This is a genomic window from Luteimonas sp. AC640a (genome assembly GCF_979256585.1).
This window is the reverse complement of the sequence record NZ_CEEDOV010000021.1, coordinates 57,257-238,237: the sequence shown is the minus strand read 5'-3', so window position 1 is coordinate 238,237 and position 180,981 is coordinate 57,257. Positions and strand designations below refer to the sequence as shown.

Annotated in this window: 155 protein-coding genes and 4 tRNA genes (1 of these 159 running past the window's edge); 90 read left to right on the top strand and 69 right to left on the bottom strand. The window is 66.6% G+C overall.

From position 1 onward, the window contains the following. The coding region (locus tag ACZ9YD_RS15885; RefSeq protein WP_465076241.1) for a hypothetical protein at positions 1-317 on the top strand (317 nt) is incomplete at its 5' end. A 62-nt stretch (positions 318-379) separates the two neighbouring features. Further along, on the top strand, positions 380-880 hold the full coding sequence (locus ACZ9YD_RS15880; protein ID WP_465076240.1) for a transcriptional repressor: 501 nt from the start codon (positions 380-382) through the stop codon (positions 878-880). A gap of 314 nt (positions 881-1,194) precedes the next feature. Here ACZ9YD_RS15880 and ACZ9YD_RS15875 read toward each other — a convergent pair whose 3' ends face one another. Further along, positions 1,195-3,390 (bottom strand): TonB-dependent receptor, encoded by a 2,196-nt coding sequence (locus tag ACZ9YD_RS15875; protein WP_465076239.1) that lies wholly within the window; start codon positions 3,388-3,390, stop codon positions 1,195-1,197. Between the two features lie 74 nt (positions 3,391-3,464). Here ACZ9YD_RS15875 and ACZ9YD_RS15870 point away from each other — a divergent pair, with 74 nt between their 5' ends. Next, positions 3,465-3,860: a MerC domain-containing protein gene (locus ACZ9YD_RS15870; RefSeq protein WP_232134517.1), complete on the top strand. Its 396-nt coding sequence runs from the start codon at positions 3,465-3,467 to the stop codon at positions 3,858-3,860. Between the two features lie 107 nt (positions 3,861-3,967). Continuing rightward, a complete protein-coding gene (locus ACZ9YD_RS15865; protein WP_232134518.1) occupies positions 3,968-4,150 on the top strand; it encodes a 30S ribosomal protein THX in 183 nt (60 codons plus the stop codon). Positions 4,151-4,223: 73 nt separating this feature from the next. Here the strand turns inward: ACZ9YD_RS15865 and hutI are convergent, their stop codons facing one another. Continuing rightward, positions 4,224-5,456: an imidazolonepropionase gene (hutI, locus tag ACZ9YD_RS15860; protein ID WP_465076250.1), complete on the bottom strand. Its 1,233-nt coding sequence runs from the start codon at positions 5,454-5,456 to the stop codon at positions 4,224-4,226. Then, the gene (locus tag ACZ9YD_RS15855) at positions 5,434-5,652 is read right to left on the bottom strand and encodes a hypothetical protein (RefSeq protein ID WP_465076238.1); all 219 of its coding nucleotides are present in this window, start codon (positions 5,650-5,652) and stop codon (positions 5,434-5,436) included. Before ACZ9YD_RS15855 ends, hutI begins: the two co-directional genes overlap by 23 nt. 61 nt (positions 5,653-5,713) lie before the next feature. Here ACZ9YD_RS15855 and ACZ9YD_RS15850 point away from each other — a divergent pair, with 61 nt between their 5' ends. Then, a complete protein-coding gene (locus ACZ9YD_RS15850; RefSeq protein ID WP_465076237.1) occupies positions 5,714-6,958 on the top strand; it encodes a formimidoylglutamate deiminase in 1,245 nt (414 codons plus the stop codon). A 114-nt stretch (positions 6,959-7,072) separates the two neighbouring features. On the opposite strand, the gene ACZ9YD_RS15845 is transcribed toward ACZ9YD_RS15850, so the two are convergent. The 3 genes from ACZ9YD_RS15845 to ACZ9YD_RS15835 all read right to left on the bottom strand — a co-directional run bounded on the left by ACZ9YD_RS15845 (position 7,073) and on the right by ACZ9YD_RS15835 (position 10,731). Next, on the bottom strand, positions 7,073-7,588 hold the full coding sequence (locus ACZ9YD_RS15845) for a methylated-DNA--[protein]-cysteine S-methyltransferase (RefSeq protein WP_465076236.1): 516 nt from the start codon (positions 7,586-7,588) through the stop codon (positions 7,073-7,075). Then, entirely contained in the window at positions 7,585-9,126 is a 1,542-nt protein-coding gene (locus ACZ9YD_RS15840) for a DNA-3-methyladenine glycosylase 2 family protein (RefSeq protein ID WP_465076235.1), read from the bottom strand. Before ACZ9YD_RS15840 ends, ACZ9YD_RS15845 begins: the two co-directional genes overlap by 4 nt. A gap of 321 nt (positions 9,127-9,447) precedes the next feature. After that, positions 9,448-10,731 (bottom strand): alkaline phosphatase family protein, encoded by a 1,284-nt coding sequence (locus ACZ9YD_RS15835; RefSeq protein ID WP_465076234.1) that lies wholly within the window; start codon positions 10,729-10,731, stop codon positions 9,448-9,450. Between the two features lie 155 nt (positions 10,732-10,886). Here ACZ9YD_RS15835 and ACZ9YD_RS15830 point away from each other — a divergent pair, with 155 nt between their 5' ends. After that, the gene (locus ACZ9YD_RS15830) at positions 10,887-11,204 is read left to right on the top strand and encodes a hypothetical protein (RefSeq protein WP_465076233.1); all 318 of its coding nucleotides are present in this window, start codon (positions 10,887-10,889) and stop codon (positions 11,202-11,204) included. A 71-nt stretch (positions 11,205-11,275) separates the two neighbouring features. Here ACZ9YD_RS15830 and ACZ9YD_RS15825 read toward each other — a convergent pair whose 3' ends face one another. After that, positions 11,276-12,040: a ThuA domain-containing protein gene (locus tag ACZ9YD_RS15825; protein WP_465076232.1), complete on the bottom strand. Its 765-nt coding sequence runs from the start codon at positions 12,038-12,040 to the stop codon at positions 11,276-11,278. 108 nt (positions 12,041-12,148) lie between these two features. Between ACZ9YD_RS15825 and hutU the strand changes: the two genes are divergently transcribed. The 4 genes from hutU (at position 12,149) to ACZ9YD_RS15805 (ending at position 19,030) form a co-directional block, all read left to right on the top strand. After that, on the top strand, positions 12,149-13,828 hold the full coding sequence (gene hutU / locus ACZ9YD_RS15820) for a urocanate hydratase (RefSeq protein ID WP_465076231.1): 1,680 nt from the start codon (positions 12,149-12,151) through the stop codon (positions 13,826-13,828). Beyond that, positions 13,825-14,508 (top strand): DsbA family oxidoreductase, encoded by a 684-nt coding sequence (locus ACZ9YD_RS15815; RefSeq protein WP_465076230.1) that lies wholly within the window; start codon positions 13,825-13,827, stop codon positions 14,506-14,508. The genes hutU and ACZ9YD_RS15815 overlap by 4 nt, the downstream gene beginning before the upstream one ends. Positions 14,509-14,762: 254 nt before the next feature. Continuing rightward, entirely contained in the window at positions 14,763-18,374 is a 3,612-nt protein-coding gene (locus ACZ9YD_RS15810) for a class I SAM-dependent DNA methyltransferase (RefSeq protein ID WP_465076229.1), read from the top strand. Next, positions 18,371-19,030: a uracil-DNA glycosylase family protein gene (locus ACZ9YD_RS15805; protein WP_465076228.1), complete on the top strand. Its 660-nt coding sequence runs from the start codon at positions 18,371-18,373 to the stop codon at positions 19,028-19,030. Before ACZ9YD_RS15810 ends, ACZ9YD_RS15805 begins: the two co-directional genes overlap by 4 nt. Positions 19,031-19,269: 239 nt before the next feature. Here ACZ9YD_RS15805 and copM read toward each other — a convergent pair whose 3' ends face one another. Then, positions 19,270-19,728, bottom strand: coding sequence for a CopM family metallochaperone (copM, locus tag ACZ9YD_RS15800; protein WP_465076227.1), 459 nt, complete (start codon positions 19,726-19,728; stop codon positions 19,270-19,272). A 429-nt stretch (positions 19,729-20,157) separates the two neighbouring features. Here copM and ACZ9YD_RS15795 point away from each other — a divergent pair, with 429 nt between their 5' ends. From ACZ9YD_RS15795 to msrB, 5 genes are all read left to right on the top strand, one after another. After that, positions 20,158-20,763: a Pr6Pr family membrane protein gene (locus tag ACZ9YD_RS15795; RefSeq protein WP_465076226.1), complete on the top strand. Its 606-nt coding sequence runs from the start codon at positions 20,158-20,160 to the stop codon at positions 20,761-20,763. A 160-nt stretch (positions 20,764-20,923) separates the two neighbouring features. Further along, entirely contained in the window at positions 20,924-22,642 is a 1,719-nt protein-coding gene (locus ACZ9YD_RS15790; RefSeq protein ID WP_465076225.1) for a leucine-rich repeat domain-containing protein, read from the top strand. Between the two features lie 140 nt (positions 22,643-22,782). After that, on the top strand, positions 22,783-25,581 hold the full coding sequence (locus ACZ9YD_RS15785; protein ID WP_465076224.1) for a PAS domain-containing hybrid sensor histidine kinase/response regulator: 2,799 nt from the start codon (positions 22,783-22,785) through the stop codon (positions 25,579-25,581). 48 nt (positions 25,582-25,629) lie between these two features. Next, a complete protein-coding gene (locus ACZ9YD_RS15780) occupies positions 25,630-25,848 on the top strand; it encodes a polyprenyl synthetase (protein WP_465076223.1) in 219 nt (72 codons plus the stop codon). A gap of 153 nt (positions 25,849-26,001) precedes the next feature. Next, positions 26,002-26,466, top strand: coding sequence for a peptide-methionine (R)-S-oxide reductase MsrB (gene msrB, locus ACZ9YD_RS15775; protein ID WP_465076222.1), 465 nt, complete (start codon positions 26,002-26,004; stop codon positions 26,464-26,466). A 74-nt stretch (positions 26,467-26,540) separates the two neighbouring features. On the opposite strand, the gene ACZ9YD_RS15770 is transcribed toward msrB, so the two are convergent. The 3 genes from ACZ9YD_RS15770 to ACZ9YD_RS15760 all read right to left on the bottom strand — a co-directional run bounded on the left by ACZ9YD_RS15770 (position 26,541) and on the right by ACZ9YD_RS15760 (position 29,278). Beyond that, on the bottom strand, positions 26,541-27,704 hold the full coding sequence (locus tag ACZ9YD_RS15770; RefSeq protein ID WP_465076221.1) for a zinc-dependent alcohol dehydrogenase: 1,164 nt from the start codon (positions 27,702-27,704) through the stop codon (positions 26,541-26,543). 409 nt (positions 27,705-28,113) lie between these two features. Continuing rightward, positions 28,114-28,770: a hypothetical protein gene (locus ACZ9YD_RS15765; protein WP_465076220.1), complete on the bottom strand. Its 657-nt coding sequence runs from the start codon at positions 28,768-28,770 to the stop codon at positions 28,114-28,116. 10 nt (positions 28,771-28,780) lie between these two features. Next, the gene (locus ACZ9YD_RS15760; protein ID WP_465076219.1) at positions 28,781-29,278 is read right to left on the bottom strand and encodes an RNA polymerase sigma factor; all 498 of its coding nucleotides are present in this window, start codon (positions 29,276-29,278) and stop codon (positions 28,781-28,783) included. Positions 29,279-29,506: 228 nt separating this feature from the next. Here ACZ9YD_RS15760 and ACZ9YD_RS15755 point away from each other — a divergent pair, with 228 nt between their 5' ends. After that, positions 29,507-30,880, top strand: a complete 1,374-nt coding sequence (locus tag ACZ9YD_RS15755) for an MFS transporter (RefSeq protein ID WP_465076218.1) — start codon at positions 29,507-29,509, stop codon at positions 30,878-30,880. Positions 30,881-30,959: 79 nt separating this feature from the next. Here the strand turns inward: ACZ9YD_RS15755 and ACZ9YD_RS15750 are convergent, their stop codons facing one another. Beyond that, on the bottom strand, positions 30,960-31,757 hold the full coding sequence (locus ACZ9YD_RS15750; RefSeq protein ID WP_465076217.1) for a dioxygenase family protein: 798 nt from the start codon (positions 31,755-31,757) through the stop codon (positions 30,960-30,962). Between the two features lie 219 nt (positions 31,758-31,976). On the opposite strand from ACZ9YD_RS15750, the gene ACZ9YD_RS15745 reads away from it, so the two are divergent. The 4 genes from ACZ9YD_RS15745 to ACZ9YD_RS15730 all read left to right on the top strand — a co-directional run bounded on the left by ACZ9YD_RS15745 (position 31,977) and on the right by ACZ9YD_RS15730 (position 35,577). Beyond that, entirely contained in the window at positions 31,977-32,615 is a 639-nt protein-coding gene (locus tag ACZ9YD_RS15745) for a sigma-70 family RNA polymerase sigma factor (protein WP_465076216.1), read from the top strand. A 2-nt stretch (positions 32,616-32,617) separates the two neighbouring features. After that, positions 32,618-33,274 carry a ChrR family anti-sigma-E factor gene (locus ACZ9YD_RS15740; RefSeq protein ID WP_465076215.1) on the top strand — a complete coding sequence of 219 codons (657 nt, stop codon included), beginning with the start codon at positions 32,618-32,620 and terminating at the stop codon, positions 33,272-33,274. A gap of 65 nt (positions 33,275-33,339) precedes the next feature. Continuing rightward, positions 33,340-34,377: an SMP-30/gluconolactonase/LRE family protein gene (locus ACZ9YD_RS15735; protein ID WP_465076214.1), complete on the top strand. Its 1,038-nt coding sequence runs from the start codon at positions 33,340-33,342 to the stop codon at positions 34,375-34,377. A gap of 39 nt (positions 34,378-34,416) precedes the next feature. Beyond that, a complete protein-coding gene (locus tag ACZ9YD_RS15730) occupies positions 34,417-35,577 on the top strand; it encodes an AAA family ATPase (RefSeq protein WP_465076213.1) in 1,161 nt (386 codons plus the stop codon). 243 nt (positions 35,578-35,820) lie between these two features. Here the strand turns inward: ACZ9YD_RS15730 and ACZ9YD_RS15725 are convergent, their stop codons facing one another. The 3 genes from ACZ9YD_RS15725 to ACZ9YD_RS15715 all read right to left on the bottom strand — a co-directional run bounded on the left by ACZ9YD_RS15725 (position 35,821) and on the right by ACZ9YD_RS15715 (position 38,757). Next, positions 35,821-37,602 carry a M56 family metallopeptidase gene (locus ACZ9YD_RS15725; protein WP_465076212.1) on the bottom strand — a complete coding sequence of 594 codons (1,782 nt, stop codon included), beginning with the start codon at positions 37,600-37,602 and terminating at the stop codon, positions 35,821-35,823. Between the two features lies 1 nt (position 37,603). Beyond that, positions 37,604-37,993, bottom strand: coding sequence for a BlaI/MecI/CopY family transcriptional regulator (locus ACZ9YD_RS15720; RefSeq protein ID WP_465076211.1), 390 nt, complete (start codon positions 37,991-37,993; stop codon positions 37,604-37,606). Positions 37,994-38,133: 140 nt separating this feature from the next. Further along, positions 38,134-38,757 carry a dihydrofolate reductase family protein gene (locus ACZ9YD_RS15715; protein ID WP_465076210.1) on the bottom strand — a complete coding sequence of 208 codons (624 nt, stop codon included), beginning with the start codon at positions 38,755-38,757 and terminating at the stop codon, positions 38,134-38,136. Between the two features lie 205 nt (positions 38,758-38,962). On the opposite strand from ACZ9YD_RS15715, the gene ACZ9YD_RS15710 reads away from it, so the two are divergent. Together ACZ9YD_RS15710 and ACZ9YD_RS15705 are read left to right on the top strand one after the other, a co-directional pair. Further along, the gene (locus ACZ9YD_RS15710) at positions 38,963-39,334 is read left to right on the top strand and encodes a hypothetical protein (RefSeq protein WP_465076209.1); all 372 of its coding nucleotides are present in this window, start codon (positions 38,963-38,965) and stop codon (positions 39,332-39,334) included. A 107-nt stretch (positions 39,335-39,441) separates the two neighbouring features. After that, positions 39,442-39,834, top strand: coding sequence for a hypothetical protein (locus ACZ9YD_RS15705; protein WP_465076208.1), 393 nt, complete (start codon positions 39,442-39,444; stop codon positions 39,832-39,834). Between the two features lie 51 nt (positions 39,835-39,885). Here the strand turns inward: ACZ9YD_RS15705 and ACZ9YD_RS15700 are convergent, their stop codons facing one another. Then, the gene (locus ACZ9YD_RS15700) at positions 39,886-40,998 is read right to left on the bottom strand and encodes an alkene reductase (protein WP_465076207.1); all 1,113 of its coding nucleotides are present in this window, start codon (positions 40,996-40,998) and stop codon (positions 39,886-39,888) included. A 238-nt stretch (positions 40,999-41,236) separates the two neighbouring features. Here ACZ9YD_RS15700 and ACZ9YD_RS15695 point away from each other — a divergent pair, with 238 nt between their 5' ends. Both ACZ9YD_RS15695 and ACZ9YD_RS15690 read left to right on the top strand, forming a co-directional pair. Further along, on the top strand, positions 41,237-41,740 hold the full coding sequence (locus ACZ9YD_RS15695) for an MgtC/SapB family protein (RefSeq protein WP_465076206.1): 504 nt from the start codon (positions 41,237-41,239) through the stop codon (positions 41,738-41,740). 119 nt (positions 41,741-41,859) lie between these two features. Continuing rightward, on the top strand, positions 41,860-42,681 hold the full coding sequence (locus tag ACZ9YD_RS15690; RefSeq protein ID WP_465076205.1) for a hypothetical protein: 822 nt from the start codon (positions 41,860-41,862) through the stop codon (positions 42,679-42,681). Positions 42,682-43,077: 396 nt separating this feature from the next. Here ACZ9YD_RS15690 and ACZ9YD_RS15685 read toward each other — a convergent pair whose 3' ends face one another. Next, a complete protein-coding gene (locus tag ACZ9YD_RS15685; RefSeq protein WP_465076204.1) occupies positions 43,078-43,455 on the bottom strand; it encodes a DUF1428 domain-containing protein in 378 nt (125 codons plus the stop codon). Positions 43,456-43,593: 138 nt separating this feature from the next. Beyond that, positions 43,594-43,986 carry a MerR family transcriptional regulator gene (locus tag ACZ9YD_RS15680; protein ID WP_465076249.1) on the bottom strand — a complete coding sequence of 131 codons (393 nt, stop codon included), beginning with the start codon at positions 43,984-43,986 and terminating at the stop codon, positions 43,594-43,596. An 88-nt stretch (positions 43,987-44,074) separates the two neighbouring features. Here ACZ9YD_RS15680 and ACZ9YD_RS15675 point away from each other — a divergent pair, with 88 nt between their 5' ends. Continuing rightward, the gene (locus ACZ9YD_RS15675) at positions 44,075-44,854 is read left to right on the top strand and encodes a MauE/DoxX family redox-associated membrane protein (RefSeq protein WP_465076203.1); all 780 of its coding nucleotides are present in this window, start codon (positions 44,075-44,077) and stop codon (positions 44,852-44,854) included. A 21-nt stretch (positions 44,855-44,875) separates the two neighbouring features. Here the strand turns inward: ACZ9YD_RS15675 and ACZ9YD_RS15670 are convergent, their stop codons facing one another. Beyond that, positions 44,876-47,770: a VIT domain-containing protein gene (locus ACZ9YD_RS15670; RefSeq protein ID WP_465076202.1), complete on the bottom strand. Its 2,895-nt coding sequence runs from the start codon at positions 47,768-47,770 to the stop codon at positions 44,876-44,878. Between the two features lie 140 nt (positions 47,771-47,910). On the opposite strand from ACZ9YD_RS15670, the gene ACZ9YD_RS15665 reads away from it, so the two are divergent. Continuing rightward, positions 47,911-48,138, top strand: a complete 228-nt coding sequence (locus tag ACZ9YD_RS15665) for a hypothetical protein (protein WP_465076201.1) — start codon at positions 47,911-47,913, stop codon at positions 48,136-48,138. Between the two features lie 52 nt (positions 48,139-48,190). Here ACZ9YD_RS15665 and ACZ9YD_RS15660 read toward each other — a convergent pair whose 3' ends face one another. Next, positions 48,191-48,454: a hypothetical protein gene (locus ACZ9YD_RS15660; protein ID WP_465076200.1), complete on the bottom strand. Its 264-nt coding sequence runs from the start codon at positions 48,452-48,454 to the stop codon at positions 48,191-48,193. Positions 48,455-48,607: 153 nt separating this feature from the next. Here ACZ9YD_RS15660 and ACZ9YD_RS15655 point away from each other — a divergent pair, with 153 nt between their 5' ends. Beyond that, positions 48,608-50,176, top strand: a complete 1,569-nt coding sequence (locus ACZ9YD_RS15655) for an EAL domain-containing protein (protein WP_465076199.1) — start codon at positions 48,608-48,610, stop codon at positions 50,174-50,176. Positions 50,177-50,185: 9 nt separating this feature from the next. Here ACZ9YD_RS15655 and ACZ9YD_RS15650 read toward each other — a convergent pair whose 3' ends face one another. The 3 genes from ACZ9YD_RS15650 to ACZ9YD_RS15640 form a co-directional block, all read right to left on the bottom strand. Further along, positions 50,186-50,422 carry a hypothetical protein gene (locus tag ACZ9YD_RS15650; RefSeq protein WP_465076198.1) on the bottom strand — a complete coding sequence of 79 codons (237 nt, stop codon included), beginning with the start codon at positions 50,420-50,422 and terminating at the stop codon, positions 50,186-50,188. 205 nt (positions 50,423-50,627) lie between these two features. Next, the gene (locus ACZ9YD_RS15645; protein ID WP_465076197.1) at positions 50,628-51,020 is read right to left on the bottom strand and encodes an MAPEG family protein; all 393 of its coding nucleotides are present in this window, start codon (positions 51,018-51,020) and stop codon (positions 50,628-50,630) included. Between the two features lie 22 nt (positions 51,021-51,042). Next, positions 51,043-51,582: a type 1 glutamine amidotransferase domain-containing protein gene (locus ACZ9YD_RS15640; RefSeq protein ID WP_465076196.1), complete on the bottom strand. Its 540-nt coding sequence runs from the start codon at positions 51,580-51,582 to the stop codon at positions 51,043-51,045. A gap of 157 nt (positions 51,583-51,739) precedes the next feature. Here ACZ9YD_RS15640 and ACZ9YD_RS15635 point away from each other — a divergent pair, with 157 nt between their 5' ends. The 6 genes from ACZ9YD_RS15635 to ACZ9YD_RS15610 all read left to right on the top strand — a co-directional run bounded on the left by ACZ9YD_RS15635 (position 51,740) and on the right by ACZ9YD_RS15610 (position 59,942). Next, positions 51,740-54,169, top strand: coding sequence for a DEAD/DEAH box helicase (locus ACZ9YD_RS15635; protein ID WP_465076195.1), 2,430 nt, complete (start codon positions 51,740-51,742; stop codon positions 54,167-54,169). After that, positions 54,166-55,101 carry a ribonuclease H-like domain-containing protein gene (locus ACZ9YD_RS15630; RefSeq protein ID WP_465076194.1) on the top strand — a complete coding sequence of 312 codons (936 nt, stop codon included), beginning with the start codon at positions 54,166-54,168 and terminating at the stop codon, positions 55,099-55,101. The genes ACZ9YD_RS15635 and ACZ9YD_RS15630 overlap by 4 nt, the downstream gene beginning before the upstream one ends. Positions 55,102-55,337: 236 nt before the next feature. After that, positions 55,338-56,696: an APC family permease gene (locus tag ACZ9YD_RS15625; protein WP_465076193.1), complete on the top strand. Its 1,359-nt coding sequence runs from the start codon at positions 55,338-55,340 to the stop codon at positions 56,694-56,696. Continuing rightward, positions 56,693-57,364: an SAM-dependent methyltransferase gene (locus tag ACZ9YD_RS15620; RefSeq protein ID WP_465076192.1), complete on the top strand. Its 672-nt coding sequence runs from the start codon at positions 56,693-56,695 to the stop codon at positions 57,362-57,364. The genes ACZ9YD_RS15625 and ACZ9YD_RS15620 overlap by 4 nt, the downstream gene beginning before the upstream one ends. A 158-nt stretch (positions 57,365-57,522) precedes the next feature. Further along, a complete protein-coding gene (locus ACZ9YD_RS15615; protein WP_465076191.1) occupies positions 57,523-58,521 on the top strand; it encodes an alpha/beta fold hydrolase in 999 nt (332 codons plus the stop codon). Positions 58,522-58,670: 149 nt separating this feature from the next. Next, entirely contained in the window at positions 58,671-59,942 is a 1,272-nt protein-coding gene (locus ACZ9YD_RS15610) for a COG3904 family protein (protein WP_465076190.1), read from the top strand. A gap of 395 nt (positions 59,943-60,337) precedes the next feature. Here ACZ9YD_RS15610 and ACZ9YD_RS15605 read toward each other — a convergent pair whose 3' ends face one another. Together ACZ9YD_RS15605 and ACZ9YD_RS15600 are read right to left on the bottom strand one after the other, a co-directional pair. After that, complete coding sequence (locus ACZ9YD_RS15605; RefSeq protein WP_465076189.1) at positions 60,338-62,170, bottom strand: ABC transporter ATP-binding protein; 1,833 nt, start codon at positions 62,168-62,170, stop codon at positions 60,338-60,340. Between the two features lie 100 nt (positions 62,171-62,270). Further along, positions 62,271-63,302, bottom strand: a complete 1,032-nt coding sequence (locus ACZ9YD_RS15600; RefSeq protein WP_465076188.1) for a quinone oxidoreductase family protein — start codon at positions 63,300-63,302, stop codon at positions 62,271-62,273. Between the two features lie 68 nt (positions 63,303-63,370). Between ACZ9YD_RS15600 and soxR the strand changes: the two genes are divergently transcribed. Then, positions 63,371-63,826 carry a redox-sensitive transcriptional activator SoxR gene (gene soxR / locus ACZ9YD_RS15595; protein ID WP_332076491.1) on the top strand — a complete coding sequence of 152 codons (456 nt, stop codon included), beginning with the start codon at positions 63,371-63,373 and terminating at the stop codon, positions 63,824-63,826. On the opposite strand, the gene ACZ9YD_RS15590 is transcribed toward soxR, so the two are convergent. After that, positions 63,811-65,511: a DUF2207 domain-containing protein gene (locus ACZ9YD_RS15590; RefSeq protein ID WP_465076187.1), complete on the bottom strand. Its 1,701-nt coding sequence runs from the start codon at positions 65,509-65,511 to the stop codon at positions 63,811-63,813. The genes soxR and ACZ9YD_RS15590 overlap by 16 nt on opposite strands. Next, positions 65,511-66,068, bottom strand: coding sequence for a LemA family protein (locus ACZ9YD_RS15585; RefSeq protein ID WP_465076186.1), 558 nt, complete (start codon positions 66,066-66,068; stop codon positions 65,511-65,513). Before ACZ9YD_RS15585 ends, ACZ9YD_RS15590 begins: the two co-directional genes overlap by 1 nt. A gap of 187 nt (positions 66,069-66,255) precedes the next feature. On the opposite strand from ACZ9YD_RS15585, the gene ACZ9YD_RS15580 reads away from it, so the two are divergent. Then, positions 66,256-66,762: a DUF4019 domain-containing protein gene (locus tag ACZ9YD_RS15580; protein WP_465076185.1), complete on the top strand. Its 507-nt coding sequence runs from the start codon at positions 66,256-66,258 to the stop codon at positions 66,760-66,762. Between the two features lie 61 nt (positions 66,763-66,823). Here ACZ9YD_RS15580 and ACZ9YD_RS15575 read toward each other — a convergent pair whose 3' ends face one another. Beyond that, entirely contained in the window at positions 66,824-67,048 is a 225-nt protein-coding gene (locus ACZ9YD_RS15575; protein WP_465076184.1) for an RNA-binding S4 domain-containing protein, read from the bottom strand. A 225-nt stretch (positions 67,049-67,273) separates the two neighbouring features. Here ACZ9YD_RS15575 and ACZ9YD_RS15570 point away from each other — a divergent pair, with 225 nt between their 5' ends. Further along, positions 67,274-67,417, top strand: a complete 144-nt coding sequence (locus tag ACZ9YD_RS15570; RefSeq protein WP_465076183.1) for a hypothetical protein — start codon at positions 67,274-67,276, stop codon at positions 67,415-67,417. 12 nt (positions 67,418-67,429) lie between these two features. Further along, positions 67,430-67,576 (top strand): diguanylate cyclase domain-containing protein, encoded by a 147-nt coding sequence (locus ACZ9YD_RS15565; RefSeq protein WP_465076182.1) that lies wholly within the window; start codon positions 67,430-67,432, stop codon positions 67,574-67,576. 22 nt (positions 67,577-67,598) lie between these two features. On the opposite strand, the gene ACZ9YD_RS15560 is transcribed toward ACZ9YD_RS15565, so the two are convergent. The 3 genes from ACZ9YD_RS15560 to ACZ9YD_RS15550 all read right to left on the bottom strand — a co-directional run bounded on the left by ACZ9YD_RS15560 (position 67,599) and on the right by ACZ9YD_RS15550 (position 70,899). After that, positions 67,599-68,540, bottom strand: coding sequence for an EamA family transporter (locus ACZ9YD_RS15560; RefSeq protein ID WP_465076181.1), 942 nt, complete (start codon positions 68,538-68,540; stop codon positions 67,599-67,601). A gap of 63 nt (positions 68,541-68,603) precedes the next feature. Further along, on the bottom strand, positions 68,604-69,914 hold the full coding sequence (locus ACZ9YD_RS15555; RefSeq protein ID WP_465076180.1) for an NTP/NDP exchange transporter: 1,311 nt from the start codon (positions 69,912-69,914) through the stop codon (positions 68,604-68,606). A 13-nt stretch (positions 69,915-69,927) separates the two neighbouring features. Beyond that, on the bottom strand, positions 69,928-70,899 hold the full coding sequence (locus ACZ9YD_RS15550; RefSeq protein ID WP_465076179.1) for an aldo/keto reductase: 972 nt from the start codon (positions 70,897-70,899) through the stop codon (positions 69,928-69,930). 306 nt (positions 70,900-71,205) lie between these two features. Between ACZ9YD_RS15550 and ACZ9YD_RS15545 the strand changes: the two genes are divergently transcribed. Beyond that, complete coding sequence (locus tag ACZ9YD_RS15545; protein WP_465076178.1) at positions 71,206-72,468, top strand: HD-GYP domain-containing protein; 1,263 nt, start codon at positions 71,206-71,208, stop codon at positions 72,466-72,468. Positions 72,469-72,487: 19 nt separating this feature from the next. Continuing rightward, positions 72,488-73,720, top strand: coding sequence for a putative bifunctional diguanylate cyclase/phosphodiesterase (locus ACZ9YD_RS15540; RefSeq protein WP_465076177.1), 1,233 nt, complete (start codon positions 72,488-72,490; stop codon positions 73,718-73,720). A gap of 85 nt (positions 73,721-73,805) precedes the next feature. Here ACZ9YD_RS15540 and ACZ9YD_RS15535 read toward each other — a convergent pair whose 3' ends face one another. Then, complete coding sequence (locus ACZ9YD_RS15535) at positions 73,806-74,393, bottom strand: superoxide dismutase (protein WP_465076176.1); 588 nt, start codon at positions 74,391-74,393, stop codon at positions 73,806-73,808. A gap of 108 nt (positions 74,394-74,501) precedes the next feature. Here ACZ9YD_RS15535 and grxD point away from each other — a divergent pair, with 108 nt between their 5' ends. The 11 genes from grxD to ACZ9YD_RS15480 all read left to right on the top strand — a co-directional run bounded on the left by grxD (position 74,502) and on the right by ACZ9YD_RS15480 (position 89,932). Then, entirely contained in the window at positions 74,502-74,822 is a 321-nt protein-coding gene (grxD, locus tag ACZ9YD_RS15530; RefSeq protein ID WP_465076175.1) for a Grx4 family monothiol glutaredoxin, read from the top strand. 32 nt (positions 74,823-74,854) lie between these two features. After that, the gene (locus tag ACZ9YD_RS15525) at positions 74,855-75,574 is read left to right on the top strand and encodes an SDR family NAD(P)-dependent oxidoreductase (RefSeq protein ID WP_465076174.1); all 720 of its coding nucleotides are present in this window, start codon (positions 74,855-74,857) and stop codon (positions 75,572-75,574) included. Further along, positions 75,571-76,173, top strand: coding sequence for a YhgN family NAAT transporter (locus ACZ9YD_RS15520; protein ID WP_232114615.1), 603 nt, complete (start codon positions 75,571-75,573; stop codon positions 76,171-76,173). Before ACZ9YD_RS15525 ends, ACZ9YD_RS15520 begins: the two co-directional genes overlap by 4 nt. Before the next feature lie 256 nt (positions 76,174-76,429). Then, complete coding sequence (locus ACZ9YD_RS15515; RefSeq protein WP_465076173.1) at positions 76,430-79,642, top strand: TonB-dependent receptor; 3,213 nt, start codon at positions 76,430-76,432, stop codon at positions 79,640-79,642. A 107-nt stretch (positions 79,643-79,749) separates the two neighbouring features. Next, positions 79,750-81,138 carry a nucleotide 5'-monophosphate nucleosidase PpnN gene (ppnN, locus tag ACZ9YD_RS15510; RefSeq protein WP_465076172.1) on the top strand — a complete coding sequence of 463 codons (1,389 nt, stop codon included), beginning with the start codon at positions 79,750-79,752 and terminating at the stop codon, positions 81,136-81,138. A gap of 187 nt (positions 81,139-81,325) precedes the next feature. Next, positions 81,326-81,859: a GspH/FimT family pseudopilin gene (locus ACZ9YD_RS15505; protein ID WP_465076171.1), complete on the top strand. Its 534-nt coding sequence runs from the start codon at positions 81,326-81,328 to the stop codon at positions 81,857-81,859. After that, complete coding sequence (gene pilV / locus ACZ9YD_RS15500; RefSeq protein ID WP_465076170.1) at positions 81,850-82,359, top strand: type IV pilus modification protein PilV; 510 nt, start codon at positions 81,850-81,852, stop codon at positions 82,357-82,359. The genes ACZ9YD_RS15505 and pilV overlap by 10 nt, the downstream gene beginning before the upstream one ends. Then, on the top strand, positions 82,356-83,618 hold the full coding sequence (locus ACZ9YD_RS15495; RefSeq protein WP_465076169.1) for a PilW family protein: 1,263 nt from the start codon (positions 82,356-82,358) through the stop codon (positions 83,616-83,618). The genes pilV and ACZ9YD_RS15495 overlap by 4 nt, the downstream gene beginning before the upstream one ends. A gap of 46 nt (positions 83,619-83,664) precedes the next feature. Beyond that, on the top strand, positions 83,665-84,087 hold the full coding sequence (locus tag ACZ9YD_RS15490) for a pilus assembly PilX family protein (RefSeq protein WP_465076168.1): 423 nt from the start codon (positions 83,665-83,667) through the stop codon (positions 84,085-84,087). A 17-nt stretch (positions 84,088-84,104) separates the two neighbouring features. Then, a complete protein-coding gene (locus tag ACZ9YD_RS15485) occupies positions 84,105-89,489 on the top strand; it encodes a pilus assembly protein (protein ID WP_465076167.1) in 5,385 nt (1,794 codons plus the stop codon). Then, the gene (locus ACZ9YD_RS15480; protein ID WP_465076166.1) at positions 89,486-89,932 is read left to right on the top strand and encodes a type IV pilin protein; all 447 of its coding nucleotides are present in this window, start codon (positions 89,486-89,488) and stop codon (positions 89,930-89,932) included. Before ACZ9YD_RS15485 ends, ACZ9YD_RS15480 begins: the two co-directional genes overlap by 4 nt. A 50-nt stretch (positions 89,933-89,982) precedes the next feature. On the opposite strand, the gene ACZ9YD_RS15475 is transcribed toward ACZ9YD_RS15480, so the two are convergent. Then, positions 89,983-90,059: transfer RNA gene (locus ACZ9YD_RS15475), tRNA-Asn, on the bottom strand. A 144-nt stretch (positions 90,060-90,203) separates the two neighbouring features. Further along, positions 90,204-90,728 carry a GspH/FimT family pseudopilin gene (locus ACZ9YD_RS15470; RefSeq protein ID WP_465076165.1) on the bottom strand — a complete coding sequence of 175 codons (525 nt, stop codon included), beginning with the start codon at positions 90,726-90,728 and terminating at the stop codon, positions 90,204-90,206. Between the two features lie 321 nt (positions 90,729-91,049). On the opposite strand from ACZ9YD_RS15470, the gene uvrB reads away from it, so the two are divergent. From uvrB to ACZ9YD_RS15450, 4 genes are all read left to right on the top strand, one after another. Beyond that, entirely contained in the window at positions 91,050-93,083 is a 2,034-nt protein-coding gene (gene uvrB / locus ACZ9YD_RS15465) for an excinuclease ABC subunit UvrB (RefSeq protein WP_465076164.1), read from the top strand. A 59-nt stretch (positions 93,084-93,142) separates the two neighbouring features. Continuing rightward, positions 93,143-93,217 (top strand) — tRNA-Val (locus ACZ9YD_RS15460). A 327-nt stretch (positions 93,218-93,544) separates the two neighbouring features. After that, positions 93,545-102,292, top strand: coding sequence for a glycoside hydrolase family 94 protein (locus ACZ9YD_RS15455; protein WP_465076163.1), 8,748 nt, complete (start codon positions 93,545-93,547; stop codon positions 102,290-102,292). Then, positions 102,292-102,516: a hypothetical protein gene (locus tag ACZ9YD_RS15450; RefSeq protein ID WP_465076162.1), complete on the top strand. Its 225-nt coding sequence runs from the start codon at positions 102,292-102,294 to the stop codon at positions 102,514-102,516. Before ACZ9YD_RS15455 ends, ACZ9YD_RS15450 begins: the two co-directional genes overlap by 1 nt. A 57-nt stretch (positions 102,517-102,573) precedes the next feature. Here ACZ9YD_RS15450 and ACZ9YD_RS15445 read toward each other — a convergent pair whose 3' ends face one another. Further along, on the bottom strand, positions 102,574-105,321 hold the full coding sequence (locus ACZ9YD_RS15445) for a TonB-dependent receptor (RefSeq protein ID WP_465076161.1): 2,748 nt from the start codon (positions 105,319-105,321) through the stop codon (positions 102,574-102,576). Between the two features lie 307 nt (positions 105,322-105,628). On the opposite strand from ACZ9YD_RS15445, the gene ACZ9YD_RS15440 reads away from it, so the two are divergent. Continuing rightward, a complete protein-coding gene (locus ACZ9YD_RS15440; protein WP_465076160.1) occupies positions 105,629-106,561 on the top strand; it encodes an oxygenase MpaB family protein in 933 nt (310 codons plus the stop codon). A gap of 6 nt (positions 106,562-106,567) precedes the next feature. Here the strand turns inward: ACZ9YD_RS15440 and ACZ9YD_RS15435 are convergent, their stop codons facing one another. Continuing rightward, positions 106,568-108,184 carry an alpha-glucosidase family protein gene (locus ACZ9YD_RS15435; RefSeq protein ID WP_465076159.1) on the bottom strand — a complete coding sequence of 539 codons (1,617 nt, stop codon included), beginning with the start codon at positions 108,182-108,184 and terminating at the stop codon, positions 106,568-106,570. A gap of 198 nt (positions 108,185-108,382) precedes the next feature. On the opposite strand from ACZ9YD_RS15435, the gene ACZ9YD_RS15430 reads away from it, so the two are divergent. Then, entirely contained in the window at positions 108,383-109,870 is a 1,488-nt protein-coding gene (locus tag ACZ9YD_RS15430) for an MFS transporter (RefSeq protein WP_465076158.1), read from the top strand. A 23-nt stretch (positions 109,871-109,893) separates the two neighbouring features. Beyond that, on the top strand, positions 109,894-111,630 hold the full coding sequence (locus tag ACZ9YD_RS15425; protein ID WP_465076157.1) for an alpha-amylase family glycosyl hydrolase: 1,737 nt from the start codon (positions 109,894-109,896) through the stop codon (positions 111,628-111,630). Between the two features lie 24 nt (positions 111,631-111,654). On the opposite strand, the gene ACZ9YD_RS15420 is transcribed toward ACZ9YD_RS15425, so the two are convergent. Then, the gene (locus ACZ9YD_RS15420; RefSeq protein WP_465076156.1) at positions 111,655-112,686 is read right to left on the bottom strand and encodes a LacI family DNA-binding transcriptional regulator; all 1,032 of its coding nucleotides are present in this window, start codon (positions 112,684-112,686) and stop codon (positions 111,655-111,657) included. A 416-nt stretch (positions 112,687-113,102) separates the two neighbouring features. Here ACZ9YD_RS15420 and thrS point away from each other — a divergent pair, with 416 nt between their 5' ends. The 10 genes from thrS (at position 113,103) to ACZ9YD_RS15370 (ending at position 121,535) form a co-directional block, all read left to right on the top strand. Then, complete coding sequence (gene thrS, locus ACZ9YD_RS15415; RefSeq protein ID WP_465076155.1) at positions 113,103-115,010, top strand: threonine--tRNA ligase; 1,908 nt, start codon at positions 113,103-113,105, stop codon at positions 115,008-115,010. A gap of 65 nt (positions 115,011-115,075) precedes the next feature. Further along, the gene (infC, locus tag ACZ9YD_RS15410; RefSeq protein WP_232134607.1) at positions 115,076-115,624 is read left to right on the top strand and encodes a translation initiation factor IF-3; all 549 of its coding nucleotides are present in this window, start codon (positions 115,076-115,078) and stop codon (positions 115,622-115,624) included. A 375-nt stretch (positions 115,625-115,999) separates the two neighbouring features. Beyond that, complete coding sequence (rpmI, locus tag ACZ9YD_RS15405; protein ID WP_159678262.1) at positions 116,000-116,197, top strand: 50S ribosomal protein L35; 198 nt, start codon at positions 116,000-116,002, stop codon at positions 116,195-116,197. Positions 116,198-116,210: 13 nt separating this feature from the next. Continuing rightward, on the top strand, positions 116,211-116,570 hold the full coding sequence (rplT, locus tag ACZ9YD_RS15400; protein ID WP_159678264.1) for a 50S ribosomal protein L20: 360 nt from the start codon (positions 116,211-116,213) through the stop codon (positions 116,568-116,570). A 147-nt stretch (positions 116,571-116,717) separates the two neighbouring features. Next, positions 116,718-117,713 carry a phenylalanine--tRNA ligase subunit alpha gene (gene pheS / locus ACZ9YD_RS15395; protein ID WP_465076154.1) on the top strand — a complete coding sequence of 332 codons (996 nt, stop codon included), beginning with the start codon at positions 116,718-116,720 and terminating at the stop codon, positions 117,711-117,713. 88 nt (positions 117,714-117,801) lie between these two features. Further along, on the top strand, positions 117,802-120,177 hold the full coding sequence (pheT, locus tag ACZ9YD_RS15390; RefSeq protein ID WP_465076153.1) for a phenylalanine--tRNA ligase subunit beta: 2,376 nt from the start codon (positions 117,802-117,804) through the stop codon (positions 120,175-120,177). A gap of 22 nt (positions 120,178-120,199) precedes the next feature. Beyond that, positions 120,200-120,511 (top strand): integration host factor subunit alpha, encoded by a 312-nt coding sequence (locus ACZ9YD_RS15385; protein WP_465076152.1) that lies wholly within the window; start codon positions 120,200-120,202, stop codon positions 120,509-120,511. Then, positions 120,504-120,860 carry a MerR family transcriptional regulator gene (locus tag ACZ9YD_RS15380; RefSeq protein WP_047136502.1) on the top strand — a complete coding sequence of 119 codons (357 nt, stop codon included), beginning with the start codon at positions 120,504-120,506 and terminating at the stop codon, positions 120,858-120,860. Before ACZ9YD_RS15385 ends, ACZ9YD_RS15380 begins: the two co-directional genes overlap by 8 nt. 58 nt (positions 120,861-120,918) lie before the next feature. After that, positions 120,919-120,995, top strand: a tRNA-Pro gene (locus ACZ9YD_RS15375). A gap of 156 nt (positions 120,996-121,151) precedes the next feature. Continuing rightward, positions 121,152-121,535, top strand: a complete 384-nt coding sequence (locus ACZ9YD_RS15370; RefSeq protein WP_465076151.1) for a DUF6869 domain-containing protein — start codon at positions 121,152-121,154, stop codon at positions 121,533-121,535. A gap of 238 nt (positions 121,536-121,773) precedes the next feature. Here the strand turns inward: ACZ9YD_RS15370 and ACZ9YD_RS15365 are convergent, their stop codons facing one another. After that, positions 121,774-121,974 carry a hypothetical protein gene (locus tag ACZ9YD_RS15365; protein ID WP_465076150.1) on the bottom strand — a complete coding sequence of 67 codons (201 nt, stop codon included), beginning with the start codon at positions 121,972-121,974 and terminating at the stop codon, positions 121,774-121,776. A gap of 995 nt (positions 121,975-122,969) precedes the next feature. Continuing rightward, the gene (locus ACZ9YD_RS15360) at positions 122,970-123,137 is read right to left on the bottom strand and encodes a hypothetical protein (RefSeq protein WP_465076149.1); all 168 of its coding nucleotides are present in this window, start codon (positions 123,135-123,137) and stop codon (positions 122,970-122,972) included. Between the two features lie 95 nt (positions 123,138-123,232). On the opposite strand from ACZ9YD_RS15360, the gene ACZ9YD_RS15355 reads away from it, so the two are divergent. Continuing rightward, positions 123,233-124,435 (top strand): TraB/GumN family protein, encoded by a 1,203-nt coding sequence (locus ACZ9YD_RS15355; protein ID WP_465076148.1) that lies wholly within the window; start codon positions 123,233-123,235, stop codon positions 124,433-124,435. Positions 124,436-124,486: 51 nt separating this feature from the next. On the opposite strand, the gene dxs is transcribed toward ACZ9YD_RS15355, so the two are convergent. From dxs to ACZ9YD_RS15330, 5 genes are all read right to left on the bottom strand, one after another. Further along, a complete protein-coding gene (gene dxs / locus ACZ9YD_RS15350) occupies positions 124,487-126,400 on the bottom strand; it encodes a 1-deoxy-D-xylulose-5-phosphate synthase (protein WP_465076147.1) in 1,914 nt (637 codons plus the stop codon). Positions 126,401-126,471: 71 nt separating this feature from the next. Beyond that, positions 126,472-127,629: a hypothetical protein gene (locus ACZ9YD_RS15345; protein WP_465076146.1), complete on the bottom strand. Its 1,158-nt coding sequence runs from the start codon at positions 127,627-127,629 to the stop codon at positions 126,472-126,474. Positions 127,630-127,728: 99 nt separating this feature from the next. After that, positions 127,729-128,388 (bottom strand): HNH endonuclease, encoded by a 660-nt coding sequence (locus ACZ9YD_RS15340; RefSeq protein ID WP_465076145.1) that lies wholly within the window; start codon positions 128,386-128,388, stop codon positions 127,729-127,731. An 89-nt stretch (positions 128,389-128,477) separates the two neighbouring features. After that, positions 128,478-130,268 carry an acyl-CoA dehydrogenase C-terminal domain-containing protein gene (locus ACZ9YD_RS15335; RefSeq protein WP_465076144.1) on the bottom strand — a complete coding sequence of 597 codons (1,791 nt, stop codon included), beginning with the start codon at positions 130,266-130,268 and terminating at the stop codon, positions 128,478-128,480. Between the two features lie 53 nt (positions 130,269-130,321). Further along, complete coding sequence (locus tag ACZ9YD_RS15330; protein ID WP_465076143.1) at positions 130,322-130,795, bottom strand: LEA type 2 family protein; 474 nt, start codon at positions 130,793-130,795, stop codon at positions 130,322-130,324. 153 nt (positions 130,796-130,948) lie between these two features. Here ACZ9YD_RS15330 and ACZ9YD_RS15325 point away from each other — a divergent pair. Further along, positions 130,949-131,024, top strand: a tRNA-Phe gene (locus tag ACZ9YD_RS15325). Positions 131,025-131,148: 124 nt separating this feature from the next. Then, complete coding sequence (locus ACZ9YD_RS15320; protein ID WP_465076142.1) at positions 131,149-132,414, top strand: cation:proton antiporter; 1,266 nt, start codon at positions 131,149-131,151, stop codon at positions 132,412-132,414. A 3-nt stretch (positions 132,415-132,417) separates the two neighbouring features. Here the strand turns inward: ACZ9YD_RS15320 and ACZ9YD_RS15315 are convergent, their stop codons facing one another. Then, positions 132,418-133,416: a sulfate ABC transporter substrate-binding protein gene (locus tag ACZ9YD_RS15315; RefSeq protein ID WP_465076141.1), complete on the bottom strand. Its 999-nt coding sequence runs from the start codon at positions 133,414-133,416 to the stop codon at positions 132,418-132,420. Positions 133,417-133,573: 157 nt separating this feature from the next. Here ACZ9YD_RS15315 and cysD point away from each other — a divergent pair, with 157 nt between their 5' ends. Next, positions 133,574-134,479: a sulfate adenylyltransferase subunit CysD gene (gene cysD / locus ACZ9YD_RS15310; RefSeq protein ID WP_465076248.1), complete on the top strand. Its 906-nt coding sequence runs from the start codon at positions 133,574-133,576 to the stop codon at positions 134,477-134,479. After that, positions 134,479-136,311, top strand: coding sequence for an adenylyl-sulfate kinase (gene cysC / locus ACZ9YD_RS15305; RefSeq protein WP_465076140.1), 1,833 nt, complete (start codon positions 134,479-134,481; stop codon positions 136,309-136,311). Before cysD ends, cysC begins: the two co-directional genes overlap by 1 nt. 50 nt (positions 136,312-136,361) lie before the next feature. Here cysC and ACZ9YD_RS15300 read toward each other — a convergent pair whose 3' ends face one another. Next, positions 136,362-137,882: a M20 family metallopeptidase gene (locus ACZ9YD_RS15300; RefSeq protein ID WP_465076139.1), complete on the bottom strand. Its 1,521-nt coding sequence runs from the start codon at positions 137,880-137,882 to the stop codon at positions 136,362-136,364. 207 nt (positions 137,883-138,089) lie between these two features. On the opposite strand from ACZ9YD_RS15300, the gene ACZ9YD_RS15295 reads away from it, so the two are divergent. Further along, a complete protein-coding gene (locus ACZ9YD_RS15295; protein WP_465076138.1) occupies positions 138,090-138,449 on the top strand; it encodes a ComEA family DNA-binding protein in 360 nt (119 codons plus the stop codon). An 800-nt stretch (positions 138,450-139,249) separates the two neighbouring features. Then, positions 139,250-139,894 carry a HutD/Ves family protein gene (locus ACZ9YD_RS15290; protein ID WP_465076137.1) on the top strand — a complete coding sequence of 215 codons (645 nt, stop codon included), beginning with the start codon at positions 139,250-139,252 and terminating at the stop codon, positions 139,892-139,894. 693 nt (positions 139,895-140,587) lie between these two features. On the opposite strand, the gene ACZ9YD_RS15285 is transcribed toward ACZ9YD_RS15290, so the two are convergent. From ACZ9YD_RS15285 to ACZ9YD_RS15250, 8 genes are all read right to left on the bottom strand, one after another. Next, positions 140,588-142,990 carry a TonB-dependent receptor domain-containing protein gene (locus tag ACZ9YD_RS15285; RefSeq protein WP_465076136.1) on the bottom strand — a complete coding sequence of 801 codons (2,403 nt, stop codon included), beginning with the start codon at positions 142,988-142,990 and terminating at the stop codon, positions 140,588-140,590. Positions 142,991-143,689: 699 nt separating this feature from the next. Beyond that, positions 143,690-144,025, bottom strand: a complete 336-nt coding sequence (locus tag ACZ9YD_RS15280; RefSeq protein WP_465076135.1) for a non-heme iron oxygenase ferredoxin subunit — start codon at positions 144,023-144,025, stop codon at positions 143,690-143,692. Beyond that, a complete protein-coding gene (locus ACZ9YD_RS15275; protein ID WP_465076134.1) occupies positions 144,022-144,561 on the bottom strand; it encodes a GNAT family N-acetyltransferase in 540 nt (179 codons plus the stop codon). The genes ACZ9YD_RS15280 and ACZ9YD_RS15275 overlap by 4 nt, the downstream gene beginning before the upstream one ends. 86 nt (positions 144,562-144,647) lie before the next feature. Next, entirely contained in the window at positions 144,648-145,931 is a 1,284-nt protein-coding gene (locus tag ACZ9YD_RS15270; RefSeq protein ID WP_465076133.1) for a cysteine desulfurase, read from the bottom strand. After that, the gene (sufD, locus tag ACZ9YD_RS15265) at positions 145,928-147,166 is read right to left on the bottom strand and encodes a Fe-S cluster assembly protein SufD (RefSeq protein WP_465076132.1); all 1,239 of its coding nucleotides are present in this window, start codon (positions 147,164-147,166) and stop codon (positions 145,928-145,930) included. Before sufD ends, ACZ9YD_RS15270 begins: the two co-directional genes overlap by 4 nt. Beyond that, entirely contained in the window at positions 147,166-147,930 is a 765-nt protein-coding gene (gene sufC, locus ACZ9YD_RS15260; RefSeq protein ID WP_465076131.1) for a Fe-S cluster assembly ATPase SufC, read from the bottom strand. The genes sufD and sufC overlap by 1 nt, the downstream gene beginning before the upstream one ends. Before the next feature lie 93 nt (positions 147,931-148,023). Next, positions 148,024-149,481: a Fe-S cluster assembly protein SufB gene (gene sufB, locus ACZ9YD_RS15255; protein WP_465076130.1), complete on the bottom strand. Its 1,458-nt coding sequence runs from the start codon at positions 149,479-149,481 to the stop codon at positions 148,024-148,026. A 16-nt stretch (positions 149,482-149,497) separates the two neighbouring features. Beyond that, positions 149,498-149,965, bottom strand: a complete 468-nt coding sequence (locus ACZ9YD_RS15250; protein ID WP_465076129.1) for an SUF system Fe-S cluster assembly regulator — start codon at positions 149,963-149,965, stop codon at positions 149,498-149,500. A gap of 181 nt (positions 149,966-150,146) precedes the next feature. Here ACZ9YD_RS15250 and ACZ9YD_RS15245 point away from each other — a divergent pair, with 181 nt between their 5' ends. After that, on the top strand, positions 150,147-150,641 hold the full coding sequence (locus tag ACZ9YD_RS15245) for an SET domain-containing protein (RefSeq protein ID WP_232134707.1): 495 nt from the start codon (positions 150,147-150,149) through the stop codon (positions 150,639-150,641). A gap of 185 nt (positions 150,642-150,826) precedes the next feature. Here ACZ9YD_RS15245 and ACZ9YD_RS15240 read toward each other — a convergent pair whose 3' ends face one another. From ACZ9YD_RS15240 to ACZ9YD_RS15205, 8 genes are all read right to left on the bottom strand, one after another. Beyond that, positions 150,827-151,558 carry a hypothetical protein gene (locus ACZ9YD_RS15240; RefSeq protein WP_465076128.1) on the bottom strand — a complete coding sequence of 244 codons (732 nt, stop codon included), beginning with the start codon at positions 151,556-151,558 and terminating at the stop codon, positions 150,827-150,829. Further along, positions 151,527-152,087 carry a DUF1439 domain-containing protein gene (locus tag ACZ9YD_RS15235; protein WP_465076127.1) on the bottom strand — a complete coding sequence of 187 codons (561 nt, stop codon included), beginning with the start codon at positions 152,085-152,087 and terminating at the stop codon, positions 151,527-151,529. Before ACZ9YD_RS15235 ends, ACZ9YD_RS15240 begins: the two co-directional genes overlap by 32 nt. A gap of 66 nt (positions 152,088-152,153) precedes the next feature. Beyond that, positions 152,154-152,588, bottom strand: a complete 435-nt coding sequence (locus ACZ9YD_RS15230) for a hypothetical protein (protein ID WP_465076126.1) — start codon at positions 152,586-152,588, stop codon at positions 152,154-152,156. A 37-nt stretch (positions 152,589-152,625) separates the two neighbouring features. Further along, entirely contained in the window at positions 152,626-153,171 is a 546-nt protein-coding gene (locus ACZ9YD_RS15225) for a hypothetical protein (RefSeq protein WP_465076125.1), read from the bottom strand. A gap of 42 nt (positions 153,172-153,213) precedes the next feature. Next, positions 153,214-153,855, bottom strand: coding sequence for a M23 family metallopeptidase (locus tag ACZ9YD_RS15220; protein WP_465076124.1), 642 nt, complete (start codon positions 153,853-153,855; stop codon positions 153,214-153,216). Between the two features lie 103 nt (positions 153,856-153,958). Further along, positions 153,959-154,600, bottom strand: a complete 642-nt coding sequence (locus tag ACZ9YD_RS15215) for a tellurite resistance TerB family protein (RefSeq protein ID WP_465076123.1) — start codon at positions 154,598-154,600, stop codon at positions 153,959-153,961. Positions 154,601-154,865: 265 nt separating this feature from the next. Then, positions 154,866-155,270 carry an HU family DNA-binding protein gene (locus tag ACZ9YD_RS15210; RefSeq protein ID WP_465076247.1) on the bottom strand — a complete coding sequence of 135 codons (405 nt, stop codon included), beginning with the start codon at positions 155,268-155,270 and terminating at the stop codon, positions 154,866-154,868. Positions 155,271-155,403: 133 nt separating this feature from the next. After that, positions 155,404-155,814, bottom strand: coding sequence for a DUF2784 domain-containing protein (locus ACZ9YD_RS15205; protein ID WP_465076122.1), 411 nt, complete (start codon positions 155,812-155,814; stop codon positions 155,404-155,406). 115 nt (positions 155,815-155,929) lie between these two features. Between ACZ9YD_RS15205 and ACZ9YD_RS15200 the strand changes: the two genes are divergently transcribed. Further along, entirely contained in the window at positions 155,930-156,364 is a 435-nt protein-coding gene (locus ACZ9YD_RS15200; protein WP_465076121.1) for an OsmC family protein, read from the top strand. Between the two features lie 95 nt (positions 156,365-156,459). Here ACZ9YD_RS15200 and ACZ9YD_RS15195 read toward each other — a convergent pair whose 3' ends face one another. Beyond that, positions 156,460-157,338: a PhzF family phenazine biosynthesis protein gene (locus tag ACZ9YD_RS15195; protein ID WP_465076120.1), complete on the bottom strand. Its 879-nt coding sequence runs from the start codon at positions 157,336-157,338 to the stop codon at positions 156,460-156,462. Positions 157,339-157,521: 183 nt separating this feature from the next. Next, positions 157,522-158,391 carry a PhzF family phenazine biosynthesis protein gene (locus ACZ9YD_RS15190; protein ID WP_465076119.1) on the bottom strand — a complete coding sequence of 290 codons (870 nt, stop codon included), beginning with the start codon at positions 158,389-158,391 and terminating at the stop codon, positions 157,522-157,524. A gap of 111 nt (positions 158,392-158,502) precedes the next feature. Here ACZ9YD_RS15190 and ACZ9YD_RS15185 point away from each other — a divergent pair, with 111 nt between their 5' ends. From ACZ9YD_RS15185 to ACZ9YD_RS15170, 4 genes are all read left to right on the top strand, one after another. Then, entirely contained in the window at positions 158,503-161,094 is a 2,592-nt protein-coding gene (locus tag ACZ9YD_RS15185; RefSeq protein ID WP_465076118.1) for a bifunctional aspartate kinase/diaminopimelate decarboxylase, read from the top strand. Beyond that, positions 161,091-162,467, top strand: coding sequence for a UDP-N-acetyl-alpha-D-muramoyl-L-alanyl-L-glutamate epimerase (gene murL, locus ACZ9YD_RS15180; protein WP_465076117.1), 1,377 nt, complete (start codon positions 161,091-161,093; stop codon positions 162,465-162,467). The genes ACZ9YD_RS15185 and murL overlap by 4 nt, the downstream gene beginning before the upstream one ends. Continuing rightward, a complete protein-coding gene (murD, locus tag ACZ9YD_RS15175; RefSeq protein ID WP_465076116.1) occupies positions 162,448-163,860 on the top strand; it encodes a UDP-N-acetylmuramoyl-L-alanine--D-glutamate ligase in 1,413 nt (470 codons plus the stop codon). The genes murL and murD overlap by 20 nt, the downstream gene beginning before the upstream one ends. Positions 163,861-163,981: 121 nt before the next feature. Further along, complete coding sequence (locus ACZ9YD_RS15170; RefSeq protein ID WP_465076115.1) at positions 163,982-164,212, top strand: DUF5808 domain-containing protein; 231 nt, start codon at positions 163,982-163,984, stop codon at positions 164,210-164,212. 15 nt (positions 164,213-164,227) lie between these two features. Here the strand turns inward: ACZ9YD_RS15170 and ACZ9YD_RS15165 are convergent, their stop codons facing one another. Together ACZ9YD_RS15165 and ACZ9YD_RS15160 are read right to left on the bottom strand one after the other, a co-directional pair. After that, positions 164,228-164,473, bottom strand: coding sequence for a helix-hairpin-helix domain-containing protein (locus tag ACZ9YD_RS15165; RefSeq protein WP_465076114.1), 246 nt, complete (start codon positions 164,471-164,473; stop codon positions 164,228-164,230). After that, positions 164,473-165,471, bottom strand: a complete 999-nt coding sequence (locus ACZ9YD_RS15160) for a polyprenyl synthetase family protein (RefSeq protein ID WP_465076113.1) — start codon at positions 165,469-165,471, stop codon at positions 164,473-164,475. The genes ACZ9YD_RS15165 and ACZ9YD_RS15160 overlap by 1 nt, the downstream gene beginning before the upstream one ends. A gap of 172 nt (positions 165,472-165,643) precedes the next feature. On the opposite strand from ACZ9YD_RS15160, the gene ACZ9YD_RS15155 reads away from it, so the two are divergent. Then, the gene (locus ACZ9YD_RS15155; protein WP_465076112.1) at positions 165,644-166,168 is read left to right on the top strand and encodes a single-stranded DNA-binding protein; all 525 of its coding nucleotides are present in this window, start codon (positions 165,644-165,646) and stop codon (positions 166,166-166,168) included. 99 nt (positions 166,169-166,267) lie between these two features. On the opposite strand, the gene ACZ9YD_RS15150 is transcribed toward ACZ9YD_RS15155, so the two are convergent. Continuing rightward, positions 166,268-167,995: a peptide MFS transporter gene (locus tag ACZ9YD_RS15150; RefSeq protein ID WP_465076111.1), complete on the bottom strand. Its 1,728-nt coding sequence runs from the start codon at positions 167,993-167,995 to the stop codon at positions 166,268-166,270. A gap of 170 nt (positions 167,996-168,165) precedes the next feature. Between ACZ9YD_RS15150 and ACZ9YD_RS15145 the strand changes: the two genes are divergently transcribed. The 7 genes from ACZ9YD_RS15145 to ACZ9YD_RS15115 all read left to right on the top strand — a co-directional run bounded on the left by ACZ9YD_RS15145 (position 168,166) and on the right by ACZ9YD_RS15115 (position 176,338). Then, complete coding sequence (locus tag ACZ9YD_RS15145; RefSeq protein WP_465076110.1) at positions 168,166-170,133, top strand: S9 family peptidase; 1,968 nt, start codon at positions 168,166-168,168, stop codon at positions 170,131-170,133. A gap of 73 nt (positions 170,134-170,206) precedes the next feature. Beyond that, on the top strand, positions 170,207-172,312 hold the full coding sequence (locus ACZ9YD_RS15140; protein ID WP_465076109.1) for a S9 family peptidase: 2,106 nt from the start codon (positions 170,207-170,209) through the stop codon (positions 172,310-172,312). An 80-nt stretch (positions 172,313-172,392) separates the two neighbouring features. Further along, a complete protein-coding gene (locus ACZ9YD_RS15135) occupies positions 172,393-173,649 on the top strand; it encodes a DUF819 family protein (RefSeq protein ID WP_465076108.1) in 1,257 nt (418 codons plus the stop codon). A gap of 219 nt (positions 173,650-173,868) precedes the next feature. Next, positions 173,869-174,306: a roadblock/LC7 domain-containing protein gene (locus ACZ9YD_RS15130; protein WP_465076107.1), complete on the top strand. Its 438-nt coding sequence runs from the start codon at positions 173,869-173,871 to the stop codon at positions 174,304-174,306. Between the two features lie 99 nt (positions 174,307-174,405). Continuing rightward, complete coding sequence (locus ACZ9YD_RS15125; protein ID WP_465076106.1) at positions 174,406-174,768, top strand: roadblock/LC7 domain-containing protein; 363 nt, start codon at positions 174,406-174,408, stop codon at positions 174,766-174,768. A gap of 66 nt (positions 174,769-174,834) precedes the next feature. Further along, complete coding sequence (locus ACZ9YD_RS15120) at positions 174,835-175,797, top strand: hypothetical protein (RefSeq protein WP_465076105.1); 963 nt, start codon at positions 174,835-174,837, stop codon at positions 175,795-175,797. After that, a complete protein-coding gene (locus ACZ9YD_RS15115) occupies positions 175,790-176,338 on the top strand; it encodes a GTP-binding protein (RefSeq protein WP_465076104.1) in 549 nt (182 codons plus the stop codon). The genes ACZ9YD_RS15120 and ACZ9YD_RS15115 overlap by 8 nt, the downstream gene beginning before the upstream one ends. Positions 176,339-176,492: 154 nt before the next feature. Here ACZ9YD_RS15115 and ACZ9YD_RS15110 read toward each other — a convergent pair whose 3' ends face one another. Beyond that, positions 176,493-176,717, bottom strand: coding sequence for a YbdD/YjiX family protein (locus ACZ9YD_RS15110; protein ID WP_465076103.1), 225 nt, complete (start codon positions 176,715-176,717; stop codon positions 176,493-176,495). A gap of 28 nt (positions 176,718-176,745) precedes the next feature. Continuing rightward, on the bottom strand, positions 176,746-178,836 hold the full coding sequence (locus ACZ9YD_RS15105; RefSeq protein WP_465076102.1) for a carbon starvation CstA family protein: 2,091 nt from the start codon (positions 178,834-178,836) through the stop codon (positions 176,746-176,748). Positions 178,837-179,122: 286 nt separating this feature from the next. On the opposite strand from ACZ9YD_RS15105, the gene ACZ9YD_RS15100 reads away from it, so the two are divergent. Together ACZ9YD_RS15100 and ACZ9YD_RS15095 are read left to right on the top strand one after the other, a co-directional pair. Then, positions 179,123-180,799: a carbon starvation CstA family protein gene (locus ACZ9YD_RS15100; RefSeq protein ID WP_465076101.1), complete on the top strand. Its 1,677-nt coding sequence runs from the start codon at positions 179,123-179,125 to the stop codon at positions 180,797-180,799. Then, positions 180,796-180,981, top strand: partial view of a cory-CC-star protein gene (locus ACZ9YD_RS15095; RefSeq protein ID WP_465076100.1) — the 5' portion only. The gene runs 96 nt beyond the window's last position; only the first 186 of its 282 coding nucleotides appear in the window; the start codon lies at positions 180,796-180,798; its stop codon lies beyond the right edge, outside the window. The genes ACZ9YD_RS15100 and ACZ9YD_RS15095 overlap by 4 nt, the downstream gene beginning before the upstream one ends.

Genomic DNA, 180,981 nt, shown 5'->3' with positions numbered 1-180,981 from the left:
ATCAAACGCTTCCACTCACCTTGCGGCGAGCGGGTTCATTTCTTTTGCTGGCCCAAAAGAAACGGAACCAAAGAAAAGGGCCAGCCCCGACGAAGCAAATCCGGCTATTCGTTCGTTCCGGGATTTTCCGACTCGCCATCCTGGCTCGGTCGAAAAACAGCGGGCATCCATGCCCGCTGCCCTACGGGTCTGCACAGATCCGCTTCGCCGTCCTGAAAAAGCGAGCTCGACAGCGAGCGGGCTCAGCCACGCTTTGCGACGTCGGGATCGAAACGATCCGCCGAAATATTCCGCGAGATATCGATGATGGGGCGTGAAACCCCCTCAGAAGAACTCAAGCACGCTTGAGTCGGTGCCCCCTCGCACCCATCATGGACGGATGGCCAAGCACGACCACACCTGCACGGATCCGCATCACCACGTCGATGACGCCGCGAGTTTCATCCGGGCGGTGGAGCACGCCTCCAGCGAGCGCGGCCTGCGGCTGACACCGATCCGCGCGTATGTGCTCGGGTTGATCGCCAAGGCCGGCAAGCCGCTCAAGGCCTACGATCTGCTCGACCAGGTGCGCGAGGGCGACGGTCCGGGCGCGGCGGCGCCGCCGACGGTGTACCGCGCGCTGGATTTCCTGCTGGCCAATGGCTTCATCCACAAGCTGCAGTCGGTCAACGCCTTCGTGGCCTGCCACCACCCGAGCACGGCGCAGCATTCGGTGCCGTTTCTGATCTGCGACCGCTGCCACAGCGCTGTGGAGCTGGAGGATGAGGCGGTCGTCGCCTCGCTCGATGAACGTGCCCGCGCGCTGGGGTTTGTGCCGCAGGCGCAGACGCTGGAAGTGCACGGCCTCTGCGCGCAGTGCGCGGACGCCCCGGCGGACTGAGCCACCACCGCGCGTCCTGAGTCGCCCGTGCCCGGTGCGGCCGGTCTTCGGCCCGGCGATCGCAGTCGGTCGCCAGAGCTGCAGCTGGAGCCTCTGATTCAGCCGCCTTGAGGGCGATGCGACTCACCCAGCGGAGAGCGCGGCCCGCCTGATCAGTGTCTGGCGTCTGCCGTCATGGAGTCCAGCTGCCTTTGGCTGAGCCAGGGCGTATGCCCAAAAAAAGCCCCGCACCGGAGACCGGGGCGGGGCGGTGACGCACGCGTCACTGGAGAGAACGGAAACCGGTCAACGCATGTCGGTCAGGTCATGCCGGATCAGAAGTAGACGCGGATGCCACCGGCGATGGTGCGACCCGGCAGCGGCGCGAAGTCGCGCAGCAGCGAGGTGTGCGGGCGAGCTTCTTCGTCGGTCAGGTTGCGACCGTCGAGGAACAGTTCCCACTGGGTGCCGTCTGCTTCGCCGACGCGCCAGGCGACGCCCGCATTGACCAGGGTGTAGCCGGGGCTCGGATCCTCCAGCGCGGCTACGCGATCCTGCTTCTGGTAGCGCACCGCGCCGACGTTCGCGCGCCAGCCGCCGAGGGTCCAGTTGATGTCGGCGCCGATACGCGACGGTGCAATGCGCGGCAGGTCGCCGCCCAGCGCGATGTCGGCTTCGTAGTTGTGCGCGTGGTCGCCGTGCGGCACTGCGAACTGCACCGTGCGGGTGCCGCTGCCGTCGAGCTCGGCGCGCACTACATCGCCGAATACGCGCAGGTCGAAATCACCGGCGTCGGATTCGAGCAGATGGAACTTCGCTTCGGCCTCGGCGCCGCGGAAGGTCGCATCGCCCTGCGTCCACAGCCGCACGGGGAAACCGTCTTCTGCAACGCCGGTATCAGTGAGGTAGGTGAAGCGCTTGAACTGCGTCTGGTAGACGGCGGCCTTGAACTCGACGCGGTCCGTATGCGCATGCAGGCCGATCTCCAGGCGCTGCCCACGCTCGGTGTCGAGATCCGCATCGCCGATTTCGATCGAACGCGTGGCGATGTGCGGGCCGGCGGCGAACAGTTCCTCGTTGGTCGGCGCGCGCTCGGAGACGTCGGCGCCGAAGCGCAGGTCGAACACGTCCGACAGATGCCAGATCGCTGCGCCCGACAGACTGCTGGCGCTGAACTTGCGCGATTCGTTCGCGATCGGATCGATCTCGACGCGCTCGTGGCGGCCGCCGAACTCGAGCTTCACCGGCCCGAACTCCTTCTCTTGCACGACGAACAGGCCGAGGGTGTCGGTGACGCTCGGCGGCACGAAGGCCTCTTCGCCGACCGCGCCGAAATCGACGTGGCCGATCTGCAGGCCGAACGCGCCGTCCCACCCGTTGAAGGTCTTCTGCACCGCTTCGATGCGCGCCTCGGTGCCCTTGTTGGTGAAGCGGGTCGCGGGCGTATCGCCTTCGAGTTCGACGTGCTCGTAATCGTTGTACGCCGCGCGCACGTTCAAGGCGCTGAGGAACGGCAGCGGGTCGTAGAGGCCGCCCTTCAGATCGACGCGGTTCTGCACCATGTCGATGCGCACCGAGCCGTGTTCGTCGTGGCCTTCTTCTTCGTGGTCATGGTCGTGATCGTGGTCATGGCCGCCTTCTTCGGCGTGCACGTGCGCGCCGTTGGGCAGGCCGTAGTTGGTGCGGTAGGTGCTGACCGCGACACCGAGGTGACCGCGCTCGCCGAAATACGTGGCGCCGACGGCGCCGGCGCGCGTGCGGATCGAGCTGTTGGGCAGCGTGCCGAAGGCGTTTTCTTCTTCGGCGTGTTCGTGGTCGTGATCATGGTCGTGATCGTGATCTTCGGGCACCTGGGCGAAGCCGGGAATGTCGAAGTCGCCGGTGTTGCGAATCAGGCCGTCGACATGCAGCACCAGGTTGTCACCACTCACGCCATCAAGGCGAAACATGCCACTGCGCTCGTCGTTGCCGCTGGCGGCGCGCAGTTCGGCGCGGCCGCTGATCGGACGGTCCGGCACTTCGCGTGCGATGCGGCCGTCGACCACGTTGACCGCGCCGCCGATCGCGCCGCTGCCATACAACAGGTTGGCCGGGCCCTTGAGCACTTCGATCTGGTCGGCGAGGAAAGGCTCGATGCTGACCGCGTGGTCGGCGCTCACCGTGGAGGCGTCCATGCTGCCGATCCCGCCCGAGAGCACCTGCACGCGCGGACCTTCCTGTCCGCGGATGATCGGCCGGCCGACGCCGGTACCGAACGAGCCGCTCTGCACGCCGGGCAACGAAGACACGGTGTCACCGAGGCTGCTGGACTTGCGATCTTCCAGCGCGTCGCCATACAGCACCTCTACCGGGTGCGCGAGATCCTCGACGTCGCCGCCAAGCGGGGTGGCGGTGACCTGCACGCGGTCAAGGGTGGTCGGGTGCGCATGCGTCTGGCTGGTGGACTGGGCGAACGCGGCGGCCGGCAGCAGCAGGGCCACGGCGATGGCGAGGCGGGTCGGGACGGGGGCGGAACGGCGGCTTCTGGTCATTGCGGATGCAGTACACTGGTGGGCGAAGAGGGAATGTTATAATGTTACGCAAATCCTCGCACCCCCCAAAAGACATGCCTGCACACAATTCCACCCTGCAGCGCGCAGACCGCGTCGGCTTCGCCGCGTCGTTCCTGTGTGCGGTCCATTGCGCGCTGCTGCCGGTCGCGCTGGCACTCCTGCCGGCGTTTGGTCTCAACGTGGGCGGCTGGGTCGATATCGACCAGGCCTTCGTCGTGTTCGCCACGCTGCTGGGGGCGACCACGCTGACGCTGGGCTGGCGCCGCCATCGCGCGTTCCATGCCTGGATGCTGCTGATTCCGGGTCTGGCGCTGGTCTGGGCGGGCTCGTTCACGCACCTCCACGACCACACCATCACCCACGCCGTGGTGATGACCATCGGTGGCCTGCTGCTGGCCGGTGCGCATCTGCTGAACCTGCGCCTGACCCACGCCCGCGCGGGGCGCTGAGCGGCTTCACAGATCGGGCCGCGTGCTAGAATCCGCGGTCCTGTGCGCCCTGGCGGCGCACGTACGCGCCAAACGAATTCAACACGCAGCACTCCAGGAGCACAGTAATGGGCAAGGGCGACCGCAAGACCCTCAAGGGCAAGCGCTACAACTCGAGCTACGGCAACAGCCGCTCGAAGGGCCTCATCAAGGCCACCGGCACCGCGACCGCACCGGTCGTAAAGAAGGCCGCCGGCAGCAAGACCGTCGCCAAGGCACCGGCGAAGAAGGCCGTCGCGAAGAAGGCCTGAGTTTCAGGCCCCGCCGCGCGTCGAAAGCCCCGCATCCGCGGGGCTTTCGCGTTTCAGGGGAGGGCGATTGGCCTCAGACCAGGCGCTTGCCACCGGCGAACGACATCGCCAGCAACGGGCCGCCGAGCCAGTAGACGAGTTCGGCCGGCTGCGCGACCTGCCAGCAGGCGAAATCCGCGCGCTGACCCACGGCCAGCGTGCCGCGATCGGACAGGCCGAGCGCGCGCGCTGCATGTACGGTCGCGCCGCGCAGAGCCTCTTCCGGAGTCAGCCGGAAATGCGTGCACGACAGCTGCATCGCCTGACGCAGCGACAACAGCGGCGATGTGCCCGGATTGCAGTCGGTCGCGACCGCCATCGCCACGCCGGCCGCGCGGAACGCATCGAGCGGCGGCAGCGTGGTTTCGCGCAGCACGTGGAATGCGCCCGGCAGCAGCACCGCGACCGTGCCCGCCGCGGCCATCGCAGCAACGCCAGCGGGAGAGGTGTGTTCGACATGGTCGGCCGACAGGCCACCGAACTCGGCCACCAGCGCGGCACCTGCGCCATCGCTGAGCTGGTCGGCGTGCAGCTTCACCGGCAGGCCGAGCGTGCGTGCCACGTCGAACACGCGGCGCGTCTGATCGACGCTGAAGGCGATGCGTTCGGCGAATGCGTCGACGGCATCGACCAGACCTTCCTCGTGCAGACGCGGCAACCAGCCGCAGACCGCGTCGATGTAGGCATCACCGCGGCCGGCAAATTCCGGCGGCAGGGCGTGCGCGCCGAGGAAGGTCGTACGCACGGTGATGCCGAGCACCTCGCCGATGCGCCGCGCGACGCGCAGCATCTTGCGTTCGTTGTCGAAGTCGAGGCCGTAGCCGGACTTGATTTCCAGCGTCGTCGCGCCATCGGCGACCAGTGCACGTACGCGCGGCAGCGATGCCGCGAGCAGCGCGTCCTCGTCGGCGTCGCGCACCGCGCGCACCGTCGAGACGATACCGCCACCGGCGCGGGCGATTTCTTCGTAACTCGCGCCCTGCAGGCGCTGTTCGAACTCGGCAGCGCGGTTGCCGGCGAACACCGCGTGCGTGTGGCAGTCGATGAGCCCGGGCGTGACCAGTCCATCGGTTTCGACGACGAGATCGGCGTTGGCCTCCGCGTCCGCGGGCAGCCCGCTGCGCGGACCGGCGTAGACGATCACACCATCGCGCCAGCCGAGCGCGCCGTCCTTGATCAGGCCGTAGCCGGTGTCGTCGGCCAATGTTGCGAACGTCGCGCCGAGCAGCAGTCCGTCCCAGGATTCAGTCGCCACCGCCGCCTCCATCGCCGCCGCCATCCGAGCTGAAATCACCGCCGTCATGGCGTCCGTGTTTCGACCCGCCCTCGACCAAGGCGCCATCGCCGCCGGACGGCGTGTCGGACTGTCGTTTGCGGGACGCGGACACGCCGGCGAACACCGCCACGAGACCGCCGGCCACGGCGACCAGTGCGCACACCAGCGCGATCGAAGTTGGACTCATCGGATGTTCCCGGGCGGAAGACCGGCTAGCCTACCGCACACGTTTTCGAGGAGCCGGTCCGATGCACGATGTTCCCGCGATCCACGCCGAGCGCACGCCCGCAGGCTGGCGTCTGCCCGGTATCGCGAACCTGCATTCGCATGCGTTCCAGCGGGCGATGGCCGGCCTTGCCGAAGTGCAGACCGATCCTGCCGATTCGTTCTGGACCTGGCGCGAGACCATGTACCGCATGGCCGGGCGCTTCGATCCTGACAGCCTGCGCGCCGTCGCCACGCAGCTCTATGTCGAAATGCTGGAAGCCGGTTACACGACCGTCTGCGAATTCCATTACGTCCATCACGCGCCCGACGGCGCGCCGTACGCGCCTCCAAGCGCGATGGCCGATGCACTGATCGATGCCGCGCGTGCGACCGGCATCCGGCTGACGCTGCTGCCGGTGCTGTACATGACCGGCGGGTTCGACGGGCGGCCACTCGGCGAACGCCAGCGACGCTTCGGGCATGACGTCGATGGGTATCTGCGGCTGTTCGCCGATCTGCACGCGCGCCAGGACGACACGCTGCGCGTCGGCTGCGCGCTGCACAGCCTGCGCGCCGTGCCGGCGGATGCGATGCATGCGGTGCTGGCCGCGCTGCCGGCCGATGCACGCATGCACATCCACATCGCCGAACAGGTGCCCGAGGTCGACGAATGCATCGCGCTGCGCGGTGCGCGCCCGGTCGCGTGGCTGCTGGACAACGCGCCGGTCGACGCGCGCTGGACACTGGTGCACGCGACCCATCTCGACGATGCGGAAGTCTCCGGCATCGCCCTCAGCGGCGCGACCGTTGCGCTGTGTCCGACGACCGAAGCCAATCTCGGCGACGGTCTGTTTGCGCTGCGCGATTACCTCGACGCCGGCGGTGCCTGGGGCATCGGTTCGGATTCGCACATCTCGGTGTCGCCGGTCGAGGAGCTGCGCTGGCTCGAGTACGGACAGCGCCTGGTGACGCAGCGCCGCAACATCGCGGTTGCAGCAGCCACGCCCAGCGTCGGCGCGACACTGTTCGCGGGCGTGCAGGCGAGCGCCGCGGCGTCGACCGGTTTCGACGCACACGACGATGCAGTCGTACTCGACGCGGATGCGCCGCTGCTGGCCGGCGCGACGGAGCGTGACGTGCTCGACCGCTGGCTGTTCGCAGGCAACCGCCCGCTGGTGCGCGACGTGCACGTGGCCGGGCGGCAGGTCGTTGCGGATGGACGGCATGCATTGCACGCGGACGCGGCGCGCGGATACGCGAACGTGATGCGAGCCCTGCTGTCCTGACGGTTTCGTAGGTTCCACGCGTTGAGATGCCGGCTCATCGGCATGATCGGACGAGGTATCGCCCGCACGTTCACCAGTGCTGGACACGATGTGGATGCCGCATGCTCCGCGTACCTACAGCAGGCGGTCAGTGCGCGGCCAGGCGCCTTCGAGCGTCAGCAGGAATTTCTTGGTCGGCAGGCCGCCGCCGAAGCCGGTGAGTGCGCCGCTGGCACCGATGACGCGATGGCAGGGCACGACGATCGACAGCGGATTGCGGCCGTTCGCGGCGCCGACCGCGCGGCTCGCTTTCGGCTTGTCCACCATGCGGGCGAGCTCGACGTAGCTGGCGGTGGCGCCGTAGGGAATGCGCGTCAGCGCGGTCCAGACCTGTTGCTGGAACGGCGTACCGCGCGCGGCGAATGGCAGATCGAAAGCCCGGCGCGTGCCGGCGAAATACTCGACGAGCTGCTGCGCGGTCGCATCGAGCACCGGATGCGCGCCATCGCGCCAATCATCACCGCGGGGCACCGGATGCCGGTGCTCGGCGAACTCCACCGCGTGCAGGCCAGCGTCGGATGCGGCGAGAAACAGCGGGCCGACCGGGCTGTCGATGGTGCGGGTCAACACTTGGGCTGTGGTCGGGCTCATGTCGATGGACTCCGGGTGGAACGGGCGCGCGGTTGCGTCGGTGTCGCGGCGCGCGCGGGGGTAGACGCGGATGCTTCGCGCCACAGATGGAAGACCGCATAGCCGCGCCACGGGCGCCAGGCCTCTGCGTGTGTACGCAGCGCTTTGGCAGTCATCCGCACCCCGTCTGTCGGCAAGGTCTTCTGCAGGACCAGGTCCTCCGCGGGAAACGCATCGGGATGGCCGAGCGCCCGCAGCGCGATGTACTGCGCGGTCCACGGGCCGATGCCGGGCAGGGCGACCCAGCGTTCGACGACGTCGTCGAGCGTGCGGGCGCGATCGAAATCCACGCGTCCGTCGAGCAGCGCGGCGGAGATGCCGCGGATCGTCGCGATACGACTGCCGATCAGGCCGAGGCCGTCGAAGTCGGCATCGACGAGTGCGTCCGGCGTCGGAAACAGATGCGCGAAGCCCTGCGCGGCGAACGCTTCCGGCAACGGCGCGCCGAAGCGCTGCGACAGCCGGGCAGTCAGGGTGCGCGCGGCGGCCACGCTGACCTGCTGGCCGATGACCGCGCGCACCGCGATCTCGAACCCGTCCCATCCGCTTGGCAGGCGCAGGCCGGGCCGCGCACGCAGCAACGGCGCCAATCGCACGTCGTGGCCGAGATGCGCGGCGATCGTGTCCGGGTCCGCGTCGAGATCGAACATGCGGCGCACGCGCTGCACGGTGTCCTGCAGGCGCGTTGTCGGGCAACCGTGCAACTGCAGTCGCAACGCTGCCGGTGCCGGGTCGGTGCGCGTGGCCGGCCAGGCGTCGACGCGCAGCCAGCCGGGCGTTTCCGCATCACCGATGACGCGCGTGTAGGCGACATCGTCGACGACCTCGATGCCGGGCAGCGCACGTCCGCGCAGGAAGTCGAGCATCGCCGGCAGGTCATAGGGCGGGCGGTAGCCCAGGCGCAGGGTCAAGGCATCGCCGGTCGATGCCCGCGGCGCCTTGCGCAGGTCACGCGGCGGCATGCGGTACGCATCCTGGAACACCGCATTGAAACGCCGCACGCTGTTGAAGCCCGCGGCGAGTGCGACTTCGGTGATCGGTAGCGCGGTGTCGGTCAGCAACTGTTTGGCGAACAGCAGGCGCCGTGTGCCGTGGACACCGACCGGCGCGGCACCGAGTCGTTCGACGAACAAGCGCCGCAACTGACGCTCGCCGATGTGCAGCCGCTCGGCGAGCGAGGTTAGCTGCGCGTCGTTCAGCGCGCCCTGGTCGATCAAGACCAATGCACGCGCCACGAGATCGTCGCCGCGATGCCAGTGACCATCCGAAGGCGACAGTTCCGGTCGGCATCGCAGACAGGGGCGAAACCCTGCGGCTTCCGCTGCTGCGGCGTTGGGGTAGTAGGCGACGTTCGTGGCCTTCGGCGCCGGCGCCGGGCACACGGGACGGCAGTAGATGCCGGTGGTGCGCACGGCGGTGAAGAACAGCCCGTCGAAGCGCACATCCCGGCTCAGACGCGCCTGTTCGCAGATGTCGGTGGCGGGCAGGGGCGGGGACATGCGATGCAGGCTAGCACCGGGGGCGGGTGGCGACTGGCCGGATTCGGACATGGATGCTGTGGGGTGTGCCGCGAGCGTCTGCCCTCACCCCAACCCCTCTCCCAAGGGGAGAGGGGCTCTAGGGGATCGTGATCGGACGGTTTGCTGCGGAACGCCCGAGACACATGACGCAGCGAACAAGCAAAGCCCCTCTCCCCCTGGGAGAGGGGTTGGGGTGAGGGCAACCGGTCGCATAGAACCCGAACCAGGAACTCCCAATCCCAACTCTCCGAAACGCAGCGGCACTCTTTGCGAATCCAACGCCGCGCAATCAACCCAGCGTCACCGCACCCCATCCCGCAACGCCGGCACCAGCGTCTCCGCACTCCCGTCATTCTTCGCCGGCGTTACGCCGATCAGCCGCGCGAGCATCGGATACAGGTCCACGTTGTCGAACCCGTCCAGCGTCAAGCCGCTGCGGAAGGCCGGTCCATGCGCGATGAATACCGCGCGCATTTCCGGCAGCGCAGGGTCGTAGCCGTGCGAGCCGCGGGCGTGCGCGGGGCGCCGGGCCAGCGCTTCGCGCGGCACGGCGTCCCAGCCCTTGTGCATCTGGCAGACGATCGGCGGCACGCGCGGGTGGGTGCCGAACTTCCAGCGCGGCGGCATCTCGCCCTTGCGCCAGCAGTCGTACTGCGCATGCGCACCGAGCAGCTTGCGCGCCACCTGCGTCTCGAAACCGGGATTGGGCAGGATGCCGATGACCTGGCCGGTCGAGGTCACGCGCGCTTCTTCCATCGTGACCATGTCCTCCACCGCGATCGCCTGGCCCGGCGGCACTTCGGCCATGCCGTGGTCGGAGACGATCACTAGGTTCACACGCTCCTGCAGGCCGCGCGTGCGCAGGCCGTCGACCAGTCGGCCCAGCGCTGCGTCGACCGCCTGCAGCGCCGCGTGCAGCTGCGGCGAGTCCGGCCCGTAATGGTGGCCGGCAGAGTCGGTCTGTTCGAAATACAGCGTCGCGAAGGCGGGGCGCGTGGCGGCGGGCTCGGACAGCCAGTCCAGCACCATGTCCACGCGCGTATCGAGTGGACGCGTGTCATCGAACGGATACCAGCGCGTCGGTCGCACACCGTGCACCGGTGCCTCGCTGCCCGGCCACGACAGCGTCGCGGTGCGCAAGCCGGCGTTCTCGGCCGTCACCCACAGCGGTTCGCCGTCGCCGTACCAGGCGCCATTGCCGACGGCCTCGCGGTCCGAGAGGCGGAAGTCGCCGAGCGTCGAATCCACCATCGAGTTGTGGATCAGGCCGTGGTGGTCGGGCCGCAGGCCGGTGACCAGCGTGTAGTGGTTCGGAAACGTCAGCGAGGGATACGAGGGGCGCATCCAGGCCTGCACGCCGCCGCGCGCAAGCGCATCGAGATGCGGGGTTTCGCCGCGCCCGAGATAGTCGGGGCGCAGGCCGTCGAGCGACACCAGCAGCACGCTCGGGCGCGCATCCGCAGCGGTCTGCGGGGCAGGCGAGGTGACGGATTCGGAGGGCGGCGCGACCGTTGTACAGGCGGTCAGCAGCAACAGCGGGAGCAGCGCAGACGCGCGCAGACAGGTCGATCGAGGCATCCGCATAGGATACCGGCGCCACATGACGGCCCGCAGTCAGCCGCATGAAGCGGCGCACAACGCGCGCGACACGATGGCTGAACATGGATTGCCGCCCGACCACGCGGTGGTGCATCGCGCGTATCGTATGGTCACTGATGAACTGCACCGGGAGGTGCGACATGAAGCATGCATGGTGGACGGCGGCGATCTTCGCCGGCCTTGCGTTCGGTGCGGTCTCCCAGGTCGCTCACGCGCAGCAACAGGAAGAGGAAGAAGAATCCGCACGCGATCGTGGTCAACGCGCCAGCCCGGCGGATCGCTTCTGCATCCGCGAGACGGGTTCGCGCATCACCGCGGCCCGCAACGCGCGTTCCAAGCGTGCCGACCAGGAATGCACCACGGGCGGCGGTCGCGTCTACACGCGTGAGGACATCGATCGCACGGGTTCGGCCGACGTCAAGGACGCGCTGCGCAGGCTAGATCCTTCGATCAACTGAGTGGCGCGCACGTCAGACGCAGAACGCCCGGCTTCGGCCGGGCGTTTTCGTATCTGCGGTGCCTGCCTGACTCAGCAGGCGTCGCTGCGCCCGGTTGTCCACAGCAGGCCGCGCAGCAGTTGCGCGCGGAACACCGGATCGGCATACAGCGCCGCATCGTGGCCCAGGCCGGTGTACCAGGCGCGACCGCCGGCATTGCGGTGGCACCAGGCGATCGGATGGTCGTCGCCCATGCCGCCATCGGGGTGCGACGCCGGATCGATCGACGCGGTCACGCGTACGTGCGGCCGCGGGTTGCGCCGGTAGTCGTAGATCTCGTCGGTGACGCGCCACTCTTCCAGCCCATCCGGCCCGGCGCCGTCTTCGAACACCACGCGCACCGACTGCAGCCCTTCGGGATGCCGTGCGAACCACGCGCCGACCAGTTCGCCGTACCACGGCCAGGTGTAGCCGCTGTCGGCCGCGGCATGCACGCCCATGAAGCCGCCGCCGGCGGCCATGTAGCGTTCGAACGCGGCCTGCTGCGGACGCGCCAGGACCTCGCGCGTGGTGTGCGCGAACACGACGGCGGCATAACGCGACAGCGTGGCGTCGTCGAACATCGCAGGGTCTTCGGTGGCGTCCACCTCGAGGCCGGTGCCGCGGCCCAGTGCCTGCAGCGCGTCCACGGTCGCCGGAATCGAATCGTGGCGGAAGCCGGCGGTCCGCGTGAACACCAGCACGCGCACGGGCGTCGCGCTGCTGGTGGACGTGGGCTTTGTATCCGGGGCAGCGGAGGCGCAGGCGGCGAGGCCGGCCAGCATCGCGGCGGCCAAAGGAGCGCGTGGGGATGTCATGGCGCGAGCATAGGCGCTGCGTGTGCCGGCACTCACGCCGCAGCGCGGCAGGGCGCGCGCGGGCGCGGTGCGATAATCGCCACATCGTCATTGCAGGAATGCGCCGCCATGTCCGACACCGCTTCGCGCCACGACCCCTCGCGCGTCATCCGCGCGCCGCGCGGCACCGCACTCAGCTGCCGCTCCTGGCTCACCGAAGCGCCGCTGCGCATGCTGATGAACAACCTCGACCCCGAGGTGGCCGAGCGCCCGGAAGATCTCGTCGTCTACGGCGGCATCGGCCGCGCCGCGCGCGACTGGGCCTGCTACGACGCCATCGTCGAATCGCTGAAGACCCTTGGCGACGATGAAACGTTGCTGGTGCAGTCCGGCAAGCCGGTCGGCGTGTTCCGCACGCATGCCGATGCGCCGCGCGTGCTGATCGCCAACTCCAACCTCGTGCCGCACTGGGCCACGTGGGAGCACTTCCACGAACTCGATCGCAAGGGCCTGATGATGTACGGCCAGATGACCGCCGGTTCGTGGATCTACATCGGTAGCCAGGGCATCGTGCAGGGCACGTACGAGACCTTCGTCGAGATGGGCCGCCAGCACTACGGCGGCGATCTCACCGGCAAGTGGATTCTTACCGCAGGTCTCGGCGGCATGGGCGGCGCGCAGCCCCTCGCCGCGAGCCTCGCCGGCGCGTGCAGCCTGACCATCGAATGCCAGCAGAGCCGCATCGATTTCCGCATCAAGACGCGCTACGTCGACGAGCAGGCCACCGATCTCGACGACGCGCTCGCGCGCATCGAGACGTACACGCAGGCCGGCGAAGCGAAATCCATCGCGCTGCTGGGCAACGCGGCGGAGGTGCTGCCGGAACTGGTGAGGCGCGGCGTGCGCCCGGATTGCGTGACCGACCAGACCAGCGCGCACGATCCCGTGCACGGCTATCTGCCGATCGGCTGGCGCGTCGAGCAGTGGATCGCCGAGCAGTCCGCCAATCCGGAAAAGGTGCGCGACGCCGCCAAGCAGTCGATGCGCGTGCATGTCGAAGCGATGCTCGCCTTCCATGCCGCCGGCATTCCCACCGTCGACTACGGCAACAACATCCGGCAGATGGCGAAGGACGAAGGCTGCGCCAACGCCTTTGATTTCCCCGGGTTCGTGCCGGCCTACGTGCGCCCGTTGTTCTGCCGCGGCATCGGCCCGTTCCGCTGGGTCGCACTGAGCGGCGATCCCGAGGACATCGCCAGGACCGACGCCAAGGTCAAGGAACTGATTCCCGACGACCCGCACCTGCATCGCTGGCTCGACATGGCCGCCGAGCGCATCGCATATCAGGGCCTGCCGGCGCGCATCTGCTGGGTGGGCCTCGGCCTGCGCGACAAGCTGGGCCTCGCCTTCAACGAGATGGTGCGCAACGGCGAACTGAAAGCACCGATCGTCATCGGCCGCGACCATCTCGATTCCGGCTCCGTCGCCTCGCCGAATCGCGAGACCGAAGCGATGCAGGACGGGAGTGACGCTGTCAGCGACTGGCCGCTGCTCAACGCGATGCTCAACGTCGCCGGCGGCGCCACCTGGGTGAGCCTGCATCACGGCGGCGGCGTCGGCATGGGCTACTCGCAGCATTCGGGCGTGGTCATCGTCTGCGACGGCACCGCGGAAGCCGACAAGCGTATCGCCCGCGTGTTGTGGAACGACCCCGGCACCGGCGTCATGCGCCACGCGGATGCGGGCTACGACATCGCAAAAGACTGCGCAAAAGAGCAGGGCCTGAAGCTGCCGATGGTGCAGGCATGAACGCTGGCACCGACCGCGTGCCGCTGCGCATCGATTTCGTTTCCGACATCGTCTGCCCCTGGTGCGCCATCGGCCTGGCCGCACTCGAGCAGGCGCTGGCGCAACTGCCGACCAACGTCGACGTCGAGTTTCACGTCCAGCCCTTCGAACTCAACCCGCAGATGGCGCCGGAAGGCGAGGACATCGCCGAGCACCTGACCCGCAAGTACGGCATGTCGCCCGAGCAACTGACCGCCGCCCGCGCCAACATCCAGGGCCGCGGCGCCGAGGTCGGATTCGCCTTCGGCGACCGCCTGCGCACCTGGAACACCTTCGATGCGCATCGCCTGCTGCACTGGGCCGGCATCGCAGGCCGGCAACGCGATCTCAAGCGCGCGCTGCTGCAGGCGTATCACGGCGACGGAGAGAACGTCAGCGACCACGCGACGCTGGCGCGCATCGCGGGCAGCGTGGGGCTGGATGCCGAGCGCGCCGCCGCGATCCTCGCGTCGGACGAATACGCCGACGCCGTGCGCGCCGAAGAACAGTTCTTCATCCGCAGCGGCATCAACAGCGTGCCGGCAGTCATCATCGACCAGCAGCACCTGATTTCGGGTGGGCAGCCGGTGGAGGTGTTTGCGCGGGCGTTGGGCGAGATTGTGGCGGGCAAGGCTGAAGAGTCGGGCGACAAGGCCGGCTAGGGCGACGGCGGCACAGCCCGCCGTGGCTCGTCATCCCCGCGAAAGCGGGGACCCAGCGCCTGTGCTTTAAACGGCTTGAAGTTTCCGGGGTTCCCGTCTTCAAGGGAGTGACGACCTGATCCGCGCTGCGTCAGCGCCTTGCGTGCATCCGCGACGGGTTGCGATAGTCGGCGGCCCGGTGACAACGCGCGACGGGGCGTATGGCAAGCCGGCAAGAACGCGCTGCCGTTACACAATCCAGGATCAGGGGCAACATGTCAGACACGGATGGTTCCATCGGCGGCACTGCAGCAGCGGATCACGTCGCCGATGCGTTCATTGCCAGATGGCAGGGCGTCAAGGCGTCCGAGCTGTCCACCTCGCAATCGTTCCTGATCGACCTGTGCGGCCTGCTGGGCGTTGATGCGCCGCACCCCACGGCCGAACAGGACTACATGTTCGAGCGGCCCATCACCTTCAGCCACGGCGACGGCAGCAGCAGCGCCGGCCGTATCGATCTGTACCGTCGCGGTGCCTTCGTGCTGGAGTCGAAGAAGCTCAAGGCCGGCAGCCATACCAAGGGCTTCGACGATGCGCTGATGCGCGCCCGCAGCCAGGCGGAGGCCTATGCCCGCGCGCTGCCGGCGGACGAGGGACGCCCGCCGTTCGTCATCGTGGTGGATGTGGGCAACCGCATCGAGCTGTACGCCGAGTTCAGCCGCTCTGGCGCCACCTATACGCCGTTTCCGGATCCGCGTAGCCACCGGCTGTCCCTGACCGACCTGCGCCTGCCGTATATCCGCGAACGGCTGCGCAAGGTCTGGCTCGATCCGATGTCGCTCGACCCCAGTCGCGAATCCGCGCGGGTCACGCGCGAGATTGCGGACCGTCTCGCCAGACTGGCGCGCAGTCTAGAACAGGCCGGTCATGCGCCGGATCTGGTCGCGCAGTTCCTGATGCGCTGCCTGTTCACCATGTTTGCCGAGGACGTGCGATTGCTGCCCGACCAGAGCTTCCGGAAGCTGCTGATCCAGCATGCCGAACGGCCTGACACCGCCATGCGCATGCTCGCCCAGCTGTGGCGCGACATGGACAGCGGCGGCTTTTCGGCCGTGCTGGCCAACGAGGTGCTGCAGTTCAACGGCAAGCTGTTCAAGCAGCCCGACACCCTGCCGCTGGACAGCGCCCAGATCGGCCTGCTGATCGAAGCCGCGCGGGCCGACTGGCGCCATGTGGAACCCGCGATCTTCGGTACCCTGCTCGAACGTGCGCTCAGTCCCGGCGAGCGTCACAAGCTCGGCGCACACTACACCCCGCGCGCCTATGTCGAGCGACTGGTGCTGCCCACCGTCATCGAGCCGCTGCGCCGGGAGTGGAGCGAAGCCCAGGCCGCCGCCGGCACCCTGGCGGCAGAGGACAAGTCCGACGCCGCGGTGACCGAACTGCGCCGCTTCCACCACCGCCTGTGCAACGTGCGCGTGCTCGATCCCGCCTGTGGCTCCGGCAACTTCCTCTACGTCACGCTCGAACACCTCAAGCGCCTCGAAGGCGAGGTGCTCAATGCGCTGGATGAACTCGGCGACCGCCAGACCGGCCTCGCGCTCGCCGGCGAGCGCGCCGATGCCGTCGCCGGGGAAACCGTCGACCCGCACAACCTGCTCGGCATCGAGATCAACCCGCGCGCTGCCGCCATTGCCGAAGTGGTGCTGTGGATCGGCTACCTGCAATGGCACTTCCGCACCCGTGGCAACGTGCACCCGCCGCAACCGGTGATCCGCGACTTCCGCAACATCGAGAACCGCGACGCCGTACTGGCATATGACCGCGTGGAGCGCGTGCTCGACGAGCGCGGCGTGCCGGTGACGCGCTGGGATGGCGAGACCATGAAGGTCTCTCCGGTGACCGGAGAGAAGGTGCCGGACGAGACCGCGCGGAAGGTGGTGGAGCGGTATGCGAATCCACGCAAGGCAGCATGGCCGGAGGCGGATTTCGTGGTGGGGAATCCGCCGTTTATCGGCAACAAGCGGATGCGCACCGCACTGGGGGATGGTTATGTCGAGGCGTTGCGCGGTGCCTGGGATGAAATGCCCGAGTCCGCGGACTTCGTCATGTATTGGTGGCACCACGCCGCGCAGTTAACCCGGCACGGCGCGCTGGAGCGATTCGGATTTATTACTACGAACTCGATTCGGCAGTCGTTTAATCGACGGGTGATGGAGCCTCATCTTGGCGACAAGAAGAAGCCACTGTCGCTGGTGTTTGCCATTCCTGACCATCCCTGGGTGGATACCGTAGACGGTGCTGCGGTGCGGATTGCGATGACGGTCGGGCGGGCTGGTCATTCCCTTGGCCGGCTTCTGCAATTTTTCGACGAAGCAGAGGGATTCGCTACCAAATCCATGATCGGAAGGGCCGAAAAAATAGGGAAAATTCACGTAGACCTGACGGCTGGCGCGGACGTCGCTGGTGCATCACGCCTGCGAGCTAATCGTGGGATCTCGGGGCAAGGCATAAAGCTTGTCGGCGACGGCTTCTACATCCATGGATGCGAGGAATTTGAGGCCGTAAACCCGGTAACTGGCTTGCCGGTTGTGCGAGGAATCGTCGGTCCGCAAGATCTCCTCAATGGGACCGATGGAAAAAGAGTGATCGACTTTTTCGGTCTGAACGAGTTGCAGGCGAAGGAAGTATTTGTTGATGGCTATCAGAAGCTGCTAGTTGAGGTGAAGCCTGTTCGAGACCAGAACTCGAGAGCTTCAATCCGTGAGCAGTGGTGGAAGTTCGCATGGGATCGCCCTGTTATCAGAAATGGACTGAAAGGACTCAAGCGATATATCGCAACGCTTGAGACCACGAAGCACCGGGCTTTCTCCTTCATCCCGTTTGACCGGCTTTGGGACGGATCGCTGTTTGGAATTGCGCTAGATGACGGCTTTCATTTGGGAGTCCTTTCCAGCAACTTGCATTTGGTTTGGGCGACTTCCGCGGGTTCTGAACTTGGGCCTACATCTCGCTACAACAACACGCTTTGCTTCGAACCTTTTCCCTTTCCAAATTGTGGGGTGCTCAGCGGCTCCGGCCAGCGTTTAGATTTTGCTGACCGCGGCAGGAGCGATGCCCCGGGTGGCGCTGCAAATGGCAGAAAAGATTGCAGCCATTTCGATCGAATCGGGAGTTTGGGCGAACAGCTCGACGCCCACCGCAAGCGCCAGCAGGCCGCGCATCCGGGGCTGACGCTGACCGGCATGTACAACGTGCTGGAGCAGCTGCGCAGCGGCGAGACGCTGACTGCGAAAGAACGCACCATCCACGAGCAGGGACTGGTGTCGGTACTGCGCCAGGTGCACGACGAACTCGACGCGGCCGTGCTCGCGGCCTACGGCTGGGCAGACCTGCTGCCGCTGCTGCGCATCGCCCACGGTAACGATGCCGTGCCGGAAGGTGGCAGCCGCGAGGACGCCAAGCGCGGGTTCGATGAAGCCATCCTCGAACGCCTCGTCGCCCTCAACGCCGAACGCGCTGCCGAAGAAGCCCGTGGCCACATCCGCTGGCTGCGCCCGGAATTCCAGAACCCCGCCGCCCACGCGCAACAGCCCACCCCCGAACAGGGCCGCATCGCCCCCATCGAAGACGCTGACGACGACGCCGGGCCCGATGCCACTGCCACCATTGCCGCCACCAAACCGCAGCCCTGGCCGAAGGACACCGTTGAGCAGGTGCGCGCCGTCGCGGATGTCATCGCCTCCAGCCCTCTCCCGCTTACCGCCGACGACATCGCCGCCCGCTTCACCGCCCGCGGCCCGTGGAAAAAGCGCTTGCCCAAGCTGCTTGAAATGCTGGTGGCACTGGGGCGCGCGCAGGAGCAAGACGGGGCCTTCAGCGCATGAGCCTGCAGCGTGATGTGTCGCTCGAGGACGGGTGGACCGACGCCGTTTACTTCTTTCCCTCTGTCGGACCGCGCTATCCGGAAGGACTCGTCGATGGAGAACGGGTGTTGTTGCTCGGGGAGGCGCATTACCCACGCAAGCCCAAAGACATCGAGACCGGCCGTCAGTTCACTCGGGATCAGTTTGACTGGCTCCGCGACTGTGAGCTGCAGCCGGGCAACGACTTCTGGGGAAAGCTGCAGCGACTCGTCGCATGTAACCCGAACCCGACGCGACAGCAGGCAAACGCTGCGTGGCAGCGGGTCGCTTACTCCAATCTGGTGCAGAGATTCGTAGGCGATGGTCCGCGACAGCGACCGACCCGCGAGCAATGGGCAACCGGAGGACCAGCGCTCCGTGAGCTTCTGCAAAGACTCTGCCCGGATGTTGTATTGGTACTCGGCGCCGGTACCTGGAATCACATCGAAGACGGGAGCTGGTCCGTGGAGGATGCGATCGTTCCAGCGTCCGGCCCGGAGCGTCCGATCTGGTTGATGCAGCATGCCGAAGGGGAAGCCAAGTGCACTTGGGTCTACCACCCTTCGAGTGGGCGCGAGAAAGGGTCGACACGCATCGAGGTGTTCGAGGCACTTCTGGAACGCGCCAAAGGCGCTTGAGGGTAGGGAAAGACGTCCATGGGCTCCCGCCTGCGCGGGAGTGACGGCGGATATAGCGGAACTAAAGGGACGACTAAAGGGGACGAAGGTAATTAATCCGTACCTACGCCTCAGTTCCAAGCTCGGATGCTGTCGCGAACGGGCTTTGTAGCGGTGTCAGGGTCGCTTTGCGCTGGAAGACGCGCGTTGCGAGTAGGACGGCCGCTGTCGTCCGCAATCGCAGCGCCACGCGCGCGCCGTCAGTGATGCTCGTGGGCGCCGGAATCCGCGGCCGGTGCGTCGGCGGCCACGCCGCGGTCCTGCAGCCAGCGCTGCATCTGCGCGATCTCGGTTTCCTGGGCGGCGATGACCTGCTGCGCGAGGGCGCGCACCTCCGGGTCGGTGCCGTGTTCGAGCACGACGTGGGCCATGTCGATGGCGCCCTGATGGTGCGGAATCATGCCGCGCATGAAATCGACATCGGCGTCGCCGGTGAAGCCGGCGCCCATGCCGGCGTGCATGGTGTCGTTGACGCGCTGGTAGGCGAGCGTGGACGGGCTCGCGGTGTCGGCATCTGCGGCCGTGTCTGCGTGCGCGGCATCGTGCGTGACGGTGGCAGGCGGCGTTGTGTCGACCCCGGCCGTGGAGGCGGGGTCGGACGCCTCGGGCGCGCAGGCGGCGAGCAGGGCGGTCATCACGATCAGCGGCATCAGGCGCATGCAGGCAGTCCTCTGGGGTGCGTGGAGCGCGACACCATGCCCGGTGGACTTCGCGCTTGTCCAATGACGGCGGCGACATCCGGGGCGGCGTGCATGGCGCGACCGCGCACGCGGGCATGGTCTGCATGCGGCAGGGCCGGTGCAGACAGGCACGTCACGCGCATGGGCGTCGCGGTGCGCGAAACACCGGACACTCGGCTTGCGGTTGTCGCATGTGCCATCGGTCTGGCCGCGGTGTGCGACGTGCGAGGCGCGCAGTACAGTGGCCGTCGCGGCAGAGACCGCGTCGCGATGGTCGATGTGGGCGCACGTGTGCGGGGCTGAGGTACACGGACCTCCGGTTTCATTTCGGGAAGACAGATGGCACACGGCAGAGGACACGCGGGAACCGTTGCACTGGCGGCGCTGGCGATCGTCGCGTGGTCGGGTGTGCTGCTGCAGTTGGGCCTGTCGATCAATCTGGCGCAATCAAACGGCAGGACGGCCGCCGATGGCGTGGTGGCGTTCTTCGGCTACTTCACGGTGCTGAGCAATCTGTTCGTCGCGCTGGTGGCGACGGCGCCGCTGGTCACAGGCGACAGTCGGCGCGGGCGCGGGTTCGGATACGCGCTGGTGTCCGGATGCGCGACCACGGCGATCCTGGCGGTGGGTATCGGCTATCACCTGCTGTTGCGGCATGTCTGGTCGCCGCAGGGCCTGCAATGGGTGGCGGATGTGGTGCTGCATTACGTGGTGCCGGTGGCGACGATCGTCTGCTGGATCGCATGGCCGCCAATGACGCGGTTCGATGTGCGACTCCCGTTCCTCTGGTGTCTATATCCTATCGGCTACGGCCTCTACACCATGGCCCGCGGCACGGTGCTGGGCACCTATCCGTATCCCTTCATCGATGTGGCAGCGCTCGGCTATCGGCAGGTGCTGCTCAATATGCTGGGTCTGCTGGCGTGCTTTGTGGTCGCCGGGTTCGCGGTCCTGGCAATCGCCGTTCTGCGCACTCGTGTCGCGGCGAGGTTTGCGAGAAGCACCGAAAGGTGATGCTGTGTCGTGTCGACGCGCGGACCACATCGTGGATCGATAGCGCCGATGGCGGCGATGGAGCCCTGATGTGGGCCCGTTCGCGTCGTACCATGGCGCATCACGGAAGTGAAACTGCACGTCGACAATGCCGTGCAAACCATTCGGACAGGGGCGTGCGATGACACCGCGTGTAAGTCTGGCCGCAGCTGCGGTGTTGCTGATGTCGAGCCTGCCGTCGTCGGCGGCGGTGGCTGCGCCATTCGCGCGCGGCACGGAGATGGTGGTCTGCAACGGGAAGAGTGCCTTCACCAATCTGCGCGACGGGCCGGGTGCCAGTCGGCATGACGTGGTCGCGCAGATGCCGAACGGAGTGCGTCTACGGGCCGAGAACGTCGAGTCCACGCCGGAGGGCCATGTCTACTACCGCGTGCTGCTGCACGATGCGCAGGGCGAGATTTCGCGCAGCGGCTTCGTCCATGAAGAGGCGGTAAGTGCACGCTGCGACCTGCCGGCTGCGGGTGACACGCCGATCACACGATTGGCGGCCGCGCTGGCTGCGGACAATTCGGGGCTCGCCGCGTCGGACATCCGCAACATCAATGCGGCGTTCGATGGGACGTCCATCGATCTCAAGTCGATCAGGCATCTGCACGACCTGTCCGCACTGGCCGAGTGGCAGATGCTGCGATTCATCGATGTCAGCAGAACGGATGTCACCGACGTCGCGCCGCTGGCCGGATTGCGTTCGTTGACGACGCTGAGCCTGTACGAGACGGCGGTGCACGACATCACGCCGCTCGCGGGCCTGCAGGCGCTGGAGACGTTGAACCTGGTCGGGACGCGGATCGACGATGTCGACGCGCTCTCGGGATTGCAGAACCTGCAGACGCTGTACCTTGCCTCGAGCCGCGTGCGTGATATCGGCGGTCTCGCGTCATTGCCGGATCTGCGCATCCTGTCGCTGTCGGCGACCGAGATTGCGGACACCTCGCCGCTCGCCTCGGTGTCCTCGCTGCGCTATCTCAGCTACACGCGCGGTGGCGTGCGCGACACGTCGTTTCTGCGCAACAAGCCGATGCTCAAGACGCTGGATCTGGACGGCAACGCGATCGAGGATCTGTCTGTGGTCGCACAGCTGCCCGCGCTGGAGAAGGCGGCGCTCAGTACCAACCCGTTCACCGATCTCGGCCCATTGGCCGCGATGACGACGCTCCGTAGCCTGTCGCTGGCGAACAGCAAGGTCACCGACCTCACCGCGTTGTCCAGGATGACGGCGCTGACAGAGCTGACATTGACCGGTAGCGATGTCGTGGATCTTGCGCCGCTGGCCGCCCTGTCGCGGCTCGAATCGTTGTCGATGTACGCGACCGGGGTGTCCCGGATCGACGTCGTGGCCGGGATGCCGGCACTGCGCTCGCTGGATATCAACGGCACACAGGTCGCGGATCTCGCGCCGCTGACGCGCCTGCGCAATCTGGAACGGCTGTCGATCGGCGAGACACCTGCGGTGGATCTGTCACCGATCACCGGTCATCTCGCACTGCGTGTCCTCAGCCTGCGCAGGTCACCCGCGACCGACTTTTCGATGCTGGCCGGGTTGACCGCACTCGAAAATCTGGATCTCGCGGGCACGTCGTTCACGTCGATGACGCTGCTGGCGCCGCTGCAGTCGCTGCAGGATCTGGATCTGTCGGAGACGCCGGTCGACGATGTCGCCGTGCTTGCACGTTTGCCCAGGCTGCGCTCGCTGAAGATGGAGAAGACGCGCGTGCGCGACATCGCGCCACTGCGGTCCATGACCAGTCTGCGCACGCTGCGGTTGGCCGGCTCGCCGGAGGCGAACGCGGAGGCGTTGTCCGGTCTTGTGGACGCCGGACTGGAGCTGCGGACCAGGTAACGCGTCGGCATGCTCGACGGACCGGGCGGTCCTGCGCTGCCGATCGACGCACGTGATGACCCGGCCCGGGCGGGGAGTCGCCGAACCGGCCGGCAGCTGGGAGAATGCCGGCATACCGCCACGTCCCGCCCGAGTCCACCTTGAATCTTTCCGATCGCAACGAGTCCCACGGCGCGCTGGACAGCGAGCGCGTCGAGTTGGCGCTTGCCGCCGGGGCGATCGTCGGGACGTGGTTCTGGGACATCGCGCGCGACAACGTCACGATCGACGATGCGCTCGCCGAAGCGTTCGGTCTCGATCCGAACGTCGCGCGCGGCGATTTGCGTCTGGCGCAGATCGTCGACTACGTGCATCCCGACGATCGACCGGGTCTGTGGGCCGCGATCGAAGAGGCCGTGCGTCGAGGGGGCCGATACGCGCATGCGTACCGGACATTGGGGCGCGACCAGCAGTACCGGTGGATCGAGGCGATCGGCCGCGTCGATCTCGACGCGAACGGGCAGGCGGTCGGCTTTCCCGGTGTACTGATCGATATCGAAGAGCGCCGGCGGATCGAGGCGGAGCGTGACCAGGCCCAGACGTTGCTGCGCTCGTTCATCGAGGCGGCGCCGGGCGTGGTCTACGCGAAGGATCGTCAGGGACGCTTCCTGATCGGCAACCGGGGCACGACCGAGCTGGTCGGTCGGCCGCTCGAGGCGTATGTCGGCCACACCGATGCCGAACTGCTCGGCGACGCCGCACAGGCGGCCGCGGTGATGGCGACCGACGAACGCATCATGTCCAGCGGGCGGGTCGAACAGATCGAGGAGATCGTGAGCTTTCCCGATGGCCGCAGTGCATGGTGGCTCTCGACCAAGGCCCCGCTGCGCGACGCCGACGGCACGGTCGTCGGCCTGGTGGGCACCTCGCTCGACATCACCGAGCGCAAGGCTGTCGAAGCGCGGCACGACGAGATCGCAGAGCGCTACCGGCTCGCAGCGCGGGCGACCAACGACGCGATCTGGGACTGGCGGATGGCCGATGGCCACGTCATCTGGAACGAGGCGCTGGCCGCGCTGTTCGGTCACCCCGAAACCGAGACCGATGCGCAGTGGTGGATCAATCACATCCACCCCGACGATCGCGCGCGGATCGATAGGCAGATCCACGCGGTCATCGAAGGCGAGGGCTCGGTGTGGACGGGCGAGTACCGGTTCCAGCGCGTCGACGGCAGTTACGCCGCCGTGCTCGATCGCGGCACCGTACTGCGCAATGCCGATGGTGAACCGGTACGCATGATCGGCGCGATGCTGGACCTGTCGGCGAGCAAGGCGGCCGAGGCCGCACTGGCGCAGAGCGAGGAACGGTTGCGTCTGGCCACCGAGGCCGGCGACATGGGCTTCTGGGATGTCGATCTGGTGCACGACATGCTGATCTGGCCGCCGCGCACCAAGGCCATGTTCGGCATTTCGGCCGGCGCCGACGTGTCGCTGCGCGATTTCTACGACGGCCTGCATCCGGAGGATCGCGAGGCCACGGGCGCCGCCTTCGATGCGGCCGCCGATCCCGACCAGCGTGCGCTCTACGACGTCGAATACCGCACCGTCGGCAAGGAAGACGGCATCGTGCGCTGGGTGGCAGCCAAGGGGCGCGGCCTGTTCGAAGGCGACCGGTGCGTGCGTGTGCTCGGCGTGGCGATCGACGTGACCGCGCGCAAGCGTGCCGATGCGCGGCTGCAGGAATTGAACGAGCGTCTGGAGAGTCGCGTGCTGGAGGAAGTCGCCGAGCGCACGCGGGTCGAGGACGCGTTGCGGCAGAGCCAGAAGATGGAAGCGGTCGGCCAGTTGACGGGCGGCATCGCACACGATTTCAACAACATGCTGGCGGCTGTGGTCGGGCCGCTGGATCTGCTCGCGTCGCGGTTCAAGGACCATCCCGATCCGCGCGCCAAGCGCTACATCGACATGGCGATCGACGGCGCCGCCCGCGCCGCGCGACTCACGCAGCGACTGCTCGCGTTCTCGCGACAGCAGCCGTTGCAGCCGGTGGCGGTGGATGCGAACCGCCTGGTCGGCGGCATGTCGGATCTGCTCGCGCATTCGCTGGGCAGCAGCGTGCGCGTGCAGACTGCGCTCGCGCCGGATGTGTGGGGGACGTACGTCGATGCGAACCAGCTGGAAAACGTGATTCTCAATCTGGCGGTCAACGCGCGCGATGCGATGCCCGGTGGCGGCAGGCTGACGATCACGACCGCCAACTGCGAACTCGATGCCGATGCCGCCGCGGCGCATCCGGGCATCCCGGCCGGGCAGTTCGTGGCGATCACCGTGTCCGATGAAGGCAGCGGCATGCCGGCGGATGTGATGGCCAAGGCATTCGATCCGTTCTATACGACCAAGACGGTCGGCAAGGGCACGGGCCTCGGGCTGTCGCAGGTGTATGGCTTCGTCAGGCAGTCGGCCGGCCACGTCAGAATGACGTCTGAGGTCGGGCAGGGCACGGTGGTGACGCTGTATCTGCCGCGGCACCTGGCGGCGGTCGACGTCGCGTCGCCGGCTGTTGCGGTCGCGTCGGTGCCGGTGCATGGACGGCAACAGCGCGTGCTGGTGGTGGATGACGAGCCGGCGGTGCGTCAGTTCTCCAGCGACGCGCTGACCGAACTGGGCTTCCAGGTGCTCGCCGCCGATGGTGCGGCAAGCGCGCTGCAGCTGCTCGACACGCATCCGGACATCGTGCTGCTGTTCACCGATGTCGTCATGCCCGAGGTCAACGGACGGCAGCTGGCGGATGAGGCGCGTCGGCGCCGACCGGATCTGAAAGTGCTGTTCACCACCGGCAACAGCCGCAACACGCTGGTGCAGGACGGCGTGCTCGAAGCGGGTGTGCACCTGGTCGGCAAGCCGTTCACGCTCGACGAGCTGGCGGCGCGGATCGACGCGGTCTTTACCGAAGCCGGTTGATCGTCGGACAGCGCACAATGCAACGCCTCGAAAGATTCCGGAAGCGCCATGGAAGTTGAAGTACTCATTACCGCCGCGTTGCGCGAGGCGGGTTACGGACCGGATGCCATCGGCTCGGCCCTGCCGCGCATCCTGCGCATCCTGCAGGCCGAGGACGTGCGCATCGAGATGGGTCGGGCCCTCTCGCGCAAGGAACGCGAGTACGTGCGCCTGCAGCTGGAACTGGGACTCAACGTGTCGGAAGTGGTTGCCGGTCTGAAGCCCTGATCGACACGCCCCGCACGTCTGCGCCGGTAGGGGTTGGGACGTCGCGCGTGGCGCCGGTGCCGCGGGCATGCGGCGCCGGCTGACGTGGCCGGGTTGTGTGGTGGCCTGTGCGTCGCCATCTTGTGGGGACTGCGCCACAGCCCGGAAATCCCAATGAGCCGTTTCGATCTCACCCCACCTTCCGCCGAGCAGCGCGCCGCGCTGGAGGCCGACCTGTCCGCCGACGAGCGCCGCGTGCTTCTGCAGCACGGTACCGAAGCGCCGTTCTGCGGCGTGTTCCTCGACAACAAGCGCGAAGGCACCTACTGCTGCAGGCTGTGCGCGCTGCCGTTGTTCCGCTCCAGCGCGAAGTTCGAGTCGGGCACGGGCTGGCCGAGTTTCTTCGCGCCCTACGATCCGGCGCACATCACCCTGCTCCGCGACACGAGTCATGGCATGGTCCGGGTCGAGGAAGTCTGCGCGCGCTGCGGCAGCCATCTGGGTCACGTGTTTCCCGATGGCCCGCCGCCGACGCATGAGCGGCATTGCCTGAACTCCGTGGCGCTGACCTTCGTCGATGACGGCGAAACGCTGGCCGACCCGCTGCAGCGTGGCGGTGCCGAGGCCGGCGCCGCCTGAGGCGACGCTTCAATCCGGATAGACAAACGGCGCCCTCGGGGCGCCGTTTGCGTTGAATCACATCGAACCGCCGATCAGGGTGTCAGCACGACCTTGCGGCAGGCGTCTTCCTTGCCGTCGAAGATCTCGTAGCCCTTGGCCGCATCGGCCAGCGCCATGCGGTGCGAGATGATGACGTCGGGCTGCAGGCGACCTTCGCCGATGTGTTCCAGCAGCTCGGGCATGTACTTCTGCACGTTGGTCTGGCCCATCTCGAAGCGCAGGCCCTTGTCGAAGGCATCGCCAAACATGAAGGCGTGGATGAAGCCGGCGTACACACCCGGCACGCTGACGGTGCCCGCACGACGCGTTGCGGCGATGCACTGGCGCAATGCCGCGCCACTGCTGCCTTCGAGCTTGAGCTGGGTGGCGATGGTATCGGCCTTGCTGCCCTTGGCTTCGAAACCCACCGCATCGATCGTCGCGTCCACGCCGCGTCCGTTGGTCTGCGAGATGATCTCTTCCGCCGGATCGTCGGTCTCCTCGAAATTGATCGGAATCACGCCGTAGGTGGCGACTGCGAAGTCGAGGCGGTACTGGTAGCGGTCGATCATGAAAATGCGCTCGGCGCCGAGCATCTTCGCGCACGCAGCGGCCATCAGGCCGACCGGGCCGGCGCCAAAGATCGCGACCGTCGAGCCCTTGGTGACGCGCGCATTGAGCGCCGCCTGGTAGCCGGTGGGCAGGATGTCGGACAGGAACAGCACCTGCTCATCGGGCAACGCATCGGGTACGACGATCGGTCCGACATTGCCCTTGGGGACACGGACGTATTCGGCCTGACCACCGGGCACGCCGCCATAGAGATGGCTGAAGCCGAACAACGCGGCCGGCGGACGAATGCCCTTGGCATTGATTGCGGCGCCGGTGCCCGTGTTGGTGGTTTCGCACGCGGAAAACTCTGCCAGGCGACAGTGGAAGCAGTCGCCGCAGGCGATGACGAACGGAATCACCACGCGATCGCCCTTGCGCACGTTGGTGACATCGCGGCCGACGTCTTCGACGATGCCCATGAACTCGTGGCCGAGGATGTCGCCCGTGTGGAGCTCGGGAATCTTGCCGCGGAACAGATGCAGGTCCGATCCGCAGATCGCGGTTGCGGTGACGCGCAGCAGGATGTCGTCGGCGTCCTGCAGGACGGGATCGGGCACGGTGTCGACGCGCACATCTTTGGTGCCGTGGTAGGTGAGCGCTTTCATGACGTGATCCGGTGCGGTGGGGCGTACATGAGGCGCAGGCCCGATGGCAGGAACGCGTGACGCGCGGATCGTCGTGGCGTGATGTGGGTGCAGCGGCGGACCGGTGGAGGCGGATCGGATCGCGATGCACGGCGGATGGCGGTGGTGGCGATGTGGCGGGGCATCTGCGGAGCGGGCGTGAAAGCGAGTGCGATGAATACGCGCCTGGTTGTTTGGGAGCCAGGCGGGTGCGCGGCTTGCGACTCGCGATGCCGCTCGCTGAGAGTGCCGCGTCCGGTGTGTAGGCGGCTACTGACTGCAGCTCTCACCCGACACGCTCCGCGCGTCGACCCGGGATCGAGTCCGGGGCAGGCGCTCTCCCGGAGGGAGAGGTGTTCGCAGTCTCCGTCTGGTTCCAGACATCCCGCACTCAACCCGCCTCGAACGCTGCGATTTCGTCGAGCAGGCGCTGGCTGCGGCGGATGCCGTCTGCGCCGCCGGCGCAATTGATCGGGCCGTCTGTTCGGGCGAGCAGGCGTGCGCGATTGCGCCACGCGTAAATCCAGGTTGCCGCGAGGCCGACACCGCCGATGACCAGACTCCAGGCGATCCAGGCCGGTGTGGCGCCTGACGTCGGTGCATCGCCGAGGCCGGCGAATGCGACCACGACCGGCAGCCACATGACCCACCACGGTGCGCCGCAGACGCTCGCGTTGAAGGCATGGACGCGCAGCAGTGCTGCCAGCTGCCGCTGGATCGTGAGCACGGGCGCGGCGTAGTCGATGCGTATCGCGAGGACCAGCATCGCGGCTGCGCCCAGCACCGTGAGCACGCCGAAGGCATGGACCGCGATGCCGGCGATGAGCAGCCCCGCGACATCCGTGTTGCGCGTCCAGCAGGCGACGCCGAGCACGATCAGGCCCAGGCCCAGTTCGAGCTGCAGCCAGTGGCCGACCTTGAGTGGAAGCAGTTGGCGTTTGGCCCGCGACATCCGGGTTTCCCGCAGCAGGGCGAGGTGCACCGCGTCGCTGCGGGCCATGCGCGCCTCCAGAGACCGCCAGGCGCTTTTCAGGTCATCGGGTTCCATGGTGGGTCCTCTAGAGTTCGGTGCGGATGCGCTGGCGCAGCCGGCTGATCTTGGTGGCGACATTGGTCTCGGACAGACCGAGGATTTCGGCGATGTCGCGGTGGCTGCAGTCGTCGAGGTAGAGCAGCAGCAGGGCGCGATCGAGCGGTGCCTGGGCGTGGATGAAGCGGTGCAGGGCGCGGATCTGCTGTTCGGCCTGCGGGTCGCGCGGCGCGGGGTCGGCGAGGTCGTGCAGCGTTTCGTCGAAAGGCACTGCATGACGATGGCGCACCGTCGCGCTGCGCACCGCGCTGATCGCCACGTTCAGCGCGATCCGGTACATCCAGGTGCTGAAGGCCTTGGCCGGGTCGTACTTCGGCCACGCGCGCCACAGCTGCACGGCGATGTCCTGGGCCAGATCGGCACGGTCGTCTGGATCCCGGCAGTAACTGGCCGCCACGGTCGCGACGATGCCGTGGTGGTCCTGCAACAACCGGGTGAACGCGGCGCGGTCGTGCGCGAGGGGCATCGTGGTGTCCATGGAAGTCCGTGTCGAACCTGTCATGAGGTGGTTCGCACGGGGGCGGCGGCTATCACACGTCCAGGCCGCCGAGTCGGCAGATTCTCCGTCGGCGGAGGGCCGAAAGCGCCGGCACCGGCAGGGCGTCCATCTAATACCTCTTCGCTATTGACGCCGAACCCACCCGCTCCGGTGCCTATACTCGCCATCCCTTGCCCCCACGCAGGCCCCCCAACGATGACTGCTTCGAGTTCCGCCGCTTCACCTGCCGCGCTCAACGCGGCCCGGCCGGCCAGCCTGCGCCGGTCCGTGTCGAACACCCTGAAGGGTTCGGCCGGCAACCTGGTCGAGTGGTTCGACGTCTATGTCTACTCGGTGTTCGCGGTGTACTTCGAGTCGCAGTTCTTCTCGCCCGACGACAAGAACTCCACCCTGTATGTGTGGGCGATCTTCGCCGCGACCTTCCTGATGCGCCCGATCGGTGCTTGGTACTTCGGCCGCTTCGCCGACCGCTACGGCCGGCGCCTGGCGCTGACGGTCTCGGTGTCGGTGATGGCGGGCTGTTCGTTCCTGATCGCGATCAGCCCGACCGCCGAGCAGATCGGCATCTGGGCGGCGGTGCTGTTGCTGATCGCGCGCCTGATCCAGGGCTTCGCGACCGGCGGCGAGTACGGCGCCAGTGCGACCTACATGTCCGAGGCCGCGATTCCGGGCCGTCGCGGCTTCCTGTCCTCGTTCCATTACGTGACCCTGGTCGGCGGCCATGTGCTGGCGCAGGCGACGCTGCTGGCGATGCTGTTGCTGCTCGACACCTCTCAGATCTCCGAGTGGGGCTGGCGCGTGGCATTCGGCATCGGTGGCGTCGCGGCGATCGTGGTGTTCTGGCTGCGGCGCACGATGGACGAATCGCTGGAATCGGATTCGATCCAGGCTGCCAAGACCGGCGGCGCGGAGGCCTCTGGTTCGATCCGCGAGCTGTTCGTGAACCAGTGGCGTCCGCTGCTGCTGTGCTTCCTGATCACCGCGGGCGGCACGGTCGCGTTCTACACCTACTCGGTCAACGGTCCGAAGATGATCCAGACCGCGTTCGCCGGCGACGACGTCATGGTGGGCACGCTGATCAATCTCGGTCTGCTGACCTTCCTGATGGTGCTGCAGCCGATCGGCGGCTGGCTGTCGGACAGCGTGGGCCGCAAGAGCCTGCTGGTGTTCTTCGGCATCGGCGGCGTGCTCTACACCTGGTATCTGGTGACGGCGCTGCCGCAGCAGACCAGCGCGCTGTCGGCCTTCATCATCCTGGGCATCGGTTTCATCATCCTGACCGGCTACACGTCGATCAACGCGGTGGTGAAGGCGGAACTGTTCCCGACGCACATCCGTGCGCTGGGTGTGGGCCTCGGCTACGCGCTGGCCAACTCGGCCTTCGGCGGCACCGCGCCGCTGCTGTACCAGGCCGCGCTGAAGTCGGACCAGGTGATCACGTTCGCCGTCTACGCCACCGTCATCATCGCGGTCTCGCTGGTGGTCTATGTGTTCTTCCTGAAGAACAAGGACCAGAACTGGCTCGACGACGAAGCGCATATGCGCGACCGGATCGCCAAGCGTCGCTGATCCTTGCGTGACCTCCGAAGCCACCCGCCCCGAGCACCGGAGCGGGTGGCTTTTTTTTGGCCTGCGCCCGGGCGCCGCGTCAGCCCGGCTGCGGCGCGCCGTCGAACCGGTAGATGTCCATCGCCAGAAAGCCCATGTCGATGCCGGCATCGATGCGCTGCGCGCGCATCGGCGTGCCACCGGCGCCCATCGCGACGTACAGCGGCAGCAGGTGTTCGTCGGTCGGATGCGCGCGTTGCGCGAACGGCGCCTGTCGACGGTAGTCGAGCAAGGCGTCCACGTCCTCGTCGGCCAGCCGCTGCGCCACCCAGTCGATGAAGGGCTGCACGTACGGCGCCTGACGCGCTTCATCAAAGCTGCGCATGTCGTGGAGGTTGTGGGTGATGCTGCCCGAGCCGATCACCAGCACGCCTTCGTCGCGCAGCGGCGCCAGGGCGCGGCCGATCTGGAACTGGTGCGGCAGGCCGAGCTCCGGCTGGATCGACACCGGCACCACGGGGATATCCGCATCGGGATACAGCAGGCGCAGCGGCACCCAGACGCCGTGGTCGAGACCGCGTTGCGGATCGAGCTGTGCCGGCAGTCCGGCCGTCTGCAGCAGGTCGGCGACGCGCGCGCTGAGCGCAGTGTCGCCGGGCGCGGGGTACTGGATGTCGAACAGGGCCTGCGGAAAGCCGCCGAAATCGTGGAGGGTCTCCGGCACCGCCGCGCCGCCAACCCGCGGCGCACGCGCCAGCCAGTGCGCGGACGCGATGACGATCGCACGTGGCCTAGGCAGCGTGCGCGCCAGTTCGGCGAGGCGTTCGCCGACCTGACCGGGCGCGAGCGCGGTCATCGGCGAGCCATGCGAGATGTAGAGGGCGGGCAGGCGGGTCATCGGTGGGCTCCAGAAGCGGCCGGCGCCCATGGGCGCGGCCACGATGCGGACAGGCTATGCCTGTGGATGGCGGCGATAAACGGCCACGCCAGCGAAGAACTGTTGCAGAGCGGGGCACAATCACACTGCGGCGCCGCGATGTGCCCGTCATGGGAATCCAATCGCGCTTCTACGGCGTATGAGTTCATGTCTCCGCCTGCACGTCCCACACACGGCGCCATGCCCAAGCTGCCTGCCATCGCCGTCTCGAAGGTCACGCCCCTGCATGGGGCAGTCCGCATGTCCAAGCTGCTCGCCGATCCGGCTCCCGACGCGGTGTTCTGGTCCGACCAGATGACCCGCGTCGCTGCGAATGCCGACGTCGACTGCTTCATGCGCATCTACGACCACTTCGCGCCGCGTCTGAACCGTTATCTGTTGGGCCAGGGCATCGCTTCGGCGCAGGCCGAGGATCTGGTGCAGGAGGCGATGCTGCGGCTGTGGCGCCGCGCGCGTTCGTTCGATGCCAAACGCGCGAGTCTCGGTACCTGGCTGTTCCGCATCGCGCGCAACCTGCATATCGATTCGTTGCGTCGCGGCGCGTCGGCGACCGCGTGGCCCGACGATGTCGACCTGCTGCAGGACGACGACGGCGAGATCGGCGCGAGTGGGCCCGAGGCGTTCACAGATCACGTCGGACTGGGGCGCGCGATCGATGCGTTGCCGGCCGGGCAGGCGCGGCTGATCCGCATGTCGTATCTCGAATCCAAGAGCCATTCTGAAATCTCCAGCGAACTCGGCATGCCGCTGGGTTCGGTGAAATCGACCTTGCGCCGCGCCTTCGCCAAATTGCGTCGCGGCCTCGGGGGCGAGGCGTGAACGTGCCGGTCCGTCATCTGGATCACGCCACCCTGGTCGGCTATTCGGCCGGTGCGTTGCCAGTCGCGTTCGCGGCCGTCGTCGCCAGCCATCTGGAACTGTGTGCGACTTGTCGCGGGCAGCTGGATGCGGCCGATGCGATCGGCGCGCGGCTCATCGAACAGCAGGAGGGCGCGCCATTGTCGGTATCGGCCCGCGATGCGTTCCGTGCGCGGCTCGAACGCGATGCGGTTGCGCCGCCGGTCCTGGTCGCTGAGCCGGCAGCTGTCGATCCGGACCTGTTGCCGACGCCGCTGCGGCCCTGGTTCGGCGATCGCTATTCGACGCTGCGCTGGCGCGCGGTCGGGCCGGGCATCCATCTGCTGCGCGCGCAGGACGAGGCGCTCGGCGCGCAGCTGTTGATGCTGCGTACGGCGTCGGGCAAGCGCATGCCGATGCACAGCCACGGCAACAACGAACTGACCCTGATCCTGCGCGGCGCCTATGACGACGTGCTGGGCCATTTCGGTCCCGGCGATGTCGCCGATCTCGATCACGAGACCGAGCACCAGCCGGTCACCAGCCACGGCGTGCCGTGCATCTGCGTGGCTGCGTCCGATGCGCCGATGCAGTTCAGTGGCTGGATCGCGCGGGCAATGCAATCCGTGTTGCGGCTCTGACGGCTGCGCACGATTCGCGTGTGTCATGGCAGGCTAGGCGGCCCGATTCCAAGCGAGGCACGCCCATGCAGCCCTTCCGTCCGTTTTCCGGTTTGCTGTGCGCCGCGTTGCTCGGCGGTTGCGCGGGCGGCGCCGCGGTATCGAACAGCGAGCGTCCCGCGATCGGCGGACTGACCGCGTATGCGCCCAGCTTCGACGCGGTCGTCGCGTCCGACGCGAAGATCGAGCGTCTGGCGGAAGGCTTCACCTGGGCCGAGGGCCCGGCGTGGTTCGAAGACGGCGGCTACCTGCTCTTCACCGATGTGCCGGAGAACCGCATCCATCGCTGGTCGGACGCGGAGGGCCTGTCGGTGTTCCTCGAGCCGTCCGGCTACGACGGTCCGCCGACCGATGTGCTGCGCGAGGCCGGTGCGAACGGCCTGTATGCAGAGCCGTCGGGCACGGTGTTGCTGGCTGATTCCGGCAGCCGCACGCTCGCGCGTCTCGACCCGCGGACCAGACAGAAGACCGTGCTCGCGCGCGCATTCAACGGCCGCCGGTTCAACAGTCCAAACGATGTCGTGCGCCGCAGCGACGGCGCGATCTTCTTCACCGATCCGCCGTACGGGCTCACGGATCTCGATGCGTCTCCGGTCAAGGAATTGCCGTTCAACGGCGTCTACCGGCTCGATACCGACGGCACCGTGCACCTGCTCGACGACGGTCTGACGCGTCCCAACGGCATCGCGTTGTCGCCGGACGAGCGCACGCTGTATGTCGCCAATTCCGATCCCGAACGCGCGATCTGGATGGCGTACGCGCTCGATGCCGGAGGCGCAGTGACCTCGCGACGTGTGTTCGCAGATGCCGGCGATCTGGTCGGTGACGATGCGCCGGGCCTGCCTGACGGCATGGCCGTCGCCGGCGACGGCACCCTGTTCGCGACCGGGCCGGGCGGTGTGCTGGTGTTCGCTGCGGATGGCGCGCGCCTGGGGCGGATTGCGACTGGCGGCCCGGTCGCCAACGTCGCGTTCGGTGATGACGGGCGCACGCTGTACATGACGTCGAACGGCCTGCTCGCGCGCGTGCGTCTGCAGATCGCAGGGGCTGCGACCGCGCGCTGATAAAACGCGCGTCCCGTCCCGTCCTGCGCTGCCGCGGCCATGCTCACCACGCTCGCCATCGCCCACTACCGGTCGCTGCACACGCTGGTCGTGCCGATGGCGCGCCTCAACCTGGTGACCGGCGCCAACGGCAGTGGCAAGTCCAGTCTCTATCGCGCCCTGCGGCTGCTGGCCGAGACCGCGCAGGGCGGCGTGGTGCCGGCGCTGGCGCGCGAGGGCGGGCTGGGCTCGACGCTGTGGGCTGGTCCCGAAACCCTGAGCGCAGCGATGCGCCGCGGCGACGTCGCGGTCGAGGGCGGGCCGCGGCAGAAACCGGTCTCGCTGAAGCTGGGTTTCGCTGGCGAGGACTTCGGCTATGCGATCGATCTCGGCCTGCCGACGCCGTCGCAGTCATTGTTCGCGCTGGATCCCGAGATCAAGCGCGAGGTGATCTGGAGCGGCCCGTTCCTGCGCCAGGGCAACACCCTGGTGGATCGCCGCGGCGGGCTTGTGCGCGTGCGCGACGGTCGCGCCTGGCGCGTCGCGGGCGAGCATCTGAGTCCGTTCGAGAGCCTGTTCGCGCAGATCGCCGATCCGCGCAACGCGCCGGAAGTGCTGCAGCTGCGTGAGACGATCCGGGGCTGGCGCTTCTACGATCACTTCCGCGCCGATCTCGATGCACCGGCGCGGCTGCCGCAGCTCGGCACGCGCACGCCGGTGCTGAGTCACGACGGGCACGATCTCGCGGCCGCGTGGGCGACGATCCGCGAGATCGGCGATCCGCAGGCGCTGGACGCGGCGGTCGCGGATGCGTTCCCGGGGGCGCGGGTCGAGGTGTCCGTCGAAGGCGGGCGCTTCGGTCTGCTGTTCCGCCAGCACGGCCTGCTGCGGCCGCTGTCGGCTGCCGAACTGTCGGACGGCACGCTGCGCTACCTGCTGTGGATCGCCGCGCTGCATACACCGCGTCCGCCGCCGCTGATGGTGCTCAACGAACCCGAAACCAGCTTGCATCCCGATCTGCTGCCGGCGCTGGCGCGTTTGATTGCAGGCGCATCTCGGCGCACCCAGGTCTGGGTGGTCTCGCACGCGACGCGCCTGATCGCCGCGCTGGAACAGACGCCTGACTGCAACACGATCCCGCTGGAGAAACGCGACAGCCAGACGACGATCGTGGGCCAGGGCCTGCTGGATGCGCCGGCCTGGTACTGGCCGGAGCGCTGAGCTGCCAGCTACTCGGCCGATCAATGCCCGTGCGGGCGGCACGACCAACCGAGCGTCGCCTGCGCGCACAGCGAACGGCGTAACAGGCCTGCAGATTCCGCACGACGCCGTGTGACCCGCTAGCGCGGGCGAGTGTCCTGCGGCCACATGATCAGCACCGGCTGTGGTGTCAGGCCGGCGGTGGTGCGTGGTCTGTCGGATCGCCCGGCAGCGACCGGCTACGGGGCGAGGAACGCTCTGGGCTTAAAGCCGCTCGGTCACGCCGTTGCGGATCGCCGCATCCATCAGCGCGCGGGCTTCGCGTTCGGCGCGCGCGGTGGCGGTCTGCTGGCGCGTCGCGAGTGCAGTCTGTTCGCGCGCCAACGCCAGCTGTTGCGTGGCGAGGCGCTGCATCTCTTCCTGCATGCCGGCCTCCTGGCGCTGCAGCTCGGCGGTCACGCGCGCGTCCACCTGCGCCCGGACGTTGACGTTCGCGAGGGCGTGTTGCGCGGCCTGCAGGGCGATCTCCGCCTGGCGTGCACCCAACGTGCCCTGCTGTCCGCCGAGCGTACCTTGCCGTGCACCGAGTTCGCCCTGCGCGGCGCCAAGCGCAGTCACTTCGGCGTACGCGTTGCGGATCGCTTCGATCGTGGCGCGATCGCGGACCACGTAGCGCGCATCGCCGCGGCGCATCCACAGCACCGGTGCATCGTCACGACGTGTGGCCTGGGCCTCGCGCAGATCGGACGTCGCGCTGACGGCGATGCTGTGGTCGTCGTCCAGCAACACGAACGCGTTTTCGCCCGGCTCCATGCCGAGGGTGAACGTGCTGCGCAATCCGTCGGACAGGGGTTCGGGCGGTGCAGGCGGGGCGGGCGGGGAAATCGGTGCGGGTGGCGCTGCAGGTGCCGGCGGCGTCGGCATGTCGGCCGGGTCGACCGGAACGCCGTTGTGGGTGGCGGTCGTCGTCGACGTCGACGTGCGCGATGGCGCCGGCGCCGGACGTGCGGCGGCGGGTGCCTGCGCAGTGACGGCCGGTGTCGCAGCGGTCAGACGATAGGGCATGACACCGACGACGCCGATCGCGACGGTCATCAGCACCGCGACGACGCGCGGGAAGGACGAGGTGGTCTGCAGCATGGTGAGTCTCCGCTTGAGCAGGGTGAAGTCGGGCGAGGCACTGGCCAGCCCGGCACAGGGACGTGGCGCGACGCCGAGGCGCAGCAACAGCTGGCCGTACTCGCGTGCGCAGTGGCGGTTGCCTTCGAGCACGGCGGCATCGCAGGCGGCTTCACGGCTCAGGCCGTATTCGCGTACGGCCAGATGGGCGAGGGGATGGAAGAAGAACAGGTGTTGCGCGAGTGCCGGCACGAGGCCGAGCCACAGATCCCGGCGCTGCAGATGCACCAGTTCGTGGGTTAGCGCCATGTCGAGTTCATCGGGCTGCATCGAGTCCGCATGGTGCGCAGGCAGCAGCAGCACCGGACGCCATGGGCCGATGAGCTGCGGCGAATCGATCGCATCCGACAGGCGCAAGCGCGGCGGCGCGCGCAGGCCGTGTGCGTCGGCGGCGAGTGCCAATGCATGCAGCAGGCTGCGGTCGCGGCAGCGCACGGACGTGCGCAGCAGGCGACGCGTCGCGAGGCAGCCACGCAGGCTGCGCGTGACCATCACGCTGAGGCCCAGCAGCCACGCCACGGCGAGCGCCAGCGGCCACGACCATGATGCGGACGACGCCTCAGCTGCCTGCGTCGGTGCGAACACGATGGACGCCTCGTCCGAAGTGATCGCCGGCGTGACCTGCGCGACCTGCAGCGCGGGCTGCACCGCTTCGGCGGGCAGCAGCGGAAGCCCCATCGGACTCGACCACGCCAGGCCGACCAGCAACTGCAGCGCGACCAGCCACCAGAGCCAGCAGCGGGTCGCGGCGGACAGGCGCGGCACCAGGCGGCACAGCGCCCACACCACCGCGACCAGAATCGTGGATTGCACGCTGGCGGTCAGCAGGCGCGGCAGCAGAACGTCACTGATCAGTTCGAGGGCCATTTCAACGCGCCTCGCGCTTGGATTGCAGATTGGCGACCAGCGCCTCGAGTTCGGCGAGTTCGTCGGCGCTGACGTCCTTGCGCTCCGACATCCATGCGACGAACGGCGATACCGAACCCTGCAGCGTCTTCTCGACGAAACTGCCGACCGCGTTGCGCACCACGTCGTTCTGGCGTGCGGTGGCCGAGTAGCGATACACGCCGCCGTCGCCCTGCTTGCGCTTGAGATAGGACTTGGCGCGCAGACGCTCCATCATCGTCAGCACCGTGGAGCGGGCCAGCCCGCGCGGCTCGCCGAAACTGACGGCGACCTCGCCGACCGAGGCGGCATCGTGTTCGGCGATGTGCTGCAGAAGGGCCAGTTCCTGGTCCCCGACGGTCTTGTTGCGCATGGCACGTTCCTTGGTGACTACAACTGTAGGCAGATTGCGCTTGACTACAGATGTAGTCAATAGGCGGGAAGTCACGGGCCCGTCCGCCACCGCCGCCCGGCGGCCTGCTGCGCAGGCCGCATGCGCGGAACTCGTGCCGCTCAATCGAGCCCGAACGATCCCGTCTGCACTTCGCCCGCACGGGCGTAGCGCGATACGACGATGCCGGTCGGTGACACCACGGTGTTCTCCAGCGAGAACGTCACAGCCTGCGCGTCGTTGCCGAACAGCCGCTTGCCGGCGCCGAGCAGCACCGGGAACGTCATCAGCTGGAGGGTGTCGACGAGGTCCGTCGCCAGCAACTGCTGTACGAGCGCGCCGCTGCCCTGGGTCAGCAGGTCGGGCCCGTCCTGGGCTTTCAGTTGGCGCATCGCGCCGATGATGTCGGCGCCGAGGGCGCGACTGTTCTGCCAGTCCAGCGAGTCGGGCCGATGCGTGGCGACATGCTTGGTCACGCCGTTGAACAGTTTCGCAAGACCTTCATCGCCGCTGTCGGCCCGCACTCGCGGCCAGTGCGCGGCGAAGATGTCATAGGTGCGGCGGCCGAGCAGAAGTTCGAAGGGCTGCGCGAACAGGCCGTCGATGGTCTCGCCGAATACCGGGTCGGCGAAGGGCACCGTCCAGCCGCCGTGCGCGAATCCGCCGCTGGTGTCTTCCTGTGGACCGCCAGGGCCTTGCAGGACGCCGTCGAGGCTGACGAACGCGGCCACGATGAGCTTGCGCATGGTGTCTCTCCGATTGCGTTGGTGGCCGCCGGAGGGCGGTCTCATCATGACGACGCACACACGTGTGCGGAATCGACATCCGATGCGCGCGATCCCGCAACGCCTGACGCGTCCGCATGGGGTCGCAAGCGCGGGCACAGGCGTGCTGAGGGGTTCACATCCGCATGGCTAGACTCGCCGGCACTCCTTTCGCGGACCTCTCGCCATGATCAAGCGCCTCGCTTCCGTTGTTCTCGTCGGCCTGCTCGCCGCCTGCAGTGCCCCTGCCGAACGTGCCGACACCGTCATGCCGGTCGGCGGACCCGACAAGGCCACGGTGACCAACGAAGCCGAGTGCGCCGCCGTCGGCGGCCAGTGGACCCAGCTCGGTCGCGCGCCGGTCAAGCAGTGCCTGCGCCAGACCGCCGACGCCGGCAAGATGTGTACCGATTCCGAGCAGTGCGAAGGCCAGTGCCTCGCGCCCGAAGGCAGCGTCGACGGCACCCAGGTCGGCGGCAGCTGCAGCGTCGACACCAATCCCTTCGGTTGCCAGCAGCGTCTGCGCGACGGCGTGGCATCGACGATCTGCGTCGACTGAACGGCGCGCATTGCCCGGCTGCAGGCCGGGCGATGACCGGGGGAACTTCATGGGGTCTGCATAGCGCGGGGCATAGGGTCGAAATTCACCCGCGCCCCGGAGGCGTCATGACCCGTCCCATCTTCAAGCTTGGTGTGCCGATGCTGCTTGCGCTCGCATCGGCGCCCGTGTTCGCCCAACAGTTGCAGCAGCCCACGCCGCCTGCGCGTCCGGCCATGCAGCCTGCGGCCATGCCGCCGCCGCCGCCCGCGGTGCCGGCGACACCGTCACAACGTGGTGTGCCGCCCGGGACCATTCCATCGACCGGTCCCGCGCCGCAGATGCGACCGCAGCCGGCGATGCCCGCGAACCAGCCGATTGCGCCGCGTGCGATGCCGACGCAGGTGCGTGATGCCCAGGGCCGTATTGTGCCCGGCGCGCAGGAAGTGGTGCCCGGTCGCGCACGCGATCCGGTGACCGGTCACGAATTCCAGACCACGCCGACACCACGTCCCGACTGATCTTTCGAAATGTGCGCGCGCCGCCGTCGACCGGCGGCGCGCATGCCGAGCTCAGTCGAGCGTCGGATAATCCGTGTAGCCCGCATCGCCGCCGCCATAGAACGTCGCCTGGTCCGGCGTGTTGAGCGGCGCACCTTCGCGCAGACGGCGCACCAGATCCGGGTTGGCGATGAAGGGGCGGCCGAAGGCCACCGCATCGGCGTGGCCCGACGCGATCGCAGCCTGCGCGTCCGCCTTGTTGTAATCGTTGTTCACGATCCACGCACCTGTGCCACCGGCCTTCGCGTAGGCCGCCTTCAGCGCGGCGTAGTCGAACGGGGCGTCGCCCTGCGTGTAGTCGCGCTCGCCACCGGTCGCGCCTTCGATGATGTGCACGAACGCAAGATCGAGCGGCGCCAGCACCTCGACGACGTGGGCGAACAGCGGCTGCGGATCCGGGTCGTGCGCATCGTTGGCCGGCGTGACCGGGGAAATGCGGATGCCGGTACGATCGCCGCCGATCTCATCGACCACGGCGCGCATCACCTCGCCCAGGAAGCGCGCACGGTTCTCGATACTGCCGCCGTAGGCGTCGGTCCGTGCATTGCTGCCGCTGCGCAGGAACTGGTCGATCAGATAGCCGTTCGCCGCATGCACCTCGACACCGTCGAAGCCGGCATCGATCGCGGCGCGGGCGGCGCGGCGGTAATCCTCGACGATGCCAGGCAGTTCATCGCGATCGAGCGCACGCGGCGTGGACGTGTCGACGAACGTGCCGTTGCCGTCGGCGTCATGGATGAAGGTCTTGCTCTTGGCGGCAATCGCCGAAGGCGCCACGGGCGCCTGGCCACCGGGCTGCAGCGACGTGTGCGAAATACGGCCGACGTGCCACAGCTGCACGACGATCCGGCCACCTTCGGCATGCACTGCATCGGTCACGCGGCGCCAGCCCTCGAGCTGCTCGGGTGCGTATAGGCCGGGCACGTCGGCGTAGCCCTGACCCTGATGGGTGATCGCAGTGGCTTCGGTGACCAGCAGGCCGGCGGTCGCGCGCTGCGCGTAATAGAGCGCGGTGCGCGGCAGCGGAATCGCGTTGGGCGAACGGTTGCGGGTCAGCGGCGCCATGACGACGCGGTTGGCGAGCGACAGGGCGCCAGCGGTCAGGGGATCGAACAGGGTCGGCATCGGAGAGATTCCAGGCGGTGAGCGCCAAACCTGCTGGGCGCGACATCGCTTTTCAAGCGCCGCGATGGCCTGCATTGCGGGATGCTCCGTTGCGAATGTGCGCGAAGCCGTCATCAGACCGTCATCACCGCGGGCGAACCGGGCGGGCGCTAGCGTTCGTGCACTTCAAGCCGAGCCTGCCCACGATGCCGCGACCAAACACCTGTGCGCCTGTCCCGCCTCGCAAGGCGATGCCCCGATGAGTGTGTTCGACCAGATTGGCGCTGCAGTCGCACGTGAGCTTGCGTTGCCGGATGTGGACACCTCGACGACGATCGTCGTACGCGTGCTGGTCGCCGCGATCCTGGGCGGCATGGTCGGCTGGGAACGCGAGCACAAGGGCCGCGCGGCGGGATTGAAGACGCACATCCTGGTGTCGATCGGCTCGGCGTTATTCGTGCTGGCACCACTGCTGAGCGGCATCGACGGTGGTGATGTGACGCGCGTGATGCAGGGCATCGTGTCGGGCATCGGCTTTCTTGGCGCCGGCGCGATCCTCAAGCTCGACAGGGGTGAGCGCGTACAAGGCCTCACCACCGCCGCGGGCGTGTGGATGACTGCGGCGATCGGCATGGCCGCGGGCATGGGACAGGAGATGGTCGCGCTTGCGACGACGGTGATGGCGTTGCTCGTGGTGAGCGCCGTGCCGATGCTGCAACGCAAGACCGCCTCGGATTCCGGAAACACGCTGACGGACGCGTGATCCGTATGTGGATGTGGGACTGAACGGCAGCGGTGCGCATTGTGGATTTCGCGACGGCGGTTTCATCTGATGCAACGCACGGTGGACGTTCAAACCCAACGCAAGCGGAGTATCTCCAGATGAGCAGGAAAGACGAGATCCAGGATGGCGGGCGCGACCTCAACCGCGACCCCATCAGCAAGGCGCCCGGCGCACATCCGATCGGCGTTGGCGTCGGCGGGGCTGCGGGCGGCGCAGCCGCAGGCGCAGCGGCGGGCACTGTATTCGGACCGGTCGGCACGCTGATCGGTGCAGCCATCGGCGTCGTTGCCGGTGCAGCTGTCGGCAAAGGTGTTGCCGAGCGCATCGATCCGACCGGCGAGACCGAATACTGGCGCGATGCGCATCGGGAGCGCGATTACGTAAAGACCGATCACGATTACGATCGAGATTACGCACCTGCCTATGGCCTAGGTCTGCAGGCGCGCGAAGCCGAGCGCACCCGCGACTGGGGCGAGTCGGAAGCGTCGCTGCAGAAGGAGTGGGAATCGGCACGCGGCGAATCGCGTCTTGCGTGGGATGACGCAAGTCCCGCAGTCCGCGATGCCTGGGACCGCACCGACCGCACCTACGATCTGTACGAGCGTAGCGACGCCTACTACGCCGATGCGTTCGAAAAGGCGCCGTATCGCGATGCCGATGCCGACTACAGCCATTACCAGCCGGCATACCGCTACGGCGCCTATGCACGCACCCGCCATGCGGACCGTGCCTGGGACGACAGCCTGGCGGCCGAGCTGGAGCGCGACTGGGTCAACCGCCGGGGCGATTCGCCGCTGGACTGGGACCGTGCGAAAGCCGCGGTGCAGGACGCCTACGTGTCGCATGAGCGCTACGGCGGCGGCAGCTATCTCCGCGACAACAGTGGCCGTGACGATACGGACCGGTTCCGCGTCGGCTGAGTTGGCGGGCGGTTGAGTAATGGAAAGGGCGCGCCTGTTGGCGCGCCCTTTGTTATCTGGCGAGGTTCGCGCCTGTCCTGCTGTCCGCAGGTTGCGCGCTTCGGCTGCAGCTCTGCAGCGCCACGAACATGGATCACAGCGTGATCAGCCATCCGGCCGTTGGAAGCCGCTGGAAGGACGATCGCGATGTCCGTCAGGGCGCCTGTAGGCCGGACGCGCGCGACCGCGTTCAAGCGGGAAGCGCCGTGTGAGCGTCAGTTGCCTCGCCCGTCATCCCGGCGCAGGCCGGGATCCATCTTGACCCTGGTTTCGTCCGTGACGGCAAGCGATCGATCGACACGGCGCAATGCCCTGCAAACCCGCGTCGTCTTCAATCGTCATGATGCCGGCGCGGCGTCAAGCTCGGCCTGTCCCGCCAAGTTCGACCACCGGCTTGAACCCGCCATAGATCATCCGCTTGCCGTCGAACGGCATCGGGTTCTTCGCCGGGTCCATGCGCGGATCGCTGCCGTCCATCATCTTCGCGAATGCGGCATCGCGCGTGGCCTTGTCCGGCCATTCGACCCACGAGAACACGACCGTCTCGTCGTCCCTGGCCTGCACCGCCTTGCGAAAATCGGTGAGCGTGCCGTCGGGCACATCGTCTGCCCAGCATTCGAGGATGCGCGTGGCGCCCAGCTCCATGAAGAACGCATCGCCGCTGGTAGCGTGGTCGATGAACTTCTGCTTGTTGGCGGTGGGCACGGCGATGACGAAACCATCGATATAGGACATGGCGTAACTCCTGTCAGGCGCGGAATGCGCGGTTGCGATACAGCGTCGGCTGCGGGCTTCATACGGACGACGCATCAGGGCGACGCCATTCGACATGCCGTGCATCACGTATTCAGTCGTAGTCGTGGGCAGCAGTCGTCAGTCGTTCTTCGATGGAGTATCGAACGCACCGAGGATCGGGCATGGGCCACGATCGTCGCGGCTACAGCGCTCCGCCAGCGCAGCCAACGCGTCGCGGGCCTGCTGCAGTTCGGCGATGCGGGAATCGAGCGCGGCGATGCGTTCGTTGGACAGGCTGCGCACGCGGCTGCGATCGCGCGTCGCATCGAGAGCCAGCAGTTCGGCGATGCCGTCGAGCGTGAAGCCGGCCGCCTGCGCGCTGCGGATGAATCGCAGGCGGCGTAGATCCTGCTCGCCATAGCGGCGGATGCCCGAGTCGCGCGCGGGTGTGTCGAGCAGACCCCGACGCTGGTAGAAGCGGATCGTTTCGACACCGACGCCGCCTGCATCCGCCAATGTCGAGATTGTCATCGCGTCCACGCTTGACTCCGTACCCCGGTACGGAGGGTATACAGGGTGGCATCCGGCGCCTGCAAGGCGCCGCTCCGAGGAAATTTCGATGACGACGTCCGTCTCCCGCCCGCGCGCGGTGCTCCATCGCATGGTCATGCCCGGCCATGTCTGTCCGTTCGGCCTGAAGGCACGGCATCTGCTGCGCAGCCACGGCTACGAGGTCGAAGACCACTGGCTGGAAACCCGCGAGGCCACCGATGCGTTCAAGGCCGCGCACGACGTCAAGACCACGCCACAGGTCTTCATCGATGGCGTGCGCATCGGTGGTCACGACGATCTACGGCGCTTCCTGGGGTTGAAGGTGCGCGATCCGAAGGCGACGACGTATCGACCGGTTGCCGCGCTGTTCGCGACGACCGCGCTGATGGCGCTCGCGCTGTCGTATGCGGTCTACGGCAACGTGCTGACGGTACGCGCGGCCGAGTGGTTCGTGGGCTTGAGCATGTGCGTGCTCGCGCTGCTGAAACTGCAGGACGTGCAAACGTTCTCCAGCATGTTCCTCAACTACGACCTGCTGGCGAAGCGCTGGGTGCCGTACGCGACGCTGTATCCCTTCGCCGAGGGACTCGCCGGCGTGCTGATGGTGGCCGGCGCGCTGACCTGGTTTTCCGCGCCGCTGGCGTTGTTGATCGGCGGTATCGGCGCGGTCTCGGTGTTCAAGGCGGTCTACATCGAGAAGCGCACCCTCAAGTGCGCCTGCGTCGGTGGCGGCAGCAGCGTGCCGTTGGGCTTCGTGTCGTTGACCGAGAACCTGATGATGGTCGCGATGGCGGTCTGGATGCTGCTCGCGCCACTGCTGTGGCCGGGCCTGCACGCGGCGATGTGAGCCGCGTGCAGGTGCGTCGCATCACTTCACCTCAAACTCTCCGACGAACACCGTCTCGCGCGCGTCCGACAACCGCAGCGTGATGCGCTGGTCCACCTGCGTCGCGGTGCCGAAGCCGGTGCTCAGCCACAGCTGCAGCGTGGTCGCGCCGGTGACCAGTTGCTGGCGCTGGCCGAAGAAGTTCGCTTCCACGCGATAGATGCCGGGCTTGGCATCGCGCAGGGCGAATTCTTCCGGGCCGTAGCCGCGGGTGAAGTCCGGCGACATGCGTGCGCCCTGGCGGGTCAGCCGATTGCCGTAATAGGCTTTCTCGCCGTCCGGATCGGTGACCCACAGATCCATGTCGCTGTCGTCGCTGTCCCAGCTCAACACCGCGCGCAGATCCAGAGGCAGATTGCGCAGCAGACGCGCGTCGATCGCGGAGGTATCGAGCGGCGTGGGCGCGGTCGCGACCAGGGCATTGAGTTCGGCCAGCGCGGTCAGTTCGATCTCGGCAAACCGGCCGTTCCAGTCGCCGTCGACAACCTCGACCAGCAGATCGATCGCGCGCTGGCGATCGCCGGTCGCGGCACACGCGAGTGCGAGATCACGCAGGCTCTGTGGTTCCTCCGGCCGCATCGCCAGCACGCGCTCGAGCACCTGCACGGCGAGGTCGTCCCGCTGCAGTTCGCGCAGTCGATACGCGAACACACGCAGCACATGCGGATTATCCAGATCCATTTCCGCGAGGTTCGACAGCACGCGCAAGGCCAGCGTGGTTTCGCCGCGCCGCTGCAGCACGTCTGCCGCATCGAGATAGAACGCGGTGCCCTGGACCTCCGCGTCGCGTGCATCGAGATAGCGCGCGTAGACCTCGCCATCCGGGGCCTCGCGCAGACGCCGGGCGAGCGGCGCGTCGGATTGCCAGGAATTCAGGCGGATCGTGGCGGCCGGTGACGGTGCGTCGCCGGGTGCATCGGCCACGTTGCTTGCGGGCGTGCGCGAGGCGGCTATCTGTACGCGATCGAGTGCCGCCGGCGCTGCAGCCGCTTCGGCCATCATCAGCGGCGCGGCGGCGGGTGCAGGTGCGGGCGGTGGCGGCGGCATCGCACCCGTGGACGCCTGCGCATCCTGCGCTGCGGCGATCTGCTTCGGCGGGGCGTTCTTCGGAAACATACGTTCCCACCACGCGATCCGCTCGGCCCAGCCCCGCGCGACGGCGTCGCGTCGCGTCTGCCGGTCGCGCGCCTGCGTGGCGTGAGTGCGTGTGCGTTCGGCGTCCACCGCTGCGGCGATGGAGGCCGGCGCCGTGATATCGAAGCGCACGTAATCCTCGATGCGTTCGAGCACCAGCAAGGACGTGCCCGGCGTCACCAGGCTGAAGCGCTGTCCGAGTGCGGCGATGCGTTGGCGATTGCGCTCGGGTTCGGCCTGTAACGTGGCCAGCTGTAAACGCGCCCACTGCAGTGCGGCCAGTTCGCCCTGCGGCGTGCGTGCGGCATCGATCGACAGCGGGATCCGCTGCGTGCGGCCGCCGGTGTGCACCACCAATGTCAGATCCGCGTGCTGCGCATCGAGACGGCCCGCGATGCGCAGCACGCCGTTGGTGGCGACGTTCGATTCGGCGACGAGCTCGCGTGCGCCGATGCCTTCAATCGCATCGAGGCTCGGTGCATCGCGCAGCAGTGCGCGGGTCGCGCCCGGCAATGCATCGGCATCGCGCAAGTCGATCGCGCGTCCGTGGCGGGCCTGCGCCAATTCGTCCAGTCGCGCCGCGTCGCCGTTCACGGTCTGCACGGTGTACAGGCGCTGGCCCTCGGCGAACGCCGGGAACGCATCGGCGCCGTGATTGAACTGGCCGTCGCCGAACAACAGAAACTCGGATGTGTCCGCTGCGGGTGTCCACCCGCCGGCGGCAGTCGCGCCGTCGTACACCGTCGATTCGAGTTCGCGGCGCAGCGCGCGCCAGTCGCCGCCGTGGATATGGAATCGAAGCGGCGCATCCGTGACATCGCGCAAGCGCAGCAGCTCGACTTCGATGGTGCCGGCCGCGTGGAAGTACGCGTCCAGAAGCGCGAATTCGAGCGCATGCGCACGTTCGCGGCCGGACATCGAGCTGTCCCACAGCAGGCCGACGCGACGCGGCAACACGCGCGGCGTATCGGACGCATCGACCGGCACGTCGGCGACGAACCAGGTCGCCCCGTCGCGACGTTGCAGTTGCACCGCCGGTCGCCGTTCGAATGGCACCTTCAGCGTCGCGATGCCGGCGTCCGCGATGTCGCCAGCGCGCAGCGTGATGCGGTGATCTGCGCCGGATCGCGTGAGCGTGGGTGCGCCGACGAGACCGGACAGCACCGGGCGGCCGGGCGTCGCCAGCGTCAGCTCGATGTGATCGAGTCCGCGGGCGAATGCGAGTGGCAGTGCCACGGTGTCCGCGCGCCCGACGCGCTGCAGTGGTGCCATCAGCACCAGCCGCACCTGACGGGTGCCGCCGGGCGCGAACGGATAGACGCGCAGCCGGAACGCATCGCCCGCGGTCTGTTCGAGCAGGCCCGGATCGACACCCTCGCGGACGATGGTCTCGAATACTTCGCGGCCGCGGTCTTTCGGCACCGGCACTGCATCGCGCATCGCGCCGTCGATATCCAGCGCGAAGCCGACGATCTGCTGGCCCGGCGCAAGCGGGAACTGCAGATTGCCTTCGAGCATCCGGCCCGTGGGATTGCGGAGCGTGAGATCGATCGTCGTCCGCGCGACACCGGCGCCGGCCTCCACGCGCATCGACGCGGATTCGAGTCGCACTGGCGATTCGCCGGCATCGGCGACCACCAGCGGCGGTGCGACGAGATCGGGCATGCGCTGGGCCGTCGTCATCGTCGGCAGCAACACGGTCAGGCAGAGCAGGGCGCAGAAGCCGAAGCGGAGACGGGACATGGCGACATCCTTGGGTAGTGCTGTCTTCAACGGACGTCGGCCGCGACTGGGGTTGCGACGGGCAACACGTCCCCCTTCACGTGCCCATTCAGATTGATGCGGGAGGATCGCCGCCTTCAAGCATTTTCGGGAGCATCCCCATGAGCGCACAGGGTTCGGCTGGCAACGTCATTGCCGCGATCTGCAGTTTCTTCATTCCCGGCCTCGGCCAGTTGGTGCAGGGCCGCATCCTGTCGGCCATTCTCTGGTTCGCCGCCGCGTGCATCGCGTTCGTGATCACCTGGCTGCTCACGGTGTCGCTGCTGCCGTTCGGCTGGTTCGTGGTCAGCATCTTCGCCTGCATCAACGCCGCGGTGTATCGCCGCTGAGACAGGACGGGCCGGCGCTGCCGGCCCGTGTCTGCATGTCACCCGGCGGGCCTTATTTCGGCTCGCCGTTCTCGACGCCGGTATCGCTGCGGAAATCGTCGGCGAACGAACGCCCCGTCGCATCGCGATCGCCCAACTGGTCGTCGAGTTCCGGATCCAGCAGATCGGCCTGGTCGTCCAGACCAATGTTGTCGATTGCAGATTGCGAGCGCGGATCGCGCAGCGTCGGTCCGTTGCTGTCCGGCAGATCGTCGTGATCGCGCAGGATTTTTTCGTCTTCGAGTGCGGCCGTGCGCGTGGGGTTTGATGTGCGCATGTGCAGTCTCCTCGAGTGGAGCTGCAGCCTGCGCGCGTGGATGTCACGCCGTCGGCAAGCGGATGTAAACGCCTGGCGATGACCGGCGCCGCCGACGCGCGGCTATAGTTCGGCGAAAGGCCGCCGGACGCGGCCAGTGCCGATGGAGGCGAGGTGGACGACGCGCAGGCGACAGGACAGCGGATTCTCCGCACGGCGACGATCGCGGGGTTCGCGCTCGCCGGTGCATTGCTGGCGGCCTTCGTGTCATGGCAGGCGGTCCTGCACATCGCCGAGCAGCGTCTCGGCGGTCACGCCACGCTGCTGCTCGAACGCGCATCGGAGCTCGACGACGAAGCCCGGCAGATTCTCGACACGTTCAATCAGCAGCCGCAGGCACGCTGTTCCGCGGCGGAATTCGAGCAGATGCGGGAGATGGTCTACCGCACGTATTTCCTCAAGGACATTGGTCGTACGGAGAACGGGCGCCTTCGGTGTACCGCCAGTCTCTACAAGCTGGCCGTGCCGTCGGGCGTCGCCGCGGCACAACTGGTGACCGCCGACGGCCTGCACGTGACAACGATGGAGCTGCAGCTCTTGGCAAGTGGCAGTCGTGCGCCCGTGCTGGCCGAGGGAGACACGCGCGTCGTCCTCGATCCGCAGGCGTTTCGGATGCGGCCCGCGCCTGACGTCGGCTTTTCGATGGGCTACGTGGATGGCGGTACACGCTATCTGCCGCTGTATGGCGCGGTGACCCGATTCGACGCGGCGACGCTGCGCGCCGGCAGGCCGCTTGATCGCGACGGCGTACTGATCTATCCGATGTGTGCGCCCGAACGCGCGGTCTGCGTGGTCAGCACGCTGCCGAAGGCCGCGTTGGCGGACAGTCAGTGGCCACTGCTGTTGGTGTGTACGGTCCTGGGCGCCGGCGCGGGTGCGGCAGTGGGACTGGCTTTCCTGATGGCACATCTGCGCCGGCGTTCGGTCGAAGGTCGTCTGCTGCGCGCGATCGAGCAGGACGCGCTGGAAGTCGAGTACCAGCCGGTCGTGCGGATCTCCGACGGGGGGCTGGTCGGTGCCGAGGCGCTGGTGCGTTGGCGTGATCGTGACGGCCGCATGGTGTCCCCGGCGCGCTTCATTCCGATTGCCGAGGAAAACGGCAGCATCGGCCGCATCACCCAGCTGGTGCTGCGCCGTGTAGCCGCCGATTTCGGCGATCTGTTGGCGGCACCGGGAGAGTTCCGCATCAACGTCAACATCTCGGCCGCGGATCTCGACAACAGCCACTTCCACACCGGCATGGCGCAGACCCTGGACGCGGCAGGCATTGCATGCGAGCGCATCGGCATCGAACTGACCGAGCACTCCACGACGGCGCGCGATATCGCCATCTCGGGCACGAAGTGCCTGCGCGAACTCGGCCACCACGTGTACATCGACGACTTCGGCACAGGCTATTCCAGCCTCGCGTATCTGGCCGAGCTCGATGTCCATGCATTGAAGATCGATCGCTCGTTCACGTGCACCATCGGCACCGATGCGGTGAAGGTCAGTCTGGTGCCGCAGATCATCGACCTCGCCCGCACACTCGGCTTGGCGGTAGTCATCGAAGGCGTGGAAACCGAAGCGCAACGCGACTGGCTGCGCACGGTCGATTACCCGCTGTATGCGCAGGGCTGGCTGTTCGGCCGGCCGATGCCGGCCGCGGCGTTGCGCGCGCTGCTGGAACCGCAGACACGCTGACCGCAAGGATCAGGCGGCGCGACTGCGCTCGAATGCGCGACGAACGCGCGGCTGCACGAGGTCGTCACTCGAACGCCACGCCGCCTGGACCTCGGCGCGCACGTCGTGCCAGGCGCGCAGTCGTCCGTCGAATTCCCACATGCGGCGCAGCACGGGCTCGATATCTTCCCAGGGACGTTCCGGATAGGACGCGCGGCCGTTGCGGCCGAGCGAGATCACGAGGGTGTGGTCCGAGTCGTGCTTCATGCGGAGGTACTGCCGGTTGGGAGCGCGCAGGCTACGGTCCGATTCGTCTCGTTCTCGTGAATCGCATGGTCGATTTCGATGACACGCCGCGAGTCCGGTGAGCGCGTTCAGCGACGGGCGCGGCGCGGGGCGGGATGACGAAGCAATAACTTCAGCGTGCACGCGCGAGCGCGCGCAGTCATGCAGGCGCGATGCTGCAGTGCACTCAGAACAGCGGCTTGATCACCTGGAGCGTGCCCCACAGCGACACCACCCAAATTGCACTGCGCAGATACGGAACACCGATCGCGTAGACCGGCAGATAGGCGACACGTGCCCAGAAGTAAACCTGCACGCCAAGCGCGGTGCCGGCATCCGCGCGACCTGCGAAGACAACCGCGAGCACGGCGGCGGCGAACAGCGGAAACGTCTCGAGGAAGTTGCGGCTGGCGGCGCCGGTGCGTAACGCGGCGCCGGTCAAGGGCGGGATGTCCGCGCCATCACGATTGCTGGCGTTCCAGCGCACGCCGCGTTGCGCGGTGGCGAACGCGGCGGCAACGCCGATGTGGACGAGGCCGAGGACGATCGCCCAACCCAGAATCTGTAGTTCGATCGTCATCGCCTTGCGTCCTCGTGTGGGATCAGCCGGCAACCGCCTTCGCGATCGCGTCGTTGAAGGCCGGAATGTCGTCCGGCTTGCGGCTGGTGATCAGGTTGCCGTCGACGACGACCTCCGAATCTTCCCAGTGTGCACCTGCATTGACCAGATCGGTCCTCACCGACGGCCACGAGGTGACCTTGCGACCCTTGGCCAAGCCGCTCTCGACCAACAGCCACGGGCCATGACAGATCGCCGCGATCGGCTTGCCGGCATCGCCGAACGCGCGCACGAAGGCCACCGCCTCCTTGTCGACACGCAGGATGTCCGGGTTCATCTGGCCGCCGGGCAACACCAGCGCGTCGTAGCTGCCGGAGTCGGCCTTGGACAGTGCGACGTCGACATCGACGCTGCGGCCCCAGTCCTTCTTGTCCCAGCCCTTGATCGAACTGGCGTCGCCGGGGGAGATGACGTCGACATGCGCGCCGGCGTCCTTGAGCGCCTTGAGCGGCTGCTCGAGCTCGGACTGTTCGAAGCCGTCGGTGGCGAGGATGGCGATCTTCTTGCCGTCGAGATTCTGCATCGGGGTGTCTCCGGGGGATTGAAGCAGAGGATGCTGGGCGCTGCCGGGTGCCATGGCCGTGAAGCGGCCGTTTGCTGCGTGTGAGCCTTCAGTCTCGCCCGGTGAGACGCGCCGCGGCCACGCTTGCGCCCCGTTATCGAACGCGCCGGAGCAGGCAGTGAACGCGATCCTCAAACCGGTCCAGGCGCTGGCCACCACGGGTGACGCCGTGTCCGGCAGCGCACTGGCGACGAAGCTCGCGGCGAAATACCCCGGCCGTGTGACCGGCACCCTGCTGCTGCCCGGACAGGCCGGCGACTACGCGCCCTTGCCCGACGATGTGCCCGAAGCCCTGGCGCGTGCGCTGCGCAGCCGCGGCATCGATCGGCTGTATCGGCATCAGGCGGAGGCCTGGACGGCGACCCAGGCCGGCCGCCATCTGGTGGTCGCGACGCCGACCGCTTCGGGCAAATCGCTGTGCTACACGCTGCCGGTGCTGTCGGCGGCGATTACATCGCGCAGCAAGGCGCTGTACCTGTTCCCGACCAAGGCGCTGGCGCAGGACCAGGTGGCGGAACTGCTGGAACTCAACGCGGCCGGGGAACTCGGCCTGCGCGCGGCGACCTTCGATGGCGATACGCCCGGCGACGCGCGCCAGGCGATCCGCATCAACGGCGACATCGTGGTCAGCAATCCCGACATGCTGCACCAGGCGATCCTGCCGCATCACACCAAGTGGGCGCAGTTCTTCGAGAACCTGCGCTATGTGGTGATCGACGAGATCCATACCTATCGCGGTGTGTTCGGCTCGCACGTCGCCAACGTCATCCGCCGGCTCAAGCGCGTCTGCGCGTTCTATGGCGTCACACCGCAGTTCATCCTGTGCTCGGCGACGATCGGCAATGCGCGCGAGCACGGCCGTGCGCTGGTGGAGGTGGACGACGACGCGCTGGAATCGATCCTCGAATCCGGTGCGCCGCGCGGCGACAAGCACGTGCTGCTGTGGAATCCGCCGGTGATCAATCCCGATCTCGGCCTGCGTGCGTCGGCGCGTTCGCAGTCCAACCGCATCGCGCGTATGGCGATCCGTGCCGGCCTAAAAACGCTGGTGTTCTGCCAGACGCGGTTGATGGTCGAGGTGCTGACCAAGTACCTCAAGGAAGTCTTCGACCACGACCCGCGCAAGCCCAAGCGCATCCGCGCCTACCGCGGCGGCTATCTGCCGACCGAGCGTCGCGCGGCCGAGCGCGAGATGCGCGCGGGCAACATCGACGGCATCGTCAGCACGTCGGCACTGGAACTCGGCGTCGACATCGGCAGTCTCGATGTCGTGGTGCTCAACGGGTATCCGGGGAGCATTTCGGCGACGTGGCAACGCTTCGGTCGCGCCGGTCGCCGGCAGCAGCCGTCGGTCGGCGTGCTGGTCGCGAGTTCCGAACCGATGGACCAGTACGTGGTGCGGCATCCGGAGTTCTTCGCCGACGCCAATCCCGAACACGCACGCATCGAACCCGACCAGCCGTTGATCCTGCTCGACCACATCCGCTGTGCTGCGTTCGAGCTGCACTTCGTTGATGGCGACATGTTCGGACCGGTCGCACCGCTGCCGTGGCTCGAAGTGCTGGCCGAGTCCGGCGTGCTGCACCACGAAGGCGACCGCTGGGAATGGATCGCCGACAGCTATCCGGCGCAGGCGGTGAACCTGCGCTCGGTGGCCGACGGCAACTTCGTCGTCGTCGACCGCACCGATGGCCGGCAGACGATCATCGCCGAGGTCGATTATTCGGCCGCCGCGCTCACGCTCTACGAAGGTGCGATCCACATGGTCCAGTCGGAGCCGTTCCAGGTCGAACGTCTCGACTGGGAAGGCCGCAAGGCCTATGTGCAGCGCACGCACGTGGACTACTACACCGACGCGATCGACTACACCAAGTTGAAAGTGCTCGATGACGAAGAACAGGCCGATGCCGGGCAGGGCAGTGCACACCTGGGCGAAGTGCACGTGGTGCGGCGCGTGTCGGGCTACAAGAAGATCCGCTTCCATACCCACGAGAACATCGGCTACGGGCCGGTGAACCTGCCCGATCAGGAGCTGCATACGAGCGCGGTGTGGTGGCAGCTGCCGCAGCAGGCGCTGGACCGTGCGTTCGAGGCGCGCCACGAGGCGCTCGATGGATTCCTCGGCGCGTCGTATGCGCTGCATCTGGTCGCGCAGGTCGCGGTGATGGCCGAGAGCCGCGATCTGCAGAAGGCGGTGGGCAGCGGCGATGGCACCTGGTTCGCCACCGCAGACCAGCGCGGCCGCGGCCAACTGCGCGATGGTGATGGCGCGGCGCTGGATTTCGAGGGCATCGGCCGGTTCACACCGACGCTGTATCTCTACGACAACTATCCGGGTGGCGTGGGCCTGTCGTCGCCGCTGTACGAGCGGCGCGACGAACTGCTGGCGCAGGCTGCGGCGCTGGTTGCGTCCTGCAGTTGCCGCGCCGGTTGTCCGGCCTGTGTCGGGCCGATCCTTGCCTCGGAAGAAGATGCCGAGCGCACACCGCGCCAGCTGGCTGCGCGCGTGATCGAACTGCTGGTCGAAGCGCCACAACTGCCGGCATGAGCGCACTCGCCAAACGCCTCGGTCTGCTGCGCAGCCAGGCGGGGACTGCCTTGCCGTCGGTGACGCCGACACCGCCAATGCCGATCACCGCGCCGCGCGCGCAGTGGCCGCGCGCAGACGGCGCGCGTTCGCCGGAACAGGTCGTCGCGCAGCTGCGCAAGCTGATGAAGCTGCGCGTGCCGATGCCGGCAGCGCGCCCGACCGGACCGATTGATCGCGCGCTGCCTGGCGATGAGATCGCGCCCGGCCTGCGCTATCTCGAACAGACCGCCCCGTGGCCACATGGCGATGCCGAACTCGCGCTCTACGACATCCGCCACGAGCCGGCGCAGCGTTCTGATCTGCTGGCCTTCGACACCGAGACCACTGGCCTCGCCGGCGGCACCGGCACGCGCGCCTTCATGATCGGCGCCGCCGATTTCATCGATGGACGCATGCGCATTCGCCAGCTGTGCATCACCACGCTGGGCGCCGAGCGCGAGATGCTGAAGACGTTCTCGAAATGGCTGCGGCCCGCGATCGTGCTGGTCAGCTACAACGGCCGCAGCTACGACAGGCCGCTGCTGACGACGCGCTATCGCCTCGCACGCCTGCGCGATCCGCTGATCGAACTGCGCCACGTCGATCTGCTGCATCCGGTGCGGCGTCGCTATCGCGGCGTGTGGGCGAACTGCAAGCTGGCGACGGTCGAGCGCGAACTGCTCGGCGTGCTGCGCGAAGACGATCTGCCCGGCAGCGAAGCGCCCGCGGCGTGGCTGGATTACCTGCGCGGCGGCAGCGCGGACAAACTTCGGCGCGTGGGCCTGCACAACGCGCAGGATCTGCGCAGCCTGTTCGGCGTGCTGGAGGCGATGCGCGACGAGGGGAGCATGGACACGGTGGTGGTGCCGGACGAGGCCGACGCCTCGGGGCCGGATTGCATTTTCGATTGAAGAGTCGACGGGCGTGCCGATGCGTCGATCGCTTCGTCGCGGGGCCGTAGGAGCGCGCTTGCGCGCGATCGTGTACGCCCGGTCAGGCTGCGTCGCGCGCAAGCGCGCGTCCACAGAGTGAGAAGCGTCGCTTCGTGTTCACACCCCCGGCATCGTCACGATGCTTGAATCGGTCGGCCCAGTAGTTCCGAATCGCCACCGACCGGCGGCGATGTTCCGCGCCACTCTGGAGCCTCATGCAAACACGCGAACGCCGGCCAGTGACGGCCGACCCTGTTCCACCGCGCGCCACACTTCGTGCGCGCGATGCGTTCGCGATCACCATCGGCATCGTCGTCGGCGCCGGCATCTTCCGCACCCCATCCTTGATTGCCGGCGCATCCGGTAGCGAATTCGTGATGCTCGCGGCGTGGGTCGTCGGCGGCATCCTGTCGATCGTGGGTGCGCTGTGTTACGCCGAACTCGCAACGACCTATCCGCAGGCCGGCGGCGACTACACCTATCTGCGCAGCGCCTACGGACCACGCCCCGCGTTCCTGTTCGCCTGGGCGCGCGTTTCGGTGATCCAGACCGGATCGATCGCGCTGCTGTGCTTCATCGTCGGCGACTACATGGGCCAGCTGTTCGATCTCGGGCCATGGTCGTCCGCGCTCTATGCCGGTGCTGCGGTGATCCTGCTCACCGCAGTCAACTGGATCGGCACGCGACAAGGCGCTTCGGTGCAGATATGGCTGACCATCGCCGAGATCACCGGCGTGCTGGTGATTGTCGTCGCCGGTCTGTGGTTTGCACCGACCGACATTGCACCCATTCCCGGCAGCGGCGGCGACAGTGCGATCGGCCTGATCCTCGTCTTCGTGCTGCTGACCTACGGCGGCTGGAACGAGGCCGTCTACGTGACCTCCGAAGTGCGCGACGCGAAGGTCTGGATGCCGCGCGTGCTGATCCTGAGCCTGGTTGCGATTGCCGCGCTGTACGTGCTGGTGAATCTCGCCTACCTGAAGGTGCTGGGCCTCGGCGGCATGGCCGCACACAACGCCGTCGCGGCCGAAGTCATTGGCCGCGTGTTCGGGCCGACTGGCGCTGTCCTCATGAGTGTGATCGTCGTCGCCGCGGCACTGACCTCGGCGAACGCGACGCTGATCACCGGCGCACGCAGCGTCTATGCGGTCGGTCGCGATTTTCCGGCGCTCGGCTTCATAGGTCGCTGGGATGCGCGCAGCGGTACGCCGCGCGCGGCAATCGTGACCCAGGGCGTGCTGGCGCTGGCACTGGTCGGTCTCGGTGCCTTCGCGCGCGACGGTTTCGAGGTCGCGGTGGAATACACCGCGCCAGTGTTCTGGCTGTTCTTCCTGCTGGTCGGCATCTCGCTGTTCGTGCTGCGGCGGCGCGATCCCGACCTGCCGCGTCCGTTCCGCGTACCGCTGTACCCCGTGCTGCCGCTGCTGTTCTGCGCGACGAGTGCGTATCTGCTGTATTCCAGTCTCGCCTACACCGGTACGGGGGCGCTCGTCGGCGTCGCCGTACTCGCGGTCGGCGGCCTGCTGCTGTTGCTGTTCAAACCGACCCCGCATTTCGAGGAGACGCCGCCATGAAGTCGAAGAAGACCCTGATCGCACTCGCCATTTGCACGCCGTTCCTGCTGGCCTGCGCCGAACAGGCGGTCGACGCCTACCCGCCTGTCGACGGCACGGCGTCCGAGGCGTCGGCAGACGACCCGGCCATGAACACCACGCACACGGTCACCGCCGCCATCAGTTCCGATTCTCCGTACGCCGATGGCGCGGCCGCGCCATCGCGCGAACCCGATGTCATCTACGTGCCCACGCCCGAGCCCGTGGTCGACGCGATGCTCAATCTTGCAGGCGTCAAGGCCGGCGACGTGCTCTACGACCTCGGCTCGGGCGATGGCCGCATCCCGATCGCGGCAGCGCAGCGCTTCGGTGTGCGCGGGGTCGGCATCGATATCAATCCGGTGCGCGTGCGTGAGGCCAACGCGAACGCGGAAACCGCCGGGGTCAGCAATCTGGTGACGTTCAAGGAGGCCGATCTGTTCGAGGAGGACATCAGCGAGGCCAGCGTGGTCACGCTGTACCTGCTGCAGAGCCTCAACGTGAAGCTGCGGCCCAAGCTGCTGGCCGAGCTCAAACCCGGCACGCGCATCGTCAGCCATGCGTTCGACATGGCCGACCAATGGGCGCCCGAGCAGACCCAGGAAATCGACGGCACGCGCATCTACCTGTGGACTGTGCCGGAGCGCTGAAACCTGCCCGACATTCCGCTGCGCTTGCCTGTGGACGCGTGTGGCGATGCTTGGAATGCTCACGTATCGCCACACGCGGCGCTCCGCCAGATGCGCCAAGCCGCGCTCACGACGGCTTCGATCGCATCATCAACGCTCCTTGCACGAGACCTCCTGTCATGTCCCGCATCGCTCCGCTCGTCCTGTCGCTCGCCGCGCTATCGGCGCCCTCCGTGTTCGCGTCGCCGTACGGCGGTGAACTGCAGGGATTCGACTATCCGCATCCGCGCCAGGCGCACGCGATGACGTCGCAGGGGCAGTCGCTGTCGATGGCCTACATGGACGTACGCCCCGAAGGCGCCGGCAATGGACGCACGGCGGTGCTGCTGCACGGCAAGAACTTCTGCGGACCGACCTGGGACGACACGATCACGGTGCTGGTCGAGGCCGGCTGGCGGGTGATCGCGCCGGACCAGGTCGGCTTTTGCGGATCGACCAAGCCACGCGGCTACCAGTTCTCGTTCGCGCAGCTGGCGGCGAACACGCACGGCCTGCTCGAAACACTGGGCGTGGAGCGTGCGGTGCTGATCGGGCATTCGATGGGCGGCATGCTCGCGACGCGCTACGCGCTGCAGTATCCCGACACGGTCGAGCAACTGGTGCTGGTCAATCCGATCGGGCTCGAGGACTGGCAGGCGGAAGGCGTGCCGTACGCGAGCATCGACACGATGGTCGAGGGCGAGCGCAAGACCACGTTCGAGAGCATCAAGGCCTACCAGCTGAAGTTCTATTACGACGGCCAGTGGGCGCCGCGCTACGACCGCTGGGTCGACATGCTGGCCGGCATGTACGCCGGGCCCGATCGCGAGATCGTTGCCTGGAACCAGGCCCAGACCTCGGAGATGGTGTTCACCCAGCCGGTCGTCCACGAGTTTTCGAAGCTGCGTGTGCCGACCCTGTTGATGATCGGCGGCAAGGACCGCACCGCGCCCGGCGCGAACCGCGCGCCGGCAGCGGTCGCGGCTCGGTTGGGCGACTACCCGGTGCTCGGCCGCAAGGCCGCCGGTGCGATTCCGGATGCGCAACTCGTCGAATTCCCGGCGCTCGGCCACTCGCCGCAGGTCGAGGCGCCGGACGAGTTCCATGCGGCGCTGCTGCGTGGGCTCACGCCGCGCTGATGTCTTCGCGCAGGTCGAAGGCGCTGGCTGCGACACCCGCTGTCGTGCGGCCGACATTCATTCCGCATTCGTCCGGCGCCGGACGCAACCCCTAGACTGGGGCGCATTCCCGCGCGCCACGCGTACCCGCTCACAGGACCTGTCCACCAATGCCCATCCGGCGCCTGCCCCTGCTGCTGTTGTTGACCGCCTGCATCGCGCTGGCGGCCTGTCAGCGGGCCGCGGAGGACACCACGCCGCCGATCGAAACGGTCGAGGTGGCGAGTCCGGAAGAAGGCGGCGCGGTCAGCAGTGCGCCGGTCGATGTCGATGCCGCGCCTGCGGTGCCGGTCGCGGAGCCCGACGCGAGTGGCGTGGACTGGTCTGCCGTGATGACACTCACCGCGGCGACGGCGTCGATCAGTTGCGAACTCGACTACGCCAACGCCGGCGACGGCACGCCGCTGTCGGCCTTCGATCAAGACGCGCTGCGCGAGTCGATGACGGATTGCGCTGAGCGCGGTGTGTTCCGGTTGCGCTTCAAGGGGCGGGTCACCGAAGACTTCACCCGTCTGGTCAAGCGCCTGGCGCTGGTCGCCGACGAACTGTCGATCAACAAGCGCGTACTCGACATCGATTCCAGCGGTGGCATGGTCGAAGAAGCCATCCGCGCAGGCGATGTGATCGCCGCAACGCGTTGGACCATCTGGGTGCGCGAAGGCGCGGTGTGCCACAGCTCCTGCGTGTTCCTGCTGGCGGGCGGCGACACGCGCCTGATCGGCGGACGCGTCGGCATCCACCGCATCATCCGTATGAGCTCCAGCGCGTCGACCCGGGCCGAGCTCAATCGCGAGCTGCGCGCGGTTTACGGTCGCGTCCGCGATTACCTCGAGCGCAACGGCGCCGCGGTCGCGGTGGCCGACCTGATGATGGCCGTACCCAACCGCAGCCTGCGCATCCTCACACCCGACGAACTCAAGTTCTACGGCCTCGACGGCGTGAATCCCGCCCAGGACGATCTCGACCGCCTGCGTCTGATGCGCAAGTGTGGTCAGGATTTCGTGGCCCGTCGCGATGCATACGCACGCGCGTTCGACACGACCTGCAACGCGCCCGATCGGGACGTTGAACAGATGGCCGGCTGCGGCCTCGAACTGCGCGGCAAGTTCGGCTTTCCCGATGCGCAGTGCCCGACCGAAAGCCCACTGTCGGAATTCGATCTGGTGGGTGCGCTGACCGCAGCAGCTGGTAATGCAAGCCGGCTGCGTATTCTTGGCGTGCCTGTGGGTGAGCCGCGTCCGGCTGCACGTCCTGCAGCGCCCACGCGTGCGGCGCCGACACCTGCGCCTGCGGCCGTCTCTGCCGAATCGCGGGCTGCGAACGAGCCTGCGGACGAAGGCGATGCGGCATCGGATGAAGAGGCGGACGCGCCGGTTCCGTAATTTGCGCGTACGGGTTTCGTGCTCGGCAGGCGTTGCTGTGGCTCGAAGCTTCAGGAGCGGCATCTGCCGCAAAGAATTGCTTGAAGCCTGCAAGCTCAGGATCTGACCGGCCGCTACAGATCCAGCACCTCTCCTTCAGGGAGAGAGCCCGCCCCGGACTTGATCCGGGGTCGACGCCCGAAGCGCGTCGGGTGAGGGCAGGGCTGTTGTGGCTAGCTGCGGAAACCTGAGGCAGTTCTCTATCCAGCCGAGAACTTCGCAACGTGTCTGCCTCACCCCAACCCCCGTTCCGCGCCCCGGCCCTCGCGTTGCCGCGAGTGCCGTCTCACCCCAAAGGGAGAGGGGCTTCAGTCTGCGTATCTGCGGAATCCTCTGATTCCAACGAGGCTGACGCCTCACCCCTCCGCCAGAAACCCGCCCGACTGCCGCTTCCACAGCTGCGCGTACACGCCATCGCCGGCGACCAGCACGTCATGCGTGCCCTGTTCGACGATACGACCGCGGTCCATGACGATCAGGCGGTCCATCGCTGCGATCGTCGACAGGCGATGGGCGATCGCAATGACCGTCTTGCCCTGCATCAGGCGGTAGAGGTTTTCCTGGATCGCGGCTTCCGCTTCCGAGTCCAGCGCCGACGTGGCCTCGTCGAGCACCAAGATCGGGGCGTTCTTCAGCAGCACGCGGGCGATCGCGATGCGCTGGCGCTGGCCGCCGGAGAGTTTGACCCCGCGCTCGCCCACATGCGCGTCGTAGCCGGTGCGGCCCTTGGCATCGCTCAGCGTCTGGATGAAATCGTGCGACTCGGCGCGCTTCGCCGCCTCGATCATCTCGGCCTCACTTGCATCCGGGCGGCCGTAGAGGATGTTCTCGCGGACCGAGCGGTGCAGAAGCGAGGTGTCCTGGGTGACCATGCCTATCTGCGCGCGCAGCGAATCCTGTTCGATCGTCGCAATGTCGGTGCCATCAATGCGGATCGTGCCGGCCTCGCGGTCGTAGAAGCGCAGCAGCAGATTCACCAGGGTCGACTTGCCGGCGCCCGAGCGTCCGACCAGGCCGATCTTCTCGCCGGGACGCACGTGCAGGTCCAGACCTTCGATGACGCTGCGGTCGTTCTGGCCGTAGTGGAAGTCGACGTGCTCGAAGCGGATGTCGCCGGCGATCTTCGCCAGCGGCTTCGCGTCGTCCGCGTCTTCGACGGTGGGCGCCAGCGAGATCGAGTTGATGCCGTCGCGCACCGTGCCGATGTTCTCGAACAACGCCGACAGTTCCCACATGATCCACTGCGACATGCCCAGCATGCGCAGCGCCAGCGCGATGGCCACGGCGATCGCGCCGGTACTGATCGCGCCCTGCTGCCACAGCCACAGGCCCAGCCCGGTGACCGAGGCCACCAGCAGCATGTTGAGCATGTAGTTCGCGACATTGACGACCGTCACCAGGCGCATCTGCCCGTGCACGGTCTGCAGGAAGCCGTCCATCGCTTCGCGCGCATAAGATTGCTCGCGCTGCGAGTGCGAGAACAGCTTGACGGTCGCGATGTTGGTGTAGCTGTCGACGATACGGCCGGTCATGACCGAACGCGCGTCGGCCTGCCGCTCTGAAATCCGGCTCAGCCGCGGTACGAAACGCCACATCAGCGCGCCGTAGAGCAGGATCCAGCCGAGGAAGGGCAGCATCATCCGCCAGTCGGCTGCAGCGGCGACGATGATCGCGCCGGTGAAATAGACGATGACGTAGTTGCCGACGTCGAGCAGCTTGATCACCGTCTCGCGCACGGCCAGCGAGGTCTGCATCAGCTTGGTGGCGATGCGCCCGGCGAACTCTTCCTGGAAGTAGCTCATCGACTGCCGCAGCAGATAGCGGTGCACGTTCCAGCGAATCCGCATCGGGAAATTCCCGAGCAGGGTCTGGTGGATGACCATCGCGTTGAACCACGTCAGCAGCGGCAGCGCGATCAGCACCAGCACCGCCATCAGGACCAGTCGCCCCCCCTCGGCGGCCATGAAGGTCGCAGGCGTGTGCGAGGTCAGCCGGTCGACCAGCGAACCGACATAGGCGTAGAGCACGACCTCGGCCACCGCGATCAACGCGGTGAACGCCGCCATCAGCAGCAGCCAGCGGCCGCTGCCGCGCACGTAGTGCATGCAGAACGCGAACAGCGTGGTCGGCGGCTGCGTCGGAATCGACGGCGGGAACGGATCGATGCGGTTTTCGAACCAGCGGAGCATGGAGAATCCAGATGCGGCGCGGCAGGCGCGTGGGACAGGCGGTCTATTGTCGACGATGGCGGTCGCCGATGGCGCGACGCGAGGCGAACGCTGCGTCTGGTCAGGGCACGTCGAGCACGATGCGGCCCAGATGATGACGCCCGATCGCGCGCGCGGCCGCCGCTGCATCGGCGAGCGGAAAGCGCGCGTCGATATGCAGATGGAAGGGGCCGCGCGCTGCGGCGCGGCAGGCCGCGTGCACCTGGAGCGCGCCGGCGCCGGCACCGAACGTCGAGGCGGCAATGTCGTCGCGCACGGGGGGCGCCGTGACGCCGCGTGGCCAGGCGATACGTCCGCCTGGGCGAAGCGCATCGACGATCACGCCCGCATCCGGTGTCTGCGCGGTCAGCAGCGCGGCATCGAGCCCGTCCGGGGCGAAGATCCGCAGGGCCGGCGCCAGTGCATGGCGTCGGCCGTCGATGGCCATGTCCGCACCGAGCCGTTCCGCCAGCGCCACGCCGTCCGCTCCAGAGGCGACCGCGAGCACGCGCGCCCCGCGCTGGCGCGCGAACTGCAGGGCCATGTGGCCGATGCCGCCACTGGCGCCGAACACCAGCGTGGTGTCGCCGGGGCCGAGTGCCAGCGCGACCGCGATCGCGTGCATGGCCAGACCGCCGTCGACCGGCAGCGCCGCCGCCTGCGGCAGAGTCAGACGCGGCGGCACCGGCCAAAGATGGTCCACATCGACGACGACGAACTGCGCGTGGAAACCCTGCTTGGGACTGCGCAGCGGCAGCAGACCGCAGACCCGGTCGCCCTCGCGCAGCCGCTGCACGCCGGCGCCCACTTCCACGACCGTGCCCGCACCTTCGGCGCCCGGCACATACGGGAACACCGGCGCGCCGGCAGCGAACGGTGCCAGCATGCCTTCGCGCTCCAGCACGTCCCAGCGACCGAAGCCCGCCGAGAGCACGCGCACCAGCGCCTGGCCGGGGCCGGGCAGGGGAATCGGACGTTCAACCAGCGACAGCACCTCGGGCCCGCCGAAGCGCTCGAAGGCGAGGGCGAACATGGTGTCGTCCGCGGTCTCGCACGCGATGCCGACCTCATCGGAACCGGAAGCGGGGTGCGGCGTGCAGTCGTCGAAGGTCATCGGGCGGCCATGGACAGCAAAGGAATTGGCGCGCAGGCTATGACCTCAACCAATGTTGAGGTCAAGCGATGGCGACGCGTGCACGGCGTGCGGATGAGGTGCTCTCGGTCGGCGAACTGGCCGCGCGCAGCGGTGTGGCGGTCTCGGCGCTGCATTTCTACGAGCGCCAGGGCCTGATCCACGGTGGCCGAAACGCAGGCAACCAGCGGCGCTATGGCCGCGAGGTGCTGCGCCGCGTGGCGATCATCAAGGTCGCGCAACGTGCCGGCATTCCGCTGGCCTCGATCCGTGAAGCATTGGACACATTGCCCGACGGGCGTACGCCGACCACCGCCGACTGGACGCGGCTGTCGCGCCGCTGGCGCGCAGAACTCGACGCGCGCATCGACCAGCTCACGCGCCTGCGCGACCAGCTCGACGGCTGCATCGGTTGCGGCTGTCTGTCGTTGAAGGCCTGCCCGCTGCGCAATCCCGAGGATGTCGCCGGTGCGCGCGGGCCGGGCGCGCGTTACCTGGAAGGCTGAGGCGGCTCAGCCGGAGGCGGCGTCGATGCCGGCGCGCGCTTTTTCTTCTTGTTCGGACTTGCGACTGACGCGATCCGCGCGGCGAGGCTGTCGCCCATCGAGCGGCTGAAACGCGCCAGATCGGTGACCACGAGGCCGCGATACCAGGCGATGCCGGCGACTGCGTCGATCGCCTTCTCATCGCCGACCGTCACGGCGAAGGCGTGCGTCCACGCATCCTCGACGTCGAGCGCCACCGCGTACGGCAACAGCCGCACATAGCGCGCCGCATCGAGCGTGGGCACCGCGGGCGCATCGCCGTGACGGCGTCCCGCCTTCGCGGCGCCGGCCAGATGACGCCGCAGACCTTCCGCGTGCGCGAGCAACTGCCGCCCTTCGGTCGTGGGCGCACGCACCAGTAGCGCGAACGCGAGCAGCATCGGCGCCATCAACACGACCACCAGCACCGTCGCCGGCAGCGAAGGCGAGTGCCGGGCGAGCCACAGGGCCGACACCCCTGCCGCGAGCGCGATCACCAGCGCGCCGAGGATGCTGCCGCCATGCGCGCGAAACAGCGCCGGCACGAAACGTTTGCGCAGGGCGAGTTCGTGGGCCTTGCAGGCTTGCGCGACCCGCGCCTGCTCGCGGCTGCGCAGGTCCACGGTGTCATCGGGTTCCGGCAGCAGCGCGGTCAGCTGTGCGCGCTGTTCCATCGTCGGCAGTGTGTGTGCGCCTGCGTGCGTGCGTTCGATCCGCCAGCCGGTACGCGCGCCCTGCGGTGTGCGATGGAGGCACAGGTGATCGTCGACCGCGCTGGCCAGCAGGTCCGCTGCGAAGCTGCGTGCGTCGTAGCGCATGCGGCGCAGGTAGCGCAGGCCTGCAGGCGAAAAGCCGGCCGGTGGTTCGGGGCGCTCGGGGACGGCGCCCGGCGTCTGCGGATGGCGGACGCGACGCCAGCGCAGGACGCAGTACGCCGCCAGCACCAGCAGTCCGGCCAGCGCGACCAGCAGTCCGGCATTGTCCTGCAGCCACCAAAGGGCGCGCTGACGCGGCGGCGGCGCTGCGATTACATCCTTGGGAAATGCCAGCCGCACGTGCAGCCCGGTGTGCGGCTGCAGCGCCTGCGTCAGCGTCCAGCGCGCGGTGCCTGCGGCCGACAGGGCCACGTGGAAATCGCGTCCGGCCGCGCCGGTGATGCCTTCGGCGCGCAAGGTCTCGACCGCGACGGCCTGCGGCAGGGTCACCGTGACCGAGCCCTGTTCGACCGGGACGGACTGGTCGCTGCCGATCGCGTCGAGCGACAGCCCATCGCGCGTGTCGCCGAACAGCGGTTGCCGCGTGGTGCGGTAGTGCAGCGTATACACGGGCTGCGACGGCACTTTCAGATGCCCGGCATCGCCGGTGCGCAGCCGCAGCACGCGACCAACCCGTTCGATCCGCCACGGTTCGACGCGGCCGTCGCGCAACACGTCCTGCATCTCCAGATCGGTGACCACGACATCGCCGTGTGGATCGCGATCGCGGACCTGGAAGTCGCGGACGAGACCATGGCGGAACGTGCGGCCTTCAGCGCGCAGTTCGATGCGCTCGGTGACATCGAGGCGGCCGTCGGCGAGCACGCGCACGTCGACGTCGTGACGCAGAATCCGCTCCTGCGCCCACACCGGCAGCGCGAGGCAGGCGAGCAGCAGGAGCGCGCACCGCATCAGCGCGCCAACTCCACCGGCATCGGCTGCCGGCTGCCGTCGTCGGCCTGGAAGAAGTCGGCCTGGTCGATCCCCGTCAGCCGCGCGACCAGCGTGTCCGGCACGCGTTGCACCGCGTCGTTGAGATCGCGCACGGCACCGTTGTAGAAGCGTCGCGCGTACTGCAGCTGCGTTTCCACATCGACGAGATCGGTCTGCAGCTGCGCGAAATTGTCGCTGGCCGCGAGCGCCGGATAGGCTTCCTGCAACGCGATCAGGCGGTTGATGCCGTCGCCGAGCGATTGCTCGAGATCCGACAGCGTCGCGGCATCCGAGGTGTCCATCGCCCGCGTGCGCAGGGCGGTCACCGCGTCCAGCGTGGCGCGTTCGTGACCCGCGTAGGCCTGCACCGCGTTGACGAGCTGCGGCACCAGATCGTGACGGCGCATCAGCTGCACATCGATATCGGCCCACGCAGTCCGCATCTGGTTGCGCAGACGCACCAGCCGGTTGAACACGACGACCGCCCACGCCAGCAGGGTCGCGAGCAGCAGCGCGCCGACGACGACGGTGGTCATCGACGACCGCCTGCGATGTTCCGGGCTCGAGGCATGGGCCATGCGGCAGTTGAGAAGCGACTGAGCATACCCGCTGCAGGTAAGGCGATGACCCCGGGTAGACCCTGCTTCCCGAGTGCTTGCCGGCCATGGTGCAATGCGTACACTCGGTCCCCTTGACTGCAGTCCCGCGAGGAAGATCACGAATATGAACACCCTACGCTTGTCGCTGTCGGCCGCCCTTCTGGTCGCCGTCGCTTCTGCTGCACATGCACAACAGCCTGCGCCGCAACCCGCAGCGCAACCGGCCGCCGCCGCTCAGCAGCCGCTGACGCCCGAACAGCAAGCGCAGGTCGCGCGACAGGACGCCGAGATGGGCGCTGCAGCGTTGCAGGTCATGCAGATGATCGACGGCAACCGGGCCGGTGAAGTCTGGGACGGTGCCTCGGCGACGATGAAGAGCGCGGTGACGCGCGACGAATTCGTGCGTCAGCTCAACATCGACCGCAACCGCCTCGGCGCGCCGACCAAGCGCGACCAGCCGGTCGTCAGCCGTTCGCAGTTCCGCGCAGGCGAAGCGGTGCCGGAAGGGATCTACATCAACGTCGCCTCGCCTACCACGTTCGCCAGCCAGCCGCAGGCCGTGCGCGAGCTGGTGTCGTTCCGTCTCGACGAGGACCGCACCTGGCGCCTGTCGGGCTACAGCGTCCGCTGAGCCCGATCGTCGGATCGATTTGCCGGACGGCGCCTGCGGGCGCCGTTCGCGTTTGTGCGACTCAGTGCGCCGCGACGACGCGGATGACCTGTCCATCGAGCTCGACGGTCTGGTCCGCGCGGATCTTGCAGGTCTTGCGCAGTTCGACCACGCCATCGACGAACACCGCGCCGCTGGCGACGATGGCCTTGCCGGCGCCGCCGCTGTCGCACAGCCCCGCGAGCTTGAGCAACTGGTTGAGTTCGACGTGGTCGCGTTCCAGCGGGAAATCGATTGGCGCGGGCATCGGTCGGTCTCGTTGTGCGGACCGGCATTATCGGCCATCGCGCCGTTGAGTCGCGTCGTCGACCGATCCGCTGACCGGACTCGCGAATCGTCGCGCGGTCCCGCGTGCGCTGGACCAGCCGATCATTCAGGCGCACGCAGTGCGAATCGTTGTCCGCGGCGATCGTCGACATCGACCATTTCCAGATCGATCAACGATCTGCATCGCCACGCTGACGGCGATCGCGTGCTGCAGACGCTGGGCGCGATGTTGTCGTCGACAGACGCCACGCTTGGACGCGTGGCGCGGTTCGGCGGCGATGTATTCGTTCGGCTGCCACCCGACCGCGCGCTCGCCGATGCCGCGCGCGAATCGGAATACCTGCGCTGAGCAATCGCGGCGATGCCGACGGGGCTGCCGGTGACGATCAGCGTCGGCGTCGCTGCGCTGCACCCCGGCGAAGAAGCGTCCTCCATGCGCGCCCGCGCGGAACAGGCGCTGTACAAAGCTCAGCACGAGGGCCGGGACCGGGTCTGTGCGCTGGCCTGAGGCGTGCAGCGCGACTTGAGCCTCAGTCCGCGATCTGCTTGGCTTCGCCGGCGGCCAGGTTTTCCGGATGCACGATGCGTCGCGGACGCGACAGCAATGGATAGACCAGCACCGCGGCCAGGATGATCGCGACGCCCGCATAGAAGCGCGGCGTCAGCTCGTGCTGTTCGCCGAGCAGCACAATGGCGAGTGCGATCGCGTAAACCGGTTCCAGATTGACCGCGAGCTGCGCGGCGAACGCGCTCATGTGCCGCAGCGCGACCAGTGATAGTGCGAACGGCAGCAGCGTGCAGGCGAAGGCGAGCAGCAGCAGATAGGCGCCGTCATGCAGGCTCGGCAAAGTCAGCAGGCTGCCGGCGAAGGCCGGGAACAGCAACGGCATCAGTGGCGCGAGCAGGGTCAGGGTCAGCGTACCGGCGCCGAGTTCGAGCGCGGTCACCGTCAGCGGATCGGCGCGTTCGACCAGCCGCTTGTTCAAGGACCCGAAGCAGGCCACAAACAACGCAGACAGCGCGCCGACCGCCACACCGACGCGCATGCCGTCGGGAATGCCGCCGACCACCAGCGCCACGCCCGGCAGCACGGCGACGCCGAGCGCAAGCTCGCGCCAGGAGAACTGGCTGCGCGCCACCAGCGGTTCGATCAGCGCGATGAACACCGTCGCCAGCGCCATGCAGGTCGCCGCGACCGACGCATTGGCGAGCTTCACCGCGCCGTAGAAGGTCAGCCAGTGCAGCGCGACCAGTGCGCCGACACCCGCGTAGGCCAACAGCAGACGCGGCGGCAATGCGCGCACGCCACGCCAGACCCGCGGCAGCAGCATCAGCGTGCCGGCGACCAGCAACATGCGCCACCACACCAGCGGCAACGCGGGCAGGGTGATCAGCTTGCCGAGGATGGCGGTGAAGCCCCACAGCAGGACGCAGAAGTGGATCTGCCAGTGGGCTTTCGTCGTGGGCTGCATCGGGAGGGCGCCGGCAAGGGCGCGCATTATCCATCGCCGATGCCCGCCGCGGGCGAACGCCTGTCAGCGCGGCGGGGCGTTGCTGTTCGACGGCGACGGTTCCGCGTCGGCCTGCCGTTGCTGCGCCCGTCCCAGCCAGATTCCCAGCGCCGCCCAGACCAGCGCCAGCGGTACGACCACGCTGACCAACCCGCCGAGCGCCAGGCCCAGACGTCCGAGCACGCCTTCGGTCTGCGCACCGACCACATCGCCGACGCGGTAGACGAACGTGTCGATGAAGGCCTTGGCCTTGTACTTGTCCTCACGGCCGACGACGGTGAACAGCGTTTCGCGCGCGGGGCGGGTCAGGCCGCGCTGGATCGCGCGGTTGGTTGCCTCGAGCAGGATCAGCACCAGGAACGAGCCGTAGATCGCCAGACCGATGAAGCCGACTGCCATCGCGATCGGCAGCAGCGCCAGCGCGAAGGCCAGCCCGAGCCGGCGGATGATGTGGCCGGTCAGCGTGACCTGCAGCACCAGCACCGCGACCTGGGTCCACATGTCGATATTGCCGAGCAGCCCGGTGCGCGCATCGAGATCGGTTTCCGCGGCGGCCACCATCTGCAGGCGGGTGAAGTAGATGAAGGTCGCGACGATGGTCATGATCACCACGTAGCCGGCGATGCCCATCAGATAGCGCGATGCGAACACCGCGCGGATGCCGGCCAGCGCGCTGCCGCCGATGCGGACGGCTTCCGGGTCCTGCACACGCGCATCGCGCGGCCCGTCGCTGCGCAGCCGCACCAGCCACCAGGCCTGCGCGATCGACGCGGCCAGAAATCCCGCGGCGACCAGCAGCAGCGCGGGCGTGCCCAACGGTTCGGCCAGTCGCGCGGCGAGCCAGGGGCCGAAGATCGCGCCGAGCGTGCCGCCGACCGCGATCAGCGCGAACAGACGCTTGGCCTGGTCACTGTCGAAGCGATCGGCCAGCAGGGCCCAGAACACCATCGTGACGAACAGGTTGAAGACGCTGAACCAGACGTAGAACACCTGGCCGCTGCGCGCACCGACCGCGCCCGGTGCGAACACCAGCAGCGCCCAGAAGCCGACCAGACTCAGCGCGAAGAACGCGTACGTCGCCGAGATGAAATGCAGCCGCCGCAGCCGCGACACCAGCCAGCCGAACACCGGATTGACCAGCAGGGTGACCACCGCGGTGCCGATGAACAGCCAGCGCACGCTGTCGAGCCCGCGCTCCATGCCCAGTGCATCACGCGCCGGCCGCAGCATCATCAGCGCAGTAAGGATGCAGAAGAAAAATAGGCCCGCGACGAGCACCGGCGCTGCCTCGCCGCGTCGCAGGTTGAACAGGTCGGCGATCTTCCCGTCGGACATCGCGGGGCGGCCGTCAGGCGAACTGCGCGACGAGTTCTGCCTGCTGCGCTTCGCTCAGCAACGCACCGCTGCCCGCACGCAACTGGTCGGCCTGGCGGTCGGGACGTCCGGTGGCCGGGATCACCGCGGTCACCGCAGGATGGCTGATCGCGAACTTCAGGAACATCTGCGACCACGAGGTCACGCCGACATCGGCGGCCCAGCCCGGCAGCACGGTGTCGCCGACGCGCGCGAACAGCTTGCCGTCGTCGAATGCGCGGTTGATCAGGACGGCGACCCCGAGCTCCTGGGCGACCGGCAGCACGGTCTGCGCGGCCTGGGGTGCATTGACCGAATAGTTGACCTGCACGAAATCCGGACGATGTGCGCGCATCGCGGCGACCAGGGCGGCGTGTCCGCTTTCAAGATAGTGGGTCAGGCCGATGTACTTCGTCGCGTGCGCTTCCTTCAGCTGCTGCGCGTACGGCCAGGCGATGTCGAGCGCACGCAGGTTGTGGACCTGCAACAGTTCGACGTGATCGGTCTGCAGACGGCGCTGGCTCTGTGCCCACTGAGCCTCCATCGCGGCGCGGTCGTCGGCGGCGATCTTGGTCGCCAGGAAGCAGCGGTCGCGCCAGCCGCCGGCGGCGAGCAATGCGCCCAGCACCTCGTCCGCGTTGGTGTAGTTGGGAGACGTGTCGAACAGCGTGGCGCCGCCGTCGAAGAAGACCTGGATGGTCTCCTGCAGGCGGGCGAAGTCCGGCGAGTCGAGCGCGATCTCGTAGCTGCCGGACGTGCCGGCGCCGATCGCCGGCACGATTTCGCCGGTGGACGGAATCGCGCGCGTGATCAACGTGCCCGGACTGGCGGCGGGCGGCGGCGCGGCGCCCGCTGATGCCGGCAGCGACGGTGCAGCGGTATCGCGGCTGCAGGCCGCGAGTGGGGCTAGGGCGAGGCCGGCGGCGGCGAACGAGGCGGCGCTGAGGAAATGGCGACGGGACGACATGGCGGACGCTCCTGCATCGGGTCGGGTCGCGATCATAGGCGGTTCGCCCGGATCGGGTCCCGGCGTCCGTTGGACAAGCCGAGCGCGCGCGGTGCCGAACTTCCAGCGCGTTTGACATTTCCGGTCCGCATCATGAAAACCATCGGCCACGACGCGGCTTCGACAGGGACAGACTGTACGCTGTGCGCCCGGCCGGATTTGACCCGTCATGCCGGTTCGCTGCAGCTCGTGTTGCCGCCCAGGCGCGACCGTGACGGCGAAGCCAAGGGGGTGGCCGGGTCCATGGCCTGGAGGGCCGACGCAACAATGACGCTGGACGAACGCAAGCTCGCGGTGAATGAGCTGAAGCTGGGCATGTATGTCTGTCGTCTCGACCGGCCGTGGGAAGGCACGCCGTTCCTGCTGCAGGGGGTGATGATCGAATCCGACGACGATATCCGGACGTTGGACGGGCTGTGTGCGCATGTCTTCATCGATGTCGAGCGTGGTACTGCGCCGGTCGGCCCAGCGTTGCAGTTGATGGATGCGGTGCCGTCGAAACCGATCACGCCTGCGAAACAGAGGTGGCGCGCCTACGGTAACGACGAGATTGCCGCGTTGCGAGGGGCGGCGACGTATCCCGAGCAGGTCGAGTTTGAGCAGGAGTTGCCGCAGGCGCGTCGAGCGCATGCGCAGGCGGCGGCGTTCGCCGAGCGCGTGCTCGACGACGTGCGCGAGGGTCGTGCGGTCGCGGTCGAGGAAGTCCGCAGCGCAGTCGAGCCGATGGTGCGTAGTCTGGTGCGTAATGCCGATGCGTTTCTCTGGCTGGACGCGCTGCGCGCGCGCGGTGCCTACGAATACCGGCACGCCCTGACGTGCAGTGCGCTTGCTGCGGCCTTCGGCCGACACGTCGGCTTGCCGCAGGACCTGCTGATCGATATGGCCAGCGGCGCGCTGTTGCTCGATGTCGGCAAGTTGCGGCTCGATCCGGATCTGATCGGCAGCAGCGCCGCGTACGACGACGATGCGCGCCGGCGGATGCAAGCGCATGTCGAACAGGGTCTCGCGATCGTCGATGCCGGCGGCGCAGTGCCCGAACATGTCCGCGACATGATCCGCACGCACCACGAATGGGTCGATGGCGGCGGCTATCCACGTCGTATCGAGGGCGATTCGATTCCCTTGCTGGGTCGGGTCGCGGCGGTGGTCGACGCCTACGACGCGATGACCAGCGAGCGCCCGCATCAGCCGGCGGTCGCCCAGCACATTGCGTTGCAGTCCCTGTACCGCGCGCGCGGCAGCCAGTTCGCGGCCGAGATCGTCGAGCAGTTCATGCAGTGCTTGAGCGTCTATCCGATCGGCGCGCTGGTGGCACTGAGCAGCGGCGAGGTGGCGATCGTCTCGGCGCAGAATGCCGCGCGCCGATTGCAGCCGCGGGTGATGGTGCTGACCGATCCGGACAAGCAGGTGCTGTCGCAGTTCCACTCGCTCGACCTGATGGTGCGGGCCAACAGCGACGACCCGGTGCGGATCGCCAGCGCGCTTGCGCCGGGCGCCTACGGCCTGGATCCGGTCGACCTGTTCCTGTGACGCGCCCACGGACATTGGAATGCTGAATTACGCGTCCGCACTCGCCGAGGTCGCGACGTGTCTTGGCGCAGCGCGGACCGATGCGCCGCTGGGTGTGGTCGTGCTGCGTGCGCAGCGCATCCGGGAAATCGTTCTGTCGTTGGGTTATGCCGCCGGCGAGGCGCTGGGACTCGCGATGCAGGCCGCGTTGGAAGCCGCGGTGCGACCGGGTGATCGCGTGGTGCGGATCGGCGGACACGATTTCCTGGTCGTGCTGCCCGCACTGCGTGGCCGCGCGCATGCCGCGCTCGGCGCCGCCAAGTTCGTGCGGGCCCTGCAGCAGCCGCTCGACATCGGGGGGCGGCGGGCGCAGCCCACGGTCGTGGCCGGCATCGCGATCGCGCCGGAGGACGGCGTGGACGCGGAACTGTTGTGTCGACGCGCCGATCGCGCCTGTGACGACGCCGCAAGCGGCGTGGAACGACATGCGTTCTGGCAGGCGCCACCGATTCCGCTCGATACCCTGCATGACGATCTGCGCACGGCGATCTCCGACAACCAGCTCGTCGCGCACCTGCAGCCTATTGCAGGCTTGCCGGACCGCCGGATTCGCAGCTTCGAGGCGTTATCACGATGGACGCACCCGCAGCTCGGCGTGATTCCGCCCGACGTGTTCATTGCGGTGGCCGAGCGCGGCGGCATGATCGGCGAATTGACGCGCTGGAACGTCAACGTCGCGTTGCGTCATCTCGCGACGCTGCGCAATGCGGGGCAGGTCGTCCGGATATCGGTCAATCTGTCCGTCGAAGCCTTGCAGCTGCCGGGTTTCGTCGAACAGGCGCTCGACCTGCTGGGGCTGTGGAACGTGCCGGGCGAGGCGCTGATGTTCGAGATCACGGAAAGTGCGCTGATGCGCGACATCGTGCGCTGCAGCCATCTGTTGAGTCAGCTGCGGGAGGGCGGCGTCCGCATCGCGATCGACGACTTCGGCACCGGCTACTCCTCCCTGGCGTATCTGCGTCGACTGCCGGTCGATGGTCTCAAGATCGATCGCAGCTTCGTGCGCGACATGATCGATGATCCGCGGGCGCGCCGGATCGTCGCGACCATGATCGAATTGGCGCATGACCTGGATCTGTCGGTCGTGGCCGAGGGCATCGAGGACGAGGCGACCCTTGCCCTGTTGCAGCAGGCGCGCTGCGACTTCGCCCAGGGTTATCTGATCGGGCGGCCAGCGCCCGCCGACGAGGTGGTGCGCGAGGCCCTGTCGTAGGTAGTTCCCAGAGCCTCCAAGCGGCGCGCGTTGCAGTCAGAGGTCACGCGAGGCCCGCCCTTCGCGCGTGGATACCCCGCAGCCGTCAGCGCAGACGCGCTGCCACCGCGTCCCAGTTCACCAGTTGCCAGAACGCGTCGAGATACTTCTGCCGGTTGTCGCGGTAGTCCAGATACCAGGCGTGTTCCCAGAGCGAGAGCGCGAGCAGCGGCGTGTCCTGCCCGGTGATCGGCGTGGCCGCATTTGCGGTGGCCGCCAGCGCCAGCCTGCCGTCAGGGCGCTGCAGCAGCCAGACCCAGCCCGCACCGAATGTCGACAGGGCCAAGGTGTCGAACCGTGAGCGGAATCCGCCGAAGTCGCCGAACTGTCGCGTGATCGCCTCGGCCAGGCGGCCCTTCGGCTCGCCACCGCCACCCGCGGCGGCGGGCTTGAGCGAATGCCAGTAGAAGCTGTTGTTCCAGGCCTGCGCAGCGTGGTCGAATGCCGCACCCTGCGCCTTGCGGATGATGGTCTCCAACGGCGCGTCGGCGAGATCGCTCCCTGCCAGCAAGGCATTGAGCCGCTCGATGTGGCCCCGTTGCAGATGACCGTGATGCTGGTCGAGCGTGTCGCCCGACAGATGCGGCTCCAGCGCGGTGCGGTCGTAGGGCAGGGCGGCGAGTTCGAGGGGCATGGACGGCGGTCCGTTGGTCGATAGCGGCGACGCGATAGAATGCACCAAATCCGAAACCCGATCCCCGCCGGCCCAGCGCCTGCGGCGTGGTCCACAGGGAGCGTCAGCGTGTCGATCCTCGAACACATCCAGGCCGAAATCGACGGCCATGCCATCGTGTTGTTCATGAAAGGCACACCGCAGTTCCCGATGTGCGGGTTTTCCAGTCGCACGGTGGCCGCGCTGCGCGACGCAGGCGCCAAGGACTACCGCACGATCAACGTGCTCGAGGCACCTGAGATCCGCGCCAACCTGCCCAGGTTCTCGAACTGGCCGACGTTCCCGCAGCTGTTCATCCACGGAGAATTGATCGGGGGCTGTGACATCACGCTCGAACTGCATGAATCCGGCGAGCTGTCGCGCATGGTGGCCGAGGTGCTGGAAGCGTGAGCGCGCCGGTTGCCGGGATTGGGCCAAGTCACTTGGCCGGGCGCGTCGTGCTGGTCGTGGGCGCGGCTGGCGGACTCGGCGAGGCCGCATCGCTGGCGTGCGCGCAGGCAGGCGCCTCGCTGGTGCTGCTCGGACGGCGCGTGCCCAAACTCAATCGTCTGCATGACCGCCTGCAGAAAGCCGGCGCCGCGCCCGCGCTGTATCCGCTCGACCTCGAAGGTGCGAGCCCGGACGATCATGCCGAACTTGCCGCGCGGATCGAGGCGGAATTCGGCCGGCTCGACGGCATCCTGCATGTCGCTGCGTCCTTCGATGGCCTGACGCCACTGGAGCTCACCGATCCGGCCGCATTCGCGCGCGCGCTGCACATCAATCTCACCGCGCGGTGGTGGCTGACCCAGGCTTGCCTGCCGTTGCTGCGTCGCTCGGGCGATGCGTCTGTTGTGTTCGCGATCGACGATCCGGCGCGCACGTCCGGCGCCTATTGGGGCGGCTACGGCCTGGCCCAGGCGGGGCTGTCGGCCCTGGTCGGCATGCTGCAGGCGGAGCTCGGCGATGCGCCTGTCCGCGTAAGCGGTCTGCTGCCGCCGCCGATGCGCACGCCGCTACGCGCCAAGGCGCATGTCGAGGCCGATGACCGCATCGCCCGCTCGCCCGTTGAAGTCGCCGCCCATTGCGTCGCGTTGCTGTCGCCTGCCGGTGCAGCGCATCGCGGACAGCTGTGGGCACCTGACAGGGCGCGCTCCGCATGACCATCGCCTCTGCCGCATTGCTGCTGTTCCTGATCCTGGATCCGCTGGGCAACATCCCGGTGTTCCTGAGCATGCTGCGGCGGCTCACCCCGCAGCGCCAGCGCATCGTGCTGGCCCGCGAACTGCTGATCGCGCTGGTCGTGCTGATGCTGTTCCTGTGGGCCGGCAAGTACGCGCTCGAGGTCATGCACCTGCGCCAGGAGTCGGTCGCGATCGCTGGCGGCATCGTGCTGTTCCTGATCGGCATCCGGATGATCTTCCCGCCGCCGGAAGGCCTGATGGGCGAGATCCCGGACGGCGAACCCTTCATCGTGCCGATGGCGATTCCGCTGGTCGCCGGCCCGTCCGGCATGGCCGCGGTGATGCTCATGGGCAGCAATGAACCCGACCGCCTGGGCGAGTGGAGTCTGGCGCTGCTGATCGCCTGGGGCGCGACCGCCGCGATCCTGTTCTCGGCCACCTATCTCTACAAGCTGCTCGGCGCGCGTGCATTGACCGCAATCGAGCGTTTGATGGGCATGCTGCTGGTCGCGATTTCGGTCCAGATGCTGCTCGACGGCCTGGTCAGCTACCTCAGGGCCGGTCTCGCCCCCATGTGAGTGCGGCGTGACCACAGCGCGACAAGGGCTTACGCGTCTTTGTTCCAGCTGGTCATAAAAATCAACGTGGTCAGTGGTTTGCGCCTGTCCGCGGCTGTCATGGCACTGTCACTTCGATTGTTTACCGTGTTAACCTGTTGTTAACCACGGCGCTCTGCCCGCGCACAGTGGTGGGGCCCCCATTCTTGTTTCAAGACCTGACCGTCGCTCGCCATCCGGCCTGCGCCGACATCCACGCATCGAGGCTATACAACCCATGAACCACTCGCATCGCGCCCGACTCTCCAAGCTGTCGCTCGGCCTGATCGTCGCACTTGCTGCCGCTCCTGCGTTCGCGCAGAGCACCTCCGCCGGTGTCGGCGGCCAGGTGACAGGCGCTGGTGGCGCCCCGGTCACCGGCGCAGAAGTGACCATCGTGCACACCGAGTCTGGCACCGTCAGCCGTGTCGTGACCGACGAGAATGGCCGCTATAACGCTCGCGGCCTGCGGGTGGGTGGTCCGTACTCGATTACGGTCACCAAGGCCGGTGAGGGTACGCGTACGGAAGACGAAGTCTATCTGAACCTCAATTCGGTCAACACGGTCAACTCAGCGCTGACCGGTGACATGACCACCTTGGAGACCGTGACGGCGACTGCGATCGCAGGCTCCGACGTGTTCAGCTCGACCAAGATGGGTACGGGTACAAATGTGGATCGCGACGCGATCGAGCGCCTCCCCTCGGCAACCCGCAACATTCAGGACTACATCCGACTCGATCCGCGCGTGACCGTGACCGACAAGGTCGACGGTTCGATCTCGGTCGGCGGCCAGAATCCGCGTTACAACGTGATCCGCATCGACGGCATCAGCTCGAACGATCCGTTCGGCCTTGAAGCGAACAACCTGCCGACCAACCGCCAGCCGGTGTCGATGGACGCGATCGAGGAAATCAGCATCGACGTGGCCAACTACGACGTCACCGTCGCGGGCGGTACGGGCGCGGTCGTCAATGCGGTGACCAAGTCCGGTACCAACACCTTCAGCGGTTCGGCGTATTACAACCTGCGTGATGCCGACTGGGTGGCCGATGATCTCGACGAGAACGGCGGTGGCCCCTTCACCGGCTTCAACAAAGAAGAGACCTACGGTGCGACCTTCGGCGGTCCGATCATCCAGGATCGCCTGTTCTTCTTCGCCAACTACGAGCGCACCAAGCGTACCGCGCCGAGCACCAGCTACGCCGGCACGCCGTACGGCAATGGCGACATCACTGATGCGCAGATCGCACGCGTCCAGGCTGCCGCACAGCGCTACGGCTTCGACGCGGGTGCGCTGGAGGCACCGGCCAACGAGACCGATGTCGAGGAATACGCGATCAAGCTCGACTGGAACATCAACGACGACCACCGCGCCACGTTCCGGTACAGCGAGATGGAAGAAGTGGTGCCGAAGTTCCCGGGCATCGGCAGCGGCAATGTGTCGCTGAGCACCCACTGGTACGACCAGAACAAGACCTTCAAGAGCGTCGTCGGCGAGCTCTTCAGCGACTGGACCGAGAATTTCTCCACCGAGTTCAAGGTTTCGCAGCGCGAGTACGACGCGATCGCCGCGCCCTACGCCAACCTGCCGTACATCCGCATCAACGGCTTCGGCAACAACAGCAACCTGCGCTTCGGCACCGAGCAGAACCGCCACGTCAACGTCATCGAAACCGAGCAGCTGAGCCTGTTCGGCGCGGCGACCTGGCATATCGGTGACCACGCGATCAAGTTCGGCGTCGAGCATGAAAGCAACGACGTCCTGAATTTCTACGGTCGCAACCTCAACGGCGTCTATACCTTCGCGACGCTGGAAGACTTCGAAAACGGCGTGCCGTCGCAGTACGAACTGCGCGCGCCGCGTCCGGGTGGCTCACTGGCCGACATCCCCGCGGCCTACGAGATCAAGAACACCGCGTTCTTCATCCAGGACACCTGGTTCCCGACCTACAACCTGAGCCTGATGTTCGGCCTGCGCTACGACAAGCCGTCGTTCGGCGACAGCCCGATCTACAACCCGCGCATCGAAGAGCTCTATGGCCTGGACAACACCAATACGGTGGATGACGGCCTGTTCCAGCCGCGCTTCGGTTTCAACTACACCTTCGACAGCGACCGCCCGACCCAGCTGCGTGGTGGCATCGGTCTGTTCCAGGGTGCAAGCCCGAACGTCTGGCTGGCGGGTGCCTTCCAGAACACCGGCCTGAACTTTGTCGAGTACAACCTGCGTGGCGCCGATGCACCGGCGTTCGATCCGACCCTGCCGCCGACCATTCCGGGCGGTTCGGGCAGCACGCCGCTGATCGTGGCCGACATCATGGAGCCGGGCCTGAAGCTGCCGTCGGCATGGAAGGCCAACCTGGCGTTCGACCACGAGCTGCCTTGGTACGGCATCACCGCGTCGGCGGAAATCCTGGTCACCAAGAACCAGGACGCGTTGTGGTTCGACCGTCTCGATGTCGGTGCGCCGACCGCGATCGGTCAGGATGGTCGCGAGATCTTCTGGAACGCCGCAGGGCGGGACCCGCTCAACGCCGGTCGTTTCGGTATCGAGCAGGGGGGCGGTGTGAATCGTGACGTGAGCAACCGCGCCAACAGGCCGTCCGACGTCAACCAGGCGATCGTCATACGCAACACCGACATCGGCCAGAGCGAGCAGTTCACGCTGAGCCTGTTCAAGCCGCTGATCGAGAACTGGTCGTGGTCGGCGGGTTACACCTACACGCACGCCACCGAGTTCAGCCCCGCCACCAGTTCGCAGAACTCGTCGAATTGGAGCAACTCGCTGGGCTTCCAGGCCAATGATCCGCAGGAATACAACTCGCGCTATGCGATCAAGGACCGCTTCACCAGCACCCTGACGTGGCAGAAGGAACTGTTCGGCAACAACAAGACCACCGTCGCGATGTTCTACGAAGGTCGCAGCGGCCGGCCGTTCAGCTACATCTTCTACAACGACGTCAATGGCGACAGCGCCACCACCAACGACCTGTTCTACGTACCGAACGGTCCGGGTGATGTGCTCTTCACCGGTGGCGTAGCGATGGAGCAGGCGTTCTTCGATTGGCTCGCCGACAATCCCGAGCTGCAGTCCTACGCCGGTGGCGTGGCGCCTGCCAATGCGTTCCGCGCCAGCTGGGTGAACTCGTTCGACGTGCGCGTCAGTCAGGAGTTCCCGGGCTTCATGTCGGGCCACAAGGCCGAGGTGTCGCTGGACATCATGAATATCGGCAACCTGCTCAACAAGGATTGGGGGCAGATCAATGACTACGGCTTCTTCGCCACCCGTCGCGTCGCCAACTACGCTGGTATCGATCCTGCCACCGGCAAGTACGTCTATAACTTCACGGGTGCTGACAGCGAGACGCTGCAGGAAGTGAACAACGACGGCGTCAACACCGCGGTCTCGCGCTGGTCGATCATGCTGGGCATCAAGTACAAGTTCTGATGCCTTTCCACCACGCGTGACAATGAAACGGCCGGGGAAACCCGGCCGTTTTCTTATGCGCCGGGTCCTGCGCTACAGTGCCGAACCCATACGAAAAGCGAAAAAAAATGAGCAACGAAAATGGGGCGGCGACGGCGCTGCCCACGGTCAATGCCTACGTGTATCCCCGCGGTGGACTGGACGTGTTGTCCCGCGACGAAGTCGCCCGTCTGAAGGATGCGTCTCTCGGCGGCATGCATGACCTGCTGCGTCGCTGCGCACTCGCGGTGCTGACCAGCGGCAGTGCGTCCGACGACCCGCGTGCAGCGCAGGAGCTGTACCCCGATTTCGACATCCAGGTGCAGCAGCAGGATCGCGGCATCCGGATCGAGCTGATGAATGCACCGGCGATGGCTTTCGTCGATGGTCAGATCATCCGTGGCGTCGCCGAGCTGCTGTTCGCAGTCGTTCGCGATCTCGCCTACACCGCGATCGAGCTGGGTCCGGAATACGCGACCGATCTTGAGTCCTCGGCCGGCATCACCAATGCGGTGTTCGGACTGCTGCGTAACGCACGCGTGCTGCAGCCGGGCGATCCGAACATGGTGGTCTGCTGGGGTGGCCATTCGATCAACCGCGTCGAGTACGACTACACCAAGCTGGTCGGCTATGAGCTCGGCCTGCGTGGCATGGATATCTGTACCGGTTGCGGCCCGGGCGCGATGAAGGGGCCGATGAAGGGCGCGAACGTCGCACATGCCAAGCAGCGCCAGTACCCGGCGCGCTATATAGGTATCACCGAGCCGGGCATCATCGCAGCCGAATCGCCGAACCCGATCGTCAACCAGCTGGTGATCATGCCGGACATCGAGAAGCGTCTCGAATCGTTCGTGCGCCTGGGTCACGGCATCATCGTGTTCCCCGGCGGTGTGGGCACGGCAGAAGAAATTCTCTATCTGCTGGGCCTGCTGTTGCAGGAAGAGAATCGTGACATCCCGTTCCCTTTCATCTTGACCGGCCCGACCGCGTCGGCGCCGTACTTCGAGCAGATCGACCAGTTCATCCGGCTGACCCTCGGTGACGAAGCCGCGTCGCGCTACGAGATTATCGTCGCCAATCCGGAACAGGTTGCGCGCCGCATGTCTGCCGGCATCCGCAAGGTCAAAGAGTACCGGGTCGCGCACAAGGACTCGTTCTACTTCAACTGGTCGCTGTCGATTCCGCTGGACCTCCAGCAGCCTTTTGTGCCCACCCATGAAGCCATGGCCGCGCTCGATCTGCACCACGGCCGGCCACCGCACGAACTCGCGGCCGACCTGCGTCGCGCGTTCTCCGGCATCGTCGCCGGCAACGTCAAGGAAGACGGCCTGCGCCGCGTCGAAGCGTTCGGCCCATTCCGCATCAATGGCGACCGCGACATCATGCAGTCACTCGACGCCCTGTTGCGCGCATTCGTCGAGCAGCGCCGGATGAAGATCGCGGGGGACTACAGGCCCTGTTACGAAGTGGTTTCCTGAGAGGTCAGTTCGTCCTCCTGGTCTGCCGGACATCGCCGTTCCTCCTGCGGGGTGCTTGCTTCGGACCCGCATTTGCGAGATGCGCTCATGCTGCTTGAATGACCGTTCGTCCGGGCTGGCTTGCGTCTTCCCCTAAGCTTTATAGACTGTTCATTGGGCGGAAATGCGCCCGGGGAAAGGGGATAGCATGCCGCTCAGGCGTGTCACGGGGTTCAGTCTGGTCGAGCTGATGGTGACGATTGCGATCGTTGCCATCCTCTTGGCAATCGGTTTGCCGAGTTTCCAAAGCGCGTTGCGTAGCAACCGCATCGCGACGACGACCAATGAGGTTATCGGGAGTGTCGCGCTGGCGCGCAGTGAGGGTATTCGCACCACCTTAGGAGGGGGTATCTGCGCAACCTCTGATGGAGCAAATTGCGGAGATGACTGGAACGCAGGCTGGCTTGTGTGGGCAAATGCAGGTGCCGCAAACTCCACGCTTGATGCCGGCGACACGATCGTGCGCGTTATCGATGCGCATCCACAGCTTATGTTGTCCGCCGAGGCGATCACGGGTGCAGCTGCGCGCGGCTCAATCGCTTTTGATGCGCGCGGTCGGCCTGATACTTCGACCGAGATCAGATTGGAGCCTGCGGATTGCCCGTCAGGGCAGGAGCTGATCCGAACGATGACAGTGAATCTGGTTGGTCAGCTCACCACGCGGAGGTTGGCATGTCCTTGAGGCACACTGATATGTCGTGTGTTCGGTCTCGGGTCCGTTCAATCGGTAACCGCAGGCAAAGCGGATTCTCGCTGATCGAAGTGCTGATTGCGCTCGTGGTGCTTGCAGTCGGGCTGCTGGGCCTCGCGCTGCTGCAAACCACAAACCTGCGCTACACCCAAAGCGCGCAGCAACGCACGATCGCCGTCAATCTAGCCAGCGAACTACTTGACACCATTCGCACCAACCGCTCGCAGATCGCTTCATACGAGATGAATGAAGCCAGTTTCGCTGGCGTCGCGCCGATTGCTGCAACAGGCTGCGCAACTTTCCCGATCACGTCGAACGCCAACAATATCGCGCGCTGGCAATGCGAGGTCCGCGAGTCTCTCGGGCCTGAGGCCTATGCGATCGTTGATGTGGCCGGGGCGCCTAATGTCCGGGTGAGGGTGATCTGGAACGAGGAGAGCATGGCGGCACTCGACGGTGCAGGGGAAATCGAATTGGAAACGACCCTATGAACCGCAATCAGCGTCTGCAATCGGCGGGTCTGTCGCTGATCGAAATTTTGATTGCCCTTGCAATCGGCTCGTTGCTCATTCTGGCGCTAGTGCAGGTCTTCGCGGCTTCGCGTACGGCCTACCAGCTATCCACCGGCCTAGCGCGGACCCAGGAGAACGGACGCTTCGCGATCGACATTCTGCAGCGCGACATCCGCATGGCTGGACACATGGGCTGCGTTAACGACCAGTCACGCTTCCTGCCTGCTAACGTCACCGCATCTCGACCTGCCCTCATCTCGACGTTCCTGACGCCAGATCAGCAGTTCGGCACTGGCCCATCACCAACGTCCGACTACGCTGCTTCGCCCAACGCTCTGCGATTCGATCTAGGTATTGAAGGTTTCAACGCAGTCGATACTTCCAGTGGCGATACAGTGACGCTCTCTGCCAACCCCGACCTGGCGCCTGATGCCAGTGCGTGGGCGCCAGCATTGCCGGCGGCCCTTTATGCAGACTTGGTAGGCGGGGGCACCGGGGCGCCCGTCCAGGGAAGCGATATCATCGCTTTGCGCTTCTTTTCGCCAACAGGCGCTCAGGTCACTTCATTTACCCCGGGCTCGAGCACCGTCATCGATGTGGATACGATGACGCATCTCACCGAGGGCACCACTGCGCCAGGCCTTTTCGGCATTGCCGACTGTATGCAGGCTGGTGTCTTCAATGGCTCCACTGTCGCTGGAAACCGCATCACGGTTACGGCAGGCGGCCTCAACGCCTCGACTTTTGACACGACCCCACAGTTCACCGTCGGTCAAGCGATGGTTTATAGGGCAGAGAGTGTCGTGTATTACGTGGGGCTTAACGATGAGCAAAGCCCTGCGCTTTATCGGCTGCGCTACTTCGCTGCGCCAGGTGGCGCGCTCGCGCATTCAAAGGAAGAGTTGGTGGAAGGCGTTGAGTCGCTGCAGTTGCAGTTCGGTCAGGACAGCAATACCGGCACCGCCGGGCGTCCCACCGGCAACATTGGCGCGAGCGTCGTCGCCAATGCGCTCCTTCCCTCGGGTGCGGCCAACTACGAACACGCCTGGCGACGTGTAGGCATGGTGCAGGTGGGTATCGTTGCGCGCAGTCCGGATGCTTCTGCCGCCGCGCAGCGAGCGGCAGCGACCGTGCGTTTGTCGGCCCTCGGCGTGATCATGACGCCGCCCGAAGACACGCGCTATCGCGCGGTCTACGAAGACAGCATCGCCCTGCGCAACCGACTTTTCGGGAACTGATTCGATGATGCATCCACTACATTCCCCACGAGACCAGTCAGGCGCCGTGCTTTATGTCGCGTTGATCCTGCTGATTCTTTTGGCACTGATTGGCATCGTCGCGCTGCAAGTCGCGGGACTGCAAGAGCGTATGGCCGCCAACTACATGGCCACAAACATGGCCTTCCAGAACGCGGAGTCAGGCGCGCGTTTGACAGAAATAGCGTTGAAGAATGAGGTGCTCGCGGGCGGAAACCCGACCACCAACGTGCCGCCCACCAACTGCGCTGCGACGCCAGATTTCCAGGGTTGGCAGTCCGATCAACAGCATGTACGCCGCCTCGATCTCTGCTTCGCATGGGGCGCGCTCGACGTGCCCTCCAACGAAGCAGAGCGGACTGACCAGATCTATCAGATCACCGCCTTCTCACGGGATCGCGCGTTGCTTCCCAGTTCTGAAGCAACCGTCGATACCGTGTTCATCCCGTGAGACGCGAGGAGACTCGAATGAAATCCGGAAAACTCATCCGCTTCGGCGCCGTCGGTGTCGTTCTTGTCGCTGCTGGCTTGACCAGTCTGGCCTTGCGCTCCGATCCGCTATTCGTCGCGGGAAACGCGCCGCCCATTGCACAGTCGCCGCTGTATCTCCGTGACGCGGTGCCGCCCCTCAACATGCTGGTGATGGGCAAGGATCACAAGATCTACTACGAGGCGTACAACGACGCCTCAGATTTGGATGGTGACGGCGGTCTGGATGTGGGGTATCGCGGCTGGGAGCTTAAGGCAAACCCTGTTGAAGGGGAATCCCGTTACAAGATCGACTACTACGGCTACTTCAATTCGTTTGCCTGTTATCGATGGTCCACGACGAGCGGCGGTCACTTTATCCCGGCAACCGAGGCACCCAACAAAACGTGCGGAAAGAGAGCCGGCGAATGGAGCGGTGACTTCCTGAATTATCTCACGACCTCGCGCATGGACGCATTGCGTCGCGTGCTCTATGGCGGCTGGCGCCAGACTGATACTACGTCGCAGACCATCCTACAAGGTGCGTTTTTCCCGCAAGACGCGCACAGCTGGGGCAAGGAGTACCAGAGCGTCGCGCGCGACGGTTACGACATCGGCAACTATGCGCCGCTCACGATTCCCAACAACGGGCGCTATCACCTGTTCGCCGTAACGACGACGACGGGTATCGGCAATTCTTTCCTGTTCCCGAATTATCAGGCTCCGCTTTTTCGCGTACTCAAACAGTCGCCCTATCGCGTCTGGAACTGGCTGTCGATCGAAGGTCCCGTTGCCGGCAACAACTGCTTCAACGCTTCCGACCAGCGAGTCAGTTGTACTTCCGGTGGTACAACGCCCGCGCATCCCGGGCATCCGGCGAACCGGGCCGAGTTCGACAACAGGGAGGCGAGTTTCGCGATCTCCGCGAACGCGCTCGCTGTCAATGTATCTCGCAGCACGATCAATTGTCTGGGCAACGACTGCAATCCGGTCGGCGCCAATACCAATTACATGAGCATCATTACCGGCCGGTTCCAGGTCGGTAACAGTGCGGGCACATTGGATGAATTCCAGTTCGCGGTAGATGGTGACGACGCAGTCGACTTCGAGATTCGCCGCAACGGTGTGCTGGTGCCCGGGGGGCAAGCTGGATATTACGGAGGTCATGATGTCTGCAATTGCCTCACCAATTCGACCGGCGTGCTCCAGCTTCAAGCTGGTCAGACGTATGACATCAAGTTCCGGCACGAGCAGGCTGCAGGCGGCGACAAGTATGTGCTGCGCTACAGGCGTCGGTTGATTGGACTCGCATGGCTGCCGTGGGAAGTTGTGCCCGGCGGCAATGGAGCCGGGCAGACCGGACTTCGCAATCTTTCGCTCTCCACCTACAACCTCACCCCGACGGCGGGGGGCGTGACCCGCGACGACTATCTAGTCCGTGTCGAGGCATGCCCCACCACCGAAGCCCTGCGTGATACCACATGCAAGGTGTATCCGAATGGCCGCGCCAAGCCGACAGGGATCCTGCACGATTACGGCGAGTCGCAGAAGATGTATTTCGGCCTGATCACGGGCTCGCAACGTAACAATCTCGAGGGTGGTGTACTGCGTCGCAATGTCGCGAACTTCGCATCCGAGATCGACGCGAATTCTGGTGTTTTCCGTACCGATGTCGAAGGCATCGCGCGTAGCATCGATCGGTTGCGAATGATCGGTGGCGGCTACAACTCCGGCACGGACAACATCTCCAGCGATCAGAACTGGAACTGGAATGCCGGTAATGGTGGGTGTCCGGCGATTGGCGACCGCGCGATCGTTAACGGCGAATGCCGCATGTGGGGCAACCCGATCGCCGAGATGCTCTACGAGAGCATGCGCTACTTCGCAGGCGCAGCCAGCGCGACACCCCGGTTTGCAACCGGTGGCAGCACGGCGGGTGACGAAGACCGGATCCTGGGTCTGCCGACGCCCGAGTGGAGGGACCCCTACGCCAGCAGCGGCACCGGCCTGAACTATCCCGCTTGTTCGCGTCCGGTGCAGACGATCATCAGCGACATTAATCCCAGCTACGACGGTGACTTGCCGGGCAGCGCGTTCAGCGGCGCGGTGACGACGACCGGCACCACGCCGGGCACTATCTCGGGGTTCAGCGCATCCACTGAGGGGCAGGCGATCTGGAACGCCGAATTTGGCGCGGGTCCCCGCAATGTGTTCATTGGCGAAGTTGGAACGTTGCGCGATGCCAATCCGACCGTTAAATCGGCGTCCAGCTTCGGCAATATCCGGGGTCTGTCGCCGGAAGAGCCTGGCAAGATGGGCACCTACTACACCGCAAGCGTGGCGCGCTATGCGCGCAATGTCGCGAATATCAATGCCGCGGCCGAAAACTTGAACGTCCATACCTACTCGATCGCTCTGGCGTCGCCGCTGCCACGCATCGAATTTCCGATCGGTGGCAACACGGTAACCCTGGTGCCCTTCGCCAAGACCGTCAGCGGTACCTATGGCGGCGCGACCCGCAAGCCGACGAACACGATCGTCGACTTCTACGTCGAGGAATATAAAAACTTCCCGCAGCAGGCTATCGACGTGACGGTCAATGGCGGGCGGCCGCGTGCCGTATTCCGGATCAATTACGAGGACGTGGAGCAGGGTAATGATCACGACATGGACGCCATTGTCCGTTACGAGATCGTGGCCAACAGCGACAACAGAACACTGAACGTGAATTTGACGTCGGAGTATGCGGCCGGCAGCGCCAACCAGAACATGGGGTACATCATTTCCGGTACGACGCGCGATGGCGCTTACTTGGAGGTACGCGATCGGGACAACGGCGATCAGGCATCGTCGCGTTATGAGCTCAACACGCCGTCTACCTCGAATCCTCAGCGTTGGGCCGGCGAATGCGTGGGGCAGATGGGGAGCGCGCCCTGCAATCAGGGTCTGGGTTTCACCTCGACACGTCAGTTCTCACCGAGCACGTCGATTGCAGCGACCCAGCTGCGTGATCCGCTCTGGTACGCAGCGAAGTATGGCGCCCCGGATCCTGCCAATTGGGACAGTGCGGCTCCCGGTGCGCCGGGGCACGGTGATCCTGACAACTACTTCTTGGTGACCAATCCGCTGAACCTGCGCAAGCAGCTCTCTGAAGCGTTCGACGACATCGCAAACCAAGACGTGGAGGCCGGCAGCCGGACCTTGAATGGCGCCCGCGTCGGTGCTGAATCCTTCACTCTGCAGCCCACCTTCAAGCGTGAGCGCAACGGAAGCGACTGGACGGGCAACCTCAGCGCGCTCGCGATCAATGCGAATGGATCGGTCGGTGCGCAGCTGTGGAGTGCGGAGGGCAGTCTGCCCGCGGCCGCGGCGCGCAAGATCTATACGTTGCGCGGCGCCGGCGATGGCACCAATACGCTCCCGGCGGACGCGCGCGTTCCATTCCTGGCCGACCGTCTGGGTGCCAATGAGACCGATCGTCGTGGCGCGATCGGTGTTTACCAGGCCGATATCGACAATGGGGATTACGGAACGAGCCGGAATTATTCGGCGGCGGAAATCGTTTCGTATCTGCGGGGCGATCGCTCACGAGAGTCCACGAACGGCGCGGTGACGAACCTGCGGCAACGCGGCTCGGTCATCGGAAGCATCATCAATTCCGAGCCGGTGGTTGCGTCGCCACGTGCCGATCTGGGCTACGGCATGCAGTCGGACCCGATGTTTTCCGGGTATGTCGCAAGGAACGGCAACGAGGGTTATCTGGACATCAAGGCGGGCCGTGATGCCATGGCGTATGTCGGCGCCAATGACGGCATGTTGCACGGCTTCTTCGCCGGCACCGTGCCTTGCGTTGTCAATGCGCGACTTCCCTGCGCGGCAGAGGGCGCGGGCGTCGAACGCTTCGCCTATATTCCCAATGCCGTGCTGAAGAATATGGCGCTGCTGGCGAAGACCGACGACGTCTATGAGCATCGTTACTACGTTGATGGACAGATCAGCGTTGGCGACGTCAAGGTCGGCACTGGCGGCGCGCGCGATTGGCGCACGATTCTCGTGGGATCGACCGGTGCGGGCGCGCGTTCGGTGTTTGCACTGGATGTCAGCGATCCTGGCAACCTTGATGAGAACAGCATCCGTTGGGAACGCAACAGCAGCGTTGACAACGACATCGGCCATGTCTTTGGCAAGCCGCTGATCGTGCCGCTGGAGAACGATCGCTGGGGGGTGCTCTTCGGCAATGGTTATGGCGGCAATCTCAATGATCCGTCGCTTTACGTGCTGGATGCCTACACAGGTCAGGTGATCCGCAAGTTGACCGCCAACGATGGCAATCGAGGCGCGATCGCCACGAATCCCGTCGCCGACTGGCTTTGTCAAGCCGCCAGCGGCTTTGAGCTCGTGAGAAACTTCTGCGCGAAGCGTATTGCGCCCTTCAACGGCTTGGGCCAAATCACTGCAATCGATAAATCCGGAAACGGAAAGGTCGACACGATCTATGGCGGTGATCTGCAAGGCAACCTGTGGAAGTTCGACTTGGGGGCGACCACTGACGCTGACTGGACCGTGGCGAACGGCGGCCTGCCGCTTTTCAATGCCGCGATCGACGCAGAGCCGCAGGCCATCACCGGTGGTATCCGCGTTGCCGCAGGCCCTGGTACCGGCGTCATGGTGTACTTCGGAACAGGCCGATATCTGTTCGATCGCGGCAGTCAGCCCGGCGACAATGACGTACCCCAGGATCCATCGGTGCAGTCGCTGTATGCGGTCTTCGACAATGGAACCGCGATCGGAGGTGGGCGATCGGCGCTCCAGGCGCAGTCCATTACCGGCACTGGTACGGGTGACAACGGGGAAGTGATCCGTAGCATCAGCCGCACCCGCGTGGCGTATTCCGGCACGAACGCGCGGCGCGGTTGGTATCTTGACCTGCAGGTCTACGATACCGAAGGCGATACGCCAGGTTTCCGCCCGAGCGGCGAGCGTTTCATCGCCACACCGCGTATCCAGAGTGGCCGAGTGTTTTTCACGACGTTCACGCCGTCGGAAGACAGCTGCAATCCGGGCGGCGACAACTTCGTGTACGGGCTGGATCTGCTGTCCGGTTCGGGCGCCTTGGCGAACGTGCAGGTGCTGCCTTCTACCGATTCCGCGTGTACAGGCGCGGACTGTGGTGCGATCCGCATCGACGGTGGTGGCGCTCCGGTCACGAGCAACTCGGTCGCTGCCATCAGCACGGATACCATCATCAATCAGCCGGACGGTAGTGCGTGCGATCCTGCGACCATGGATTGCCCGACCTTCGAGGAGTGCCAGGTTGTCGTGTATCCGGGAGCCTTCGTCCTGCCCAGGCCCTGTGGACGCCAGTCGTGGAGACAGATCAAGTGACGCCATCAAAAGTTCTGAAGCCGTTATCGTTCCGCCGCCAACTCGGCTTTACTTTGATCGAATTGATGGTCGTCGTTGCCATCGTGGCGATCCTTGTCGGGATCGCCCTGCCGATGTATCAGGATGCGGTGCGGAAGGGGCACCGGGGGCAGGCCAAGGCGGACCTCGTAGAGCTCGCTCAGCGCGCAGAACGCTATCGGACGATCAATAGAGGGTCATATGCGAAGTTCTGGGAGCAGGTACCTGCTGGAGACCGCAATTCTCCTCGTACAGGCGAAGTACGTTATGTGCTGAGCCGGCAGGGCCAAGATGAGGCCGCGACGACATTCGTCTTACAGGCGGTGCCGCAAGGCGGGCAGGCCAATGATGTCAGGTGCTTGACGCTAACAATCGATCAGGCGGGTCAAAAAACCGCGAGTGGCCCTGGAACAGAATGCTGGTAAGCCAGCCACAAAAAAAGCCGCGGATTGCTCCGCGGCTTTTTTCTTGATCTTGGCGCCCGAAGTTGGACTCGAACCAACGACCCCCTGATTAACAGTCAAGTGCTCTAACCAGCTGAGCTATTCGGGCGGGGACGCACATTCTAGTCGGTTGGCGGAAAGGGTCAAGCGCTGTTTCGCATGTTGTTTGAAATTTGCATGATCGTCGCCCGTCGAGGTCAGGCTTCCGCCCGCAAACCTGCCAATCGAAGCGCCTCGTTGGTCGTCGGAGCGCTTAGAACGGACACGCGGTCTCCCGCTTCGGTCGGGCACTTCGCACGCGTCCCAGATTGTTCACGACCACCTGTCCACCTAGTGCATCGCCGCGGCAGACATTGATCGTCAGGTTGGTGCCTGCGCTGCGGCCATCGCGCTGGTATCGAACGAAGTTGCGGGTCGACGCGAGCCGGATGCTCTGCGGCGCGCCGGATGGGGCGTTGGCGACCCGGATGAGGTCGTCTTGCGTGTCAGGCTGGCGATTGCCGTCGGGGTCGGTGAAGACGATCCAGCCACGACTCCAGTCGGCGTCGAAGCGGCAACCGAGCAGGGCGTCGCCGGGGCAGGCGACCACCTGGTTCCGGCGCATGATCGCCGTGCTGCGGGCCATTGCGAGGTCCGCGCTGATCAGGTGCAAGGCGGTCTGGACACGATGCCGGGCCAGCGTCTCGGCGAATGCGGAGAGTCCGAACGTGCCGAGGAGCGCGAGGATGGCGAGCGTGGTCATCAGCTCGATGAGGGTGAGTCCGTGTTGCTGGCGCATGAGGACATCCTTGTCCTGTCGCTGGGCGGAGCCTTCGGTGTGCGGTGGCGAGCGGTTCCGTCATGTCCGTTCGCCGCGCCCGTCTCAGGTCCTGCACCGGGTACCTGCGATCCTGCAGGTCGTTCAGAGTCCGCCTGTTCCCGTGGCGTTGCAGCCGGCCGGCGTCCCGCGTGGAGGTCGGAAACCGCCCACTGCTACCGTGGGCGGTGGCGCCGCGATCATGTCCTGGCCCTGACCGCATCTGGCTGATGGCACCGGGCTTCTGTTGTCGCCGGCCGCTTCCATCCCCATGTCCCATGCTTCCCCGGATCGTCCCTCGCCATGAACGAAGTCATCCATCCCGCCGCGTTTCAGCTCGTCTCGCCGTATCAGCCGGCCGGCGATCAGCCGCAGGCGATTGAAAAGCTGGTCGACGGCTTCGAGGCCGGGCTGGCGCATCAGACGTTGCTCGGCGTGACGGGCTCGGGCAAGACCTACACGATCGCGAACGTGATCCAGCAGGTGCAGAAGCCGACGCTGGTAATGGCCCCGAACAAGACGCTGGCGGCGCAGCTCTACGGCGAATTCAAGTCGTTCTTCCCGCACAACGCGGTCGAGTATTTCGTCAGCTATTACGACTACTACCAGCCCGAAGCCTATGTGCCGTCCTCGGACACGTACATCGAGAAGGACAGTTCGGTGAACGAGCACATCGAACAGATGCGGCTGTCGGCGACGAAGGCGCTGCTCGAGCGCCGCGACGCGATCGTGGTGTGCTCGGTATCAGCAATCTACGGCCTCGGGGATCCGAACGAGTATTTCCGGATGGTGCTGCACATGGTGCGCGGCGAGCGCATCGACCAGCGCGAGTTGATCCAGCGTCTGACCGCGATGCAGTACAGCCGCAACGACACCGAGCTGCGCCGCGGTACGTACCGCGTGCGCGGCGAGGTCATCGACATCCATCCTGCGGAATCGGAAATGGACGCGCTGCGCATCGAGCTGTTCGATGGCGAGATCGAACGCATCACCCAGTTCGATCCGCTGACCGGCGAGACCAAGCGTACGCTGCCGCGCTACACGATCTACCCGAAGTCGCATTACGTCACCACGCGCCGCACGACGCTCGAGGCCGTGGAGGCGATCAAGGCCGAACTGCCGCCGCGGCTGGAGCAGTTCTATGCCGAGAACAAGCTGGTCGAGGCGCAGCGGCTGCAGCAGCGCACCCAGTTCGATCTGGAAATGATGGCCGAGGTCGGCTACTGCAACGGCGTGGAGAACTATTCGCGGCACCTGACCGGGCGCATGCCTGGCGAGGCGCCGCCGTGCCTGTTCGACTACTTGCCACCGGACGCGCTGCTGGTCGTCGACGAGTCGCACGTGACCGTTCCGCAGATCGGCGCGATGTACAAGGGCGACCGCTCGCGCAAGGAAACGCTGGTGAACTTCGGCTTCCGCCTGCCATCGGCGATGGACAACCGGCCGCTGAAGTTCGAGGAGTGGGAAGGCCGTGCGCCGCGCGCGATCTTCGTGTCGGCAACACCAGGCAAGTACGAGCTGGAGAAGTCGGAAGGGCAGATCACCGAACTGGTCGTGCGCCCCACCGGCCTGATCGATCCGCAGGTCGAGATCCGCCCGGTCGCCAGCCAGGTCGACGACGTGCTCGGCGAGATCCGCGAGCGGGTCGAGATGGGCGACCGCGTGCTGATCACGGTGTTGACCAAGCGCATGGCCGAGAACCTCACCGAGTACCTCGGCGAACACGACATCAAGGTGCGCTATCTGCACTCGGACATCGACACGGTCGAGCGCGTGGAGATCATCCGCGACCTGCGGCTCGGCAAGTTCGACGTGCTGGTCGGCATCAACCTGCTGCGCGAGGGCCTCGATATGCCTGAGGTGTCGCTGGTGGCGATCCTCGATGCGGACAAGGAAGGCTTCCTGCGTTCGGGCGGTTCTCTGATCCAGACGATCGGCCGCGCGGCGCGCAACCTGCGCGGCAAGGCGATCCTCTACGCCGACCGGGTGACCAACTCGATGCAGATGGCGCTCGACGAGACCGATCGCCGCCGGGCCAAGCAGGTCGAGTACAACACCGAGCACGGCATCACCCCGACATCGGTGGCACGCGCGATCGTCGACATCATGGAAGGCGCCCGCGCCGAGCCCGAGATGGAGAAGAAGGGACGCGGCAAGAGCCGCAAAGTCGCCGAGCCGGCCGAGGATTACGCGGCGCTCTCGCCCGACAAGCTGGCGTCGCGCCTCAAGGCGCTGGAGCAGCAGATGTATCAGCACGCGCGCGATCTGGAGTTCGAGGCCGCCGGTCGCATCCGCGATCAGATCCGTCAGATCAAGGACGCGAGCCTGGTTCGATAAAAATTTTGCGCGGGGGGTATTCGACAACGCGCGAATCCGGTGTATGATTCGCACCCTTCGGGCGGTTAGCTCAGCGGTAGAGCACTACCTTGACATGGTAGGGGTCACAGGTTCGAACCCTGTACCGCCCACCACCTCCATCCCTTGATGCAGTGGGATGAGGTGGAACGAAGATCCGGCGCGGATGGAGATCGTCTCCGCGCCAATGTGCCGCAGGGTTGGCCGAGCGCCCCGTCATGCCGAATCCGTTCTGAATTCTGAAGACCGATGCCCGGTCGCATGCGTGTGTTCGACAATCGGGCCGGCATGCGGCACGCATGTCACGTCGGTGTGGGCCGCGGCGCGTGATTATTGGCTTGCGTGCAAGCGTCTTCATCACGCCGGCGCGGACGGTCGAGGCGCAACCTAGCGGCAAGCAGGCCGTCGGCTTGACAGGATCCTCCATGCACGCTGCTTCGAGGATGTCCCGCCGCTGGCTGCGCTTGCGCAGCCGGTTCGGTCGGTTGTCGCACCCCACCGTTTCCAACGACCTCGAGGCCGAGGCGCCGCTTCGTGCGCAGCTCTTCAGCGCCGAACAGATGGAGCTGCACGGCAAGGCGCTCGCGCTGACCCATCGCATCCACACCGGTCGCGTGCCGGACCGGCTGCTCGCACGGCTCAGCGACAACGCGGCGCTGCTCGAGGATGCGCGCACATTCCTGTCGCTGATGGTGCGCGACGATATCCGCATCACGCCGGCCGGTGAATGGCTGCTCGACAACTACCACCTGATCGAAGAGCAGATGCGGCTGGCGCGGCGGCATCTGCCCAAGGGATACAGCCGCGAACTGCCGGCGTTGTCACACGGCGCGTCGGCAGGTCTGCCGCGGGTTTACGACCTGGCGATGGAAGCGGTCGCGCACGGCGATGGGCAGGTGGATGCGGTCACGCTGAGCCGCTTCGTCGCGGCCTACCAGTCGGTCACGCCGCTGACACTCGGCGAGCTGTGGGCGATTCCGATCATGCTGCGCCTCGCGGTGCTGGAAAACCTTCGCCGCATGGCTGCGGGCGTCATCCGCGACGGCCGCGACCATCGACGCGCGCGGGGATGGGCCGAGCGTCTGAACGCCACGGCGGCTGAGGCGCCGAAGGATGTGGTGCTGGTGGTCGCCGACATGGCGCGCAGCCAGCCGCCGGCGACGGGCGCGTTCGTTGCGGAACTGACACGTGGTCTCCACGGCCGCGGCGCGCTGCTGTCGATGCCGTTGACGTGGATCGAGCAGTGGCTGACCGACACCGGTCTGCGAATCGATGCGCTGGTGCACGCAGAAAGCCAGCAGCAGGCCGCCGACCAGGTGTCGATCGGCAACAGCATCGGCAGTCTGCGCTTCCTCGCGAACATGGACTGGCGCGAGTACGTCGAGACCATGAGCCTGGTCGACGCAGCGCTGCGCGAAGACCCGGCGGGGACTTATGTCCTGATGGATTTCGCCACCCGCGATCATTACCGCCATGCGGTCGAGACGATCGCCAGGCGCTCCGGTGCCAGCGAAGTGCAGGTCGCGCAGACCACGGTGCAGTTGGCGCAGGCACATCCGGCCGACCGCATCGAGGCGCATGTCGGCTATTACCTGGTCGATGACGGGATCGACCGCACCGTGGCCACGCTCGCGTCCGCGCACGGACACCGCAAGGCGCGCATGGCGCCGCGTACCGTGCCGTTGCCGGTCTATCTGGCACTGATCGCCATCGTCGTGGCGCTGGCGACGACCGGCCTGCTTGGTCAATCGGGGGCGCACCTCGTGCCCTGGGTGCCGGCGTGGGTGCTCATCGTGCTCGGCCTGCTGGTGTTCAGCGAACTCGGCATCGCGCTGACCAACTGGCTGGCGACGGTCATCGTGGCGCCGAAGCCGCTGCCGCGTCTGGATTTCTCGCTGGGCCTGCCGGCGAGCGAGCGGACGCTGGTCGTCGTGCCCTGTATGTTCGGCGACATCGCCAGCGTCGATACGCTGGTCGAAGGGCTGGAGGTGCGGTTCCTCGCCAACCGCGATCCGCACTTACATTTCGCGCTGCTCAGTGACGATCTCGATGCCGACCAGCAGACGTTGCCCGGCGATGCTGCAGTGCTGGCGCACGCGTCCACGCTGATCGCGGGCCTCAACCAGCGCTATATCGCCGACAGCCCCGCGCCCGGTGGCGACCGGTTCTTCCTGTTCCATCGCCCGCGCACCTGGAACGCAGGCGAGGGACGCTGGATCGGCGAGGAGCGCAAGCGCGGCAAGCTCGCTGCGTTGAATGGCTTCCTGCGCGGCGCCGGCACGGGCGCGTTCCAGCAGATTGTCGGCCGCACCGAGGTGCTGGCCAACGTGCGCTACGTGATCACACTCGACACCGACACACGGCTGCCGCGCGACGCCGCGCGCGCGTTCGTCGGCACGCTGGCGCACCCGCTCAACCGCGCGGTGTTCGACCCGAAGCGCAATCGCGTGACCCGCGGCTACGGCATTCTGCAGCCGAGCGTCGGCAGCAGCTTCAGTGGCCGTCGCATCAGCCGCTACGCGCGCATGTACGGCAGCGAGCCGGGCATCGATCCGTACACGCGCACCGTTTCCGACGTGTACCAGGATCTGTTTGGCGAGGGCTCGTTCGTCGGCAAGGGCATCTACGACGTCGACGCGTTCGAGCAGGCGCTGCACGGCCGTTTTCCCGACAACCGCATCCTCAGCCACGACCTGCTCGAGGGCTGCCACGCGCGTGCCGGCCTGGTCAGCGATGTGCGTCTGTACGAGGACTACCCCGCGCGCTACGCCGCCGACGTCAAGCGTCGCCATCGCTGGATCCGCGGCGATTGGCAACTACTGCCGTGGGTGATGCCGTGGGTACCGACCGCACACGACGGCCGGGTGCGCAATCCGCTGTCGTGGCTGTCGCGCGGCAAGCTCATCGACAATCTGCGCCGCAGTCTGGTGCCCGCTGCGGCACTCGTGTTGCTGGTGTTCGGTTGGGCCACGCTTGCGTCGCCGCTGGCCTGGACGTTCTGGCTGCTGACCGTGTTCTTCGCGCCGGTGCTGATCCCGGCGCTGCGTGATCTGCTGTCGAAGCCGGCGGACATGCGCATCGACACGCACTTGCTGCAGGTGGGCGATGCAACCGGCCGTGGCCTGGTGCGGGCCACGGTCAACTTCGCCTGCCTGCCTTACGAAGCGATGTTCAGCCTGTCGGCCATCGCGCTGACCTTGTGGCGCACGCTGGTCAGTCGCCGGCATCTGCTGCAGTGGAACCCGTCGAGCGAGGTCGAGCGCTCGCTCGGCAGCGGCATGGCAGCGGAACTGCGCGCGATGTGGGGCGCGCCCGTGCTGTCGCTGCTGATCGGGCTGCTGGTGATGCGGACCAATCCTGCGGCGCTGTGGGTGGCCGGTCCGATACTGGTGCTGTGGGCAGCCTCGCCGCTGCTGATGGCATGGCTGGGACGCGCGCCGCCGCAGCGCAGTGCACAGCTGTCGACGATCGAGCTGGCGTTTCTCGGGCGTCTCGCGCGTCGTACCTGGGCGTTCTTCGAGGTCAACATCCGCGAAGAAGACCACTGGCTGCCACCGGACAACATCCAGGAGCATCCGTCGCTGGTCATCGCGCGGCGCACGTCGCCGACCAACATCGGCCTGTCGCTGCTGGCGAATCTTGGCGCCTGGGACTTCGGTTATCTGCAGACCGCTGCAGTCGTCCAACGCACGCAGCGCGTGTTCGCCACGCTCGATCGCATGGAGCGCCACCGCGGGCACTTCTACAACTGGTACGACACCGAAACGCTGGCGCCGTTGCCACCGCGCTACATTTCCACCGTCGACAGCGGCAATCTCGCGGGGCATTTGCTGACGTTGCGACAGGGCCTGCTCGGCCTGATCGATGCGCCGGTGCTGGCACCGCAGACTTTCGCGGGTCTGGCGCATACGCTCGGCGTGTTGCGCGAACTGCATGCGCAGCAGGTCGGGGCGGATCCGGCCTGGAACGTGGCGATCGAAGCATTCGATGCGCGTCTTTCGATCGCGCTGGCCACGTCGCCGGACACCCTGCGTGACGCGCTGGAAACGATTGAGGCGCTGGCCGCGCTCGCGTTGCCGCTCGCGGCGTTGTCGCCACCGGTCGATACCTACGATCCACAGGAAGATGCGCCGGCGCACTGGTCGGCGCGGCTGATCGACGCGTGCGAGCACGCGCGCCAGGCGCTGGCTGCGTGCCTGCCCGCATCGGCGGCCACAGCCGGCAGTCTGACCGCTGAAGACGGCGTGCCTTCCTTGCGTGCGCTGTGCGCGCCGGGCGTCGCCCCAGGAGTGCGCGCCTGGGCCTGTGCACAGGTCCATGAACTGGAGCGACTGGCCCATATCTCCGGCCAGTTCTCGTTGATGGAATACGGCTTTCTCTACGATCGCGCGCGGCATCTGCTGTCGATCGGCTACGACGTCGACAACCGCCGTCTCGACCAGGGCCACTACGATCTGCTGGCATCCGAGGCGCGTCTGTGCAGCTTCGTCGCGGTCGCGCAGGGACAGTTGCCGCAAGACACGTGGTTCGCACTGGGTCGTCTGCTGACCGAGGTCGATGGCGACGCGACGTTGCTGTCGTGGAGCGGCTCGATGTTCGAGTACCTGATGCCGCAGCTGGTGATGCCGAGCTATCCGGATACCTTGCTCGACCAGACCGCACGCCACGCGGTGCAGGCGCAGATCGCCTACGGCCGCCAGCACGATGTGCCTTGGGGCATTTCGGAATCCGGCTACAACACCGTCGATACGCGGATGAACTACCAGTACCGGGCGTTCGGTGTGCCGGGGCTCGGACTCAAGCGCGGACTCGGCGAGGATCTGGTGATTGCGCCCTACGCGACGATGATGGCGCTGATGGTCGCACCGGAAGCGGCGACGCAGAACCTGCAGCGGCTCGATGCGGCCGGTTTCTCCGGGCGCTTCGGCCTGTTCGAGGCGATCGATTTCACGCCCTCGCGCCTGCCGCGCGGTCAGACGCATGCGGTGGTGCGCTCGTTCATGGCGCATCACCAGGGCATGGGATTCCTCGCACTCGATCATCTGCTGCGCGAGCAGCCGATGCAGAAGCGCTTCGTCGCCGATGCCGAGTTCCAGGCCACGCTGTTGCTGTTGCAGGAGCGTGTGCCGCGCACCGGCGTGTTCCGGCCGCACGAGGTCGAGTCCGTCGGTATGCGCACCAGCAGCGGCGGTGACGAAACCCAGCTACGCGTGTTCCGCACGCCCGACACCACGCGGCCCGCTGTGCAGATGCTGTCGAACGGTCGTATGCATGCGCTGCTCACCAGCGCGGGCGGTGGCTATCTGCGTCAGCACGACATGGCGGTGGTGCGTTGGCGCGAAGACGGCACACGCGATCACTGGGGCAGCTTTTGCTATCTGCAGGATGTCGAGAACGGCGACGTGTGGTCGGCCGCCTATCAGCCGACCTGCGTGCCGGTGGAGCACTATGAAGCGATCTTCTCCGACGCCAAGGCCGAGTTCCGCGGTCGCAGGCGCGGCGTCGAAACGCATCTGGAGATCGCGATCTCGGCCGAGGACGACATCGAGTTGCGCCGTCTGCGCCTGAGCAACCGCTCGCGCCGCCCCCGCACGATCGAGATCACGACCTATGCCGAAGTCGTGCTGGCGCCGGCGATTGCCGACGAACTGCACCCGGCCTTCAGCAACCTGTTCGTGCAGACGGAAATCGTGCGCGACAAGCAGGCGTTGCTGTGCACGCGGCGCCCGCGCGCGCACGACGAAATCCCGCCGTGGATGTTCCATCTCGTCGCCGCGCACGACGCCGACATCGTCGACATTTCCTACGAGACCGATCGCGCGCGCTTCATCGGCCGCGGGCTGACGCCGCGTGATCCACTGGCGATGCGCAGCACGGGACCGCTGTCGGATACCGCCGGCTCGGTGCTCGATCCGGTCGTCGCGATCCGCGTCCGCGTGACGCTGGCACCGGAACAGACCGCGATCCTCGATCTGGTCACCGGTGTCGGTGGCGATCGTGACGCGTGCGCCGCGCTGCTCGACAAATACCGCGACCGGCGTCTGGCGGACCGCGTGTTCGATCTGGCGTGGACCCACAGCCAGGTCGTGCGCCGGCAGATCAACGCGACGCAGGGCGACGCGCAGCTGTACGAACGCATCGCGGGTCTTCTGACGTTCGCGCACCCGTTCCTGCGCGCAGACAGCGCCGTACTGCTGCAAAACCGCCGTGGACAGTCTGGCCTCTGGGGCCATTCGATCTCCGGCGACTTGCCGATCGTGCTGGTGCAGATCGCGGTCGCCGAGAACATCGAACTCGTCCGCCAGATGGTGCAGGCGCACGCGTACTGGCGCCTCAAGGGTCTGCAGGTCGATCTGGTGATCTGGAACGAAGACCAGGTGGGTTACCGGCAGGAACTGCAGGAGCAGATCCTCGGTCTCGTCTCGGCGGGGCCGGAAGGCAACGTGCTCGATCGTCCGGGCGGCATCTTTGTCCGGCCGGCGCAGCAGATCTCGCAGGAAGACCGCATCCTGATCCAGTCGGTGGCGCGGGTGATCGTGGGCGATCAGTACGGCACGCTGTCTGCGCAGGTGGCGCGGCATGTCACGCCGGCGCGCACGGCGCCGCTGCTGGTTGCAAGCGAAGGTCTGGCGCGCCTGGCCGCCGATGATGGCGACGACGCGCTCGAACGTCCCGTCACCGGTCTGCACGGGCTGCCGCCCGCGCGCGGTGATGACGCGCACGACGAGGATCCGTGGCCATTCGAAGCGGTAGCCGACGACATGCTGTTCGACAACGGCCTCGGCGCGTTCGCCGCCGATGGGCGCGAGTACGTGATCGTCCTCGAGGATGATGCGACGACGCCGGCGCCATGGTCGAACGTCATGGCCAATCCGAAGCTCGGCAGCGTGGTCAGCGAGAGCGGGCCGGGCTACACCTGGTTCGAGAACGCGCACGAGTTCCGGCTGACGCCGTGGCACAACGATCCGGTGTCCGACACCGGCGGCGAAGCGTTCTATCTGCGCGACGAGGAGAGCGGGCACGTGTGGTCACCGATGCCGTTGCCGATGCGCGGCCGCGGTGCATACCGCACGCGTCACGGCTTCGGCTACAGCGTCTACGAACATGTCGAGGACGGCATCGCCAGCGAGCTGTGGGTCTACGTCGGCCTGCGTGACGCGGTGAAATTCTCGGTACTGAAGCTGCGCAACCTGTCGGGTCGCGCGCGCCGGCTGTCGGCGACCGGCTACGTTGAATGGGTACTCGGCGATATCCGGGTGAAGTCGCAGATGCATGTGGTCACCGAGCAGGATGCGGCGAGCGGCGTGCTGACCGCCCGCAATCCCTACAACACCGAATTCGGCGGACGCGTGGCGTTCTTCGATGTCGATGGCGACCGACGCACATTCACCGCCGATCGCACCGAGTTCCTCGGCCGCAACGGCGGGTTGGACGATCCCGATGCGTTGCGCCGCGAGCGGCTGTCGGGCCGGCTCGGTGCGGGCCTCGATCCTTGCACGGCGATCCAGGTGCAGGTGGACCTCGCACCCGAACAGGCCACCGAGACCGTGTTCCGGCTGGGCATCGGCGACGACATGCATGCCGCGTTGCAGCTGGCCAGCGCCCTGCGCGGCTCGATGCCCGCGCACGATGCGCTCGATGGCGTGCGCCTGCACTGGCTGCAGACCCTCGGCGCGGTGCGCGTGGAGACGCCGGAGCCAGCGACCGATCTGCTGGTCAATGGCTGGCTGCTCTATCAGACGCTGGCGTGTCGCTACGTTGCGCGCAGTGGTTACTACCAGTCCGGCGGCGCGTTCGGGTTCCGCGACCAGCTGCAGGACACGATGGCGACCGTGCACGCGGTGCCGGCGCTGACCCGCGCGCATCTGCTGCTCAGCGCAGAGCACCAGTTTCCGCAGGGCGACGTGCTGCACTGGTGGCATCCGCCGGCCGATCGCGGCGTGCGCACACGCTGCTCCGATGACTACTTGTGGCTGCCGCTCGCGGCCTGCCGGTATCTGGAAGTCACCGGTGACAACAGCGTGCTCGACGAGCGTGTCGGCTTCATCGAAGGCCGTCTGGTCAACGCGGACGAAGAGTCCTACTACGACCTGCCGATGACCTCGGGACGCGTGCAGTCGTTCTACGACCACTGCGTGCTGGCGCTGGAACGCGGCATGGCGCTGGTCGGCGAACGTGGGCTGCCGTTGATCGGCACCGGCGACTGGAACGACGGCATGAACCGGGTGGGCGAGGGTGGCCGCGGCGAGAGTGTCTGGCTGGGCTTCTTCCTCTACGACGTGCTGCAGCGTTTCATTCCGGTGGCCACGGTGCGCGGTGATGCCGCGTTCGCCGCCACCTGCGTGGAGGCTGCGGATCGTTTGCAGGCCAATCTCGAACGAGAAGCCTGGGATGGCGGCTGGTACCGGCGCGCGTGGTTCGACGACGGCACGCCGATCGGTTCGCAGTCCAGCGACGAATGCCGGATCGACTCGATTTCGCAGAGCTGGTCGGTGCTGTCGGGTGCAGCGGAGCCGGCGCGTGCGAGACAGGCGATGGCGGCGCTCGACACGCATCTGGTCAAGCGCGAGGCCGGGCTGATCCAGCTGCTCGAGCCCCCGTTCGACAAGACCGCCCACGATCCGGGTTACATCCGCGGCTATGTGCCCGGCGTGCGCGAAAATGGCGGCCAGTACACCCATGCGGCGGTCTGGACGGCGATGGCGTTCGCCGCGCTCGACGATCGCGAGCGCGCATGGGAGCTCGCGCGCATGATCAATCCGGTGCACCACGCCGAGGACGCTGCGGGCACGTCGGTCTACAAGGTCGAGCCTTATGTAATGGCGGCCGATGTCTACGGCGTCGCGCCGCATGTCGGACGTGGCGGCTGGACCTGGTACACCGGTTCAGCAGGCTGGATGTATCGCCTGCTCAGCGAATCACTGCTGGGCCTGCAGCGTCGCGGCGACACCTTGCGGATCGAGCCCTGCATTCCCGACGACTGGCCCGGCTACCGGATGCAGTTGCGCCACGGCGCGGCGGTGTATCGCATCGAAGTCACACGCACGGATGCGGATGCGGATGCGGACGCGCCGCGGCTCACGCTCGACGGTGAGGTGCAGCCCGATCTGCAGATCGCGCTGCACACCGCCGATGCAGTGCACGAGGTTGTCCTGCACTGGCCGCGACGTCCGGATGGCGGGATCGGCTGATGGGGATTCGCATCGAACTCGAGAGTGCGCTCGATGCCCTGGCCGGCATGATTCCGGTCTGGCGCGAGAAGCTGCGCGATGCGGATGCGTTCTGGCCCCAGTTCGATGCGCTGTCGGCAAAGATCCTCGCGCGGGCACGCGATGGGGACGAATGGGCCGCGGTGCAGGCGCGTCTGAAGACGATGCTCACCGACGCAGGCTGCGTGCGGCCCGGCCGTCGTTGAGCAAAAAAAAAGGGGCGGCTTCCGGGCCGCCCCTTCTTCAATCCTGAATTCGCGAACTCAGAATTTGTAGTTCACACCCAACAGATACGTGCGGCCCCATTCGAGGTTCTCGAGCGGCCGATCGCGCGTGCCGGCGTAGGTGCGATACGCCTCGTTGGTCAGGTTGTTGGCCTGCAGCAGCAGGGTCAGGCCGTCGAATGACGAGCCTTCGCCGAAGCTGTAGCTGATCTGCGCGTCGGTGATGTTCTCGCCGACGACGTAGCGCAGCGTACGCGCACCGTCGAAGTTGCCGATCTCGCCGATGAAGTCCGACCGCCGACGCTGGCTGACGCGTGCTTCGAAACCGTCGCGCTCGTAGTACGCCGTCAGGTTGTAGACCCGCTTCGACAGGCCCGGCAGATCGATCGGACCGCTGCCGACGCTGTTGGCGCTTTCGGGATCGAAGATCTGGATGCTGCTGTCGTTGAAGCTGGCACTGGCCACGATGCCGAAACCGCGCAGCGACTCGGTCCACAGGTCGAACGGCAGCGACGCTGTCAATTCGAGACCGCGCAGCGTGCCGCCTTCGCCGTTCTGCGGCGCGGTGAAGTTGCCGATGGTCTGCACGGGCGGTGAATTCGGCGGCGGCACATAGCTGGCGACGAAATCGGAGAAGTCGTAGTCGTCGCGCGTCTGCGTGTAGATGTAGGTGCGCAGGTCCTTGTAGAAGAACGCCGCGGCGACGTAGGCGCGGTTGCCGAAGTATTTCTCCCACGACACGTCGAACGCGTAGGCGCGCCACGGATCGAGCAGCGGATTGCCGCCGCTGCCGCCGGGCCGGCCGGTCGCGGTGTCGACACCGAACTCCAGAGAGGAACGCAGCTGGTCGACGCGCGGACGCGCGACCTGCTCCGCCAGGCCCACGCGCAGCGTGTGCTCGCCCGGCAGCTGGAACGCGAGGTTCATGCTCGGCAACACATCGGTGTAGGTCTTGCCCGATTCGAACGGACGCACGTTGCTGCCGGCCGGCTGCGTCGAATCGAAGTAGCGCGACGCGGACGACTGGTCAACGCGCTGGATCTGCACGCCGACGTTGCCGGTGACCGTGGCTGCGCCCCACTCGGTGCTGAGATTCGCGCGGGCGAAGGCGCTGGTGATCTTCTCGCTGACCGTCCAGGCCTTGGGAATCAGGTAATCCAGATCCTCGGTCGGCTCGAACACCATGTAGCGCGCGACCGCGGCTGGCACATTCCAGGCCGGGATGTAGCCGACGCCGGCGAAGCCGAGATCGACCAGCCCGTACTGCAGATCGCGGGCGATGGCGGTGTCGCCCTGCGGGCCGAGCGTGATGTTGCCTTCGGGCTGGCGCTTCGACTTCTCGCGGTCGGTGTGGTTGAGGCCGAAGTCGAAATCGGACAGCCAGGTGATCGACTCGGGCGCAGGCACGGTCAGGCCGATGCGCGCGGCCTTGAGCTCGTCTTCCACTTCCGGCGTCTTGCCGTAACCCGAGCCGTAGATCGTATTGGTCAGGAACAGCTGCTCGGGATTCGAGTAGTCGAGACCCGGCGCGAGCTGGGTGAAATCATCGCGGCGGATGTCGAGTTCGATTGTGTCGAACGACGGATTCGGCAGACGCTGGGCATTGTTCTCCAGGCTGATCTCCGAGCGCTTGGCCTTCGACCAGCTGATGTCGGTGAACAGACGTGCGCGTTCGAAGTTGAACTCGTTGCTCCAGCCCACGGCCGAGATGCGGTCCTCGCGATGGTTGTAGATGCCGCGCACCAGCGGATACACGCCGCTCAGCGTGCCGCCGGCGAAGCTGCCGTTCTCGCTGGTGCGCACGTTGCTGTAGACGCATTCCGGATTGCAGGGGAACGAGCCGTTGAACTGCGTGTTGACCTCGAACTGGTTCGCGGTGTCTTCCTGCTCGGCACGCGAATGGAACATGTCCAGCGTGCTGGTCCACGCGTTCGAAGGCCGGAACTGCAGCGTCGCCATCACGCCGTCGCGCTTGGTATAACCGGTGCGGCGCAACGCCTTCATCCCGTCGGTCGCCCAGGTGCCGGGCGCAAGGCCCGGGCGGGCATCGGTCTTCCACGGCTCGTAGAGGCCGACCTGGTTTTCCTGGATCGGCGCATCGCTGTGCGAGTAGCCGATCGAGAAGCCGAAGCGGCGATCGGCGGACTGGCCGATCCAGCTGCCGCTGATGCGATTGCCGAAGGGATCGGTCTTCGCCGCTTCGCCCAGCGAATTGCGCTGGTAGCGACCGTTGAGGGTGATGACCGACTCGTTGAAGTTCAGTGGCCGCACCGTCTGCATGTCCAGCGTGCCGGACAGGCCCTGGCCGAACAGGCCGGCATCGGGCGTCTTGTAGACGGTCACGCCACTGACGAGTTCGGACGGGTACTGGTCGAATTCGACGCTGCGGTTGTCGCCGGTGCTGACCATCTCGCGGCCGTTGAGCAGCGTGGTCGCGAAGTCGGGCGACAGGCCGCGCACGCTGATCACCTGCGCGCGTCCGGCGACGCGCTGCGCCGACAGGCCGGGCAGGCGCGCGATCGATTCGGCGATGCTCACGTCCGGCAATTTGCCGATGTCTTCGGCCGAGACCGCTTCGACGATCGACGTCGCATCGCGCTTGATCGAGATCGCACTCTCGATGCCGCGACGGATGCCGGTGACCTTGACCGCATCGAGTTCGGTGGCCTCGTCCGCGGCGGCGGTATTCGAGGAATTGGTGGTGGTCTGTGCGTGCGCGCCAGCGGCGAGCATCAGCAGTGCCGACGACAGCGCGGCACTGAGTAGGTTGCGATCGAGCTTCGACATCTCCCCTCCCAAGGGTGTCCAGCGGACAGCAGTATTTCTTCGTTGGTGCCGTCGACGACCGCCGTGGGGCAGGGCGTGGATCGGTTCGCGGCCATGGTAGTCGCGCGTTTGCCGGCCGGACGCGCGCTGCATACGTATTCATTGCGTCGCACTCGCAGTGATGTCATCGCGGGTGGTGAGCGCACACGTCGCGTGGCGTGTCGGTGTCCGCGGAAACCGTTTTCGTCGTGCGCCGCTCGCGCGCGGTTGCTTGCCTTGCACATCGCCGACGACCGGCCCGTCGCAGTGCGTCCGTTAGCATCGCGGCATGTCTTCACCCCTGACCGCGCCACTCGCCGCCGCATTGCGCCGCTGGGTGCTGGGCGTGTTTCCGCGCGGACAGAGCGGCATCGATTACGACGCGCCGGCGGGCGACGCCGGTCTGTTTGGGCCGGACAGCGCGACCTGGCGCGTGCATGCGGATTTCCCGGGCATGCTCGCCGGCGGCCTGTGTGCACTGATGCTGCAGGCCCTGCATCCGCAGGTGCTCGCGGGCGTCTGGGATCATTCTGACTTCCGCGATGATCTCGTCGGCCGCCTGCGGCGCACGACCGGGTTCGTCGCCGGCACCTCGTTCTCCGGGACCGCGGAAGCGGAGCGGCTGATCACGCGGGTACGCACGATCCACACGCACGTGCGTGGGACCACTGCAGATGGGATGCCGTACGCGGCGAGCGATCCCGCGCTGCTGTCGTGGGTGCATGCGAGCGAGGCCTACGCGTTTCTGCAGGGCTTCCGCGCGTATTCCGGTGTCGAGATACCGGGTTCCGCGCAGGACCGCTACTACGCCGAGGGCCATCGCGTCGCCGCCGCGTTGGGGGCGGTCGAGATTCCGGCGAGCCGCGCGGCGATGGCGGCGTACTTCGACGCGGTGCGGCCGCAGTTGCGTTATGACGATCGTGCGCGCGAGGTGTTGCAGGTGCTGTCTCGCATCCGGCTGCCGGTACCGGGCGCTGCGATTTCGCGTGGATTGTTTCTCGGCGCGGGCGCGGCGTTGTTGCCGTCATGGGCGGAGCGGATGCTCGGCATCACCACCTTGCAGCGTGCGCGGCATCGCGCCTGCGCGCGCGCCTTGCGCGGCCTGGCGCCGCTGTTCCACATCGCATTGCCCGATAGCGCCGGTGCGCGCGCCTGCAGGCGCGTGGGTGTATCGCCGTCGATCCTGCGCACCTGGCCACAGGGACCGGCGCACGCCGGCTGATGCCGCTCAGTCGACGGCGTGCAGGGTCGCGAAGTACACGCCGTGCGCAGGCAGGTGCAGGGTGCCATCGCGCAGTTCGCCCATCGGTAAACCATGGCCTTCCATCGGGGGCGCGGTCTGCGGCATCTGCCATTCGACAGGCGATGCAGACAGATTGAACACGACGAGCACCCGCACGCCGTCTTGTTCCCGCACGAAGGCCAGCACCGGCTCCGGCGCGTCGAGGAACGAAATGCTGCCGGTACGCACTGCGGGCTGCGTCCGCCGCCACTGCAGGAAGCGACGCGCGTGTGCCAGCACCGAGTCGGCATCGGCGTCCTGCGCGGCCACGTTCTGCGCGCGGTGCGCGTCGGCAATCGGCAGCCAGGGCGTACCGCTGGAGAAGCCGGCATCCGCATCGCCAGTCCACGGCATCGGCGTGCGGCAGCCGTCGCGGCCCTTGAAGTTCGGCCAGAAGGTGATGCCGTAGGGGTCGCGCAGCGCCTCGAACGGCACGTCCGCTTCGGTCAGGCCCAGCTCCTCGCCCTGGTACAGACACACCGAACCACGCAGCGTGCAGACCAGCGCGATCATCTGGATCGCGAACGCCGCACCGGCGTCGCCGCCGCCCCAGCGCGTGACGGCACGGACGACGTCGTGATTGGAAATCGCCCAGCACGGCCAGCCGTCCATCGCGCTTTCGAGCCGCTGCACGGTGTCGCGGATGTAGCCGGCGCTGAAGTCCTCGACCAGCAGCTCGAAGCTGTAGCCCATGTGCAGGCGGCCGGGACCGGTGTACTCGGCGGTCGTCGCCAGCGAGTCCTCCGAGGAGATTTCGCCGAGCGCGGCGACGTCGGTGTAGCCGTCCATCAGCACGCGCAGGCGTTCGATGAAGCCGATGTTCTCCGGCTGCGTGTTGTTGTACCAGTGGTACTGGAACGCGTAGGGATTGTCGGGCGAGAAACCGCGGCCGATGCGCAGCGCTTCGGGCTTGGGCGGGTTGTCGCGCAACTGCGCGTCGTGGAAACAGAAGTTGATCGAATCGAGACGAAAGCCGTCGACGCCGCGGTCGAGCCAGAAGCGCACGTAGTCGAGCGTCGCCTGCTGCACGTCGGGATTGTGGAAGTTGAGATCCGGCTGGCTCGACAGGAAATTGTGCAGGTAGTACTGCCGGCGCCGCGGCTCCCACTTCCACGCCGGGCCGCCGAAGATCGACAGCCAGTTGTTCGGCGGCGTGCCGTCGGGGTTCGCATCGGCCCAGACGTACCAGTCGGCCTTGGGGTTATCGCGCGATTCGCGACTTTCGCGGAACCAGTCGTGCGCGTTCGAGGTGTGGCTGAAGACCTGGTCGATCATGACTTTCAGGCCGAGCGCATGCGCCTTGGCGAGCAGCGCGTCGAAGTCGGCCAAGGTGCCGAACATCGGATCGACGTCGCACTGGTCGGCGATGTCGTAACCGAAGTCGTCCATTGGCGAGCGGAAGAACGGCGACACCCAGATCGCATCGACGCCGAGCGAGGCGACGTGATCCAGGCGCGCGATGATGCCGGGCAGATCGCCCACGCCATCGCCGTCGCTGTCCATGAAGCTGCGCGGATAGATCTGGTAGATCACCGCGCCGCGCCACCAGGGACTCTCGCTCATCGCCGCTCTCGTCTCGCGCCGGCCGGGCGCGCAGCGAAAGTAGTGCATCGCACGGCGCCGGCGAAAGCGCGCGATGCGCCTGCGTGCGATGAATACGTATGCAGGTCGCGGCGCGTCGCGACACGCTCGTTACCATGCAGCCATGCACGCACCGGCGTTGGTGCGACGCAGCGGTCCTTGGGAGGGGAGTCGCAGCACATGCGCAACGCGAAACCGCAGCTGTCGTTTTGGCAGATCTGGAACATGTGTTTCGGCTTTCTGGGCATCCAGTTCGGATTCGCCCTGCAGAACGCCAACGTCAGCCGCATCTTCCAGACGCTCGGCGCGGACATGGAACAGGTGCCTGGTCTGTGGATCGCAGCGCCGCTGACCGGCCTGCTGGTGCAACCGGTGATCGGCTACTTCTCCGACCGCACCTGGACGCGCCTCGGCCGTCGCCGCCCGTATTTCCTGTGGGGCGCGGTGTTCTCGACCGCGGCGCTGCTGGTGATGCCGAACTCGCCAGAACTGTGGATCGCGGCCGGCACGCTATGGGTGCTCGATGCGTCGCTCAACGTGTCGATGGAACCGTTCCGCGCTTTCGTCGGTGACCAGCTGGCGCCGAAGCAGCGGCCGACCGGCTATGCGATGCAGAGCTTCTTCATCGGCGTGGGTTCGGTCGTCGCCAGCGCCTTGCCGTTCGTGCTGGCGAAGTTCGGTGTCGCCAATACCGCGGGGCCCGGCGAAGTGCCCGACACCGTGCGTTACGCGTTCTACTTCGGTGGCGCCGTGCTGATCGGCGCGGTGCTGTGGACGGTGCTGCGCACGCGCGAGTACCCGCCCGAGGCGCTGGCCGCGTTCGACGATGCGCATCCGCCCGGTACCGTCGCGGGGGGCGATGTGCCGGTGCCGGCCGCGATCGGTGGGTTGCCGTGGTTGCTGGCCGGTATCGCCGGCGTGGCGCTGGTCTGGGCGATGGGCTGGGACCGCATGCTCTACGTGCTCGCTGCACTGCCGCTGGCCTATGGCCTGTTGCGGCTTCTGGCTGTGGCGATGGGCGGCGGCATGGTCGCGGCGATCGCCGGCGACCTGCATGCGATGCCGACGACGATGCGCCAGCTCGCGGTGGTGCAGTTCTTTTCCTGGTTCGGCCTGTTCGCGATGTGGATCTACACGACCGCCGCGGTCGCGCAGACCCACTACGGCACCACCGATCCGCAGTCGGCCGCCTACAACGAAGGCGCGAACTGGGTCGGTGTGCTGTTCGCCGCCTACAACGGCTTCGCCGCGATCGCGGCCGTCGCGATTCCTTGGATGGCGCGGCGTCTAGGCCTGCGCATGACCCATCTGGTGAATCTGTGGCTGGGTGGCGCGGGTCTCGTGTCGATCGCCTTCATCCGCGATCCGCAATGGCTGCTGCTGTCGATGGCCGGCGTCGGCTTCGCCTGGGCCTCGATCCTGTCGCTGCCGTACGCGCTGCTGTCCGACAGCCTGCCCGCGCACAAGATGGGCGTGTACATGGGCATCTTCAATTTCTTCATCGTCATTCCGCAGCTGGTCGCGGTGAGCACGCTGGGTTTCCTGCTCGGCCACGTATTCGGTGGCGCGCCGATGCGCGTGCTGATGCTGGGCGGCGCGAGTCTGGCGATCGCCGGGCTGTGCGCGTTGCGCGTCTCACGGCCACTGTCGGAGCAGGCGGTGCGATGACATCGAAACCGAGGAGTGATTGCATGACCCGAGCGTTGACCGTCGCTATCGCCGCGCTGTTGAGCGCCTGCAGCCATGCCGGAGACGTCCGCGCCAGCGACACCCCGGCCGGCGACGCACTCTACGGCACGCGCGAGCCCTTCGCCGCACACGCGGTCTATTTCGTCGTCACCGACCGCTTCGTCAATGGCGACACGTCGAACGACCAGCGCGAGCAGGGCGGTGCGCATCGCACGTTCGACATCCCGGTGCGCTGCCCGGACGGCATCGACGGCAACATCGGCTATCTCGGCGGCGACTTCCGCGGCGTGCTCGACAACGCCGGCTACATCCGCGACATGGGCTTCGGCGCGGTGTGGATCACGCCGATCGTCGACAACCCGGACGAGGCCTTCACCGGTGGCGATCCGGTCGCCTGCGGCAGCTCGCTGACCGATCGCGGCAAGACCGGCTATCACGGGTACTGGGGCACGAATTTCTACGCGCTCGACGAGCATCTGCCGAGCACCGGTCTCGATTTCCGCGGCTTCACCGACGGCATGCGCGCGGCGGGGCTCAAGACCGTGCTCGACATCGTCAGCAATCATGGATCGCCTTCGTGGACGATGCCGACGCAGCAGCCCGGCTTCGGCCAGATCTTCAATGCGCAGGGCCGCCTGATCGCCGATCACCAGAACCTGCCGCCGCAACAGCTCGATCCCAAGGGCAATCCGTTGCATGCGTTCTACAACGCGACCGGCGTGGTCGATGCCAAGGACGGTTCGATCTTCGACGGCAACCTCGCCCAGCTGTCGGACTTCGATGCCGCCAATCCGGCGGTGTTCGAGTATCTCGCCGGCGCCTACGAACAGTGGATCGGGCAGGGCGCCGACGCGTTCCGCATCGACACCATCGCCTGGATGCCGCACGCGTTCTGGAAGCGCTTCGCCGATCGCATTCGTGGCCAGCACCCGGGCTTCTTCATGTTCGGCGAAGCCTTCGACTACAACGCAGAGAAGATCGCCGAACACACTTGGGCTTCGAATGGCGGCGTGAGCGTGCTCGACTTCCCGATGAAGCGGGCGATGGACGAGGTCTTCGCCGGCGATGCCGGCTTCGAGCGCCTCGCGCCGGCCCTGCACCTTGAACGTGGGCCGTATGCCAATCCCTACGATCTGGCGACCTTCTACGACAACCACGACATGCCGCGCATGGCGGCCACCGATAACGGCTTCATCGACGCGCACAACTGGCTGTTCACCGCGCGAGGTATTCCGGTCGTCTACTACGGCTCGGAAACCGGCTTCATGCGCGGCCGCGCCGAGCACGCCGGCAACCGCGCGTACTACGGACAGGATCGCGTCGACGCCGGCGCGCAGAGTCCGATCCATGCCGCGCTGACCCGTATCGCGAATCTGCGCCGAGACACGCCCGCGCTGCAGCGCGGCCTGCAGCTGGTGCTCGATCTCGAGGGCGACCACGCCGCGTTCTATCGCGTGCTCGGCGATGGCGATGCCCACCAGACTGCGCTCGTGCTGCTCAACAAGGGGGATGTGCCATGGCAGGCGCGTCTGGAGGCGACGCAGGTCACCGATGGCGACTGGCGCGATGCGATGGACGACGGGAGGGTGACGGTCGAGGGCGGCCTGTCGCTGGACATGCCTGCGCATGGCGTCCGTGTATTGCTGCGCGACGAGATCGCAGTGCCGGCTGCGCTGCGTGCGCGACTGCAAACGTCGATGGACCGACGCCTGGGCGGGCCCGAAGCCGCCACCGACTGACCGGGCACGCGATACGGCGGGCGATCACCGCCGCGCCGTCGACTCCCGCACGACCAGCGACGTCGGCATCCGCAGACTCTCCGCCGGCTCGCCGATGACCAGCTTCATCAGGGTGTCGACCAGCAGCTCGCCCGCGGTCAGAGTGTCCTGCACCACCGTCGTCAGCGCCGGTGTCGTCATGCGCGCGGCGGGGATATCGTCGAAGGCGGCGATCGCGAGGTCGTCGGGCATCCGCAACCCATGCTCGGCGAATGCGCGCATCGCGCCGATCGCGATTAGATCACTCGCCGCGAACACCGCATCGAACGGCAGGCCACGCCGCAGCAGTTCGGTCGCCGCTGCATAGCCCGAATCCTCCGCGCTTTCCGCATCGACCTGCAGCGCACGCTCCATCGGCAGGCCGCGCGTCTGCAGCGCCGACTCGCACCCCAGCCAGCGATCCAGAAATTCCGGATAGCGGCTGGACGCATCACCGAGGAACGCGATGCGTCGATGTCCCAGGTCGGCGAGATGCGCGCCCACCAGCGCACCGCCGCCGGCGTTGTCGCAGCCGATCGAAATGCCGGGCTGTCCCGGCAGCACTGCGCCCCAACGCACGAACTGCGTGCCCTGTTCGACCAGCGTGCGCAGCTTGCCCTGGTAGGCCAGGTAGTCGCCGTAACCGAGCAGGATCAGCCCGTCGGCCTTGTGGCTGTCGCCGTAATCGGCGTGCCAGTCGTCGGAGAGCTGCTGGAACGAGATCAGCAGGTCCTGCCCATGCCGCGCGCAGGCGCGGGTAATCGAGCCGAGCATCGGCAGGAAGAACGGATTGATATGCGACTGGTCGCTGGTCGGATCCTCGAACAACAGCAGCGCCAGCGTGCCCGACTGCTGCCGGCGCAGGTTGGACGCGTTCTTGTCGACCTTGTAGTTCAACTCCCGCGCGATCCCGAGGATGCGCTCGCGGGTCTCGCGGTTGACCGACGGATGACCCCGCAATGCGCGCGAGACAGTCGGCTGCGACACGCCGGCGAGGTGCGCGATGTCCAGCGAAGTCGGTTTGCCTTTGATCGTCATCGCGTGGGTGCGGGAGGAGTCGGCTCGATCATGCCATGCGGGGCGAATCCGGCGTCCGACGCAGGATCCGAGAGTCAGAGCTGCGGCGGTATACGTGCGGGACGCAGACTCACGCGGCCGTGCACACCAGCGCCAGCGCGCCGGGCAGGGTCAGAACCGCCACGCGGCGATCACCGCGCAATCCCGCCCGAAGCGCGCCACGGCCGCTTTCTGCGTTACCATCGGTGTCCGTTCTCCCGCATACAGGTGGCCCGCGGCAACGCCGGCCGAGCGTGCGACATGCGCACTACCACCGCCCAGCGCTGACCGCCCCGAGGCCTCCTGCACAAGGCGCCCTCCGGCGCTTTTTTTGTGGCCGCCACGCGGCTCGCGGACCGATGCCGGCCCGCTCCCGACACTTCCAGATTCCGGTTCCCATGATCACGATCACGCTCCCCGACGGCAGCCGCCGCGAATTCGAACAGCCCGTTTCCGTCCTCGAGGTCGCCCAGTCGATCGGCCCGGGCCTGGCCAAGGCGACAGTCGCCGGCAAGGTCGATGGCCGACAAGTCGATGCGTCCGATCTCATCGACCACGACGCGACGCTGCAGATCCTGACCCCGAAGGACGCCGAGGGCGTCGAGATCATCCGCCACTCCTGCGCGCATCTTGTCGGCCATGCGGTCAAGCAGCTCTACCCGGACGCGAAGATGGTCATCGGCCCGGTGATCGACGACGGCTTCTACTACGACATCTACAGCGAGCGGCCGTTCACGCCCGAGGACATGGCTGCGATCGAAAAGCGGATGGTCGAGCTGATCGACACCGAGTACGACGTCATCAAGAAGATGACGCCGCGCGCCGAGGTCATCGAAACGTTCAAGGCCCGCGGCGAGGACTACAAGCTGCGCCTGATCGACGACATGTCCGCCGACATCACGCAGATGGGTCTCTACCACCATCAGGAATACGTCGACATGTGCCGCGGCCCGCACGTGCCGAACACGCGTTTCCTCAAGGCCTTCAAGCTCACGCGCATCTCCGGCGCGTACTGGCGCGGCGATTCCAAGAACGAACAGCTGCAGCGCATCTACGGCACCGCCTGGGCGGATTCCAAGCAGCTCAAGGCCTACATCCAGCGCATCGAGGAAGCCGAGAAGCGCGACCACCGCCGCATCGGCAAGCAGCAGGAACTCTTCCATCTGCAGGAAGAAGCGCCGGGCCTGGTGTTCTGGCATCCGAAGGGCTGGGCGCTGTGGCAGGTCGTCGAGCAGCACATGCGCGGCGTCTACCGCGACAGCGGCTACGGCGAAGTGCGTTGCCCGCAGATCCTCGACGTGTCGCTGTGGCAGAAGTCCGGCCACTGGGACAACTACAAGGACAACATGTTTTTCACCGAGTCGGAGAAGCGCACGTATGCGGTGAAGCCGATGAACTGCCCGGGCCACGTGCAGATCTTCAATCAGGGACTGCACAGCTACCGCGACCTGCCGATCCGCTACGGCGAGTTCGGCAGTTGCCATCGCAACGAGCCCTCCGGCGCGCTGCACGGCATCCTGCGCGTGCGCGGTTTCACCCAGGACGACGGCCACGTGTTCTGCACCGAATCGCAGATCGAATCCGAAGTCACCGCGTTCCACCAGCAAGCGCTGGCGGTCTACACGCACTTCGGCTTCGACGACATCCAGATCAAGATCGCGCTGCGTCCCGAATCCCGCCTCGGCGACGACGCCACCTGGGACAAGGCCGAAGCCGCGCTGCGCAATGCGCTGTCGGCCTGCGGCGTCGCGTGGGAAGAGCTGCCGGGCGAGGGCGCGTTCTATGGCCCGAAGATCGAGTACCACCTCAAGGACGCGATCGGCCGCACCTGGCAACTCGGCACGATGCAGGTCGATTTCATGATGCCCGGCCGCCTTGGCGCCGAGTACGTCGACGAGCACAGCCAGAAGCAGGTGCCGGTGATGCTGCACCGTGCGATCGTCGGTTCGATGGAGCGTTTCATCGGCATCCTGATTGAGCACCACGCCGGCGCGTTCCCGGCCTGGCTGTCGCCGGTGCAGGCTGTGGTGATGAATATCACCGATGCCCAAGCGGATTTCGTGGAGACGGTTCGGAAATCCCTTGCAAATCAAGGGGTCCGCATCGAGGCCGATTTGCGGAACGAAAAGATCGGCTATAAGATTCGCGAGCACACGCTGCAACGGGTACCGTATCTGCTCGTGATCGGGGATCGCGAGAAGGAAACCGGTACCATCGCCGTTCGGACGCATTCCGGTGAAGATCTGGGCTCGATGCCGATCGACGACTTCGTTGCCCGCCTTCGCGCGGCGCCCGTTCCAGCATGAGTCCTTCACCGGCGCCGGTCCAACATGGACGCGCCGGTCGCCCCGTTGGTTGACGAGCCGGCGGTATGTTCCATTTCGGAGATCGCAGTATTAGCACCCCTGACAACAAGCAGAATCGGCGCAACCAGGACATCCGCGTACCGCGGGTGCGTGTCATTGGTTCCGACGGCGAGATGATCGGCGTCCTTACGCGCGAAGAAGCGCTGAAGGCTGCCGAGGAGGAAGGTCTCGACCTCGTCGAGATCCAGCCGAACGCGGATCCGCCGGTCTGCAAGATCATGGACTTCGGCAAGTTCAAGTTCGACCTCCAGAAGAAGGCGAACGAAGCCAAGAAGAAGACCAAGCAGCAGGAAATCAAGGAACTCAAGTTCCGGCCGGTCACCGATGAAGGCGACTACCAGATCAAGCTGCGCAAGATGCGCGGGTTCCTCGAGGACGGCGACAAGATCAAGGTCAACATCCGCTTCCGTGGCCGCGAGATGAGCCACCAGGAACTGGGTCGCGAGATGGCGTCGCGCATCGAGACGGACCTCGGTGAGGACATCGTCATCGAATCGCGTCCGCGCCTCGAAGGCCGGCAGATGGTGATGATGATTGCGCCGAAGAAGAAGTAACTGCGCGTTCGACGCGTGGGTACACCGGCCCCTCGCTTTCTGGCGAGGGAGTCGGACGAAGGGGCGCCGTATGGCGCCTCTTTCGTTTCAAAGGAAGGTTGGAGGCGGATCCGGCGCGTTGTTGCTGGATCGCGCCCGGTCTCTCGCAGGTGCGCGATCGGCGCCGCGAACGCCCTCGGCCAACCCGATGATTTGCAAGCCCAAAGCCCGCACGGCATAATGCGCGGCTCCCCGGTCCGCCGGGGTGGCAGATTCATCCAGGACCCGCCTGGATTCCCTCGTGGGATCAAAGGCTTAAAACCGGCATGGGCAGGACGGAAAGCGTGGCATCAGCCACCGCCCAGTCAGTACTCGTATCCCACAAGGACTCTCGCAATGCCCAAGATCAAGACGCACCGGGGCGCCGCCAAGCGGTTCCGGAAGACGGCGTCCGGCAAGTTCAAGGCCGGCCACGCAAACCGTAGCCACATCCTCACGAAGAAGACGACCAAGCGGAAGCGCGGTCTTCGTCAGACGAACATCATTCCGGCGTGTGATAGCGGTCGTGTCGCCCGCATGCTGCCGTATCTCTGAGGAGGACTGAACCATGGCTCGAGTCAAGCGGGGCGTCCAGGCACGCCGTCGTCACAAGAAGGTTCTCGGCCGCGCGAAGGGCTATTACAACGCCCGTCGCAAGGTCTTCCGCGTCGCCAAGCAGGCCGTCATCAAGGCTGGCCAGTACGCGTACATCGGTCGCAAGCTCAAGAAGCGCGATTTCCGTTCGCTGTGGATCACGCGTATCAACGCGGCCGCACGTCTGAACGGCATCAGCTACAGCCGCTTCATGAACGGTCTGCTCAAGGCTGGCATCACCCTGGATCGCAAGATCCTGGCTGACCTCGCGGTCAACGATGCAACCGGCTTTGCCGCGCTCGCCGAGAAGGCGAAGGGCGCGCTGGCGGCCTGAGGCCGTTGTCTCCACCGTAAAGCGGTACTGCCGCCGGATCCGTCCGGCGGTCACGTGGGGAAGGGCGCAAGTCCTTCCCCATTGTTGTTTGTGGCGCCGGATATTCGCGGCGCCGCATTCCTCCATCAGCGACGGGCCAGCAGTGCGATGAGCGAAATCGACTCCCTTTCGAACCAGGCGCTTGCCGATATCGAGGCGGCCGCCACGCCGGAGGCGCTCGAAGCGCTGCGTGTCGGACTGCTCGGCAAGAGCGGCAGCATCACCGCGCAACTCAAGGCGCTCGGCGCGTTGCCCGGCGACCAGCGCAAAGCGGCAGGCGAGGCGATCAACCGCGCGCGCGATGTCATCGGCGCTGCGCTGTCGACGCGCAAGACCGCGCTCGACGACATCGCCCTGGATGCGAAGCTGTCCTCGCAGACCATCGACGTGACCCTGCCGGGCCGCGACGGTGCGCGCGGCGGCGTGCATCCGATCAGCCGCACGCTCGAGCGCATCGCCGACATCTTCGGGCGTCTTGGCTACGAGCTCGCCGACGGTCCCGAGATCGAGGACGACTGGCACAACTTCGAGGCCTTGAACTTCCCGCCGCACCATCCCGCGCGCGCGATGCACGACACGTTCTATTTCGGCGACGGCCGCCTGCTGCGCACGCACACCTCGGGCGTGCAGGTGCGCTACATGGGCGAACACGCGCCGCCGCTGCGCATGATCGCGGCCGGCAAGGTCTACCGCTCCGACAGCGACCAGACGCATTCTCCGATGTTTCACCAGGTCGAAGGCCTGCTGGTCGACGAACACGCGACGTTCGCCGATCTCAAGGGCACGCTGAGCGAATTCGTGCGCGCGTTCTTCGAGCGCGATTTCGAAATGCGTTTCCGCCCCAGTTACTTCCCGTTCGTCGAGCCCGGCGCCGAGGTCGACATCGCCTGGCAGCAGGCGGATGGCAGCACGCGCTGGCTCGAGGTGCTGGGCTGCGGCATGGTTCATCCGAACGTACTGAAAGCCGTCGGCATCGATCCCGAGCGCTACACCGGTTTCGCCTTCGGCCTCGGCGTCGAGCGCTTCGCGATGCTGCGCTATGGCGTCGACGATCTGCGCGCGTTCTTCGACAACGATGTGCGCTTCCTGCGTCAGTTCGCGTAAGTCCGGGCCCGTCGCGCCTGCATCTTCTCCGCGTCATCCGTAGCGAACAGGTCCCGCAGTGCCGGGACGACGATTCCAAGAGATCGCCATGAAATTTTCCGAGAACTGGCTGCGCCAGCACGTCAAGACCGACGCCACCCGTGACCAGCTGGCGGCGACGCTGACCGCGATCGGCCTCGAAGTCGAAGAGATCACGCCGCTGGGCGATGCGCTTGACGGCGTCGTCGTCGCGCGCATCGTCTCGGCCGAGAAGCATCCCGAAGCCGACCGTCTGCAGGTCTGTCAGGTCGATGCCGGTGGCCCGACGCTGCAGATCGTCTGCGGTGCGCCAAACGCGCGTCCGGGTCTGGTCGCGCCGCTGGCACTGATCGGCACGACCGTCGGCACGTTGACGATCAAAGCTGCGCAGCTACGCGGCGTCGATTCCAACGGCATGCTGTGTTCGGCCAAGGAACTGGGCATCGACGCCGATGCATCGGGTCTGCTCGAACTGCCCGACGACGCGCCTGTCGGCGCGCCGCTGGCCGACTACCTCGGACTGCCCGACGCGAGCATCGAGCTCAAGCTCACGCCGAATCGCGCCGACTGCTTCGGCATCCGCGGCATCGCGTTCGACGTGGCCGCCGCCTGCGGCAGCGAAGTCGCACCGCTCGATGCACCGGCCGTGCCGGCCAGCACGGATGCATCGCTGCAGGTCGTGCTGGACGCGGGCGCCGATGCGCCGCGCTATCTCGGCCGTGTGATCGAAGGCATCGACGCGACGCGTCCGACGCCGTCGTGGATGGCCGAGCGCCTGCGTCGCAGTGGCGTGCGTCCCGTCAGTTTCCTCGTCGACGTCACCCAGTACGTGATGCTCGAACTCGGCCAGCCGATGCATGCATTCGACCGCGACCTGCTCACCGGGCCGGTCGGCGTGCGGCGCGCGCGCAAGGACGAGACGCTCAAGCTGCTCGACGGTCGCGACGTGGTGCTGGACGAACAGTTTCTCGCGATCACCGATGCCGACCGCGTCGTCGCGCTGGCCGGTGTCATGGGCGGTTTCGACACGCGCGTGACCGACGGCACCCGCAACGTGTTCCTCGAATCCGCGCACTTCGCGCCAGACGCGATCATCGGCCGCAGCCGCCGTCTCGGCCTGCACACCGATGCCGCGCACCGCTTCGAGCGCGGCGTGGATCCGGAACTGCCGCGGACCGCGATCGAATGCGCGACACGCTTGATCCTCGATGTCGCCGGCGGCAGCGCCGGTCCGGTGACCGCTGCCGAACTCGATGCGCATCTCGCGCAGCCACGCACGATCGCGCTGCGTCGCGCACGCCTGACGCGTGTGCTCGGCCTGACGGTCGATGATGCGGAGATCGAACGCATCCTGCGCGCGCTGGGGCTCACCGTCGTCGCGAACAGCGAAGGCTGGCAGGTCACCGCGCCGACGCGTCGCTTCGATCTGGCGATCGAGGAAGACCTGATCGAAGAGGTCGTGCGTATCCACGGCTACGACCGCGTGCCGACCACGCTGCCCGGCGGCGCGACGCGCATCGCCGCGCCCAGCGAAACCCGCGTGGCGGAGGCCGAACTGCGCCGGCAGATGGTCGCGCGTGCTTGCCTGGAAACGGTCAACTTCGCCTTCGTCGATGCGTCGCTGCTCGCGACCTGGCAGGCGGATGCCGGTAGCGTGCCGCTGGCCAATCCGCTCAGCGCCGAACTCGGCGTCATGCGCACCGCATTGCTCCCGGGCCTGGTGTCCACGCTCGCGCGCAATCTGGCGCGCCAGCAGGAGCGCGTGCGCCTGTTCGAACTCGGCAAGGTCTTCGCGCAGGCCGATACAGCCGGCGCCGCGCCGCTGGAAACACTGCGCGTCGCCGCTGCAGTGGCCGGCGATGCCGGTGTCGAGCAGTGGGGCGATGCGACGCGTCCGGTCGATTATTTCGATCTCAAGGGCGATCTCGAAGCGCTGGCAGCTGTCGCCGGTGCGACGCTGACGTTCGCGCGTTCGACCACGGCGCACGGCCATCCCGGCCGCTCGGCCGATGTGTTGCGCGACGGCGCGCGCGTGGGCTGGATCGGCGAACTGCACCCGCGCCTGCTGCGCGCGCTCGACATCGACGTGCCGGTGGTGGCGTTCGAACTCGATGCGGCCGCACTGCAGGCGCGGCCGTTGCCGCGCGTGACCGGGCTGTCGAAGTTCCCGTCGGTGCGTCGTGATCTGGCGATCGTCGCGCCGGAGTCGGTCGACTGGGCTGCGTTGGAAGCGACTGTCCGCGCGTCCGCCGGTCCGCTGCTGGCCGACGTGCGCCTGTTCGACCGTTATGCTGGGCAGGGGGTCGAAACGGGGTTCAGGAGTCTCGCCATGGGCTTGATTCTGCAGGAAAGTTCACGCACTCTGACCGATCGCGATGTCGATGCTGTCGTTGCGGACGTGGTGGCCGCGCTCGCGCGCGAACACGACGCGAAGATCCGGGGCTGAGGCCTCACAGGGGGATTGCTGCGTGGCACTGACGAAGGCGGACATGGCCGAGAAACTCTACGAGGAAGTCGGCTTGAACAAGCGCGAGGCGAAGGAATTCGTCGACGCCTTCTTCGACGTGCTGCGCGATGCGCTGCAGCAGGGCCGTCAGGTCAAGCTGTCGGGCTTCGGCAATTTCGACCTGCGCCGCAAGAACGAGCGCCCGGGCCGCAATCCCAAGACCGGCGAAGAGATTCCGATCTCCGCGCGCACCGTGGTGACCTTCCGTCCGGGCCAGAAGCTCAAGGAACGCGTCGAGGCCTATACCGGCTCGGTGAGCGCTGCGCATGCTTGACCCGGGCAGCAACCGCGAACTACCGCCGATCCCGGCGAAGCGCTACTTCACGATCGGTGAGGTCAGCGAGCTGTGCGACGTCAAGCCGCACGTGCTGCGTTACTGGGAAACGGAATTTCCGAGCCTGAGCCCGGTCAAGCGTCGCGGCAACCGCCGGTACTACCAGCGGCACGATGTACTGATGGTGCGCCAGATCCGCGGCCTGCTGTACGAGCAGGGCTACACGATCGGCGGCGCGCGTCTGCGTCTGGAAGGCGAGGGCGCCAAACAGGAGTCCGCGCTGAGCAGCCAGATCGTGCGGCAGGTGCGCATGGAGCTCGAAGACGTGCTGCAGTTGCTGAAGCGCTGAGCACGTCGCGTCACATGGATGGGCGAAACGCCCGCCAGACGGTATAATTTCCAGATTCCGGGGTATAGCGCAGCCTGGTAGCGCACTTGTCTGGGGGACAAGTGGTCGTCGGTTCAAATCCGGCTACCCCGACCAATTTAAGGTTTGAAATCAGCGGCTTGCAGCTTCCACTGCAGGCCGCTTTTTCGTTGCAACCCCAAGGCAACCCTATCTCTCAGCGTTCCGCTGATGTCCCGCGGCTCAACAACGCTGCGCCATACTCGAAGCGGTCGCTCGAAACGCGGAGTCTGCATGGAAGCTCGACCCCTGGCGCGATCGCTGAGGAGTGGATTTCGAAATGGAGAGCGCTGGAAGCTGGTGGCGATGTGGGCGCAATTCCGAACGACGATCTCGATCACTGCCTCACGTCTGACGCGCCCGAGTTTTTGCCTCGCGGCGATTCTGGAGGTGCTGAGCCGTATCAACGGATCTTCGCCCGACTATCTCATGAGCGTCCTCGCAGCGGGTCCGCTGGAAGACCTACTACGCCATCACGGGCTTGTTCTGATGAGCGGGATTGAGGAGCTTGCTCGACGGGATGAGGGCTTTCGCCGTCTCCTGAATGGAGTGTGGGACGACAGCATCAACGCAACGGTGCTGGAGAGGCTTGCCGACTATCGCACCGATCGCTGGTAGCGTCCGTCGTCAGCCCTGATGGGCTCAACGTTAGGTCTGCTCCAGGTCGCTCCACCGCACCTCGCGGCCCTCCAGCTAGACGGTTGTCATCGCTCCCCCCGCCCCCCCCCCCCGGGTCAGCGCACGTTGCTGGCTTTGCAAGGGGCAAAGAAAACCCGCCAAAGCGGGCTGTCTTTGTTTTATCGAATGTGATCAGCCATGCCCGACGCAGCATGCACCCCCCGATTCACGGCCTCGCTTAGGTATTGCAGCCGTGATCCGCCAAGCAAAGCTGCAGCTCTCGCCAGCAGATGAACTCGCCCCTTCCTGCTGCGACACAGGCGTCGCGTTCGTCATAGCAGAAGCGCTGCTCGTAAGGCGTGCAGAGTGCGCTGGCAGAAGTAGTGGCAACCATCCCGAGCGTGATGATGACCAACTTAATTCGAGAACGAACATTCATTCAAATTCTCCTTATGTCCGAATTGGACGGTTAGAGAGTGCCCCGTGAGCTACTAGGCGATTGAGAGTTGTGTCTCCTTTCGCCGTAGGTGCATCCCTACAAACGCGCCAGATTTCGCAAAGTCTCATCTTGTGTCTCGGGTGAGCTGCAGATAAGGAAAGGCCTCGCCGGAGCGAGGCCTTTCTTAATGCGCAACTGACAAAGCAGATCAGCAGGATTCACGACCGCAGAAATGCACGTATGCACACTCACCTGCATCGCACTCCCAGAGGTGCCAGCCGGTACGGACGTCGACCCTTCGGGTCTTTCCAGTGCGACCACAGGCATGCGATCAGCATGGGCTCCCGGTTCGCGGCACAAACTCGGGAGCACACGAATGTGGCCGTCGACCTCGACGTTCTCGTAGAAGCGCTCCGCCACGATCACATCGTGCCGCACCGCGAACTGGCCGCGACACAACCCTTCTATGCTGGCCTTCTATGCTGGCGCGCATGAGCGAGCGAATGGACGGCAGCTGGTTCGTGTGGCACGTGTATTACCGGGACGAGTCACTCAAGGTCACGCAGGAATGCCGGGCAGGGGTTGAGATCTGGGCTCGCCGGCACATGGAGACGCTGCTGGCAGAAACTGCTGTGATCCGATCGAAATAGGTGGTCCTGCCTCAGCCGGACCCATGTCGGCCGGCGGAGGACTCGCCCACGTATCCCGACGAAGACCCGCCTCATCCCGGCAAGTCGAGGGGCAAGTGAAGCGCTCGGGAAGCCTGGCGGCTCACGACCCTATCCGCTCGCAAACTATTGATACGAAGTGAACGGATTTGGACGTTTCGCGTGCCGATTTTCAGGCTGAATCCCTGATATTTCAGGCGATGCGCACTTCTAGGCGCAAGTCTGGGGGGGGGGCAAATCCGGCTACCCCGACCAAAACATGCGACATCCGAACGGCCCGTGCGCAAGCGCGGGCCTTTCTGTTTGTGGACGTATCTACCGTGCACATCAGGCCAGATCCAGCAGCGCGCGACCTTCTTTCGTGAGGTCGATATCGCCGTCTTCGGCGAGCACGGCATAGCCCGCATTGACGGCCCAGTCGGTCTCCGACTCGCTGATGGGTGTCGTCGCGTCGATATCGCGCAGGATGCGGCGCTGGTCGTTGTCGATCGTCATGATGGTCTTCCGATAGGGAATACCGCACCGTAACGATGCCGGTGTAGGCGAGGCGTGCGTGCGTCCACCAAAAGCAGCCGATTGCGCACCCCACCATGCTGAATGAAACGCCAGAGATGTGTGTAATATCGCGCGCATTCCAATGGCAGCTTCGTATGCTTGGCCTTCATTTTCTTGAACGGATCAGGCTTATGGACAAGCGGTTCTGTGATGTGGCCCTCGCGGTCGCAATAGCCTCGATTTTGACGATCCCCGACGCGCACGCGCAGGCCGCTGCGTCGATCTTGCCGGCAACCGCCGCGCAGTCCGAGACATCAGATGTCCGCGACATGGAGACCGTCGTCGTCACCGGTGTGCAGCCAGGTCCCGGCCTGTGGCGGGTGCGGCGTGGCGAACACACGCTCTATATCCTCGGCACCCAGTCGCCCCTGCCCAAGGCCATGACCTGGCGATCGGACGAGGTCCGGGGGGTGCTCGAAGAGGCCGGCGTGGTGTTGGGCCCGCCGGGCGTACGGGTTGGCTCGGATATCGGCATCTTCCGGGGTCTGACGATGCTGCCGGCAGCGATGCGCGCAGCGAGAAATCCCGATGGCGCCACGCTGGACGAACTGCTGCCGGCGGATGTCTACCAGCGCTGGTCGGTGCTCAAGCAGCGCTACGTCGGCCGCGATCGCGGCATCGAGCGCAAGCGGCCGGCGATCGCGGTGTACGAGCTGTATCGCGCCGCGCTCGACGCGAACGGCTTGCGCGAGGGCGGCGTGATCACGCCTGTGCTCGACGACGTCCTCAAGGCGCGCAGGATGACGCTGACGCCGACGACGCTCGAGGTCAAGATCGACGATCCGCGCGCCGCGCTCGCCGAGTTCCGCAAGGAAGGCATGAAGCCCGAGGCCGTGGCCTGCGTCCGCGACACGCTAGACGTGATCGAGCGGGGGCTACCGCAGGTCGCCGCACGCGCCAATGCCTGGGCAGTGGGCGATCTCGACGTGCTGCGGGCGACGGCAGGACAGGGCAGCCAGTTGCGGGCCTGCATGTCGTCCTTTCTGCAGACCGAGACCGCGCGCAAGCGGGGCCTCGATGATCTGGAAGCGCAGGTGCGGGCCCATTGGCTCGCTGCGGCTGACGCGGCGCTCACCCAGCATCGCGTGTCCTTCGCGACGCTATCGGTCGACGACCTGCTGGGCACTGCAGGCTTTCTCGCGGCACTGAGACCGCGCGTGGACAGTGTGCTGGCGCCCGACGAGGCGGATGTGATCGAGGACGGAGACGGCGTGGAAACCGACGCCGCGACCCCCTGATCCATATGCCGCGGACGTCCTAGAGGCTGCGCGCAGTGCAGCCTCCGCGCTTCAGCCTGCTGCAGCCTGTGGACCGGCCGCGCGACACGCTGCCAGGTCGGGCCAGCGCGCGAGTACGGCTGCGCGGATGCCGGCAGGATCAAGCCCGGCTTCGGCCAGCAGGTCCTCACGGCTGGCGTGGTGCTGGAATGCGTCCGGCAGGCCGAGGTTCAGCACCGGCATCGTGACGCATTCGGCATTGAGCAACTCCGCGACACCCGAACCGGCGCCGCCGGCAACGACGTTGTCCTCGAGCGTCACGAAGCCGTCGTGGGTCTTCGCCAGTTCCAGCAGCAGTGCGCGGTCAAGTGGGCGCACGAAGCGCATGTTGACGACGGTCAGATCGAGCGCCTCGCCCACCTGCTCGGCGGCCGACACGATCGCGCCGAACGCCAGCAGGGCGATGCGCGCGCCGCGGCGACGCAGGTCGGCTTTGCCGATCGGCAGGGTGTCGAGTGTGGTGTCGATCGCGACGCCGGGGCCGCTGCCGCGCGGGTAACGCACCGCGGCCGGGCCTTCAAGGCGGAAGCCGGTCGTCAGCATCGCGCGGCATTCGTTTTCGTCGGCCGGCGCCATGATCACCATGTGCGGCACGCAGCGCAGGAAGCTCAGGTCGAGGTTGCCGGCGTGCGTGGCGCCGTCCGGACCGACGACGCCACCGCGGTCGATCGCGAACAGTACGTCGAGCTTTTGAACCGCGACGTCATGGACCAACTGGTCATAGGCGCGCTGCAGGAAGGTTGAATAGATCGCGACCACCGGCTTGGCGCCTTCGCAGGCCATGCCTGCGGCCAGCGTGACCGCATGCTGTTCGGCGATGGCGGTATCGAAGTAGCGCGCCGGATATTCCTTGCTGAAACGCACCAGGCCCGAACCTTCGCGCATCGCCGGCGTGATGCCGAGCAGCAGCGGATCGGCGGCGGCCATGTCGCAGATCCAGTCGCCAAACACATCGGTATACGTCGGCTTCTTCGCGCCGGTCTTGGCGACCAGGCCCTTGTCGGGATCGAACGGGGACACGGCGTGGTAGCCGATCTGGTCGCCTTCGGCGAGTTCGTAGCCCTTGCCCTTGGTCGTGATGACGTGCAGCAGCTGCGGGCCCTTCAGACCCTTGAGCGTCTTGAGCGTGTCGACAAGCGCCTTGACGTCGTGGCCGTCGATCGGGCCGGTGTAATGGAAGCCCATTTCCTCGAACAGCGTGGACGGCACGAACATGCCCTTCCAGTGTTCCTCCCAGCGACGCACGAACTTCGCTGTCGGATTGTTCTTGTCGCCGAGCAGCTTTTTGCCGCCCTCGCGCAACGCGTTGAGCGTGCGGTTGCCCGTCGCCCGGCCGAGCATCTTGGTCAGCCCGCCGACGGCTTCACTGATCGACATGCGGTTGTCGTTGAGCACGACCAGCACGTCGGGCTCGGGTTCCATGCCGCCGGCGTGATTGAGCGCCTCATAGACCATGCCGGCGGTCATCGCGCCGTCGCCGATCACCGCGACCACGCGGCGGTCGTTGCCGGCCTGCGCATTGGCGATCGCCATGCCCAGCGCGGCCGAAATCGACGTCGACGAATGGCCGACACCGAAGGTGTCGTACTCGGACTCTTCGCGCTTGGGAAACGGTGCCACGCCGTCCTTCTGTTTGACGGTGTGGATGCGGTCGCGACGTCCGGTCAGGATCTTGTGTGGATAGGTCTGGTGGCCCACATCCCAAACCACGCGGTCGTGCGGCGTGTCGTACAGGTAATGCAGGACCGTCGTCAGTTCAATCACGCCGAGGCCGGCGCCGAAATGGCCGCCACTCTTGCCGACGGATTCGATGAGATAGGCGCGCAGTTCGTCGGCGATCGCGGGCAGTTCGGCTTCGTCGAACTGGCGGAGGTCGGACGGCGCGTCGATGCGCGCGAGGCGCGGATAGCGCGTGGAGTCGATCATCCGGCAATTGTACGCCGCGGCCCCGCGGCTGGCGTCACCAGCCTGTCATGGAAACCGGGCGTTCAGGGCCATCAGCGACCACGCAGGCGGGAGAAGAAGCCGCCTGCGCGTGCCGGCGCGTCCGCCACTTCAGGCGCCTCGACGAGCGGCTCCGCGTAGCCTGTTGCGAGGTTGGCGTTGACGAATCGGATCACGTCGTCCGACGGCTGGCCGCTTGCGGCCACGATCTCGTCGAGCGTCGCCGGCCCCTTCATCATCGCGGTGGCGATGCGGAAATGGCGCGGAAACTCACGTTCGGTCTGCGGCCATTTGTTCAGCTGGTAGTGCGCATCCGGATCGTGCTCCGGGGCGAGCGCCCCGTTGCCGGCCAACAGACCGCCCAGCCAGACCAGACGCAGCAGCGGTTGCGGCGCGCCTGAGGCCTGCACCTCACGAGTCCAGGTGATATCGTCGACCGCCTCGATCGCATCGCGCTCGATCGGGCCATCGAAGTATTGGGTCAGCGGTTTGAGTGTGGTGGGGCCGTGATACAGCTGCGCATCGAAATCGAGCCACAGCGTCGGCCCGCTCTCGCGGCGATAGCGGCGACGGCCCCGCAGCACGCCAGTGTCTATCCAGGTCGCGAAGGGCAGGGCGCGCTCGGGCTCAGGCTCGGAGGCAAGCTCAGGCTCAGGCGGATTGACCGGCGCGTGGAGGTCTGCCGGCATCTCAAGCTCCGCAACGGCGCCGGCGTCGAACGCGTCCTGAGAGGCCGGAGTCGTGACATCGGGCTCGGCGATCGCCACCGCCTGCACCGGCGCGGCTTCGGGCTGCATCTCCGCGATTGCTTCTTCGCGCGTGTCGAATTCTGGCGCGGCAGCAACGGGACTCGGGGTGGCGGTAGCCACAGGCGTCGGCACCTGCGTCGCATCCAGCACGATGTCCTGCGTCGCCGCGACTTCGCGCAGCAACGCGGCCATTGCGTTGTCGTCGAACGGACGCCCGAGCCGGAAATGGGTCTGCACACGTGGCGCCGAGGTCAGGCCGACGATCTGTTTGCCCGCCGCATGCAGGCGCAGCCAGCTCATCGGGCCATACATGCTGTCCATGTCGACGATGACGTGTTCGGCTTCTGGCTCGGGGACCAGCACGAACGGTTCCCCGAGCTGGGCGTTGGCGCCGGCGAATGCAGCGCGCAAGGCGGTTTCGGTAGCGGTGTCCATTCCGCTCAGGGCGATGGTCAGGGTCATGCAGGGAGTACCGGGCGACGCGGCGCGAGGCGCGCTATCCGTGAAGTGTATCCAGTGCCACGCATGCTGTGCAGCGCACGCATGCGCAGCGTGCGGACTTCACCCGCGATCGCGGCGTGGCAGATGGGTGCTGAGGAAGGCCATCTGGTCGGCGAGGATGTTGCGGTTGCTGAGGATCAGGTGCTCGATCCAACTGGGCCGGAACGGCACCGCGAGCAGCGGCATCGAGGCCTCCTGCGGCGTGCGCGCGCCCTTGCGCGAATTGCAGTGGAAGCACGCGGTGACCACGTTCTCCCAGATGTCGAGACCCCCGCGCGACAGCGGTTCGACATGATCGCGGGTCAGCGTCTGCCGGCCGGCGCGGCGACCGCAGTACAGACACAGCTGATGATCGCGGGCGAACAGGGCGGGATTGCTGAGTGCGGGGGTCGGATCGGTCGCGCTCGGGCGCACGTGGCTGCGGCCTGCGATGATCGGATGCAGATCCATGCGGCTCTGCTGACCGGTTGCCCGGCACAAGCCTCCGTGCACGGTCATGCAGGGATCGCCCAGCGTCCACGCGACCGCGCCGCGTGCGTAGAGACATGCCGCGTCCTGCCAGCTGATCCAGTTGAGGGCGCGACCGTGGGCGTCGAGTGCGAGCAGGCGGACTGCATCGCGACGCGGGGCGTGGTCAGAAAGTGCGGAGGAGACTTCGGAATCCAGCGCGTTTGCAGCGCCGGTGGGGATCAGGCGTGTGATCGCGCTGTCTGCCTCCATTGCGACCGAGCATATACCCGATCGATGACACTTTGTGCAATGGATCACGCACGTCGCGCCGCCTGGTGGCGCGACGTGCGTGCACGACCTCAGCTGTCGAGCGCTTCGTCGGCGATCGACAGCAGCGAGGCCGGACCACTCGCGATCGCCGCCGCGTGGGTCAGCGTGCGCGGCAGGATGCGGCTGAAGTAGAAGCGGGCGGTCTCGCGCTTGCCGGCCTTGAAGGTCTCCGGGCGCGACGATGCATCCGCCACCGCCACGCTGCGCGCCCACCAGTAGGCCAGCGCCACGTAGCCGGAGAAGAACAGGTAGTCATAGGCGGCGGCGCCGATTTCCTCGGGGTCGGCCGCGGCGCGCTCGGCGATCGAACGCGTCAGCGCCTGCCACTCGCCTGCCTTCGCGCGCAGCGGCGCGATGAACTCGGCCAGCGCCGCATCGTGCGCGTGCTCGATGCAGAAGCGTTCGATCATGCCGAGGAACACGCGCAGGCCCGCACCCTGCAGCTGCAGGGTCTTGCGGCCCATCAGGTCAAGCGCCTGGATGCCGGTCGTGCCCTCGTAGAGCGTGGTGATGCGCGCGTCGCGCGCCAGCTGCTCGATGCCGTGCTCGGCGATGTAGCCGTGGCCGCCGAAGCACTGCAGAGCGTGGTAGGTGCACTCGTTGCCCCATTCGGTCAGGCAGCCCTTGACGATCGGCGTCAGGAACCCGAGCAGATCGTCGGCTTCCTTGCGCGCGGCATCGTCGGTGGCGAGTTCTGCGCTGTCGACCAGCGACCCAGCGTGGTACGCCAGCAGGCGGCCGCCTTCGGTCAGCGACTTGCAGGTCAGCAGCATGCGGCGCACGTCGGGCTGCACGAGGATCGGATCGGCCGGCTTCGACGGCAGCTTCGGGCCCGACAGCGCACGCGACTGCAGACGCTCGCGCGAATAGCGCAGCGCGTTCTCGTAGGCGCGCGTGGCGAGGCCCAGACCCTGCACACCGACGCCGAGGCGCGCGGTGTTCATCATCGTAAACATTGCCATCAGGCCCTTGTGCGGCTGGCCGATGAGATAGCCCTGCGCGCCGTCGAAATTCATCACGCAGGTTGCGGAGCCGTGGATGCCCATCTTGTGTTCGACCGCGCCGCAGCGCACGGCGTTGCGTTCGCCCACGGTGCCATCGCGTGACACTTGGATCTTCGGCACGATGAAGAGCGAGATGCCTTTGCTACCCGCCGGTGCATCGGGCAGGCGCGCGAGCACCAGATGGATGATGTTGTCGGTGAGGTCGTGTTCGCCGGCGGTAATGAAGATCTTGGTGCCGGTGATCGCGTAGTGGCCGCCGTCGACCGGCTCGGCGCGCGTCTTCAGCAGGCCGAGATCGGTGCCGCACTGCGGCTCGGTCAGGCACATGGTGCCGGTCCAGGTGCCGGCAATCAGCGGCTTGAGGAAGACTTCCTTCTGCCAGTCCTCGCCGTGGTGACGCAGCGCGTTGACCGCGCCGTGCGAGAGCAGCGGGAAGTTGCTCCAGGCGAGGTTCGCCGCGTCGATCATCTCTTCGAGGCAGATGCCGATCGCATGCGGCATGTTCATGCCGCCGAATTCGGTTGGCGCGCTCATGCCGGTCCAGCCGCCATCGGCGAACTGGTCGTAGGCGGCCTTGAAGCCGTCGGGCGTGGTGACTGCGCCGGTGGCCTTGTCGAAACGCACGCCCTGTTCGTCGCCGATGCGGTTGAGCGGCGCGAGCACGGTCTCGCACATGCGCGCGCACTCGTCGAGCACGGCATCGACGGTCTCGCGGTTGGCGTCTTCAAAGCCGAGTGTGGAGAACAGCGACTCGACCTGCAGCACGTCGTGCAGCGCGAAGCGGATGTCGGTCAACGGGGCGTGGTAGGTGCTCATGCGTCAGTCTGGCTCGTATGCGTGGTCGTGATGTGTGGACGGACGTGGCGGTATCAGCGCATCACGCCGGGCAGGCCCGGGACGGGATTGAGCGCACTGTCGCGGCGCACGGTGTAGTCCCTGCCACTGTTGCGGTCATCGGGCGCGGCGCGGATCGTGCCGTCGATCCGGTAGTTCAGCGAGCGGCCGGCGGCGAGCGCATCGCCGGTATGCAAACGACCTTCCGCCGACGGCGCCAGCGTCAGGCTTAGGATGTCGGCCGATTCTGGGCCGATCGTCAACGTTGTGGCGGTCTCCAGCGTGCCCGCGGACACGCCATCGACCGACACCGCGAACCGGATCGATTCAAAGCGCATCGGAATGCTGCTGTAGTTCTGCAGGCGCAGATCGACCGACCAGTTGCCGTCGGCGCCCACGCTCAGCTGCTGGATGCTCGCGGTGGGCTCGGACACGCGACGCTGACCGGTCGCGCAGGCGGCGAGGGCCCCGGCCATCAGCAGGATCGTCAGCAGTTTCCACGGTTTCATGCGCGGCACTCCGGTTGCAGGTGGAGGCCGATGTTAACGCGTCGCCGGGCGCGGGCCGGTTCGCGAAACGGTTCGGGAGGCGTCGTTTGCGACGAGTTTTCGAAAAACGGTTGCCGTCCGCGAGCCTGCCTCGTATCATGCGCCTCCCGCAGTGGCCGGGTAGCTCAGTTGGTAGAGCAGGGGATTGAAAATCCCCGTGTCGGGGGTTCGATTCCCTCCCCGGCCACCATTGCGAACGTCGAAGGCCCGCCATGTGCGGGCCTTTTGCGTTGTGGACTGCGGAAATCCGTTTACCCGCGCCGCACGGCGGCGCATCATCGCCGCGCGCCGCCAGGGCGCTGGAGCTCTCCCGTATGCCGACCGCCCAGTTGTCCGTGTTCTTTTTTTTGCAGGCTGCGGTGATCCTGCTGGTCTGTCGTCTGGTCGGCCGCCTGGCCCAGCGCCTCGGGCAGCCGCAGGTGGTGGGCGAGATGATCGCCGGCGTCATGCTCGGACCGTCGTTGCTCGGCTGGATGCTGCCCGACCTGCAGGCGGCGCTGTTTCCCGCGCAGACGCTCGACACGCTGTACGTGTTCGCGCAGTTCGGCGTGGGCCTCTACATGTTCCTGGTCGGCACCGAGTTCCGCAGCGACCATTTCCGGTCGCGCTTTCGCGGCGCATTCGCGGTTTCAATCGCCGGCATCGTGGTCCCGTTCGCGCTGGCGTTCCTGATCGCCCCCTGGCTGCTCGGCGTCCCAAACCTCTTCTCCGACAACGTGCGCGCGGCGGATGCGTCGCTGTTTCTGGGCGCGGCCATCGCGATCACCGCATTCCCGATGCTGGCGCGGATCATCCACGAACGCGGGCTGGCCGGCAGTTCGCTGGGCACGCTGGCGCTGACCGCTGGCGCAGTCGACGACGCCGCAGCCTGGTGCATCCTCGCGATCGTGCTCGCCAGCTTCGGCGGCAGTTGGGACAGCGCGTGGTGGGCGATCGGTGGCGGCGTCGCGTATGCGGTCTTCATGCTGCTGATCGGACGTCGTCTGCTGCGTCGGCTCGCCGATATCGTGCAGCCGGATGCGCCGCTCAGCGCGACGATGCTTGCGGTCGTGCTGATCCTCTTCTGCCTCAGCGCCTGGGTGATGGATGCGATCGGCATCCATGCGGTCTTCGGCGGCTTCCTGCTGGGCGCGTGCATGCCCAAGGGCGCGCTGGTGGAAAAGATCCGCGAAACACTGCAGCCCTTCGTGGTGGTGTTCTTCCTGCCGATGTTCTTCACCTTCTCGGGTGTGAAGACCGATCTGGGCATGGTGTTGGAACCGCAATTGCTGCTGGCTGCAGGTGCGATCCTGATCGTCTCGTTCGCCGGCAAAGGACTGGCCTGCTGGGCGGCGGCGCGCATGGCCGGCGAGAGCCCCCGTGATGCGCAGGCGATCGGCGCGCTGATGAATGCTCGGGGCCTGATGGAACTGATCCTGATCAACATCGGCCTGCAGGCCGGCGTGATCAAACAGGGTCTGTTTTCGATCCTGGTGCTCATGGCCATCGTCACCACGCTGATGGCGACGCCGCTGTTTAACTGGATCATGCGTCGCCGCGGTGGCGAGCTGGCGGCCACTCCGGCGCAGGACGCACGCTGAGGCTCAGCGCGTCGGTGCGGTTCGGATGTGGTCGTAAAGGCCGCCATCGGCGAAGTGTGTGGCCTGCGCCTTCGGCCAACCGCCGAATGCGTTGTCGACGGTGACCAAGGTCAGCGGACGGAAGCGCGCCAACTGCGACGCCGGTACGCCTTCGCGCAGGATAGGGCGGAAATGGTGCTGTGTGGCCAGCCGCTGCGCGGCCGGCGTGTACAACGCTGAGACGTAGGCGTCGGCCATCGCGCGCACGCCATGTGCATCGGCATTGCGGTCGACGACTGCGACCACCGGTTCGGCGCGGATGCTGATGCTGGGATAGACGATCTCGAATGCCTGGCTGGTCTGCGCATCGGCCAGCACGCGCAATGCCTCGTCCTCCCAGGTCAGCAGCACGTCGCCGACATCGCGCTCGACGAATGTATCGCGGGCGCCACGCGCGCCGCGGTCGAGCACCGGCACGTTGGCGTAGAGCCCGCGCATGTAATCCACGACCCGTCGGCCATCCCGATACGTTTGCGCCGCCCAGGTCCACGCCGCGAGATAGCTCCAGCGTGCGACACCGGACGTCTTCGGATCTGCAGTGACCACCGCGACGTCGGCGACCAGATCGTCCCAGTCGGCGATGTGCTTCGGATTGCCCTTGCGTACAAGGAACACCACGGTCGACGTGTACGGCACGCTGTCGTGCGGCAACCGGTCTCGCCAGTCGACGTCAAGCAATCCTGCAGATGCGATTCGGTCCACGTCGGCCGCGAGCGCCAAGGTCACCACATCCGCAGACTCACCAGCGATCACCGCGTCGGCCTGCGCGCCGGAACCGGCATGGGTCTGCAGCACCTCGACATGCCCGCCGCCCCGCTGGCGCCAATCGGCGGCGAACATGCGGTTGTAGTCGACGTAGAACTCGCGCGTCGGGTCGTAGGACGCGTTGCGGAGGACGAGGTCCTCCGCAAGTGCCGGTAAAAGGACGACCAGGAGCAGCAGACATGACAGTGCTCGGAACATGGCCGATTCCAGCGGAGGGGTGAGTATCGACCTTACCGCCATGCTTACGCCGACGCATCCACAGACAGCTCTCTTGGGGTGCCGCACATGCAACACGGCGTTGCCGCATCGGGAGCGCGACGCCACAATCATGCGTTCGGGCTCACGGGAGTGGCATATGCGGATGGTGGACGATGATCTCGCAGGCCTCGAGGCCGAGAGCATCCACATCCTGCGCGAGGTCGCCGCCGAGTGCAGGCGCCCGGTGCTGCTGTACTCGATCGGCAAGGATAGTTCGGTGTTGCTGCATCTGCTGCTAAAGGCCTTCTCGCCGGCACGCGCGCCGATCCCGCTTTTGCACGTGGACACGCGTTGGAAGTTCCGCGAGATGATCGCGTTCCGTGACCGTCGCATCGCCGAGACGGGGCTCGAATTGCGCGTGCATGTCAACTCCGAGGGCATCCGTGATGGGGTGGGGCCGCTGAGCCACGGCGCGGTAGTGCATACCGATGTCATGAAAACCCAGGCTTTGAAGCAGGCGCTCTCTGCTGGCGGCTACGATGCTGCCATCGGGGGCGCCCGACGCGATGAGGAGAAGTCGCGGGCCAAGGAGCGGGTGTTCTCGGTCCGGGATGATGCCCAGCGCTGGGATCCGAGACGTCAACGCCCGGAGCTCTGGGATCTCTACAACCCGAAGGTGGGCACCGGCGAGAGCGTCCGCGTCTTTCCATTGTCGAACTGGACCGAGCGCGATGTCTGGCGTTACATCCGACAGGAACGGATTGCGGTCGTGCCGCTGTACTTCGCCGCTGAACGCCCAGTGGTCGAACGCGACGGCATGCTGATCGTCGTCGACGATGATCGGTACGCGCTGCGCCCTGGCGAACAGCCACACCTGCGCAGGGTTCGCTTCCGCACGCTCGGCTGCTATCCCCTGACCGGGGCTGTGCAGTCCTCGGCGACCGACATCGATGAGATTCTCGCCGAGATGGAAGACGGGCGACATTCCGAGCGCGCCGGCCGTGCAATCGACCGCACCGAGGGTGCTTCGATGGAAGCGAAGAAACGCGAGGGTTACTTCTGATGGACAAGCGCATGCTGCGCGTCGTCGCCTGCGGCAGCGTCGACGACGGCAAGAGCACGCTGATCGGTCGCTTGCTGCTGGCTGCCGGCAACGTACCAGACGACGAACTGGCCGCGCTCGCAGATGCGAGCACCCTGCACGGCACACGCGGCGGGTCGCCGGATTACGCGCTGCTCCTCGACGGACTGGCTGCAGAGCGCGAGCAGGGCATCACCATCGATGTCGCCTGGCGGCATCTGCGAACGCCACGCGGACGCTTTCTGATCGCGGATTGCCCGGGCCACGTCGAGTACACACGCAACATGGCGACCGGTGCTTCGACCGCCGATGCAATGGTGCTGCTCGTGGACGCGGAGAAAGAACTGTTGCCGCAGACGCTCCGGCACACAGCAATCGCCGCACTGCTCGGCGTGCGCCATGTCGTTCTGGCGGTCAACAAGATGGATCGGGTCGCATTCGCACGTGCGCCGTTCGATGCGATCGAAGCGAAGTACCGCGCGCATGCTTCGCTTCTGGGCATCGATTCGGTGCAGGCTGTGCCCGTTGCGGCAGCCGACGGCGACAACGTCTCCGCGCGTTCACCGCGCCTCGTCTGGCATGAAGGTTCGACAGTGCTGGAGGCACTCGAGGCGCTGCAGTCGATGCCGCCCCGCACGACACTCGATGGTCTGCCGGTGCAGATGCTGCTGCGAGAAACAGACGGAACACGCTGGTACGTCGGCACATGGCGTGGCGGAGCATTGCAGATCGGCACGCGGCTGCGGGTTGCGCCTGAAGGCGCGATCGCGGCTGTGTCCGCGCTGCGTGTGGCAGGCGAGTTGGCCGATTGCGCAGTCGATGGTGATGCGGTGGCTGTCCGGTTCGCTGACGAGATCGATGCCGCGCGCGGTGCTGTACTGGTGCCCGAGAATTCTCCTGTGTCGCACGGCGACCAGTTTGTCGCCGACGTGTTCTGGTTCGGCACCGCGCCGCTTGTGCCTGGGCGGCGCTATCAGTGCCGGAGCGCAGGAAGGGTCACGGGCACGCGCATTGGCGAACTCAAATACCGGCTCGATCCGGCATCGCTGCAGCCACTCGCGGACAAACAGCTCGCAGCTAACGACATCGGCCGCGTGACGCTCGCGCTGGATGCACCGATCGTCTTTGCGCCGTATGCCGATACGCGCGTACTCGGCGCCTTCATGCTGGTGGATCCGGTCAGCCACACCACACTTGGCGCAGGCATGATCCGGCATGGGCTGCGGCGCGCGGATAACCTGCATTGGCAGGCGCTCGATATCGGTCGTGCGGCACGTGCGGCCATGAAGGGCCAGCGCCCACGCTGCATCTGGTTCACCGGCCTTTCCGGTGCAGGTAAATCGACCATCGCCAACCAGGTCGAGCGTGCGCTGCACGCACGCGGCGTGCATACGTATCTGCTGGATGGCGACAACGTGCGGCAGGGACTCAACCGCGATCTCGGATTCACCGAGGCCGATCGCGTCGAGAATCTCCGGCGGGTGTCCGAAGTCGCCAGGCTGATGACCGACGCCGGGTTGATGGTGCTCGTGAGCTTTATTTCGCCCTACCGCGCGGAGCGTGCAGCGGCACGCGCGCTGTTCGACGCAGGCGATTTCGTCGAAGTCTTCGTCTATACGCCGCTCGCTGAAGCGGAGCGGCGCGACCCCAAAGGCCTCTATGCGAAAGCGCGTCGTGGAGAGTTACCGAACTTCACCGGAATCGACGCGCCTTACGAGGCACCGGACGCTGCGGAGCTGGTGCTGGACACCGTGCGGAATGACACCGCAACACTGGCGACACAGGTGATCGACTATCTGGCTAGAACCGGATGAAGCACTTGCTTCGACAATAGGGCCGGCTGACATGCCGGCCCTCGCTCACCTCAGCAGCAGCCGTGGTCGCCGTGTCGTGTGCCGCTATCGGCGACGACCGCCGCGCCAGTGGTCTCGCCGCGCTGGCCGGCGTGGTGATGCTCGGTGATCACGCGCGCGACGCAACTGGTGACGCGCTTGCCCATCTCGATATGCAGGAACTCGTTGGGGCCGTGCGCGTTGGAGTGCGGGCCCAGCACGCCGGTGATCATGAACTGCGCGCCGGGGAACTTCTCGCCGAGCATGCCCATGAACGGGATCGAGCCGCCTTCGCCCATGTACATCGCCGGCTTGTCGAAGAACGCCTGGCTGGCGTCGTCGATCGCCTGCGTGAGCCACGGCGACATCGCCGGCGCATTCCAGCCGGTCGCGGCCTTCTCCAGCACCAATGTCACGGTCGCACCGTTCGGCGGATCGGCCAGCAGCACTTCCTGCAGGAGTTCACCGGCGCGCTTGCCGTCGACGGTCGGCGGCAGACGCAACGACAGCTTCACCGCCGTATGCGGACGCAGCACGTTGCCGGCCGACTGCAGCGACGGAATACCGTCGACGCCGGTGACCGAAAGTGCAGGACGCCAGGTGCGGTTGAGCACCAGTTCCGAGAGATCCTCCGACACCTGGCCGTCTGCACGCTTCGGGAACATCGGCTGCAGCGCGGCGGTCAGCGGAAATTTGTCGTAGATCGCGGTGTCGAGCACCTCAGCCGCGCGGCGTGCCTGCTCGAGGCGTTCGGCTGGAATGTCGGCATGCAGGCCGTCAACCAGGATGCGGCCGGTCACTTCGTCCTCGATCCGCGACAGCAGCTGGCGCAGTAGACGGAAGCTCGACGGCACGACGCCGGACGCATCGCCCGAATGCACGCCTTCGTCGAGCACCTTGACCGTCAGGTTGCCGCCGGCGAGGCCGCGCAGCGAGGTCGTGCACCACAGCTGGTCGTAGTTGCCGCAGCCCGAGTCCAGACACACAACCAGCGACGGCTTGCCGATGCGATCGGCGAGATGGTCGACGTAGGCGGGGAGGTCGTAGCTGCCTGATTCCTCGCAGGCTTCGATCAGCACCACGCAGCGCGCGTGCGGCAGGCCCTGCTCGTGCAGTGCCAGGATCGCGGTCAGCGAACCGTAGATCGCATAGCCGTCATCGGCGCCACCGCGGCCATAGAGCTTGCCGTCGCGCAGCACCGGCTTCCACGGACCGAGGTCGTCGTCCCATCCGGTCATCTCCGGCTGCTTGTCGAGATGGCCGTAGAGCAGCACGCAGTCGTCATCGCTGCCGCCATTGGCGGCCGGGATTTCAATGAAGATCAGCGGGGTACGACCTTCGAGGCGGACCACGTCCAGCACCATGCCGGGGATCGACTGGGCCTGGGCCCAGCCCGACATCAGTTCGACCGCGCGTTCCATATGGCCGTTGGCGACCCAGTCGGCGTCGAACATCGGTGATTTGTTCGGGATCCGGATGTACTCGACGAGCTGGGGGACGATCTCGTAGTCCCACTTGGCGCCGACGAAACGGTCGGTCTGGCTGCTGTCCATTCGGGTTTCCAGTGTGCGTAAAACCCCATTCTATCGCGGACCCACGTGTAGGAATTTTCCTACAACGGCTCGGGCGTTCGGCTGGCTACGGCCCAGCGGTGCCGCGGATACTCTGTCTGCGTGGTGTTGGGAAGACTGGCAGTACCGGCAAGGACGAATGAATCGCCAGTCGGGAATGGAATCCACCCAATACCAAGGAGTTAGGACATGAAGTCGATCCGAGCCGTGCTTGCGTCGCTGTGCCTGTCACTGCTGTTGGCAGGTGCCGCATTCGCAAACGAAAGCGTGGAGAAGGTCAACATCAACGCCGCGGATGCAGCCACGCTGGCACGCGTGCTGCATAACGTGGGACAGGCCAAGGCGGAAGCCATCGTGGTCTACAGGGATGAAAACGGTCCGTTTCGAAGCGCCGAGCAATTGGCGCAGGTGAAAGGCATCGGCTTGCGGACTGTGGAGCAGAATGCGGATCGCATCGAGCTGGGCGCCGCCGGATCGCAGACAGGCGTGACGCGGGCAGCAACTCCGCCTGCCGCAGCCGGGAACAAGGGGGCAGCGCAACTGCGCTGACTTTTCCCCATCGCTGACGTTGGCACAGGGAGTGCCGGCGTCAGGCGAGGAGCAGGACGCTCCACGGGACCGGCAGGATGCCGCTACAGGGACGTAACCGTCGCCCGCCTCGCATTGGATGCGAAGCGGGCGACCCTGTTTTGGGCGAGCAGGTTCTGGAACGCTCCGGGATCGGCATCGCTGAGAAAGCTTGAGGAACGCGCGAAGTGAAACACCGATGCGCGACAGCGCCGCCGCGTGCGTGCGGGCTCGGTCGACAGAAGGCTGCGCGCGCCTGCATTCTGAGATGACGCGTTTAGCGCAAACAAGTCGGCCATCTGGCATCGACGGAGCGGCAGCACTCGATCATCACGCCGTTGACGGGTAGCTAGTCCTCGATTGTGTTCGCGTGTCTGTCGCACGCCGTCGCGAGTTAATCGCTCCGTCAGGGCACATCGAACGCAGGCCACGAAATCAAGTCGGGACTGGCCTCTGGCTGTGCCGTGCATGGACGCGTGCCGCTGGTCACTGGATGGTTTGTGCCGTCAGTGGGCGGGGTCGCCGCGTGAGCCGCGAGTCAGCGCGAGCGGCCTGGCGCGCGCAGTGCGCCGACCTGACGATGAAGCGCTGACCGCGATGGCAGTGATGCGCGCCTGCGCGTGACGCTTCAGGCCGAGGGCAAGGCGGTGCTGTGGAGAACGCAGCGGTGTCTTCTTTACACAAAGCTGTTTTGTCCGGAGTCTGACCAGCGGCAGGTCGGGCGTGAACGCTGGCGCCAAGTTGCTGAGGAGTTGGCAGGCCTGAAGTTTTAGACTGGCGGCATGAGCGACATGTCTGACGGCCAACTGTCTTCTGTACAGCGGATCGATGCGCACGATGCGCGGCGCATCCGCTGGCGCAATGATCTGGGGTGGACGAAGGAGATTCACGTCGAGCCGGGCGCCGAGGGGGCGGCGTGGCTGTGGCGGTTGTCGATCGCGGAGATCGAACAGGTCGCGACGTTCTCCCGGTTCGAGGGTGTCGCGCGTGAGCTGATGTTGCTGACCGGCGATGGGCTGACGTTGCGCTTCGACGATGGTGAGGTGTCGGATCTGCAGCCACCGCATGCGCGGCTCCGGTTCTCCGGCGACCGCGCGTTACAGGGTGAACCAGCTGGGTCGGGCGTGAGTGCGTTCAATCTGATGTGGCATCCGGACCACGTGGACGCATCGACTTGGCGCCGACCTCTGGTCGGCACGATGGTCGTGTTCGTCGATCCCGGCGACTGCTGGCTGGTGCACGTGCTGGCGGGTCATGCGCGACTCGTTGCGCGCGATGCAAGGTTGCTCGAACGTGGCGACACGCTCGTGCTGCGCGCACCAGACAAGCGGTGTCGCTACGTGCTGGACGGTGGTGGGGAAGTGGTGTTGACCCGGTTTCAGACTGTCGCGCTTTCGCCGATTCGATCTCCGGATTTGCAGGTGTAGGGGCGCTGCCCAGCTGCGCACTACCACGGGTGGCGGTTGCTGATCTCGATGCTTTCCGATCTGCGTTACCGGTTAATTCGCGAGCTGCTGCAGGTCTGCGATCTTCGGCCCTCACCCCAACCCCTCTCCTGGAGGGAGAGGGGCATTGAATTCTTGTGTCGACTGCTGCCGCGACGAAAGCTTCGGACGTTCTGGCGAAGGTCCGGAAGCTGGGAAAGGTAGGCGACTGCGCCTTGAGTCCATTGAGCTGTACTCGGATATCCGTGGGCGTTCCGGTCACAGCGTAACCGTCGCGAAGAAGACGCTTATCGGAGACGCAAGCGCTCGCGGTACCGAAGCGAAGAAAGCCCTATTGGCGACGCGCGCGCTCGGAGCGCCCGAAGCGAAGAAGAGGCTTCTCGGCGATGTACGCGCTCGCAGTGGGCTCGACGACGCGATTGCCTTTCGCCTTGCCGGTGCGTTTTGATCAGAAAAGCTGAGCGGCGTCGTGCAGGGGAACGCCCGTTCCGGATCAAGCGGGCGGGCGTCTGCTTTCGTTCTTTCGAGCCGAACTCCCCGTTGTCGCCACGACTCCCCGTATTAGCCCCACGGCGCGCGAGACGAAAAAAGCCCGCTCCGGATCGACGGAGCGGGCGCTTAGTGTCCAATCCTGCAAGCCCGGCGCCCGTGCAGGGCGCCGTGGCCTGGAATCACTCAGAAGCGGACGTTGACGCTCAGCCAGAGGCCGCGTGCCTTGTCCTTGTTGTTGTAGTGGTCGTAGTAGAGGATTTCGTTGGTGCCGTCGAAGCCCGGGGTGCCGTCGAGGTCGCGGAACTCGGTGTCGTAGGTCGTGAAATCCCGATCGAGCAGGTTGTTGATGCGCCCGTTGAGGGTCACCGATTCGTTGAGCTTGAACGACGCGCCGAGGTGCAGCACTTCGTAGTCCTTGTACGTCAGCACTTCGCTGGTGATGGCGTGCAGGCCCCGATAACGCTCCGAGCGGGCTTCCGCGGTCAGGAACAGGTTGAAGCGCTCGCTCGCCCGCCAGTCCAGCGTGGCATTGGCCATGTGGCGCGCACTGTTGCCGAGTGGAAGGCCTGCTTCGCTGCCGCTCTTCTGCTCGCTGTCGGTGAAGGTGTAGTTCGCGCGGAAGCCGAACGCCTCGCTGATCTGCCAGCGACCGGCGACTTCGGCGCCCTGGATCACCACCTTGTCGATGTTCACCGTCTTGCTGCTCGACGCGTAGCCGATGTCGGCGTACTCGCCTGCGCTGGTGCAGGTGAGCGTCGTGCCGGGTCCGCAGGACTGGGATGCGATCTTGTCCTCGAACTCGTTGTGGAACAGGGTCAGGTTGAAGTTGTGGCCGTCCGGGCTCTGCCAGTAGACCGCCAGTTCGCTGCTGGTGCTGGTCTCGGGCTGCAGGTCCGGGTTGCCGAACATCGGCGAGGTGCCCTGCGCGCCGAAGCCGGTCACGCCGTCATAGAGCTGGGTGGTCTTGGGCGTCTTGAAGCCGGTGCTGACGCCGCCCTTGACCGTCCACTGCGGGCTCACGGTGTACACGCCATACAGGCGCGGGCTCAGGTGATTGCCGAATACCTCATGATCGTCCCAACGCAGCCCGGCGGTGAGTGCGAAGGGTTCGGTGATGGTCCAGGTGTCCTCGGCGAACAGCGAGTACATGTTGTGTTCCTGCTTCAGGCCCGGCGTGCCGCTCTCGATGCCGAAAATGCCGTCGGTCAGTTCGCCCTGGATCACCTGCGCGCCGAGTACGGCGATGTGTTCGCCGGCGAGCTGAAACGGGATGTCGAGCTTGGCATCGAGCGTGTACTGCGCGCTTTCGAGCGTGCGCTTGGGACGCGGCAGGAAGGTCGATTCCGCGAGGTCGCGACGTTCGGCCAGCGACAGGCCGGCGTAGGGACCGGTGCCGTCGATCATCCGCAGCAGCTCGGCGCGCTCGGCGACCGTAAAGGGCATGGTCCGGCCGTCGTTGTTGGTGGCCACGTGTGACAGCGAGACGAAGCTGTTGCCGAACTCCCAGCGGCCTTCGTGGGTCAGCGACCACGCATCGCGGGTGAATTCCTGCACCGCGCCATAGCCCACGCGTGGGTTCGCGCGGCGCGCCCAGGTACCGCCATTGGCGCCGCACGCGTTCGCGTTCGCGCCAGCGGCGCCGAGGCAGAAGTTGCCGGCGGAAAAGATGCTGTTGATGTTGTCGACTGTGCCGACCGGATATTCCTCGACGCCCTGGTCGTTGATCTTGATCGCGTTGTCGTATTCCTGGCGCGAGGTGTCGTAGTCCAGCGTCAGACTCTGGTTCTCGGTCGGCATCCAGGCCAGCGTGATGCCGCCGGCCTTGTTGGTGTTGTCGACGGTCTTGCCGCCGCCGCCGAAGCCCAGCGGTCGCGTGCGTTCGACGCCCGCAGGATCGGTGATCGGCGCATAGACCGGGTTGGACGCGTCGCGGTCATACCAGCTGGCGCGCGCGCTGAGGTTCAGTACGCCAGGAATCAGCGGACCGGTCACGAAGGCATCGACCGTGGTGTCGTCGCCGAACTCGTTGTCCTCGAACGAACGGCTCACCGTTGCCGAGCCGTGCCACGCGTCGAGCACCTTCTTGGTGATGATGTTGATGACGCCGCCCATCGCGTCGGCGCCGTACAGCGTGGACGCGGGGCCGCGGATGACTTCGATGCGCTCGATCGCATCCAGCGGCGGGATGTGGTTGAACTGGTTGCCGCCGAAGTTGTTCGGGTAGATGTCGCCGTGATTGTTCTGCCGCTTGCCGTCCACGAGGATCAGCGTGTAGTCCGAGCCCATGCCGCGCATCGAGATCGAACCCTGTCCGGTCTTGTCGCGCGTCTCGCCGACGTCGATGCCTTCGATGTCGCGCACCGCGTCCAGCAACGTCATGTACGGACGCTTGGTCAGGTCTTCTTGGGTGATGACGCTGATGCTCGCCGGCGCATCGGTGAGCTTCTGCTCGAATCCGGCGGCGGTGACGACGATGGTGTCGAAGTCGGTGGCCGGATTGGCAGTCGCGTTATCGGCGAAGGCGGGCGCGGACAGCAGGCCGAGCAGGGCGATGGCGAGCGGACGACGGATCGGGAAACGGGTCATGGAGGTCTCGTTGGACGGTATCGAAACGCGGCGTGGCGTCGGCTGGCCGGAGTGGGGTGCGCATGCGGACATGCGACAGGCCGCAGCGCGTCACGCCCGGTGACGGGCATGCGCGATGCGGGTCGCCGGCACAGGCCGGCGGTATCCGGAATCAGCGGGGCGGCGCGCGGCCGCGGTGCTGGCGGCGCGGCGGTCCGTGACGGGGCGTGGCAACTACCTGTCGAAGACGACGCGCGAGCCGTCGGCGTCGCGATGCAGGCTGGCCCGGCATCGCGGTGACGGCGAATGCGGAGTCGGCAGCAGGCAGCTGTAGACGGGATATCGTCCGGATCGACGATAAGGACGGCGTAGTGTCCGGCGTGGGCGGCGTCTCGCCGCCATGTTCGATATGGACGCTCTTCGCGGACACGCCGCTGGGCTGCGTCACTGTCATCGCGGCCGGCCCCAGGGTGGCCGCCCACAGCAACAGAAACAGCAGACCGAGCGCCACTGCACGCATGCCATCGGCACCCGGGCGGACACGTGCGCCGACCTGTTCTGTCAGTGATCGGATGCCCTGCGGCACGCCTGCTTCCCCTGCGGGCACCCTCGCCCAATCACGGGATCTTAACCGAGAATGATTCTCGACATCAAATGTTAACGGTTCCGGTTAGCGCAGGCTGACGCGTACGAGTCGTTCGCTTTGCTGCCCAGCGCGCCTCAATCGCGGTCGTCGCGGGTCCAGACGCCGCCATGCTCGATCTTGGTCGGAAACTTCGCCACCGGTTCGTACGCAGGCGCGCACAGGGCGCGACCGTCGCGCACGTCGAACTTCGCGCCGTGCAGGACGCACTCGATCGAGCCCGTCGCCGCGTCGAACGCACCGCCGCTCGACAGGCCGAAATCCTCGTGGCTGCACTGGTCCTCGAGGGCGTACAGATCGCCGTCGAGATTGAAGACGATGATCGGCACGCTGGTGATCTCGTCGAAGGTGGTGCGCATCTCGCCCGGCAACAGCTCGCCGGTGGCGCACACGAATGTCCAGGTCTCGCTCATGGTGCGACTCCGAAGGTTTTCTCCAGCACTTCGAAGCGCAGATCATCGCGGCGCGGACTGCCGAAGCGGGTGTCGCCGTAGGGAAACGGCTTGTGCACGCCGGTGCGGCGATAGCCGCGGCGCACGTAGAACGCGATCAGCGCATCGCGCACGTCGATGACGGTCATGCGCATGGCGGGCAGGCGCCATTCGACGCGGGCGATGCGTTCGCACTCGCGCAGCAGCGCGTCGCCGGTGCCGCGGCCCTGCAGCGTGGGATCGACCGCGAACATCCCGAAGTAGCCGACGCCATCCTCGATCGCGACATGCGCGCAGGCGAGCGGGCGTCCGTCGTCGCCATCGATCACGACGACGCGGCTGTCGGCGCGGGCGATGTCGTGCGCCAGCACGTCGGGATCGATACGCGCGCCATCGAGCAGGTCGGCCTCGGTGGTCCAGCCGCTGCGGCTGGATTCGCCGCGATACGCGGACGTCACCAGCGTGACGAGTGCGGGGACATCGACGGGCGTGGCGGTACGGAACACGGGAGCGGACATGGCGGCGGCTGAAGTCGTGACGCTGCCATTATCCCGCGATGGCCGCGCGCTTGCGCGCGTGGTTGCACGGTGATGCAGGCGCAAACTCAAACGAGAAGAGTGCGCACCTTGCGCAGGGCGGCGACGAAGGCGTCGACTTCCTCGTGCGTGTTGTAGAACGCGGGGGATGCGCGGCACGTGGCGGCGACGCCGTAGAACTGCAGCAGCGGATGCGCGCAGTGCTGGCCGGAGCGGATCGCCACGCCTTCGAGATCCAGCAACGTGGCGAGATCGTGCGCGTGCGCGCCTTCGATCAGGAACGCCACGACCGCGGCCTTGTCCGGCGCGGTGCCGAAAATGCGCAGGCCGTCGATCTCCTGCAGCGATTCGGTCAGATGCGCGAGCAGTTCGGCCTCGCGGCGTTCGACGTGGTCCATGCCGAGCCGGTCGAGATAGTCGACCGCGGCGCCGAGACCAACGAAGCCCGCGATGTTCGGTGTGCCGGCTTCGAAGCGGTGCGGTGGGTCGTTGTAGACCGTTTTCTCGAAGCTGACTTCCTTGATCATCTCGCCACCGCCGAGGAACGGCGGCATGGCCTGCAGATGTTCGCGGCGCGCCCACAGCGCGCCGGTGCCGGTCGGGCCGCACATCTTGTGGCCGGTGAACGCATAGAAGTCGCAGCCGAGTGCAGCGACATCGACGCGGCGATGCGGCACGGCCTGCGAGCCGTCGATGACGGTGACGATGCCGCGCTTGCGCGCCTCGCGGCAGATCTCGCGGACCGGGTTCACCGTGCCGAGCACGTTGGAGACCTGGGTCAGCGCCAGCAGCTTGACGTCGGGCGTCATCGCGCGGCGCAGCGCGTCGAGGTCGAGCGTGCCGTCCTCGAGGATTTCTGCCACACGCACCGTCGCGCCCGTGCGCTCGGCGACGAGCTGCCACGGCACGATGTTGGCGTGGTGCTCCATGCGCGAGACGAGGATCGTGTCGCCGGCTGTCAGCCGCGGCAGCGCCCACGACCAGGCCACCAGATTGATCGCGAACGTCGTGCCGCTGCACAGCACGAGTTCGTCACTGCGCACGTTGAGGAAACGCGCGAGTTTCGTGCGCGTGCCCTCGTAGGCCTCGGTCGCCTCGGTGCCGAGCTGGTGCACCGCGCGGCTGACGTTGGCATTCTGCCGCCGGTAGAAGCCGTCGACCGCGTCGATCACCGACGCCGGCTTCTGGCCGGTATTCGCGTTGTCGAAGTAGATCAGCGGCTTGCCGTGGACTTCGCGCAGCAGCAGCGGAAAATCCGCGCGCACTGCGGCCCAGTCGACGCTGCCGTCATGCGCGACCGGCGCACTGGGCGCGTCGAACGGCGGCGTCAGCGGCGGCAGCGTGGTGCTCATACGAGAGCAAGTCCGGACAGCACGCGATCCAGACCGGCTTCGGCGTGCGCACGCAGCGCAGGATCGGTGATCGTCGACAGCGGCTCGCGCACGAACGCGGCGGTCAGCAGGCGCTGGGCATCCGATGCCGGCAGACCGCGCGAACGCAGATAGAACAACGCGCCCGGGTCGAGCTGGCCGACCGTCGCGCCATGCGCGGCCTGCACTTCATCGGCGTGGATCACCAGCACCGGTTGGGTATCGATCTCGGCGGTGGGCGACAGCAGCAGGTTTTTGTTCGACAGGCGCGCGTCGGTGCCATCGGCGCCGGCATCGATGGTGATGCCGCCATGGAACACGACGCGACCGCGCTGGTCGCCGATGCCGCGCCACTTGAGTTCGCAGGCGGTGTTCTTCGCGATGTGGCGGATGCCCAGGCGCGTGTCGACATGCGCGCGGCCACCGGCCAGCAGCACGCCGTTCGCGGTCAGGCGCGCGTCGTCGCCGAGCAGGCGCACATCGAGCTCGTGGCGCGACAGCGCGCCGCCGGCCTCGACATCGACGCGGGTGTAGACCGATGCGGCCTGCAGCTCGGCGTCGGTGCGCAGGAAACTGTTCGCGCCGATGCCGCGATGCTGCAGACGCACGTGGTGCAGCTCGGCACGGTCGGCGACGCGCAGCGAGATGATGGTGTTGTCGAGATGGCGGTGCGCGCCGGTGTCGAGATGATGCTCGACCAGCGTCAGCGCCGCGCCTTCACCGAGCACGACGTGGTGGCGCAGATGCCAGGCGAGATCACCTTCCGCAGGCGCGCCGACGAACACCAGATGCACGGGCGTCTCGACGCGGGCGCCGGCATCGACCGAGACCGAAGCGCCGTCATGGGCGAGTGCGTCGTTAAGACGGGCGAACACGGCGTCGTCGCGATTGTCGATCTCGGGCAGCGTGCCGGCATCGGCGAGCATGCCGATCGACAGGCCGGCGACGGCGGCGCCCGCATCGGACAGCGCTGCGGACAGGCGGCCGTTGACGAAGACCAGGCGCGGCGCAGGAATCGCGGCCAGCAGATCCGCATCGACAGCGGCATCGTCCTGCGGCGCGACGAAGCTGCGACGTTCCAGCGCGCGCAGCGAGGTGTACTTCCAGGCTTCGCTGCGCGGGCCGGGCAGGCCGCTCGCGAGCGTCGCGTCGAGGGCCGCGCGACGGGCGGCGTCGCCATCGAAGCCGGCGGCGAGAGAGTCGAGCAGGGCACTCATCAGGCAGCGGTCTCCGGCGCGACGCGATCCTTGATCCAGGCGTAGCCCTTCTCTTCGAGCTGCAGCGCGAGTTCCGGACCGCCGGTCTGCACGATGCGGCCATCGGCCAGCACGTGCACGACGTCGGGTTTGATGTAGTCGAGCAGGCGCTGGTAGTGGGTGATCACGATAAAGGCGCGGTCGGGCGAACGCAGCGCGTTGACGCCGTCGGCGACGTTCTTCAGCGCGTCGATGTCGAGACCCGAGTCGGTCTCGTCGAGGATCGCCAGCTTCGGCTCGAGCACGGCCAGCTGGAAGATCTCGTTGCGCTTCTTCTCGCCGCCCGAGAAGCCTTCGTTGACACCGCGGTGCAGCAGGCGGTCGTCGAGGTGCAGCACGGCCAGCTTCTCGCGCACCAGCTTGAGGAACTGCATCGAATCGAGTTCCTCCTCACCACGCGCCTTGCGCTGCGCATTGAGTGCGCTGCGCAGGAAGTAGGTGTTGTTCACGCCTGGAATCTCGACCGGGTACTGGAACGCGAGGAACACGCCGGCCGCGGCGCGCTCTTCGGGTTCGAGCGCCAGCAGATCCTGGCCCTGGAACGCGACGCTGCCGTCGGTGACCTCGTAACCGTCGCGACCGGCGAGCAGGTTGCCCAGCGTCGACTTGCCGGCGCCGTTGGGCCCCATGATCGCGTGGACTTCGCCCGGCTTCACGTGCAGCGAAAGGCCCTTGAGGATTTCGCGCTCGTTGATGGAGGCGTGCAGGTTGTCGATATTGAGCATGGGTGTCGGTATTCGAAAAAGAGAAAGAGAACCGGCGCGATGACGCTGCGTCGAAGAACGGGTGCGTCGCCGGCCCGTGGGCCGGCCGCGGTGTCAGCCGACCGAACCTTCCAGCGACACGTCGAGCAGCTTCTTGGCCTCGACGGCGAACTCCATCGGCAGTTCGCGGAACACCTGCTTGCAGAAGCCGTCGACGATCAGGCTGACCGCGTCTTCTTCGCTGATGCCGCGCGTGCGGCAGTAGAACAGCTGGTCGTCGCTGATCTTGGAGGTGGTGGCTTCGTGCTCGACGGTCGCACCGGGGTGCTTGACCTCGATGTACGGGAAGGTGTGCGCGCCGCACTGCTTGCCGATCAGCAGCGAATCGCACTGGGTGTAGTTGCGCGCACCCTCGGCGCCCGCACCGATCTTGACCAGGCCGCGATAGGTATTCTGCCCGCGACCGGCGCTGATGCCCTTGCTGACGATCTTCGACTTGGTGCGCTTGCCGACGTGGATCATCTTGGTGCCGGTGTCGGCCTGCTGGCGGTGGTGCGTCAGCGCGACCGAATGGAACTCGCCGGACGAGTCGTCGCCGAGCAGCACGCAGGACGGGTACTTCCAGGTGATTGCCGACCCGGTCTCGACCTGCGCCCAGACCACGCGGCTGCGATCGCCGCGGCATTCCGCACGCTTGGTCACGAAGTTGTAGATGCCGCCCTTGCCGTTCTCGTCGCCCGGGTACCAGTTCTGCACCGTCGAATACTTGATCTCGGCGTCTTCCAGCGCGACCAGCTCGACAACCGCTGCATGCAGCTGGTTCTCGTCGCGCATCGGCGCGGTGCAACCTTCGAGGTAGGACACGTAGGCCTTGTCCTCGCAGATGATCAACGTGCGCTCGAACTGGCCGGTGTGGCCGGCGTTGATGCGGAAATAGGTGCTCAGTTCCATCGGGCAACGCACGCCCTTGGGAATGAACACGAAACTGCCATCGGAGAACACGGCCGAGTTCAATGCGGCGAAGTAGTTGTCGCCGACCGGCACCACGCTGCCGAGGTACTGCTTCACCAGTTCCGGATGCTCGGCGATCGCCTCCGACATCGAACAGAAGATCACGCCCTTCTCGGCGAGTTCCTTCTTGAACGTCGTGCCGACCGAGACCGAATCGAACACCGCGTCCACGGCGACGCCGGCCAGACGCGCGCGCTCATGCAGCGGCACGCCGAGCTTGTCGTAGGTGTCGAGCAGTTCCTTGGGCACGTCGTCGAGCGAGGCGTACTTGGCCTTGGGCGCGGAGTAGTAGCTGACCGACTGGAAATCGATCGGTGCGATCGACAGCTTCGCCCAGTGCGGCACCGGCATGGTCAGCCAGTGACGATAGGCGGCGAGGCGCCAGTCGGTCATCCACTGCGGCTCTTCCTTCTTCGCCGACAACGCGCGGACGACGTCCTCGTCGAGGCCGGGCGGAAAGCTGTCGGACTCGATATCGGTGACGAAGCCGGCGTCGTAGCGACGGCCGAGCTGCTCGTGGATTTCTGCGTTCGCAATCGGTTCTGCGATGTCGGTGGCCATGGGGGCTGCCTACTGTCTATGCGGAAGCGAGGCGGGCGTCGATGCGCTTCGCGTCGGCTTCGGTGGAAAGGGGGGCGGCGCGTGCATCGCCGAGCATCTGCGCCAGCGTCACGCTGCGCAGCGCGTTGGCGACGACGTCGTTGATGCGCAACCAGTTGGTGCGGACACCGCATTTGGCGGAAATGCCGCACTGCCCGTCGTGCAGGCTGCACTCGGTCATCGCCAGCGGACCTTCCATGGCTTCGATGATCTCCACCAGGCTGATCGCCGCGGCCGGACGTGCCAGCCGGTACCCGCCGTTGGCCCCGCGGAAACCCTCGACCAGGCCTGCCTGCGCCAGCGGCTTGAGCAGCTTGCTGACGGTCGGCGACTCGAGTCCCGCCTGGTCCGCAAGATCGACCGCACTCATGACCGTCTCCGGCCGTGCAGCAAGCACGGTCAGCACAACGGTGGCGTAATCGGTGAGCTTGGTGACACGGAGCATCGGGGTGGGGCGACCGGGTGGCGCCGTATGAAAGCGGACCAAAATTGTACGCTTTTGCCCCCGCCAGCTCAATGTGACAGGCGCCTGACGTTCATCGGAACGTCGCCTCCGGGCGCAGGTGTGCTGGCGGCTCGACAGGTTGTTGGACACAATGCGGGCTCACTCTGCCGTGGAATCCGCAATGCCCAAGACGCCGAAGAAGCCCAAGACGCCGAAGAAGATCGAGGCGCGTCTGTCGAGCATCCACGGCAATGGCGTGTTCGCGACCGAGGCCATCGCCAAGGGCGAGCGGATCGTCCGCTACAAGGGTCTGCTGCGCACGCACGACGATGTCGATTCCCAGTACGGCGACATCGACGAGGACGGCCACACCTTCCTCTTCACGCTCAACGACGATTACGTCATCGACGCGAACGAGGACGGCAACATCGCGCGCTGGATCAACCACAGCTGCGCACCGAACTGCGAAGCGGTGGTGCAGGAAGATCCGAAGGAGCGCCGGCACAAGGACAAGGTCTTTATCGAAGCGACGCGTGACATCGCCGCCGGTGAAGAGCTGGCCTACAACTACGGCATCACCCTCGCGGAGCGGCACACGCCGACGCTCAAGAAGCTGTGGGGCTGCCGGTGTGGCTCGAAAAAATGCACCGGCACGATGCTGCAGCCCAAGAAATGATGGGTCTTCCGCGTAGCGGAAGACCCATGTGCCCCTCCCCCTCAGGGGAGGGGAGGACCATCGGCGGATGCCGATGGTGGGGTGAGGGCCGGGGCTTTACCGAAGCGTTGTTTTTTTGACGTTGATCCCGGGATCAAGAGCGCCCTCACCCCAACCCCTCTCCCAGCTGGAGAGGGGCTCAAGAGTCACGGCGCCAAAGACACTTCCCGCAGATCCGCCGACGCGATTCGCCATGCGCGTTGCGCGTCGCTGGCGCCGTCGACCATCGCGCGGCGCAGGACGTAGCGGCCTTCGAAACGGCGGCTGCTGCCGTCGGTCTGCTGGGCGCGGAGCGATACCGGCACTTCGATGAAACGCGAACCGGCGGCGGCTTCGACCGCGCCCGGTGCGCCGATGTCGACCATCACGACTGAGGTGTCGCCGAAGCCGGCCGCGAACTGTTCGGGCGACTGTCCGCTGGCGCGGCCGCCGTCGGACCACAGTGCGTAGGCGCGCGCGTAGTCGACCGCATTGATCGCGGCGTAGTAGGTGCGGATTACCGCCGAAGCTTCTTCGGGCGTCGGCTCAGGACCGGCGACGGCGGTTTCGCCCGGTACGCCGGTGAGGCCGGTTTCCGGATTGTCTTCCAGTGGCAGCAGCGCGCTTTCCTCGATGCCGGCTTCGGGCAGCGGCTGTTCGCCGCCGAGCGGAATGTTGCCGGGCCCCGGCTGTCCGCTCAGGCCGGTGACGCCGCCCGCGTTCTGTTGCGGCTGTGGCAGTGGACCGTCTGTCGCCTGACCGGATGCCGCGCCATCGGCGCGTGCCGCATCGCGGTCGCAGGCGCCGAGTGCGCACACCAGCGCGAATGCAACGGCCAGGGCAGCGAGGTGACGCACCGTGCCGCGGTCAGCGCGCAAGGTGCACCACCACACGGCCATCGGTGATGTCGACGTCGCCGATGCGCTTGCCCGAGGGCAGCTTCGACAGCAGATCGTCGTCGAGGCGGTAGACCGGCTCGCTGCGCGCGTACTCCGACAGCAGGCTGTTGACGATGCCGCGCGCGCCGCCCTTGAGCAGGGCATTGGAGCCGGGCAGATCGAACTGCAGCAGTTCGGGGTCTTCGAGATGCAGGCCGCGAGTCGCGGGGTCGTAGCGCAGCCCGCTCACCAGGGCGAGACGGCCCGGGCGATCGTCCGCGGCCACACCGCCAACGCCGAGATCGAAGTCCAGCCGCACTCGGCGGTCGCCCTGCGGAATCGTCAGGCGCGGATTGTCGAGCGTGACCGACACCAGCCCTCCAAGCTTGTCGAACGTGCGCGGGAAACGCGTGTCGAGCTGGCGCTGCAGCTGCGGCGTGGTGAACGCGACCTGGTCGTTGAGCCAAGCCGAGACCACACCCAGCGACGTGCAGGCGGTGACGACGAGCAGCAGCAGGGCAGCCGCGGACAGATGCAAAGGACGGCGCATGGCACGCTCCAGAACGACGATGGACGCACCCTACGCAGGTGCCGTGAATACGGGATTAGCGGCGCATCAGTCCGGCGCGGGCGCCAGCGGCCGGCGGTGCGGTTGCAGCCACGCGAGCAGCAGTCCGAGCAGCAGCATCGCGATCACGTCGAAGACGATCTGCTTGAGCGACAGCGCCAGTGGAAACGGCTGCCCCGCATGTGCGAGCAGATGCCAGGGCACGAATGACACCAACGCGATCGCCAGGCCGAAACGCGCGCCGTGCCAGCGCTTGCTGCGATGGGGCGGCGGCAGCCAGCGGTAGAGCCAGGTCATCGCCAGTCCCAGCGAGACGTAGGCCAGCAGGATCCAGCCGACCTGTGTGTTCGCATCGGTCTGCGGGCGGAACAGATGGGCGAGGGCGAGATAGTCGTCGCGCAGCAACAGGCCGTGCACGAAGAAGCCCAGCGCCAGCGCAGTGGCGGAGATCGTGAAGCCGCAGATCCAGAACCGTTTGTCCATTGGAGGATGTCCGAAGAGGCGCGTCGCGTGGATCAGATTAGCGTTGCGCGGGTGACGGATCGATCGACGCCGCGGTGATCCGCCAGGTCTTGCCGTCGCGGCGCAGATCGTAATACCCGCTGTAGCGGCGCAGCGGTCCCTGTCCGCCGATGCGCAGGTGCACCGGAATGCGAAGCGCGGTGGGGACCGGCGTGGCATCGAGTGGCTGTGGTCTTTCGTTGTCGACGCGTAAGCCGGTGACGTTTTCGAGCATGCGCAGGTCCGCTTCTCCCTGTGATGCGGGACGGCCGTGGATCCACAACGCGTCGGCTTCGCTGCGGTCGTCCTTGAATAGTGCGGCGAGATAGGCGTGCACTGCCGAGACGGCGTCCTGCATCGCGGCATCGTGCGCCGCGCGCAGTTCCGCGTTCCCGGCACCAGTCGCCACGTCACGCGATGCGCCGGACGTCTCCAACGCGGCGGCAGACGGTGCATCTGGAACTGGCACGTCGTCCGCATTGCGACGCAAGCCTTCCTGCACCGCCACGGCGATGCCGAGCAACACGATGGTCGCGATGACCAGCCACCAGGCGCGATGCGACATCCGGTTCTTCCCGTGCGCCGCATGCGCGGCCTCACGCAGATGCTAGCGCGCCGCGTCGCCGTTGTCGGCAGCATGCCCACGCAGCAGCGGCAGCGGATCGAACGCGCCATCGCTGGCATAGACGCCGTAATGCAGATGCGGCGGCGTACCGCGCGCATTGCCGGTATCGCCGACGATGCCCAAAGCATCGCCGGGCCGGACCAGATCGCCGACCTCGAGCAGATCTGCGAAGCCGTCGAGATGCGCGTAGTAGTGGCGCTGGCGGCCAGGACCCATGACCCAGACCTGCTTGCCGCCGAGACCGCTTTCGCGCACACCGACGACGAGGCCCTCGGTCGTGCTGCGCACCGGCGTGCCGCGCGGCGCAAAGATGTCGACGCCTTCGTGCTGGCGGTCGCGTCCACGCGGCGCGCCGTAGGTGTCGGCGACGCGCGAGGCACGTACGCCATCGACCGGCATCGGCAGCGATTCCGGTGCAGGTGCGGCAGACAGCGTGGCGATCGCGCGCGGCTTGGCCATGAACGGCTGGTGCCAGGCCCAGTAGCCGACCGCCGCGAACAATGCGGCCCAGAACACGAGACCCAGCGTGGCGCGAAGCTGCGGCGTGTAATCGCGGCGCGGCTTGCGTGCGGGTTTCGGTGCGGCAGGTGGGGTGGAACCGGGTGTGGGATCGGGCTTGGACATGGTGTCAGCGTCGCAGACCGTGCGCGAAGCCGGAGTCAGTGGCGGGTGTCACAACGCAGAACGGCCTGCACGAGGCAGGCCGTTCCGGACACGCATCGCAGGATCAGCGCACCTCTGCGTTCGCCTTCACTTCCTGTTCGAGTCGTGTCTTGAGCTCGGGCGCGAGCTTGAGCTGGCGCGCGAGTTCGTCGAGATAGCTGCGTTCCATGAAGCTGGTCTCATCCGCCACAAGCACGCTGGCCAGATACATCTCCGATGCGATCTCAGGCGTGGTCGCGGCGCTGGCGACTTCGGCCGGATCCAGTGGCTTTTCCAGTTCCGCGTGCAGCCAGCGTTGCACGTCGGCGCCTTCATCGATGCGCTTGAACTCGCCTTCGATGACTTCACGCTCGCGGGCGTCGATGTGGCCGTCGGCTTTAGCGGCCGCCACCAGTGCCTTGAGGATCGCCTGGCTGTGGATGTCGACCTGTGGCGCGGGCAGACGATCGACTGTCTGCGGCGCAGCGGTGGCCGCGCCGGCCTGTTGCTTCTGGTAATCGCCGTAGGCCTTGTAGGCCATGACGCCGATCGCAGCCAGGCCGCCATACGTCGCGACTTTGCGGGTCTTCTTGTTCTTGCCCAGCAGCAGACCCAGCGCGCCGCCGGTGGCCGCGCCCTTGCCGAAATCCGCATTGAGCAGGCTGCCGCCGGGCTTTCCGCCGCTCTGGGAGGTCAGCAAATGATTGAGGAAACCCTGAAAGCTCATCGTTCGATATCCATCGGTCGGGAGAAAACGGCGTCGAGCATGGAGGGGGGCACGTTCACCGGATGTGCACGGTTCGCGTCCCTGTTCAAATCTTCAGAACGCGCTCGACGCCGCGGCTGAAGTGGATGCGCGGAGCTGTCGGGACGATCAGGGCTGTCGCTTGCACCTTGACGTGAAGTCGAACGACCAAGGCCGTCGGCACATCCCCCAAACGAAATCGGGACGGCCAAGGCCGTCCCGATCGAAAGACACGTGGCGCCTGGAATCAGGCGGCGGCGTCCTTGAGCTTCTTGAGCGGGCGCACCTTGACCTTGACCGAGGCGGGCTTGGCGGCGAACCACTGCTCTTCCTTGGTGAAGGGATTGATGCCCTTGCGCTTCGGCTTGGCCGGCACGCTGACCGACGTGATCTTCAGCAGGCCGGGGAGGGTGAACGCACCCGCGCCCTTCTTGCTGATCGAGCCGTGCACGGCGCCTTCGAGCGCTGCGAACACTGCGCGCACGTCCTTCGCCACGACGCCGGTGGATTCGGCGATGTGTGCGACCAGGCCCGACTTGCTCAGGGCTTCCTTGATCGGCTTCGGTGCTGCCGGCTTTGCGGCGGCGGCCTTCTTCGGCGCAGCAGCCTTCTTGGCCGGGGCTTTCTTGGTGGGGGCCTTCTTCGTTGCCATGAGCGTGTGGTTCCCTCGTCGAGTAATGATTGAGTTGTCCGGGCCGAGCGAGCCGGCAAGCGGAATGTAGGGCATCGTGGCACGTGCGCCAATAGGAAACCGCAAAAAAACAGGGCTTTTGCGTTTCCCGGTCCTATCGCGGCGTGCGCCGGCGTGGCGGCCACAGGATCCAGGCGCCGGCGACCACCAGTGCGAGCACGCTGTAGGCGGCGACGAAACTCCACCACGGCGCCTCAAAAAACAGCACGTTCGACAACCAGTAGGCGATGAAGGATTCGTCGTAGGTCTGCTGTCCGGCGCGCGTACGCAGCCATTGCTCCCAGATCGTCAGCGGGCATAGACGCCCGAGCCAGGCCTGGACAGCGATCATCACGACCAGCGCGACGTGCAGCCAGCGCAGCCAGTGGCGCCGCACCCAGCGCCAGCCGAGTGGGCCGCCGACCAGCAGCGCGAGCGTCATGCCGACGACGAATACCGCGATGCCGACGTGGACTGCGAGCACCGCGTCGGCGAGGACGGCGGCGAGGGAGGACGAGAGTGTCATGGCCGGATCATCGTGCATCCGCCGTCGACGTGCAGGTGCTGCGTCGCATCACAGGGACGCGCGCGTAACGGACGGAGGTCCAACATGCACGGTCCAACACTCGAGGAGCATGCATATGGGTATCGCCCGTCACGCCACCGCCCACTGGACCGGGGATCTGAAGTCCGGCAAGGGCACGCTGTCGACGCCGCAGAGCGGCCTGCTGTCGGATACGCGCTACGCGTTCGGCACCCGTTTCGGCGACGAGAAAGGCACCAATCCCGAAGAGCTGATCGCCGCCGCGCACGCGGGCTGTTTCACGATGGCGCTGTCGGCCAAGCTCACCGAAGCGGGCTTTCCGCCGGAATCGCTGGACACGCGCGCCGACGTCGACCTGTCGATGGACGGCGGTCCGCAGATCAGCTCGATCCGCCTGAAGACCCGCGCCAAGGTGCCGGGTATCGACGCGGCGAAGTTCCGCGAGATCGCCGACGACGCCAAGCAGAATTGCCCGGTGTCGAAGGCACTGTCGGCAGTGCCGCTGTCGCTGGACGCCGAACTCGAAAGCTGAGTTTGGAAAAGAACAACGCCGCGTCGGGTAACCGGCGCGGCGTTTTCATGTCTGCGGTGTACTGCCGGCGTACGTTGCACAGCAACGCGTGATGCTCAGCGCCAGTCTATCGTCCCGCGCACGACGGTCTGCACGCGACCGCCGGACCAGACATCGCCGTTGCCGTCGACGTGCAGTTCGATGATCGCGTCGTGGCCGACTTCGCGGCCCTGGCTGATGCGGTAGCGGCCATCGCTGCCGGGCAGGGCATCGCGATCGGCCAGCCACGCGGCCAGCGTCGCGTTCGCGGCGCCCGAAGCGGCATCCTCGAAATGGCCGGTCGAACCGACGAAGGCGCGCACCGCGAGGTGATGCACCGGGTCACTGGATCGCGCGAATGCGCACAGACCCATGCTGCCGGTGGCCTCGGCGAGCGCGCCGATCGCATTCCAGTCCGGCGTCGCCGCGCGCAGATCGGCCTCGCTCGCGAACTCGGCCAGCCACCAGCGGCGACCGCCATCCATCAGTACCGGCGGCAGCGCGCCGAGTGGCATCGCGGCGAGCACGTCGCGCAGACGCGGATCGTCCGCCGATGCGGTCTCAATGACGGACGCTCGCGGCGTGCGCACGGCGATCGTGCGCGTGGCGCCGTCGCCGACGACTTCCAGTGGCAGCTTGCCGACGATGCCGTCCTGCACCAGCAGACCATCGCGTGGCGTCGCGAGTCCGGCTTCGAGCACCACGTGCGCGGTGCCAACGCTCGGATGACCGGCGAACGGCACTTCGCGGCGCGGCGAGAACATGCGGATGCCGAAACTGGCATCGTCGGACGTGGCCGGGAACACGAACGTGGTCTCGGGCAGACGCGTCCAGCGGGCGATGGCCTGCATCGTGGCGTCGTCGAGGCCTTCGGCATCGAGCACGACGGCGAGCGGATTGCCGGCACCGGGCCGGTCGGCGAATACGTCCACCTGGACGAAACGGCGGGTAGTCATGGCGGGGGCGTCACGCGGCGCGACAGTGTAGCGGTCCGCCTCGAACCTGCTCGAAGTCCGTCGCGAGCGCCGACAGACGGCGCGTGGCGGCGCGCAGGAAGCGCAGCGTACGTGTAGTACGTGAGCATTCCGAGCACCGCACGCGCACCGGCTGGCAAGCGCAGCAGGACTTCGCGCAGGTTGTCACCAGTCGAATGTCCCGCGGATGACGGCCTGCACCGCGCCGCCGATCCAGACCTCGCCGGCCGGGTCGATTTCGACTTCGACACGACCATCGCGGCCCAGCTCGCGCCCCTGGCTGGCGACATAGCGAACCACGCGGCCGTCCTCGGCCTGATCCATGTGCAGCCACGCGGCGATCGCGGCATTCGCGCTGCCGGTCACCGGATCTTCCGGCACGCCGTCGGCAGGGCAGAACGCACGCACCACGAGCGCGTGGTCGGCGGCCTCGCTGCGCCCGCAGACCGCGACGCCCACGGCGTCGCTGGCCAGACATAGTGCGGCGATCTCGCTAAGTGGCGGCGCGAGTGCACGCACGGCGGCGGCCGTATTAAGATCGACGCACCACCAGCGCGGGCCGTTGTCGAGCAGCGCATGCGGCGCATTGATCGCGCCGAGCGCCTGGAGCACGGCATCGAGCAGGGACTCGATCCCGTCAGGGGACGCGCGGTGCACGGCGCGTGGGGCGCGCACACTGGGCAGCGTGTGGCCGTCGCGCGTGTCGATGCGTACCGGCAACAGACCGGCTGCGCATTGCTGCACCAGCGCACCGGCGCGCGGCGTCGCGAGACGCTGATCCAGCACCGCCCAGGCCGCGCCGACGCTGGGATGGCCGGCGAACGGAAGTTCCTGGCGTGGGGTGAAGATGCGCACGCGATAGTCCGCGTCGGCATCGGGCGGCAGGAGGAAGATGGTTTCCGACAGATTCGTCCAGTTCGCGATGGCCTGCATCGCCGCGGTGTCGAGCCCGTCGGCATCGACCACCACGCCGAGCGGATTACCGGCGCCGGGCCGGTTGGCGAACACATCCAACTGCAGGTAACGACGATCCATCGGGGCCTCTCGTGTGGCGGGGGTTGCTTTAGAATCGCCTGTCATCGCGCGCGTTGTCACCGCATGCCGGTCTTCGCGCTGTTTTTCGCCCCCATCCGAGACCCCACCTCGATGTCCTCACCCCCTGACGATCGCTGGATCGTGCTCAAGTTCGGCGGCACTTCGGTGTCGCGTCGCCACCGCTGGGACACCATCGGCCGACTGGCGAAACGCCGGGCGCTGGAGCAGGACACGCGCGTGCTGGTGGTGGTCTCCGCACTGTCGGGCGTCACCAACGAACTGACCGCGATCGCCGATGGCGCTGCGGATTCGGCTGCGCGCGTCGCCGCGCTGGTCGAGCGCCACCGCGCATTCGTCACCGAACTCGAATTGGATGTCGATGCGGTGCTCGGCACGCGCCTCGCCGCGTTGCAGGCGCTGGCCACCGATGCCCGCGCGGCGACGCGCACGCTCGACTGGCAGGCCGAAGTGCTGGGGCAGGGCGAGCTGCTGTCTTCGACGATCGGCGCGGCGTATCTCGCGGCGCAGGGTCTGGATTTCGGCTGGTGCGATGCGCGCGACTGGCTGGACGCAGTGGCGCTGCCGAACCAGAGCGACTGGGCGCTGCGCCTGTCGGTGAACTGCAAGCGCGAACCCGATGGCGACTGGCGCGCACGCTTCGCCGCGCAGGCGCCGCGGATGTTGCTGACCCAGGGCTTCATCGCCCGTCATGGCGATGGCGGTACGGCGATCCTCGGTCGTGGCGGTTCGGACACGTCGGCGGCGTACTTCGGTGCGCTGCTCGGCGCACGCCGCGTCGAAATCTGGACCGACGTGCCCGGCATGTTCAGCGCAAATCCGCGCGACGTACCCGACGCGCGCCTGCTCGCGCGGCTGGATTACGCCGAAGCGCAGGAGATCGCGACCACCGGCGCCAAGGTGCTGCATCCGCGTTCGATCAAGCCCTGCCGCGATGGCGGCGTGCCGATGGCGATTCTCGACACAGAACGTCCGGACCTGCCAGGCACCGCGATCGACGCGAGCGCCGAGCCGGTACCGGGGGTCAAGGCGATCAGCCGCCGCAACGGCATCGTGCTGGTGTCGATGGAAGGCATCGGCATGTGGCAGCAGGTCGGCTTCCTCGCCGACGTGTTCGAACGCTTCAAGCGCCACGGCCTGTCGGTCGATCTGATCGGCTCATCGGAGACCAATGTCACCGTGTCGCTTGATCCCAGCGAGAACCTCGTCAGCACCGACGTGCTGGCGCGATTGAGCGACGATCTGGCCGAAGTCTGCCGGGTCAAGGTCATCGCACCCTGCGCGGCAATCACCCTCGTCGGCCGCGGCATGCGGTCGCTGCTGCACAAGCTGTCGGATGTGTGGGCCACGTTCGGCAAGGAACGCGTGCACCTGATCTCGCAGTCGTCGAATGATCTCAACCTGACCTTCGTCATCGACGAGGCCGACGCCGACGGTCTGCTGCCGGTGCTGCATGCCGAGTTGATCGACAGCGGCGCGATGCCGGTGCATGACGAAACCGTATTCGGCCCGAGCTGGCGCGAGATCGCCCACGGCCGCCGCGAACGTGCGCCGCAGTGGTGGCAGGGCGCACGCGAATCGCTGCTGGCACTCGCCGAGCCGGGCCGGCCGCATTACGTCTATCACCTGCCGACCGTACGCGAACGCGCGGCCGCGCTGTCGAGCGCCAATGCGATCGATCGCCGCTTCTTCGCGATCAAGGCCAATTCGCACCCGGCGATCCTGCGCACGCTGGTCGATGCCGGCTTCGGTCTGGAATGCGTGTCGCAGGGCGAACTCGAGCACGTGTTCGAGGTGCTGCCGGATCTCGATCCCACGCGCGTGCTGTTCACGCCGAGCTTCGCACCGCGCGCCGAATACGCGGATGCCTACGCGCGCGGCGTCACGGTGACCGTCGACAACGTCGAAGCGCTGCGCCACTGGCCGGATGTCTTCCGCGGCCGCGACCTGTGGCTGCGTCTCGATCTGGGCCGCGGTGACGGCCACCACGCGAAAGTCGTGACCGGGGGCGCGGCGTCGAAGTTCGGCCTGCCGCTCGGTGCGTTCGACGCGTTCCTGATTGCCGCCGAAGAAGTCGACGCGCGCATCACCGGCATCCACGCGCATCTGGGCAGCGGCATCGAAACCGTCGCGCACTGGCGCGAGGTCTACGCGGAACTCGCCGGGTTCGCCGATGCGGTCGGCACCGTCGACACGATCGACATCGGCGGCGGCCTGCCGATTCCGTATCGCCCCGACGATGTGCCGTTCGACATCCCGGCCTGGGCCGCGGGCCTGGCGGCGATCAAGGCCGAGTACCCGCGCTATCGTCTGGCGATCGAACCGGGCCGCTACCTCGTCGCCGAGGCCGGCGTGCTGCTGACGACCGTGACCCAGGTCGTGGACAAGCTGGGCACGCGCCGCGTCGGTGTCGACGCCGGCATGCACAGCCTGATGCGGCCGGCGCTCTACGACGCCTGGCACGGCATCCACAACCTGACGCGGCTCGATGACGTGGTCGAGGCCACGGTCGAGATCGTCGGCCCGATCTGCGAATCGAGCGACGTCTTCGGCACGCGCCGCCGCCTGCCCGCCGCGACGCGCGAGGGCGACACCGTGCTGATCGCCGACGCCGGCGCCTACGGCTTCGTCATGGCCAATACCTACAACCTGCGGCAGCTGCCGCAGCAGGATGTCCTGGAATGAGTGTTGTCTTCGACCGCAATGCGGTCCGCAGTTTCCGCTTCATCGATTGCGACCTCGATGCCGCGACCGGCATCGCGCGCCTGCGCTATGCCTTCGACGATGGCGCGGAGCTGATCGAGACCGTCACGGTGCCGGGCGCGCCGTTCGTGCTCGACGCGGCGCGCGCTGAGGCCGCGATGCAGGCCCTGCGGCTGCTGCACCTGATCGCGGGCGTCAGTTACTACAAGGCCGCCGTGCCGACCGACATCCGCATCGAAGGCTACGCGATCGATGCAGAGACCGCGGCGCTGCTCGAAGACGTGTACGTGCACGGGCTCGGCGAGTTCGCGTATCGCAACGGGATGGACCTGCACGGCAAGATCCGCTTCCCGCATGACGCAGTCGCGACTGCCGGAGCGCCCGCGCTGGGTTTGCGCACGCATGCGCTGGTCGCGATCGGCGGCGGCAAGGATTCGCTGGTGTCGATCGAAGCGCTGCGCGCGTTGGGCATCGAACAGACCGTCAGCTGGATCGGCGGCTCGCAGCTGATCCGCGTCTGCGCCGAGCGCACCGGTCTGCCGACGCTCAACATTGGCCGCCAGATCGCACCGGAGCTGTTCGAGTACAACCGCCAGGGCGCGTGGAACGGGCACATCCCGGTCACCGCGATCAATTCGGCGATCCTCGTGCTGGCCGCGGTGCTGCACGGCGTTGACCAGGTGGTGTTCTCCAACGAGCGCTCGGCCAGCTACGGCAGCCTGATCAAGGACGCGTCGGGCGGCGAGACGCGCGAAGTGAATCACCAGTGGTCGAAGGGCTGGGCGTTCGAGCGCGCGTTTGGCGATCACGTGCAGGCGCGCGTGGCCGCGGATCTGCATTACTACTCGCTGCTGCGCCCGCTGTCGGAACTCGCAGTCGCGCGCCAGTTCGCGAAGACCGATCGCTACGACGCGCATTTCTCCAGCTGCAACCGCAACTTCCATCTGCTCGGCGAGCGGCCGGTGAACCGCTGGTGCGGTATCTGCCCGAAGTGCCATTTCGTGTTCCTGGCACTCGCGCCGTTCATGCCAAAGCCGCGCCTGGTGTCGATCTTCGGCCGCAATCTGCTCGACGACGCCACGCAGGTGCCGGGTTATGACGCCCTGCTCGAGTACCAGGACCACAAGCCTTTCGAATGCGTCGGCGAAGGCCGCGAATCGCGCGCGGCGATGGCGGCGCTGGCGAAGCGTCCGGAGTGGCGCGAGGACGCGATCGTCGCGCGCTTCGCCCATGAGATCGCACCGCAGCTCGACGCGGGCGAACTGGATGTCGCCGGGTTGCTGACGGTCGAAGACGACGCACACCGCATTCCCGACGCGCTGTGGGACCGCCTGCGTGCGCATCTCGCAGCTTGAGGCAATCGCCGCCAACGGCGGCCGCATCGCGCTGTGGGGCTGGGGCCGCGAAGGCCGCGCGGCCTGGCGCGCGATCCGCAGTCGCGCGCCCGCACTGCCGTTGACGCTGTTCTGTAACGCCGAAGAAGCCACCGATGCGGCGACGCTCGGCGATCCGCTGCTGACCTGCGACACCGGCATCGACGCCGCACGGCTGTCGGCCTGCGCGGTCGTCGTGAAGTCGCCTGGCATCAGCCCGTATGCACGCGATGCGATGGCAGCTTCCGCGCAGGGCACGCAGTTCATCGGTGGAACCGCGTTGTGGTTCGCCACGCGCGCCGCGCCCGGTGACGTCGCGGCCGGCACGGTCTGCGTCACCGGCACCAAGGGCAAGAGCACGACCACCGCGCTGCTCGCGCATCTGCTGCGCGCGCACGGCCTGCGCACCGCGCTGGCCGGCAACATCGGCCTGCCGCTGCTGGAACTGCTCGATGCGGACGCCGATGCCTGGGCGATCGAACTGTCGAGCTACCAGACCGGCGATGTCGCCACCGGCGGCGTGCGGCCCGACATCGCAGTCGTCACGAACATCTTTCCCGAGCATCTCGACTGGCACGGCAGCGAGGCGCAGTACGTCGACGACAAGCTGGCGCTGGTCACGCGGGCGCGGCCGCGCATCGCAGTGCTCAATGCCAACGATCCGCGGCTCGCCGCGCTGGTGTTGCCGGACAGCGAGATCCACTGGTTCGGCACGCCCGAGGGCTGGCATCTGCGTGGCGACGTCCTGTATCGCGGCGACACCGCGGTCATGGATACCTCGGGCCTACCGCTGCCGGGCCGGCACAACCGGGGCAATCTCTGCGGCGTGCTGACCGCGATCGAGGCGCTGGGCATCGATGCCGCGCCGCTGGCCGCCGCCGCTGCCGATTTCGTGCCGCTGCCGCATCGCCTGCAGCCGCTGGGTACACGCGATGGCGTGCTGTGGGTCAACGATTCGATCAGCACGACGCCGCATGCGAGTCTCGCCGCGCTCGATGTCTACCGGGATCGACGCGTCGTCTTGCTGGTCGGCGGCCACGACCGCGGCCTCGACTGGCAGGCGTTCGCTGACGCGATGCGCACGGGCGCGCCGCACGCGATCGTGACCATGGGTCAGAACGGACCGCGCATCTTCGATCTGCTGGATCCGGTCGCGCGCGACGCCGGGTTCGCGCTGTCGGCGGCCGACGATCTCGAATCGGCGATCGCGCAGGCACGCGCGGCGCTGGATGGCGAGGGCGTGCTGCTGCTGTCGCCCGGCGCGCCGAGTTTCGGTGCCTACCGTGACTACACCGCGCGCGGGCGCCATTTTGCCGCGCTGGGCGGTTTCGATCCGGATGCGATCACGGCGATTCCGGGCATCGGGATCGCCTGAGGCGACGTGGGCCGTCGGGTATCAGGCCCGGCCCGTCGTATCCTAGGCGGCATCTGTCGCAGCGCGGTATCTGCGCCGCGCTGTGCTGCGAGACTGGACGCCCATCGAACAGGACGTCGACATGGATCGCAGCGAACGCAATGCCCGCGCGTGGCAGAACCCCGGCAACTGGATCGGCCCACGCTGGCTCGGTCTCTACCGGTGCGCCGAGGATGACCGCTTGTGGGTGCCGAAGGTGCCTCGCAGCCTGGGCTGGACGGTCAATCTCGGCAGGCCTTCCGGCGTGGCGATGCTGTCGATCCTGATCGTGGCCGTTCTGGCGAGTATTGGCGGCTATGCGTTGCGCGGTTGACCGCGTACGACTGGCCTATGCGGCGTCGCAATGCGATGCCGCCACATCGATTGCTGCCGCAATCGCGGCGCGCGCCTGCGGACTGTTGCGCCAGCAGGTCGTGCCGAGCATCGCGGCGACCTGTGCGGTGATGTCGGTGACGCTGGCCTCCGACAATTGCGCAAGCGTGCTGTAACCGATCTGTTCGAGCCTCGAGATCACGGTCGGGCCAACACCATTCGCATGGGCGAGCAGTGCCCGCGCTTCGGGGCTGAACGCCATCAGTGCCCGCGTTCCACCGCGTAGCGCGCAAGCCCGCGCAGCGCAGCCATGGCATCGTTGTCGCCCAGTCCGGCAAGCGCGCGTTCGGCGGCTTCCGCGTATTCGAGTGCGCGGGCGCGGCTGTAGTCGAGGCTGCCGGCGGCTTCGATTGCGGCCAGCACTTCGGGCAGCGCATCGGTATCGCCGGTCTCGACGATGGTCCGCAGGCGCGCGCGCAACTCGGGCGTGGCCTGCGCCATCGCGTGGATCAGCGGCAGCGTGGCCTTGCCTTCGGCGAGATCGTCGCCGAGGTTCTTGCCCAGCGCGTCGGCGTCGCCCGAGTAGTCGAGCACGTCGTCGGCGATCTGGAACGCGTAGCCCAACTGCATGCCGTAGTCGTACAGCGCCTGCTGCGTGGTTTCGTCGGCGCCCGAGGCCAGCGCGCCGAGCTTCGTGCCGGCGGCGAACAGCACCGCGGTCTTGCGCTCGATGACGTTGAGGTAGGCGGCCTCGTCGGTGTCCGGATTGCGCACGTGCAGCAGCTGCAGCACTTCGCCTTCGGCGATGCGGTTGGTGGTGTCGGCGAGGATGCGCATCACCGGCATGCGGTCGAGTTCGACCATCAGCTGGAAGCTGCGCGAGTACAGGAAATCGCCCACAAGCACGCTGGCCGCGTTGCCCCAGATCGCGTTCGCGGTGCTGCGGCCGCGGCGCAGGTCGGATTCGTCGACCACGTCGTCGTGCAGCAGGGTCGAGGTGTGGATGAACTCGACGATCGCCGCCAGCTGGTGGTGCTCGGCGCCGACGGTGCCGGTCGCGCGGCCGGCCAGCATCACCAGCATCGGCCGCAGGCGTTTGCCGCCCGCCGAGACGATGTGTTCGGCGACCTGGTTGATCAGCACCACATCGGAGGCCAGCCGGTTGCGGATCAGCGCGTCGATGGCGGCCATGTCGCCTGCGGCGAGGGCCTGGATCGCCGGCAGATCGAGGCGGGCGGCCGGGTGGGCGACGTTGTTCATGCAGGATCCGGGACAGGCAGGCCCGGAATTATAGGCAAGGCCCGACGCCGGCGTGCGGATGCTCCCCAGCGCCGCGTGCGGACCGCGCGGACGGCGGGGGCAGGGCGCTTTATACTGTGATGTCGAAATCCATCACGCCGGCCCACAAGCCGGTGCAATCCAAGGAATTCCCATGGCCCGCGGCGTCAACAAAGTCATCCTGGTCGGCAATCTCGGCAACGACCCCGACACCAAGTACACCCAGGGCGGCATGGCCGTGACCCGCATCAGCCTGGCCACGACCAGCGTGCGCAACGACAAGGACGGCAACAAGCAGGAGCGCACCGAATGGCACCGCGTGGTGTTCTTCGGCAAGCTCGGCGAGATCGCCGGCGAGTACCTGCGCAAGGGCAGCCAGTGCTACGTCGAAGGCGAGATCCGTTACGACAAGTACACCGGGCAGGACGGCGTGGAGAAGTACACGACCGACATCGTCGCCAACGAGATGCAGATGCTCGGCGGCCGTGGTGACGGCGGCGGCGGTGGAGGCGGTGGCGGTGGCAATTACGAGCGCGGCAATCGTCCGCAGCGTTCGGCCGGCGGCGGTGGCGGCGATGCACCGCAGCAGCGTGGTCCCGCGCCTTCGCGCCAGTCGGCACCGCAGCAGCAGCGCCCGGCACCGATGGACGACTTCTCGGACGACGACATCCCGTTCTGATCGGACGCCGCGTCGCCCGATGTACTGCACGAACCCCCGAGCGATCGGGGGTTCTGCGTTTCAGGGTCCCCAGGTCGGGTAGAGCGCTGCCTGCGCGGCTCAGCGCACGCCATGCATCCAGCGACGCATCAGCGGCGAGAGCACGAAATAGGCGATGCCCGAACCGACACCGATCCACAGCATCAGCTGGAATAGATCGGCGTGCTTCGTGGCCGCGACCGCCATGTCGAAGGTCTCGCCTTCGGGCACGTCCATCGAGGTCAGCTTGCCGAACTGCGCGGCCAGCACTTCCGAGTACGCGGTCGCCAGCCAGAACGCGCCCATCATCAGGCCCACCACGCGTGCGACCGACAGCTGGGTCACCGCCGACAGGCCGATCGGCGACAGGCACATCTCGCCCAGCTCCAGCAGGAAATACGCCAGCACCAGCCACCACACGCTGGCGAGCACGCCGCTGCCGGCCGACTGCGCAGCCAGCATCAGCGGCACGAACGCGAGGCCCGCGAACACCAGGCCGATCGCCATCTTCGCCGGCTTGCTCGGATTGAGCCCGCGGCGATCCAGCCACGGCCACAGCCACGAGAACACCGGCGCCAGCACGACGATGAAGAACGCGCCGAGGAAGGTCAGCGAGCCCGCGGTCTGCGGTACCAGCACGACGTCGTGGACCAGCGCGATCGCGAGACCGACCACCATCACGATGACGGCCGTTTTGGCCAGCCCGCCATTGCCGCGGTCACTGGCGCGCAATGCGGTGACCATCAGGATCGGGCTGCTGGCGAGCGCGAAGATCGCCCACGGAATGCCGGGCTGGTAATTGCCGGGCGTCAGGCCGAACAGATCCTTGGTCAGCATGCGGTCGGTGAACGTGACCCAGGAGCCGTAGGTCTGCTCGTAAAGGGTAAAGAAGATCAGAACCCCGATGATCAGCAGCACCAGCGCCAGCATCTGCTGGCGTTCGACTTTCGTGCAGTGGCGCACGAGGAACCAGACGAACCAGATCACCAGTGCGGCCGCAATCAGATGCATCGCGCCGTGCACGGTCCAGGTGCGCTGGATCAGCTGCCAGACCAGCAGCGCACCGGCGACGCTGCCGGCATAGATCCACCACTCGCGTGACAGCGGGCCGACGCGTTCGCGCAGCTTTGCCGGATCGTTGGGTTCGGCGAGGCCGTAGAGATATTTCTGGCCCCAGATGAAGACGATAAGCCCGGCGATCATGCCGATGCCGGCCGCGCCGAAGCCGTATTTCCAGCCGTAGGTCTCGCCCAGGAACGCGCACACCAGACTCGCGAACAGCGCGCCGACGTTGATGCCGGCATAGAACAGCGTGAACCCGGAATCGCGCCGTGGATCCTCGGGTGCGTAGAGCTTGCCGACGATCGTCGAGATGTTCGGCTTCAGGAAACCGACGCCCATGATGATCAGGGCCAGCGACAGGTAGAACACTTGCAGCGCGGCCTCGTCGCGGATGACGACGCCATCGACGATGCGCGCCTGCTCGCCCTCGTAAGCCATGCCCAGATGGCCGAGCACCAGCAGCACGCCGCCGAGCACGACCGCCTTGCGCATGCCGAGGTACCGGTCCGCCAAAAGCCCGCCGATCACCGGCACGGCATAGACCAGGCCGCCGTAGGCGCCGAGCAGATCGAAGCCGGCGTCGTCGCCGAACAGGTGGTACTTGAGGATGTAGAGCAGCAGCAGCGCTTTCATCCCGTAGAACGAGAAGCGCTCCCACATCTCGGTGAAGAAGCAGACGAAAACGCCTTTCGGGTGGCCCAGGAAGTCCGCGTGCGACGCGGCGGAGGAAGCGGTGACAGCGCGCAATGCCGTGATCCGGGCGGGCGAAGGCGCGAGTATAGGCCCGGCGCCGTGCCCCGCGGCAGCCGCGCGTCAGGGGTTGCCGGCTGCCTCTTCGTCGTTACGATGTAGAGCGCCGTGCTCGGGGAGAGCGTCTTCGACGGTCGGAGTCACGGAGATGGAAATCAGGAGTTCGTATGGTCCGCGAAGGACTGCTGTCTGCATGTATTGCTCTGTCATGTTTGAGCGCGCCAAGCCTGCATGCGCAGGTGGATCTGGGGCCTTTCATCCAGGATGAGGGCATCCTCGATCTGAAAATTTCGCCCGACGGGCGTTTTCTCGCGGCGACCCTGCCGGCCGAGGACCGGTCGGTGATCGCCATCCTCAACCGGATCGACCGCAGCGTCGTCGGCAGTTTCCAGTTGCCGGCGAACACGCATATCGCCGATTTCTGGTGGGCGAAAGAGGACCGCCTGATGTTCGGTCTCGCCCAGCGCTTGGGAATGCGCGACTACCCGGCCTCCACCGGTGAGCTCTATGCGATGAATGCCGACGGCTCGCGCGCCCAGTTGCTGGTCGGCTATCGCGTGCAGAACTCCGGGCTCGGCACCAACATCCGCAGTGGTCCGAAGGAGGAGCGCGTGTTCGCTTGGCCCATCGACATGCTGCCGGACGATCCGCGCAACGTGCTGGTGGCCATTTCGCCGTTTGGCGGCGATCCGTATACCCGTGTCGACCGGATGGATGTCTACAGCGGTCGTCGCCACACGGTTGCCACCGTGCCGGTGAACCAGGCGCGATTCGTGACCGATCACCAGGGCGAGGTCCGCTTCGCGGTCGGCTCGCGCAGCGACAACCTGAGCCAGCTGTATTACCGCGCCGGTCGCGGCGCCGACTGGGAGCTGCTGAACCACCAGGGCACCTCCGGCCGCATCGAGTATCCGGTCGGGTTTTCGCAGGACGGCACCACCGCCTATCTGCAGGTCACCCAGCCCTCGGGTCCGGACGCGATTGTCGCGATGGATATTGCCTCCCGTGACCGACGGGAGCTGCTGCGCGACGAAGCCGTCGACCCCGAGATCCTCTACCGGCCCGGCACTGAGGTCGCGATCGGCGTGCGCTATCCGGGAGCGGCGCCACGGATGGCATTCTTCGAGCCCGAATCGGACGACGCGCGCCTGTTCCGCATGTTCGAACTGGCCTTCCCTGGCTATGAGATCGGTGTCGCCTCGTCGACACGCGATGCCAACACCAAGCTCCTGCTCGCCACCAGCGATCTTGACCCCGGGAGTTTCTACACCTACGACGCACGCGAGAAGAAGGCCGATTTCGTGCTGGCACGTCGCGCCGGGATCGATCCCGAGCAGATGAGCCCCATGGCGCCCGTGGCGATCCGCGCACGCGACGGCCTTACCGTCCACGGGTATCTGACACGTCCTGCTGGTGCGCCTGCCGGACAGCCGCTGCCGCTCGTCGTGGTGCCGCACGGCGGGCCGTTCGGCATTTCGGACGCCTGGGCGTTCGATCCGGAAACGCAGTTGCTCGCGAAAGCCGGCTACGCCGTCCTCCAAATGAATTACCGTGGGTCCGGGGGATATGGCCGAAGTTTCATGCAGGCCGGCGCCCGGGAGTGGGGCGGCAAGATGCAGGACGATCTGACCGATGCGACCCACTGGGCGATCGAACAGGGCCACACCACGCAGGATCGCATCTGCATCTACGGCGGCAGCTACGGCGCGTACGCGGCGATGATGGGCGCGGCGCGCGAGCCTGACCTGTATCGATGCGCAGCCGGCTATGTCGGCGTCTACGACCTGCCGATGATGCGCAACGACGACCGTCGCGGCGCCGCCTGGCTGCGGACCTGGTTCGACGAGTGGGTCGGCGCGGACGCGCAAGCGCTGGCGGCTGCGTCGCCGACCCAGCGCGCGGCGCAGATCCGTAGCCCCGTGCTGCTGGTGGCGGGCGGCAAGGACGAAGTCGCGCCGGTCGGGCACACTCGCAGCATGGAACGCGCGCTGCGTGCAGCCGATGTGCCGGTGGAGACGCTTTACGTCGCAAACGAGGGCCACGGCTTCTACAAGCCGGAGAACCGCCGCATGTACTACACAAAGCTGCTCGACTTCCTGTCCACGCACCTCGGCGGGCAACGCGCCGCCCAGTAACGCCCCGCCGGCGCCGCTTTGCCAGCATCGCGGCGCCGGCCTACCATTCGGGCTCTTTGTACGGAGCCCTGCCATGTCATTGCGCCTTGCGCTGTTGCCGTTGTGCCTGCTCGCCGCGTTGCCGGCTGTCGCCCAGGAACGCGAGGCCGCGCGCGGGCTCGACGTGCGCGATCTGGTCAAGCTGGACCGAGTGTCCGCGCCGCTGTTGACCGCCGATGGTCGCCAGCTGGTGTTCGCCCAGCGCACGCTGGATTTCGATTCGGGCAAGGCGGAAACCGCGCTGTACACGCGCAATCTGTTGACCCGCGACATGGCGCCGCCCAAGCGGCTGACGCCGACGGGCTGGAACGTGAACTCGCCGACGCTGTCAGCTGACGGGCAGACGGTCTATTTTCTCAGCAGCAAGAACGGCAGCTCGCAGCTGTTCTCGATGCCGCTCGCCGGTGGCACCCCGCGTCAGCTGACCGATGTCGCGGTCGACATCGGCACCTACCAGCTCTCGCCCGATGGCGCGCGCGTCGCGTTCAGCGCCGACACCTTCGCCGACTGCGCCGCGGATCTCGCGTGCACCAAGCGCAAGCTTGCCGAGTCCAAGGACGCCAAGGCCAGCGGTGTGGTCTACGACCAGCTGTTCGTGCGCCACTGGGATACCTGGAAGGACGGCACGATGAGCCGCCTGTTCGTCGCCGACCTGCCGGCCGCCCGCGCACGTGCAGTCACGACCGTGCGCGCACTGGGCCATGCGCTCGACGGCGACATCCCCGGCAAGCCCTTCGGTGGCGCAGAGGACTACACCTGGGCGCCTGACGGCCGCTCGGTCGTCGCCAGCGTCAAGGTGGCCGGACGCGAGGCGCCGTGGTCGACCAACTTCGATCTCTACCGCATCGATGCGATGGGCGAGACGGCGCCGGTGAACCTCACCAGCGCCAACCCCGCCTGGGATGCCGGCCCGGTCTTCAGCGAAGACGGCGCCACGCTGTTCTACCGCGCGATGCAGCGCCCCGGCTTCGAGGCCGACCGCTATGCGCTGATGGCACTGGATGTCGCCAGCGGCCAGGCGCGCGAGATCGCGCCGCAGTGGGACCGTTCGCCGAGCAGTGTGACCCCGTCCGCCGACGGCAGCGCGCTCTATGTCGCCGCCCAGGACACGGGCGAATACCCGCTGTTCCGCGTCGATGTGGCCAGCGGTGAAGTCACCAAGCTCATTGCCGACGGCTCCATCTCGTCGTTCGCGATTGCAGGCGACACGGTCGCGCTGACCCGCAACTCGATCCAGAGCGGCGACACGCTCTACACCGGTTCTCTGCAGTCGCTGGGCGCCGACACGCAGCTGCGCCAGATCACCCCGACCGCGGCCGAGCGTCTGCCCGGTGTCGCATTCGGCGACTACGAGCAGTTCTCGTTCAAGGGCGCCGGCAACGAGACCGTGTACGGCTACGTGGTCAAGCCGTGGAACTACCAGGAAGGCCAGACCTATCCGGTCGCGTTCCTGATCCACGGCGGCCCGCAGGGCAGCTTCGGCGACGGCTGGAGCTACCGCTGGAATCCGCAGACGTATGCGGGGCAGGGCTACGCGGTGGTGATGATCGATTTCCACGGCTCGACCGGTTACGGACAGGCGTTCACCGATGCGATCAGCGGCGACTGGGGCGGCAAGCCGCTCGAGGATCTGCAGAAGGGCTGGGCTGCCGCGCAAGACAAGTACGCGTTCCTCGACGGCGACCGCGCGTGCGCGCTCGGCGCGAGCTACGGCGGCTACATGATCAACTGGATCGCCGGCAACTGGTTCGACCGTGGCGGCAACGCGCCGTTCAAGTGCCTGGTCAACCATGACGGCGTGTTCGACACGCGCTCGATGGGCTACGTCACCGAAGAGCTCTGGTTCACCGAATGGGAGAACAAGGGCACGCCGTTCGACCAGCCGAAGAACTACGAGCGCTGGAACCCGGTCAACCACGTCGCGAACTGGAAGGTCCCGATGCTGGTCGTGCAGGGCGAGAAGGACTACCGCGTCCCGGTGGACCAGGGCCTGTCGACGTTCACCGCGCTGCAGCGCAAGGGCATCGAATCGAAGCTGCTGTACTTCCCGGACGAGAACCACTGGGTCCTGCAGCCGCACAACAGCGTGCTGTGGCACGACACCGTCAACGCTTGGCTCAAGCAGCACATCGGCGAGTAAGCGGTCTTGATTGGACGGCCGGCGCATGCCGGCCGTTCGCATGTCTGCCCCTGAAAACCGGACCCTGGAGTACCGCCACGATGGCGATTGAATCCGTCACACCGCCCACCGCGCTGATCACCAGCGACATCGTCCTGTTCGGCCTGCTGGCTGCGACACTCGGCGCAATCTTCTGGCTGGCCAGCGGGCCGACGCCGTTCTGGAAAAAGTTCTTCACCTGGGTACCGGCGTTGTTGCTGTGCTATTTCGTGCCGGCGTTCTACAACACCGTCGGCCTGATCGACGGTGAAAACAACAGCCTCTACAACCCGATCGCCAGCCGCGTGCTGCTACCCGCGGCGCTGGTGCTGCTGACACTGTCGATCGACCTCAAGGGCATCCTCAAACTCGGACCGAAGCTGCTGTTCGTGTTCTTCGCCGGCACCGTCGGCATCGCGCTCGGCGCGATCGTGTCGTTCCAGCTGCTGGAATGGCTGTGGCCGGCTGCGGTGGCCGGTGATACCTGGAAGGGCATGGCGGCGCTCGCCGGCAGCTGGATCGGCGGTGGCGCAAACATGGTCGCGATGCGTGAGGTCTACGAGGTGGACGCCACGCTGTTCGGCCAGTTCGCCGTGGTCGACGTCGCGATGGCCAGCGCGCTGATGGCGACGCTGTTGTTCATCGCCAACCGTTCGGCGCAGATCGATGCCCGCTCGGGCGCGGACACGCGTGCGATCGACGAGATGAAAGCGCGGATCGAAGCCTACGACGCGCAGAACGCGCGGATCCCCACGCTCAACGATCTGATGGTCATCATCGCCGTCGCCTTCGGCCTCGTCGGACTGGCGCACGCGATCTCCAACCCGCTGGCGGCGTGGTTCGCGCGCTACGACTGGGCCTCACGCTTCAGCCTGGACTCGTCCTTCGTCTGGGTGGTGCTGATCTCCACACTCGCAGGCCTGCTGCTGAGCTTCACCCGCGCGCGCCGGCTCGAGAGCGCCGGTGCGTCGAAGGTCGGCACGGTGTTCCTGTATTTCCTGATCGCCTGCATCGGCATGCAGATGGATTTCCTCAAGCTGGCCGACCGCCCGGAGCTGCTCGCGATCGGCGTGATCTGGATGGCCGTGCATGTGCTGGTGATCTGGGGCGCGGCGCGGCTGGTACGCGCGCCGGTGTTCTATGTCGGCGTTGGTTCGATGGGCAATGTCGGCGCAGCGGCATCGGCGCCAGTCATTGCCGCCGCCTTCCATCCGTCGCTGGCACCGGTCGGCGTACTGCTGGGCACCGTCGGCTACGCCACGGGCACGCTGTTTGCGTATGGCATCGGCCAGATCCTGCGGGTCATGGCAGGGCAATAAGTACAGCTGCCTGGGGCGGCGGTGATCTCGGGGCAGGCGCTCACGCTCAGGAGATGGCCTGCTTATCGTTATGGATGTGACGCGCGTCGACATCCAGCGGCATCTTGTGACGTGCGCCGTGATTCGAGGGATGACACCGCGAGTCACGATCGCGGACAGGTCGGCGCCGCGATGGATGGCACGCGACTTGCTAAAACCTCGTCCGGAACCCGACATTGGATGAAGATGCAGCAGGCCACGTTGGACAAGGTCGTGACGATGGGCGCGCGCGGGCAGGCGGCTCCCTTGGTCGACGCAACGCTGATCCGCGGCGAGTTCGAGCGTGTGCAGTCGCGCGCGCGCGGCGTGACGATGCTGCTGTTGACCACCGCCGATGGACGCGCGGTGGCGGAGTGGTCGCATGCGCGTCTCGATCCGCGCAGGGTGGGCGCGATGACCAATTCATTCCTGACGTTGGGCGAGACCCTGTCCCGGGAAGTGGGCATGTCGTCAGCCGACCACGCCACCATTTCGACGGTGCACGGCAGCCTGGTGGTGATCCGTATCGACGGGTCACGGCCTTATACGTTGGCTGTGATGGGCGGCGCCGATGCCACGCTGGCAGTGCTGCTGTTCGCGGCCCGCGACTGCGCAGCGCGCATCCGCACGCTCCTCTAATTCAACGCCCGCACTGCCGCTCGTCATCGGGCACGCGGTAGGGCGAGCGCGTTCGAACCCGCACCACACCGACACAACCCAATCGAAAAAGGACGTCACATGTCAGGTAATTTCAGTCTCGATCAGCTCAACGGCATCGCCGGCTTCATCGGCGCAGCCCTCGTGGACAGCGATAGCGGCATGGCGCTCGGCACTCTGGGCGGAGGCGCGATCGATCTGGACGTCGCCGCGGCCGGCAACACCGAGGTGATCCGCTCCAAGCGCAACGTCGCCAAGATGCTGGGCCTGACCGACTCGATCGACGACATCCTGATCACGCTCAGCAACCAGTACCACTTGATCCGGCCGCTCGAAAGCAACGGTGCATTGTTCGTCTACCTGGTGCTGGACCGGGCGAAGTCGAACCTGGCGATGGCCCGACATGAACTGAAGGCATTCGAGCGCACGCTCGACTTCAAGTAATCGCGGTTCGCCCGGCACGCACCAAGCGACTTCGCTGCACCTGCCGGGCAGTCAGCCCTGGATTCCATGACCACGCCCAGCTACACGCACGCGCGCATCGCCTATGCGGGCCTCGACCTGCTGCACATGACCCGCTTGCGGGTCGCGTGTTCGCTGTTGATGTCGGACCGGCTGGAAGCCGAACTTCATCCATGGCCGGCAGCGGGCGTGCGCGTGCTTGTGGCCGGCATGGACGACGCTGCGGGCCTGGTGGCGATCGATGCGGGCACGCGCAGCGGCGTGGCGATCGTGCGCATCGCACGTACGCCTGGCCACGCGCCGGGCATCCTGCAACACGGCGCGACCGTGCGCGAGTTGTTCGATCAGCTGCGCGCAATCCTCATCGAAGAAGCGCTGCCTTCAGGCAACACACCGATCGCGCCGTCCGGCGGCGGGCGTTTGCTCGACATGGCATCTGGCGCGGATGGCGACGTGGCGGTGCTCGCCCTGCAGGGCATGCGCGTGGCGGTGGATCGAAGCTGCGGCACCCTGTATCCCGCGCACGGTGTGGGTGCCGCAGCACTGGCGGCATCGGCGACGCAAACAGGCTGGCGCGTCGATTGGCGGACACGGCAGGCGTTCGATGTCGACCGTGCAAATTTCGCTGCCGCCAAGCCGCTCGAATCGGTCGTCTGGCAGATCGCGGTGACGGCGAGATCGCCTGTCGGTGACTTTCCGCGCATGCGCAGGATCGGTCTGTCCGCCTGGCCGGATGTCGAGACCGGGGTCCTGCCTGACGTCTGGTTGCTCCCGATGAGCTGTCTGCTGCAACGGGCATGGTCCTGCGTCGCGCTGGCACAGGCGTGCGGCCTGCCGGTTGTCGAGATCGAACGCATTTTCGCGGCAATGCATCACAGCGGGTTGGCGTCCACGGCTACCGTCGGCGTGTCCGGTCGCGCCGAGGACGTGCCGGTGCCCGCCGCGGAGCGAGGGTTCCTGACACGCGTCGCGCGCCGGTTCGGACTGCATTTCGGAGGTAATCGTGGCTAGCGTCACCACCAAACTGGTCTTTGTCGGCGACATGGGTGCAGGCAAGACCACCGCGATCCGCTCGATCTCCGATCAGGAGCCGATCAGCACGGAAATGCCGATCAGCGACGACGTCACGTCGGACAAGACACACACCACCGTCGCACTCGACTACAGCTCGATCGAACTCGACAGCGGCGACCTGCTGCACGTCTACGGTGTGCCGGGTCAGCAGTACCTGGACTTCATGTGGCCCATGGTCGCCGAGGGCGCACTGGGCATCATCGTGCTGGTCAATGCCCAGCATGCGGATCGCGTGGCGAGTGCCGACCTGTTGCTCCGTCGGTTCCGGGCGCTCGCGCCGCAGGCATGTTTCGCGGTCGGCGTGACCCGGACCGATCTCAGTGCCAATTTCACCCTGCCGGTGTTCCGCGACGCGCTGCTGGCCTTGGGGCACCGCTTGCCGGTCATGCGTGTCGACGCGCGTGACTCGGTGCAGGTCGATTTCCTGATCAAGACTCTACTGTCCTACCAGTACGCGACGACCCTGTCGGACAGCTGATACTCGAGCGCGCCGGCCTCGGTGCGTCTGCGCGGGAGGCGGCCGTCGCCCCACGCCGCGCGCCGATCCGCGGGCGCCGCGTGTGCCGTGTCTGGGTCATCGACGCACGTGTCGTTGCGCAAAAAAACGCGCCATCAAGGCGCGTTCCGTGTGCTCAGCAGCAGCGGAATCCGCTGCGCCCGCCGAAGCGGGCTTCCTGACGTTCGCGGAAGAACGTCTTGTAGTCCATCGGTTCGCGGTCCGGGTGCTTCTCGAGGATGTGGCGGACGTAGTTGTCGTAGTCCGGGACACCGCAGCACAAGCGCGCGGTCTGCACGACCCGTCGCCACACACGCTTGTGCGCGGCGAAGTATTCGACCGGAACCAGCGCGCCGGCCATTACCGGCGCACCTGCGCAATGGCGCGCATCACAACCACGCCTGCTGTTGTTCGGGGGTCAGTTCGACGTACGGCGATTCCTTGACGGTCGGCACCGCGGTGCGCCGCGCGCGCAGGATCGAGCGGATCGCGAAGAACAGCACGCTGAACACCACGAACAGGAACAGGATCGTCAGGCCCGCGTTGACGTAGCCGTTGATGACCACCTGGCGCATCTGGCCGACGGTCTTCGCCGCGCCCAGCAGTTCGCCGTTGTTGATCGCGGTCTGGTAATGGCGCGACTGGGCGAGGAAGCCGAGCGCCGGCTTCGGGTCGAACAGCTTGATCAGGCCGGCATAGGTCGTGCAGATCAGCAACCAGATCGCCGGCACCACGGTGACCCACGCGTAGCGCTCCTTCTTCATCTTGAACAGCACGACCGTGCACAGCATCAATGCGATGCCGGCGAGCATCTGGTTGGCGATGCCGAACAGCGGCCACAGCGTGTTGATGCCGCCCAGCGGATCCATGACGCCCTGGTAGAGGAAGTAACCCCACAGTGCGACGCATCCGGCGGTGCCGATCAGGTTGGCGCTCCACGACTCGGTCTTGCGCAGCACCGGGATGAAGTTGCCCAGCAGGTCCTGCAGCATGAAGCGACCGGCGCGCGTGCCCGCATCCACCGCCGTCAGGATGAAGAGCGCTTCGAACAGGATCGCGAAGTGGTACCAGAACGCCATCATGTTGTCGCCGCCCGGCATCGCGTCATGCAGGATGATCGCGATGCCCACTGCGAGCGTCGGCGCGCCACCGGCGCGCGAGATGATCGAATTTTCGCCGATGTCGCGCGCAGTCTGTTCGAGCACCTCCGGCGAGATCACGAAGCCCATCTGGCTGACCGCGGCGGCGGCGCTCTGCACATCGGTGCCGAGCACGGCAGCGGGGCTGTTCATCGCGAAGTAGATGCCCGGATCGAGGATCGAGGCCGCGACCAGCGCCATGATGGCGACGAACGATTCCATCAGCATGCCGCCGTAGCCGATATAGCGGGCATGGGTTTCGTTGGCCAGCAGCTTGGGCGTGGTGCCGGACGAGATCAGCGCATGGAAACCGGACACGGCGCCGCATGCGATGGTGATGAACAGGAACGGGAACAGGCCGCCCTTGAACACCGGTCCGTCGCCGGTGCTGGCGAACTCGGTCAGCGCGGGCATCTTCAGCGAGGTGACTTCCGGGCTGGCGATGACGATGCCGATGGCCAGCGCGACGATCACGCCGATCTTGAGGAACGTCGACAGGTAGTCGCGCGGCGCGAGCAGCAGCCACACCGGCAGCACCGCGGCGACGAAGCCGTAACCGATCAGCATCCAGGTGATCTGGACGGCCGTGAAGGTGAACGCCGGACCCCAGGTGGGGTGCGCGCCGACCTGTCCGCCGAACCAGATCGCGAACAGCAGCAGCGCGATGCCGACCACCGAGATCTCGCCGATCTTGCCCGGACGGATGTAACGCATGTAGACGCCCATGAAGATCGCAATGGGCATCGTCGCGATGACGGTGAACATGCCCCACGGGCTTTCGGCCAGTGCCTTGACGACGATCATCGCCAGCACCGCGAGGATGATGATCATGATCATGAAGGCGCCGAACAGCGTGATCGTGCCGGCCACCTGGCCCATCTCCTCACGCACCAGATCGCCGAGCGAGCGGCCGTTCCTGCGGGTGGAAATGAAGAGGACCATGAAGTCCTGCACCGCGCCGGCCAGCACCACGCCGACGATCAGCCACAGCATGCCGGGCAGGTAGCCCATCTGCGCGGCCAGCACCGGGCCGACCAGCGGGCCGGCGCCCGCGATCGCGGCGAAGTGGTGGCCGAACAGCACATTCTTATTGGTCGGTACGTAGTCCAGGCCGTCGTTGTTGACGTGCGCTGGCGTCGCCCGGCGTGGGTCGAGGCCCAGCACCTTGTCGGCAATGAAAAGGCTGTAGTAGCGATAGGCGACGAGATAGATCGATACCGCCGCGACCACGATCCACAGCGCGCTGATCTGCTCGCCCTGGCGCAAGGCGACGACGCCCATGCAACCTGCGCCCAACAGGGCCACCGCGCCCCAGAGGGCATGCTTGATCGGACTGTTCATGGGCAACCCTCGGGAGATGGCGCGAAGCGTCGCGCTGCCGAAGGAAACCGTCAACGGGGAGTTCGCGTGCTGCCAGCAAGCGACGCTTGTTATATACCGCGCTGTCGCGGTGATTCTTCTGAAAACAAGCACATACGCTCGTCGCTCCCCATCGTGCGGCGACGTCAGACTTTAGTCGTAGCGCTGGGCGATATCGGCCTTTCGGGGTTCCCTCCGCGCGCCCCAGCGGCGATCCTTGTGGCACAGCGGTGCTTCTACCGCAGCAGTGCAGGGGAAATCTTCAACGATGAATGCGATCATTTTGCTGGTCGTCGGGCTCACGATCATGGCGCTCGGCTACTTCTTCTATTCGAAATTCATCGCCGAGAAAATCTATCGGCTCGACGCGGATTTCAAGACGCCCGCGCACACGCTGCGAGATGGCGTCGACTACGTTCCCACCAACAAGTTCGTGCTGTGGGGCCACCACTTCACCTCGGTCGCCGGTGCGGCGCCGATCGTCGGTCCCGCCATCGCGGTGATCTGGGGCTGGGGCCCCGCCTTCCTGTGGGTCGTGTTCGGTACGGTGTTCTTCGCCGGCATGCACGACTTCGGTGCGCTGTGGGCCAGCGTCCGCCACAAGGGCAAGTCGATGGGCATGCTCAGCGGCAGCTACATCGGCCGCCGTGGTCGCAACCTGTTCCTGGTGGTGATCTTCCTGCTGCTGTTGATGGTCAATGCCGCGTTCGCGGTGGTGATCTCCAACCTGCTGGTTTCCACGCCGACGTCGGTGATCCCGGTCTGGGGCGCGATTCTGGTCGCACTGGTGATCGGCCAGGCCATCTACCGGTTCAAGATGGGCCTGCTGTGGCCGTCGATCATCGGCGTCGCGGTGCTGTACGCGCTGATCTGGCTCGGCAGCATGTATCCGATCGTGCTGCCCGAGACCGTGCTGGGCATGAGTGCGAACTCGACCTGGATCGTTCTGCTGTTCCTCTACGCCGGCATCGCCTCGCTGCTCCCGGTCTGGGTGCTGCTGCAGCCGCGTGACTACATCAACGGCCTGCAGCTGTTCGTCGGCCTGGGCATCCTCTACGCCGCGGTCCTGATCGCCTCGCCGACGATCGTGGCGCCGGCCTTCAACACCGCGGTGCCCGCGGGCACCCCGAGCATCGTCCCGCTGCTGTTCGTTACCATCGCCTGCGGCGCGATCTCCGGCTTCCACGGCATGGTCGCGTCCGGCACCACGTCCAAGCAGCTCGACAAGGAAACCGACGCGCGTTTCGTCGGCTACTTCGGCGCGGTCGGTGAGGGCATGCTGTCACTGGCGGCGATCATCTGCTGCACCGCGGGCTTCGCGACGCTGGTCGACTGGCAGACGGTCTACAGCAGCTTCGGCAGCGGCAACGTCACCGCGTTCGTCAACGGTGGTGAAGCCCTGATCACCGCCGGCCTGGGCCTGCCAGCCAACCTCGGTTCCACGCTGCTGGCGACGATGGCGATCCTGTTCGCCGCGACCACGATGGATACCGGCCTGCGCCTGCAGCGCTTCGTCGTGCAGGAAGCGGCCGAGCTGGCCGGCTTCAAGGTCGGCACGATGCTGGGCACCGTGATTGCACTGGTCGTGTGTCTGGCGCTGGCGTTCGGCGCCGGCAGCGGTGGCAGCGGTGGCATGGTGATCTGGCCGTTGTTCGGCACCACCAACCAGCTACTTGCGGCGCTGACGCTGGCGATCATCACCGTGATCCTGATCCGCAAGGGCCGCAACGCCTGGCTGACCGGCATCCCGATGGTGTTCCTGATGATCATGTCGGTGTACGCGCTGGTCGTGCAGCTGGGCACGTTCTACAACGACGGCAAGTGGCTGCTCCTCGCCATGGACATCGTGATCCTGATCGCCGCGGTGTGGGTCGCGTTCGAGGCGGCGGTGGCGATGCGCCAGGGCCGCGAACAGCGCGACCTGACCGGTCGCGAAAACGCATGACCGATGCGGGCGAGCCCGGTGCGCCCACCGCGTTTGCTCGCCTGTCGGCGGGCCTGCGCGAGTTCTACATGGCGCCGTACCGGCGCACGTTCGCCCGGGCGCAGCGGGACGAGGAAGACCTGTTCATGCTGATGGTGTTCTCCGAGTCGCTCGGCGTGCCCAATCCGGCGACGTTCTACACC

What these genes read in the sequence shown, in the direction of transcription:
- ACZ9YD_RS15880 (WP_465076240.1), top strand. Translation starts at nt 380, where the DNA reads ATGGCCAAGCACGACCACACCTGCACGGATCCGCATCACCACGTCGAT.
- ACZ9YD_RS15875 (WP_465076239.1), bottom strand. Translation starts at nt 3,390, where the DNA reads ATGACCAGAAGCCGCCGTTCCGCCCCCGTCCCGACCCGCCTCGCCATC.
- ACZ9YD_RS15870 (WP_232134517.1), top strand. Translation starts at nt 3,465, where the DNA reads ATGCCTGCACACAATTCCACCCTGCAGCGCGCAGACCGCGTCGGCTTC.
- ACZ9YD_RS15865 (WP_232134518.1), top strand. Translation starts at nt 3,968, where the DNA reads ATGGGCAAGGGCGACCGCAAGACCCTCAAGGGCAAGCGCTACAACTCG.
- hutI (WP_465076250.1), bottom strand. Translation starts at nt 5,456, where the DNA reads ATGGAGGCGGCGGTGGCGACTGAATCCTGGGACGGACTGCTGCTCGGC.
- ACZ9YD_RS15855 (WP_465076238.1), bottom strand. Translation starts at nt 5,652, where the DNA reads ATGAGTCCAACTTCGATCGCGCTGGTGTGCGCACTGGTCGCCGTGGCC.
- ACZ9YD_RS15850 (WP_465076237.1), top strand. Translation starts at nt 5,714, where the DNA reads ATGCACGATGTTCCCGCGATCCACGCCGAGCGCACGCCCGCAGGCTGG.
- ACZ9YD_RS15845 (WP_465076236.1), bottom strand. Translation starts at nt 7,588, where the DNA reads ATGAGCCCGACCACAGCCCAAGTGTTGACCCGCACCATCGACAGCCCG.
- ACZ9YD_RS15840 (WP_465076235.1), bottom strand. Translation starts at nt 9,126, where the DNA reads ATGTCCCCGCCCCTGCCCGCCACCGACATCTGCGAACAGGCGCGTCTG.
- ACZ9YD_RS15835 (WP_465076234.1), bottom strand. Translation starts at nt 10,731, where the DNA reads ATGCGGATGCCTCGATCGACCTGTCTGCGCGCGTCTGCGCTGCTCCCG.
- ACZ9YD_RS15830 (WP_465076233.1), top strand. Translation starts at nt 10,887, where the DNA reads ATGAAGCATGCATGGTGGACGGCGGCGATCTTCGCCGGCCTTGCGTTC.
- ACZ9YD_RS15825 (WP_465076232.1), bottom strand. Translation starts at nt 12,040, where the DNA reads ATGACATCCCCACGCGCTCCTTTGGCCGCCGCGATGCTGGCCGGCCTC.
- hutU (WP_465076231.1), top strand. Translation starts at nt 12,149, where the DNA reads ATGTCCGACACCGCTTCGCGCCACGACCCCTCGCGCGTCATCCGCGCG.
- ACZ9YD_RS15815 (WP_465076230.1), top strand. Translation starts at nt 13,825, where the DNA reads ATGAACGCTGGCACCGACCGCGTGCCGCTGCGCATCGATTTCGTTTCC.
- ACZ9YD_RS15810 (WP_465076229.1), top strand. Translation starts at nt 14,763, where the DNA reads ATGTCAGACACGGATGGTTCCATCGGCGGCACTGCAGCAGCGGATCAC.
- ACZ9YD_RS15805 (WP_465076228.1), top strand. Translation starts at nt 18,371, where the DNA reads ATGAGCCTGCAGCGTGATGTGTCGCTCGAGGACGGGTGGACCGACGCC.
- copM (WP_465076227.1), bottom strand. Translation starts at nt 19,728, where the DNA reads ATGCGCCTGATGCCGCTGATCGTGATGACCGCCCTGCTCGCCGCCTGC.
- ACZ9YD_RS15790 (WP_465076225.1), top strand. Translation starts at nt 20,924, where the DNA reads ATGACACCGCGTGTAAGTCTGGCCGCAGCTGCGGTGTTGCTGATGTCG.
- ACZ9YD_RS15780 (WP_465076223.1), top strand. Translation starts at nt 25,630, where the DNA reads ATGGAAGTTGAAGTACTCATTACCGCCGCGTTGCGCGAGGCGGGTTAC.
- msrB (WP_465076222.1), top strand. Translation starts at nt 26,002, where the DNA reads ATGAGCCGTTTCGATCTCACCCCACCTTCCGCCGAGCAGCGCGCCGCG.
- ACZ9YD_RS15770 (WP_465076221.1), bottom strand. Translation starts at nt 27,704, where the DNA reads ATGAAAGCGCTCACCTACCACGGCACCAAAGATGTGCGCGTCGACACC.
- ACZ9YD_RS15765 (WP_465076220.1), bottom strand. Translation starts at nt 28,770, where the DNA reads ATGGAACCCGATGACCTGAAAAGCGCCTGGCGGTCTCTGGAGGCGCGC.
- ACZ9YD_RS15760 (WP_465076219.1), bottom strand. Translation starts at nt 29,278, where the DNA reads ATGCCCCTCGCGCACGACCGCGCCGCGTTCACCCGGTTGTTGCAGGAC.
- ACZ9YD_RS15755 (WP_465076218.1), top strand. Translation starts at nt 29,507, where the DNA reads ATGACTGCTTCGAGTTCCGCCGCTTCACCTGCCGCGCTCAACGCGGCC.
- ACZ9YD_RS15750 (WP_465076217.1), bottom strand. Translation starts at nt 31,757, where the DNA reads ATGACCCGCCTGCCCGCCCTCTACATCTCGCATGGCTCGCCGATGACC.
- ACZ9YD_RS15745 (WP_465076216.1), top strand. Translation starts at nt 31,977, where the DNA reads ATGCCCAAGCTGCCTGCCATCGCCGTCTCGAAGGTCACGCCCCTGCAT.
- ACZ9YD_RS15735 (WP_465076214.1), top strand. Translation starts at nt 33,340, where the DNA reads ATGCAGCCCTTCCGTCCGTTTTCCGGTTTGCTGTGCGCCGCGTTGCTC.
- ACZ9YD_RS15730 (WP_465076213.1), top strand. Translation starts at nt 34,417, where the DNA reads ATGCTCACCACGCTCGCCATCGCCCACTACCGGTCGCTGCACACGCTG.
- ACZ9YD_RS15725 (WP_465076212.1), bottom strand. Translation starts at nt 37,602, where the DNA reads ATGGCCCTCGAACTGATCAGTGACGTTCTGCTGCCGCGCCTGCTGACC.
- ACZ9YD_RS15720 (WP_465076211.1), bottom strand. Translation starts at nt 37,993, where the DNA reads ATGCGCAACAAGACCGTCGGGGACCAGGAACTGGCCCTTCTGCAGCAC.
- ACZ9YD_RS15715 (WP_465076210.1), bottom strand. Translation starts at nt 38,757, where the DNA reads ATGCGCAAGCTCATCGTGGCCGCGTTCGTCAGCCTCGACGGCGTCCTG.
- ACZ9YD_RS15710 (WP_465076209.1), top strand. Translation starts at nt 38,963, where the DNA reads ATGATCAAGCGCCTCGCTTCCGTTGTTCTCGTCGGCCTGCTCGCCGCC.
- ACZ9YD_RS15705 (WP_465076208.1), top strand. Translation starts at nt 39,442, where the DNA reads ATGACCCGTCCCATCTTCAAGCTTGGTGTGCCGATGCTGCTTGCGCTC.
- ACZ9YD_RS15700 (WP_465076207.1), bottom strand. Translation starts at nt 40,998, where the DNA reads ATGCCGACCCTGTTCGATCCCCTGACCGCTGGCGCCCTGTCGCTCGCC.
- ACZ9YD_RS15695 (WP_465076206.1), top strand. Translation starts at nt 41,237, where the DNA reads ATGAGTGTGTTCGACCAGATTGGCGCTGCAGTCGCACGTGAGCTTGCG.
- ACZ9YD_RS15690 (WP_465076205.1), top strand. Translation starts at nt 41,860, where the DNA reads ATGAGCAGGAAAGACGAGATCCAGGATGGCGGGCGCGACCTCAACCGC.
- ACZ9YD_RS15685 (WP_465076204.1), bottom strand. Translation starts at nt 43,455, where the DNA reads ATGTCCTATATCGATGGTTTCGTCATCGCCGTGCCCACCGCCAACAAG.
- ACZ9YD_RS15680 (WP_465076249.1), bottom strand. Translation starts at nt 43,986, where the DNA reads ATGACAATCTCGACATTGGCGGATGCAGGCGGCGTCGGTGTCGAAACG.
- ACZ9YD_RS15675 (WP_465076203.1), top strand. Translation starts at nt 44,075, where the DNA reads ATGACGACGTCCGTCTCCCGCCCGCGCGCGGTGCTCCATCGCATGGTC.
- ACZ9YD_RS15670 (WP_465076202.1), bottom strand. Translation starts at nt 47,770, where the DNA reads ATGTCCCGTCTCCGCTTCGGCTTCTGCGCCCTGCTCTGCCTGACCGTG.
- ACZ9YD_RS15665 (WP_465076201.1), top strand. Translation starts at nt 47,911, where the DNA reads ATGAGCGCACAGGGTTCGGCTGGCAACGTCATTGCCGCGATCTGCAGT.
- ACZ9YD_RS15660 (WP_465076200.1), bottom strand. Translation starts at nt 48,454, where the DNA reads ATGCGCACATCAAACCCCACGCGCACGGCCGCACTCGAAGACGAAAAA.
- ACZ9YD_RS15650 (WP_465076198.1), bottom strand. Translation starts at nt 50,422, where the DNA reads ATGAAGCACGACTCGGACCACACCCTCGTGATCTCGCTCGGCCGCAAC.
- ACZ9YD_RS15645 (WP_465076197.1), bottom strand. Translation starts at nt 51,020, where the DNA reads ATGACGATCGAACTACAGATTCTGGGTTGGGCGATCGTCCTCGGCCTC.
- ACZ9YD_RS15640 (WP_465076196.1), bottom strand. Translation starts at nt 51,582, where the DNA reads ATGCAGAATCTCGACGGCAAGAAGATCGCCATCCTCGCCACCGACGGC.
- ACZ9YD_RS15630 (WP_465076194.1), top strand. Translation starts at nt 54,166, where the DNA reads ATGAGCGCACTCGCCAAACGCCTCGGTCTGCTGCGCAGCCAGGCGGGG.
- ACZ9YD_RS15625 (WP_465076193.1), top strand. Translation starts at nt 55,338, where the DNA reads ATGCAAACACGCGAACGCCGGCCAGTGACGGCCGACCCTGTTCCACCG.
- ACZ9YD_RS15620 (WP_465076192.1), top strand. Translation starts at nt 56,693, where the DNA reads ATGAAGTCGAAGAAGACCCTGATCGCACTCGCCATTTGCACGCCGTTC.
- ACZ9YD_RS15615 (WP_465076191.1), top strand. Translation starts at nt 57,523, where the DNA reads ATGTCCCGCATCGCTCCGCTCGTCCTGTCGCTCGCCGCGCTATCGGCG.
- ACZ9YD_RS15610 (WP_465076190.1), top strand. Translation starts at nt 58,671, where the DNA reads ATGCCCATCCGGCGCCTGCCCCTGCTGCTGTTGTTGACCGCCTGCATC.
- ACZ9YD_RS15605 (WP_465076189.1), bottom strand. Translation starts at nt 62,170, where the DNA reads ATGCTCCGCTGGTTCGAAAACCGCATCGATCCGTTCCCGCCGTCGATT.
- ACZ9YD_RS15600 (WP_465076188.1), bottom strand. Translation starts at nt 63,302, where the DNA reads ATGACCTTCGACGACTGCACGCCGCACCCCGCTTCCGGTTCCGATGAG.
- soxR (WP_332076491.1), top strand. Translation starts at nt 63,371, where the DNA reads ATGGCGACGCGTGCACGGCGTGCGGATGAGGTGCTCTCGGTCGGCGAA.
- ACZ9YD_RS15590 (WP_465076187.1), bottom strand. Translation starts at nt 65,511, where the DNA reads ATGCGGTGCGCGCTCCTGCTGCTCGCCTGCCTCGCGCTGCCGGTGTGG.
- ACZ9YD_RS15585 (WP_465076186.1), bottom strand. Translation starts at nt 66,068, where the DNA reads ATGACCACCGTCGTCGTCGGCGCGCTGCTGCTCGCGACCCTGCTGGCG.
- ACZ9YD_RS15580 (WP_465076185.1), top strand. Translation starts at nt 66,256, where the DNA reads ATGAACACCCTACGCTTGTCGCTGTCGGCCGCCCTTCTGGTCGCCGTC.
- ACZ9YD_RS15575 (WP_465076184.1), bottom strand. Translation starts at nt 67,048, where the DNA reads ATGCCCGCGCCAATCGATTTCCCGCTGGAACGCGACCACGTCGAACTC.
- ACZ9YD_RS15565 (WP_465076182.1), top strand. Translation starts at nt 67,430, where the DNA reads ATGCCGACGGGGCTGCCGGTGACGATCAGCGTCGGCGTCGCTGCGCTG.
- ACZ9YD_RS15560 (WP_465076181.1), bottom strand. Translation starts at nt 68,540, where the DNA reads ATGCAGCCCACGACGAAAGCCCACTGGCAGATCCACTTCTGCGTCCTG.
- ACZ9YD_RS15555 (WP_465076180.1), bottom strand. Translation starts at nt 69,914, where the DNA reads ATGTCCGACGGGAAGATCGCCGACCTGTTCAACCTGCGACGCGGCGAG.
- ACZ9YD_RS15550 (WP_465076179.1), bottom strand. Translation starts at nt 70,899, where the DNA reads ATGTCGTCCCGTCGCCATTTCCTCAGCGCCGCCTCGTTCGCCGCCGCC.
- ACZ9YD_RS15545 (WP_465076178.1), top strand. Translation starts at nt 71,206, where the DNA reads ATGACGCTGGACGAACGCAAGCTCGCGGTGAATGAGCTGAAGCTGGGC.
- ACZ9YD_RS15540 (WP_465076177.1), top strand. Translation starts at nt 72,488, where the DNA reads ATGCTGAATTACGCGTCCGCACTCGCCGAGGTCGCGACGTGTCTTGGC.
- ACZ9YD_RS15535 (WP_465076176.1), bottom strand. Translation starts at nt 74,393, where the DNA reads ATGCCCCTCGAACTCGCCGCCCTGCCCTACGACCGCACCGCGCTGGAG.
- ACZ9YD_RS15520 (WP_232114615.1), top strand. Translation starts at nt 75,571, where the DNA reads ATGACCATCGCCTCTGCCGCATTGCTGCTGTTCCTGATCCTGGATCCG.
- ACZ9YD_RS15515 (WP_465076173.1), top strand. Translation starts at nt 76,430, where the DNA reads ATGAACCACTCGCATCGCGCCCGACTCTCCAAGCTGTCGCTCGGCCTG.
- ppnN (WP_465076172.1), top strand. Translation starts at nt 79,750, where the DNA reads ATGAGCAACGAAAATGGGGCGGCGACGGCGCTGCCCACGGTCAATGCC.
- ACZ9YD_RS15505 (WP_465076171.1), top strand. Translation starts at nt 81,326, where the DNA reads ATGCCGCTCAGGCGTGTCACGGGGTTCAGTCTGGTCGAGCTGATGGTG.
- pilV (WP_465076170.1), top strand. Translation starts at nt 81,850, where the DNA reads ATGTCCTTGAGGCACACTGATATGTCGTGTGTTCGGTCTCGGGTCCGT.
- ACZ9YD_RS15495 (WP_465076169.1), top strand. Translation starts at nt 82,356, where the DNA reads ATGAACCGCAATCAGCGTCTGCAATCGGCGGGTCTGTCGCTGATCGAA.
- ACZ9YD_RS15485 (WP_465076167.1), top strand. Translation starts at nt 84,105, where the DNA reads ATGAAATCCGGAAAACTCATCCGCTTCGGCGCCGTCGGTGTCGTTCTT.
- ACZ9YD_RS15470 (WP_465076165.1), bottom strand. Translation starts at nt 90,728, where the DNA reads ATGCGCCAGCAACACGGACTCACCCTCATCGAGCTGATGACCACGCTC.
- uvrB (WP_465076164.1), top strand. Translation starts at nt 91,050, where the DNA reads ATGAACGAAGTCATCCATCCCGCCGCGTTTCAGCTCGTCTCGCCGTAT.
- ACZ9YD_RS15455 (WP_465076163.1), top strand. Translation starts at nt 93,545, where the DNA reads ATGTCCCGCCGCTGGCTGCGCTTGCGCAGCCGGTTCGGTCGGTTGTCG.
- ACZ9YD_RS15450 (WP_465076162.1), top strand. Translation starts at nt 102,292, where the DNA reads ATGGGGATTCGCATCGAACTCGAGAGTGCGCTCGATGCCCTGGCCGGC.
- ACZ9YD_RS15445 (WP_465076161.1), bottom strand. Translation starts at nt 105,321, where the DNA reads ATGTCGAAGCTCGATCGCAACCTACTCAGTGCCGCGCTGTCGTCGGCA.
- ACZ9YD_RS15440 (WP_465076160.1), top strand. Translation starts at nt 105,629, where the DNA reads ATGTCTTCACCCCTGACCGCGCCACTCGCCGCCGCATTGCGCCGCTGG.
- ACZ9YD_RS15435 (WP_465076159.1), bottom strand. Translation starts at nt 108,184, where the DNA reads ATGAGCGAGAGTCCCTGGTGGCGCGGCGCGGTGATCTACCAGATCTAT.
- ACZ9YD_RS15430 (WP_465076158.1), top strand. Translation starts at nt 108,383, where the DNA reads ATGCGCAACGCGAAACCGCAGCTGTCGTTTTGGCAGATCTGGAACATG.
- ACZ9YD_RS15425 (WP_465076157.1), top strand. Translation starts at nt 109,894, where the DNA reads ATGACCCGAGCGTTGACCGTCGCTATCGCCGCGCTGTTGAGCGCCTGC.
- ACZ9YD_RS15420 (WP_465076156.1), bottom strand. Translation starts at nt 112,686, where the DNA reads ATGACGATCAAAGGCAAACCGACTTCGCTGGACATCGCGCACCTCGCC.
- thrS (WP_465076155.1), top strand. Translation starts at nt 113,103, where the DNA reads ATGATCACGATCACGCTCCCCGACGGCAGCCGCCGCGAATTCGAACAG.
- infC (WP_232134607.1), top strand. Translation starts at nt 115,076, where the DNA reads ATGTTCCATTTCGGAGATCGCAGTATTAGCACCCCTGACAACAAGCAG.
- rpmI (WP_159678262.1), top strand. Translation starts at nt 116,000, where the DNA reads ATGCCCAAGATCAAGACGCACCGGGGCGCCGCCAAGCGGTTCCGGAAG.
- rplT (WP_159678264.1), top strand. Translation starts at nt 116,211, where the DNA reads ATGGCTCGAGTCAAGCGGGGCGTCCAGGCACGCCGTCGTCACAAGAAG.
- pheS (WP_465076154.1), top strand. Translation starts at nt 116,718, where the DNA reads ATGAGCGAAATCGACTCCCTTTCGAACCAGGCGCTTGCCGATATCGAG.
- pheT (WP_465076153.1), top strand. Translation starts at nt 117,802, where the DNA reads ATGAAATTTTCCGAGAACTGGCTGCGCCAGCACGTCAAGACCGACGCC.
- ACZ9YD_RS15380 (WP_047136502.1), top strand. Translation starts at nt 120,504, where the DNA reads ATGCTTGACCCGGGCAGCAACCGCGAACTACCGCCGATCCCGGCGAAG.
- ACZ9YD_RS15370 (WP_465076151.1), top strand. Translation starts at nt 121,152, where the DNA reads ATGGAAGCTCGACCCCTGGCGCGATCGCTGAGGAGTGGATTTCGAAAT.
- ACZ9YD_RS15365 (WP_465076150.1), bottom strand. Translation starts at nt 121,974, where the DNA reads ATGAATGTTCGTTCTCGAATTAAGTTGGTCATCATCACGCTCGGGATG.
- ACZ9YD_RS15360 (WP_465076149.1), bottom strand. Translation starts at nt 123,137, where the DNA reads ATGACGATCGACAACGACCAGCGCCGCATCCTGCGCGATATCGACGCG.
- ACZ9YD_RS15355 (WP_465076148.1), top strand. Translation starts at nt 123,233, where the DNA reads ATGCTGAATGAAACGCCAGAGATGTGTGTAATATCGCGCGCATTCCAA.
- dxs (WP_465076147.1), bottom strand. Translation starts at nt 126,400, where the DNA reads ATGATCGACTCCACGCGCTATCCGCGCCTCGCGCGCATCGACGCGCCG.
- ACZ9YD_RS15345 (WP_465076146.1), bottom strand. Translation starts at nt 127,629, where the DNA reads ATGACCCTGACCATCGCCCTGAGCGGAATGGACACCGCTACCGAAACC.
- ACZ9YD_RS15340 (WP_465076145.1), bottom strand. Translation starts at nt 128,388, where the DNA reads ATGGAGGCAGACAGCGCGATCACACGCCTGATCCCCACCGGCGCTGCA.
- ACZ9YD_RS15335 (WP_465076144.1), bottom strand. Translation starts at nt 130,268, where the DNA reads ATGAGCACCTACCACGCCCCGTTGACCGACATCCGCTTCGCGCTGCAC.
- ACZ9YD_RS15330 (WP_465076143.1), bottom strand. Translation starts at nt 130,795, where the DNA reads ATGAAACCGTGGAAACTGCTGACGATCCTGCTGATGGCCGGGGCCCTC.
- ACZ9YD_RS15320 (WP_465076142.1), top strand. Translation starts at nt 131,149, where the DNA reads ATGCCGACCGCCCAGTTGTCCGTGTTCTTTTTTTTGCAGGCTGCGGTG.
- ACZ9YD_RS15315 (WP_465076141.1), bottom strand. Translation starts at nt 133,416, where the DNA reads ATGTTCCGAGCACTGTCATGTCTGCTGCTCCTGGTCGTCCTTTTACCG.
- cysD (WP_465076248.1), top strand. Translation starts at nt 133,574, where the DNA reads ATGCGGATGGTGGACGATGATCTCGCAGGCCTCGAGGCCGAGAGCATC.
- cysC (WP_465076140.1), top strand. Translation starts at nt 134,479, where the DNA reads ATGGACAAGCGCATGCTGCGCGTCGTCGCCTGCGGCAGCGTCGACGAC.
- ACZ9YD_RS15300 (WP_465076139.1), bottom strand. Translation starts at nt 137,882, where the DNA reads ATGGACAGCAGCCAGACCGACCGTTTCGTCGGCGCCAAGTGGGACTAC.
- ACZ9YD_RS15295 (WP_465076138.1), top strand. Translation starts at nt 138,090, where the DNA reads ATGAAGTCGATCCGAGCCGTGCTTGCGTCGCTGTGCCTGTCACTGCTG.
- ACZ9YD_RS15290 (WP_465076137.1), top strand. Translation starts at nt 139,250, where the DNA reads ATGAGCGACATGTCTGACGGCCAACTGTCTTCTGTACAGCGGATCGAT.
- ACZ9YD_RS15285 (WP_465076136.1), bottom strand. Translation starts at nt 142,990, where the DNA reads ATGACCCGTTTCCCGATCCGTCGTCCGCTCGCCATCGCCCTGCTCGGC.
- ACZ9YD_RS15280 (WP_465076135.1), bottom strand. Translation starts at nt 144,025, where the DNA reads ATGAGCGAGACCTGGACATTCGTGTGCGCCACCGGCGAGCTGTTGCCG.
- ACZ9YD_RS15275 (WP_465076134.1), bottom strand. Translation starts at nt 144,561, where the DNA reads ATGTCCGCTCCCGTGTTCCGTACCGCCACGCCCGTCGATGTCCCCGCA.
- ACZ9YD_RS15270 (WP_465076133.1), bottom strand. Translation starts at nt 145,931, where the DNA reads ATGAGCACCACGCTGCCGCCGCTGACGCCGCCGTTCGACGCGCCCAGT.
- sufD (WP_465076132.1), bottom strand. Translation starts at nt 147,166, where the DNA reads ATGAGTGCCCTGCTCGACTCTCTCGCCGCCGGCTTCGATGGCGACGCC.
- sufC (WP_465076131.1), bottom strand. Translation starts at nt 147,930, where the DNA reads ATGCTCAATATCGACAACCTGCACGCCTCCATCAACGAGCGCGAAATC.
- sufB (WP_465076130.1), bottom strand. Translation starts at nt 149,481, where the DNA reads ATGGCCACCGACATCGCAGAACCGATTGCGAACGCAGAAATCCACGAG.
- ACZ9YD_RS15250 (WP_465076129.1), bottom strand. Translation starts at nt 149,965, where the DNA reads ATGCTCCGTGTCACCAAGCTCACCGATTACGCCACCGTTGTGCTGACC.
- ACZ9YD_RS15245 (WP_232134707.1), top strand. Translation starts at nt 150,147, where the DNA reads ATGCCCAAGACGCCGAAGAAGCCCAAGACGCCGAAGAAGATCGAGGCG.
- ACZ9YD_RS15240 (WP_465076128.1), bottom strand. Translation starts at nt 151,558, where the DNA reads ATGGCCGTGTGGTGGTGCACCTTGCGCGCTGACCGCGGCACGGTGCGT.
- ACZ9YD_RS15235 (WP_465076127.1), bottom strand. Translation starts at nt 152,087, where the DNA reads ATGCGCCGTCCTTTGCATCTGTCCGCGGCTGCCCTGCTGCTGCTCGTC.
- ACZ9YD_RS15230 (WP_465076126.1), bottom strand. Translation starts at nt 152,588, where the DNA reads ATGGACAAACGGTTCTGGATCTGCGGCTTCACGATCTCCGCCACTGCG.
- ACZ9YD_RS15225 (WP_465076125.1), bottom strand. Translation starts at nt 153,171, where the DNA reads ATGTCGCATCGCGCCTGGTGGCTGGTCATCGCGACCATCGTGTTGCTC.
- ACZ9YD_RS15220 (WP_465076124.1), bottom strand. Translation starts at nt 153,855, where the DNA reads ATGTCCAAGCCCGATCCCACACCCGGTTCCACCCCACCTGCCGCACCG.
- ACZ9YD_RS15215 (WP_465076123.1), bottom strand. Translation starts at nt 154,600, where the DNA reads ATGAGCTTTCAGGGTTTCCTCAATCATTTGCTGACCTCCCAGAGCGGC.
- ACZ9YD_RS15210 (WP_465076247.1), bottom strand. Translation starts at nt 155,270, where the DNA reads ATGGCAACGAAGAAGGCCCCCACCAAGAAAGCCCCGGCCAAGAAGGCT.
- ACZ9YD_RS15205 (WP_465076122.1), bottom strand. Translation starts at nt 155,814, where the DNA reads ATGACACTCTCGTCCTCCCTCGCCGCCGTCCTCGCCGACGCGGTGCTC.
- ACZ9YD_RS15200 (WP_465076121.1), top strand. Translation starts at nt 155,930, where the DNA reads ATGGGTATCGCCCGTCACGCCACCGCCCACTGGACCGGGGATCTGAAG.
- ACZ9YD_RS15195 (WP_465076120.1), bottom strand. Translation starts at nt 157,338, where the DNA reads ATGACTACCCGCCGTTTCGTCCAGGTGGACGTATTCGCCGACCGGCCC.
- ACZ9YD_RS15190 (WP_465076119.1), bottom strand. Translation starts at nt 158,391, where the DNA reads ATGGATCGTCGTTACCTGCAGTTGGATGTGTTCGCCAACCGGCCCGGC.
- ACZ9YD_RS15185 (WP_465076118.1), top strand. Translation starts at nt 158,503, where the DNA reads ATGTCCTCACCCCCTGACGATCGCTGGATCGTGCTCAAGTTCGGCGGC.
- murL (WP_465076117.1), top strand. Translation starts at nt 161,091, where the DNA reads ATGAGTGTTGTCTTCGACCGCAATGCGGTCCGCAGTTTCCGCTTCATC.
- ACZ9YD_RS15170 (WP_465076115.1), top strand. Translation starts at nt 163,982, where the DNA reads ATGGATCGCAGCGAACGCAATGCCCGCGCGTGGCAGAACCCCGGCAAC.
- ACZ9YD_RS15165 (WP_465076114.1), bottom strand. Translation starts at nt 164,473, where the DNA reads ATGGCGTTCAGCCCCGAAGCGCGGGCACTGCTCGCCCATGCGAATGGT.
- ACZ9YD_RS15160 (WP_465076113.1), bottom strand. Translation starts at nt 165,471, where the DNA reads ATGAACAACGTCGCCCACCCGGCCGCCCGCCTCGATCTGCCGGCGATC.
- ACZ9YD_RS15155 (WP_465076112.1), top strand. Translation starts at nt 165,644, where the DNA reads ATGGCCCGCGGCGTCAACAAAGTCATCCTGGTCGGCAATCTCGGCAAC.
- ACZ9YD_RS15145 (WP_465076110.1), top strand. Translation starts at nt 168,166, where the DNA reads ATGGTCCGCGAAGGACTGCTGTCTGCATGTATTGCTCTGTCATGTTTG.
- ACZ9YD_RS15140 (WP_465076109.1), top strand. Translation starts at nt 170,207, where the DNA reads ATGTCATTGCGCCTTGCGCTGTTGCCGTTGTGCCTGCTCGCCGCGTTG.
- ACZ9YD_RS15135 (WP_465076108.1), top strand. Translation starts at nt 172,393, where the DNA reads ATGGCGATTGAATCCGTCACACCGCCCACCGCGCTGATCACCAGCGAC.
- ACZ9YD_RS15130 (WP_465076107.1), top strand. Translation starts at nt 173,869, where the DNA reads ATGAAGATGCAGCAGGCCACGTTGGACAAGGTCGTGACGATGGGCGCG.
- ACZ9YD_RS15125 (WP_465076106.1), top strand. Translation starts at nt 174,406, where the DNA reads ATGTCAGGTAATTTCAGTCTCGATCAGCTCAACGGCATCGCCGGCTTC.
- ACZ9YD_RS15120 (WP_465076105.1), top strand. Translation starts at nt 174,835, where the DNA reads ATGACCACGCCCAGCTACACGCACGCGCGCATCGCCTATGCGGGCCTC.
- ACZ9YD_RS15110 (WP_465076103.1), bottom strand. Translation starts at nt 176,717, where the DNA reads ATGGCCGGCGCGCTGGTTCCGGTCGAATACTTCGCCGCGCACAAGCGT.
- ACZ9YD_RS15105 (WP_465076102.1), bottom strand. Translation starts at nt 178,836, where the DNA reads ATGAACAGTCCGATCAAGCATGCCCTCTGGGGCGCGGTGGCCCTGTTG.
- ACZ9YD_RS15100 (WP_465076101.1), top strand. Translation starts at nt 179,123, where the DNA reads ATGAATGCGATCATTTTGCTGGTCGTCGGGCTCACGATCATGGCGCTC.